At 42.2% G+C, this 230,686-nt stretch carries 222 protein-coding genes, 2 other RNA genes, 1 pseudogene and 1 riboswitch (2 of these 226 cut by a window edge); of the genes and pseudogenes, 61 read left to right on the forward strand and 164 right to left on the reverse strand.

Features of this window, described 5'->3' with window-relative positions; all coding sequences use genetic code 11:
- From MHH54_RS09160 to MHH54_RS09190, 7 genes are all read right to left on the reverse strand, one after another.
- A protein-coding gene (locus MHH54_RS09160; RefSeq protein WP_342500897.1) for a PTS ascorbate transporter subunit IIC crosses the window boundary here: on the reverse strand, positions 1–1,243 show its 5' portion. 20 nt of this gene lie to the left of the window's left edge; 1,243 of the gene's 1,263 nt are visible here — the first part of the coding sequence; the start codon lies at positions 1,241–1,243; the stop codon falls past the left edge of the window.
- Between the two features lie 25 nt (positions 1,244–1,268).
- Positions 1,269–1,535, reverse strand: a complete 267-nt coding sequence (locus MHH54_RS09165; protein ID WP_342500898.1) for a PTS sugar transporter subunit IIB — start codon at positions 1,533–1,535, stop codon at positions 1,269–1,271.
- A gap of 15 nt (positions 1,536–1,550) precedes the next feature.
- Positions 1,551–3,623 (reverse strand): BglG family transcription antiterminator, encoded by a 2,073-nt coding sequence (locus MHH54_RS09170; RefSeq protein WP_342500912.1) that lies wholly within the window; start codon positions 3,621–3,623, stop codon positions 1,551–1,553.
- A gap of 301 nt (positions 3,624–3,924) precedes the next feature.
- Positions 3,925–4,269, reverse strand: a complete 345-nt coding sequence (locus MHH54_RS09175) for a hypothetical protein (RefSeq protein WP_003212179.1) — start codon at positions 4,267–4,269, stop codon at positions 3,925–3,927.
- A gap of 18 nt (positions 4,270–4,287) precedes the next feature.
- A complete protein-coding gene (locus tag MHH54_RS09180) occupies positions 4,288–5,961 on the reverse strand; it encodes a T7SS effector LXG polymorphic toxin (protein ID WP_342500913.1) in 1,674 nt (557 codons plus the stop codon).
- A 454-nt stretch (positions 5,962–6,415) separates the two neighbouring features.
- Positions 6,416–6,889 carry a GNAT family N-acetyltransferase gene (locus MHH54_RS09185; protein ID WP_044141350.1) on the reverse strand — a complete coding sequence of 158 codons (474 nt, stop codon included), beginning with the start codon at positions 6,887–6,889 and terminating at the stop codon, positions 6,416–6,418.
- A gap of 279 nt (positions 6,890–7,168) precedes the next feature.
- Positions 7,169–7,588 carry a MarR family transcriptional regulator gene (locus tag MHH54_RS09190; RefSeq protein WP_243632642.1) on the reverse strand — a complete coding sequence of 140 codons (420 nt, stop codon included), beginning with the start codon at positions 7,586–7,588 and terminating at the stop codon, positions 7,169–7,171.
- Between the two features lie 170 nt (positions 7,589–7,758).
- On the opposite strand from MHH54_RS09190, the gene MHH54_RS09195 reads away from it, so the two are divergent.
- A complete protein-coding gene (locus MHH54_RS09195; RefSeq protein WP_111913546.1) occupies positions 7,759–9,279 on the forward strand; it encodes an MDR family MFS transporter in 1,521 nt (506 codons plus the stop codon).
- Between the two features lie 39 nt (positions 9,280–9,318).
- Here the strand turns inward: MHH54_RS09195 and MHH54_RS09200 are convergent, their stop codons facing one another.
- The 5 genes from MHH54_RS09200 to MHH54_RS09220 all read right to left on the reverse strand — a co-directional run bounded on the left by MHH54_RS09200 (position 9,319) and on the right by MHH54_RS09220 (position 13,917).
- Positions 9,319–10,188 (reverse strand): class II fructose-bisphosphate aldolase, encoded by an 870-nt coding sequence (locus MHH54_RS09200; protein WP_342500899.1) that lies wholly within the window; start codon positions 10,186–10,188, stop codon positions 9,319–9,321.
- Positions 10,189–10,190: 2 nt separating this feature from the next.
- The gene (locus MHH54_RS09205) at positions 10,191–10,649 is read right to left on the reverse strand and encodes a fructose PTS transporter subunit IIA (RefSeq protein ID WP_003211874.1); all 459 of its coding nucleotides are present in this window, start codon (positions 10,647–10,649) and stop codon (positions 10,191–10,193) included.
- A gap of 15 nt (positions 10,650–10,664) precedes the next feature.
- Positions 10,665–12,083, reverse strand: a complete 1,419-nt coding sequence (locus MHH54_RS09210; RefSeq protein WP_003211208.1) for a PTS fructose transporter subunit IIBC — start codon at positions 12,081–12,083, stop codon at positions 10,665–10,667.
- A gap of 12 nt (positions 12,084–12,095) precedes the next feature.
- Positions 12,096–13,010: a 1-phosphofructokinase gene (pfkB, locus tag MHH54_RS09215; RefSeq protein ID WP_342500900.1), complete on the reverse strand. Its 915-nt coding sequence runs from the start codon at positions 13,008–13,010 to the stop codon at positions 12,096–12,098.
- A gap of 130 nt (positions 13,011–13,140) precedes the next feature.
- Entirely contained in the window at positions 13,141–13,917 is a 777-nt protein-coding gene (locus MHH54_RS09220) for a MurR/RpiR family transcriptional regulator (protein WP_268460074.1), read from the reverse strand.
- Positions 13,918–14,076: 159 nt separating this feature from the next.
- On the opposite strand from MHH54_RS09220, the gene MHH54_RS09225 reads away from it, so the two are divergent.
- Positions 14,077–15,483: a phospholipase D family protein gene (locus MHH54_RS09225; RefSeq protein WP_342500901.1), complete on the forward strand. Its 1,407-nt coding sequence runs from the start codon at positions 14,077–14,079 to the stop codon at positions 15,481–15,483.
- 10 nt (positions 15,484–15,493) lie between these two features.
- Here the strand turns inward: MHH54_RS09225 and MHH54_RS09230 are convergent, their stop codons facing one another.
- Genes MHH54_RS09230 through MHH54_RS09240 form a run of 3 tightly spaced genes read right to left on the reverse strand, consistent with a single transcriptional unit; the run spans position 15,494 to position 17,120 of the window.
- Positions 15,494–15,979: a DMT family transporter gene (locus tag MHH54_RS09230; protein WP_106035454.1), complete on the reverse strand. Its 486-nt coding sequence runs from the start codon at positions 15,977–15,979 to the stop codon at positions 15,494–15,496.
- Between the two features lie 21 nt (positions 15,980–16,000).
- Positions 16,001–16,681 carry a Crp/Fnr family transcriptional regulator gene (locus MHH54_RS09235; protein ID WP_342500902.1) on the reverse strand — a complete coding sequence of 227 codons (681 nt, stop codon included), beginning with the start codon at positions 16,679–16,681 and terminating at the stop codon, positions 16,001–16,003.
- Positions 16,682–16,694: 13 nt separating this feature from the next.
- Positions 16,695–17,120 carry a DMT family transporter gene (locus tag MHH54_RS09240; protein WP_012010174.1) on the reverse strand — a complete coding sequence of 142 codons (426 nt, stop codon included), beginning with the start codon at positions 17,118–17,120 and terminating at the stop codon, positions 16,695–16,697.
- Positions 17,121–17,331: 211 nt separating this feature from the next.
- Between MHH54_RS09240 and MHH54_RS09245 the strand changes: the two genes are divergently transcribed.
- Positions 17,332–18,759, forward strand: coding sequence for an aldehyde dehydrogenase family protein (locus MHH54_RS09245; protein WP_342500903.1), 1,428 nt, complete (start codon positions 17,332–17,334; stop codon positions 18,757–18,759).
- A 96-nt stretch (positions 18,760–18,855) separates the two neighbouring features.
- Here MHH54_RS09245 and MHH54_RS09250 read toward each other — a convergent pair whose 3' ends face one another.
- Complete coding sequence (locus MHH54_RS09250; RefSeq protein WP_106032526.1) at positions 18,856–19,263, reverse strand: DUF3221 domain-containing protein; 408 nt, start codon at positions 19,261–19,263, stop codon at positions 18,856–18,858.
- A 273-nt stretch (positions 19,264–19,536) separates the two neighbouring features.
- On the opposite strand from MHH54_RS09250, the gene MHH54_RS09255 reads away from it, so the two are divergent.
- Both MHH54_RS09255 and cysI read left to right on the forward strand, forming a co-directional pair.
- Positions 19,537–21,357, forward strand: a complete 1,821-nt coding sequence (locus MHH54_RS09255) for an assimilatory sulfite reductase (NADPH) flavoprotein subunit (RefSeq protein WP_106035452.1) — start codon at positions 19,537–19,539, stop codon at positions 21,355–21,357.
- 37 nt (positions 21,358–21,394) lie between these two features.
- Positions 21,395–23,113: an assimilatory sulfite reductase (NADPH) hemoprotein subunit gene (gene cysI, locus MHH54_RS09260; RefSeq protein ID WP_003211384.1), complete on the forward strand. Its 1,719-nt coding sequence runs from the start codon at positions 21,395–21,397 to the stop codon at positions 23,111–23,113.
- A gap of 109 nt (positions 23,114–23,222) precedes the next feature.
- On the opposite strand, the gene MHH54_RS09265 is transcribed toward cysI, so the two are convergent.
- From MHH54_RS09265 to MHH54_RS09310, 10 genes are all read right to left on the reverse strand, one after another.
- Positions 23,223–25,160, reverse strand: coding sequence for an AMP-binding protein (locus MHH54_RS09265; RefSeq protein ID WP_003211454.1), 1,938 nt, complete (start codon positions 25,158–25,160; stop codon positions 23,223–23,225).
- A gap of 13 nt (positions 25,161–25,173) precedes the next feature.
- Entirely contained in the window at positions 25,174–26,697 is a 1,524-nt protein-coding gene (locus MHH54_RS09270) for an acyl-CoA carboxylase subunit beta (RefSeq protein WP_003211285.1), read from the reverse strand.
- Between the two features lie 18 nt (positions 26,698–26,715).
- Positions 26,716–27,498 (reverse strand): enoyl-CoA hydratase, encoded by a 783-nt coding sequence (locus MHH54_RS09275; RefSeq protein WP_003211087.1) that lies wholly within the window; start codon positions 27,496–27,498, stop codon positions 26,716–26,718.
- 14 nt (positions 27,499–27,512) lie between these two features.
- Positions 27,513–28,421, reverse strand: a complete 909-nt coding sequence (locus tag MHH54_RS09280; protein ID WP_003210822.1) for a hydroxymethylglutaryl-CoA lyase — start codon at positions 28,419–28,421, stop codon at positions 27,513–27,515.
- An 11-nt stretch (positions 28,422–28,432) separates the two neighbouring features.
- Positions 28,433–28,648, reverse strand: coding sequence for an acetyl-CoA carboxylase biotin carboxyl carrier protein subunit (locus MHH54_RS09285; RefSeq protein WP_342500207.1), 216 nt, complete (start codon positions 28,646–28,648; stop codon positions 28,433–28,435).
- Positions 28,645–29,994 carry an acetyl-CoA carboxylase biotin carboxylase subunit gene (locus MHH54_RS09290; RefSeq protein ID WP_342500208.1) on the reverse strand — a complete coding sequence of 450 codons (1,350 nt, stop codon included), beginning with the start codon at positions 29,992–29,994 and terminating at the stop codon, positions 28,645–28,647. Before MHH54_RS09290 ends, MHH54_RS09285 begins: the two co-directional genes overlap by 4 nt.
- 8 nt (positions 29,995–30,002) lie before the next feature.
- Entirely contained in the window at positions 30,003–31,640 is a 1,638-nt protein-coding gene (locus MHH54_RS09295; RefSeq protein WP_342500209.1) for an AMP-binding protein, read from the reverse strand.
- Between the two features lie 42 nt (positions 31,641–31,682).
- Positions 31,683–32,825 carry an acyl-CoA dehydrogenase family protein gene (locus tag MHH54_RS09300; RefSeq protein WP_342500210.1) on the reverse strand — a complete coding sequence of 381 codons (1,143 nt, stop codon included), beginning with the start codon at positions 32,823–32,825 and terminating at the stop codon, positions 31,683–31,685.
- A gap of 142 nt (positions 32,826–32,967) precedes the next feature.
- Positions 32,968–34,506 carry a family 10 glycosylhydrolase gene (locus tag MHH54_RS09305; protein ID WP_342500211.1) on the reverse strand — a complete coding sequence of 513 codons (1,539 nt, stop codon included), beginning with the start codon at positions 34,504–34,506 and terminating at the stop codon, positions 32,968–32,970.
- Between the two features lie 24 nt (positions 34,507–34,530).
- On the reverse strand, positions 34,531–35,337 hold the full coding sequence (locus MHH54_RS09310; RefSeq protein ID WP_342500212.1) for a tyrosine-protein phosphatase: 807 nt from the start codon (positions 35,335–35,337) through the stop codon (positions 34,531–34,533).
- 122 nt (positions 35,338–35,459) lie between these two features.
- On the opposite strand from MHH54_RS09310, the gene MHH54_RS09315 reads away from it, so the two are divergent.
- A complete protein-coding gene (locus tag MHH54_RS09315) occupies positions 35,460–36,221 on the forward strand; it encodes a DeoR/GlpR family DNA-binding transcription regulator (RefSeq protein WP_340989583.1) in 762 nt (253 codons plus the stop codon).
- 20 nt (positions 36,222–36,241) lie between these two features.
- Here the strand turns inward: MHH54_RS09315 and MHH54_RS09320 are convergent, their stop codons facing one another.
- On the reverse strand, positions 36,242–36,820 hold the full coding sequence (locus MHH54_RS09320) for a branched-chain amino acid aminotransferase (protein WP_340989585.1): 579 nt from the start codon (positions 36,818–36,820) through the stop codon (positions 36,242–36,244).
- Positions 36,821–36,945: 125 nt separating this feature from the next.
- Here MHH54_RS09320 and MHH54_RS09325 point away from each other — a divergent pair, with 125 nt between their 5' ends.
- From MHH54_RS09325 to MHH54_RS09350, 6 genes are all read left to right on the forward strand, one after another.
- The gene (locus MHH54_RS09325; RefSeq protein WP_326849151.1) at positions 36,946–38,079 is read left to right on the forward strand and encodes a sugar diacid recognition domain-containing protein; all 1,134 of its coding nucleotides are present in this window, start codon (positions 36,946–36,948) and stop codon (positions 38,077–38,079) included.
- 77 nt (positions 38,080–38,156) lie between these two features.
- Positions 38,157–39,566 (forward strand): glycolate oxidase subunit GlcD, encoded by a 1,410-nt coding sequence (glcD, locus tag MHH54_RS09330; RefSeq protein ID WP_268493868.1) that lies wholly within the window; start codon positions 38,157–38,159, stop codon positions 39,564–39,566.
- Positions 39,563–40,906 (forward strand): (Fe-S)-binding protein, encoded by a 1,344-nt coding sequence (locus MHH54_RS09335; protein ID WP_268493871.1) that lies wholly within the window; start codon positions 39,563–39,565, stop codon positions 40,904–40,906. Before glcD ends, MHH54_RS09335 begins: the two co-directional genes overlap by 4 nt.
- Before the next feature lie 73 nt (positions 40,907–40,979).
- Positions 40,980–42,467: a spore germination protein gene (locus MHH54_RS09340; RefSeq protein WP_106065403.1), complete on the forward strand. Its 1,488-nt coding sequence runs from the start codon at positions 40,980–40,982 to the stop codon at positions 42,465–42,467.
- A gap of 12 nt (positions 42,468–42,479) precedes the next feature.
- On the forward strand, positions 42,480–43,580 hold the full coding sequence (locus MHH54_RS09345) for a GerAB/ArcD/ProY family transporter (RefSeq protein ID WP_003212426.1): 1,101 nt from the start codon (positions 42,480–42,482) through the stop codon (positions 43,578–43,580).
- Positions 43,577–44,677, forward strand: a complete 1,101-nt coding sequence (locus tag MHH54_RS09350; protein ID WP_003212267.1) for a Ger(x)C family spore germination protein — start codon at positions 43,577–43,579, stop codon at positions 44,675–44,677. Before MHH54_RS09345 ends, MHH54_RS09350 begins: the two co-directional genes overlap by 4 nt.
- 12 nt (positions 44,678–44,689) lie before the next feature.
- Here the strand turns inward: MHH54_RS09350 and MHH54_RS09355 are convergent, their stop codons facing one another.
- Complete coding sequence (locus MHH54_RS09355) at positions 44,690–45,670, reverse strand: hypothetical protein (protein WP_342500213.1); 981 nt, start codon at positions 45,668–45,670, stop codon at positions 44,690–44,692.
- Positions 45,671–45,690: 20 nt separating this feature from the next.
- A complete protein-coding gene (locus MHH54_RS09360) occupies positions 45,691–45,921 on the reverse strand; it encodes an excisionase family DNA-binding protein (protein ID WP_050944821.1) in 231 nt (76 codons plus the stop codon).
- 290 nt (positions 45,922–46,211) lie between these two features.
- On the opposite strand from MHH54_RS09360, the gene MHH54_RS09365 reads away from it, so the two are divergent.
- Positions 46,212–46,814, forward strand: coding sequence for a DedA family protein (locus MHH54_RS09365; protein WP_050944820.1), 603 nt, complete (start codon positions 46,212–46,214; stop codon positions 46,812–46,814).
- A gap of 40 nt (positions 46,815–46,854) precedes the next feature.
- On the opposite strand, the gene MHH54_RS09370 is transcribed toward MHH54_RS09365, so the two are convergent.
- Positions 46,855–47,676: a uroporphyrinogen-III synthase gene (locus tag MHH54_RS09370; RefSeq protein ID WP_050944819.1), complete on the reverse strand. Its 822-nt coding sequence runs from the start codon at positions 47,674–47,676 to the stop codon at positions 46,855–46,857.
- 143 nt (positions 47,677–47,819) lie between these two features.
- Here MHH54_RS09370 and MHH54_RS09375 point away from each other — a divergent pair, with 143 nt between their 5' ends.
- Positions 47,820–48,440 carry a GPR1/FUN34/YaaH family transporter gene (locus MHH54_RS09375; RefSeq protein WP_050944818.1) on the forward strand — a complete coding sequence of 207 codons (621 nt, stop codon included), beginning with the start codon at positions 47,820–47,822 and terminating at the stop codon, positions 48,438–48,440.
- A gap of 38 nt (positions 48,441–48,478) precedes the next feature.
- On the opposite strand, the gene MHH54_RS09380 is transcribed toward MHH54_RS09375, so the two are convergent.
- A complete protein-coding gene (locus tag MHH54_RS09380) occupies positions 48,479–49,498 on the reverse strand; it encodes an LLM class flavin-dependent oxidoreductase (RefSeq protein ID WP_106028836.1) in 1,020 nt (339 codons plus the stop codon).
- Positions 49,499–49,681: 183 nt separating this feature from the next.
- On the opposite strand from MHH54_RS09380, the gene MHH54_RS09385 reads away from it, so the two are divergent.
- Positions 49,682–59,050: a hypothetical protein gene (locus tag MHH54_RS09385; protein ID WP_342500214.1), complete on the forward strand. Its 9,369-nt coding sequence runs from the start codon at positions 49,682–49,684 to the stop codon at positions 59,048–59,050.
- 20 nt (positions 59,051–59,070) lie between these two features.
- Here the strand turns inward: MHH54_RS09385 and MHH54_RS09390 are convergent, their stop codons facing one another.
- The 7 genes from MHH54_RS09390 to gltB form a co-directional block, all read right to left on the reverse strand.
- Entirely contained in the window at positions 59,071–59,631 is a 561-nt protein-coding gene (locus MHH54_RS09390; protein WP_003215580.1) for a CatB-related O-acetyltransferase, read from the reverse strand.
- A 64-nt stretch (positions 59,632–59,695) separates the two neighbouring features.
- Positions 59,696–61,063 (reverse strand): MATE family efflux transporter, encoded by a 1,368-nt coding sequence (locus MHH54_RS09395; RefSeq protein WP_003215779.1) that lies wholly within the window; start codon positions 61,061–61,063, stop codon positions 59,696–59,698.
- A gap of 19 nt (positions 61,064–61,082) precedes the next feature.
- The gene (gene dacB, locus MHH54_RS09400) at positions 61,083–62,567 is read right to left on the reverse strand and encodes a D-alanyl-D-alanine carboxypeptidase/D-alanyl-D-alanine-endopeptidase (RefSeq protein ID WP_106028834.1); all 1,485 of its coding nucleotides are present in this window, start codon (positions 62,565–62,567) and stop codon (positions 61,083–61,085) included.
- Positions 62,568–62,694: 127 nt separating this feature from the next.
- Positions 62,695–63,675: a pectinesterase family protein gene (locus tag MHH54_RS09405; RefSeq protein ID WP_106028833.1), complete on the reverse strand. Its 981-nt coding sequence runs from the start codon at positions 63,673–63,675 to the stop codon at positions 62,695–62,697.
- Between the two features lie 87 nt (positions 63,676–63,762).
- Positions 63,763–64,458 carry a DUF421 domain-containing protein gene (locus tag MHH54_RS09410; protein WP_106032615.1) on the reverse strand — a complete coding sequence of 232 codons (696 nt, stop codon included), beginning with the start codon at positions 64,456–64,458 and terminating at the stop codon, positions 63,763–63,765.
- 288 nt (positions 64,459–64,746) lie between these two features.
- Positions 64,747–66,231, reverse strand: coding sequence for a glutamate synthase small subunit (gene gltD, locus MHH54_RS09415; RefSeq protein WP_106032542.1), 1,485 nt, complete (start codon positions 66,229–66,231; stop codon positions 64,747–64,749).
- A gap of 16 nt (positions 66,232–66,247) precedes the next feature.
- The gene (gene gltB / locus MHH54_RS09420) at positions 66,248–70,819 is read right to left on the reverse strand and encodes a glutamate synthase large subunit (protein ID WP_342500215.1); all 4,572 of its coding nucleotides are present in this window, start codon (positions 70,817–70,819) and stop codon (positions 66,248–66,250) included.
- Positions 70,820–70,972: 153 nt separating this feature from the next.
- On the opposite strand from gltB, the gene MHH54_RS09425 reads away from it, so the two are divergent.
- The 3 genes from MHH54_RS09425 (at position 70,973) to MHH54_RS09435 (ending at position 75,529) form a co-directional block, all read left to right on the forward strand.
- Positions 70,973–71,875 carry a LysR family transcriptional regulator gene (locus MHH54_RS09425; RefSeq protein WP_003215832.1) on the forward strand — a complete coding sequence of 301 codons (903 nt, stop codon included), beginning with the start codon at positions 70,973–70,975 and terminating at the stop codon, positions 71,873–71,875.
- 94 nt (positions 71,876–71,969) lie between these two features.
- Complete coding sequence (locus MHH54_RS09430) at positions 71,970–73,703, forward strand: ABC transporter ATP-binding protein (protein ID WP_342500216.1); 1,734 nt, start codon at positions 71,970–71,972, stop codon at positions 73,701–73,703.
- Positions 73,700–75,529, forward strand: coding sequence for an ABC transporter ATP-binding protein (locus tag MHH54_RS09435; RefSeq protein WP_342500217.1), 1,830 nt, complete (start codon positions 73,700–73,702; stop codon positions 75,527–75,529). Before MHH54_RS09430 ends, MHH54_RS09435 begins: the two co-directional genes overlap by 4 nt.
- Positions 75,530–75,576: 47 nt before the next feature.
- On the opposite strand, the gene MHH54_RS09440 is transcribed toward MHH54_RS09435, so the two are convergent.
- Positions 75,577–76,398, reverse strand: coding sequence for a MerR family transcriptional regulator (locus tag MHH54_RS09440; protein WP_342500218.1), 822 nt, complete (start codon positions 76,396–76,398; stop codon positions 75,577–75,579).
- A gap of 86 nt (positions 76,399–76,484) precedes the next feature.
- Between MHH54_RS09440 and MHH54_RS09445 the strand changes: the two genes are divergently transcribed.
- Positions 76,485–77,054, forward strand: a complete 570-nt coding sequence (locus MHH54_RS09445) for a GNAT family N-acetyltransferase (RefSeq protein ID WP_342500219.1) — start codon at positions 76,485–76,487, stop codon at positions 77,052–77,054.
- A 58-nt stretch (positions 77,055–77,112) separates the two neighbouring features.
- Here the strand turns inward: MHH54_RS09445 and MHH54_RS09450 are convergent, their stop codons facing one another.
- The 3 genes from MHH54_RS09450 to proC are packed head-to-tail and all read right to left on the reverse strand — an operon-like array spanning position 77,113 to position 80,382.
- Positions 77,113–78,381, reverse strand: a complete 1,269-nt coding sequence (locus MHH54_RS09450) for a glutamate-5-semialdehyde dehydrogenase (RefSeq protein WP_342500220.1) — start codon at positions 78,379–78,381, stop codon at positions 77,113–77,115.
- Between the two features lie 18 nt (positions 78,382–78,399).
- Positions 78,400–79,518, reverse strand: coding sequence for a glutamate 5-kinase (gene proB / locus MHH54_RS09455; protein ID WP_342500221.1), 1,119 nt, complete (start codon positions 79,516–79,518; stop codon positions 78,400–78,402).
- Between the two features lie 27 nt (positions 79,519–79,545).
- The gene (proC, locus tag MHH54_RS09460) at positions 79,546–80,382 is read right to left on the reverse strand and encodes a pyrroline-5-carboxylate reductase (RefSeq protein ID WP_342500914.1); all 837 of its coding nucleotides are present in this window, start codon (positions 80,380–80,382) and stop codon (positions 79,546–79,548) included.
- 432 nt (positions 80,383–80,814) lie between these two features.
- Between proC and MHH54_RS09465 the strand changes: the two genes are divergently transcribed.
- A complete protein-coding gene (locus MHH54_RS09465) occupies positions 80,815–82,011 on the forward strand; it encodes a cytochrome P450 (protein WP_342500222.1) in 1,197 nt (398 codons plus the stop codon).
- Positions 82,012–82,141: 130 nt separating this feature from the next.
- Positions 82,142–84,178, forward strand: coding sequence for a molybdopterin oxidoreductase family protein (locus MHH54_RS09470; protein ID WP_003216043.1), 2,037 nt, complete (start codon positions 82,142–82,144; stop codon positions 84,176–84,178).
- Between the two features lie 49 nt (positions 84,179–84,227).
- On the opposite strand, the gene MHH54_RS09475 is transcribed toward MHH54_RS09470, so the two are convergent.
- From MHH54_RS09475 to xylA, 3 genes are all read right to left on the reverse strand, one after another.
- Positions 84,228–84,914, reverse strand: a complete 687-nt coding sequence (locus MHH54_RS09475) for a glycoside hydrolase family 11 protein (protein WP_034620516.1) — start codon at positions 84,912–84,914, stop codon at positions 84,228–84,230.
- Positions 84,915–85,004: 90 nt separating this feature from the next.
- The gene (xylB, locus tag MHH54_RS09480; RefSeq protein ID WP_342500223.1) at positions 85,005–86,504 is read right to left on the reverse strand and encodes a xylulokinase; all 1,500 of its coding nucleotides are present in this window, start codon (positions 86,502–86,504) and stop codon (positions 85,005–85,007) included.
- Between the two features lie 35 nt (positions 86,505–86,539).
- Positions 86,540–87,877 (reverse strand): xylose isomerase, encoded by a 1,338-nt coding sequence (gene xylA, locus MHH54_RS09485; protein ID WP_342500224.1) that lies wholly within the window; start codon positions 87,875–87,877, stop codon positions 86,540–86,542.
- A 214-nt stretch (positions 87,878–88,091) separates the two neighbouring features.
- Between xylA and MHH54_RS09490 the strand changes: the two genes are divergently transcribed.
- The gene (locus tag MHH54_RS09490; RefSeq protein ID WP_342500225.1) at positions 88,092–89,252 is read left to right on the forward strand and encodes an ROK family transcriptional regulator; all 1,161 of its coding nucleotides are present in this window, start codon (positions 88,092–88,094) and stop codon (positions 89,250–89,252) included.
- A gap of 49 nt (positions 89,253–89,301) precedes the next feature.
- Here the strand turns inward: MHH54_RS09490 and MHH54_RS09495 are convergent, their stop codons facing one another.
- The 3 genes from MHH54_RS09495 to csaA form a co-directional block, all read right to left on the reverse strand.
- Positions 89,302–90,906, reverse strand: a complete 1,605-nt coding sequence (locus tag MHH54_RS09495) for a glycoside hydrolase family 43 protein (protein ID WP_342500226.1) — start codon at positions 90,904–90,906, stop codon at positions 89,302–89,304.
- Between the two features lie 23 nt (positions 90,907–90,929).
- The gene (locus MHH54_RS09500) at positions 90,930–92,321 is read right to left on the reverse strand and encodes an MFS transporter (RefSeq protein ID WP_058014922.1); all 1,392 of its coding nucleotides are present in this window, start codon (positions 92,319–92,321) and stop codon (positions 90,930–90,932) included.
- Positions 92,322–93,051: 730 nt separating this feature from the next.
- On the reverse strand, positions 93,052–93,384 hold the full coding sequence (gene csaA / locus MHH54_RS09505) for a chaperone CsaA (RefSeq protein WP_003215734.1): 333 nt from the start codon (positions 93,382–93,384) through the stop codon (positions 93,052–93,054).
- A 231-nt stretch (positions 93,385–93,615) separates the two neighbouring features.
- Here csaA and MHH54_RS09510 point away from each other — a divergent pair, with 231 nt between their 5' ends.
- Positions 93,616–94,095: a site-2 protease family protein gene (locus MHH54_RS09510; RefSeq protein ID WP_003216048.1), complete on the forward strand. Its 480-nt coding sequence runs from the start codon at positions 93,616–93,618 to the stop codon at positions 94,093–94,095.
- Here the strand turns inward: MHH54_RS09510 and MHH54_RS09515 are convergent.
- From MHH54_RS09515 to MHH54_RS09545, 7 genes are all read right to left on the reverse strand, one after another.
- The gene (locus tag MHH54_RS09515; RefSeq protein WP_342500227.1) at positions 94,085–95,716 is read right to left on the reverse strand and encodes a YndJ family protein; all 1,632 of its coding nucleotides are present in this window, start codon (positions 95,714–95,716) and stop codon (positions 94,085–94,087) included. The genes MHH54_RS09510 and MHH54_RS09515 overlap by 11 nt on opposite strands.
- On the reverse strand, positions 95,709–96,314 hold the full coding sequence (locus MHH54_RS09520) for a DUF4166 domain-containing protein (RefSeq protein WP_342500228.1): 606 nt from the start codon (positions 96,312–96,314) through the stop codon (positions 95,709–95,711). Before MHH54_RS09520 ends, MHH54_RS09515 begins: the two co-directional genes overlap by 8 nt.
- A complete protein-coding gene (locus MHH54_RS09525) occupies positions 96,277–97,158 on the reverse strand; it encodes a hypothetical protein (RefSeq protein WP_342500229.1) in 882 nt (293 codons plus the stop codon). The genes MHH54_RS09520 and MHH54_RS09525 overlap by 38 nt, the downstream gene beginning before the upstream one ends.
- A 148-nt stretch (positions 97,159–97,306) precedes the next feature.
- Positions 97,307–97,879: a TetR/AcrR family transcriptional regulator gene (locus tag MHH54_RS09530; protein ID WP_003216130.1), complete on the reverse strand. Its 573-nt coding sequence runs from the start codon at positions 97,877–97,879 to the stop codon at positions 97,307–97,309.
- Between the two features lie 3 nt (positions 97,880–97,882).
- Positions 97,883–98,602, reverse strand: coding sequence for an MBL fold metallo-hydrolase (locus MHH54_RS09535; RefSeq protein ID WP_342500230.1), 720 nt, complete (start codon positions 98,600–98,602; stop codon positions 97,883–97,885).
- A 37-nt stretch (positions 98,603–98,639) separates the two neighbouring features.
- Positions 98,640–99,113 carry a GyrI-like domain-containing protein gene (locus MHH54_RS09540; protein ID WP_137055101.1) on the reverse strand — a complete coding sequence of 158 codons (474 nt, stop codon included), beginning with the start codon at positions 99,111–99,113 and terminating at the stop codon, positions 98,640–98,642.
- Positions 99,114–99,167: 54 nt separating this feature from the next.
- On the reverse strand, positions 99,168–100,100 hold the full coding sequence (locus tag MHH54_RS09545; protein WP_050943934.1) for a YafY family protein: 933 nt from the start codon (positions 100,098–100,100) through the stop codon (positions 99,168–99,170).
- 118 nt (positions 100,101–100,218) lie between these two features.
- Here MHH54_RS09545 and MHH54_RS09550 point away from each other — a divergent pair, with 118 nt between their 5' ends.
- Entirely contained in the window at positions 100,219–100,743 is a 525-nt protein-coding gene (locus MHH54_RS09550; protein ID WP_003215574.1) for a hypothetical protein, read from the forward strand.
- A gap of 34 nt (positions 100,744–100,777) precedes the next feature.
- Here MHH54_RS09550 and czrA read toward each other — a convergent pair whose 3' ends face one another.
- Complete coding sequence (gene czrA / locus MHH54_RS09555; RefSeq protein ID WP_007500691.1) at positions 100,778–101,107, reverse strand: Zn(II)-responsive metalloregulatory transcriptional repressor CzrA; 330 nt, start codon at positions 101,105–101,107, stop codon at positions 100,778–100,780.
- 186 nt (positions 101,108–101,293) lie between these two features.
- Here czrA and MHH54_RS09560 point away from each other — a divergent pair, with 186 nt between their 5' ends.
- Both MHH54_RS09560 and MHH54_RS09565 read left to right on the forward strand, forming a co-directional pair.
- Positions 101,294–102,619, forward strand: a complete 1,326-nt coding sequence (locus tag MHH54_RS09560) for an APC family permease (protein ID WP_342500231.1) — start codon at positions 101,294–101,296, stop codon at positions 102,617–102,619.
- A 97-nt stretch (positions 102,620–102,716) separates the two neighbouring features.
- Positions 102,717–103,379, forward strand: a complete 663-nt coding sequence (locus tag MHH54_RS09565; RefSeq protein ID WP_003215897.1) for a lysozyme family protein — start codon at positions 102,717–102,719, stop codon at positions 103,377–103,379.
- 234 nt (positions 103,380–103,613) lie between these two features.
- Here MHH54_RS09565 and prpB read toward each other — a convergent pair whose 3' ends face one another.
- The 4 genes from prpB to MHH54_RS09585 all read right to left on the reverse strand — a co-directional run bounded on the left by prpB (position 103,614) and on the right by MHH54_RS09585 (position 107,835).
- Positions 103,614–104,531: a methylisocitrate lyase gene (prpB, locus tag MHH54_RS09570; RefSeq protein WP_342500232.1), complete on the reverse strand. Its 918-nt coding sequence runs from the start codon at positions 104,529–104,531 to the stop codon at positions 103,614–103,616.
- Between the two features lie 14 nt (positions 104,532–104,545).
- Positions 104,546–105,982 carry a bifunctional 2-methylcitrate dehydratase/aconitate hydratase gene (locus MHH54_RS09575; protein WP_050943930.1) on the reverse strand — a complete coding sequence of 479 codons (1,437 nt, stop codon included), beginning with the start codon at positions 105,980–105,982 and terminating at the stop codon, positions 104,546–104,548.
- A gap of 2 nt (positions 105,983–105,984) precedes the next feature.
- Positions 105,985–107,127 (reverse strand): citrate synthase, encoded by a 1,143-nt coding sequence (gene mmgD, locus MHH54_RS09580; RefSeq protein ID WP_342500233.1) that lies wholly within the window; start codon positions 107,125–107,127, stop codon positions 105,985–105,987.
- A gap of 168 nt (positions 107,128–107,295) precedes the next feature.
- Complete coding sequence (locus tag MHH54_RS09585; RefSeq protein WP_003215636.1) at positions 107,296–107,835, reverse strand: DUF420 domain-containing protein; 540 nt, start codon at positions 107,833–107,835, stop codon at positions 107,296–107,298.
- A 198-nt stretch (positions 107,836–108,033) separates the two neighbouring features.
- On the opposite strand from MHH54_RS09585, the gene MHH54_RS09590 reads away from it, so the two are divergent.
- Entirely contained in the window at positions 108,034–108,546 is a 513-nt protein-coding gene (locus tag MHH54_RS09590; protein WP_050782689.1) for a hypothetical protein, read from the forward strand.
- A 152-nt stretch (positions 108,547–108,698) separates the two neighbouring features.
- On the opposite strand, the gene MHH54_RS09595 is transcribed toward MHH54_RS09590, so the two are convergent.
- From MHH54_RS09595 to MHH54_RS09630, 8 genes are all read right to left on the reverse strand, one after another.
- Positions 108,699–109,490 carry a 3D domain-containing protein gene (locus tag MHH54_RS09595; RefSeq protein ID WP_003216022.1) on the reverse strand — a complete coding sequence of 264 codons (792 nt, stop codon included), beginning with the start codon at positions 109,488–109,490 and terminating at the stop codon, positions 108,699–108,701.
- A 256-nt stretch (positions 109,491–109,746) separates the two neighbouring features.
- Positions 109,747–111,528, reverse strand: coding sequence for a DNA helicase RecQ (gene recQ, locus MHH54_RS09600; protein ID WP_106028810.1), 1,782 nt, complete (start codon positions 111,526–111,528; stop codon positions 109,747–109,749).
- A gap of 133 nt (positions 111,529–111,661) precedes the next feature.
- A non-coding RNA gene (gene ssrS / locus MHH54_RS09605) (6S RNA) lies at positions 111,662–111,847 on the reverse strand.
- A gap of 132 nt (positions 111,848–111,979) precedes the next feature.
- Positions 111,980–112,480 (reverse strand): TraR/DksA C4-type zinc finger protein, encoded by a 501-nt coding sequence (locus MHH54_RS09610; protein WP_342500234.1) that lies wholly within the window; start codon positions 112,478–112,480, stop codon positions 111,980–111,982.
- A gap of 91 nt (positions 112,481–112,571) precedes the next feature.
- Positions 112,572–113,219 (reverse strand): SDR family oxidoreductase, encoded by a 648-nt coding sequence (locus MHH54_RS09615; RefSeq protein ID WP_003216148.1) that lies wholly within the window; start codon positions 113,217–113,219, stop codon positions 112,572–112,574.
- A gap of 178 nt (positions 113,220–113,397) precedes the next feature.
- On the reverse strand, positions 113,398–113,736 hold the full coding sequence (locus MHH54_RS09620; RefSeq protein WP_003215537.1) for a PH domain-containing protein: 339 nt from the start codon (positions 113,734–113,736) through the stop codon (positions 113,398–113,400).
- A 441-nt stretch (positions 113,737–114,177) separates the two neighbouring features.
- A complete protein-coding gene (locus MHH54_RS09625; RefSeq protein ID WP_223250615.1) occupies positions 114,178–114,315 on the reverse strand; it encodes a DUF4025 domain-containing protein in 138 nt (45 codons plus the stop codon).
- Positions 114,316–114,364: 49 nt separating this feature from the next.
- Positions 114,365–114,577, reverse strand: a complete 213-nt coding sequence (locus MHH54_RS09630; protein ID WP_003215772.1) for a DUF6501 family protein — start codon at positions 114,575–114,577, stop codon at positions 114,365–114,367.
- A gap of 213 nt (positions 114,578–114,790) precedes the next feature.
- Between MHH54_RS09630 and MHH54_RS09635 the strand changes: the two genes are divergently transcribed.
- The 4 genes from MHH54_RS09635 to MHH54_RS09650 all read left to right on the forward strand — a co-directional run bounded on the left by MHH54_RS09635 (position 114,791) and on the right by MHH54_RS09650 (position 120,163).
- A complete protein-coding gene (locus MHH54_RS09635) occupies positions 114,791–116,275 on the forward strand; it encodes an aldehyde dehydrogenase family protein (protein ID WP_003215950.1) in 1,485 nt (494 codons plus the stop codon).
- Between the two features lie 102 nt (positions 116,276–116,377).
- Positions 116,378–118,252: a prenyltransferase/squalene oxidase repeat-containing protein gene (locus MHH54_RS09640; protein WP_342500235.1), complete on the forward strand. Its 1,875-nt coding sequence runs from the start codon at positions 116,378–116,380 to the stop codon at positions 118,250–118,252.
- Complete coding sequence (locus tag MHH54_RS09645) at positions 118,245–119,066, forward strand: superoxide dismutase (protein ID WP_322000499.1); 822 nt, start codon at positions 118,245–118,247, stop codon at positions 119,064–119,066. Before MHH54_RS09640 ends, MHH54_RS09645 begins: the two co-directional genes overlap by 8 nt.
- A 146-nt stretch (positions 119,067–119,212) precedes the next feature.
- On the forward strand, positions 119,213–120,163 hold the full coding sequence (locus MHH54_RS09650; protein WP_342500236.1) for a bile acid:sodium symporter family protein: 951 nt from the start codon (positions 119,213–119,215) through the stop codon (positions 120,161–120,163).
- A 34-nt stretch (positions 120,164–120,197) separates the two neighbouring features.
- Here the strand turns inward: MHH54_RS09650 and odhB are convergent, their stop codons facing one another.
- The 7 genes from odhB to cdaS all read right to left on the reverse strand — a co-directional run bounded on the left by odhB (position 120,198) and on the right by cdaS (position 130,426).
- Positions 120,198–121,454 carry a 2-oxoglutarate dehydrogenase complex dihydrolipoyllysine-residue succinyltransferase gene (gene odhB, locus MHH54_RS09655; protein ID WP_003215695.1) on the reverse strand — a complete coding sequence of 419 codons (1,257 nt, stop codon included), beginning with the start codon at positions 121,452–121,454 and terminating at the stop codon, positions 120,198–120,200.
- A gap of 14 nt (positions 121,455–121,468) precedes the next feature.
- Positions 121,469–124,303, reverse strand: a complete 2,835-nt coding sequence (gene sucA / locus MHH54_RS09660) for a 2-oxoglutarate dehydrogenase E1 component (RefSeq protein WP_003215743.1) — start codon at positions 124,301–124,303, stop codon at positions 121,469–121,471.
- Between the two features lie 224 nt (positions 124,304–124,527).
- A complete protein-coding gene (locus MHH54_RS09665) occupies positions 124,528–126,444 on the reverse strand; it encodes a VWA domain-containing protein (protein ID WP_106028804.1) in 1,917 nt (638 codons plus the stop codon).
- 11 nt (positions 126,445–126,455) lie between these two features.
- Positions 126,456–127,334 (reverse strand): MoxR family ATPase, encoded by an 879-nt coding sequence (locus MHH54_RS09670; RefSeq protein ID WP_050943921.1) that lies wholly within the window; start codon positions 127,332–127,334, stop codon positions 126,456–126,458.
- Positions 127,335–127,423: 89 nt separating this feature from the next.
- Positions 127,424–128,002 carry a superoxide dismutase family protein gene (locus MHH54_RS09675; RefSeq protein WP_106028803.1) on the reverse strand — a complete coding sequence of 193 codons (579 nt, stop codon included), beginning with the start codon at positions 128,000–128,002 and terminating at the stop codon, positions 127,424–127,426.
- Positions 128,003–128,077: 75 nt separating this feature from the next.
- Positions 128,078–129,394: a peptidoglycan endopeptidase gene (locus MHH54_RS09680; RefSeq protein ID WP_050943919.1), complete on the reverse strand. Its 1,317-nt coding sequence runs from the start codon at positions 129,392–129,394 to the stop codon at positions 128,078–128,080.
- 405 nt (positions 129,395–129,799) lie between these two features.
- Complete coding sequence (gene cdaS / locus MHH54_RS09685; protein WP_034620466.1) at positions 129,800–130,426, reverse strand: sporulation-specific diadenylate cyclase CdaS; 627 nt, start codon at positions 130,424–130,426, stop codon at positions 129,800–129,802.
- 78 nt (positions 130,427–130,504) lie between these two features.
- On the opposite strand from cdaS, the gene MHH54_RS09690 reads away from it, so the two are divergent.
- Positions 130,505–130,630, forward strand: coding sequence for a hypothetical protein (locus MHH54_RS09690; protein ID WP_003215647.1), 126 nt, complete (start codon positions 130,505–130,507; stop codon positions 130,628–130,630).
- A 58-nt stretch (positions 130,631–130,688) separates the two neighbouring features.
- Positions 130,689–132,050, forward strand: coding sequence for an MATE family efflux transporter (locus MHH54_RS09695; protein ID WP_050943918.1), 1,362 nt, complete (start codon positions 130,689–130,691; stop codon positions 132,048–132,050).
- A gap of 245 nt (positions 132,051–132,295) precedes the next feature.
- Here MHH54_RS09695 and bshB2 read toward each other — a convergent pair whose 3' ends face one another.
- From bshB2 to rarD, 4 genes are all read right to left on the reverse strand, one after another.
- On the reverse strand, positions 132,296–132,961 hold the full coding sequence (bshB2, locus tag MHH54_RS09700) for a bacillithiol biosynthesis deacetylase BshB2 (RefSeq protein ID WP_050943917.1): 666 nt from the start codon (positions 132,959–132,961) through the stop codon (positions 132,296–132,298).
- Positions 132,962–132,979: 18 nt separating this feature from the next.
- Positions 132,980–133,330, reverse strand: coding sequence for a YojF family protein (locus MHH54_RS09705; protein WP_050943916.1), 351 nt, complete (start codon positions 133,328–133,330; stop codon positions 132,980–132,982).
- Positions 133,327–133,608, reverse strand: a complete 282-nt coding sequence (locus MHH54_RS09710; RefSeq protein WP_003215525.1) for a hypothetical protein — start codon at positions 133,606–133,608, stop codon at positions 133,327–133,329. Before MHH54_RS09710 ends, MHH54_RS09705 begins: the two co-directional genes overlap by 4 nt.
- Before the next feature lie 78 nt (positions 133,609–133,686).
- The gene (rarD, locus tag MHH54_RS09715; RefSeq protein WP_049754910.1) at positions 133,687–134,601 is read right to left on the reverse strand and encodes an EamA family transporter RarD; all 915 of its coding nucleotides are present in this window, start codon (positions 134,599–134,601) and stop codon (positions 133,687–133,689) included.
- A gap of 86 nt (positions 134,602–134,687) precedes the next feature.
- Between rarD and MHH54_RS09720 the strand changes: the two genes are divergently transcribed.
- Positions 134,688–135,161: a hypothetical protein gene (locus MHH54_RS09720; protein ID WP_003216069.1), complete on the forward strand. Its 474-nt coding sequence runs from the start codon at positions 134,688–134,690 to the stop codon at positions 135,159–135,161.
- A 40-nt stretch (positions 135,162–135,201) separates the two neighbouring features.
- On the opposite strand, the gene MHH54_RS09725 is transcribed toward MHH54_RS09720, so the two are convergent.
- Together MHH54_RS09725 and MHH54_RS09730 are read right to left on the reverse strand one after the other, a co-directional pair.
- Positions 135,202–135,420, reverse strand: coding sequence for a hypothetical protein (locus MHH54_RS09725; RefSeq protein WP_003215921.1), 219 nt, complete (start codon positions 135,418–135,420; stop codon positions 135,202–135,204).
- A 75-nt stretch (positions 135,421–135,495) separates the two neighbouring features.
- A complete protein-coding gene (locus MHH54_RS09730; protein ID WP_003215692.1) occupies positions 135,496–135,828 on the reverse strand; it encodes a winged helix-turn-helix transcriptional regulator in 333 nt (110 codons plus the stop codon).
- A gap of 140 nt (positions 135,829–135,968) precedes the next feature.
- Between MHH54_RS09730 and MHH54_RS09735 the strand changes: the two genes are divergently transcribed.
- From MHH54_RS09735 to MHH54_RS09745, 3 genes are all read left to right on the forward strand, one after another.
- A complete protein-coding gene (locus MHH54_RS09735) occupies positions 135,969–136,586 on the forward strand; it encodes a nitroreductase family protein (protein WP_003215532.1) in 618 nt (205 codons plus the stop codon).
- Between the two features lie 236 nt (positions 136,587–136,822).
- The gene (locus tag MHH54_RS09740; RefSeq protein WP_003215965.1) at positions 136,823–137,026 is read left to right on the forward strand and encodes a DUF3311 domain-containing protein; all 204 of its coding nucleotides are present in this window, start codon (positions 136,823–136,825) and stop codon (positions 137,024–137,026) included.
- A complete protein-coding gene (locus MHH54_RS09745) occupies positions 137,026–138,519 on the forward strand; it encodes a sodium:solute symporter (protein ID WP_003215570.1) in 1,494 nt (497 codons plus the stop codon). The genes MHH54_RS09740 and MHH54_RS09745 overlap by 1 nt, the downstream gene beginning before the upstream one ends.
- Positions 138,520–138,560: 41 nt before the next feature.
- Here MHH54_RS09745 and MHH54_RS09750 read toward each other — a convergent pair whose 3' ends face one another.
- Positions 138,561–139,946: a S41 family peptidase gene (locus MHH54_RS09750; RefSeq protein ID WP_034620462.1), complete on the reverse strand. Its 1,386-nt coding sequence runs from the start codon at positions 139,944–139,946 to the stop codon at positions 138,561–138,563.
- 151 nt (positions 139,947–140,097) lie between these two features.
- On the opposite strand from MHH54_RS09750, the gene MHH54_RS09755 reads away from it, so the two are divergent.
- Both MHH54_RS09755 and MHH54_RS09760 read left to right on the forward strand, forming a co-directional pair.
- Positions 140,098–140,796, forward strand: a complete 699-nt coding sequence (locus MHH54_RS09755; RefSeq protein ID WP_106028797.1) for a class I SAM-dependent methyltransferase — start codon at positions 140,098–140,100, stop codon at positions 140,794–140,796.
- Positions 140,797–140,888: 92 nt separating this feature from the next.
- The gene (locus MHH54_RS09760; RefSeq protein WP_003216113.1) at positions 140,889–141,140 is read left to right on the forward strand and encodes a hypothetical protein; all 252 of its coding nucleotides are present in this window, start codon (positions 140,889–140,891) and stop codon (positions 141,138–141,140) included.
- 50 nt (positions 141,141–141,190) lie between these two features.
- Here MHH54_RS09760 and MHH54_RS09765 read toward each other — a convergent pair whose 3' ends face one another.
- The 12 genes from MHH54_RS09765 to cgeC all read right to left on the reverse strand — a co-directional run bounded on the left by MHH54_RS09765 (position 141,191) and on the right by cgeC (position 150,437).
- Positions 141,191–142,021 carry a M15 family metallopeptidase gene (locus MHH54_RS09765; RefSeq protein ID WP_003216072.1) on the reverse strand — a complete coding sequence of 277 codons (831 nt, stop codon included), beginning with the start codon at positions 142,019–142,021 and terminating at the stop codon, positions 141,191–141,193.
- 68 nt (positions 142,022–142,089) lie between these two features.
- Entirely contained in the window at positions 142,090–142,785 is a 696-nt protein-coding gene (gene deoD, locus MHH54_RS09770; protein WP_003215664.1) for a purine-nucleoside phosphorylase, read from the reverse strand.
- 112 nt (positions 142,786–142,897) lie between these two features.
- The gene (locus MHH54_RS09775; RefSeq protein ID WP_003215750.1) at positions 142,898–143,215 is read right to left on the reverse strand and encodes a hypothetical protein; all 318 of its coding nucleotides are present in this window, start codon (positions 143,213–143,215) and stop codon (positions 142,898–142,900) included.
- A gap of 54 nt (positions 143,216–143,269) precedes the next feature.
- The gene (locus MHH54_RS09780) at positions 143,270–143,878 is read right to left on the reverse strand and encodes a phosphatase PAP2 family protein (protein ID WP_003216036.1); all 609 of its coding nucleotides are present in this window, start codon (positions 143,876–143,878) and stop codon (positions 143,270–143,272) included.
- Between the two features lie 48 nt (positions 143,879–143,926).
- Complete coding sequence (locus MHH54_RS09785) at positions 143,927–144,097, reverse strand: YozD family protein (protein WP_003216084.1); 171 nt, start codon at positions 144,095–144,097, stop codon at positions 143,927–143,929.
- A gap of 250 nt (positions 144,098–144,347) precedes the next feature.
- Positions 144,348–145,028 carry a hypothetical protein gene (locus MHH54_RS09790; RefSeq protein ID WP_012010279.1) on the reverse strand — a complete coding sequence of 227 codons (681 nt, stop codon included), beginning with the start codon at positions 145,026–145,028 and terminating at the stop codon, positions 144,348–144,350.
- Between the two features lie 144 nt (positions 145,029–145,172).
- Positions 145,173–145,397 (reverse strand): YozE family protein, encoded by a 225-nt coding sequence (locus MHH54_RS09795; protein WP_003215834.1) that lies wholly within the window; start codon positions 145,395–145,397, stop codon positions 145,173–145,175.
- Between the two features lie 79 nt (positions 145,398–145,476).
- A complete protein-coding gene (locus MHH54_RS09800; RefSeq protein ID WP_003215937.1) occupies positions 145,477–145,758 on the reverse strand; it encodes a YokU family protein in 282 nt (93 codons plus the stop codon).
- Between the two features lie 2 nt (positions 145,759–145,760).
- On the reverse strand, positions 145,761–147,161 hold the full coding sequence (gene ablA, locus MHH54_RS09805) for a lysine 2,3-aminomutase (protein ID WP_003215473.1): 1,401 nt from the start codon (positions 147,159–147,161) through the stop codon (positions 145,761–145,763).
- Between the two features lie 117 nt (positions 147,162–147,278).
- On the reverse strand, positions 147,279–148,655 hold the full coding sequence (locus MHH54_RS09810; RefSeq protein WP_003216007.1) for a sigma-54-dependent Fis family transcriptional regulator: 1,377 nt from the start codon (positions 148,653–148,655) through the stop codon (positions 147,279–147,281).
- A 148-nt stretch (positions 148,656–148,803) separates the two neighbouring features.
- Positions 148,804–150,093 carry a glycosyltransferase family 2 protein gene (locus MHH54_RS09815; protein ID WP_003215916.1) on the reverse strand — a complete coding sequence of 430 codons (1,290 nt, stop codon included), beginning with the start codon at positions 150,091–150,093 and terminating at the stop codon, positions 148,804–148,806.
- Between the two features lie 23 nt (positions 150,094–150,116).
- Positions 150,117–150,437 carry a spore maturation protein CgeC gene (gene cgeC, locus MHH54_RS09820; RefSeq protein ID WP_095117815.1) on the reverse strand — a complete coding sequence of 107 codons (321 nt, stop codon included), beginning with the start codon at positions 150,435–150,437 and terminating at the stop codon, positions 150,117–150,119.
- 207 nt (positions 150,438–150,644) lie between these two features.
- Here cgeC and MHH54_RS09825 point away from each other — a divergent pair, with 207 nt between their 5' ends.
- Together MHH54_RS09825 and MHH54_RS09830 are read left to right on the forward strand one after the other, a co-directional pair.
- On the forward strand, positions 150,645–151,019 hold the full coding sequence (locus tag MHH54_RS09825; RefSeq protein WP_095117816.1) for a hypothetical protein: 375 nt from the start codon (positions 150,645–150,647) through the stop codon (positions 151,017–151,019).
- A 15-nt stretch (positions 151,020–151,034) separates the two neighbouring features.
- Positions 151,035–151,997, forward strand: a complete 963-nt coding sequence (locus MHH54_RS09830) for a DUF3880 domain-containing protein (RefSeq protein ID WP_226803605.1) — start codon at positions 151,035–151,037, stop codon at positions 151,995–151,997.
- 34 nt (positions 151,998–152,031) lie between these two features.
- Here MHH54_RS09830 and MHH54_RS09835 read toward each other — a convergent pair whose 3' ends face one another.
- The gene (locus tag MHH54_RS09835; protein ID WP_095117820.1) at positions 152,032–152,748 is read right to left on the reverse strand and encodes an acylneuraminate cytidylyltransferase; all 717 of its coding nucleotides are present in this window, start codon (positions 152,746–152,748) and stop codon (positions 152,032–152,034) included.
- 243 nt (positions 152,749–152,991) lie between these two features.
- Here MHH54_RS09835 and MHH54_RS09840 point away from each other — a divergent pair, with 243 nt between their 5' ends.
- Positions 152,992–154,020, forward strand: a complete 1,029-nt coding sequence (locus MHH54_RS09840; RefSeq protein WP_095117821.1) for an SDR family NAD(P)-dependent oxidoreductase — start codon at positions 152,992–152,994, stop codon at positions 154,018–154,020.
- Between the two features lie 51 nt (positions 154,021–154,071).
- Here MHH54_RS09840 and msrB read toward each other — a convergent pair whose 3' ends face one another.
- Positions 154,072–154,503: a peptide-methionine (R)-S-oxide reductase MsrB gene (gene msrB / locus MHH54_RS09845; protein WP_095117823.1), complete on the reverse strand. Its 432-nt coding sequence runs from the start codon at positions 154,501–154,503 to the stop codon at positions 154,072–154,074.
- Positions 154,500–155,036, reverse strand: a complete 537-nt coding sequence (gene msrA, locus MHH54_RS09850) for a peptide-methionine (S)-S-oxide reductase MsrA (RefSeq protein ID WP_050943900.1) — start codon at positions 155,034–155,036, stop codon at positions 154,500–154,502. The genes msrB and msrA overlap by 4 nt, the downstream gene beginning before the upstream one ends.
- A gap of 137 nt (positions 155,037–155,173) precedes the next feature.
- Between msrA and MHH54_RS09855 the strand changes: the two genes are divergently transcribed.
- The 3 genes from MHH54_RS09855 to MHH54_RS09865 all read left to right on the forward strand — a co-directional run bounded on the left by MHH54_RS09855 (position 155,174) and on the right by MHH54_RS09865 (position 156,706).
- Complete coding sequence (locus MHH54_RS09855; RefSeq protein WP_095117824.1) at positions 155,174–155,611, forward strand: MarR family transcriptional regulator; 438 nt, start codon at positions 155,174–155,176, stop codon at positions 155,609–155,611.
- 48 nt (positions 155,612–155,659) lie between these two features.
- Entirely contained in the window at positions 155,660–155,920 is a 261-nt protein-coding gene (locus tag MHH54_RS09860) for a DNA alkylation repair protein (RefSeq protein ID WP_095117826.1), read from the forward strand.
- A 69-nt stretch (positions 155,921–155,989) separates the two neighbouring features.
- Positions 155,990–156,706, forward strand: a complete 717-nt coding sequence (locus MHH54_RS09865; RefSeq protein ID WP_342497948.1) for a DUF4397 domain-containing protein — start codon at positions 155,990–155,992, stop codon at positions 156,704–156,706.
- 31 nt (positions 156,707–156,737) lie between these two features.
- Here the strand turns inward: MHH54_RS09865 and ypmT are convergent, their stop codons facing one another.
- From ypmT to ilvA, 7 genes are all read right to left on the reverse strand, one after another.
- Positions 156,738–156,935 (reverse strand): protein YpmT, encoded by a 198-nt coding sequence (ypmT, locus tag MHH54_RS09870; RefSeq protein ID WP_012010295.1) that lies wholly within the window; start codon positions 156,933–156,935, stop codon positions 156,738–156,740.
- 22 nt (positions 156,936–156,957) lie between these two features.
- Positions 156,958–157,524 (reverse strand): YpmS family protein, encoded by a 567-nt coding sequence (locus MHH54_RS09875; RefSeq protein WP_050943897.1) that lies wholly within the window; start codon positions 157,522–157,524, stop codon positions 156,958–156,960.
- Positions 157,525–157,533: 9 nt separating this feature from the next.
- Positions 157,534–158,295: an SGNH/GDSL hydrolase family protein gene (locus tag MHH54_RS09880; protein WP_034620452.1), complete on the reverse strand. Its 762-nt coding sequence runs from the start codon at positions 158,293–158,295 to the stop codon at positions 157,534–157,536.
- Between the two features lie 69 nt (positions 158,296–158,364).
- A complete protein-coding gene (locus tag MHH54_RS09885; RefSeq protein WP_106065462.1) occupies positions 158,365–158,955 on the reverse strand; it encodes an SCO family protein in 591 nt (196 codons plus the stop codon).
- A 24-nt stretch (positions 158,956–158,979) separates the two neighbouring features.
- Entirely contained in the window at positions 158,980–159,822 is an 843-nt protein-coding gene (locus tag MHH54_RS09890; protein WP_003215944.1) for a DegV family protein, read from the reverse strand.
- Between the two features lie 187 nt (positions 159,823–160,009).
- A complete protein-coding gene (locus MHH54_RS09895; protein ID WP_003215729.1) occupies positions 160,010–160,261 on the reverse strand; it encodes a YpmP family protein in 252 nt (83 codons plus the stop codon).
- A gap of 36 nt (positions 160,262–160,297) precedes the next feature.
- The gene (gene ilvA, locus MHH54_RS09900) at positions 160,298–161,566 is read right to left on the reverse strand and encodes a threonine ammonia-lyase IlvA (protein ID WP_003215464.1); all 1,269 of its coding nucleotides are present in this window, start codon (positions 161,564–161,566) and stop codon (positions 160,298–160,300) included.
- Positions 161,567–161,747: 181 nt separating this feature from the next.
- Between ilvA and MHH54_RS09905 the strand changes: the two genes are divergently transcribed.
- Positions 161,748–162,716, forward strand: coding sequence for a sigma 54-interacting transcriptional regulator (locus MHH54_RS09905; RefSeq protein WP_342500237.1), 969 nt, complete (start codon positions 161,748–161,750; stop codon positions 162,714–162,716).
- A gap of 14 nt (positions 162,717–162,730) precedes the next feature.
- Complete coding sequence (locus tag MHH54_RS09910; protein WP_003215766.1) at positions 162,731–163,369, forward strand: hemolysin III family protein; 639 nt, start codon at positions 162,731–162,733, stop codon at positions 163,367–163,369.
- A 35-nt stretch (positions 163,370–163,404) separates the two neighbouring features.
- Here MHH54_RS09910 and MHH54_RS09915 read toward each other — a convergent pair whose 3' ends face one another.
- The 5 genes from MHH54_RS09915 to MHH54_RS09935 all read right to left on the reverse strand — a co-directional run bounded on the left by MHH54_RS09915 (position 163,405) and on the right by MHH54_RS09935 (position 166,583).
- Entirely contained in the window at positions 163,405–164,028 is a 624-nt protein-coding gene (locus MHH54_RS09915) for a hypothetical protein (protein ID WP_003216123.1), read from the reverse strand.
- 19 nt (positions 164,029–164,047) lie between these two features.
- Entirely contained in the window at positions 164,048–164,533 is a 486-nt protein-coding gene (locus tag MHH54_RS09920) for a dihydrofolate reductase (RefSeq protein ID WP_003215564.1), read from the reverse strand.
- Positions 164,530–165,324, reverse strand: coding sequence for a thymidylate synthase (locus MHH54_RS09925; RefSeq protein ID WP_050943892.1), 795 nt, complete (start codon positions 165,322–165,324; stop codon positions 164,530–164,532). Before MHH54_RS09925 ends, MHH54_RS09920 begins: the two co-directional genes overlap by 4 nt.
- Positions 165,325–165,431: 107 nt before the next feature.
- Positions 165,432–165,959, reverse strand: a complete 528-nt coding sequence (locus MHH54_RS09930; RefSeq protein WP_044141171.1) for a phosphatidylglycerophosphatase A — start codon at positions 165,957–165,959, stop codon at positions 165,432–165,434.
- Between the two features lie 18 nt (positions 165,960–165,977).
- On the reverse strand, positions 165,978–166,583 hold the full coding sequence (locus tag MHH54_RS09935; RefSeq protein ID WP_003215665.1) for a YpjP family protein: 606 nt from the start codon (positions 166,581–166,583) through the stop codon (positions 165,978–165,980).
- A 547-nt stretch (positions 166,584–167,130) separates the two neighbouring features.
- Here MHH54_RS09935 and MHH54_RS09940 point away from each other — a divergent pair.
- Positions 167,131–168,483: an IS1182 family transposase gene (locus MHH54_RS09940; protein WP_003215639.1), complete on the forward strand. Its 1,353-nt coding sequence runs from the start codon at positions 167,131–167,133 to the stop codon at positions 168,481–168,483.
- Between the two features lie 100 nt (positions 168,484–168,583).
- Here MHH54_RS09940 and MHH54_RS09945 read toward each other — a convergent pair whose 3' ends face one another.
- The 7 genes from MHH54_RS09945 to MHH54_RS09975 all read right to left on the reverse strand — a co-directional run bounded on the left by MHH54_RS09945 (position 168,584) and on the right by MHH54_RS09975 (position 175,969).
- Positions 168,584–169,372 (reverse strand): class I SAM-dependent methyltransferase, encoded by a 789-nt coding sequence (locus MHH54_RS09945; RefSeq protein WP_003215799.1) that lies wholly within the window; start codon positions 169,370–169,372, stop codon positions 168,584–168,586.
- A 66-nt stretch (positions 169,373–169,438) separates the two neighbouring features.
- Positions 169,439–169,873 (reverse strand): BrxA/BrxB family bacilliredoxin, encoded by a 435-nt coding sequence (locus MHH54_RS09950; protein WP_003215999.1) that lies wholly within the window; start codon positions 169,871–169,873, stop codon positions 169,439–169,441.
- A gap of 81 nt (positions 169,874–169,954) precedes the next feature.
- Entirely contained in the window at positions 169,955–171,631 is a 1,677-nt protein-coding gene (gene ilvD / locus MHH54_RS09955; RefSeq protein WP_050943890.1) for a dihydroxy-acid dehydratase, read from the reverse strand.
- 306 nt (positions 171,632–171,937) lie between these two features.
- On the reverse strand, positions 171,938–173,074 hold the full coding sequence (locus MHH54_RS09960; RefSeq protein WP_003215956.1) for a conserved virulence factor C family protein: 1,137 nt from the start codon (positions 173,072–173,074) through the stop codon (positions 171,938–171,940).
- 30 nt (positions 173,075–173,104) lie between these two features.
- A complete protein-coding gene (locus MHH54_RS09965; RefSeq protein ID WP_003215594.1) occupies positions 173,105–173,716 on the reverse strand; it encodes an HD domain-containing protein in 612 nt (203 codons plus the stop codon).
- Positions 173,717–173,729: 13 nt separating this feature from the next.
- Positions 173,730–174,212 carry a glutathione peroxidase gene (locus MHH54_RS09970; protein ID WP_003216059.1) on the reverse strand — a complete coding sequence of 161 codons (483 nt, stop codon included), beginning with the start codon at positions 174,210–174,212 and terminating at the stop codon, positions 173,730–173,732.
- 74 nt (positions 174,213–174,286) lie between these two features.
- The gene (locus MHH54_RS09975; RefSeq protein ID WP_003215909.1) at positions 174,287–175,969 is read right to left on the reverse strand and encodes a formate--tetrahydrofolate ligase; all 1,683 of its coding nucleotides are present in this window, start codon (positions 175,967–175,969) and stop codon (positions 174,287–174,289) included.
- A 138-nt stretch (positions 175,970–176,107) separates the two neighbouring features.
- On the opposite strand from MHH54_RS09975, the gene metA reads away from it, so the two are divergent.
- Positions 176,108–177,016 carry a homoserine O-succinyltransferase gene (gene metA, locus MHH54_RS09980; protein WP_003215782.1) on the forward strand — a complete coding sequence of 303 codons (909 nt, stop codon included), beginning with the start codon at positions 176,108–176,110 and terminating at the stop codon, positions 177,014–177,016.
- Positions 177,017–177,244: 228 nt separating this feature from the next.
- The gene (locus tag MHH54_RS09985; RefSeq protein ID WP_003215454.1) at positions 177,245–178,396 is read left to right on the forward strand and encodes a diglucosyl diacylglycerol synthase; all 1,152 of its coding nucleotides are present in this window, start codon (positions 177,245–177,247) and stop codon (positions 178,394–178,396) included.
- A 33-nt stretch (positions 178,397–178,429) separates the two neighbouring features.
- On the opposite strand, the gene MHH54_RS09990 is transcribed toward MHH54_RS09985, so the two are convergent.
- Complete coding sequence (locus tag MHH54_RS09990; RefSeq protein ID WP_106028785.1) at positions 178,430–179,131, reverse strand: AIM24 family protein; 702 nt, start codon at positions 179,129–179,131, stop codon at positions 178,430–178,432.
- A 258-nt stretch (positions 179,132–179,389) separates the two neighbouring features.
- Between MHH54_RS09990 and cspD the strand changes: the two genes are divergently transcribed.
- The gene (cspD, locus tag MHH54_RS09995; protein ID WP_003215784.1) at positions 179,390–179,590 is read left to right on the forward strand and encodes a cold-shock protein CspD; all 201 of its coding nucleotides are present in this window, start codon (positions 179,390–179,392) and stop codon (positions 179,588–179,590) included.
- 45 nt (positions 179,591–179,635) lie between these two features.
- Here the strand turns inward: cspD and MHH54_RS10000 are convergent, their stop codons facing one another.
- The 3 genes from MHH54_RS10000 to MHH54_RS10010 all read right to left on the reverse strand — a co-directional run bounded on the left by MHH54_RS10000 (position 179,636) and on the right by MHH54_RS10010 (position 180,843).
- Positions 179,636–179,818 (reverse strand): hypothetical protein, encoded by a 183-nt coding sequence (locus tag MHH54_RS10000; RefSeq protein ID WP_003215507.1) that lies wholly within the window; start codon positions 179,816–179,818, stop codon positions 179,636–179,638.
- Positions 179,819–179,987: 169 nt separating this feature from the next.
- Entirely contained in the window at positions 179,988–180,170 is a 183-nt protein-coding gene (locus MHH54_RS10005) for a zinc-finger domain-containing protein (protein WP_003215998.1), read from the reverse strand.
- Position 180,171: 1 nt separating this feature from the next.
- Entirely contained in the window at positions 180,172–180,843 is a 672-nt protein-coding gene (locus MHH54_RS10010) for a ribonuclease H family protein (protein ID WP_003215694.1), read from the reverse strand.
- Between the two features lie 93 nt (positions 180,844–180,936).
- Between MHH54_RS10010 and MHH54_RS10015 the strand changes: the two genes are divergently transcribed.
- From MHH54_RS10015 to MHH54_RS10025, 3 genes are read left to right on the forward strand one after another with little or no spacing between them, the layout of a single operon-like run.
- Positions 180,937–181,626, forward strand: coding sequence for a queuosine precursor transporter (locus MHH54_RS10015; protein ID WP_003215661.1), 690 nt, complete (start codon positions 180,937–180,939; stop codon positions 181,624–181,626).
- Position 181,627: 1 nt separating this feature from the next.
- A complete protein-coding gene (locus MHH54_RS10020) occupies positions 181,628–182,023 on the forward strand; it encodes a reverse transcriptase-like protein (protein WP_003215503.1) in 396 nt (131 codons plus the stop codon).
- A gap of 44 nt (positions 182,024–182,067) precedes the next feature.
- Positions 182,068–182,193 (forward strand): small, acid-soluble spore protein L, encoded by a 126-nt coding sequence (locus tag MHH54_RS10025; protein ID WP_342500238.1) that lies wholly within the window; start codon positions 182,068–182,070, stop codon positions 182,191–182,193.
- A gap of 16 nt (positions 182,194–182,209) precedes the next feature.
- On the opposite strand, the gene MHH54_RS10030 is transcribed toward MHH54_RS10025, so the two are convergent.
- From MHH54_RS10030 to MHH54_RS10060, 7 genes and pseudogenes are all read right to left on the reverse strand, one after another.
- On the reverse strand, positions 182,210–183,097 hold the full coding sequence (locus tag MHH54_RS10030) for a 5'-3' exonuclease (RefSeq protein ID WP_003216107.1): 888 nt from the start codon (positions 183,095–183,097) through the stop codon (positions 182,210–182,212).
- Between the two features lie 274 nt (positions 183,098–183,371).
- A complete protein-coding gene (locus tag MHH54_RS10035; protein WP_003215634.1) occupies positions 183,372–183,635 on the reverse strand; it encodes a YpbS family protein in 264 nt (87 codons plus the stop codon).
- Between the two features lie 41 nt (positions 183,636–183,676).
- Complete coding sequence (locus MHH54_RS10040; protein ID WP_342500239.1) at positions 183,677–187,276, reverse strand: dynamin family protein; 3,600 nt, start codon at positions 187,274–187,276, stop codon at positions 183,677–183,679.
- Between the two features lie 133 nt (positions 187,277–187,409).
- A complete protein-coding gene (gene fbpC, locus MHH54_RS10045; RefSeq protein WP_306172627.1) occupies positions 187,410–187,517 on the reverse strand; it encodes a Fur-regulated basic protein FbpC in 108 nt (35 codons plus the stop codon).
- Positions 187,518–187,581: 64 nt separating this feature from the next.
- A complete protein-coding gene (locus tag MHH54_RS10050; protein WP_342500240.1) occupies positions 187,582–188,091 on the reverse strand; it encodes an isoprenylcysteine carboxylmethyltransferase family protein in 510 nt (169 codons plus the stop codon).
- On the reverse strand, positions 188,088–189,188 hold the full coding sequence (locus MHH54_RS10055) for a 3-oxoacyl-[acyl-carrier-protein] synthase III C-terminal domain-containing protein (protein ID WP_106028781.1): 1,101 nt from the start codon (positions 189,186–189,188) through the stop codon (positions 188,088–188,090). The genes MHH54_RS10050 and MHH54_RS10055 overlap by 4 nt, the downstream gene beginning before the upstream one ends.
- A 314-nt stretch (positions 189,189–189,502) precedes the next feature.
- Positions 189,503–189,760, reverse strand: a pseudogene (locus tag MHH54_RS10060) (IS5/IS1182 family transposase); the annotation flags it as partial.
- Positions 189,761–190,148: 388 nt separating this feature from the next.
- Here MHH54_RS10060 and MHH54_RS10065 point away from each other — a divergent pair.
- Positions 190,149–191,003 (forward strand): polysaccharide deacetylase family protein, encoded by an 855-nt coding sequence (locus tag MHH54_RS10065; RefSeq protein WP_106028780.1) that lies wholly within the window; start codon positions 190,149–190,151, stop codon positions 191,001–191,003.
- Between the two features lie 50 nt (positions 191,004–191,053).
- On the opposite strand, the gene pbuX is transcribed toward MHH54_RS10065, so the two are convergent.
- The 12 genes from pbuX to MHH54_RS10125 all read right to left on the reverse strand — a co-directional run bounded on the left by pbuX (position 191,054) and on the right by MHH54_RS10125 (position 204,010).
- Positions 191,054–192,373, reverse strand: a complete 1,320-nt coding sequence (pbuX, locus tag MHH54_RS10070; RefSeq protein WP_003215893.1) for a xanthine permease PbuX — start codon at positions 192,371–192,373, stop codon at positions 191,054–191,056.
- Positions 192,370–192,954, reverse strand: coding sequence for a xanthine phosphoribosyltransferase (xpt, locus tag MHH54_RS10075; RefSeq protein ID WP_003215672.1), 585 nt, complete (start codon positions 192,952–192,954; stop codon positions 192,370–192,372). The genes pbuX and xpt overlap by 4 nt, the downstream gene beginning before the upstream one ends.
- Before the next feature lie 118 nt (positions 192,955–193,072).
- Positions 193,073–193,172, reverse strand: a riboswitch (purine riboswitch).
- Positions 193,173–193,308: 136 nt separating this feature from the next.
- Positions 193,309–194,814, reverse strand: coding sequence for a carboxypeptidase M32 (locus tag MHH54_RS10080; protein ID WP_003216050.1), 1,506 nt, complete (start codon positions 194,812–194,814; stop codon positions 193,309–193,311).
- A gap of 128 nt (positions 194,815–194,942) precedes the next feature.
- Positions 194,943–196,880, reverse strand: coding sequence for an ATP-dependent DNA helicase (locus tag MHH54_RS10085; protein ID WP_050943879.1), 1,938 nt, complete (start codon positions 196,878–196,880; stop codon positions 194,943–194,945).
- 75 nt (positions 196,881–196,955) lie between these two features.
- Positions 196,956–197,153: a hypothetical protein gene (locus MHH54_RS10090; protein WP_050943878.1), complete on the reverse strand. Its 198-nt coding sequence runs from the start codon at positions 197,151–197,153 to the stop codon at positions 196,956–196,958.
- A 105-nt stretch (positions 197,154–197,258) separates the two neighbouring features.
- The gene (locus MHH54_RS10095; protein ID WP_106035418.1) at positions 197,259–198,413 is read right to left on the reverse strand and encodes a class I SAM-dependent RNA methyltransferase; all 1,155 of its coding nucleotides are present in this window, start codon (positions 198,411–198,413) and stop codon (positions 197,259–197,261) included.
- A gap of 110 nt (positions 198,414–198,523) precedes the next feature.
- Positions 198,524–198,907: RNase P RNA component class B (gene rnpB, locus MHH54_RS10100), an RNA gene on the reverse strand.
- Between the two features lie 61 nt (positions 198,908–198,968).
- Positions 198,969–199,274, reverse strand: coding sequence for a cell division regulator GpsB (gpsB, locus tag MHH54_RS10105; RefSeq protein ID WP_003215578.1), 306 nt, complete (start codon positions 199,272–199,274; stop codon positions 198,969–198,971).
- A 75-nt stretch (positions 199,275–199,349) separates the two neighbouring features.
- Complete coding sequence (locus MHH54_RS10110; RefSeq protein ID WP_308218259.1) at positions 199,350–199,892, reverse strand: DUF1273 domain-containing protein; 543 nt, start codon at positions 199,890–199,892, stop codon at positions 199,350–199,352.
- Between the two features lie 49 nt (positions 199,893–199,941).
- Positions 199,942–200,178, reverse strand: coding sequence for a spore coat protein CotD (gene cotD / locus MHH54_RS10115; protein ID WP_080984739.1), 237 nt, complete (start codon positions 200,176–200,178; stop codon positions 199,942–199,944).
- Positions 200,179–200,493: 315 nt separating this feature from the next.
- Positions 200,494–201,741 (reverse strand): ribonuclease H-like domain-containing protein, encoded by a 1,248-nt coding sequence (locus tag MHH54_RS10120; RefSeq protein ID WP_106028775.1) that lies wholly within the window; start codon positions 201,739–201,741, stop codon positions 200,494–200,496.
- Positions 201,742–201,763: 22 nt separating this feature from the next.
- Positions 201,764–204,010, reverse strand: a complete 2,247-nt coding sequence (locus tag MHH54_RS10125; protein ID WP_342500241.1) for a DEAD/DEAH box helicase — start codon at positions 204,008–204,010, stop codon at positions 201,764–201,766.
- A gap of 160 nt (positions 204,011–204,170) precedes the next feature.
- On the opposite strand from MHH54_RS10125, the gene MHH54_RS10130 reads away from it, so the two are divergent.
- The gene (locus MHH54_RS10130; RefSeq protein WP_223251172.1) at positions 204,171–205,289 is read left to right on the forward strand and encodes an NADH-dependent flavin oxidoreductase; all 1,119 of its coding nucleotides are present in this window, start codon (positions 204,171–204,173) and stop codon (positions 205,287–205,289) included.
- Positions 205,290–205,342: 53 nt separating this feature from the next.
- On the opposite strand, the gene MHH54_RS10135 is transcribed toward MHH54_RS10130, so the two are convergent.
- Complete coding sequence (locus MHH54_RS10135) at positions 205,343–205,849, reverse strand: PTS glucose transporter subunit IIA (protein WP_003216086.1); 507 nt, start codon at positions 205,847–205,849, stop codon at positions 205,343–205,345.
- Positions 205,850–206,016: 167 nt separating this feature from the next.
- On the opposite strand from MHH54_RS10135, the gene MHH54_RS10140 reads away from it, so the two are divergent.
- Positions 206,017–206,436, forward strand: a complete 420-nt coding sequence (locus tag MHH54_RS10140; protein WP_003215994.1) for an Hsp20/alpha crystallin family protein — start codon at positions 206,017–206,019, stop codon at positions 206,434–206,436.
- A 20-nt stretch (positions 206,437–206,456) separates the two neighbouring features.
- On the opposite strand, the gene MHH54_RS10145 is transcribed toward MHH54_RS10140, so the two are convergent.
- The 3 genes from MHH54_RS10145 to MHH54_RS10155 form a co-directional block, all read right to left on the reverse strand.
- Entirely contained in the window at positions 206,457–206,909 is a 453-nt protein-coding gene (locus MHH54_RS10145) for a YppG family protein (RefSeq protein WP_003215482.1), read from the reverse strand.
- A 106-nt stretch (positions 206,910–207,015) separates the two neighbouring features.
- On the reverse strand, positions 207,016–207,396 hold the full coding sequence (locus MHH54_RS10150; protein ID WP_223251160.1) for a YppE family protein: 381 nt from the start codon (positions 207,394–207,396) through the stop codon (positions 207,016–207,018).
- Positions 207,397–207,444: 48 nt separating this feature from the next.
- Positions 207,445–207,678 (reverse strand): DUF5446 family protein, encoded by a 234-nt coding sequence (locus tag MHH54_RS10155; RefSeq protein WP_223251159.1) that lies wholly within the window; start codon positions 207,676–207,678, stop codon positions 207,445–207,447.
- Positions 207,679–207,874: 196 nt separating this feature from the next.
- Here MHH54_RS10155 and sspM point away from each other — a divergent pair, with 196 nt between their 5' ends.
- Positions 207,875–207,979, forward strand: a complete 105-nt coding sequence (gene sspM, locus MHH54_RS10160; RefSeq protein WP_342500242.1) for an acid-soluble spore protein SspM — start codon at positions 207,875–207,877, stop codon at positions 207,977–207,979.
- Between the two features lie 23 nt (positions 207,980–208,002).
- Here sspM and MHH54_RS10165 read toward each other — a convergent pair whose 3' ends face one another.
- Positions 208,003–208,959, reverse strand: coding sequence for a DUF2515 domain-containing protein (locus MHH54_RS10165; protein ID WP_251190383.1), 957 nt, complete (start codon positions 208,957–208,959; stop codon positions 208,003–208,005).
- Positions 208,960–209,005: 46 nt separating this feature from the next.
- Here MHH54_RS10165 and recU point away from each other — a divergent pair, with 46 nt between their 5' ends.
- Both recU and MHH54_RS10175 read left to right on the forward strand, forming a co-directional pair.
- A complete protein-coding gene (recU, locus tag MHH54_RS10170) occupies positions 209,006–209,617 on the forward strand; it encodes a Holliday junction resolvase RecU (protein WP_003215988.1) in 612 nt (203 codons plus the stop codon).
- Positions 209,618–209,660: 43 nt separating this feature from the next.
- A complete protein-coding gene (locus MHH54_RS10175) occupies positions 209,661–212,375 on the forward strand; it encodes a PBP1A family penicillin-binding protein (RefSeq protein ID WP_342500243.1) in 2,715 nt (904 codons plus the stop codon).
- Between the two features lie 235 nt (positions 212,376–212,610).
- On the opposite strand, the gene MHH54_RS10180 is transcribed toward MHH54_RS10175, so the two are convergent.
- The 17 genes from MHH54_RS10180 to MHH54_RS10260 form a co-directional block, all read right to left on the reverse strand.
- Complete coding sequence (locus MHH54_RS10180) at positions 212,611–213,120, reverse strand: YpoC family protein (protein ID WP_003215857.1); 510 nt, start codon at positions 213,118–213,120, stop codon at positions 212,611–212,613.
- Positions 213,117–213,779: an endonuclease III gene (gene nth, locus MHH54_RS10185; RefSeq protein ID WP_003215968.1), complete on the reverse strand. Its 663-nt coding sequence runs from the start codon at positions 213,777–213,779 to the stop codon at positions 213,117–213,119. The genes MHH54_RS10180 and nth overlap by 4 nt, the downstream gene beginning before the upstream one ends.
- 17 nt (positions 213,780–213,796) lie before the next feature.
- Positions 213,797–214,501: a DnaD domain-containing protein gene (locus tag MHH54_RS10190; RefSeq protein WP_003215839.1), complete on the reverse strand. Its 705-nt coding sequence runs from the start codon at positions 214,499–214,501 to the stop codon at positions 213,797–213,799.
- 98 nt (positions 214,502–214,599) lie between these two features.
- Positions 214,600–215,892, reverse strand: coding sequence for an asparagine--tRNA ligase (gene asnS / locus MHH54_RS10195; RefSeq protein ID WP_095117942.1), 1,293 nt, complete (start codon positions 215,890–215,892; stop codon positions 214,600–214,602).
- A 115-nt stretch (positions 215,893–216,007) separates the two neighbouring features.
- Positions 216,008–216,493 carry a cell wall elongation/penicillin-binding protein regulator TseB gene (gene tseB, locus MHH54_RS10200; protein WP_003215704.1) on the reverse strand — a complete coding sequence of 162 codons (486 nt, stop codon included), beginning with the start codon at positions 216,491–216,493 and terminating at the stop codon, positions 216,008–216,010.
- Between the two features lie 12 nt (positions 216,494–216,505).
- Positions 216,506–216,676: a YpmA family protein gene (locus tag MHH54_RS10205; RefSeq protein ID WP_003215469.1), complete on the reverse strand. Its 171-nt coding sequence runs from the start codon at positions 216,674–216,676 to the stop codon at positions 216,506–216,508.
- Positions 216,677–216,808: 132 nt separating this feature from the next.
- Positions 216,809–219,601 carry an ATP-dependent DNA helicase DinG gene (gene dinG / locus MHH54_RS10210; protein ID WP_342500244.1) on the reverse strand — a complete coding sequence of 931 codons (2,793 nt, stop codon included), beginning with the start codon at positions 219,599–219,601 and terminating at the stop codon, positions 216,809–216,811.
- 113 nt (positions 219,602–219,714) lie between these two features.
- Positions 219,715–220,098: an aspartate 1-decarboxylase gene (panD, locus tag MHH54_RS10215; RefSeq protein WP_034620444.1), complete on the reverse strand. Its 384-nt coding sequence runs from the start codon at positions 220,096–220,098 to the stop codon at positions 219,715–219,717.
- Entirely contained in the window at positions 220,091–220,957 is an 867-nt protein-coding gene (panC, locus tag MHH54_RS10220; protein ID WP_106028768.1) for a pantoate--beta-alanine ligase, read from the reverse strand. Before panC ends, panD begins: the two co-directional genes overlap by 8 nt.
- On the reverse strand, positions 220,954–221,793 hold the full coding sequence (gene panB, locus MHH54_RS10225; RefSeq protein WP_050943859.1) for a 3-methyl-2-oxobutanoate hydroxymethyltransferase: 840 nt from the start codon (positions 221,791–221,793) through the stop codon (positions 220,954–220,956). Before panB ends, panC begins: the two co-directional genes overlap by 4 nt.
- Before the next feature lie 197 nt (positions 221,794–221,990).
- Positions 221,991–222,974, reverse strand: a complete 984-nt coding sequence (locus tag MHH54_RS10230) for a bifunctional biotin--[acetyl-CoA-carboxylase] synthetase/biotin operon repressor (RefSeq protein WP_003215865.1) — start codon at positions 222,972–222,974, stop codon at positions 221,991–221,993.
- Entirely contained in the window at positions 222,947–224,149 is a 1,203-nt protein-coding gene (locus tag MHH54_RS10235) for a CCA tRNA nucleotidyltransferase (protein WP_342500245.1), read from the reverse strand. The genes MHH54_RS10230 and MHH54_RS10235 overlap by 28 nt, the downstream gene beginning before the upstream one ends.
- Positions 224,142–225,287 (reverse strand): N-acetyl-alpha-D-glucosaminyl L-malate synthase BshA, encoded by a 1,146-nt coding sequence (gene bshA, locus MHH54_RS10240; RefSeq protein WP_106035415.1) that lies wholly within the window; start codon positions 225,285–225,287, stop codon positions 224,142–224,144. The genes MHH54_RS10235 and bshA overlap by 8 nt, the downstream gene beginning before the upstream one ends.
- Positions 225,288–225,289: 2 nt before the next feature.
- Positions 225,290–225,994, reverse strand: coding sequence for a bacillithiol biosynthesis deacetylase BshB1 (gene bshB1, locus MHH54_RS10245; protein ID WP_050943856.1), 705 nt, complete (start codon positions 225,992–225,994; stop codon positions 225,290–225,292).
- On the reverse strand, positions 225,981–226,400 hold the full coding sequence (gene mgsA, locus MHH54_RS10250; protein ID WP_050943855.1) for a methylglyoxal synthase: 420 nt from the start codon (positions 226,398–226,400) through the stop codon (positions 225,981–225,983). The genes bshB1 and mgsA overlap by 14 nt, the downstream gene beginning before the upstream one ends.
- A gap of 17 nt (positions 226,401–226,417) precedes the next feature.
- Positions 226,418–227,221, reverse strand: a complete 804-nt coding sequence (gene dapB, locus MHH54_RS10255) for a 4-hydroxy-tetrahydrodipicolinate reductase (protein WP_058014826.1) — start codon at positions 227,219–227,221, stop codon at positions 226,418–226,420.
- Positions 227,222–227,226: 5 nt separating this feature from the next.
- Positions 227,227–227,562, reverse strand: coding sequence for a nucleotide pyrophosphohydrolase (locus MHH54_RS10260; RefSeq protein WP_024422788.1), 336 nt, complete (start codon positions 227,560–227,562; stop codon positions 227,227–227,229).
- A 137-nt stretch (positions 227,563–227,699) separates the two neighbouring features.
- Between MHH54_RS10260 and MHH54_RS10265 the strand changes: the two genes are divergently transcribed.
- Positions 227,700–228,572: a YitT family protein gene (locus tag MHH54_RS10265; RefSeq protein WP_003215598.1), complete on the forward strand. Its 873-nt coding sequence runs from the start codon at positions 227,700–227,702 to the stop codon at positions 228,570–228,572.
- 30 nt (positions 228,573–228,602) lie between these two features.
- Here MHH54_RS10265 and ypjB read toward each other — a convergent pair whose 3' ends face one another.
- The 3 genes from ypjB to MHH54_RS10280 form a co-directional block, all read right to left on the reverse strand.
- Positions 228,603–229,406: a sporulation protein YpjB gene (gene ypjB, locus MHH54_RS10270; protein WP_003215475.1), complete on the reverse strand. Its 804-nt coding sequence runs from the start codon at positions 229,404–229,406 to the stop codon at positions 228,603–228,605.
- Positions 229,407–229,471: 65 nt separating this feature from the next.
- The gene (locus MHH54_RS10275) at positions 229,472–230,065 is read right to left on the reverse strand and encodes a DUF1405 domain-containing protein (RefSeq protein ID WP_003215758.1); all 594 of its coding nucleotides are present in this window, start codon (positions 230,063–230,065) and stop codon (positions 229,472–229,474) included.
- Positions 230,066–230,165: 100 nt separating this feature from the next.
- A protein-coding gene (locus MHH54_RS10280) for a menaquinol-cytochrome c reductase cytochrome b/c subunit (protein WP_003215888.1) crosses the window boundary here: on the reverse strand, positions 230,166–230,686 show its 3' portion. The gene runs 247 nt beyond the window's last position; only the last 521 of its 768 coding nucleotides appear in the window; the start codon falls outside the window, past its right edge; the stop codon is at positions 230,166–230,168.

Genomic DNA, 230,686 nt, shown 5'->3' on the forward strand with positions numbered 1-230,686 from the left:
TGATCAATCCAATCAAGATTCCGATGATACCAAAGTCTGTATCTCCAAAAGTTGTCCCTTCAAAACCAAGGGTTCCTAACACAGGTAATAAACAAGCAGGTAAAAAAGAAAGAAGCAACCCATTCGCAAATGCCCCAGCGACAGCCCCTCTCACGCCTCCTGTTGCATTGCCATACACTCCTGCTGTAGCGCCGCAGAAAAAGTGAGGGACAAGACCAGGAACAATGACAGTTAAACCAAACAAAGGTAAAAGAAAAATGGATACGATGCCTCCTGCAAAGCTGCATAAAAAACCGATAATGACTGCATTTGGAGCAAATGGAAAAACGGTTGGCGCGTCGAGTGCCGGCTTTGCCCCCTTCACAAATCGATCAGCAATTCCTTTAAAAGCAGGCACAATTTCACCGATTGCCATCCGCACCCCGGCTAAAATAATGTACACACCAGCAGCAAAGGTTATAGCCTGAATAAGAATGAAGACAGCGAAGTTCGTGCCCCCGCTCATTTGTTCTATAAAGGGAATCCCAGCAAATGGTGCAATCGCAAAGAACAGCAAAGCCATCGTGATTGAAATGGCCACAGATGTATCTCGTAGAAAGCCGAGTGATTTAGGCACTTGAATGGTTTCTGTTGATCTCTCCGGACGACCGATCCATTTTCCGATCATTCCCGCTGTAAAATAACCGAAGGTACTGAAGTGTCCAAGCGCGAGATCATCGCTTCCAGTGACTTTCCTTGTGAATGGCTGAAGAATAGCGGGTGCAATGACCATAGCTGTCCCTAATATAATCGAACCGGTGGTGACAAGAAGCGCTCCTTGCATTCCTGCTGTCGAAAGAACGACTGCGAGCATTGCAGCCATATACAAGGTATGGTGTCCTGTTAAAAAGACGTATTTAAAGGGGGTGAATTTTGCCAATAATAAATTGACCAGCATGCCAAAAATCATAATGAGAGCCGTCTGTGTCCCGAATTCCTTTTGAGCAATGGCTGCCATGGCATCTGTATTTGGGACAACCCCTTGAATGTGAAATGCTGCTTCAAACATTTTTCGAAAAACTCCAAGTGAATCAGACACGACTGTGGCGCCCGCTCCTAATATTAAAAAACCCATCGTTGTTTTTAAGGTGCCTGATACAGTATCGGCAGCTGACTTTTTCTGCAAAAGTAAACCAGCTAGTGCAAACAAACCGATGAGAATGGCTGGTGTGCCCAATATATCGTTCATGATCAGTTCTATCATGATGTGAATCCCCCTTTTTCGTGGCTTAAATGTGTTTACGAAGGACGTCTTTAATGGCTTCCTGGTCTAACAAGTTATTTAACCCAGCGATCTCTCTTGTGCCGTCATCCAGCTGATCGATAATATCTGTTGCTCCGATATATAGATCAGCCAGTTCATTTTTACTTGTGCTGAGATCGGTATGGTCCACTTCAGCTACAAGCCCTAGCTCTTCTAATGCTTTTTTGACATTCATTTCTACGATAAAGCTGCTTCCTAATCCGTTTCCGCACACAACAAGAATTTTTTTCATTCTCTTTTTCCTCCTTTATCGTTGTGAAAATTGATCAATTAGTTTTTGCACCGATGCTAATTCATTTGCTTCAACCAGTTGTTTCCTCCGTTTTTCATCACTTAACAGCATGGTCAGCTGTTTGAGTGCTTTCAGGTGGGTCATACTGTCAATGGCTGCTAGCACGATGATGAGACGAACCTGTTTTTTTTCATTCTTAGAGAAAATAACGGGCCGTTCGAATGACATGAGTGACATGCTTAATTTGTTCACGCCGTCCTCTGGTCTGGCATGTGGAATGGCTACTTGTGGTGCAATCACAATATAAGGTCCATTTTGATCAACGGACTGAATCATGGACTCCACATAACCTTTCTGAATGGCATTTTGATCGAGTAAAGGCTGTGCTGCTTTTGTGATGGCCTCTTGCCACGTTTCTGCTGTTTGTTGGAGATAAATGGTTTTTTCTGTTAATAAATCGTTTAACACTGGTTTCCACCCTTTCTGATGGGGTACATATGCGGGATGAAGTAGCTCTTTCAGATCACGAAGCAGTGCTTTTTCATTTTGTACGATGGTGTGCTGTTGAATGATCTTGAATAAAACGTTCACATTTTTCTCATCAAACATGGTTTCTGCACCTTCTGCATATTGAAGTAAGGTTTTTTTCTCATAGGCAGTAAGGATGGGATGAACGAGATGAACGGGCTTTCCTTTAAACGAAATAGGTGTTGTTGACACAACAAAGTCGACATCAATGGATGACATTTCTTCATATGATCGCTTTGATAATAGATCACGAACTTCGATATAACCGATTAATTCGATAAGCTGTGTTTTTAACATATGACTTGTGCCAATTCCTTCGCCGCAAACAATGTATACAGAACGCCGCACAATTGGCGAAATTCCTTCTCTTCTCATCCAACCACCAAAATGCATCGCCACGTAAGCAATTTCATGATCACTTATCTTTGAGCAGGTCGCCTTTTCTAAATGGCATACGACCTTTTGAGTGATGTCAAACACCTCTGGCTGTGTTTTTTTAATAGATTCTGTTAATTCATTGCTGATATCAATGTGATAGATGAGTCTGTAATAGGCTGGGATGAGATGCATGGTTAAGTTTTGCTCCAAGGCTTCGTACTCTTGAAAGGAGATACAAGCATACCGCTGAAAATCAAAAATCATTTGTCTGGCAATGGTGCGAATGAGATGCTCTTCTGGCTTTTGACTTGATGGAAGCTTTTGTTTCTTGGCGCTGAGCCATAGAGTGCTAAGAAAATAGATTTCATCATCATGAACTTGAAGGCCGGTTTCTCTTTGAATTCGTGCCATGAAACGAATAGCCGCCAAGCATTCATCTGTTTCCTGCAATGTACGCTTTTCTTCGTTTGAAAGGTGTACAGCACGTCCTAGCTTCATCCGCTTAAAGTAGAAAAAGAGATCCAAAGACAGCTGATCCAGCATTTCATCTGCAAACTCGAGCTTAAGCTCTTGTTCTGACTGCTCGAGGAGATGCTTTAACCTGTTATATGAAATGGGCCCCTTTAACCAAAAAGATGGAAACGCTTTTTCATTTTTTATCATGGTGCGAATGGAATGAATATAAGGTTTCAGCGCCAATCGAATCGCTCTTTCTTCTCCTGAAATCAAATAGCCGCAGGCTGCCTGATAGTGAAGCGTGAGCAGCTGCTTTGAAAGTGCTTCTTTTAGCTGTTTCATATCTTCAAGCAATGTATTTCTGCTCACTTTGGTGAGCTTCATCAAATCATCTATTTTTAGATATTTCTCATTGCATGCAATGGATAAGAGCAGGATCGCCCTTCTTTCCTTTACACATGGTTCATAATCGTGACCGACAAGAATGGTGTCAGCTTTTTGAATAATGACTTCTTTTTCATGTGGATTTAAGTAGTAGCCAAGTTGATCTTTTCGCTGAACGCCACTAAGCTCATGAGTTTTCAGCCAGCTATTCATTCGTTTGATTTCAGAGTAGACGGTTCGAGTAGAGACATTCAGTCGATTCTGTAAATCTTCAATTGATAGATAAGAGGTTGTGTGAAGCAGCATCGATAATAAAGTCGTGCCCCTTTTGGTTAAGTGCAGTTCGAATTCCTCCCTTCTTCCCTTTGGTTATAAGTCTAATCAACTCACATGCATCAAAGAAGCCCAAATGTCTTCAGCAAATGCTGTGCAGCTTTTTGGGTGTTCTTTTGTTATAAGAAAAAGCACACTCGCTTGAGTGTGCTTTGAGATTTGTATACAAAGAGCTAAATTTAGCCTTTGTCTTCTTTTATGTAATAGAAATGAGGTTAGGATCTCCTAAAAAATCATCAATTATATCAGACAAGTTAAAAACCTTCATCATAAAAAAACCATTTAGAGATGTTGGTTATTCTATTTATTGTTAACTCAGTTGCCACAATAGAAACTCGACTTTTTCTATTAATTCGCCTTTTTGATTCGTTTCAAATGATGTGACTGGATTTTCCCAATTAAAGTCTTCTACTACATCCAAACCATAAACCCCTTCCGGATCAGCTTCCGGATACCATCCAACATCTAGCAGTATATTTTTCTTACTATTCTTGATTTGCAATAAATCTTCTGTGAAATTTAGCCATTTATCATGTTCATCTTTATTGAGTAATGCCGGATCTAACTCTGTTAAAGAATTGTAACTAATTTCCCATCCTGAAGGTATTCTAAGTGGCTGAAGTTTATATTTAGGAAGTTCTTTCTCAATTTTCATTTTAAATACTTACGCTCCTTATGATCTTGGTTTAGCTATTTTTAAATACTCTTGTAATCGATTACCTGCTATTGGATGACCATGAAAAACTCCACTTGAAGTTAGTTCCGCTCTAACCCAAGACGTTTCGACTCCTAAATCAAAACCAACTGGACGACTAGTATTATAAATAAAATATACTGCACCTTTCTCGTTTTCTACAATTAACCCTTTTTTTAATGCTTCTTTCTCAATAACTTTATTTTTTATATTAGGCAAATACTGTGCCTGCTTTCGTCCTGTTTCGCTAAATAGCTTAGCTTGTTCAGCTGTTTTTGCTTTTAAATGTTTAAAACCATGTTCTGTAAAGGTAGCATTGTTGATTTGAGTTCTAAAGTCTTTTCTACTGTAGTAGTGATTATGAGCTATTTTGTCGTGTCTTTTTGAGATGTTTGGAGTTAGTCTCATCTTCCCATTGAACCCTTTCGCCCCAAACGGCAAAAGCATTCCCAGCGCCGCATTCATACTCGCTTCCTGCTGTTCTTTTGAGATCTTGTTTCCAAACATATCGCGGCCTGTGATTGCTTCGCTGAAGCCGTTGGTGGCGGTGAGGCCATATAATCCTTTTTGAGATGTTTTCAGGGCGTCAAAGGATTTTTGTGATGTCTTGTAGATGTCGACTGCTCTGACTGCGGCTGATGTGGCTTGAGTCGTTTTATAGACCGCCTTTCCGCCTTTGAAAATGCGTCCTGCCCAGCCGACGATTGGGATGTAGCCTGCTGCTGCCATGCCGCCTGCCGCGACTCGCTGGCCTGCGGTGAGTTCCTCGCCCGTGATTGGATCAACGCCTGTTGCGGCACGTTTTGCATCGTTCACACCTGTCAGTTCATTGACGATATTTCCACCGTAATCGAGCGCTTTTTCATACCAAGGGCGGTTGGCGAGGGCTTCTTGTTCCTTTGCGATCTCGCGGGCTTCTTCTTGTTCTTTTTTGATTTTCAGATATTCAGAAGTTTGCTTTTCAATATCGCTTTTTGCCTTGTAGATTTCGCTATTTTGATACGCTTTCTTGTCAAAATTCATAGGCGAAATCGCTTTTCCGTCATTTGTCGCATTCATCATTTCAGCGTACAATGCCATTGTAGCTTGCTGCTCCGTCTCTGACAAAGCATATTCATCTTTTAAATTTTGATCAAGCTCTCTTAGTTCTTTGACCGTCTTTTTTCGTTCATCTTCCGCTTCTTCTATTTTTTCGTCAAAGTTTTGGCTATCAAATACCTCTAGGGAAATGAGGTCATCAATGTCTTGAAAAATCGTTTTGAGTGCCTTTTTTTGATCCTTTACAATGCTTTTGGCGTTTTTGATGCCCATATGTACTGCGTTGTCTAAAAAGTGTTCTTCTACAAAGGTATCGCCGCCAAAGTTCGTATCATCAAGTGTCCCAGAAACACCTTCATGAAAGGCTTTTTGCTTATCAATGAAATTGATAAACATGTCAACATTACCCGCTAGTTCTTTATAAAAGCTTTTAATGTTATCGGCACCTTTCCCAGTAAAATCATCACCAAGGTTGGCAACACCTTGTAATGCCTTTTTTAAATCTACCATTTGTTCACGGAGTTCCTGATAGTGTTTTGCCCTTGTGTCCATTGCACTTGTTAGTACTTTTGCATCAAGTATCTTGCCCAGCAGAATTCTCTCCTTCCTATTCATTGACAAGGTCAATTTTACCAACACAAAGTTTGTCATTAAATAGGAATAAAGATACAAAAACAGCTTCTATTTGATCAGAGAAAGGTGCGTTTCTTTTTTTAAAAAAACGGACACCAATCAAGGCATTTAAAATGCTCAATGATCAGCGTCCGCAGGTTCTTCTTTCTGGAAAAAATATTCGGTTCGTTTTTCTTGTCTATTATACGATGATCCACATAAAAAAGAAGTTCTTATTCAGGATGTATTTATTTACGCAGTAATGGCTGAGTCGTGCAACGGAAAGCGCCACCTAAGCTTCTTGTTATTTTAAAATCAACATATTCCAACTAAAAATTATCAAGACCTAAATTGAAAAAAGTTAAATAAATTACAAGATATAACATATTTTATATGACTAATATGTTATACCCTTTCTTCTTAAACTAACGCACCTGTTAGCATAACAAGAAAATGATTATTTTATTTTTTTTAGCATCTTAAAATTAGCCAACGTAACCCCTTTTTTTTCCACAGTTTGTGAACAAACAATTTTGTAACCTAGATGTTCAAAAAATGGCTTAGCTGTAATACTTGCTTCGGTATCAATTTCTAGAAGATTTAGTTTCTTTGCCTCAGATTCGAGCATATCAACTAAAGCTGTGGCTATACCTTGTCCTTGATAATCTTTATGAACGAATAGTCTATCTAAGTACCCGGTATGCGTTAAATCGCTAAAACCAACAACTTGATCATTCACTTTAGCAACAAATGTTATATTTTGACCCAATGATTCCTTCCAAGAATTAATTTTAGATTCTTTTTCATCTCTTGGTGCCCAAGCATCCAATTGTACTTGGGAATAATCTTTTGAATTTACGGAATGAACTGTTTCATAAAACAATGAAATAATCTCTTTTGTATCAGTTTCCTTAAACTTTATAATCTCCACTTTCTGTTATACCTCCCCTTATTAGGATAAGCATCCTATATTGTCATAACACATCTATCCTAAAAGATATTAACGCTCGGTCTAAAGACCTCACTACGCCTCCTGCTGTGGGCTACGTCCTCCCCAAATACAAACTTTTGTTCCAATGTGTTGTATACATATTATACAATCTTTCAACATCTAATGAACGAATATCATATGCATAAGAAAAGAGGATATATGCTCATATATTGAACATAGTATCCTCTTATTAGTTTAGTAACGCATCAGTGTGTTTTCTTACGATTTAGACTTAAGCAATTGCAGCTCTTGCTCCATTATTTCAGCTGCTTCTGAAATGAATTGGATGATTAAATCTAATTCTTCTCGTTTGTATTCGTTTGTGAGCTGCTTTGTTGATGCCGATAAGGATTGGAAGAGTTCTTTTACTTGTGATTTCCCTGCCGTTAATGGAACGATGATGACTCTTCGCTTGTCTTTTGAGTCCTTTTCTCTTTTGGCGTAGCCCGCTTTTTCAAGGCGATCAATCAGAGCTGTGACCGCACCTGAGCTAAGACCTGTTTTTTCACTTAATTCTCCTGCTGTGAGAGGACCGAGTTCGTTTAATAAATCGGCTGATTTGAGATCTGTTGGAAAAAGGCCGAGCGATTGAGCGGCTGCTTGGTGGAATAATACGGTTCGTGTGGCGAGGCGCCTCATTGTATGGATGATCAGGTCTGCTCTGTCTTCTGCGTCGTTCTTTATTGACAACTTGTTCTCCTCCCTTTAAAATCAATTTATCTTGATCATCAAGATAAATGTTCTCTTCCTTTATATTTAAGTTGATCATAGCAAAAATAAGGAGAGAACGTAAGCAGGAGGTAAATGAAATGAATCATGTGGATAAAGGCAAGGCATCCACTCGCTTAGTTGTCATCGGTTTGCTGTTAGGAATTTTTATGGCGGCGATGGACAATACCATTGTTGCAACAGCAATGGGAAGCATCGTAGCAGATTTGGGCAGTTTTGATAAATTTGCTTGGGTGACGGCTTCTTATATGGTGGCAGTAATGGCTGGAATGCCGATTTACGGAAAGCTTTCTGATATGTATGGTCGAAAGCGTTTTTTTCTGTTTGGACTTATTTTCTTTTTAATTGGATCTGCGCTGTGCGGTATCGCACAAACGATGGATCAGCTCATTATTTACCGAGCCATTCAAGGGCTTGGAGGCGGTGCCCTTCTTCCAATCGCGTTTACGATCATCTTTGATATCTTCCCGCCTGAAAAACGCGGAAAAATGTCCGGTATGTTTGGTGCAGTGTTTGGTTTATCGAGTGTACTAGGACCACTATTAGGAGCTATTATCACAGATTCAATCGGCTGGCATTGGGTTTTCTATATTAACGTGCCAATTGGTATTGTTAGTGTGGTCTTGATTGCCAGATACTACCGGGAATCGCTAGAACATCGCAAGCAGAAAATTGACTGGTCAGGTGCTATCACACTTGTCGTGGCGGTTGTGAGCTTGATGTTCGCTCTTGAGCTTGGTGGTAAATCTTATGCGTGGGATTCAGTGCAAATCCTCACACTTTTTGCCGTGTTTCTTGTGTTTGGTACCATCTTCTTTATTGTTGAGCGTAAAGCGGAGGAACCGATTATTTCATTTTGGATGTTTAAAAATCGTTTATTTGCGACATCTCAAATTTTGGCGTTTTTATATGGCGCAACATTTATTATTCTTGCCGTCTTCATTCCTATTTTCGTTCAAGCGGTGTACGGTGAATCTGCCACTAGTGCAGGATTCATTTTAACACCGATGATGATTGGGTCTGTCATTGGCAGTATGATTGGCGGAACGATGCAGACGAAAGTGCCTTTTAGACGTCTTATGGCGATCTCTGTTATTTCATTTTTCGCGGGAATGCTGCTCCTTGCCAATATGTCACCAGATACAGCTAGACTGTGGCTCACAATCTTTATGATGATATCAGGATTTGGTGTCGGCTTCAGCTTCTCCCTTCTGCCGTCAGCTTCAATGAATGATCTTGCCCCTCGTTACCGAGGCAGTGCAAACTCGACCAATTCATTTATGAGATCGCTTGGGATGACACTTGGTGTCACGATTTTTGGGACGATTCAAACCAATGTCCTATCGAATCGCTTAGCAGATGCCTTTAGCGGAATGAAAGGCGCCCCTTCTCAAATTGGCGATCCACAAGCCATTTTTCAAGAAGGTGCTCGCTCACAAATTCCGCCTGATATTTTAAATAAAGTCATCGATGCGATGTCACAAAGTATTACGTACGTATTTTTGATTGCATTGTTTCCTATTGCCCTTGCAGCGATTACGGTCCTGTTTATGGGAAATGCACGGGTACACACATCAAATGAAATGAAAGAAAACGAATAATGTGAAAAAGCAGAGCTTAAGCGGCTCTGCTTTTTTGTTTCACTGATATAGAGGAAGGGCTTTGCCCTCACTGCCAACGATCCGTATTTTCGATGTGACCATATCTTTTGCTGCTTGTTTTGCTTTTTGTAAATACATACGTGGATCTAAGCTTTCTGGTTCGTTTGAAAAATGATCGCGGATGGCTTCAGAGTACGCATTTTTTAATTCAGTTGAGACATTGACCTTTGCCATACCAAGTGCCACACATCGTCTGACGTCTTCATCCGGTACAGCGGAACCGCCGTGCAGCACAAGGGGAACATCGACCAGTGATGCAATTTGTTCAATGCGGTCAAAATCAATATCCGGAACCCCTTTATAAATGCCATGTGCGGTACCAATTGCAGGTGCTAAAGTTGGTACCCCAGTTTCTTCTACAAATTGACGGCATTCTGATGGAATGGCTTTTTCAGCATCCTTTTCATCGACGACGATATCATCTTCGACGCCGCCTACCTTGCCTAATTCTGCTTCAACGTTCACCCCTACTTTTAATGCGAGGTCCACAACTTCTTTTGTACGGCGAACATTTTCTTCATATGAATGCATCGATGCATCGATCATGACGGATGTATATCCCGCCCTGATACAGGTGAGAATCACATCAAAATCCGTACAGTGATCGAGGTGCAGACCGATTGGGATTTGATATTGATCAGCCGCCGCTTTGACTGTATCTGCAATCGCTTTTGCTCCAAGAGATTGAACGGTTCCAACCGTTGTTTGCAAAATGACAGGTGACTTTAATTCTGCGGCCGTTTCGAGCACCCAATAAATACTGTCAAAGGAATGTACATTGAATGCAACGATTCCGTATTTTTCTTTTTTCGCAGTCTCAAGCATCGGTGTTGTGGATAGTAAAGGCATGATCAAACATCCTCTCTCGTTAAAATATCTGTTTCTAATACAGTTAGCATCTCTTCATTTGTTCTTGTTTCCAGTAGCTTTTGTCGTTTCGCTTCATCCATTAATCCTCGTGAAAGGGCAGAAAGAGCCTTTAGATGAGTGGTCCCTGCTTCACTTTTGGGGATCAGTAAGGATAAGAAGAAAAAGCAAGGCTTCCCATCAAAAGCGTCCCATTCAATGCCTGTTTCCGTGCGGACGATCACGAGTGCTGGTTTTGTGATGGCGTCTGTTTGTGTATGCGGAATCGCAAAACCATCTTGAAATCCAGTTGTACTCAGTGCTTCTCTTTCAGCTAAGCCTTTTTTAACATCCTCTGGTGATGTACAAATACCTGCTTTGTAGGCAATGTCAGCAATGGCTGCGAAAACGCCAGCCTGTGACGACGCGGTTTCATGAAGATTCATATAAATATGTTCCATCATTTCTCTTCCTCCCTATTAAACTGCGGGTTTGTCTATTTTTTTACGATAAAGTCCGTATAGAATGGCACCTACAAGTGATCCGATCAGTATGGATAGTACCCACTGGAATGCGCCTGTGACGACTGGAAGGACAAGGAACCCGCCATGCGGAGCTGGAACCTGTACGCCAAAGAGATACGTCAATATAGCAGAGATGGCGGAGCCAAACATGATAATTGGCAGGACAACGATCGGGTTCTTTGCCGCAAATGGGATGGCCCCTTCTGTTATATGTGTCGCTCCTAGAATATAGTTAATGGCCCCTGCATTTCGTTCCTGCGGTGTGAAATGTTTTCGGAAAATCGTTGTGGCAATCGCAATGATAAGCGGTGGTGTGATACATGCTGCTGACACACCTGCCATGAAGTAAAGGTTACCTTCTGCAAGTAAAGCCGTTCCTGTGACATAGGCTGCTTTGTTAAAAGGTCCTCCCATGTCAAATCCACACATCGCTCCAACAATTAAACCTAAGAGCAGTGGATTCGTGGATTGAACAGCTGAGAGAAAATCCATTAATGAATTATTTAGCCCCGTGATTGGAACTAATAGAGGTGTCATCACAGCCCCAATTAAGAAAATACCAATGACAGGATAGATGAAGATTGATTTTAATCCGTCAAGTGATGCAGGTAATTTTTGAAGCAGGAATTGAAGGAGTACGATGATATACCCTGCTGCGAAACCTGCGATAATACCACCTAAGAATCCAGCGCCTCCATCGTTTGCAAGCAGGCCGCCGATAAATCCGACAACCATCCCTGGGCGTCTGGCGATTGAATCAGCGATAAATGCTGCTAAAATAGGCACCATTAAGCTAAAGCCGAGTCCACCAATGCTTTTCAAATAGGCTGCAAACGGATGATACGTTTCATGCTGAGGATCAGCTGAGTAAATACCGAATAGAAAAGATAAAGCAATTAAGACCCCGCCTCCAACAACAAATGGAAGCATGTGTGATACACCGTTCATTAAATGTTTGTAGATGGTGTGTATCCACTTATTCGCCGACTTTTGTTGAGCTGGTGAAGAAGAAGCAGATGTTTTTTCTGTTCCAGTAGCTCTTCCTTTCACTTGATGAACGGGAGCTTCTCCATTGATAATGCCTTGGATCAGTTCATTTGGCGTGCGGATACCCTTCGCTACAGGCACTTCAATCAGTGGTTTGCCGTGAAAACGATCTGTATTCACATCTTTGTCAGCTGCGACAATGACCCCATCGGCCTCCAGAATGTCTTGATCGGTTAAAGCGTTTTCAATTCCTACTTGACCGTGCGTTTCAACTTTGATGTCGACCCCTAGTTGCTCAGCAGCTATTTTTAATGCCTCAGCTGCCATAAATGTGTGTGCAATGCCTGTTGGACAGCCAGTTGCAGCGACAATTTTTTTACGGCTCATGTCTATTCCCCCTTATATCTTGTCAATGTGGACTTGATCAATTAATGAATGAATGTCATGTAAATCACTTAAGCCTTTAGAAAATGCAGTAGATGCGCCTGTTGCAATGCCGTAACGTAAGCACTCTTCAGGTGAATGACCCTCAAGCTGTTTACTAAGAAAGGCTGCGAGCATCGCATCTCCAGAGCAAGCTGTATTTACTACAGTGCCTGTCGGTGCGTTTCCTTTTAAGACGGCGTCTTTTGTAATGAACAAAGCCCCTTCTCCCCCGCGGGAAATAAGCACTTGCTCTGCACCCATCTCAATGAGCTTTTCTCCTGATTGAATGAGTTCTTTTTCTGACATAGGATGTGTTTTGCCGAAAAAAGCAGCGATTTCTTCTTCATTCGGTTTTAATAAATACGGCTTGTATTGAAGCGTCTCAAGAACTGCTGCGGAGCTTGTGTCTAAAATAAACTTGACGTTGTGCTGATGACAAATAGCTGCTACTTCTGAAAAAATGCTGGCTGGTACGCCTTTTGGCAGGCTGCCTGACATGATCAGGATGTCCCCCTGCGGAATGGCCGCTATTTTTTCACGAAAGGCGAGAAGTGCTTTTTCTTCAATCGCAGGTCCTTGGTTCACGAGCTTATATTCTTCTGTCGTATTAATAAAAACATTAATGCGTGTAATTCCTTCAACTGAGATAAAATCGGTTTGAATGGAAAGGTCCTTTAAGGATTGTTCAATATAAGAGCCTGAAAACCCAGCAATAAATCCTAATGCAGTGCTGGTGAATCCATATTTCTTTAGCATAATGGAGACATTGACTCCCTTGCCGTTCGGCTGATAATCTTCATCTTCCGTGCGGTTGACTGCATTTGCCTTCATTTCTTTTAATGCAATATATAGGTCAATAGCAGGATTTAAGGTGCAGGTATAAATCAATTGGTTTCACCTTCTTTCTTTTCTCTAAAGAAAGTATCTCATACGCAGGAGTGAAAATGTTTTCAGATTGTGTAAAGGTTTTCATGATAAAAAGCCTTCTAGATCAAAGTCTCGAAGGCTTCTTTATCGGTTATTTCATTCGAATCACGTAGGCATCTAGTAAAATGCGGGCAATGACATGAAGAGACAGGCGCGATCTGACCTCATAATCTGGGAAGAAAGATTGTTCGCCTTTATATCCGACTAGAGTCATATCTGATATTTTACTTAATGTAGAATCTATTCTTGTGGTGACGGTAATGGTCGTGACTTGCTTCATGCTAAGGTTTTGACACGCTTCAACGAGCTCCGCTGTTTCGCCATTTAATGAAACAAAGATCGCAAGTTCGTTTTTACCGATGTCTCTCGATTTCAGCCGAATGATATTCGGATCGTCATGTACTTCGCATGTTTTTCCGATGAGCTGTAATTTGATGGTCATTTCTTTGGCAATCATCTCTGAGAAGCCTCTGCCGAAAATATAAATTTTGTCCGCATTATGTATTTTTTGAACGGCATCTTCAATTTGCCCAATACTTTGCAGCTGGATCGTCTTTAAAACCTCTTCTTCATTTTTCCGAATCGCTAGTTTAATGTCTTCATCAATGTTTTTGAGCTGATCGCTTGCATCGGTCATTTTCTTTTCTTGTTTCAATCGATATTTAAAGGATGTATAGCCGTTGTAGCCAATTTTTTTCATCAGTCTGACAATTGTGGCTGTCGACACATTCGCTCTTTCACTCAATGTGACGATGGATAAGGTGGAGATATCCTCTAAATGCTGGTGAATATAATGGAGTAAATAACGTTCTGTTTCACTTAGCGTTTGATACACTTCGCTTGGAATGTTAAATAGTGGTTCATTCAATTCGATTCCCCCTTACTCATTTCATACTATAATTAAATGCCCAATAAAAACAAGATGATTCTTTTGTCATATATTTTGTTAGAAAGCCAAAATGAGTGAAATTTCATTTTTGACATACACTAAGGAAAAGTTGTGTCTGTGTGAAAGGAGCTGATCATGATGCTTCATCTTTTGTTTTATCTCATCCTTCTTTATGTCGTCTATGTATTTTTGACCGCATTTGTTTTGTTTTATTTACCGATACGAAAAACATGCAAAGAACATTGCATTTATAAAGCCTCTTCTATCTCAGGAGACGATCAGGGGACAAATCAAGTGATGCTTCTTGACGACGGGTTTGAATCTGGTCAGGTGAGGATCCAAATGATTCGTGAGGCAAAGAAGGTGATCCGCCTCAGTTACTATTCCATTCAAAAGGGAAAAACAGCCGAATGGATACTAGGTGCTTTAATTGAAGCAGCTGATCGAGGTGTGAAAGTGCAGCTGTTGTTAGATGGCATCTGTCACAGTTTGCGCGGGCCGCTAAAGCATTTGCGCTATGCGGTAGCAAATCATCCGAACATGTCGATTCGTTTTTATGAGCCCTTTCGTTTGTTCAAGCCATGGACATGGCATAATCGGCTACACGATAAGCTGCTACTAGCAGATGGCCGAGTGGCTGTGATGGGCGGAAGAAATATCGGTGATAAATACTTTGCAGATCAGCCGCCGAAAGACTTTGCTTTTGACCGTGATGTGCTGCTCTATAACCCCAAAAAGGGAAAAGTATTAGATGAAATGGAGCAATATTTCGTTTATCTATGGAATCATGATTTCACAAAAAGAACAAAAGCTGTGTTCTCTAAGCCAAAAGCGAAAAAAGGATTAAAGCTAAGAAAACAGCTGCTCAGATCCTATCAAGAAGCCATGCGCACGAAAGAACCTTTTGTGATGTCCTCATTTGATTGGGCAGCAGATACCACTTCTGTGAAACAGGTTGCCTTTTTCACAAATCCTGTGGAACGCTTTAATAAGCGACCACTTGTGCTGAAAAAACTGAACGATCTTGCGCACCGGGCAAAGCGTTCTGTGCTCATCCAAACGCCTTATGTCATCCCAACGCGCCCAATGAAAGCCGGACTCACTCCCTTACCTAGTGATATCCAGACGACCGTGGTGACGAATTCACTTACGGCGACGCCAAATCCGTTGGCCTTTGCCGGGTATTTAAGCACAAAAAAGGAGCTGATGAAAACAGGCGTTCATTTGTATGAATATGAAGGCCCGTATTCCATTCATGCGAAATCAATGGTGATTGATGATTACTTGAGTATAATTGGGACATATAACTTAGATGCGAGGTCTAGTTTTTTAAACACGGAGTCGATTTTAGTCATTGACAGTGCCCCATTTGCGTTATCACTTACACAGGCAATTGAACGAAAAATCGCCTACAGTTATCTCGTTGCTAAAGACCGAACAGTCCTTCATGCGAGCGCTTATGGACAGAAAAAAAAGCCTTTGATGAAAAGGCTCCTTTTAAATGGATTATCCGCAATAACGGTTTTATGGAGGAGATTGATTTAAAGTAGGGCAGCTACTCCTGTGGCAGCCCTTTTTCTTGCGATTGCTGCTCTTCAGCTGACTCCAATTTGGTCAATTTAAACACCAAGATTCCAGCAACAATCACAATAACACCTAAAAGTTTTGTCAAAGAGAATTCTACTTTTTCTAACCCAAGCCAGCCAAGCGAATCAAACAAAAGCGCGCAGCCGAGCTGTGACGTGAGGACAATCGAGATGCCATAAGTCGGTCCAAGACGTTTGATACTTTGAACAAGACAAATGACCACACCTACCCCAATGGCCCCGCTGATCCAGTACCATGCTTCCATATGTCTTAATCGAAACATGCCAGTCCCCTCTAGTAAGAGCCCCATCAGGAGTGAAGCAATAAAGCCCATTCCAAGAACGAGGGTTGTCGTTGACCAAGAGCCTGTGTGCTCGTTGACCTTACTGTTAAAAATGGTTTGTAAGCTGACGAGTGCGCCAGCCGTGATGGCTAATACTATTCCTATGATCATATATAAATCCCTTCATTTCCTCTATTCATAAATGTTGTGCTCGGCTATTTCTAGGAGCCCTTTGCGGTCACAAATCGTAATCTTTCCTCTCTGCCTTTCTATCAGCCCTTTTTCACAGAATTGCTGAATGACTCGGTTAATATGACGGTAGCTCGTACCGATTAAGCTTGCCGCATCAGTGAGACGAAGGGCGCTCGCGTTGTCGTCATCTGTGACAACAGACAATAAGTAGCTTGCAAGCCTGACCTCCACAGGATATAACAGGTGGAAACTCAAATCGTTTGATTTTGTATAAAATTTGTTTGTGATCCCTTTTAGCAGAAAGGTTAGCATGCGCGGGTCATCCTTCGCATGGCGCATGAGCGCTTGATGAGAAATCCTTAACATATGTACTTCTGTGACCGCTTCGACTGTATTGACCATGTCCGTCTGCTGAACGTATTCGATATCTCCAATCGCTTCAAGGGGATGTTTAAAGCTAAGAATAAAGGTTTTCCCTTCCTTTGTGGTAGTGAAAATCTTTAATTTTCCTTTCACTAACAAGTACAGGTACTCCCTCTTATCCCCTTTTGAACAAACGAGCTCCCCTTGCTCATAGCGCCACAAACTTACGTGTGATATGAGCTTTTGATGAAAGACACTTTCTAATTGATGTGCCTTCATATATGAGGCAAAAAGAGATTCATCTTGAAGCTCCTCCATCTGACGCCCTCCTTTATAGTTTTAAAATGATCACGCCTGTGACCATCAATAAAATTCCTGCATAATGTGGCCATTTCATTTTCTTTTTCTGAACACCAAACCATCCTTTTGCATCGATTGCAAAGGTAAAAGCAAGCTGTGCAATGAGTAAAGCTGCGATAGTGAGTGTCACACCGATTATTTGAATCGCAGTGACTTCATTAAAAATAATAATCGCTGCAAATGCGCCGCCTATTAAATAAAGTGGCTGCACCTTTCGATATTCTCTGAAGTGTCCGTCTCGTACGATGAGTAAAATGACGAGCGAGATGATAAAGCCGGTCAGCTGCGTGATGGTGGCTGCCTGCCATGTGCCGATATCCTGGCTAATTCTTGCATTGGCTACGCCTTGTAGTGTAATACAAGCGCCTCCTAATAAAGCGAAAATAACACCTTTCATTCGTTCAAAAGCTCCTTCTTTTTTCAGTCTAGTTCCATTAAATGATACATGCCTGCCGGTTGAAAAGGACATATGTCCCATTTTGCGTATTATATCAGAAACTTTTTCTTTTGCAGTTTGTTCGTTTTAGATTTTTCACAGTGGGTACAGTTTTATATTAGCTGAAAACAGAATATTGAATGAATCACATACAAAAAGGAGACATGTCAGAATGAGAAATCAAGAGAAACATTTTATTAACGGAGAATGGGTTGCATCAACAGGAAACGAAACGACGGAGGTCATCAACCCTGCGACAGAGGAAGTCATTGGCACCATTAGCTTAGGAACAAAAGAAGATTTAGATAAGGCAGTGAAAGCAGCTCGTGCCGCCTTCCCTTCTTTCTCCAAAACATCTCGAAATGACCGAGTGAAAATGCTGGAAAACATTGTGCGCGGCTACGAAAAACGCAAAGATGAACTTGTAGAAGTGATGACACAAGAGCTCGGTGCACCGCTAAAAGTATCCGAAGAAGTTCATTACAAAATGGGCTATGAACATTTTTCTAAAGCAGCGGAAGCACTTAAATCTTATACATTTACAGAGGACCGCGGCGGACATACCATTATAAAAGAAGCGATTGGCGTCAGCGGATTGATTACACCGTGGAACTTCCCAACGAATCAGACATCTCTTAAAATCGCAGGTGCCATTGCGGCAGGCTCACCAGTTGTCTTAAAGCCAGCGGAAATTACACCATTTGCTGCGATGATTCTTGCAGAAATTATTGATGAAGCTGGTGTACCGAAAGGAGTCTTCAACTTAGTAAACGGAACGGGTGACGTGATTGGTGACGGCATTAGCTCACATCCTGATATTGACTTTGTTTCATTTACTGGATCAGGTGCTGTTGGCTCTAAAATTATGGAAAACGCGGCGGACAACGTGAAGAAAGTGGCTCTTGAGCTTGGCGGGAAATCCCCTCTTATCGTCTTAGATGATGCAGATGTGGATGTAGCAGCAGAAACCGCTGTTCATCATATTGCGATGAATACAGGTCAAGTGTGTTCTGCAGCTACGCGTGTGCTTATTCCAGAATCAATGAAAGACAAGTTTGAAAAAGCGCTGCTGAACGCCCTGCCGAAGTTTACAGTGGGTGATCCGAGAGAAGATCATGCTACAGGCCCGCTTGTATCTAAAAAGCAATGGGATACCGTGCAATCTTATATTGAAAAAGGAATCGAAGAAGGTGCTACCCTTCTTGCAGGGGGAACTGGAAAGCCGGACGGAATCGATAAAGGATATTTCGCCAAGCATACCATTTTCACCAATGTGAAAAATGACATGACCATTGCACAAGAAGAAATTTTTGGACCGGTCATGAGTGTCATCACGTATCAGGACCTGGATCATGCCCTTGAGATCGCCAATGATACAGTGTATGGCCTTGCTGGGTATGTTGTTGGAAAAGATGAAAAAACATTAAAATATGTCGCTGAACATATTCGTGCTGGCCAAATCACCATTAACAATGCCGAAACAGATTACTTTGCCCCATTTGGCGGCTTCAAGCAATCAGGTATCGGAAGAGAATGGGGAGACTTCGGCATCGAGGAATATTTAGAAGTGAAAGCTGTGATGGGACTTCCAACGGCATAATTTTTTGAGGAGGGAGAAAAACTCTAGGGTTTTTCTCCCCTTTTTATTTAATCAATAAGAACCCATTTCGAATTTTAAGAACTGCTTACTACTCTCTTATTTTTTCTTATCCATAATGATTTTGTATTTTTCGACGGTTGCTTTTGGAGGAAACGATTCTTGTAACTCATCAAACCAAATCTCAATCGTTTGTCCCTGTGACAGCTCTTTAGAATCTACTTTCGTTAAATCGATAATGATGAGATCATCTTTATACTTATCAATAAGTAGATGAGTATTCAACGAATCATCGCTTTTTAGAGGCGTTTTATTGTTTATAAGAAGTAAACTCGTCTCCTCTTTACATAGCAGTATGCCTTTTTTTGAAAAAGGTGCTGTTGTTTTATTCTGATTGTATGAATCCTTTATATTTCCCTTCGGAGAATTGCACGCTACTAATAAAATGAGAAAAATCAAGATGACAAGCCGAAAACATTTTATTTTTTTAAACTTTAGCTGTATCAAATTTCATTCACCCCTTTTCAATTCTTTGCGATCGCTTCTTCATGCTAGCATTCTTAGAACAAAACGACCCATTTTTCTTAAGATGCTTTATACAGTTAAACCGATTTACCCTCAAGTTCATTTACCTTGTAAAGGTATTAGAAATGTTAATCATGACAATCAATATTATATATTTTACTTAATGGCAAACTTTCGGTAAAGTTCAAATTGAACCTATATATATAATTCCTATCGAATTAATCTATGTTTATATTCCTTGTGAGGTGGATATCGTTGCAACTTCATGTATTGAACAGTCCGTTTAGTCAGCAGCAGGCAGACTTGCTTAATCAGCTGCTTCCGACTTTAACAGATCAACAAAAAATTTGGCTTACCGGTTATTTATCAGCACAGGCAGCTCTAACCGGATCAGAAACAGCTACTCTAGCCCCTTCTCCTTCTGCCGCAGTACCTGCGCAGCCTGTCAGTAAAGATGTTACCGTCATTTATGGCTCACAAACAGGTAATTCTGAAGGATTAGCGAAAAAGACAGCGCAGCATCTTGAGGAGAAAGGTTTTCAAGTGACGCTCTCTTCTATGTCAGATTTTAAACCAAATAATCTGAAAAAAATACACAATTTACTGATGATCGTCAGCACACATGGCGAGGGAGATCCGCCTGATAATGCCCTTTCTTTCCATGAATATGTCCACGGCAGACGTGCGCCAAAGCTTGATCATTTAAGCTTTTCTGTTTTATCGCTAGGCGACAGCTCCTACGAATTCTTCTGTCAGACTGGAAAAGAATTTGATGAGCGCTTCAAAGAGCTTGGCGGAACGCGCCTGACAGATCGAGTGGATTGTGACCTTGATTATGATGAGCCGTTTTCGGAATGGCTTCAAGGGGTGACATCGTCACTTAGCGAAGGTGAAGCCGCAGCCTTCCCGCAAGAATCAGCAGGAGAGAGCAACCAAACAGCAGCTACTGAATACTCAAGAACGAATCCTTTTTATGCGGAAGTTCTTGAAAATATCAATCTAAATGGTCGCGGCTCTAACAAAGAGACCCGCCATTTGGAGCTTTCACTAGAAGGATCAGGACTTGTGTATGAACCGGGTGACAGCCTTGGAATTTATCCAACAAATGATCCTGCGCTTGTTGATGAACTGATCACAACATGTGGATGGAATGCAGACGAAGCCGTAACTGTTCATAAAAACGGTGACACTCTTCCTTTAAAAGAAGCACTTACCTCACATTTTGAGATTACAGTATTAACAAAACCCCTTCTTCAAAAGTTGGCGGACTTGACGAAAAATGAAGCTCTCCATGCCCTTTTAGAAGAAGGAAATGAAGAAAAGTTAAAAGCGTATTTAGCAGGAAGAGATTTAGTCGATGCTGCGCGCGACTTCGGTCCTTTTGAAGGAACAGCCGCAGACTTTACTGCGATTTTAAGAAAAATTCCTGCCCGCCTTTATTCGATTGCAAGCAGCCTGAAAGCGAATGAAGAAGAGGTTCATTTGACGATCGGTGCTGTGAGATATGATGCGCACGGGAGAGAACGTCAAGGTGTCTGCTCCATTCTATGTGCAGAGCGCTTAGAGCCAGGTGATACGCTGCCTGTTTATATTCAGCACAATCAAAACTTTAAGCTTCCTGAAAACCCTGATGCACCGATCATTATGGTGGGGCCAGGTACAGGTATCGCCCCTTTCCGTTCGTTTATGCAGGAACGAGAAGAAATCGGTGCAAGCGGAAAATCGTGGTTATTCTTCGGCGATCAGCACTTTGTGACGGACTTCTTATATCAAACCGAATGGCAAAAGTGGTTAAAAGATGGCGTCTTAACGAAAATGGATGTGGCCTTTTCTAGAGATTCAGAGGAAAAAGTATATGTTCAGCATCAAATGAAGAAGCAAAGTAAAGAATTATTCGAATGGCTGGAGCAAGGTGCCTATGTATATGTTTGCGGAGATGAAAAGCATATGGCGCATGATGTTCATCATACGCTTCTATCGATTATCCAAGAAGAAGGAGCGATGAGCAAAGAGAAAGCAGAAAGCTATCTAGCTAACTTGCAGCAGCAAAAACGCTATCAGCGCGACGTATATTAATGGACTTGATGCTTGAAAGAAAGGAGCTTTTACTTACATGGTGAAGACAGCATTAACAGCGCCGGATGGACCTCCGAGCGACGTAGAAGAAATCAAAGAAAAAAGTGATTATTTACGGGGTACGTTAAAAGAAGTAATGCTTGATCCGATTTCAGCGGGAATTCCTGATGATGACAATCGCCTGATGAAGCATCACGGCAGCTATTTACAGGATGATCGAGACCTCAGAAATGAACGGCAGAAACAAAAACTTGAGCCAGCCTATCAATTTATGCTGCGCGTACGCCTGCCTGGAGGAATCGCCACATCTAAGCAGTGGCTAGTGATGGATGAGCTTGCTCACACATACGGAAACGGTACGTTAAAGCTGACTACTCGTGAAACTTTTCAGCTTCACGGTATTTTAAAATGGAACATGAAAAAAACCATACAAGACATTCATTCTACTATGCTTGATACAATTGCTGCTTGCGGCGACGTGAACCGGAATGTCATGTGTACATCAAACCCCTATCAATCAGAAGTGCACCATGATGTCTACGAGCTGGCGAAAAAATTAAGTGATGACCTGCTCCCGCAAACAAGGGCGTATCACGAAATTTGGCTTGATGAGGAAAAGGTTGCGGCAACGCCAGATACGGAAGTTGAACCGATGTATGGCCCGCTTTATTTACCAAGGAAATTCAAAATTGGTGTGGCGGTCCCTCCTGCTAATGATATTGATGTCTTTTCGCAGGATTTAGGCTTCATTGCGATCATCGAAAATGAGCAATTGATCGGCTTTAATGTCGCAATTGGCGGCGGAATGGGCATGACTCATGGTGATACAGCCACCTATCCTCAGCTTGCAAAAGTGATTGGCTTTTGTACACCGGAACAAGTTGTAGAGATTGCGAAACAAGTGATTACCATTCAGCGTGACTATGGAAACCGTTCGGTGCGAAAAAATGCCCGTTTTAAATATACAGTGGACCGCCTTGGTCTTGAGAATGTAAAAGAAGAGCTGGAACGCCGCCTCGGGTTTGCCCTTTTAGACGCAAGAGGTTATCACTTTGATCATAATGGGGACCGCTATGGCTGGGTAAAAGGCATCAATGGCAGATGGCATTATACGATGTTTGTAGAAGGCGGACGCATCATAGATTATGATGATTATCCGCTGATGACAGGTATTCGTGAAATCGCAAAGATTCATTCAGGTGACTTCCGCTTAACAGCGAATCAAAATTTGATCATTGGAAATGTCACTTCTCATAAAAAGAAACAAATCGAGCAGCTCATTCAGGAGTTCGGCTTATCAGATGGTCAGCAGCACTCTGCACTCCGCCGCAGTTCAATGGCCTGTGTTTCTCTTCCAACATGCGGCTTAGCGATGGCAGAAGCAGAACGCTACCTCCCACGCTTGATTGACAAAATTGAAGAGATTGTCGAAGAAAACGGCTTAAGTGATAAAGAAATCACGATTCGTATGACTGGTTGTCCAAATGGATGTGCCCGTCATGCGCTAGGTGAAATTGGCTTTATCGGCAAATCACCTGGCAAATACAACATGTATCTTGGCGCTGCGTTTGATGGCAGCAGATTAAGTAAGCTGTACCGTGAAAATGTTGGTGAGGAAGAGATTTTAAACGAGCTTGGCTCTCTTCTCCCCCGCTATGCAAAAGAACGAGAAGACCAAGAACATTTCGGTGATTTTGTCGTTCGGGCAGGGATTGTCAAAGAAACAACAGATGGCACGAATTTTCATGTGCAATAGAAAAAGACAGGACACTCTCCTGTCTTTTTTCAGTGTGATAGAAAATCTTTGCAGCCCTAGGAAGAACGAGTACCGGCACGCAGACCTGAACACCGATGCAAGGGCTTGTTTACATGCTGTTCTGTTTCCGTTTCAAGTACTCGCAAATGCTTTTGTACACATGAGGATTGTCTAAAGAAGAAAGATCTGGTGAAGGCTGCTGTTCATAAGCTCCTTTTAATAAACGCCGGACGATTTTTCCGTTTCTTGTTTTCGGTAAAGCTGAAATAAGATGAATTTCCTTTGGCGTGAGCGCTTTTCCTGCATATGAACCAACATGAGTTTTGAGCTCTTGAATCAGTTTTGTTTCGTCACAAGACTGCGGGCTGGTCACGATGAAGCACACGAGTGCCTCCCCCTTCACCTCATCCTTTACCCCAATCACTGCTGCCTCGTGTACAGCTGGGTGTCCGACAAGAATGGATTCAATTTCTGCTGGACCGACTCGTTTTCCTGCTGTATTAATGACATCATCTGATCTGCCAGTGATATGAAACGTGCCATCCTCTGATTGCACCACCCAATCCCCATGTGTCCATACCCCATCAAATCGTTTGAAATACGTATCTTCATAACGCTTAGGATCTTTCCAAAACCCACATGTCATGCCAACCCATGGCTTTTTCACAACGAGCTCTCCTACTTCATTTATGACGCTCTGACCTGCTTCATTATATACATCAGCTGCCATTCCTAAAATCGCCGCATTAAAAAGGACTGGCTTAATTGGGCGAAGCAGCGTACTTCCTACAATTCCGCCTGAGACTTCTGTTCCTCCCGAATAGTTTAGAATTGGAATATGCTTATGACCGATTTTGTCAAAAAGCCATTGCCATGGTGCTTCATTCCACGGCTCACCTGTAGAAATGATGGCTTTGACATGCGGCAACTTTATACCTGCAAGATTTTGCTGCATCGCAGATCGAACAAACGTAGGAGAAAGCCCAAAGTGGGTGACCTTTTGCTCGTGAATGAATGACCAGAGGTGCTGTTCATCTGGATAATCGGGTGCGCCGTCATATAAAACAATCGCAGCTCCATTGATCAAGCCCCCAAAGACGAGAAATGGCCCCATCATCCAGCCCATGTCTGTGAGCCAAAACAAGCGGTCTCCTTTTGCAACGTCCATACAAAGACCGGCATCAAAAGCTGCTTTTACAGGGAATCCTGCGTGTGTATGGACTGCTCCTTTTGGCGTACCAGTCGTTCCAGAAGTGTATAAGATCATGAGAGGCTCTTCATTTGAGAGATAGGTCGTTTCACTTATCGGGTCTTCTTTTAACAAATCGTTTAACCTAATATCTCCTTCATATTCAGTGTCAGAGGAAGTGTGTACAATGACGGTTTTGACGGTCGTGGTTTTGCCTATGGCTTCTGCTGCACATTCCCGCATATTGATCTTCTTCCCGCGGCGCGTCATGCCTGAGCCTGTGACGACAATGGCTGCACTTGACGCACGAATACGTACGGCAAGAGGCTCGCTTCCATACCCGGAGAAGACGGGGCTAAAGATAACGCCAATTTTCGCAAAGGCTAGCATGACAGCGACCGTTTCAGGAAGCATCGGCATATAAATGACTGCCACATCTCCTTTTTGAAGCCCATTCTTCAAAAAGCCAGCAGCGAGGCGATTCACCTTTTCCTGAAGATCGAGATACGTCCATTTCCTCTCTTCGCCCATCTCGTTTTTCCAAATCACGGCTGGCTGATGCTGCGCATCTTCGTTCTCTGCCCATTTGTCCACGGCCGTTTCGGTTATGTTGAGTTGACCGCCTTTATACCAGTTCGGCCACATGAGTGAATCTTGACCTAATGCGGCTTCGTACGGCATCTTCCACTTGATACCGACCGCCTTTTCGGCTTCTCTCCAAAACCAATCGGTACGCTCGACACTAGCTTTGTAGAATGCATCATAAGTAGAAAAACCAAGTGAGTACATCCATTTGTAAAGACGTGTCTGTTTGATCATTTGCTCTTCCGGTATCCATGCTGGTTTCAGGTTCATCATGAGGGTGCCCCCTTTAGACCGGATAAACCGGATGTTTTCGTCTTGTAAATGTCATCTCTTTTGAGGAATAGGCTTGGAAGCGATGACAAAGCTCATCTCGCAAGTGGTCGAACGGGATGACGCCGTCGACAATCATTTCAGAAGCAAGCTCATATATATTCATATCTTCTTGATATTCCTTGCGTTTCTCATGGATAAATGCAGCTCTCTCTTCAGCAGGCAATTCAGCAATCTTATTTGCATAGACAGCATTTACAGCCGCTTCTGGTCCCATGACAGCAATTTGTGCCGATGGAAGAGCGAGACAGCAGTCTGGTTCAAACGCTGGTCCTGCCATTGCATATAGACCTGCACCGTATGCTTTACGCACAATGACTGATATTTTCGGAACGGTTGCCTCTGACATAGCGGAGATCATTTTCGCCCCGTGTCTGATAATACCAGCTTGTTCCACTTTTGTTCCGATCATAAATCCCGGTATATCCGCAAGGAAAAGGAGCGGGATATGAAAGGCGTCACATAGCTGAATAAACTTAGCGGCTTTATCAGCTGAGTCATGGAACAGCACCCCGCCTTTTACCCTCGGCTGGTTAGCAATAAGACCGACAGGCTGCCCGTTCATTCGGCCAAAGCCTGTGATCAGCTCTGCGGCAAACAGTTTTTTAATTTCAAAAAATGATCCTTCATCAATGAGTAAATCAATGAGCTGATACATATCAAAAGGGGTATTTTGCCCTTTAGGAATAAGGCCTTGGATGGTCATCTCAGATGCTTTAGGTGCTTTTGCGGCTGCCGGTTTTGGTTTCTCTGTATAGTTGGCAGGCATGTAGGTTAAATAGTCGCGAGCGATTTGAATTGCTTCTTCCTCGGTTTTGGCTAAAATATCACCACATCCGGATATGCTACAGTGCATGTTTGCCCCGCCCATTTCTTCAAGTGTTACTTTTTCTCCAATCACCATTTCGGCCATTCTCGGAGAGCCTAAATACATCGAGGCATTCCCTTCGACCATCACAACGATGTCACAAAAAGCAGGAATGTAAGCACCTCCTGCCGCAGAAGGACCAAATAGTAAACAAACTTGCGGGATACGTCCAGACAGCTTCACCTGGTTATAAAAAATGCGTCCCGCTCCCCTTCTGCCTGGAAACATTGCAATTTGATCGGTGATTCTTGCACCCGCAGAGTCGACTAAATACAGCATCGGGCAGTTGAGCTTTTCCGCTGTTTCTTGGATTCTAATGATTTTTTCTACCGTTTTGACGCCCCATGATCCAGCTTTGACAGTAGAATCATTTGCCATAACGCATACGGTTTGCCCATTCATCTGCCCTGTCCCTGTGACAACACCATCTGCTGGTAAATGCTCATCTTTACACTCGGCAAACATCGCATCCTCAATGAACGAATCCTGATCTAATAGCAACTGGAGCCGGTCACGGACGAACAATTTTCCTTTTTCTTTGTTTTTTTGATGGTATCGTTCGGCTCCTCCTTTGACAATTCGCTGTTTTTTCACTTCATATTCTTCGATCATGCCCAGTCCCCTTTCTTGCTAGTTGCCTCTGTATTGAGGCGTTCGTTTTTCTTGGAAAGCTTGAAGGCCCTCCATTCGATCTTCTGTATCAATGAGCCGTACATAGGCTTCGTATTCCTTCATCAAACCTGTACGCAGATCGTGATCAAGACTCATTTGAATCGCTCGTTTCGCTTCTTTTAGAGCAATTGGGCCGTTTTTGGCGATTTGTTTTGCGAGAGAAATGGCGTCATTCATAAGGGAATCTCCTAAAGAGAGGTGCTCAATTAGTCCAATTTGAATGGCTTCTTCAGCTTGTAATGAAGCACCTGTGAAAATCAGTTCTTTTGCTTTACCGAGTCCGACGACACGCGGAAGCCGCTGCGTCCCTCCTGCCCCTGGTATGATAGCTAGTCCTGTTTCTGGCAGACCGAGTCTTGCTCCGGCTCGTGCGATGCGAATATCACAAGCTAGCGCGAGCTCAAGTCCTCCGCCAAGTGCGATTCCGTTCATGACGGCAATGACAGGTACAGGAAGGGATTCAATTTCTGTAAAGGTTTGCTGAATTGACAGAACTGCCGCTTTTGCTTCTTCTTCTGTCATCAATCGTCGCTCTTTTAAATCAGCACCTGCGCAAAAAACGTTAGAACCAGCTCCTGTCATGAGCAGGCAGCGGATGCTTTCATCATGTTTGATTTCTTGAATGAGTTGATTGATCTCCTCAAGCATCGCAGCAGATAGGGAATTTGCTTGTTCTGGTCTGTTTAAGGTCATGATCCCAATCTGTTCATCTTGTATCGTAAAATTGACCAATGATGTCATGTCACATTCATCCTTTATGAAGTAGTATGAGAGTGAAAAGCACGTAAACAATGACTAGGCAGGGTTCGATTTACTTTTGTTTCGATCCATTCTGCCGCTTTTATCAATGCTGGAAAATCGATATTGGTTTCGATTCCTAGTTTTTGAAGCATATGCACGACATCTTCTGTCGCGACATTTCCGCTAGAGCCAGGCGCATATGGACAGCCGCCTAGCCCGCCGCTAGAGGCGTCAAATGTGGTGATTCCCGCTTTTAATGCCGTATAAATATTGGCAAGACCCATCCCTTTCGTATCATGAAAATGAAGAGCGATTTTATCAGCAGGAAAACGTTCAAGTAAAATGTCTAAGCGCCTTTCTACTTGAAGCGGATGGGCTTCTCCAATGGTGTCGCCGAGTGATATTTCATCAATGCCATAAGAAAGCAGCATATCCGTTAACCGCAATACTTGATCCATTGGCACTTGATGTTCATAAGGGCAGCCAAACACGGTGGAAATATATGCGCGTGTGTGTTTTCCAGCTGCTTTTAAATCAGCTGTCATTTGTTTGATGACAGGAAGTGTTTCGTGGATGGATTGATTCATATTCTTTTTGTTATGCGTTTCACTCGAAGAGATAAACATAGCGCCTGTGTCAAGATTTGCTTCAAAAAAGTGAGCTAAACCTTTTTCGTTAGGAATGAGTGCTGCATAGGTGATGTCTCCTTTTTTGTGTAAGGATTGGGCTAATTCTTTGGCATCTTTTAAGGCTGGGACCCATTTAGGATGAACAAATGAGGTGACTTCAATATAAGGGAGCCGGGCTGCTGTGAGCAGTTCAATCCATCTTTGCTTCTCACTTGTGTCCAGCCAAGTGGATTCATTTTGCAATCCGTCCCGCGGGCCGACCTCCCTAATAAGTACACGTTTTGGTAATGCCATCTCGCTCCCTCCTATTCTGTCAGCTCTAAAAGAACCTCCCCTTCATCGACAAAGTCTCCCTCTGCTTTATACACTTTGCTGATGACACCTGCCTCTTCTGCCACTATTGGAATCTCCATTTTCATTGATTCCAAGATAGCGACCTCCTGCCCTTTTTGCACTTCATCGCCTTGTTTCACAAGAAGCTTCCATAAGTTTCCCGCCATTTGTATCGTGACCGTTTTCATGAACGGTTCCCCTCCCTTTTTTTCATGAGAAAATCGGTTGTGATGCTGCCACGTAAGAAAGCAGATGATCCAGCCATTTCCCTCAAAAGCGGTAAGTTGGTTTTAATCCCTTTTATTTCATATGCTTGTAACGCAGCGTTTAATCGTTCTATTGCAAGTTTTCGTGTGTCACCGTAAACGACCATCTTCGCAATCATTGGATCGTAATATGGGGTAATGTCGCTCCCGCTTGTCACACTTGATTCATGGCGTATATAGGGAGCTTCTGGTATAGATAGCCGAGTGATTGTTCCTGGTGACGGATAAAAGGTGACGGGATCCTCCGCATAGATTCTGACCTCGATGGCATGCCCGATTTGATGAATGTCCTCCTGATTGAAGGAGAGCGGCTCTGATGCAGCGATTTTCAGTTGCTCCTCGACAAGATCAATACCTGTAATTTCTTCTGTGACAGGGTGCTCTACTTGTAATCTCGTGTTCATCTCTAAAAAGTAAAATTGTTGGTTTTGATCGACTAAACATTCAATTGTCCCTGCATTTTCATAGCCAATGGCTTTGGCTGCTTTCACCGCCACCCGTCCCATCTCTTGTCTTACGGATTCATCGAGACAGGCAGCTGGTGCTTCTTCGATGATTTTCTGGTGTCTTCTCTGGAGTGAACAGTCGCGCTCAAATAAGTGAACCCCGTGGCCGAATGAATCAAAAAGGACCTGGATTTCAATGTGCCGCGCGTCTTCAATGACCTTTTCCATATAAAGCGTCCCGTCGTTAAAAAAACTTTGCGCTCTTTTTTGATTTCCCTCAAAAGCTTTACGCAGCTCCTCATCATTTCGGACAAGCTGCATGCCGATACCTCCGCCTCCGCTGGATGCCTTGAGCATGATCGGATAACCGAGTGACTGCGCTTTACTGATTCCTTCTTCTGCGTCATGGAGAGGTGCTGAAACGCCAGGTACAATGGGGATTCCCGTATGATCCATCGTTTTTCTCGCTTCAATTTTATTCCCCATGCGCTGAATGACCTGTGCAGATGGACCAATAAAAGCGATTCCTTCGCTGCGGCACCGTTCAGCAAAGGCGGCATTTTCTGATAAAAGTCCATACCCAGGGTGGATGGCGTCTGTATTTGTCTGCTTGGCTACCTCGATAATCACTTCCATGTTTAAATAGCTTTCAGATACTTTTGCACCTCCAATCAGATAGGCGCTGTCTGCTTCTTGTACATGAAGCGCATGCTGATCTGCCTCTGAATAAACAGCCACGGTGTTGATCCCGAGCCTTTTACAAGTCCGAATAATTCGACGAGCAATTTCGCCTCGATTGGCGATCAATACTTTTTTGAACATCGCTGCCCTCACTCCTTTATTAGATCAAGCGCCTGTTTTTTCAGACGAAATTTTTGAATCTTCCCTGAGGCGGTCATCGGATACTCGTCTGTGATGAAAAAATATTTCGGAATTTTGTAGCGTGCCATTTGTGACTGACAGTAGCTGGTTAATGTCTCAATCGTCACCGCGTGACCTTGTTTGAGCCGAATGAATGCGGCGGCTTCTTCTCCGTAAGTCTCGTCAGGAATACCGACGACCTGTGCATCAAGAATGGCTGGATGCGTGTAAAGAACGTCTTCAATCTCTTTTGGATAAACATTTTCCCCGCCTCTAATGATCATATCTTTCAGCCGTCCTGTGATTATCACATAGCCATCCTCATCCATCTCCGCTAAATCTCCTGTATGAAGCCACCCGTCCTCATCAATGACTTCATTTGTGGCTTCTTCATTTTTATAGTAGCCTTTCATCACGTGATAGCCTCTCGTGCACAGCTCGCCTTGTTCTCCTCTTGGTACTTCATATGGGGTACCTGGGGCGGTGATTTTCACTTCGATGTGAGGAAGCGCCCGGCCGACTGTTTGAACCCGCCTTTCAAATGAATCATCCGTTCTTGTTTGGGTAATGACAGGTGAGCTTTCAGTCTGGCCGTAGGCAATCGTGAGCTCCTTCAGACCCATTTGTTCAATGACGGCTTTCATCACATGGGATGGGCATAGAGATCCTGCCATAATGCCGGTGCGTAATGTAGACAGATTGTACTTGTGGAAATTCGGATGATCAAGCTCTGCAATGAACATTGTCGGGACGCCGTGAAGAACCGTGCACTCCTCTTTTTCCACTGTTTGAAGGACTCGCTCTGGGTGGAAAGATTCAATTGGAATGATCGTGCCACCTTTTGCGAGACAAGCAAGTACGCCAAGAACAGACCCAAAGCAATGAAAAAACGGCACGGGGATACACATGCGGTCTTCACGGGTGAGCTTCATGCAATCTGCGATTTGACTGGCATTGCAGACGATGTTTGTATGGCTGAGCATGACGCCTTTTGGGTAGCCGGTAGTCCCTGACGTATATTGCATATTAATGACGTCATCAGGCGTCAGCTCCTCCATTCGTTTCTCCCATTCATCATCCTCCGTTCTTTTGGCAGCAGCTTGAATACTGTCCCAGCTGCGCATGCCCTTTGGCGTGCGCTCGCCAATATAGACGACACTTTTTAAATATGGAAATGCTGTTGAAGTGATCTCGCCCTGATGAGCTGTTTGGAGCTCTGGGATGAGGTCTTCAAGCATTCTGACATATGATGTCTCTTTAAACCCGTCTACGATAAACAGCATGCTGCTATCAGAGTGCTTTAGTAAGTAAGCGAGTTCTTGTGATTGAAAGTTCGTATTCACGGTGACAAGAACGGCTCCAATAGAAGCGCAGGCGAATTGCAGCATGAGCCATTCAGGTACATTGGGTGCCATAATGGCGATATGATCTCCTTTTTGAACGCCTAATGCCATAAGACCTTTCCCTGTTTCCTTGACCTCTTTAAAAAAAACTTCGTATGAATAACGTAATGAACGTTCTGGATACACAATGGCTTCATGTGCTGGGTGCTGCTCCTTTTTCTCTTTTAATAGGGAGCCAATCGTTTGTGGATGAATCGACATCATGAATTTCCTCCCCCACCAATAGTAAGCGTTTTCATAACAGGATTAAGCTAACAATTGTCTTGCGATGACTAAACGCTGAATTTCAGAGGTGCCTTCTCCAATTTCCATGAGCTTGGCATCTCTCACAAGCCGTTCTACCCCGCACTCTTTCATATAGCCTGTTCCTCCGTGAATTTGGACAGCATCAAGACTTGCTTTTGTCGCCATTTCTGAAGCGAAAAGTTTGGCATAGGCAGCTTCTTTTGTAAATGGCTTGCCATGATCTTTCAGCCAGGCGGCTTTCCACACCATTTGTCTAGCGAGTTCTATTTGCATCGCCATATCTGCCAGCTTAAACTGAATGGCTTGGAAGGAAGAAAGGGTCTGCCCAAATTGCTTTCTTTCCTTTGCATAGGAGAGAGAAGCATCTAGTGCAGCTTGTGCGATCCCAACAGATAAGGCAGCAATCGAAATTCGCCCCCCGTCTAAAGTGTATAAAAATTGCTTGAAGCCTTTGTTTGGATCTCCTAATATATGATGAGCTGGTACACTTACGTTGTCTAAAATGATTTCAGCCGTATCTGAACCGCGCACCCCCATTTTGTCGTATGGATTTGTAATGGTCAGCCCTTTTTGCCCTTTTTCTACAATGAAGGCGGAAATGATCGGGCGGCCGTGCTCATCGTGATCCGATACGGCGGTAACGATAATGGTTCTGGCAAAATTGGCGTTTGTGATCCAGCATTTCTCCCCGCTAATCACATATTCTTGTCCGTCTTTGACCGCTTTTGTTTTTGTCCCTTTAGCATCTGATCCTGCATTTGGCTCCGTTAATCCGAAGGAACCGAGTGCTGTTCCAGAGGCCAGCGGGACGAGGTGATCCATTTTTTGTTCCTCTGTACCGAAGTAATACAGCGGGCTTGCGCCTAAGGAAACGGCCGCGGCATAGCTAAGACCTGTACTGGCACACTGTTTTCCGATTTCTTCTACAGCGAGCGCATATGAGATTGTATCTCCACCTGAGCCTCCGTATTTCTCTGGAAAAGGAATACCCATCAAGCCGAGCTCCCCCATTTTTTGAAAAGTTTGGGCTGGGAATACAGCCTGTTCATCAATGGTTTGAGCGAGTGGTGCAATTTCTTCCTTGGCGAATTCTTTGACCATCTGCCAAATCATTTGCTGTTCTTTCGTTAATTCAAAATCCATCGTGTTTCCCCCTTTGGCTCTTTTCTATCATATTTATTAATCAAGTGGCTGCTTCATGCCAAGCTTGGCTGAATTCAGAAAATTAAAACAAAAATAATAGAAAAAAGCATGAACGAAGAAAATCCTCATTCATGCTTTTTCGTTATCTCACTCTTTTTGTAGAAGGTTTGCTTTCGTGATGAAGACGATTGAGAGCCGTTACTTTGTAAGTAACACTCTTATTCTGGTGAACTGAAAGATCTTTGACGGATGTCAGCGTACCAGTTTCTTTTCTAACAGTTTGAAGCAACTCATATGTTCCTTTCGTCGTCAATCGATAGACTGCATAATAGGATGCGGTAGATTGCGGATCATTTTTGATCTGTAAAGCTGCACCATCTGCTGTTTTTTTAATAGATTGAATGATTGGTTTTTTTGGCGCTTTCTGATGAAGCCAAGGCATTTCTGGAATGAGAGCCGGTTTACGGTACGCATCTTCTATCAATCGATTTTTGACATTCAAAGGGTTACGGTTGATATCCTTTAGGCTAAAGTGCATGCTTCCCTGTACGAGAGGTGACTGTCTGTTTAGCTGGATCTGCCGAAAGTATTCTTCTGGATCTGACCAAGCAGGATCACTGTTTTGATTAATTTTATACGTCGCCTGACCAATGTACAGGTGAACAGGCTCTCCCTTCACTTCATTTGACCACCATTTCGTGAGCACGTCATAGGCGGCTGCCTGAAAACCGATGCTCCAGTAAATTTGCGGGGTAACATAATCGATATCATGCTGCTGAATCCACTTTCTTGTATCAGCATACAAATCATCGTAATTGGTCATCCCTGCTGTGGTATTTGAACCAGTCGGGTCATCCTTTATGTTGCGCCATACTCCAAATGGGCTAATACCAAATTTCACATACGGCTTTACTTTCTTCACGGTGTCGTTGATTTGCTTGACCAATTGGTTCACATTATCTCTTCGCCAATCTTCTATATGCGTAAATGCCTTTTTTCCATATGTTTCATACGTTTCTTGATCTAGGAACGGCACACCGGCTATTTTATTCGGGTAAAAATAATCATCCATATGCACTGCATCAATATCGTAGTTTTTCACGACTTCTTCTATACCGCCGACAATGAACTCCTGAGCTTTTGGAATGCCTGGATTGAAATAAAGCTGATTTCCGTACGCAATGGTCCAATCAGGATGTTTTTTTGCCGGGTGATCGGCTGATAAACGGCTGAGATCGGTATGATTCATTGTGATGCGATACGGGTTAAACCAAGCGTGAAATTCGAGCCCGCGTTTATGAGCTTCTTCGATCATGAATTCAAGCGGGTCATACCCGGGATCTTTCCCTTGCGTGCCGGTTAAATATTCGGACCACGGCCCGTATGCCGAAGGGTAAAAGGCATCTGCTGTCGGTTTAATTTGCATGATCACGGCATTCATATTCATCGCTTTGATCTCATCTAACAAATGAATAAACTCTTCTTTTTGCTCTTTGACAGGCAGCCCTTTCTTTGAAGGCCAATCTAAATTATAAACCGATGCGATCCATACTGCGCGCATCTCTCTTGTGCTTTCAAGCTTCCCTTTTGGGATTGGACGAGCTAGACTGCTAGAAGGAATCAATAAGAATACAAACATTAAAATTAGTGTTAGACACGTCATACAGATCTTTTTCACCATTTTTTGCATCACCTCATCATCAGTTTATTCCGCTTTTTGAGATCGAATGCCAGCAGATGGTGTCAGCAGGATATTTTTCATTTCCTTGAGCTGGGCTTCAGGTATGTCGCAAGCCTCGATTAAATACCGCTCTGCACTCCCGTATGTCTTCATCATTTCGTTTAGAACATCTTCCAGATAATCTTGCTGCACACCTAGAAGCGGCTGAATTTGCTCTTTTGATACCCGATATAAACTCATCATCCGGACAAATCGCTGCTGCCTTCTGACAAGCATTTTCACCCCTTCGTTAGAGCGCATGTATTCACTTAAAACGGCAGACATCGGTACACCTGCTACTAATTGAATGAGGGCAGATAAAAAGCCTGTCCGGTCCTTACCGCTTGTGCAGTGAAGCATCAGCGGGTAATTGCTTTTATCTGAAAGCAGTGTGAACAGTTGCTGAATTTCTTCTTTACGCTCTGTGAGCATGCTTTGATATAAATCCTTCATAATCGGTGTGAAAGTGAAAGATTTCCCTTCTGCTACCAGCATACGAAACATGGTCCATTTACTTGGCATCTTACTGTCAGGATGCATGGGAATATGGACGATTTTGTTATGTTCCTTGATCTTTGGCGGATGTGATTTGCATTCTGAGGCTGTACGAAGATCACAAACGGTTTGAATCCCAAGGGTCGAAAACGTCTCGATATCTTGTTTCGTCAGACGGGACAAATCTGCGGATCGATAAATCATCCCCTCCCTGATGACCATTTCATCTGTTGTGTGAAGTCCCCCTACTTCTCTAAAATTCGCAAGCTTTGAAAATGGGTTGTTTGATTGATTCATAGAAGTGAAAGTCCTTTCCGTTACGTTCTTTTCTCTATCATACGCTTTTATCGAGATGGGGAAAAGAGAAGCCATTTGGTATAATGGAAAAAGGACATACGGTTGGATTGGAGAAATGTAGCATGATCAAAACAAAACGGATTCAGCAAATCAAAGAGTATGTGTTTGACCGGGAATCTGCCTCACTGGATGAGCTTGTGGCGCATTTTGGCGTTTCAAAAAACACGATACGCCGAGATGTACAAGCATTGGTCGAGTCCGGCGTGCTCAAAAAAGTATATGGCGGAGTGGCTGTGAATCATTCAACATTAGTAGTATATCAGGAGCGAAAGACCCATCAGCTGAGTAAAAAGCAATTGATTGGTCAAACAGCAGCTGCTTTTGTGGAAAATGGGGATATGATTTTTGTTGATTCTGGTACGACAACACTTGAGATGCTTCCCTATTTGACTGAGAAACAGGTGACTGTTGTGACCAATAATGTAGATTTCATCACACAGGCGATGCCTTATGAGAATCTCACTATCTTTTCCACCGGCGGGATGCTTGAGAGAAAAACGAATTCATTCGTTGGCTATCAAAGTGTAGAGCGTTTGAAAGCTTACAATGTCAATAAAGCCTTTATCGCATCAACTGGTTTATCCATTGATCACGGCGTCACGAATTCGTCCCCGCTTGAAACGGATATTAAAAAGACGGTTGTTGAAAAAAGTGCCAAAACGTTTTTATTAGTGGATGATAGTAAATTTAATCATTACGCTTTGACCACATTTTGTCATTTGCAAGATCTTGATGTCGTCGTGACGAATAAACAGCCAAATGAAGATTATCTTCAATATGGAAAAGAGCATGATGTACGGTTTGTCACGCCTTCATCAAAATAGATGGATCACAAAACAACGGCTCAGGAATTTGAGCCGTTGTTTGATTCATTCATTTCAAGCTGCATGATCAGGCGGAATAAAAAGCGGTATACGGCTGAGATGACTTCAATGAAGGGCATATCTTCATGGATGTCCTCAAGCTCAAGAAGCTGTAAATTCACATCAAACAAGCCGTCTTGCCCATTAAATTGAAGCTGCGCACCATTTAATGAAGCCAGCATGTCCTTTAGAATGCCTGTGTCTTTTTTAGGACGTTTGAAACCGAATAACAAGGTATACGTTTGAAATACTTCGTCCCATTCAATGGCTAATCCATCGACTCTCACCACATCAAACCACTTTGATTCGATATAAATGAATTCTTTTTGATGTTGTTTTACATATGTAAGCGGTGTGTTTAGAAATGAGGCGCCCTCTGATTGAATCATGTCCTCGGATTCTTTGTCTACACGCTCTATATATACATCGCTAAAGCGTGCCTCTTCCTTTATTCTTGCACCCTCTAAAGGCCAATTGTGGCGCGCCGCTTCGTCATATTCAAAGTCTGTCAGCGCTTGTCCTTCTTTCAATAAATCTTGTAAGCGATTTTGTAGCGACATGGCTATGTCTCCTTTCTTCTCCTTCATGTGCGTGTATTATTTTAGCATAACTCATGAAAAGAAAGATATGGCTCAGCATATGATGGTATGATAGTGTCAAAAGAAACATCTCGGAGGGATACGTTTTGCTCACAATGACACTGGCAGAAAAAATCGTAGACGAGGTCAAAAAGGTGCTGACTGAGGAAATCATCATTACACAAACAAACGGCACCATCATAGCGGCAACAGATCCAGCGCGCATTGGTCAATTTCATGAAGGGGCATATTTGACATCCTTTGAAGGACAAAAACGAATTCTCACAAAGGATAATGAGCAACGAATGAAAGGGGTCAAAGCTGGCATCAATCTGCCTATTTATTTTAAGCAAGAGGTCATTGGTGTGATTGGGATGACAGGAAATCCCGTCCATGTCTCTCCATTTGGCGAAATATTACGAAAAATGACCGAATTGCTTATTCAAGAACATGAATTTTTTCTAGAAACGGAAACCGATGAACGGCAGCTTGAAGCGTTTGTGTTCGACTGGCTTCATCTGCCAGAGACAGCCATCGATCTCACTGAAAAAGCAGCGCGGCTTCAGCTTGATATCAATAAGCAGCGTGCGGTCGTCCTCATTGATTGTCACGATGAATCGTTTATGAAGCAGGATCAATACAAAAAAGTGAAGGAAATGCTGCATCTCACCAATCAGGAAATGATCGTCCGCTGGGGACATGCCCGCTTTTTGCTCATGCTGCAAACCTCGGCAAATGACCGTGATACTTTGCGGCAGCGTCTTTTTCACATCCATGCTGCGCTCACCGCACGTCCTAAGTCAAAGGTTTTGATAGGTGCGGGAAAACCTGCAGCTGGACAGATAATGAAGCAATCATTTCATCAAGCCTTTCGTGCTTTAAAAATGGCGAATACAGATACACCGATTGTGTTTGATGAGGATTTAACACTTGAACTTTTTATAGAAGAAGTGAGTCAGGAAACAAAAGAAGTGTTCCTTGATCGAACGATTGTCCCGCTTCTCCCCTACCCTGAGCTAGTGAAAACATTGCGTGTACTCATGACGTCAGATTGCTCATTGAAATATACTGCGGAAGCGATGCACGTACATATCAATACACTGCATTACAGGCTAAAACGTATCCAAGATTTAACGACACTTGATCCGAAACGCATGCAGGATGCGATGCTCTTTTATTTAGCCTTGATGCTATTAGATCATCATCCAAATAAACGAGGCGAGAAGCCCGATATTTTGTAGAATCGTCCATAGGCATGAGGCGATTCTTTTTTTATACTGAAAGAAACGGTATGTCTAATCAGTAGGAGTGAATGCGTATGTTAAATTCTGAATTTTTAAATCAATTAAAAAAGATTGTCGGTGCGTCTCATGTACAGCGCAGTAAAGCCGATCGGCTTGCCTACTCTTATGATGCAACGCCTAATTTTCAGCATATGCCAGATGTTATCGTAAGCCCGCGCACGGCTGAGGAAATCCAGCAAATTGTTCGGCTCTGCGCCTCATATAAGGTGCCGATTGTGCCAAGAGGATCCGGTACAAACCTTTGTGCAGGCACCTGTCCTACACAAGGCGGACTTGTGATGTTGTTTACAAGAATGAACCAATTCATCGAAATTGACGAAGAAAACCTGACTGCAACGGTCCAGCCTGGTTTGATCACACAGGAACTCATTCACCAAGTAGAGGCAAGAGGCCTTTTCTATCCACCAGACCCAAGCTCGATGAAAATTTCGACGTTAGGCGGCAATATTAATGAAAATTCAGGTGGGCTTCGGGGGTTAAAATATGGCGTGACGAGAGATTATGTACTTGGGCTTGAAGTGGTTCTGCCAAACGGCGACATCGTCAAAACGGGCGGCAAGCTCGCCAAGGACGTGGCCGGGTATGATATGACCCGTTTATTTGTTGGATCAGAAGGAACGCTCGGAATAGTTACTGAAGCGACGCTAAAGCTTTTGCCGCTTCCAGAAACCAAACAAACGATGCTTTGCTTATATGAAAGCCTTGAGGAAGCAGCTGCATCAGTTTCGGCGATTATTGCAGAGCGTATCATCCCCGCCACATTAGAATTTATGGATCAGCCGACACTAGAAGTCGTTGAAGACTTTGCCAAAATTGGCCTCCCGACTGACGTTCAAGCGGTGCTATTAATCGAACAGGATGGCAACCCTGAGGCTGTTTCCCGTGATATGCAAAACATCGCAAAGGTCTGTCAGCAGCACGGTGCAAAAGAAGTGAATATCGCACACTCTGAAGAAGAAGCAAGTGCCCTTTTAACAGCGAGGCGAGCCGCTTTATCTGCCCTCGCCCGTTTAAGCCCTACGACGATTTTAGAAGATGCCACAGTTCCCCGATCTGAAATTGCGAACATGGTGCGGGCGATCGAAGACATTGCGAGAGAGTACGACGTGAAAATCTGTACATTTGGCCATGCAGGTGACGGAAATCTGCACCCTACTTGTGCAACTGATGCAAGAAATGAAGAAGAAATGAAGCGAGTTGAAGAAGCCTTTCAGGCTATTTTTGAAAAAGCAGTCTCCCTTGGCGGCACCATTACGGGTGAGCATGGTGTGGGTCTAATGAAAGCCCCCTATTTGGAGCTAAAGGTCAAAAAAGAAGGAATCGCTGCAATGAAAGCGATCAAACAAGCGCTAGATCCAGCAAATATCATGAATCCTGATAAGGTGTTTGGAAAAGCAGCAAGGAAGCGAGTGGTGGTCTCATGAATTCCTCTAAACAAACAGAGATTCAGCAAACATTTCAACAGCAAATGGATGAAAAGGAGCTGCTCAATTGCATGCGCTGCGGCTTTTGCCTTCCTTCCTGCCCTACTTATATTGAATCGGGTCAACAAGAAACGCACTCGCCCCGTGGCCGAATTGCTTTAATGAAGGCGGTAAGAGACGGCGTGATTGAGCCTGATGAAGATGTCGAACATTCATTGAACCTTTGTCTTGGCTGCCGTGCATGTGAACCGGTCTGCCCCTCAGGCGTCAAATATGGACGTTTACTTGAGGATGCAAGAGACATCATTCAGCAGCACAAAAAACAATCCCTTCCTGTCAAATTTGTGAGACGTGTTGTGTTTAAAGGACTCTTTCCTTCCCAAAGCCGGATGCGTCAAGCGGCTGGACTACTGCGATTTTATCAAACCTCTGGTCTGCAAACGGCCGCCCGCAAGTCTGGCATGCTAAAGGTACTTCCGCCGCATTTACAGCTGATGGAAGAGGCCCTTCCAAAGGTGCCGCGACAACAAAAAAGCCGTGCGTTAGAATACAAAGCCATTGGCACAGCAAGAAAACGTGTCGCCTTTTTTACTGGCTGTTTAATGGACACCGTTTTTTCCAGCACAAACGAAGCGACCATCCAGCTTTTGCAACTGGCCGGCTGTGACGTTGTCGTCCCTCCTGTTCAGACGTGCTGCGGTGCACTTCATGGTCATAGTGGAGAAAAAGAGCAAGCGAAAGAGCTAGCAAGGCGGAATATTGAAGCATTTGAGGAGATTGAGGCAGATGCCATTGTCATGAATGCGGGCGGATGTGGTGCCTTTTTAAGTGATTATGATCATTTACTAAAGAATGATCCGTCTTTTCAAAAGCGAGGTGAAGCCTTCTCACAGAAAATCAAGGATATATCAGACATTCTCGTGGAGCTGGAATTTCACGGCCGTACGCCGCTTGCTTTACCAGAGCAAGTCATCACCTATCAAGATTCCTGTCATTTGCGGAACGGAATGGGTGTACAGCAAGCGCCAAGGGTGCTCATGAAGGCAATTCAAGGGGTATCATTTAAAGAAATGAAGGATGCCGACCGCTGCTGCGGATCCGCCGGAATTTATAATATTTTGCAGCCACAAATGTCGATGCAAATTTTAGATCATAAAATGACAGAAGCTAGTCAAACAGCTGCGGCTGCTATTGTCACGTCCAATCCAGGCTGCCAGCTGCAAATGGCAGCAGGTATCAAACGTTCAGGACAATCGAACAACATGCGTGCTGTTCATCTCGTAGATTTTTTATTAGAAGCGGTTCAATATGGAAAAGAAGCGTCCAGCACATCAAGCTGAACGCTTTTTTTCATGCATATCTTCCGGCAATTGGTTGGATAATAGAGGAAAATTGCGGAAGGAGATGGTTCAAGTGCTGAAGAAAAACAACCAACATCAAAAGGACCCAAATTCAGTATTTGAGGCATTGTCACGTTCCTCTGATTTTACAAACGAGTTGTCACGAAGTGAAGGGTTTCTTTATCGAATTTCTTTTTTTCGTTCTTTAATTAATGGGCATCTACTCCATGAACAAATTTTGCCCTGCATGAAAGAATTACATCTCACCCCTACTCTTGAGGAGCTGAAAGAACGAATTCCCATTGAACAGTCCGTCATCACGACCGATCTTCAGGAAGTGGAAAAAGCGCTTCATCGAGGGAATATGGCCATTCGTCTTGAAACGGACTGGGGTAAAGCGCTTCTGATCCCGATTGAAGAAAAGAAAGGCAGACAAGTAGGTCCGCCTGAGATAGAATTTGGCATTATTAGTGCACAGGAAGCATTTGTGGAGGTTTTGGATACCAATTTAAATTTGGTTAGACGGCGGCTGCCGACACCGAACCTGAAAGTGTCAGAAAAGACGGTTGGCACGCTTTCTCAAACAAAAGTAGCGGTGCTATATATTGAAGAGATTGCTAATCCGGCAAACATTGAAACCGTTCTCCAGCGTATTGAAGACATTGATTTTGATCAAATTTTAGATGCAAATTACCTTGCACAAATGCTTTATGATGTGTCCAATACGATCTTTCCGTTGTTTTTAAATACAGAAAGACCCGACCGCGTCTCTTCAGGTTTATCAGAAGGGAAAATTGCCATATTAGTGGATGGCTCGCCTCATGTCTTGCTTGCCCCGACGATTTTACTTGAGTATTTTTCCACTATGGAAGACTACAATATGTCGTGGATTGCGGCTTCTTGCTTTAGGCTGTTACGCATATTTGCTGTGATATTTTCCATTTTTGCGACACCTTTATATGTAGCCGTTTTAACGTTTCATTATGAGCTAATTCCAAAAGACTTATTAGAAACCATTGTGTCCTCCCGCTATCTTGTTCCATTTCCTCCAATCATTGAGGCGCTATTTTTAGAGATTTCGATTGAATTACTAAGAGAAGCGGGTTCGAGGCTTCCAGCTAAAGTCGGTCAGACGCTCGGGATTGTTGGAGGGATTGTCATTGGACAGGCTGCTGTGGCAGCAGGATTAACAAGTAATATTTTACTCATTATTGTTGCCCTTTCTGCTCTTGCCTCATTTGTCACCCCTATTTACAAAATGGGCAGTGCCATTCGGCTGCTGAGATTTCCCTTTCTACTTGCGGCACAGGTGTGGGGTGCATTAGGTATTGCAGTGATGGGATCATTCCTTCTCACCCATTTAATGAAATTAACGTCTATTGGACGTCCGTATCTAGAGCCTATTTTTCCGCTGCGCCTGACAGATCTAAAGGGCAGTTTAATTCGTCCTCAGCTTCGTTTTTTGAATAAAAGACCGGAAAATTTACGCCCGCAAAATGAAACCATCCATCGGCAAAAGCCTAAGCAAGGCCGTAAGGGGAAAAATGATTTTTATGAATAAGGAAGTGAAAGCATGAGTTCTTCTTCTGTAAAAGAGAAATTTCAAGTTTCCCCTTTTTTTGTGTTTTTTCTCGTTAATGCTAATCAAGTTGGTGTTGGCATTTTAAACTTTCAAACAAACCTTGTTCGTTCTATGAATAATGATGGATGGATCGCCATTCTGATTTCTGGCTTCAGTGTCAATGTCATGATCTTTCTTATGTACATGATGTTTAAAAAGGCCCCTTCGGATGAATTTGGTGATATCACGCAATATGTATTTGGCAAGTGGGTTGGGCAATTATTCAACATTCTCTATATCTTATATTTTGCTTCTTTGTCGTTGACCGTTCTCGTCCATTATATGGATGTGATCCATGTATGGCTGTTTAAAGAAATTCCTGGTCTATTGTTTGCGTCTGTACTTCTGCTGCTCGTGTATTACATTCATACCGGCGGGTTTAGAACGATTGCTGGATGGGCATTTTTTAGTATTGTACTGACGTATTGGATGACGTTTATTTGTTTTTATGCCATGAAATATAGTCACATTCGTTTCATGTTCCCGATGTTTGATCATACATTTTCGCAGCTGTTGATGGGAGTCAAAGATGCTTCATTATCCATGTTTGGTTTTGGCACACTGCTTGTCTATTATCCCTTTATTAAACATGCGCAGACGTCTCAAAAATTTGCTCACATGGGGGCATTATTTACGACATGCTTAAATTTACTCGTCTTTCTCGTCTCCATTGCGTATTACTCAAGTGCTCAGCTTAAATTAACAAAATGGCCGACGTTAACGTTAACAAGCATTGTGAAGCTCCCGTTTATCCAGCGCTTTGAATTTATCGAAGTGTCTCTTTGGCTGCTTTTAATCATTCCGAATATCGCGATTCCACTGTGGGCCGCGAGCCGAATGGCAAAACAAGTGCTTCATACAAGCCAGCGCGTCACGTTCATCGCGCTCAGCATCCTCATTCTGGTCATGTTTTCATTTTTTACGGGGGCGACTTCTTTTGAAACCTTTAACCAATGGGTGGAATATAGCGGATACTTTCTTGTATATGGCTTGATTGTCTGTATGGTTATTGGACTGATGTTGAAAAAAAGGTGGGTGAAAAAACGAGCATGAAACATTATATACTCACGGGTCTCATGTTGTTTAGTCTCTTCTTAACTAGCTGTGCACAGCCTCGCCTTTTAGATGAATTAAATATCTCTCAGGCGGCAGGATTTGATTTAATCGAAGATGGAGAAATGAAGGGCTTCTTTGTCTTCCCTGTCTTTAAAAGTGAGGAGCAAGGAAGTTATCAAATATTAAGCGCAAGGTCAAATACCATTAGTAATATTCAGTTTCTCGTATCAGAAAAATCACCTTTTCCAGTCGTCATGGGTCAGGTGCTCGTTATTTTAGTGAGTGAAAAATTAGCAAAGGAAGTCGGCATGATCGATTTAATGAATTACATTTATCGTGATCCTATCATTGGTTCACGCCAAGTGTTTGCGATTGTAGGCGGAGAAGTTGAAGACTTATTATATACAAAAATGAATCAAACGAACTTAAATATAGGTGTGTATCTCTCTGATCTGTTGTCCCAAAATATGCGAAATGGCAATCAACCTGTCACTAATCAGCATATTTTCATGAATCAGATGCTGGCAAAAGGAGTCGATGCTTACCTGCCTTACATCAAGAAAACGAGCAACGCCATTAAAGTCACAGGAGTTGCTCTGTTTGATCAGGAAAAAATGGTCGGTCATATCCCTGGAGAAGACACGTTCACATTTAAAGCGATGATTGAAAATCATAAAAATGGTATCTACGAGTTTCAATTGGCTGATCAAGCAAAGACCCATGTCGTCATTGAAAATATCAAATCACATGTGTCCTACCAGATCAAACCAACGAATAACCTAACAAAAAAGCCTCATATCACGATTGATATCAAGCTAAAAGGTGAATTAAAAGAGTTCATGAAATCCAAAAAAATTGATAAACCGAATATATTGGACCAAGTCGAAAAAGAAGTAGAAAAACATGTCGTTCAGCAAGGACAAGACCTTGTTCAGTCCTTTAAAAAGCAACATATTGATCCGCTTGGGCTAGGCTTAAGGTATCGATCAAAAGACAAAGCCATGACACCAGAAAAATGGCAGGAAATCTATCCTGATGCGGATGTACTAGTTAAATGCCATATGAAAATTGTACAAACTGGTGTCAGTCAATAAAGGAGCTGGAAATTATTCGAAAATATCTTCTTTATTGTTCAATATGGTAGACACGTTCGTTTTGACTCTTGGAACGCCATCTTTTTGAAGATAGTCATTTAAAGTGTTCTCTACTTCACTTTTATCTGTGTGAAGGATCTTAGGTGAACATTGTTCCACAAGGACCGGTCTATTCCCTTTAGCACAGTGTGTCATTGTTTCAAGGGCAATTAAACTGAAAGGTCTTCCTTTGTCTAGCCATGTTTTCATTCTATCCCAGGTTGGACAGCTTAAGGCTGCCAGCCTTCCCCAATGAACGTGAAAATGAGTGCAAGTGACCTCCATCCAATTTAATACTTTGTTAGAGTGGAAACGGTACAGACAGATAAAAGCAGCTGTCGGTAATTCTTTTTCACTGATCGATTTCAATTTCTCTATCACATGTTGTAAACCTTCATCTTCGGGCAAACTGCTGGCCGCTGCCCAAGAAAGTGGATAAAGAAATTCTTCGTCAGCCTGATTCACCAGTTCCCTTACCCACCCAGCGGCAGATGTACCTAAAACATCAGCCACGATTTCTAACATGCGTGATTTCACTTCGATATGCTGAGTCTCATCGAACCGGCTTTGAACAGAGTCTAAGGTCCTTTGCTGATCATGCTGTTTCAGCGCATCAATGACATCATCCTCAAGAAACCACCTAGTAATTGAGAAGTTTATTAAAGACGCCAAATCTTGCCGCACGTCTTGTAATGTGGGGGCTTTATCTTCTTTGGTGACGATGACACCATCCAAAGCCTGTCCATCCTCTCCATAAAAGTCATCATGCAGTAAAAATTGTTTAGGAGAATGGAGAACGGCTAAGTTATACCATTCAATCGGTCGTAAAGAATTGTTGAGTAGTCTCTTGTGACACGGCTGACATAATTGATAAGGTTGTTTCGGTTCATCAGTATCTTCTACCACATTCATTGCGTTTTTTTGACAGGCTTCACATAAGACGACTTTTTCCACTCCATTCACTTCCTTTGAATCTAATCTTCATCCTTTACATCTGGATCTTCAGGAATCGGTTCATTTAAAATCTCTTGGACGAGCTCTTTGTATTGTTCAAGCTGCTTCATATGCGTTTGAAACTGTCCTTGATAAATGAGATATGATTCTCCGTCAAATACAAAACGGATCTTTTTTTGCTGAATTAATTTCTCAATATACGCCTCTGATACTTCTAAGTATTCAGCTGTTTCTTCGATTGTTAAATACATGTTAATGCACCACCCGTTCGTTTCATCTAACAAATTATATCATGATCTGTTGAAAAAAACGGAAGCCGCCTGTTCATATTTTCTTTCCTGATATCATGATAACAAGTGTTCAGCAAGTAGATCGTCTAGGTGCGAGCAAATATGGTATGATAAAGTTTGCTAGATGGGCGTTTTTCGGTTTGACCTTCAGAGAGGTAAGCGGAAAGCAGACTCATGAGAGAAACAAAACAAGCATAGGCTTTTATATGGATGCTTGAAGAAAATTCGTATTTAAAGGCAGAGTGAAATGAATGGGAACCTTGTTTAATGAAATTTTAACTTGGCTGACAAGCCTTGGTTATGTAGGTGTAGCACTAGGTCTGATGATTGAAATCATTCCGAGCGAAATTGTTCTTGCTTATGGCGGATATATGGTGTCAACAGGAACAATCGGTTTTGTTGGAGCTGTTATCGCCGGCGTCATCGGAGGTACGCTCGCACAGTGTTTTATATACTGGATCGGTCTTTATGGCGGAAGACCTTTTTTAACAAAGTACGGAAAATACTTATTCATCCATGAACATCATATCGCCACTGCAGAGCGCTGGTTTGATCGATATGGAACCGGTGTGGTGTTTACAGCGCGCTTTATTCCTATTGTCCGCCATGCCATCTCCATTCCAGCCGGTATTGCCAAAATGCCTTTTTTGAAATTTGTCCTCTTGACAGGATTAGCAGCCATCCCTTGGTCGATCTTATTTATCTATCTCGGTATGCAGCTTGGGACAAAGTGGGACCACATTCAAAGTGTTGCTCACGCTTATACCACTCCTATTATGGCCATTGCGATTGTCCTGATCGTTCTCTATTTCGTCTTAAAAAAAATTCGTACGAACCGAAAACGGACAATCTAATGAAAAGCGCCTTCCACTGATCTAGTGAAAGGCGTTTTTTCTATGAGTGTAAGGATTGTTTTTTCATATATTGAGATAATTCCATAATCATTGCACCCATTCTCTCAAGTGACGGGGCGAGAATCCGGTCAATTCCCTCTTCTTTTAAAGCTTCAGCTGTGACTTTTCCAACAGCTACTGCCAGTACGGGCTGCTCGAATAGCGCTTGGAGTTCTTCTTTTCTTCCCCATTTTGCCGCTAGTGTGAAAAAGGCGTGCACCTGAACAGCGGTTGTAAAACAGACGGCTTGGACTTTTCCATCTTTCATTTCTTGAAGCAATGTTTCTGCGGCTTCTGGTTCAGGTGGTGTGTGCTGATAAGGTAAAAGCGGCAATACATCTGCCCCTTTGTCATGTAAAAACTTCATGAGAGCCGGAGCGTTTTCTCCGTGCAGCTGCACCATGACACGTTTGCCTTGAAACTCTTTGCCTTCAAGCTTTGAGATTAGGTCACGCACCGTTCCATCTTCATCAGATACGTCTGGCTGAATTCCGCGTTTTTTGAGTGCAGCATAGGTTTTGTATCCTCTTGAAGCAATCTGTGCATTTGATAGAATGTGCATAAATTCTTCCCCTAAATGAAGCTCTTCTGCACTCTCAATTAATGTATCAGTCCCGATACCCGTTGTTAAAATCACCCAATCGGCGCCTTTTTTCACAAAGGTTTCAATGCCTGGCTTTAACTCCTCTTTGGCTAAAAATACGGTTCCTTGAAGAGAACGAATAACGGCTTGTCCCCCTTGCTTTTCGACAAGTGTACGCATTTCTTCTGTTTTTCTCGTTCCACAAATGGCAATCGTTTTTCCAGCTAAGCCTTTACTCAATTTTATCCCTCTTTTTCTATCACATTTGATATGTATTAAATATAGATTTATTTGGAAGACGTTGCAAGTGTCTACTAAAAAAGAGCTTGACGTTTCGGTCTAATTCGAGTATCTTTTGTAAGTGCAAATTGTAGGAGGTCATTATGGAAAAACAGAATGTTCAAGCTTATCGATTATCAATTGCAGACCCAACACCACTTGGTTTGTTTGGTTTAGCAATGGTGACGCTCGTTGCGTCCTCACAAAAACTAGGAATTACAGATGGCACTTCCCTTATTTTACCTTGGGCTATCTTCCTTGGAGGCATCGCGCAGCTGATCGCGTCCATACAAGATTCAAAGCATCAAAATATTTTTGGAGCCACTGCCTTTGGCGCATTCGGTCTTTTTTGGATGGGCGTTGGTACGACTTGGCTCATTCAAGCGGGCGTTTTTGGGAAAACGCTTGCGGAAGCAGCAGATCCAAAACAACTAGGTTTTGCGTTTATCGGATATTTAATTTTCAGCTTGTTTATGACGATTGGTGCAATGGAAACACATAAAGTATTATTTTTGATTTTCGTCTTTATTGATTTCTTATTCCTTGGTCTTTCCCTAAGCTCATTTGGTGTGATGTACGATGTGACTCATACCATTGCCGGTATTGCAGAATTGATCATTTCCCTGCTTTCTTTTTATGGTTCAGCAGCAGTTGTGCTCAATACTCATTTTGGCCGTACTGTACTGCCAATTGGACAACCATTTCGTATTTTTACAAAAGCATAAGTAAAAAAAGAACTGCTTTGTGCAGTTCTTTTTTATGTTTATTTTTCTTGTGCCTCTTGGAAGATCTCGCTGATGATTTCATATGAACGCATTCTTTCTTGATGGTCAAACATATCCGAATTAATCATCACTTCGTCTGCTTGAGTAGCTTCAACAAAGGCTTCCAATTCTTTTTTCACCTTTTCTTTATCCCCGATCATTGTCGAACTTAATTGTTCATCCACCATCGCTTTTTCATATGGACTCCAAAGGCCGTCCATACTGTCGACAGGCGCTTTGAGTTTTCCTGGAGTATTTCGAATGAGACTCAAAAACCGCTGATAATGAGAGGTTGCCAAATATTCAGCCCGCTCTGTTTGATCTGCAGCAAAAGCTGTCACCCCCACCATGGCATAAGGCTCTTTCAACACATCAGAAGGTCTAAATGACTGTCTATACAACTCTAAAGCAGGAATTGTATTTTTAGGTGAAAAATGTGCCGCAAAGGCAAATGGCAATCCAAGCTCTCCTGCAAGTCTTGCGCTAAAACCGCTTGAACCAAGCAGCCAAATCGGAATGTTTAGACCCTCTCCCGGAACGGCTCTTACATGTTTTTTGACCTGTCCGGTTGGTTTAAAATATTGCCGAAGTTCTTCTAGCTGCTCAGGGAAATCTTCTCCATTATGAAGATTACGTCTAAGCGCCCTTGCCGTTAACTGATCTGTCCCTGGTGCTCTGCCAAGACCTAAATCAATTCTCCCCGGATATAATGTCTCAAGTGTGCCGAATTGTTCAGCAATGACAAGTGAAGAGTGGTTTGGCAGCATAATTCCACCAGATCCTACTCGAATTTTTTCGGTTCCGCCAGCAATATACCCAATTAAAACGGACGTTGCTGAACTTGCAACACCTTCCATATTATGGTGTTCTGCCAGCCAGTATCTATGGTAACCCCACTTCTCCGCCTTTTTTGCTAAATCCATACTATGTTCAAAAGATTCCTTAATGGAGCCTCCTTCTGTCACAGAGGATAAATTTAAAACGGAATAAGCTGTACGCTGTAAAACTGATTGACTCATAAATGATGTCCCCATTTCTGTCAAAAATCATACTAGTTTCATACTTTCAACACCATAACATAAAATCATCAAACATTTAAATGATTTGATTCGATGATTTTCGAAATGATGATTTTCTAGGTTTTACTTCCAATTTAAAAATTTGCACATAGAATGAAATATCAATTTTAGGAGATGGGCAATTTGTACAATCAATTCGATCACAAATGTCCCTTTTGCGGTAAATATCATGAACAGCCTCATTACAAAAGATCACGTCATGACCGTTCTCAAAGAAGAGACTGTCCATTTATCAAACAAGAACTTTTGAAACAAAATAGACCTCAAGGAAATCCTCTCTGTCACAGTGCAAAAGGAGAAAAACAATCTAAACCAATTCAAAGGGTTGGACGAAGAGGTCCCGCTGGGCCTATAGGACCCACCGGACCTGCTGGCGCTACTGGGGCAACCGGTGCCACTGGTCTAACCGGAGATACTGGTCCTACTGGACCTACAGGTGTAACTGGAGATACCGGTCCTACTGGAGCCACTGGTGTAACTGGAGATACTGGCCCTACTGGACCAACAGGTGTAACCGGAGATACCGGTCCTACTGGAGTTACTGGTGCGACTGGTGATACCGGTTCTACTGGACCAACAGGTGTAACCGGAGATACCGGTCCTACTGGAGCCACTGGTGCGACCGGAGTTACTGGTCCTACTGGACCTACAGGTGTAACTGGAGCTACCGGTCCTACGGGAGCTACTGGTGCAGGGTTAACAGGTATTGAAGCGTTTGATCCGGTAATCAGCCCTACTTACCAAGTAGGGCAAGTAGTGACCTTTAATGGCAGTACGTATGTAGTAAATACTGCACCACCGACAGGTACACCAGATACTTCCCCAGACTACACATTACTGGCTGCAGCAGGATCAACTGGAGCTACCGGCCCAACGGGAGTTACTGGTGCGACTGGAGTTACTGGTCCTACTGGAGTTACTGGTGCGACTGGTGATACCGGCCCTACTGGAGTTACTGGTGTAACCGGAGTTACCGGTCCTACTGGAGCCACTGGTGCAACCGGAGTTACCGGTCCTACTGGAGCCACTGGTGCAACCGGAGTTACCGGTCCTACTGGAGTTACTGGTGCCACTGGTGATACTGGTCCTACTGGAGCCACTGGTGTAACCGGAGTTACCGGTCCTACTGGAGTTACTGGTGCCACTGGTGATACTGGTCCTACTGGACCAACAGGTGTAACCGGAGATACCGGTCCAACTGGAGCCACTGGTGCAACCGGAGATACCGGTCCTACTGGAGTTACTGGTGCTACTGGTCCTACTGGAGCCACTGGTGCCACTGGTGCCACTGGAGATACCGGTCCTACTGGACCAACAGGTGTAACCGGAGCTACCGGTCCTACTGGAGTTACTGGTGCTACTGGTCCTACTGGAGCCACTGGTGCCACTGGAGATACCGGTCCTACTGGACCAACAGGTGTAACCGGAGCTACCGGTCCTACTGGAGTTACTGGTGCTACTGGTGATACTGGTCCAACGGGAGTTACTGGTGCGACCGGAGCTACCGGTCCTACTGGAGCTACCGGCCCTACTGGAGCCACTGGTGCGACCGGAGATACTGGTCCTACTGGAGCTACTGGTCCAACCGGAGTTACTGGTGCTACTGGAGTTACTGGTGCTACTGGACCAACAGGTGTAACCGGAGATACCGGTCCAACGGGAGCTACTGGTGCGACCGGTGATACTGGTCCAACTGGACCTACAGGTGTAACTGGAGCTACCGGTCCTACGGGAGCTACTGGTGCAGGGTTAACAGGTATTGAAGCGTTTGATCCGGTAATCAGCCCTACTTACCAAGTAGGGCAAGTAGTGACCTTTAATGGCAGTACGTATGTAGTAAATACTGCACCACCGACAGGTACACCAGATACTTCCCTAGACTACACATTACTGGCTGCAGCAGGATCAACTGGAGCTACCGGCCCAACGGGAGTTACTGGTGCAACCGGAGATACCGGCCCAACGGGAGTTACTGGTGCAACCGGAGATACCGGTCCAACGGGAGCCACTGGTGCGACCGGAGCTACCGGCCCAACGGGAGTTACTGGTGCAACCGGAGATACCGGTCCTACTGGAGTTACTGGTGCCACTGGAGCTACCGGTCCTACTGGACCAACAGGTGTAACCGGAGCTACCGGTCCTACTGGAGTTACTGGTGATACTGGTGATACTGGTCCAACGGGAGTTACTGGTGCGACTGGTGATACCGGTCCTACTGGAGCAACTGGTGCAACCGGAGATACCGGCCCAACGGGAGTTACTGGTGCGACTGGAGATACCGGTCCTACTGGAGTTACTGGTGCGACTGGAGATACCGGTCCTACTGGAGCCACTGGAGCCACTGGTGCTACCGGGGCTACCGGTCCTACTGGAGTTACTGGTGCCACTGGTGATACCGGTCCTACTGGACCAACAGGTGTAACCGGAGATACCGGGCCTACTGGAGTTACTGGTGCCACTGGTGATACTGGTCCAACGGGAGTTACTGGTGCGACCGGAGATACCGGTCCTACTGGAGATACCGGCCCTACTGGAGCCACTGGTGCGACCGGAGATACCGGCCCTACTGGAGTTACTGGTGCTACTGGAGTTACTGGTCCAACGGGAGTTACTGGTGCTACTGGAGTTACTGGTCCAACGGGAGTTACTGGTGCTACTGGTGCCACTGGAGATACCGGTCCTACTGGAGCTACTGGTGCCACTGGAGATACCGGTCCTACTGGAGTTACTGGTGCCACTGGAGATACCGGTCCTACTGGAGTTACTGGTGCCACTGGAGATACCGGTCCTACTGGACCAACAGGTGTAACCGGAGATACCGGTCCTACTGGACCAACAGGTGTAACCGGAGATACCGGGCCTACTGGAGTTACTGGTGCCACTGGTGATACTGGTCCAACGGGAGTTACTGGTGCGACCGGAGATACCGGGCCTACTGGAGCTACTGGTGCTACTGGAGTTACTGGTCCAACTGGAGTTACTGGTGCTACTGGAGTTACTGGTGCTACTGGAGATACCGGTCCTACTGGAGATACTGGAGCAACTGGTGCAACCGGAGATACCGGCCCAACTGGAGTTACTGGTGCAACCGGAGATACCGGCCCAACTGGAGTTACTGGTGCTACTGGAGTTACTGGTCCAACGGGAGTTACTGGTGCTACTGGTGATACCGGGCCTACTGGAGCTACTGGAGCAACTGGTGCAACCGGAGATACCGGCCCAACTGGAGTTACTGGTGCGACTGGAGATACCGGAGATACTGGTCCAACTGGAGCCACTGGAGATACCGGTCCTACTGGACCAACAGGTGTAACCGGAGTTACCGGTCCTACTGGAGTTACTGGTGCGACTGGTGATACCGGCCCTACTGGAGTTACTGGTGTAACCGGAGTTACCGGTCCTACTGGAGCCACTGGTGCAACCGGAGTTACCGGTCCTACTGGAGTTACTGGTGCCACTGGTGATATTGGTCCTACTGGACCAACAGGTGTAACCGGAGCTACCGGTCCTACTGGAGCCACTGGTGCGACTGGAGATACCGGTCCTACTGGAGCCACTGGTGCAACCGGAGATACCGGTCCTACTGGAGTTACTGGTGCCACTGGAGCTACCGGTCCTACTGGACCAACAGGTGTAACCGGAGATACCGGGCCTACTGGAGTTACTGGTGCCACTGGTGATACTGGTCCAACGGGAGTTACTGGTGCGACCGGAGATACCGGGCCTACTGGAGCTACTGGTGCTACTGGAGTTACTGGTCCAACTGGAGTTACTGGTGCTACTGGAGTTACTGGTGCTACTGGAGATACCGGTCCTACTGGAGATACTGGAGCAACTGGTGCAACCGGAGATACCGGCCCAACTGGAGTTACTGGTGCAACCGGAGATACCGGCCCAACTGGAGTTACTGGTGCTACTGGAGTTACTGGTCCAACGGGAGTTACTGGTGCTACTGGTGATACCGGGCCTACTGGAGCTACTGGAGCAACTGGTGCAACCGGAGATACCGGCCCAACTGGAGTTACTGGTGCGACTGGAGATACCGGAGATACTGGTCCAACTGGAGCCACTGGAGATACCGGTCCTACTGGACCAACAGGTGTAACCGGAGTTACCGGTCCTACTGGAGTTACTGGTGCGACTGGTGATACCGGCCCTACTGGAGTTACTGGTGTAACCGGAGTTACCGGTCCTACTGGAGCCACTGGTGCAACCGGAGTTACCGGTCCTACTGGAGTTACTGGTGCCACTGGTGATATTGGTCCTACTGGACCAACAGGTGTAACCGGAGCTACCGGTCCTACTGGAGCCACTGGTGCGACTGGAGATACCGGTCCTACTGGAGCCACTGGTGCAACCGGAGATACCGGTCCTACTGGAGTTACTGGTGCCACTGGAGCTACCGGTCCTACTGGACCAACAGGTGTAACCGGAGCTACCGGTCCTACTGGAGTTACTGGTGATACTGGTGATACTGGTCCAACGGGAGTTACTGGTGCGACCGGAGATACTGGTCCAACCGGAGTTACTGGTGCTACTGGACCAACAGGTGTAACCGGAGATACCGGTCCAACGGGAGCCACTGGTGCGACCGGAGATACTGGTCCAACTGGTGCAACCGGAGCTACCGGCCCAACGGGAGTTACTGGTGCTACTGGAGATACCGGAGATACTGGTCCAACTGGAGCCACTGGAGATACCGGTCCTACTGGACCAACAGGTGTAACCGGAGTTACCGGTCCTACTGGAGTTACTGGTGCGACTGGTGATACCGGCCCTACTGGAGTTACTGGTGCGACTGGTGATACCGGCCCTACTGGAGTTACTGGTGTAACCGGAGTTACCGGTCCTACTGGAGCCACTGGTGCAACCGGAGATACCGGTCCTACTGGAGTTACTGGTGCCACTGGAGCTACCGGTCCTACTGGACCAACAGGTGTAACCGGAGATACCGGTCCAACTGGAGCCACTGGTGCGACCGGAGATACTGGTCCAACTGGACCTACAGGTGTAACTGGAGATACCGGTCCTACTGGAGTTACTGGTGCAACCGGAGATACCGGCCCAACTGGAGTTACTGGTGCTACTGGAGTTACTGGTGCGACTGGAGATACCGGTCCTACTGGAGTTACTGGTGCGACTGGAGATACCGGTCCTACTGGAGTTACTGGTGCGACTGGAGATACCGGTCCTACTGGAGCCACTGGTGCTACCGGGGCTACCGGTCCTACTGGAGTTACTGGTGCCACTGGTGATACCGGTCCTACTGGACCAACAGGTGTAACCGGAGATACCGGTCCTACTGGAGTTACTGGTGCCACTGGTGATACTGGTCCAACGGGAGTTACTGGTGCGACCGGAGATACCGGTCCTACTGGAGATACCGGCCCTACTGGAGCCACTGGTGCGACCGGAGATACCGGCCCTACTGGAGTTACTGGTGCTACTGGAGTTACTGGTCCAACGGGAGTTACTGGTGCTACTGGAGTTACTGGTCCAACGGGAGTTACTGGTGCTACTGGTGCCACTGGAGATACCGGTCCTACTGGAGCTACTGGTGCCACTGGAGATACCGGTCCTACTGGAGTTACTGGTGCCACTGGAGATACCGGTCCTACTGGAGTTACTGGTGCCACTGGAGATACCGGTCCTACTGGACCAACAGGTGTAACCGGAGATACCGGGCCTACTGGACCAACAGGTGTAACCGGAGATACCGGGCCTACTGGAGTTACTGGTGCCACTGGTGATACTGGTCCAACGGGAGTTACTGGTGCGACCGGAGATACCGGGCCTACTGGAGCTACTGGTGCTACTGGAGTTACTGGTCCAACTGGAGTTACTGGTGCTACTGGAGTTACTGGTGCTACTGGAGATACCGGTCCTACTGGAGATACTGGAGCAACTGGTGCAACCGGAGATACCGGCCCAACGGGAGTTACTGGTGCAACCGGAGATACCGGCCCAACTGGAGTTACTGGTGCTACTGGTGCCACTGGAGATACCGGTCCTACTGGACCAACAGGTGTAACCGGAGATACCGGTCCTACTGGAGCAACTGGTGCAACCGGAGATACCGGTCCTACTGGAGTTACTGGTGCAACCGGAGATACTGGTCCTACTGGAGATACTGGTCCAACCGGAGTTACTGGTGCTACTGGACCAACAGGTGTAACCGGAGATACCGGTCCTACTGGAGCCACTGGTGCGACCGGAGATACTGGTCCTACTGGAGCTACCGGCCCTACTGGAGCCACTGGTGCGACCGGAGATACTGGTCCTACTGGAGCTACCGGCCCTACTGGAGCCACTGGTGATACCGGCCCTACTGGAGTTACTGGTGCAACCGGAGATACCGGTCCTACTGGAGCCACTGGTGCAACCGGAGATACTGGTCCTACTGGAGATACCGGCCCTACTGGAGCAACTGGTGCAACCGGAGCAACCGGAGATACCGGGCCTACTGGAGTTACTGGTGCTACTGGTCCAACGGGAGTTACTGGTGCTACTGGTGCCACTGGAGATACCGGTCCTACTGGACCAACAGGTGTAACCGGAGATACCGGTCCAACGGGAGTTACTGGTGCTACTGGTGCTACTGGTGATACTGGTCCAACGGGAGTTACTGGTGCTACTGGAGATACCGGTCCTACTGGAGCTACTGGAGCAACTGGTGCAACCGGAGATACCGGCCCAACGGGAGTTACTGGTGCGACTGGAGATACCGGAGATACTGGTCCAACTGGAGCCACTGGAGATACCGGTCCTACTGGACCAACAGGTGTAACCGGAGTTACCGGTCCTACTGGAGTTACTGGTGCGACTGGTGATACCGGCCCTACTGGAGTTACTGGTGTAACCGGAGTTACCGGTCCTACTGGAGCCACTGGTGCAACCGGAGTTACCGGTCCTACTGGAGTTACTGGTGCCACTGGTGATATTGGTCCTACTGGACCAACAGGTGTAACCGGAGCTACCGGTCCTACTGGAGCCACTGGTGCGACTGGAGATACCGGTCCTACTGGAGCCACTGGTGCAACCGGAGATACCGGTCCTACTGGAGTTACTGGTGATACTGGTGATACTGGTCCAACGGGAGTTACTGGTGCGACCGGAGCTACCGGTCCAACGGGAGTTACTGGTGCGACTGGAGATACCGGTCCAACGGGAGCCACTGGTGCAACCGGAGATACCGGTCCTACTGGAGTTACTGGTGCCACTGGAGCTACCGGTCCTACTGGACCAACAGGTGTAACCGGAGCTACCGGTCCTACTGGAGTTACTGGTGATACTGGTGATACTGGTCCAACGGGAGTTACTGGTGCGACCGGAGATACTGGTCCAACCGGGGTTACTGGTGCTACTGGACCAACAGGTGTAACCGGAGATACCGGCCCTACTGGAGCCACTGGTGCGACCGGAGATACTGGTCCTACTGGACCTACAGGTGTAACTGGAGATACCGGTCCAACGGGAGTTACTGGTGCGACTGGTGATACCGGCCCTACTGGAGTTACTGGTGTAACCGGAGTTACCGGTCCTACTGGAGCCACTGGGGCAACCGGAGTTACCGGTCCTACTGGAGCCACTGGTGTAACCGGAGCTACCGGTCCTACTGGAGTTACTGGTGCCACTGGAGCTACCGGTCCTACTGGACCAACAGGTGTAACCGGAGATACCGGTCCTACTGGAGTTACTGGTGCTACTGGTGATACTGGTCCAACGGGAGTTACTGGTGCGACCGGAGCTACCGGTCCAACGGGAGCTACCGGCCCTACTGGAGCCACTGGTGCGACCGGAGATACTGGTCCAACCGGAGTTACTGGTGCTACTGGACCAACAGGTGTAACCGGAGATACCGGTCCAACGGGAGCCACTGGTGCGACCGGAGATACTGGTCCAACGGGAGCTACTGGTGCAGGGTTAACAGGTATTGAAGCGTTTGATCCGGTAATCAGCCCTACTTACCAAGTAGGGCAAGTAGTGACCTTTAATGGCAGTACGTATGTAGTAAATACTGCACCACCGACAGGTACACCAGATACTTCCCTAGACTACACATTACTGGCTGCAGCAGGATCAACTGGAGATACCGGTCCAACGGGAGTTACTGGTGTAACCGGAGATACCGGGCCTACTGGAGTTACTGGTGCTACTGGTGATACTGGTGCTACTGGTGATACTGGTGCTACTGGTGATACCGGTCCTACTGGAGCCACTGGTGCAACCGGAGATACTGGTCCTACTGGAGATACCGGCCCTACTGGAGCAACTGGTGCAACCGGAGCTACCGGAGCTACCGGTCCTACTGGAGTTACTGGTGCGACTGGAGATACCGGTCCTACTGGACCAACAGGTGTAACCGGAGATACCGGTCCTACTGGAGTTACTGGTGCCACTGGTGATACTGGTCCAATGGGAGTTACTGGTGCGACCGGAGCTACCGGTCCTACTGGAGATACCGGTCCAACGGGAGCCACTGGTGCGACCGGAGATACTGGTCCAACTGGACCTACAGGTGTAACTGGAGCTACCGGTCCAACGGGAGCTACTGGTGCAGGGTTAACAGGTATTGAAGCGTTTGATCCGGTAATCAGCCCTACTTACCAAGTAGGGCAAGTAGTGACCTTTAATGGCAGTACGTATGTAGTAAATACTGCACCACCGACAGGTACACCAGATACTTCCCCAGACTACACATTACTGGCTGCAGCAGGATCAACTGGCTCAACTGGAGATACTGGGCCTACTGGACCAACAGGTGTAACCGGAGATACTGGCCCTACTGGTGCCACTGGGGCAACCGGAGATACTGGTCCTACTGGAGCTACAGGTATCACCGGTGCAACCGGATCTACTGGGGTGACAGGCAGCACTGGACCTACTGGAGCCACAGGTATCACCGGGGCAACTGGTCCTACTGGAGCTACAGGTATCACCGGTGCAACCGGATCTACTGGGGTGACAGGCAGCACTGGACCTACTGGAGCCACTGGTATCACTGGTTCAACTGGACCTACTGGAGCTACAGGTATCACCGGTGCAACTGGCCCTACTGGGGCTACTGGAACAGGTGGTTTTACGGATACAGCTCTTTATGCTGCTAATAGTTCTGGTCCTACCATTGTTACTGTAGCCGGGGGAACCAATATTCCTTTACCAAACTTTCAAAACATTACTGGTTTTACAGCAAACGGCACAAATACTGTTTTTACCGTTCTACAAACTGGTAAATATTATATTACGTATCAAGTCAATACCACTACAGCACTTTTGATTAACACACGTTTGCTTTTAAATGGAGCAACTACTATTTCTGGTTCTGTCCAATCACCTGTTATCTCTACTTCATTTATTAACAATACTGTCATTGTTAATTTAACAGCTGGTAATACCATTTCACTGCAGTTTTTTGGGGCGGTTGTCACAGCTATATTAGTTGGCGGTGGTGGTGCTGCAGGAGCAACCTTGACCATTATACGGCTCAGCTAAACAAAAAAAGAAAGGCTTTTTCAGCCTTTCTTTTTTATGTCTTCTACGACATTTATACATTGTTCAATATCATCAGATTGTAAGAGGTGAAAAATAGATTGGATGACGGTAAACTCTAAATTCCACCATTCTAATAACTGAAGTTTTTCGATTATTTCAGATGAAAACCGGTATTTCATGAGCTGCTGCGGATTTCCTGCGGCAATCGCATATGGGGGCACATCTTTTGTGATGACACTATTTGCACCAATCACTGCTCCGTTCCCTATACATACTCCTGACATGATTGTTGCTCCATAACCAATCCAGACATCGTGTCCTATGTGGACATCTCCTTTTGACTTTGGATGTCCTTTAATGTGAGAAGCTTCCTTGAAAATTTGATTAAACGGATACGTTGTGGCCCAATCTGTACGGTGTTCACCGCCAAGGAAAATTTTGACTTCGTTTGCGATGGAACAAAACTTTCCAATGTTTAATGTTGTTCCTTCTCCCCACGTCAGCACTTGGAAATCTGGTCCGGCATAAGAAAAATCACCGATATTGTACGCGCTCAGTTCACTTCTTTGATTCAAATACATAGAAGATCAGACCTCCTGAAAAGTGATAGATCTTCGTATGTATATGCTGCTTCACACTTTTACATTATGACTGCACTAGCGCTACTATCTGTTTTTTCTTCCATACGAGCTGATAGTAGCCATATTGAAGGAGTAAGTTCACAAAGAAAGCCGCAGGATAGCCAATCCAGATGCCCTTGATGCCAAGGGTTGTGTAGTGCGATAGCACATAAGCGACTGGTACTTCTACAAGCCAAATGGAACAAATACTAAAGATCGTTGGCCATAGCACTGTTCCGCTTGCTCTCATCGTGGCTGCAACTATTTGGGCTGTTCCAAAAATAAGATAGCTCCATAATGTAATGACAACTAAGCTATAGGCAATGTCAATCGTCTTAGAATCTGTTAAAAAGATAGATAAAATCTGCGGTGCGAAGAGATAAACAATGATAATAATGAATCCGCCTATGGCAAAATTGAGCCCTAGCCCGATTTTTATCACATCTTTCAATCGGTTGATATTCCCTGCGCCGATGAATTGTGCTGCAAAGATCGAGACCGCAATGCCAAGACTCACCGCCGGCATCTGCACATAGCTCACAACTTGATTAACAACACCATAGGCAGCAGTCGCCTGTGATCCATAATCATTGACAAAGGAAATAACAGCAATTTCTGATAAAGAAATAAGGATCATATTAATGCTCGATGGAATGCTGAGCTTTAATAATGTTTTTAGTAGATCCCCTTTCATCAATAAATGCTTTCTAACCGATGCATCAATGCGAAGCGGGTGTTTTGTTTTATATAAGTAGATATGTAGAATAATAAACGTCACAATGGTTGAAATCACAGAAGCATACGCAGCACCGTATAAACCAAATGCCGGCAGTCCCAGCCAGCCAAATAATAAAATCGGCAGCATCAAAATATTCGTTGCCGTACTAATCATTAAGAAATAAAAAGGCGTTTTTGAATCCCCTGTCCCTCGCAGGAAAGTCGTGTAAACAAAATAAAGAAATAAGATCGGCATTGAGATGAATAGAATTCTGGCATAAGCCGCACTTTCCTCCACGATATTCGCAGGTGTTCCCATGAGATTTAAGATATCTGTTGCAAAAAAACCTCCAATGATTGCTAAAGAAAGTCCGATCAAAAAAGTGAATGAAAGCGTTGTGCCAATAATTTCTTTTAATCTTTGTTCATTTTTTGCTCCATACGCTTGTCCAATAAGGATTGAACTTCCCGATCCAATTCCGATGGAAAAAGAAACGAGTAAAAAGAAAAGCGGAAAGAATGCAGAAATGGCAGCTACTGCATCCTCTCCAATCCATCTGCCGACAAGGACGATGGATACAAGCTGTCCGATTGATTGCAAAATATTGCTAAGCAAAAGCGGGACGAGAAAAATGGACATGGTTTTTACTAAAGATTGATTGTTATCTAACGTCATGATGGTTCTCCTTCTCTATCTAAAGATTCTCAGCTAAAATGCTAACAATGTGGTCTTCTATCTCTTTCCCTTTCTCGTCATCAACAAGATGATTTAATAAAATGGAAAAAGCGACCGTCTTTCCACTCTTTGTGTCAATATATCCAGAAAGTGTACTGACCGTAGTTAATGAACCTGTTTTTGCACGTACTTTTTCTAGTGTAGCTGGTTCTTTCAACCTGTTTCTTAACGTCCCTCCCACCATTCGTTCACTTGCCCCTGCTAACGGAAGCGCATGTTCATAGGTCTTAAACCATTTTTCCTTTTGAATGTTTGTTAAAAATAACGTGAACTGGTTGGCAGAAACAAGGTTAATAGGTGAGATGCCTGACCCATCTCGCAGCACTGCAAGAGATGGATCGATGCCGAATGCAGGAAGCCGTTCATTCATCACATCCAGTCCATCTTCAAAGCTCCCTTTGCTTTTCACTTGTTTTCCAAGTTCCTTCAGCAACATTTCTGCATGGGTATTGTTGCTGAGTTTCATCATGGGAACAAGGAGCTCTGATAAAGGCATCGATGAATGGGTGGCAATTTTCTTGGCTTTTTTAGGAACTTGTTTTATTTTAAGCGGTCCTTTTACGTGAATCCCTTCCGCCTTTAACGCTCGTTTCATTAAATCTAACGCATAAGAGGATGGCTCCCATAATGCTACCCATTGTCTAGATAGACTCGCTTTCACCGGAATGGTGCCAGTCAAAGTGATTTTGTTGGTGCCGTGAGAGCGCTTAAAAGAAATCTTCTTTTTCCCTTCTTCTGGCACGGTTTTTACTTGATTGATGACTTGAGGGACAGAAGTCTTCGGAATCATGTCATAGGTTGCTTTTTGCCCAGCTTTTTTGCCTGGCTTTACTTCGAGAATCACGGTTCCTGCATCAAAATCTTGATTCGGTGAAGCCGTGAGAGCAGAGATTTGTGCACCGTAATATTGATCCTCATCACTCCAAGGTAAATCAATCGAATATCTTGTGTCATCATACCATGTATCGTCTGCCGCAAGCTGTCCGCGAATTGTATGTATTCCGGCCTTTTTCACTTGTTTGGCAAGTGCTGCAAAATCCTCTTCTAATAAAGTCGGATCCCCGGTACCGTGTAGATACAGGTTGCCATGTAACGTTTTCTTTTGAATAGAACCATCTATCCAGATGTCTGTCGGGAATGTGTGTGTTTCTCCTAGTATATCAAGGGCGATGGCTGATGTGAGCAGTTTCATATTAGAAGCAGGAGTAAGACGAATATCGGCTTGATGTTCATAAAGAAGAGAGGAGTCAGAAGTATCGCGGACGCTGATGCCAGAGATCGCGCCCTCTAAATCAGGTGCTGTTCGTATAAATTCATCTAAAGCTGTCACCCACGGCAGTGAGTCGTCACGAGCTGTAAGTTGATCATCTTTTGCTGAAAAAGGGAGAAATAAAATCGACAGGATACATATGTGTAAAAACAAGATCTGTGAAAAACGCTTCACGCAATCCCTCCTTTTTAGTCGCAGCCAATTTTAGAAGAATATGTTCATTATACACAAAAGAACGTTTGTTCTCAAAGGTTTTTTAAACAGAAAAGTCAGCTTTCTTTGACGAAAACTGACAAGCTCTTTACCTTTTTTCTGGATTCCAGCCATCGGTTCCGCTAAGAACAGCTTGCACTGTGATTTGACTTGCTTCGTTTTTCGTTAAAATGCTGGACCATTTTACGCGGTTTGCTGCGTTGCTTCCTGCTCCTGTCGATCCATATTCTTTATATCTTGCTGTTCTTTCGTTATCACGGTTATCCCAGTTATGCCAACCCTCTGCCTTAATATGATCATCCATATTTGTATAGAGGAATGTCACAGCAGAATGAGGCCGCCACGGACGTCCTAAATATACCGATTGAGCAGCAGCCGTCCCCTTTTTGAGCGTAGAATCGATGAATACATATCCATACTTTTGCGCTTCTGTTGTGGATGCTGCAGTAATATACCCATTTCCAAGACTTTTTATTTCAGCTCTTTTAAACACGGCTGTGGCTGATCCAAAAATAAAATCGACCGTGCCTTCGATATAGCAGTTTTCATAATATTGCCGGCCTGTACCTGTTGCATAAAGTGTATCTTGATACCCTAAAACTCGTATTTGTTTAAACGCAGCCCGGTCGCCGGACACGTACAGTGCAACCGCCTGACCAGCATGTCTGCCAGCCGTATTTTGAAAGGTGATATTTTCTGCATAAAAGTCGTTCGCACGAATCATTGTGCTTGAGCTATTTGTTGTGCTGCCAGTACTTGCATTTGTATCATGATACGTCAGAATCGTCTTGTATTGGTCTTCCCCGATAAAGGACACGTAAGGTTTATTTTGCGGAAGCAGGATTTTTTCTTTATACACACCATTTTTAATATAGATCGTTACGCGCTGTTGATTGTTCACTGGAATCGCATCAATGGCAGATTGAACGGTTCGAAACGAGCCATTTTCCTTTTGATCGACCACAAGAACGCGATTTGTTTGATTCTGATGTCCGGCTGCTTGAAGTGAAGCTGAGTTCAATAATAATAAAGACAAGACGACTACAAGCCATACCTTTCCATACTTCATCGTGCATCTCCTCCTTTTTGTGAACGTTTTCAATCAAACATTCTTTTTGATTCATGACACGCACAAAAAAACACCCACTTATAGATGTTATGGATGTTTTTTGGACTTTTCATATTTCATTGCATAAATCCCTTCATTTTCAATCCATTCACAAAATAGAACGTCTCGATAGGAAGAAATGTGCTGCTTTTTTAATTGCTCACTCAGCCATGTTTCATCGAAGCCAGCTTCTTGTAAATCTTTTTTTAAAATTTCACCATCAATAATAAACGTTCTAGGCAATTTGACTTCTTTTCCCTTCACGTTCACATCTTCTGCGGTGGCTGTTGCGTATTTCATTTTCGGAAGAACGCTCACCGAGCCGTCTGTTTCCAAAATGGCATATTCAATTTCATTCAAGGCAAAATGACCCTTCGCGCGAATCAGTGTCTGCAGCTGATTGAGATCAAGCATATTTTTCTTTAAACGTTTGTAGTGAATCTTCCCTTGATCAATGACAAGTGTCGGTCTTCCTTCTAAAAAGGCTCGAATACCTTTAAAGCGCTGTGAAAACCATTCAACTGTATAGAGAAGAACGCCCCATACCGCAACAGCAAACAAAATGTGCTGAATCTTGACTTCTGGGTCAAAAATGGCGTTTCCGACCATTTCGCCTAAAATCAGTGCAGAAATAAAATCAAACGGCGTGATTTGTGCAAATTGTGTTTTCCCTAATAATTTTATTATAGAAAATAAGGCAAAAAATCCGATAAACAGTTCAATCAAAATACTAAGAAACGGCACAAAAATTCCTTCCTTTCTTGCTGCATTTACATACAGCATATACATGAAAGGAAGGATCTAAACCGTTTACAAAGTAAAACGTCGTCTACCTCAAGCAATGAGTCATATACTTTGACGCATCCATGATCTGGTGCTTGAATGTCACCTTATGAAAGATGGATTTTCAAATCAGCTCACTGCCTAGAGCGGAAAAAAGTGATAGTAAATCAAAATATCTGATTCATAAAAAGCCATGACCACTCTTCGGTCATGGCTTTTCTTTATATGTGTAAACACCCTTTGTTTGACCTATTTTGGCAGAACCGAACTCCCCATTAAATAACGGTCTACCTCGTGCGCCACTTGTCTGCCTTCATTAATTGCCCAGACAATCAAGCTTTGCCCGCGTCTTGCATCTCCCGCTGCAAATACGCCTTCTACATTTGTTGTATACTCCCCATACGTTGCGTCAATGCGATTGTTTTTGCTGTCCACGCCAAAGTGTTTCACGAGTGGCTGTTCAGTTCCCTCAAAACCAATTGCAATAAAGACTAGCTGAGCCGGCCATACCTTTTCTGTCCCTGGAATCTCATGAAATTCAAACTTCCCTTGTTCGTTTTTCACCTTTTCCATTTGAATCGTATGAAGCTCTTTTAATTTTCCATTTTTGTCTGCCACAATTTTTGTGGTTTGAATGGAATATTGACGCGGATCTTCCCCGAATTTTGCTTGTGCTTCTTCATAAGCATAATCGAGTGAGAAGACGTAAGGCTGTTCAGGCCACATGTTATCCCCTACACGTGTATCCGGAAGCTTCGGATGCTTCCCGAACTGAACAACACTTTTTGCTTTTTGGCGAAGTGCAGTTGCAACGCAATCTGCACCTGTATCTCCCCCGCCAATGACAATCACGTCTTTTCCTTTTGCATCAATGAAGTTTTTGTCTTTAAATCCTGAATCCAGCATGCTTTTTGTTGCGAGGGTCAAATAATCCATCGCTAGGTGAATCCCTTTAGCTTCCCGGCCTTCAATCAACAGGTCACGCTGCTTTTGTGCACCTGTACAAAGGATGACCGCATCAAACTGTTCTTTCAGTTCATCGGCAGTGACATCGACGCCAATTTCTGTGTTCGTTACAAAATCAATGCCTTCTTGTCTCAACAGTTTGACTCTTCGTTCCACTACTTCTTTGTCCAGCTTCATGTTTGGAATGCCGTATGTCAGCAGTCCGCCAAGGCGATCAGACCGTTCGAACACTGTGACGGCGTGGCCTGCTTGGTTTAATTGATCAGCACTTGCAAGTCCTGCTGGTCCTGAGCCGACAATGGCAATCTTCTTGCCTGTACGGCTTGAAGGAATTCTCGGTGTGATCCATCCATTTTCAAAGCCTTTATCAATGATAGTGCGTTCGATATTTTTAATCGAAACAGCTGGATCATTGATGGCGACTGTACATGACCCTTCGCAAGGCGCTGGACACACTCTCCCAGTAAATTCAGGGAAATTATTTGTTTTTTGCAGTCTTTCGAGCGCTTCTTTCCATCTGCCTCGATACACAAGGTCGTTCCATTCTGGAATTAAATTGTAGATCGGGCAGCCTGACACGCCGCCTTTGATCTCCATCCCAATTTGACAAAACGGTGTGCCGCAATCCATACATCTAGCGCCCTGCTTCTTCAATACGTCATCTGTATAAGGAGCTGAATATTCTTTCCAGTCATTTTGACGAGTGAGAGGGTCACGTTCATTTGGCTTTTCTCTTTTATAATCCATAAAACCTGTTGCTTTGCCCATTGTCCTCTCCCCTTTCTTAATGAGCGAGGGCTGCTTTTTGCCCGTTTGCCGTTTCTTGATTTTTCGGTTTCGTGTTTGCTTCAAAGGCATACATGACCGCTTCCTCATGACTAAGGCCCGCTTGTTTTTGTTCTTCAATGCTTTGAAGCATCATTTTGTAATTTTTCGGAATGACCTTGATGAATTGATCCTTTTCTTGCGCCCAGTTTTCTAAAAGTCCCGAAGCTTTTGCGCTGTTTGTATAGTGAAGGTGCTCTTGAATCAGCTGTTTCACTTCTTGCTCTTCATCGTGATCTGTGAGTTTTTCAAACATGATCATTTCCATGTTGCACATTCTTTTGAACTGTTTCGCATCGGATGTATGGACATAAGCTACGCCGCCAGACATTCCTGCGCCGAAGTTCTTTCCGACGTCTCCTAAAATGACGACACGTCCGCCAGTCATGTATTCACAGCCGTGATCACCGATTCCTTCAACAACCACCTGCACGCCTGAATTACGAACGGCAAAGCGCTCACCTGCACGCCCGTTAATATAGGCTTTTCCACTTGTCGCTCCGTAGAATGCGACGTTTCCAACAATGACATTTTCATGTCCATTTTGTACAAAGTGATCAGATGTTTTGACCGCAATTTTGCCTCCTGAGAGTCCTTTGCCGATATAGTCATTTGAATCACCTGTTAAATAGAGAGACATGCCCTTTGGCACAAATGCGCCGAAGCTTTGTCCTGCGGAACCAGTGAACCTTAGTGTGATCGTATCCTCTGGCAAGCCTTCTTCCCCGTAGCGTTTAGACACTTCACTTCCAGTAATGGTTCCGGCCACACGATTGATATTGCGAATATTCAATGATAGATCAACCGGTGTTTGATGATTCAGCGCTTCCTGTACATAAGGGAGGATTTCATTCATATCCAGTGATTCATCAATTTTATGATTTTGCGGTGTTCTGAATGTACGAGCTCCTTCTGGCTGATAAAGCAGTGTTTCAAGGTCTAGCTGGCCTGCTTTCCAGTGAGCTTTTGCTCGTTCGCTAACTCCTAGAACATCCGTGCGTCCAATTAATTCATCCATTGATGTAAAGCCAAGTTCCGCTAAGATTTCTCTTACTTCCTCTGCAATAAACATCATGAAATTCACAATATGGTCAGGGTTCCCCATGAATTTTTTACGAAGCTCTGGATTCTGTGTAGCGACGCCGACTGGGCAAGTATCTAAATGACATGCTCTCATCATCACGCAGCCCAATACGACAAGTGGAGCTGTCGCAAAGCCATATTCTTCTGCTCCTAATATCGCAGCCATGACAACGTCGCGACCAGTCATTAACTTTCCGTCCGTTTCAAGAACGACTCTCTCGCGAAGGCCGTTTAACACAAGGGTTTGATGCGCCTCTGCCAAACCGAGCTCCCAAGGAAGTCCTGTGTGTTTAATACTCGTTTTCGGCGAAGCTCCTGTGCCGCCATCGTATCCACTGATGACAATGACATCCGCCGTCCCTTTTGCAACACCTGCTGCAATCGTACCAACACCTGCTTTAGACACGAGCTTGACACTGATGCGGGCATCACGGTTCGCGTTTTTCAAATCATGGATCAGCTGCGCTAAATCCTCGATGGAATAAATATCATGATGCGGCGGTGGTGAAATCAATCCGACGCCTGGTGTAGATCCGCGTACATCGGCGACCCAAGGGTATACTTTATTTCCTGGCAGCTGTCCGCCTTCTCCAGGCTTTGCCCCTTGTGCCATTTTAATTTGCAGTTCATCTGCATTGACTAAATAATGACTCTTTACGCCAAAGCGGCCAGAAGCAATTTGTTTAATCGCACTTCTGCGATCATCGCCGCGTTTATCAACTGTAAAGCGTGCAGGATCTTCTCCGCCTTCTCCGCTGTTACTTTTACCGCCAATTCGGTTCATGGCAATCGCAAGTGCTTCGTGCGCTTCTTTACTTAAAGACCCAAATGACATGGCGCCTGTCTTGAATCGGCGCACGATGGATTCAGCAGATTCAACGTCTTCCAAACGAACTGGTTTTTGTTTTGGCTGGAAAGCAAATAAATTTCGAAGGAAGCCGATTCTTTCTTCGTCCGCTGCCTTTGTATATTGCTTAAATAGATCGTAATCTTCATTGCGACATGCCCACTGAAGCGTATGGATCGTTTTTGGATTAAAGGCATGGTGCTCACCATTTTTTCTCCACTGGAAGTCACTTCCTGATTCGAGTGTTTGGTCAGTCGCTGCCTGATACCCTGCTTCATGACGAAGTTTTGCTTCATGTGCAATGGTCTCAAGGTCAATCCCGCCAAGCTGAGAAGCTGTTCCCGTGAAATACGCCTGAATGACGTCTTCACTAATACCAACGGCTTCAAAGATTTGGGCTCCTCTATAGCTTTGCACAGTGGAGATTCCCACTTTAGACATGACTTTGACGACACCTTCGGTTACGCTTTTACCAAACTTTGTGACTGCTTCATCAAAGCTGAAAGAGATCGCTTCTTCTGCAATCAGCTGTTTGTACGTTTCATACACAAGATAAGGATGAATGGCATCTGCTCCGTAGCCAATCAGTGCGGCAAAATGATGAACCTCTCTGACTTCTCCAGATTCAACGATCAGACTCACCTTTGTCCGTAAGCCTTGACGCACAAGATGCTGATGCAGTGCACTTAGCGCTAGAAGTGGTGGAATCGGCACTTTTTCTTCCGTCATTTCACGATCGGAAAGAATTAATAAAGATACACCTTCGCGGATCGCTTTTTCCGCCTCTTCAAACATCGCATCCAGCCCGCGCTTTAAATCATCGGTAAAAAGAGTATGAATCGTTTTACTTTTAAAGGCATTATGAACAATTGTTCTCAAACCGTTAAACTGCCCGCTTGTTAAGACGGGTGTATACAGTTTAATTCGTCGGCATGAATATTCATTCGGATGTAAAATATCTCCTTCAGCACCTAACCACGTCATCGTAGATGTCACAAGCTGCTCACGAATGGCGTCAATCGGCGGGTTCGTCACTTGTGCAAACAGCTGCTTGAAGTAAGAAAACAGAGACTGTGCACGATCTGATAACACAGCAAGCGGAGTGTCGCTTCCCATTGAACCGATTGGGTCCTTGCCTTCTTCTAGTAAAGGAATTAAATACTTTTGAATGTCCTCGTACGTATAATGGAAGGCACGCTGGCGCGTCAATAAATCATCCATTATACTAGAATTTTCTGAATTTTCTTCCGAGCGATTGACGTGCACCATTTCTTCATCAAGCCATTTTTGATAAGGAAGTTCATTCGCAATCGTCGATTTCACTTCTTCGTCAGAAATAATTCGCCCTTCTTCTAAATCAATTAAAAGCATTTTACCTGGCTCAAGACGATCTTTATACTTCACATCCTCTTCATTTGTGTCGATCACCCCGACCTCAGAAGAGAAAATGATATGATCATCATTTGTGACATAGTATCTTGCCGGTCTTAATCCGTTTCGGTCTAAGATGGCTCCGATTTGTTTACCATCAGTAAAGGAAATAGCTGTTGGCCCATCCCACGGCTCCATAAGAGAACTATGGTATTCATAAAATGCCCGTTTTTCTTTCGACATGTGCGTGTTTTCAGTCCATGGCTCTGGAATCAGCATCATCGCTGTATGAGCAGGTGTTCGGCCTGCAAGCACAAAGAATTCAAAGGCATTGTCTAGAATGGATGAATCACTTCCGTCTGCATTCAGCACTGGCAAAATCTTGTCTAAATCGTCTCCGAAAGCTTCAGATACGAATTGTTGTTCTCTTGCTCTCATCCAATTGATGTTTCCTCTTAATGTGTTGATTTCACCGTTGTGAATCAAATAGCGGTTTGGATGGGCTCTTTCCCATGTAGGAAATGTATTTGTACTAAATCGTGAATGAACAAGTGAAAATGCAGAAACAAATGTTTCATCCTGAAGATCAAGATAAAAAGCATCGACTTGATCTGATGTTAAAAGCCCCTTGTATACAATGGTTTGACTCGACAGGCTGACAAAGTAAAATTGCTTTTCCTCTGCTGTCCCCCAGTTCTCAGCCTGCTTACGAATGACATATAATTTTCTTTCAAATGACAAACGATCTATGATCTTGTCATTTGCCCCGATAAAGACTTGCCTCACAACCGGACAGCTCTTCGCTGCGACAGTACCAATTTTCCCGGCATCAATAGGAACTGTTCTCCAGCCAATTAATGTTTGACCTTCTTGTTTAATGAACCCGTTGATTTTTTGCTCGATGGCTTGGCGCGTTTTCTCGTCATCCTCTTTTGAAAAGAAGACCATTCCTACCCCGTAACGGCCCTTTTCAGGAAGTGCAAAGTCTTTGCAGCTTTTTCTAAAGAAAGCGTCTGGTAGTTGTACCATTAAGCCGGCACCATCACCTGTATACGGATCACTGCCTTGCCCGCCGCGGTGATCAAGCTGGCACAGCATTTGTAATCCCTTTTTGACGATGCTGTGTGTCGCTTCCCCTTTTAAATGAGCGTACAGTCCGATCCCACATGCATCATGTTCAAATTCAGGACGGTAGAGACCTTGTGGTTGTGGTAGTTGATTATAAGTCATCGTTTCTCTCCCCCGTTTAAAAGATCCGTTTTTTCATAGTAATAAAATCTCACAAACTCTGTAACTTATTTTAAGTTTTCAAATTAATATAAACAATATATAATTTAGATGAAAACAATCTCTTTTTGAGATAGATGGGTGTGAAGTGTAAAAATGGAGCTTCGTCAGTTACGTTATTTTGTAGAAGTCGCAGACCGTGAACACGTGTCAGAAGCGGCTGAAAACTTACATGTTGCCCAATCTGCGATCAGCCGGCAGATTGCGAATTTAGAAGAAGAACTTGGAGTGGCCTTATTCGAACGAGAAGGACGAAATATCAAATTAACGAAGATCGGCAGACAATTTTTAGATCATGTCAGAACGGCACTAAAAGCCATTGATTATGCGAAAGAGCAAATTGATGAATATTTAGATCCGCACAAAGGAACCGTCAATATCGGCTTTCCTACTAGCCTAGCAAGCCAAGTGCTACCTTCTGTTATTTCCGCCTTTAAGCAGGAATACCCAGAGGTCGATTTTTTACTTCGTCAAGGATCCTATAAATTTCTCATTGAAGCTGTAAAAAATCGAGATATTGATCTCGCCTTTTTAGGACCTGTACCGACAAACGATCCTCAAATAGAAGGACATATTTTGTTTTCAGAAAGCATTTATGCCTTGCTGCCTGTCAGCCACCCCTTTAGCGGACAAAGGAGTATTCATTTAAGTGATTTAAGAAAAGATCATTTCGTGTTATTTCCAGAAGGTTATGTGCTGAGACAAATTGCGGTTGATGCTTGTAAGCAGGCAGGCTATGAGCCAACCATTTCATCAGAAGGAGAAGATTTAGACGCTATTAAAGGTCTCGTATCAGCTGGTATGGGCGTTACCTTATTACCCGAAAGTGCCTTTTATGAAACCACACCGCGATTTACAGCGAAGATTCCGATCGATTTTCCGCAAGTGAGAAGAACTGTTGGAATTATTGCTTCTAAATCACGAGAAATGTCACCTTCTGCTCATGATTTTTATGTGTTCGTGAAGGATTTCTTTTCTAAAATTGAACAATATAAATAATTCATTAAAACAAGACATTTCATTTGTGGAAATAATCCCTCTTTGTATATGATGGGTTACAGAACAACACACTATATGGAAGAAAGGTATTCGTATGAAATCAATTTTATCGTTTTTAAAGCCGTATCGGCTATCCGTTGTGTCCATTGTGATCCTCACCTTTTTAAGCAGTATGCTCCAGCTATATTTACCGACGCTTACGGCAGATATCGTCGATGTCGGGATCGTCCAAGGAGATATTGCTTACATATGGAAGGTTGGCGGCTGGATGGTGGCTTGTTCTTTACTTGCCATCTTACTCACGATCTGGAAGTCTTACTTGTCATCAAAGACTGCACTTGGCTTCGGGCGTGATATGAGAAGACAGCTGTTTGTGCATGTCGAACAATTTTCACTAGAAGAATTTCAAAGGATCGGGACGTCTTCCTTTATTACAAGATCAACAAATGATGTGAAACAAGTCCAAGATGTGACGATCATGATCTTACAAATGATGACGAGAGCACCACTCATGCTTGTGGGCGGAATTATTTTGGCTGTATCCCGAGATGCTGTCCTGTCTCTCATCTTTTTAGCAGCGCTTCCCCTTCTTGGCGGATTTATCTACTTGGTGTCGAGAAAAGCCATTCCTTTATTCGGTCAGCTTCAGAAAAAAACAGATCGGCTGAATTTAATTATGCGAGAATCTCTTTCAGGCATCCGGGTCATTCGTGCTTTTAACCGTGTAGATGATGAAAAGGAGCGTTTTCAAGAAGCCAACACATCCTACAAGGATACTGGTCTGAGAGTCAACCGTTTAATGGCTTACTTGTTTCCATTTATGCTCATCATCATGAACTTCACAAATATCGGCATTGTCTGGCTAGGTGCAAACCGAATTGATGCCGGAGAGATGGAAGTAGGGAATCTTATTGCCTTTATCCAATATGCGATGATGATTTTAATGGCACTGATTATGCTGTCGATGAGTTTTATTATGGTCCCAAGAGCACAAGCATCAGCTAAACGAATGAATGAAGTGTTAAACATGGAACCGAAAATTCAAGACAATGAAGGAACGGTTACTGACCTGCGCGCGCCCGCACAATCCATTCGCTTTGAGGATGTGTCATTTTATTACTCAAATGCTGAAAAGCCGGCAGTTCAAAACATTTCGTTCGAAGCCAAAACTGGCGAAACGACAGCTATTATTGGAAGTACAGGTTCAGGGAAAACCACTCTTCTCCAGCTAATGACGCGCTTCTACGAAGCAACTGAAGGCCGGATTACACTAGATGGTGTAGACATTAGAGAGCTGCCTCAGGAGAAACTAAGAGGCCAGATGGGCTACGTTTCTCAAAAAGCGGTTTTATTTAGTGGAACCATTGCCGATAATGTACGCTTCGGCAGGCAGAATGCAAGCGATGAAGACGTCTGGCAGGCGCTGCGCACGGCGCAGGCAGAAGAATTTGTTTTGCAAAAAGATGGCGGAATCAATGCGGAAATTGACCAGGGCGGATCGAATCTATCTGGCGGTCAAAAGCAGCGTCTTTCTATTGCAAGAGCGCTAGTGAGAAAGCCGTCATTCTATCTGTTTGACGATAGTTTCTCAGCACTTGATTACAAAACAGATGCGAAGCTTCGGGCATCATTAGAAGCGGAAAAAGCGCATGCAGCCCTCATCATTGTGGCGCAAAGAATCAGCACAGTGAAGCATAGTGATAAAATCATCGTACTAGATGATGGGAAAATCGCAGGTATCGGAACACATGAACAATTACTGAAGGACAACCTTGTCTATCAAGAGATTGTTGCATCACAGGAAGGTCAGGAGGTGGAGCGAGGATGAGTAAAAAAATGTCTTCCGGCATGGGCCATAAAGGCGGCCACCCTAGAGGACCTGTCGCAAAACCAAAGGAATTTAAGAAAACACTGCTTCGTTTGATTGGCTATTTAAAACCAAGAAAGATTCAATTGATCATTGTCTTCATTGCAGCAGTCGGTTCAACCGTCTTTAACGTCATTAGTCCAAAGCTGCTAGGGGATGCCACCTCTTCCCTGTTTGACAGCTTTACACAAGGAACAGCTGTACAATTCGATGTCATTTCACGAATCTTATTGCTGCTTGTCGTGCTATACGTCGTTGCTGCTCTCTTTTCATTCGTACAGCAATATGTCATGGCGGGTGTCTCCCAACAGACCATTGCTGAATTACGGCAAGAAGCAAATGACAAGCTCACACGTCTCCCCCTTCGGTATTTTGATAAAACAACCCACGGGGACACGCTGAGCCGTGTAATGAATGATATCGATAATATTAATACTTCGCTTCAGCAGGCACTCACCCAAGTGATTACATCTGTCATTACGGTCATTGGGATTGTCGTCATGATGCTATTGATCAGTCCGCTGCTGACCTTGCTTGTTTGTTTGACGCTGCCGCTCAGCCTGTTTGCGATTCGCGGCATTACGTCATTTTCTCAAAAGCATTTTAAAGCGCAGCAAAAAGAGCTGGGGATGATCAATGGCCATATTAATGAAATGTTCACAGGGCATCAGACAGTTCGTGCGTATGGCTACGAAAAGAAAGCGATCGATACATTTGATCAATTAAACGAACAGCTGTATGAATCATCGAGGAAAGCGCAGTTCATATCCGGTTTAATGATGCCATTGATGACGTTTATCGGGAACCTTGGCTATGTGGCAGTCAGTGTAGCCGGCGGTATTCTTGTGATTAACGGGAATATTCGTGTCGGAGATGTGCAGGCGTTTATCCAATACACGCAGCAAATGTCTCAACCGCTCGTGCAAGCATCAAGCGTCGCCAACTTGGTTCAATCAGCGATTGCTTCTGCTGAAAGGGTGTTTGAAATCCTGGATGAGAAAGAAGAAAGTCCCGAGGAAGATGCAGCAATTGATCTTGAATCACTTTCAGGCGATGTGAGCTTTGAACAAGTTCAATTCGGATATGAAAAAGGCCATCCAATTATTAAAGATTTGACTTTAGATGTCAAAGAAGGTCAAACGGTTGCGATTGTCGGGCCAACAGGCGCTGGAAAAACAACCATCATCAATCTTTTAATGCGTTTCTATGAATTAGATCAAGGCTCGATCCGCATCGGCGGCGTCAAAACAACTGATCTCAGCCGTCAGCAAGTACGCGACTTATTTGCAATGGTTCTTCAGGATACGTGGCTTTTTGAAGGGACGATTCATGATAATATTGCCTATGGCAGGCAGAACGTCTCAAAAGAGGATGTCATCAAAGCCGCCAAACATGCTTATGCTGACGACTTCATCCGCACGCTTCCAGACGGATATGACACACTCTTAACAGAAGATGCCGGCAATCTATCCCAAGGTCAACGCCAGCTGTTAACCATCGCACGTGCGATTTTATCTGATCCAAAAATCTTAATATTAGATGAAGCGACGAGCAGTGTGGATACACGGACAGAGATGCACATTCAAAAAGCGATGAATGAATTGATGAAAGGCAGAACGAGCTTCGTCATTGCACACAGACTGTCGACGATTAAGGATGCCGACCTTATTCTAGTCATGAAAGATGGCACCATCATTGAAAAAGGAACGCACAGAGAACTCTTAAAACAAAATGGTTTCTATGCAGACTTATATATGAGCCAATTTACGGAGAATCAAGTCGGTTAAATATAAAAAAGGATAGACACGCATCCATGCGGTCTATCCTTTTTTGGTTAATCTAAACGCTTTTTCACTTTTACACTGAGTTTCGTTATATACTCTGCTTCATTTTTAGACAAGAGTGAATGAAGCAAATACTCCTCAAAGACATCTCCATCCAGCATCATGTCCTCTTTCTCGATTACATCTAACAAGCGCGAATAAGCAGATTCAATCTCTTCATATGATCCTTGATCATACATCACCGCATAAAGGCCCGCAGGTTTTTTAACTGCTTCCGGCGCTTCCATTCGGCAAAACAGCTGATTTGACTGATGATAGTGACGCTGAAGGAACTGCTCTTTTTTTAAGACAGCACCATTTGCGGCAGCCCCTTTTATGCCAATTTCCTTTAGAAAATGTCCAACAATTCGAGATATTTCTTCTACGGATGTATTCATGTCAATCGGGTTCGATGCACTTAATACAACTGGTTCTTCTGGGAGCTCTTGAAACAGCACCTCCCCTATTTTTACAGATGATAGTTCATGCGTCGTCTCCATGACCCGCATAAGAAAAGACTGGATATCTTGAAGTTTTTCAATCTCTTGTTTGACCTTGTCTATTTGTTCTGCTGCTAGGCTTTGGAGCCTTTCGCGGGACGGCTCAGTGAAATATTGTTTTAACTCTTTTATCGGAAATTGCACAGCTCGAAGGGATTGAATCGCTATAAAATGATCAAATTGCTCAAGTGTATAGTAACGGTACCCATTTTCATGAACACCAGCTGGCTTAAATAAATCAATTTTATCGTAATAAAACAAGGTATCTTTCTTTACATCAAATAACTTGGCAAATTCTCCAGTGAAAAATGTTTTTTGCACATCATTCATCATCATTAAGGCTCCTCTCTTGACTATGGAGTTACTCCACCCTTTATGATAACATGCAGAACCCTACTACGCTTGGAAAGGATAAAAACATGAACAACATCACTCAACATGAAGTGACATTAGAACTGGCAAAAAAAGAGGACTTCCCTTCAATGAAAAAAGAGCTGCAGAAAGCTTTTACAGCTGGCGTGATCGATGCATTTGGCGATGCGCATGATGGATCGATTCCTCCAGATGAAGTGATTGATGAATCTTTTCAATCGAATGAACACATTGTTTATCATATTATGCTAAATGACGAAAAGGCAGGCGGCGTTGTCATTAAAATCAACCAAGAGACCCAGCACAACTCAGTTGACCTATTATACATCTCTTCATCCTCACACGGAAAAGGCATTGGTCAGGCAGCATGGAAAGCCATCGAGGCGCAATATCCAGAAACGATTGTTTGGGAAGTTGTGACTCCGTATTTTGAAAAACGCAACATTCATTTCTATGTCAATAAGTGCGGCTTTCAAATTGTGGAGTTTTATCATATGAAACATCCAGATCCGAACGCACCTCATGAAACTGATCAAGAAAATCAGCATACTGCACCTGAGGAATTTGAATTTTTTAAGTTTGAGAAAATGATGAAGAAAACCTGCTCTAGCCGATAAATATCTGCATCAAAAAAACACTACCCCATGAAAAAAGGTAGTGTTTTTTGAATCTCATCTAGCTTCTAATCTGACCGTCACCCGACAGAAGCAGCTTCGTTGTCGTGAGTGCTGGAAGTCCCATCGGACCTCTTGCATGCAGTTTTTGAGTAGAAATGCCAATTTCAGCCCCATATCCAAGTGCACCGCCGTCTGTAAAGCGTGTAGATGCGTTATGATAAACCGCCGCCGCATCGACTTCGTTTAAAAACGTGAGTGCCTGCTCTTCATCCTCTGTCACGATGGCTTCTGAATGTTTTGTACCGTACTTTTCAATATGGTCGATCGCACCCTCGATGGAATCGACTACCTTTACAGCAAGATCAAGACTTAAATACTCATCTGTCCAGTCCACTTCCTCAGCAGGAATGGCGTTTGATAAATGAGACAGTGCTTCCTCGTCGCCATGTACGGTGACATGGTGCTCTAGCAGAGCTTCATTCAACGATGCCGCATTTTCTTTCAGCCAATCGCGATGGATGATTAGCGTCTCAAGAGCATTACATACAGCTGGACGATTCGTTTTTGCATTGATGACGATCTCAATAGCTTTTTTCACATTGGCTGTTTGATCAATAAAGACATGACAGTTTCCTGTTCCTGTTTCAAGAACGGGAATGGTAGATTGTTCAACCACTGTTTTGATTAAAGAAGCTCCGCCTCGCGGAATTAAGACATCAATCCATTCTTTTAGATGAAACATCGCTTGAACCGATGAACGGTCTGTTTGTTCTATCAATTGCACCGCATCACGCGGGATCTTTGTTTGATCCAATGCTTCATGAATAACACTCACAATGGCTTTGTTGGAAGAAATAGCGGAGGAACCGCCTTTTAAAATCACTGCGTTACCTGCTTTAAGGGCAAGCCCTGCTGCATCGACAGTGACATTCGGTCTCGCTTCATAGATCATACCGATCACGCCGAGCGGTACTCTTCGGCTTTTCACATGCAAGCCGTTCTCAAGAGTCCATTCATCCAATATTTCTCCAACAGGATCTGTTAATCTCGTCACAAGCCGCAAGCTTTCGGCAAACTCATGAATTCTTTCTTCATTTAACATTAAACGATCCAAGAGTGCCTCTGAAAATCCCTTTTCCTTCCCGGCATCTATATCCTTTTCATTCTCTTGCAAGATGAACGTGCTATTTTGTTCTAACGCTTCTGCTAGTTTCAGCAGTGCCTCGTTTTTATCCTCTGTATGAAGTAAACCTAGTTTTTTTGAAACGTGCTTTGCTTTTTTCGCTTTTTCTTTGACCGATGTGACAACTTCAGCTGTCAGTGTCATGGAATTCCTCCCTTTTGGTTAGCAAACTGGTATCGATAAATCTAAATGACAAACAAAAGCTTCAAGATCGACGACATGAACCACTTCATCCTGCAAGAAGTCACGCTTTTGGATGAGTTCATCTGACGAATAATTCACAATGCCCAGTCCGATTTCTCTTTCATCTTGATCTAAAATACGGACGACATCCCTTTTTTTAAACGAACCCTTCACATTGACAATACCATCGGAATCGAGGCTTCTCTCACGGTGCATGAGGTGTTCCTGTGTTTTCTCACGAATGACGATCTCGCCTTTTGGTCCAGAATGAAAGGCAATCCACTGCTTCTTGTAATTCAGCGGTGCTAAATTTTCATCAGCAGTAAAATAAGTGCCGTCCTCTGTTCCATTAATGGCTTTGTCTAAAATGTGAGGCGTATCCGCTTTTCCTAAAAAGCCATTGATACCAGCGGCCATTGAAATTTTAAACGCATCGAGCTTTGATTTCATTCCGCCTGTGCCCACACTGCTGCCTGCATCTCCAGCCGCTGCTTCTATGTCTTCTGTGATGTCTGTGACTTCAAGAATTCGCTTCGCATTTGGGTTTGTATGCGGGTTATCTTCATACAAGCCATCAATATCAGATAAAATGGCAAGGAAATCCGCATCAATGAGTCCAGCTACTTTTGCAGACAATGTATCGTTATCTCCGAACTTCAAGCGGTTAATCGTCACTGTATCATTTTCATTGATAATCGGAATAATGCCTCGATCTAATAACACATTCATCGTGTTGCGCACATTTTGATAGCGCGTTTCATCTGAAAAATCACTTCTTGTGATTAAAAGCTGTGAGGCAATATAACCGTGTGATAAAAATAAAGTAGAATATGATTCCATTAAAAGGCCTTGCCCGATTGAGGCAGATGCCTGTTTTTCCGGCAGTGTTTTGGGTCTATCGATAAATCCTAGTTTTCGGTAGCCAGCTGCAACCGCACCAGATGAAACCAAAATGACTTCGTGTCCTTCATCTTTGAGTTTCACAATTTGATTGACGAGGTTTTCTAGTTTTTTTAAACTAATCTCTCCTTGAAAGCTAGTAAGAGAGCTGCTTCCGATTTTTACAACAATTCGTTTTCTCTCTTTATCTGCGTACACCTTATCACTCCTGTACCTAAGCTCTATTTATATAGATACTTTTTGTTTTTGCTGTTTGCTGATCTCTTTTGATCGATTGGTAGCATGTTTGACGGCCTGCTTGATTGCTTCTCCTCCGCCAAAATCATCTAATGCATTCAGTCCTGCAGCTGTTGTTCCATTTGGTGACGTAATTTTCTCTCTCAGAGTAGAAGGGTTTTCCTCTGTTTCTTGCAGCATTTTCGCAGCACCGAGAAGTGTCTGCGCGCCAATTTGGCGAGACAATTCCTTAGATAAACCTGCTTCTTCTCCTGCTTCTTCGATTCTTTCCATTAAGAAATAAAAATAGGCTGGTCCGCTTCCGGCAATTCCAGTGAAAATATCCATTTGCTCTTCCTGAATGGTATACACTTCGCCCATTTCAGATAAAAGAGCCTGACTCATGCTGATATGGTCGTCTTTCACATAACGTCCAGCACATAAAGCGGTCGCTGAAGCCCCGATCGTACTTGACGTATTCGGCATGACCCTCATCACGGGCTGCCCTTCATGCAGCGTATCTTCAATATACGATTGCTTCACGCCTGCAAGGACAGACATGATCAGCTGGTCTCTCCGAATATGAGGTTTTAACGATTCAAGTGCTGTTTCAGCATCCTTTGGCTTCATGGCCAGGATCAACATATCCATTTCTTCAAAAGGAAAAGAATCCATTGTGGCTGTTTGTATTCCGTAACGTGTCGTTAGTTCATTCAATCGAATTTGATTTTGTCTGTTTGTTGCGTAAATTTGGCCTAGCGGCATTTGTCCTGATCGCACAATCCCTGCAATCATTCCTTCCGCCATAGAACCTGCTCCAATGAAAGCAACTTTCTTTTGATGAATAATATTGATCCTCTCCCTTGTTCGCTTTTTGTTCGTGTTTTTCGCACGTTAGTTATCGTAACATGATGAGAAATCGTGTCAAGAAAGAGCCAGCGCTTTTCAAAAGTCCCGAATACGCGTTCAACCGCTTGCTGTATGTATACTGACTGCGCTTTTGCAAAACAACAATTTAGATCTAAAGAACTATTCATATTTGCATCATAGTACCCTTTCGTTCGACTGAATTCCCCATTTTATTTTTGGTTTCGGTGACTTCAATTCTATTTTATAGAAAGCGCTATCATTTCTAATGGATTTCTATTTTCCTATATGACGAATGTGCTTGAATCTTCCGATTAGACTATTGACATATTTTAGAAAACATGTCCGTTGAAATGATATTTTACGGGTGATACCGTGAAAGGGAAACTAAGTGAAAAAGGAGCGTTCATAATGAAAGTGAAAGAAAACTATATCAATGTCATTCCAATGAAAGAAATCCGTTCGACCGATGACCTTCTTTTCCCGTTCCCTATTTACAATGAGCTACGTGCACAGAGTGATATTAGATATGATGAAACAAGAAAGTGCTGGGATCTCTTTCGATATGCGGATATCCAGTCTGTTCTGAAGCAGCCAAAAGTGTTCTCATCACAGCGAGGAAGAAGCACGACAAAAACGAGTATTTTAACGATGGACCCACCAAAGCATACAAAAATGAGAGCACTCGTCAATAAAGCATTCACGCCAAAAGCGATTAAACAATTAGAAGATAACATTAAAGACCTGACACATGACCTGCTGCAACAAGTCAAGGATCAGCGTACGTTTGATATCGCGGAAGATCTAGCAGCTCCCCTGCCTGTCATGATTATTGCTGAGCTTCTCGGCGCAGAGGTAAAGGATAGAGCGTTCATTAAAAAACATTCTGATGCCCTAGTAGCAGGTGCAAAGGATGAATCAGAAGAAGCCATTCAAGCAGTAGTCGATATGCAAAAACGCGCAGAGGAAGAGCTGTCCACTTATTTTGCTCACTTGATCCAAAAACGAAAAGAATCCCCTGCTGATGACCTGATCTCACTTCTTATTCAAGCAGAAATCGATGGTGAGCGTTTAACCGAGAATGAACTACTTGGTTTTTGTATTCTATTACTTGTTGCTGGTAATGAGACAACGACCAATTTGATTACAAATGCAGTAAGACTGCTAACAGAGCAGCCGCATATCGCCGAAGCAGTACGGGAAGACCCCTCTCTTATTCCTCAATTGACAGAGGAAACGCTACGCTATTACCCGCCTGTTCAAGCCATTGGGCGAATCGCGGCCGAGGATGTTGAGATTGCAGGCTCAAAAATTAAAAAAGGAGACTATCTCATTAGCTGGGTCGCTTCTGCAAATCGCGATGAACAGAAATTTGACGATCCAGAAACGTTCCGTCTTGACCGGAAATCAAACCCGCATATGAGCTTTGGCTTTGGCATTCATTTTTGTCTCGGTGCACCGCTTGCCCGCCTTGAGAGCAACATTGCACTTGAGATTTTACTCCAGACGTTTCAAGACATCACCTGTGCGGCAGATCAGCTAAAACCCATTCAAAGCACATTTGTTTTTGGGGTAAAAGAATTTCCTGTACAGGTCACCCGTTTTTAAAAGTCCCTTTTGAGGGGCTTTTTTTCATTTTCTTCAATTCATTATCTCTTTCTTACCTTCCACCTCCGAACATGCTAAAATAAAGTCCATATAAAGTGATAACGGATTTCAGAAAAGGAGCCAAAAATTCATGACCGATTATACAGCAATGAAAGACGGAATATTCAAATCAGTTTGTTCGTTAGATTGCCCGGATCAGTGCGGTCTTTTGATACATAAAGAAAATGGAAAGATCGTAAAAGTGCAGGGAGATCCAGACCACCCCGTCACCCAAGGCAACATATGTAACAAAGTGCGGAATGTCACAGCCCGTTTATATGATGAAAAGCGACTGACCACTCCTTTGAAGCGTGTTGGCCGCAAAGGCGATGGACAATTTGCTCCGATTACGTGGGAAGAAGCCATTGAAACCATTCGGCAAAAATGGACAAAACTGATTGAAGAAAAAGGTCCAGAAAGTATTCTGCCTTACAGCTTTTATGGGAATATGGGCAATCTGAATGCAGAAGGCATGGACCGCCGCTTTTTCTATCGTCTTGGTTCAAGTCAATTAGACCGGACCATCTGTCAGTCAGCAGGAACGACTGGCTATAAATATACAATGGGTGCAAGCATTGGGACAGATCCAGAAGAGACCATTCATACGAAACTATTCATCTTTTGGGGGATCAATGCCGTGTCGACCAATATGCACCAAATCACCCTCGCACAAAAAGCGCGAAAGCAAGGAGCAAAGATTGTCGTGATTGATGTACACAAGAACCAAACCGGACGGATGGCAGATTGGTTCATTCCGCTTCGACCTGGTACTGACAGTGCCCTTGCCCTTGGCATCATGCATGTTCTTTTTAAAGAAGGACTAACAGATGAAGCCTTTTTAGAATCTTATACAACCGGTCATAAGGAGCTGCGTGAGCATGTGAAGCAGTATGATCCAGACACTGTTGAGGGCATCACGGGGGTTTCTAAAGAGGACATCCTTACACTTGCAAGAATGTACGCTGAAACATCGCCATCTCTCATTCGCATTGGCAATGGTTTGCAGCACCATGATAATGGCGGAATGAGTATTCGAACCATTTCCTGCCTCCCTGCCCTGACTGGTCAGTGGCTCTACAAGGGCGGCGGTGCGATGAAATCAAACTCTTCTTTTCTCAGCTATAATGAAACAGCTCTTCAGCGGCCAGATTTATTAAAGGAACGCACGCCAAGATCATTTAATATGAATCAGCTAGGCAGTGTGCTGACGAATGCAGCGCCTTCCATTGATTCACTCTTTGTCTACTCGTGCAACCCAGCTGTTGTGACGCCTGAAGCGAATAAAGTAAGAGAAGGTTTGCTGAGAGATGACTTATTTACAGTCGTTCACGACCTATTTCTAACAGAGACAGCTAAGTATGCAGACATTGTCCTGCCGGCAACATCCGCCTTTGAAAATGAGGATTTCTATACATCATACTGGCACCATTATATTCAAATTCAAGAGCCAGTGATTGAACGCTATGGAGAAAGCAAATCCAATACAGAAGTGTTTCGCTTGTTAGCCCATGCGATGGGCTTTGAAGATGAAGCCTTCCGCGAGACAGATGCGGAACTCATGGAACAAGCCCTTCATCATCCAGAAAATCCGCATTATGAGGACATTTCATACGAGGCATTAAAAGAAAAGAAATGGATCAAAGCAAAACGAGGACCTTTCCAAGACTTAAAGCTCTCTACCCCGAGCGGCAAAATTGAGCTTTATTCTGAACAAATGAAAAAAGACGGATATCCGGCGCTTCCTACCTACGTGCCCCTTTATCAGGAAAGCGAATATCCACTTACCTTTATACCGGGACCGAATCATAATTTTCTTAACTCAACCTTCTCACTTCATGAAAAGCATCAAAAGCTTGAGAAATTTCCTAAGCTTCACATGAATGAACAAGATGCAAAGGCAAGAAAAATTGAAGATGGTGACATGGTACGTGTGCTCAATGACCGCGGAGAATGCGAGCTTGTCGTGTCAGTCGGTCACAATGTATTACCTGGTGTTGTGGTCAGTCAAGGATTATGGGCAGATCAAAAAGGCAAAAAACAGCTAGTCAACGGACTAACACCTGATCGGCTAGCAGATATGGGCGGCGGTGCGACGTTCTTTTCTGGCAGAGTGGAAGTTGAAAAATGATCATAGACAGAAGAAAAGCCAGCAAAAACTGCTGGCTTTTTAATGCTTTCTATTGACCAATAAACAACTGGTTGGTCGTTACATTCGCACTTCCGTTGCTTTGATAGCCTTCTACAGTAAATGCCGTTTCATACATTTTGCCCATTGGCATCCCTAAGCTTTCCCATTTTTTGAAATGTGCACTGACAGATACCGTTCCACTCGTACGTTTCGATTGACGTACACTCCAATATTGCTTGAAGGTCGCAATTCCAATAATGGAAGGCTGATTGACACGGGTCGTTTCATAAATGTCATACGTGCCCCCATCTGCATAAAATGATCCTTTATACGCTCCTGTTGGGCGATAGGTGCCCCATGAATCAACAATGTAATATTCTGCTAATGGAGATTGTGTCCAGCCATAGACACATAAGTAGGAATTCCCACCTGGGTTAAAGTTTGCGTTGTAATTGATAGAGATGTTGCCAAGCTGATGATGAGTTTTAGTGGAATCAAACTTCTTTCCTTTTCTAAATAAAGCATTATTAATATTGTTCCAGCCTGCACTAAATGCCCCGCCGTTATTAAGTGTCATCGAGGTGTTTCCATGATCCTTCCATAATTCGTAATCATACCCGCTATGTGTACCTACTTCATTATTATAAATCGTTTTCGCATAAGCTGGTACAGCAGTCAGTGTCAACACAAACCCGATACACATCACAAACAACAGCCTCAATCTTTTCAAATTCATTTTCCATCCCTCTCCTTTTTTCATTAAAATTGTTCTGCCTTCTCTAAGATGAAGCGAGCTCATCACCTCCTTTCATGTCACCATTCTCTGCTAGACGGAACGGTATTGTTCTAACCCGGCATGGATGTCTCTTGTTTGTGTATAGATCTTTTGATACAGATGAAATAGATCAGCATATATACTTGCATGTTGCTGCTCTGGCTCATAGACAGCAGCTTGATGAATAAACTGATCTGCACATGTCTCAAGCGATGGATACCAGCCGCAACCAACGGCGGCCAGCATAGCTGCACCTAAAGCAGGCCCTTGTTCATTGTCTAACTGGATGACCTCAGCCTGAAATATGTCTGCTTGCATTTGAAGCCATGTCCGGCTTCTTGCACCGCCCCCAATGGACACAATAGAATCTATGTGTTTTCCTGCTTGCCGGAATAAGGCAATAGATTCATTTAACGAGAAGGTAATACCTTCTAGCACAGCCCTGACGACATGCGCCCTTTCATGTCGGCTGTCTAAACCAATCAAGCTTCCACGAATGGTAGAATCCGCATGAGGTGTTCTCTCCCCTACTAAATATGGCGTGAAGAGCAATCCATTCGCTCCTGGCGTGACATCAACTGCACCCTCTAAAAGTGATTGGAACGATTCCTCTGGAGCCAGTAAATGTTTTACCCAATTAAGGCTATATCCTGCTGAAAGGGTGACACCCATTGTGTAGAAAGCGTCTTTTTTTGCATGATGGAACAAATGCAAGTTTCCTTGAAGCTCTCTTTCATGATCCTCTTCGTAAGAGAGAATGACGCCAGATGTACCAATGCTGCATAACGTGCGGCCAGAGGATAAAATACCAGCACCAATTGCTCCGCAAGCATTGTCTGCCCCGCCAGCAAAGACTTTTGCCCCCTCTTCGATCCCCGTCTCACGTGCAATGTGCGGAAATAGTGTACCAACCTCTTCCTCTGATGAGATAAGCGGCGGACAAATATGAGGAGGAATATCAAATGCCTGACAAATTTCTTCACTCCACGCTTGCTCTCCAATATTTAACAGTAATGTGCCAGCCGCATCAGAATAATCGATATGAACAGTACCTGTTAAACGAAATCTGACATAATCTTTTGGGAGTAAAAACATGTCGATTTGTTGATCAATTTCTGGTTCATGTTCCTTTACCCATAATAATTTTGGCAGTGTGAATCCTTCAAGCGCTTGATTTTTCGTGATCTTTTGCAGCTTTTTCCCCAGCTTTTTTGTGATGCGTGTACATTGCGCAGTCGTTCGTGTATCATTCCATAAAATCGCAGGGCGGAGCACCTTGCGGGATTCATTTAAAAGAACAAGACCATGCATCTGTCCAGAAAAGCTGATGCCCTCTACTTTCTTTGAAAGGACAGGCTGTCTTGCCATCAGTTCTTTCATCGCAGCCACTGTTTGCTCAACCCATTCCTCTGGGTTCTGTTCACAATATCCAGGTTTATCTTGAATGAGGCGGTAAGGCTTAGTGGCCTCGCCGCACACCTTTCCATTCTCATCGACTAATATGGCTTTGACTCCGCTCGTTCCAAGATCAATTCCCATCACATACTTCATGTCTTCACTCCTTCAAAACAGGTCCGCTTCTTCAATCAATCTTCTAACAAGTATTGATTTAACCGGGCTTTCAACTGTTCCTCTCTTCCCGATTCGTTTCTGATTAAAGGGTGTTTGAGCGCATACTCTTCTAATGTATGAAAGTTTGCCTTTCCTTCTGAAATGTCACGGCCAATCCCTTCAGAAAAACTGCGATACCGGTGCTTGATCACATCTTCAAACACACGATCTTCTATGAGTCTATGAGCGACCCGCAGTCCTTTTGCGAATGCATCCATACCCGCAATATGGGCATACAAAATATCTTCAAGCTCAAAAGAAGCTCTTCTCACTTTTGCATCAAAATTGAGACCGCCAGTTCCTAGTCCGCCATTTTGCAAAATTTCATACATGGCAAGAGTTGTGGCATATAAATCGGTTGGAAATTCATCCGTGTCCCAGCCGAGCAGCGTATTCCCTTGGTTTGCATCCACAGAACCGAGCAATCCATGTATTCTTGAGACGCGTAATTCATGCTCAAACGTATGACCAGCAAGCGTCGCATGATTGGCCTCGATGTTCAATTTAAAATGTGAATCTAGTCCGTATTGCTTTAAAAAGGCAATAGATGTCGCTGCATCTGCATCGTATTGATGAGTGGTTGGCTCCTTTGGCTTAGGCTCAATTAAAAATTGGCCAGTGTACCCAATTTCCTTTGCATAATCAACAGCCATATGCAAAAATGACGCCATGTGATCAAGCTCTCTTTTCATATCTGTATTCAGCAGAGTATCGTACCCTTCTCGTCCTCCCCAGAAAACGTAATTTTCTGCGCCAAGTTCTTTAGCTGTTTCGATGCCTTTTTTCACCTGTGCGGCTGCATAGGCAAAGACATCTGCATGACAAGATGTTGCTGCGCCGTGTACAAATCTAGGATGCTTGAACATATTGGCTGTATTCCACAGCAGCTTGACTCCGCTATCTCGCATGTATTCTTTCATTCTTTCTAAAATGATGTCTAATTGCTGATTCGTCTCTTGAAGCGTATCTCCCTCCGGTGCAATGTCACGGTCATGGAAGGAAAAATACGGAACATCCAATAGATCAAACAGTTGAAAGGCTACTTCCAATCTAGCTTTTGCTAAATCCATTCCGCTATAGGAGTCCCAGGCTCTCTGCATCGTACCAGTTCCAAACATGTCTGTTCCATCAGCAGTCAATGTATGCCAATAAGCGACTGAGAAGCGCAGGTGATCTTTCATTGTTTTTCCGCCAATCATTTCACTTGGATTATAGTGTTTAAAAGCGAGTGGATTTTTTGATTGTTTTCCTTCAAATTGTATTTTTCCGATTCCTTCTAAACTGTGTAACGTTTTCATATTTGAGTTGGCCATCTTTTATTCCTCCTATGAATATACTTTGTAAGTTGATTCAACAAACTAATGTTCAATTGATGATCGATTCACTTTGAATTTTCCATATTTTTTAGTTTTTTAGAAATATTTTCGTTATAATAAAGTTAAAATCATCCTTCTTACAGATTACATGCGTAGAAAAGCAGCTTTTTTCTTCACTTAATCTAAAGACGAAACAAATGGAGTGGATAACATGGATATCGCTGATCAGAACTTTGTGAAAAAAATAAATCAAAAGCTATTATTAAAAGAAATTCTCCAGCATGCGCCAATTTCTAGAGCTAAATTATCTGAACGCACTGGGTTAAATAAATCGACTGTTTCCTCTCAAGTGAGTACATTAATGAAAGAGCAACTCGTCTATGAGATCGGTCAAGGTGAGTCTAGCGGCGGGAGAAGACCGGTTTTACTGATGTTTAATAAACGTGCTGGCTGCTCCATCGGGATTGATGTCGGCGTTGATTATGTCAATGGCATTTTAACCGACCTTGAAGGGTCCATCCTTCAAGAAGAGCAGATCAGGCTCCCATCAAGCGCTCCTGATGTGACCATACGCATATTAACTGAATTAATCCAGCAGTTGATGGCACAAATCCCCTCTTCCCCATATGGGCTCATAGGTATTGGCCTATGTATACCCGGGCTAGTGGATGCCGATCAACAAATCGTGTTTACGCCGCATTCTAAATGGAAAAATGTTGACCTAAAAACAACGCTCCAAGACGCATTCCAAGTACCCGTTTTCATTGAAAATGAAGCAAATGCTGGTGCATATGGTGAAAAAATCTTTGGTGCCGCTAAACATTATGATCATTTGATCTATGCCAGCATCGGCACTGGCATTGGAATCGGGATCATTATCAATCATCATTTATACAGAGGTGCATACGGCTTTTCTGGTGAAATGGGACATATGACCATCGACTTTAATGGACCAACTTGCAGCTGCGGAAACCGTGGATGTTGGGAGCTGTATGCATCTGAGAAAGCCTTGTTTCAGTCCCTTCAAACAAATGATCAGCCCATCTCTCACCAAGATGTGGAACAGCTGGCAATGTTAAATGACATGAAAACGCTCAATGCCTTGCGCAACTTTGGTTTTTATCTTGGAGTCGGCCTCACAAACGTCCTGCATACCTTTAACCCGCAAGCGATTATTTTACGAAACAAAGTGATTGAAGCGCAGCCAACGGTTCTACGTGTGATTCAAGAGGAGGTCTCCTCCAGGATGGATACTCAATTCAGTTCACATGTCGAGCTGCTTCCATCGTCATTAGGACACAACGCACCAGTATTAGGGATGACATCTCTCGTCATTGAAGCTTTCCTGCAAGATGCCACCCTCTCACCATGACAGATTCATAGATAAAAAAGACAGCTCTTACCGTGTTGTCTTTTTTTATTTATTCTGTTTCCTCATAACGGAAATAGTTGAAATCAGCAGGCAGACGCTCGCCGCTTGTATCCTGGCACTGCATGCCGACAAATGCCCCTGTAAAAAATCCTCCTCCTCGAATGAAGTCATCAGATAGGTGGCTAGATTCAAATATCACATCAATTTCCTTCCAGTCTTTTTGATCAAATGAATAAGAATAGGTATATGTTTCTTTCTGAACGGTCACTTTTAAATACACATAGGTGACCTCCTCTGGAATGACGATTTTTTGTGCCAATGGCTGAGAAAAGGAAAGGTTTTGACAGGCAGATAATTCAAGAATGCGGCCAAGTTCCTCGTCATATGTCACCTGAAGCGCTGTCCAATTTTCCGTATTGTAATAATTCACAAGACCAGCGGCTTGCTGAAAATTCTCTGGAAAGAACAACACAGCTGTCTCTGCTTCAAAATAAAAGCTTTGCCAGCGCCTTGCAACGAAAGCTTGAGTAAACTTAGATGTTAGAGATTCCTGACCGTATAACCTTAAATGCTGAGGTTTTTCCGTTAATGAACCGATCTGTTCAGTAAAAGGAATTCTTAATGTTTGGAAGTGTCTATTTAACGTTGATTCTTTAAACTCATCGACTGTATGGTAGGTAGGAGCAAAAACCTTTTCGTTGATCGCTGGCGCTTCAACCTCCAGCGTTCCTTCTTTTCCGCCCACAACATACGGCCAGCCATCCTTCCATTCAAGCTTTTGAATCGCTGTTTCTCTTCCTAAAGGACACCACCCTCTTTGCTGAAAAATAGATTCCTTGCTTGATTGAATGGGGCGACCAGTGAGATGAGCGAGGTACCATTCATTTGTGTGCGTTTGAACAATGGAAGCATGCCCGCATTTTTGAAGCGGATGTTCAGGTGAGTGAAAAGCACTTAAAATTGGGTTATCAGGATGAACCTCATAAGGCCCTTCAATTTGCGGGGAACGGGCAATTGTTGCCGCATGCTCGTACCTGGTGCCTCCTTCTGCTGTTAATAAATAATAGTAATCACCGATGTGATAAAGATGCGGTGCTTCTGTCAATTTAATCGGTGTGCCTTTAAAAATGACCTTCCGCTGACCAATGAGTTTCTTTTCCGTCACGCTATATTCCTGCAAGGCAATACCCGCAAAGGAATGGTGCTTTTCCCTATGATCCCACAGCATATTTAAGACGTATTTCTTCCCGCTTTGGTCATGAAATAAAGAGGGATCAAAGCCAGAGCTATTAAGCTTAACCGGCTCACTCCAATCACCATCAACCTCACTTGCCGTAACCAAATAATTATGACCATCTTTAAATGGACCATCCACTACTTTGATATCTGAATAAATGAGCCAAAACTGACCATCTGCATAGCTTAGGCACGGTGCCCATACTCCGCCAGAATCAGGATTCCCTTTCATGTCCAGCTGCGACGTTTTTTGCAAAGGACGCGCGGCAAGTCGCCAATGCACAAGATCCTTCGAATGATAAATTTGTACCCCTGGAAACCATTCAAATGTAGAGACCGCCATGTAATAATCTTCTCCTACACGGCAAATACTTGGGTCCGGGTTAAATCCTTTGAGTACTGGATTGGTGATTTTCATTCAACTTCCTCCTCTTTCACGACCTACATTTTAAAATCGTCCATATGATCGATATATACTTGATCCCTATTCTCAAGCTCCCTCACGACTTTTTGGTGCTCTTCTTCATCTAGGTTATAAAAATTAATATCAATCATCGCTAAAATCAGTAAGCATACAGGAATCACTGTTACCGTGATTAAAATGCCAAGCAATGCTTCTGGCGTCTGTATTTGGTTTGCAACATAGCCAAATCGATCGAGTACAAGCCCCGGAACAATCCCGCCTAATGCCATCCCAAATTTAAAGAAAAATCCAATGACTGCGTAGATCAGTCCGCCCATCCTTTTTCCAGTTTTATATTCGCCATATTCAACAGTCTCAGGAATGAGCGCCCACATGTAAGCACCCGCTGTAATACTCCCCGCAGCAGCAACAAGCCTGAAAATCAGTATTAAAGTGATTTGACTCGGCGGTATCACAAGTAAGGCAAGAAGACCTACTATATTCAGCGATAAAGAATAATTCAGCAGCTTTTTCTTTCCTAACAGCTTGTGCAGCTTCGGAATAAACGGCAGCACCATTAAAGCTGGCAGACTGCCAATGAGTCCGTACCATTTCACTAAATCTTCTCTGCCAAGGTTATACGTCACATAATAGATCCCAACAGAGTTGCTGATCGAGTTCACACCAAAAATAATAATAAAGAAAATGCTTAATACAACAAGCGGGCGATTCACTCGTAACTGGACAAAGATATCACTGAATTTAATCTTTTCCTCTGGCTTTTGAAGCGTGACACGTTCATTCGTGCTTTTAAAACAGAAAATCAGTAATGCGCCGCCAAGAACGCCGAGAAAAGCCATCGTCATCTGCCAGCCAAGTGCTGTATTTCCTGTCGTATCACTTAAAAAGGTCGCAAGAAAAGGAACAAAAAAAGCAACAACTAGACCACCTAGATTGGCAAACACCATACGAACGGACGTAATACTGACAACCTCTTGATTATTTCTTGTCATTGCGGAAGTTAAAGCACCATAAGGAACGTTGATGAATGTGTATGTAAGCGATAAACCAACATACGTGATGTAGGCATAAATGAGTTTACCCATTTCGGAAAAATCAGGTGTTGTAAAGCAAAGAATGGCAAGTACGACAAAAGGAAACGCACCGAATAACAAATAAGGTCTGAATCTACCAAAACGGCTGTTCGTCCGGTCTACCAATGCACCAATAAATGGATCTGCAAGCGCATCGATGGCGCGAACAACCAAAAACATCGTCCCTGCTGCTGCCGCTGATAAACCGTACACATCTGTATAGAAAAATAATAGATACGTAGAAACAGTTGCGTAAATCAAATTACATGCGAAATCCCCTGAAGCATATCCCACTTTTTCAGACATACGAATCTTCTTTAAATTCTCACTAACCATGAGCTTTCTCCCTTCTTCACTTAGCCTCTTCTAACGAACAGATGACGGAGGGCAGCAGCAATCAATACAGGGAATATAAAGCGCTTTCAATTTGTTATAAAAATGTAGCTGAACATCTCTTCCTTTCAGCTTAGCCCAAATGCGCAGCAAAACAGTCGAATGACAGAATCATCTCCTTCAATATAGAGATCAATACTTGAAATTCATCTTAGTTTATTGACCAAACAAACTAAGATGAATTCATTTTATAAAATCTGATCTGACTTTTCAATATATTTTGAAAAAATAATCCAAATAATCGATTTCTTGTCATTCATCTTGTGAAATGACAAGAAAATCTGAAAGAATTCATTTAAAGGTTGCATTCAAGCTCATCCCATGCTATATTAATCAAGCGATGAGCTGAATTGTGTAAGTCGGGTAACATGTCTCTTTGAGACACACACGAATGTGGCGTGTGGTTATTCCGCCTCAATACGCAAAAGACATCTTCTTAGGAAGATGTCTTTTTTCTTACCCTATTTCAGATTGTTGACAAAGGGCTAAAATGATCTTGATTTTAGCCCTTTGTCTACTTTTTCAGCGTGATAGAAAACCTTTGCAATCTAGGAAGGACGAGTACTGGCGCGGAGCGAATTTGACATTCGTGAGCACCAGCACGCAGGACTGACACCGAATGCGAGGGTTTGTCTACACGCTGAGACGTCTTCTTAGGAAGATGTCTTTTTTCTTACCCTATTTTTGTTCCATTCTCAACCGGTTCATCTGTCGCTAACAACACCACGTCTTCTTTTGACGGCATGCCTCCTAAGACAAGCACTTCTGATTTGAACCCTGCAATTCTTCTTGGCGGGAAATTAACGACCGCTACGATTTGTTTGCCGGTAAGATTTTCCGCTGTATAACGCTTTGTCAGCTGAGCACTAGATTGCTTCACACCAATTTCTTCACCAAAATCAATCTTGAGCTTCAACGCAGGCACTCTTGCCTCTGCAAAAAATTCTGCTTCTATGATCGTCCCAACGCGAATATCTAACGCCAAAAACTGTTCAATATCTGCCATCTGACTCTCTCCTCTTCATAAAAGGTAACGTAATCTATTGATTATTCATTGTAGCACATTCATTTTGTCATAGAGGAGGTTCAAAAAGCCTATACAGCGTTAAAATCACCTTTATAGTTTACATAATAAATTTATTGTCGTGTATTAAATGTTTGCATCCTGAAAATGAATTCAGTAAAATGGCAAATAATCCTACTGCTTCCTCCCGAATATATTGGGGAGGGTTCACACTTGTTTACATTATCGGATATGTGGACGTTTTGCTGGTCGTTTTTTGTCATTCTTCCTATCGTTGCCATCCTGCATCAGCTTGGCCATATTGTGGTCGCGTGGATGTTTGGAGCAAAGGTTTCCTTTGCGCTTGGCAGAGGGAAAAAAGTGTTGAAAGTAGGCGTCGTTGAAATTAGACGAATCTATTTTCTAGATGCATTTTGCCACTATGAAGAAATGAGGAAAAACAACCGATTGTCGCACATTCTTGTCTACTTAGGCGGTTCATTATGCAACCTGCTCAGTGTTCTCATACTGAACACAATGATCGCCAATGATTTCCTGCCAGAGCACCAATTTTTCTATCAATTTGCTTACTTCTCAGTCTACTATGTATTTTTTGCACTACTGCCAGTCCAGTATGCAGATCATCATCCGAGTGATGGGCAAGCGATTGTGAACATCATTCGGCACGGTGAACCATGCGACATCATTGACTAACATGATGACTTTCACTGTCAATATGATAATGAATCGTTAAAAAAGGAATACCGAACAGCTTCATTTGATGTACCGCTGTGAGACTTTGATCTGTCTCCGGCTTCATATGAAAGCTTTCTTCCATTGGCAGTTTCATGGTGATAAAAGGCGTATGCAAATACAACCCTTCGTCACCGGTACTGCCTTTTGGACATGCGCTTTTTAATAGAAAATCTTCTTTCTCATTAAAAGGCTTTAAAATAGCTGTCAGCTGAGAATACGGAAGTGGCAGCGCAATATTCATATAACCCGCAGCTGCATCGTAATGAAGAGCATAAAGAGCAAAAAAGACTTGCTCTCCTTTTACATTGTGACGTATCCAAGCCCGAACATTTTCCCTTTCTTCCTTCGGATGTTGAAATCTAGTCAGACGTCCCTTCATCTCATATGGATGACGAGATAACCCCAAATATAGCTGACCTATTTTCTTAAACACTGGCTGAAGTAAAAAAACAAACGGCCTTACCCACCAATGAAAGTTGACGGCTGCTTTTAATGTAAAAGCCATAGGGTCTTCATAAAATCTGCGAATCACAGGTGAGACCCTATCAGCTGAAAATGTCGTTCCATTTAATTCATCAAGCGAATCGACTAAACCCAGCTTCTCATGGTTATGCACGCTTTCCTCTTGAAAAGAGATCAGTTGAAACCGGCCATACACTTTCGAAATCGGGAAGTTCTTCTGCTTTAATTGATCCTTCGGCCCTTCAATCAGCCAGCCAATCAAACCCGGCAAAATCACAAAAAAAGCATTGATACTGCCATGAAACCAAATCATCTGATCCATGCTGATGTAGGTCACACGCATCAGCATACCAGCGGAATAAAGAAGTGATAACACGATCGTCCCCATTAAAACTAAGCTAGAAAACACAACAAGACCTTTTGCCAAAGTTGACCGAAATCTTGTTTTCATACAAAGGATGCCATATATGAAGAGGGTCATCACATAAAGAATGACGCTGAACGTATCAAATAGACGGGAAAAGCTAATCCCAACAGCAATCATCACAGGCGACAGCAAAATCACCCAGCCTGCCGCTTTGTATAAAGCTGTCTCTTTTGTTCGCTGCCTTCCTAAAAATCCATAAAAAAGCGGGATAAAAAAAGCCGAGTAATGAAAATGAATAGCGGTCAAAAGAACAATGATCGGCGAAAATGTCATCACCTGTATATCTGCTGTGTACAGCCAAAACCACAGACCGCCTAAAGCGAGATACATCCATGCGCCATCAATCATCAGCTCATGAAGTGGAAAGATTCCTCTTTTCAGCAAACGAGAAAAGCCAAATAACGCCAATAAGATTGTATATAAAAGCCATCCCGATGCAAACCAAGCGGAATGATAGATAAAAGCAGTGGTTGCACAAAGAGCCGCTAGTGGAAAGGCTTTCATTAAAAAGCCGATCAGCCTCTCTGGCTTGTGTTTCTTCCCTTCTTTCTCAAAAAAGTGTAAGGCAGAGGGAACAAAAAATAGAATTGCCATGAGAACAAAAAATTCTGCTACCCGGCCTGTCATGAAACGGGTGGCGATAAAACAAGACATGAAGATCAGACTGGATATCAAATGCCACTTATTCATCATGAGACACCCTTTCTGTAAAACGGCCTTTATATGTAAAAAGAGTACCAAACAGGCGATTTTTCACGTGGACATCAATGGTATATTCACCTGCATGTTCATCGTAGCCTTCCGTTACATCTGACACACCATAAAGCCATGAAGGCAGCGGCCATTCCCTGCCGAATATCAAAAACTTCTGCCGGCCGGATTGGATGTGTAAGAAACCATGCTTTGTTACTGTAAAATGAAGCTCTGACACAAGAAGTCTAGGTTTTCCAAAGTAGTCTAGTACTGTATGACTCTTCTGATCAATGATCATATCTGCATCAAAGTGCCGCTCCTTCTTTGGGAAATAAAACGTTCGATACCAGTGCATCCCTTCCTCCCCCTTAATTGTCACAAAGGGCTCGTTGACTATTTGGAAAGGAATGTTTCTCCCTCTCTCGGGGAAAAAACAACGAAACAGTGGACCCATTCTGAAGATCAACCGAATGAGTCTTGACCCACCGCCTATTTCCTCCATCGTACCATCAGCAGAAAACGCGCGGTTGTATCTCTCTTTTAGCTTTGGATGCAGCTTATCGTAATCCTTTACTTGATGACGATGAACGACCATGTCTACCTCCCCTTTTTCGTTTGATGGAAAATACATCTACACAATCTTTTAGATTGATCATACCTGCAATCGACAAAATGAAAAATGCACTCATCACAAGCGGCTCATGAAGCGTCGTTTGCGGGGATAGGACCCCTATACAAAGCATGATGAGAAGAAACATACTTTGAAAAATGAATAGATATTTCTTTGATAGCTTGGGAATTAGCCATGATACGCCTAAAAGCGCATAAAACAATCGGAAACTCGTGCTATGATCAAAAGCCGAATGTGAAAAAGGAATGACCGCTTGGCATAGCCAGACGATGGCAAACAGCAAACAAATCCCGTAATGAGCAAGTGTTCTCTCTAGTAATAACCGAGGATGTGTTCCCTTTTCAAGCCACGTCTTTAATGCACCAAAACTAAAGGCTGTCATAAACCCGATCATTGGGCGAAAAAGAATCCGGTCTGCCCATGTCCATCCTTTTCCTTCTTTCGTTTTGTAATCAAATTGAGTTTGAAACACAATGTGGTCGCTTGTTTTCATATACTTCCAGTAGCCACTGCCTTCTTTGATAAAAGACAATGGGTGTGACGATTTGAAATGAAGTGAGGATGCCCTCTCATTCCGTTCATCCATCATTCTTGTTCGATAAGCTCCTGTCCCTGTGACACTTAAACCAAACCCAAGATGCTGTTCATACAAAAAGGATTGGGGCTGTTCATTTTGAGGTTCATTTAATGAAATGGTTGAAAAGCGCAAATCCCATTGTTCATGAAGCTTTGGATTTTGCGTATATTCCCATACTTTCTCTATCGGTGCATGAATGGTTGTTTCCACATAAACAGGCTTTCTTTTCATCTGCCTCTACTCCTCTATGTGAATTATTTCACATAACAAGCATACCATGTTTCACAAAACTGTCAAATGTTTATTCTTTTTTTGTCAAAAAATTGGTTCAAGATGGTCGCCTCTTTAACATATCGGTTCACTACCAAAAAAAGACCTGTCAATGAGACAGATCTTCTTTTTGCAACACACCTGAGATATAAAGCTTGACCGCATAGCTCACACTGTCTTCAAGCTGTTCTTTTCGTTGAAATCCATTTTTATTTGAAATATCACCGAAGCCGTGCAATAAGCTTCTTAGTCCTCTGACCACATGTGTCATCTCTTCTTCTTTGACACCAAAACGGGCCATGATGGATTGGACAAATTCAACAAGGCGCTCTGCCTCACTTCTTACTTTTTTCTCCTCCATATGTGAAAAGGCCGCTTCATAAAGGCCTGGATGTTCGCGGACAAATTGAACATACTGTTTGGCAAAGGCTAACACAGCTTCTTCTTTATCCAATCCCTCTGTTACGTGTATACCTTCTTCACGTAGCATGGACAGCCCTTTTTCTGCGAGTGCCGCCTGAATTTCAAGAAGACCAGATACATGATTATAAAGAGAAGGTGGTCTGATGTTCAGCTTTTTAGACAATGTAGCAATGGTCAATGCAGAAAAGCCCTCTTCATCAACAAATGCGGCTGCTGTATCGATGATTTTTTCTTGCGTGATACCCATTCTTGGAGACACGGTTTACTGCTCCCCTTTCTTTAACTGATGCTGCCTTTTTGTTATGGCAGCTTGAAGCTTGGCATGAGGTTCCATGAAAAGATCACCATGTCCTACTGCAAGACAAGATAAGGGAAGTGCCAGCAATTTTTCGGCACTTTTGAGTGCTGTTTCTGCATCCCAAGTGGCAAAAGCCGGGAACGGGAAGGTCAAGCGAAACTCACCCGTTACGAATAAACCGCCTTTTGTCACAAGTGCATCTCCTGCAATGACAATCCCTGACCTTTCATCGTATAAAGAAATGCTTCCAGGTGTATGTCCTGGTGTTGAGATGACTTTAAGTGACCCAATCTCGTCCCCTTCTTCGACAAGCACATCTGGTTTTGTGTGAATGTCTTTTGAAAAACTGCCTTTAATTTTTTGCTGAGGTTCACCAGGAAGCAAGGAAAAATCACCTTCAAAAAGGAGGGCATCGCGTTTTGATAAATAAACGACTGCCTCTGGAAAAGCCTTTTTCACTTCATCTAGTGCACCGATATGATCCATATGACTATGAGTGAGAATAATCTTGTCGATTGGCTTGTCTTTTTTGTGCGCAAATTCAATGATCGAGCTTGCTGCCATTTTTAAAGCAGCATCAATTAATATCAGTCCATTTTCTTCCTCAAATACATAGCAATTTACCGGAAATAGACGCGGCATCAATGTGAGCTGGTGCAGGCGATCAAAAGTTGTCAATCTCATCATATGTCCTCCTAAAACTAATGTTGTTAGTTTTATATTAACTAATGATATTAGTTTTAGCAAGCATTTCTTCATCAACCGCAATATAAATATCAATTTGCGCTTCTTTTGGATCTATAGATCTTTCATCATACCATTCAAAGTCGCCTGTATATGTGCGGTAATGGCGCTCATCCCACGCCCAAATCTGCTGCCATGTCTCCAACACAACCTCTTCAATAGGTCCCTTTCTCGTTCGGAATTTTGCGTAAGTCGATGAAGGAATCTCTATGACATGTTCTACCTGCTGATCCACGAATTGCCCAGCAGTAAATAAATAAGAGCCATGCTCATCTTTTTCATAATCTGAATATAATCCTATGACGGGCGCTTGCCCTCCGTGAAGCTGCTGCGCAAAAAATTGTTGCCAGAGTGGAGCAATCTTCCGCTCTTTTGTTTGCTCCATTTCGTTTGTTGTTCGAACAGACAACCCTTTCATCCATTGTTTCTCTAATGTCACGATATCGTACATATATTCTCATCTCCTTTTTTTCTATCATATAAAAAGAAACCTGACAACATTGTGTCAAGTTTCTATTCGTTTGAGAAATTGTTTCAACTGAATGTCAAACGCTTCTTTGACATGCTTCGGGGAAAGAATGTCAACATCTGGACCTAAATGGAATAGGAAACTATTTAACCAATCATCAAGAGGTACGGTAATGGTGGCAAGGTAAGTGCCGTCTGAACAAACATTCAATTCGTTCTCATCTACCCATTCCTTCACTTTCCCCACTGATGCTTCCGTTAACCTGAGCGTGACAGAGCTGACCGACGGTTGTTCTTGCCAAGAATCATTCCAAGGCTTTTCTTCGTTTTTGATTCTTTTCGGTTGAAAATAACCTGAAATGGTGACAAGACCCGTCATTCTAGTTAGCTTGAACAGACGAAAAGCTTTTTTTACACAACAGAACGCATACAAATACCAATGCCTCCCTTTTAAAACGAGCGTATAAGGCTCCACTTTGCGTGGAAGTGTTTCACCTTTCGCATTGCGGTAAGTAAACTGAATGTATTGGTGCGCTGACGCAGCTGTATGAATGAGCTGGAGCTTCTTTTCTGCCTGGCTGTCTTTTCCCCAGGAGCTTAAATCAATGAAGACATGATGCTGCTTTTCGTTTTCACACGTATGCGTGGGAATAAGCGATTTGATTTTTTTCAGTACATGTTCGCTTTCTTTAAAGGAATAGGCACTCGTCATGCTTTCGAGGGCTGTTAAAATGACCTCGATGTCATCATCGGTAAATAATTTTTTCTCTAAACGATAATCCTCAACAAGTGAAATGCCTCCACCTGCTCCTTGGGTTGTGACAACAGGGATTCCCGCTTGATTGATGGTATCAATGTCACGATAAATGGTCCTCGTGCTCACTTCGTGAAGTTCAGCAAGATCTTTCGCCTGTACTTGCTTCTTGCTAATGAGCAGCATCACAGTAGATAAAATGCGGTCGATTTTCATGACTTTTCCTCTTTTTCATAAATGTAGGTTTTGTTTTGATAAAAAAAGAAAGAATGGTAAAGATAAGTAACAGCCAGCATTCGTTTACATCCCTGCACGTGCAGGAGGAGGTTGCATCATGACACATAACGTGTGGCAATTGTTCATGATTGGGAGCATTATGTTGATCTGCATCATGATTCGAATGAATCGAATGAGACGCTATCAGCTTGTACGCCCCATCAGGCTTTTGATGAGAATGTATATCTTTGGTCTTTCAGCCCTTATTCTCCTATCAGAAGGATGGCAAAATCATAATATCCTCATCTATGCCGCTATTGGTATGCTTTTTGGAAGCAGCCTAGCTGTTCATGCCTATCAGACGATTCGTATGAAAGAAGAAAATGGCCGGCTGTATATGAAAACGAGTAAATGGATTGAAAGCTTCATTTTGTGTTTGTTTTTATCCAGGCTTAGTTTTAAGCTGGTTGAGCTCACAAACCATTCGATGACCAAAATCAGTGTCGTTGAACTGTATCAGCACATCGTGAGCGATGATGCGATGACCATGCTCAGCTTTTTTCTTTTAGCTGCTTACTATGTTGTTTTTTCTTTTCACATGATGAAAGCAAATAAACGATCGACACATGTGCATCATGCATAAAAACCTTCCTATATGAAAGTAGGAAGGTTTTTTATCAATCGTGCTGTGCATGGTGAATCATCTGTTCAAGCACTTCCATCACATGCTGATCTTCAGGGCTGTAAAAAATCGAGGTCCCTGCTCGTCTAGATTTCACGAGACGAAGGTTTTTTAAAAAGCGCAGCTGATGAGAAACGGTTGATTGCATGAGATTCAGTGTTTCTGCTATATCATTTACCGAGTGTTCACCTTGAGACAGCAGGTGCAGAATTCGAATACGTGTCGGATCAGATAAAGCTTTAAAGGTTTGGGAGACAAGAAATAGACTTTCTTCATCCAGCTCCATCCGTTCCTGTTCTTGATTTGTATTCAGTTCTTCCTTCATTTTGCTTCACCTTTCTTGTCCGTCAAATCACGACTTATTCTATGTATCATCATATACCAAAACGTCCGGCATGCAAAGAGAGCACACTTTAGAAAAAAGATTTACTCAAATAGCATTGACACTTGGTAGCATTCTTTTTAAAATGAGCATTATTTATTCATTTTTTTAGAGGAGCTGATAGGCAAATTGACTGAAGAGCCAAGACTAAAACGCAGCCTGACTGTCTTCCCACTTGTTGTGATCGGGCTTGCTTATATGGATCCACTTGTCGTATTTGATTCATACGGCATTGTGGCTCAGCTGACGAAAGGACACGTCGCTACAGCTTATATATTTACGTTACTTGCATTACTATTGACAGCGCTTAGCTATGGGAATATGGTGAAGGCTTTTCCAAAAGCAGGATCTGCTTATACATACGCGCAAAAAAGTATTCATCCTCATGTTGGCTTTCTTGTAGGCTGGACACTTTTACTGGATTATTTATTTTTGCCTATGGTGAATTTTGCGATTGGAAGTGCTTATTTAACCGCAGCCTTTCCTGATGTACCTCATTACATTTGGATCACCATACTTGCTATCGCCATAACGACTGTCAATGTAATCGGTATACGGCTTACAGCCAACATCACGGCACTATTTGTGACCTTTCAGGTCATTGTCGCCGTCACTTTTGTTGGGTTTATTATGTATGGGCTCACGCAAAATGCAGGCAGCGGGGAATTATTGTCCGCCCGGCCTTTTTATTCGGCGAGCTTAGATCCAGCGCTTATTTTTTCAGGCGCAACCATTTTATGTTTTTCGTTTCTAGGATTTGATGCGATTTCGACCCTGTCTGAGGAAACCATTAAGCCAAAAAAGACGATCCCACTTGCCATCTTCTTAACCGTCGCCATTGGAGGCGTACTGTTTACCTTGACGTCTTATTTTTTGCAGCAAGTATTTCCAAATTTTCAGCAGTTCAAGCATCCCGATGCGGCCTCACTTGAAATTGCGGATTTTGTGGGCGGCGCCTTTCTCCACTCGTTCTTTTTAGCTGGCACAATGGTCGCTGTTATCTCTTCTTCCTTATCGTCACATGCAAGTGCAGCAAGGCTATTATATGCAATGGGTAGAGATGAGTCGTTACCGAAGCGTTTTTTCGGATATATACATCCGAGATTAAAAACGCCTGTTTTTAATATTTTATTAATTGGTGCTTTCTCCTTAACCGCAGTCGTTGGCGAACTTGAAGTCATTTATTCCTTTATCAGCTTCGGCGCGTTGATTGGATTCACATTAGTGAACTTATCTGTTTTTGCGTACTATTTCATTAGACAAAAACAAAGAGGTGTACTCAATACATTGAGATACGCAGTGATTCCTCTGTGCGGGACGGCCTTTTGTATACGGCTGTTAACGAACATCAGTACAAATGCATTAATCATTGGTTTGCTTTGGCTAATTATCGGTTTTGTTTATTTCTGCTACAGACTGAAAACAAGACCCGAATTTACATTTGGGTACGATTGATTATAAGGTTTTCACTTGGTATCTTGTGCAGGATATGGCATAATAAAAAGGCTGTACTTCCCTTTTAAAAGCGGGGCAAAACAGGGGTGAACTGACCTTGAAAAAGAAAAAAACAGGATGTTTTGCCATTTCAGGCTGCTTCACGATTTTTCTGTTTGTTTTCGTATTAGCAGCCATTGTCATGTCCTTTAATCAAAAGGAGTTAAAAAAGCTGCCGATTGATACGGAATCAATTGTTTTGTCGAGATTGGATGATTTCAAACCGCTTGTAGAAACAGAGTTAAGAGATCAAGATTTAGATCAATATACCGCGTTAATCCTCGGTATGATGTATCAAGAATCAAAAGGCAGAGGCGGAGATCCAATGCAGTCCTCTGAATCTCTTGGTTTGAAACGAAATGAAATCAATGACCCTCAGAAAAGCATTAGACAAGGAGTCCATCATTTTTCTACTATGTACAAGCATGGGAAGAAAAAAGGCGTTGATTTGGAAACCATTATCCAAAGCTATAATATGGGAATTGGCTATATTGATTTTGTTGCAAAAAACGGGGGAAAACATTCCGAGAAATTGGCAAAACAATACTCTAAAAAGCAAGTGAAACGAAACCCAGAAGTCTATACGTGCGGAGGCAACAAAGATAACTTCCGCTACCCATATTGCTTCGGTGACTTCACTTATGCTGAAAAAGTAAAAGAAAAAACGAAAACAGTTGAAGAAAAGATGAAATTGGCTTCGTCATCCTCACCATCATCGTAAAAAAAGCACTTCCTAAATGGAAGTGCTTAGATTGTTGACAAAGTGCTAAAATGATGCTTATTTTAGCACTTTGTCTTCTTTTCAGCGTGACATGAAAACCTTTGAAGTCTAGGAAGGACGAGTACCGGAGTGGAGCGAATTTGACATTCGTGAGCACCGGAGCGCAGACCTGACAACGAATGCGAGGGTTTGTCTACATGCTGAAGCACTTCCTAAATGGAAGTGCTTTTCATTTTATCGCTGTTCTTTTCCGATTTCCGGCAGGATCGTTTTCGCTAAATGCTGATCCATTTCCTCATATTCATCATAATGAATCGTTTCATACAGCTCTTGTCTCGTTTGCATGTCCTTTAGCATTCCTTGCTGCGTCCCCTTCTCCATGATTTCTGTAAATAAACGCTCATACGCTTTTGCAGCGACTCTGAGTGATGACACAGGGTAAATGACCATTTGAAAGCCAAATACAGAAAATTCGTCTGCATGATAATAAGGCGTCTTGCCAAACTCCGTCATATTTGCAAGGAGCGGTCCTTTAATATTGTTTGACGCATGCGTGAAGTCCTCTGCTGTGATGAGTGCCTCAGGAAAAATAGCGTCAGCTCCTGCTTCTACGTAAAGATTGGCCCTGCGGATGACATCCTCCATCCCATTTACGGACCTTGCATCGGTTCTCGCAATCACCAAAAGCGTTGGTGCCACTTGTTTGATGGCTTTGATTTTCGCGATCATCTCTTCTACTGGAACGAGCGATTTTCCGTTTAAATGTCCGCATTTTTTAGGCATTTGCTGATCTTCAATTTGAACAGCTGCCACCTTACTTTCTACCATTTCCTTTGCCGCCCTTGCAGCATTCAATACACCGCCATAGCCAGTGTCCATATCGACCAAAAGCGGCAGCTGAGAAGCTCGAATAATTTCCTTCGCTTTTTCAGCCATTTCCGTTGAATGGATCATGCCGAGATCAGGCAATCCTTTGCTGGCACAAAAGGCGGCTCCGGATAAATAGAGCCCTTGGAAGCCCATTTTTTTTGCATAGAGCGCAGACATTCCATCGTGAACGCCTGGAATTTGAAATAAAGCTGATTTGTGCATTTGTTCTTGAAAGGCTGCGGCTAAATCTACTTGACTTGATTCATCATTCACGATCCACACACTAATTCCCTCCCTTATATGACGAATAAGTCCATAAATGCTGGTACGGTTGTTGTTTTTAATTGATTTGGATTTTGACAGAGTGACACAATTTGATCCACTTGTTTTTGTGGAAATCTCGTCTTCAAATGATAGAGCCATTTCTTTTCAAGCAGAGGAATGCCTTCCTGCCTTCTTCTGCGATGACCAAGTGGATATTCAATTTCGATTCGGTCTGTCATCGTCCCGTCTTTAAAGAAGATCTGCACACTGTTTGCAATGGATCTCTTTTTCGGATCTAAATAATCCGCTGTATATTGTTTATCTTCTTTGACGACCATTTGATCCCGGAGACGATCAATGACCGGATTTTGCGCCGTTTCTTCTTCATAATGGTCAGCTGTGAGCTCACCATAGATCAATCCAATCGCAGTAATATATTGCAAGCAATGATCGCGGTCTGCTGGATTATACAGCGGTCCCTTCTTATCGATAATCCGAATCGCTGATTCATGTGTTGTAATCTCTACCCGGTCAATGTCATCTAATCGACCTTTTACAGCGTCATGCAGGATCATAGCAGCCTCTGCAGCCGTTTGGGCGTGAAACTCAGCAGGATAAGCAATTTTGAAAAGCACATTTTCGATGACGTACGATCCTAGCGGCTGAGCGAGTGTGAGAGATTTCCCTTTCATCAGAACATCTTCAAAGCCCCACTTCTCTGCACTAAGCGGCGTTTGATAGCCCATTTCCCCTTTGAGTGTCATCATTGCGAGTCTCACCCCGCGGCTTGTTGCATCACCCGCTGCCCATGATTTCCTTGATCCTGTGTTTGGGGCATGACGGTATGTTCTAAGCGGTGAATTATCAACAAACGCTTGTGATAAAACATGCTGCACGTCTTCCTTTGTTCCGCCAAGCAATGCACATACAACAGCACTTGTTGCTACTTTGACAAATAGCACATGATCCAAGCCATTGCGATTCAGACAATTTTCTAAAGCCAGCACACCTTGAATTTCATGTGCTTTGACGATCGCATGTAGTACGTCATTCATCGAAAGCGGCTCTTCCCCGTTTGCAAGCCGTGTTCTGCTGATGTAATCACTCACAGCTAATATCCCGCCTAAGTTATCTGACGGATGTCCCCACTCCTCTGCAAGCCACGTGTCATTATAATCTAACCAGCGAATCATACAGCCTATATCAAAAGCCGCTTGAACAGGATCTAGCACAAAGGAAGTACCTGGAACTCTTGCTCCATTAGGTACAACGGTTCCAGGGACGATCGGTCCAAGATGCTTCGTACATTCAGGAAAATTGAGCGCCAGCATTCCGCAGCCAAGTGTGTCTATAAGCACATAGCGTGCCGTTTCAATGGCTTCTTTACTCGTAATTTCCCCGTCTACTGCATAGGCTGCGATTTCTTCTAATAGCTGATCCGTTTGATTGGCGACTGCTGTTTTATTCATGTTCATTCCCCCATTTTTCCATCATCATCTGAAACTTTTAATCCTCTTGGCCCTAAATAACGGACTCTCGGTCTGAAAATGCGATTATGCAAATGCTGTTCAATGACATGAGCAGCTAATCCACTTGCCCTTGCAGCAAAGAAAATCGGTGTATAAAGTGAAATTGGAATCCCGAGCACGTAATAAATAGGTGCGGCGTAATAATCAAGGTTCGGATAGAGGTTTTTCTTCTCTTTCATGTATGCCTCTCCTGCTACACACATGTCATAAAGCGTTGTATCTCCCTTTGATTCCGTAAGCGTTTTCAATGATCGTTTTAAAAGAGCGGCTCTTGGGTCCATTTTTCTCATGTATACCCTATGGCCAAAGCCCATCATTTTTTCCTTTGCTGCTAATTTTCGCTCAATCAGCGCAAGGAAGCCTTCCGTTGTTTTCCCTTCGAGAAGCATATGCATGACAGCTTCATTTGCTCCTCCGTGCAAGTCACCTTTTAATGAAGAAATTGCTCCAGTAAAAGCACCATACATGTCAGAATGTGTGGATGCGATAACTCTAGCGGCAAACGTTGAATTAGGCAGCTCATGTTCACTATATAATGTGAGTGTTTGGTCAAAAGCGGTGATTTCGTCTTGGGTTGGCGTGCGTCCGGTTAGCATGGTTAAAAAGGTTTCAGTGTAGGATTCGGTCTGATCTGGAGAAATAGCGGCGTCTTTTGTGAGAATATGATAGCTTCCAGCGACAATGGCCGGCAGCTGGCCGAGTAATCGCACAGCACGCTTTTGCTGGCATGCTTCTGATCGATCTTGTAACGCATCATCGTACCCACTAAGAGCAGATATGCACGTTCTCATGGCATCCATCGGATGTGTGGTTTTTGGCAGTTTTGTTAAAATGGTTTGAATGGTTGGATGTAAGTTGGTTTGTGAGGAAATGTCTTGCTGAAACTGGTGATATTCCATCGCATCTGGTAATCTTCCATAAATAAGCAGATAGGCTGTTTCTAAATAGGTCTTTTTTTGTGCCAACTCGATGAGGTCATACCCGCGAATTACAATCTCTTCTTGCTGCACATCTAAGTATGAGATAGACGTTTCGCTTGCCACAATGTCTTCAAGCCCCGGTTTATACTGCAGTTGTTCAGTCATCATATAACCCCCGTTTCGTTCAATTGTTGTTCTCCAAACGAGCAAACGGCCAGAAATGATGTGAGTCTATAGATGGGAAGATACCGTGCAAGTCGGATACCCAATTCCCATTTTATCCAAAGCACTGCATCTTGTAAATAAAAGAACGTATGTCCAGTTGGACATACGTTAGCTGTAGTATGGAGAAATCATCATATACACAATGACGCCAGTGAGACTGACATAAAGCCACAGCGGCATGGTCCAGCGAGCAATTTTACGGTGACGCTCGACTTGCATCTGTGCGCCTCTAAACAGCGTAATCAGGGCAAGCGGTACAATGACTGCTGATAAGACGATATGTGTGATTAAAATAAAGAAATAAATTGGACGGATAATCCCTTCTCCTCCGAAATGGGTATCAGCTGCCATTGAGTGATAGGTCACATACGAAATTAAAAAGACAAGTGTCGTTGAAAATGCAGCAAAGATAAATCGTCTGTGCGCTTTAATGTTCTTTTGTTTAATCATGATGAGTGCTGAAAGTAAAAAGATAAACGTAAAGCTGTTCATCACGGCATTAAGTAACGGCAAAAATGTAATATCCAGATGGCTAAATTTATCTGATTTTGGCATTAAAAATAATAAAGCGATTAATCCGTTGATGGCAATTGTTAAAATGATCACAATACCAGTAAAATTTTTCGGTTTTTGATTCTGTTCGTTCATGTTTGAAAACCTCTCTTTATTAGTTCCGACTAAGAGTATGTTATTTAAATTTCTCTATAAAGTCAATGAATTCGCTGTCTTCGTCGAATTTTAGACAAACTTGCAGGTTGCAGGCGTTCTAACGGCTTGAAAGATCCATCCACTTCCTTTAAAATTGGAATTTATGTGATTTTGATCATTTCTGATAGGAAAGGAGTAATGGACTTGTCAATCTTACAGGAAACAGCCAACGATGTGAAGACGTTAGAGCAAGAATTACAGCAATTGCAGTTCCAAATGTATCGAATGCAAGAAAATATGAAAGATATTTCGAAAAAAGCAAAAATCATTGGCATCGATCAAGCGAAAGAAGATGAGTGGCTGATCGTCTCTGCCATTGAAAGTGCAGATACATGTAAAATTATGCTCAGCGATTGTGAAAAAGCTTTTCGCGGACAATCTGATTTTTCCTTAATTGCGGAATATCCTGAAGAAGGAAAGATTCATATTGCCGATATTAAAGGCCCGCCAGATAATGGATACGGCTCCATCTGCATGAAGCATTTAAAAGAAATCGCAAGAGAGCAGAACATACCCGTGATTACTGGCGACCTCGTCAAAAGAGACTGGGATCACGTAGATCGCTTAATTCATTTTTATGAAAAGCATCAATTTGATGTCCAGATCAATTGGAAAGAACAAAGCGGAGAAATTTATTGGGTGGACAGCTAACGACAAAAACCAGCGTGTATCATAAGATATGCGCTACTTTTTGTCGAAAATGCAAATTTTTCTGAAAAATATGTGTATTTTTGACCAAAAAAAGGGTACAATAAAAGCATCAGGCCGCCACCTGATGCTTTCTTCCAAAAAACAATTATTTACTAGTTAAGTACTTTTACTTTGACTGATTTTACGCCCCAATTTTTCGCTTGGGATTTGCTTGGTACATGTACATCAATTTTGTTACCTTTAATTGCGCCGCCAGTATCTGCTGCGATGGCTTCACCGTAGCCTTCAACATAAACCTTACTTCCTAATGGAATGACATTAGGATCTACTGCAATGACTTTTGCATTTGGGTTTTTGTTTAAGTTTACCCCTGTTGCAGTAATACCTGAGATGCCACCATCATTTGCTGTATAAGCCGTAGCTGTAACAGTCATTTCTTTTTGTACACTCTGACTAGCAGAAGATGATTCTGCTTTAGCTGTTTCCTTTTTAGGAGCAGCTTTTTTCGTTGTTTGCTCTTTTTGGACAGGTTCCTGTTTTTGAACAGGTTCTGAGCTTACCGGAGCCGAGCTTTGGCCAGCAACACTTAGTGTTGAACCAACCATAATTATATCTGAGTTTAAGTTATTCCAAGACTTAATATCGCTAATTGACACATTGAATTTTTGAGCGATTTTCCAGAGGCTGTCCCCCTTCTGGACTTTATACTGCTCCTGAGTTTTCTCTTTTGAAGAGATTGTCAATTTATCACCTACATAGATCATATCAGTAGATAAATTGTTCCAACCCTTTAGGTCCTTTAGAGACACATCATTTTTTTGTGAGATTCCCCAAAGTGTATCACCTTTCTGTACAGTGATTTCCTTTGCAGAAGCTTGCTGCGCTCCAAATGCTGTTGTTGAGATTGCTGCAACAGCAACCAAGGACATAATAGTCTTCTTCATAAAGTAAATCCTCCCTTGTTAGCTTTTTATGGCGGCTAACGAGTGCTATCGTAACATATGTAAATGTCAATTCAATAACAAAACGATATGTTTTAGATTACAGTTCCTTTACATGAAACATCTCTCTCCATTGGTAAATCAGACCACAAAACGGCTTGATTCCCCGCCATATCAAGGTTTTACAAGGATCGAAAATGACCTGATGAAAACGCGTCCAAGTGCAGCGAAAAAAATTTATTTTTCTTCTTCAAACTCTTTATTTTTTCTCTTTTTCTATAAATAAACGAATTTCTTCTAAAAAAACATCTCCGTATTTCTCTCTTTTTTGAGCGCCAATCCCCTTAATTTGGAGTAATTCATCATCTGTTTGAGGCTCTACCGCTGACATTTCCTTCAATGTTTGATCAGAAAAGACAACAAACGGCGGAACACCTTGCTCTCTAGCTAGCTTCATTCTTAGCGATCTCAATCGCTCAAATAATGCATCGTTTTCTTGAATGGCTTCTGCTTTGATCGCCTGCTTTTTATACACAGCCTCTTGTCCAACTAACACTTTCTTCCCTTTATGGGTCACCTTCAGTGTTGGGTAAGCTCCTTCAGACATGTGCAAATACTCTTCTGTAATTAAAAATTCAATGAAGTCACTGATTTGCTGAGCCGAATGTTGTTTCATTAAAGCATATGTAGGGAGACGATCGAAACCTAGCTCTAGCACTTTTTTGTTTCTAGAGCCTGCCAATACTTGGGCGATCATCATTTTACCGAAGCGCTCATTCATTCTCACTGTACAAGATAACACCATCTGTGCTTCTCTTGTGACCTCTTCACGCTCTCTTTCATCAAGGCAGTTGCTGCATTTACCACAAGGCGAACTAGCTGTTTGATCAAAATAATCCATCACAAATTGCTGCAGACATTGCTCAGTATGACAGTAATCCACCATTTGCCTTAATTTAAGCAGCTCATGCTGGTAGCGCGTCTCATCTTCTATTGACTGCTCAATGAGAAAGCGCTGCACTCTTACACCTTGAGGTGAAAACAGTAAGATGCATTCACTTTCAAGCCCATCTCTGCCGGCACGCCCAGCTTCTTGATAGTAGCTTTCAATATCCCTTGGAATTTGATGATGGATCACAAAACGGACATTCGACTTATTGATTCCCATGCCAAATGCTGATGTGGCGACCATCACCTGGATATCATCATTTAAAAAGAGGTTTTGCTGCTCTTCTCTCGTATGATCATCCAATCCACCATGATAAACGCCAGCTTTGATCTTTTGTTTTTTTAGTCGATGATAAATGTTATCCGCTTCTTTACGAGTGGCTGTATAAATAATGCCAGACTCAAGACTGTTTTTCTTCATATATTGTGTGATAAAACGTTCACTGTTTTCTCCTTTGATCACTTGAAAGGACAAATTTTCTCTAGCAAACCCAGTAAAGACGGTTTCTTCTCCGTTTATGCCAAGCTGTTCACATATATCTTGGTGTACCTTTTTCGTCGCTGTAGCTGTTAATGCGACAATCACCGGTCTTTTTGACAGCTTGTTCAAGCATTCTTGAATGAAGCGATAACTTGGCCTAAAATCATGTCCCCACTCGGATATACAGTGCGCTTCATCAATCGCGATTAAAGGAATCGTTAACCGATCTAACAGCTGAAAAAAACGTTCATTTTGTAAGCGTTCAGGTGTGATATAAAGCAGTTCATATTCCCCATTTTCGCATTTTTTCAGCCTTTCATTCATTTCAGCTGCGGACAGAGTGCTGTTTAAAAAGGAAGAACGTATGCCCATCTCATTTAACGCATCAACCTGATCCTTCATTAAAGAAATAAGCGGAGATACTACGATCGTTGTACCTTCCATCATTAGCGCAGGGATCTGATAGCAAACTGACTTCCCTCCGCCTGTCGGCATAATGCAGACGGTATCCTTTTGTTTATTTACAATCGCTTCAATGGCTTGTTTCTGTCCTTTTCTAAAGGCATCAAAGCCATAATATTGTTTCAGGAGTGCTTCTGCTTGTTCTAACATTCAATTCCCTCTCCGTCATTTGTTTTGTCCATTTTAACATAGATTCTTGCCTCTACAGGCGATCAGTCGAATTTCGTCTTTTTACAAAATAAAAAGCCATTTTCCGAAATGGAAAATGGCTTGAATCATCCTAGGAAAAGCTGCGGATGCCGTAATCTAAGTAAGAAAGTTTTAAACCACCACTCCTCAAAGTGGGTGTTTGCAGAAACGTTCCTGTCTTCCTCTCTAAGGAGGCATGACATTCCGGCTTCAATATAAAACTCCCTATTACAGCTTAAAGGTTAAAACTTAATTAACATTACGCGCATCGCAGCCTTTAAACTATATTACACGAAAGTTTATTAAATTTCAAGAGATCTTTTTTCTATGAAATACTCATGTATACAAGATATTTGTCATTGCATACATAAGAAAAAATTATTCTGAAAAAATGTAACTTCGATTTATTATCCTATTTTTCTTCGTCTATGTCAACATCCTGCTCTTCCTCTAATCGTTCATACGTATCTGAATGCATCTGATCCATTGTTTGTCTATTTGTTAAATCACGCATTTGATCTGAGAAATTACGGTCAAACTCGTTTGGGTCTTGAGTGGTTTCTTCATTTTTCTTCGCATCGATTGAATAACGTGTATAGGGAACTGCTTTTAAACGTTCATATGGAATGTCTTTCCCTGTTTTCTCACAGACCCCATATGTTCCGTCTTCCATTCGTTTCAGGGCTGCATCAATTTCAGCTTCAAGCTGGCCATCAACTTGGTCCAGCGTTTGTTCGGTCATGCGGTCTAAATAGATGCTCCCATGATCAGCGATATGGTTCCCAACACCATTTGAAATCTCGCTCGATTCACTTAGCATAGATTCTTCTTTCTTTTTTGACTCTTTTACATCTTCCTTTAATTGATTCAATCTTTCGTATAAATCAGCTTTTTGTTCTTTCGTTAAGCCCACGGTCAATCACTCCTTTCTTATTACCTTCCCGCTGCAAGGGAATTGAAAACATCAAAAAAGCCGCCGCCTTATTGGCAGCAGCTTGCTTCTCTTACAGGGTGCGAAGTGCTTCTTCTACTGGTTTATCCCCTTTAATTAAGTCAAAGGATTTATTTTTCACATTGGATTCTGTTAAGCTTTCCACTAGTACAGTGGCTACGTCCTCTCTTGAAATCTCAATGTTTTGATTATCTGAAATATGCTCCGCAGCTTCAATCTTTCCTGTCTTTTCCTCATGCAGCAAGGCACCTGGACGGACAATGGTATAGGAAAGTCCAGACTGTTTTAGATGTTCATCTGCTTTTCTTTTCGCCTCATAATAAATTTCCATACTTCCTTGCCCTTTTCCCTGGTTTGGATCATCGGCATTAAAGGAACTCAGCATCACAAAATGCTGAATGTTTTCTTTTTTCGCTGTGTCGACAAGACGTTTTGCACCTTCTTGATCCACTGCAATGGTCTTATCTGCACCTGTTTTCGAGCCTGAACCAGCTGCAAAGATGACAGCATCTGCTTGTTTCACAGCATCTGTCACATCCTTTTCAAGATCACCGATGACAGGCGCTGCACCAAGTTCTTTTAGCGCATCCGCTTGTTTTTCATCTCGAATAAGAGCAAGCGGCTCATGTCCTTTTTCTTTTAAATAACGAATGACGAGTCTACCTGTATGTCCATTTGCTCCTGCAACTAATACTTTCATTGTTCATTCTCCTTTCTGTATCTGTTTCATCTTTATCCTTTTTTGCTATCATTCAAACACCTAAACAAAAAAAGCCCCTCCCAGAAAATATGGGCAAGGGCTCAGGCAATGTGCGATCTATTAAAATAAGTACGAAGAATGAGAAAAGTGCATGTGATCTATGTAATCGCAAGGTTGATCAGCAAATATGTTTTGTCAAAATGGCTTGCACATCACTCAAATCCGTCTCTTTTGAAAAATCGAGTTCAAATACTTTTGAGCTTGTGACAAGCAGCATACCTGTGTCCTGATCAAACACGCCAGCTTCTTGAATGGCAAAACTTTCAATTGATCGATATGGCAAGGAGACCCTAACTTTCTTCTTAGAAAATACGCGGTTATCGCCAAAGATCAGTCGTTTATTGGTGAAACAAATTTGGTCGTGACGCAGTCTGTAAACAGCTTCAATTCTTTCCCCTTCAATTAGTAAGGATTCGAATTTCTTATCATTTTGTTTACTGACAGAAAAAATACCCACGTAAACCCCCTCTTCCTCCATCAAATTCCTTTATGAAAAAACGGCCACACGCTCTGTGGGTACGTTTTGTTCTCACTTATAGAATACGCTATAAATGATCGTTATTCCATTACGAATAGATTAAATTTCATTTAACTTTTTCTTTTTGATTCGATGCTCTTTCCTCTACTTATTTAGACAGTTAAAGCAGGAAAAAAGTTTCAGTTCTTTTTGAGAAAAATGGTTGAATTGTGACCAATAAAAAAACAGTGATTTTTTCAAATCACTGTCAGCGTGTAGACAAACCCTCGCATTCTTTGTCAGTCCGGTGCTCACGAATGTCAAATTCGCTCCGCGCCGGTACTCGTCCTTCCTAGGGCTGCAAAGGTTTTCATGTCACACTGAAAAAGAAGACAAAGTGCTAAAATAAAGATCATTTTAGCACTTTGTCAACAATTTGGACTATTCGTCTTTTGGTGTTTCAATGGTTCCCTCGGCATATACATCGGAAATCTGCTCAAGCGTAATTGCCATATCAGCATCTTCGTTATCATGCCAAGCATTTTGTTGATTCTGCTCATCTGTTTGCTTCTTTTTCATCATCATCACCCTTTACTGTTTTTCTTAGTATGAGTGATGATGATCAAAATCATTCAGCAGAAAAGTCTTCGAAATACTCTTTATAATACCCGCCTACTTTACCTGTATTATCAACGACAAACAGGAATTCTTCTGTTTCATTTTTCACTTCATATGTGCTTCCAACCGTTAGTGCACGGTCGACCATATATTTTTTCGCATTCGTATGTATACATTTTACTTGTTTTAACGTTTGAGCCGTTTGCCAGTTTTGATGGATCATGATTTAAAAACTCCTTTTTTCATCTATACATTTATTTTAGCCAATTTTTCATGAAATGCAATGAGTGTTATGGATTGCTTTCAAACATGTGGTGTAATATGATGAATGTATACGTTTACATCCATGTGCGTATACTAGATCATTTGCTTCAAATCCGCTTTTTCACCTAGAACTCGCAGAACAACCCATATCTTTAAGGAGGTTTGTTTATTTATGAGCTCTACAACACTTCAAATTAGTTCAAAACTCGAATCTTTTCTCCAAGGGACGAAAAAACTCTACATTAATGGTCAGTTTGTCACAAGTCACGATAACAAAACCTTTTCAACTCCTAACCCAGCCACAGGTGAAACCCTTATTGATGTATATGAAGCAGGTGCAAAAGACATTGATGAGGCAGTAAAAGCAGCCAAAAAAGCCTTTCATGGTCCTTGGCGCTCCATGTCTGCCGCAGAACGCGCCCGGCTCATGTTCAAGCTTGCCGATTTAATGGAAGAAAACCAAGAAGAGCTCGCTCAGCTCGAAACTTTAGATAACGGAAAGCCAATTAATGAAACAACCAATGCAGATATCCCTCTCGCAATCGAGCATATGCGCTATTATGCGGGCTGGACAACCAAAATAAGCGGACAAACCATTCCTGTCAGCCAAGGATATTTTAATTATACCCGTCATGAGCCTGTTGGCGTTGTAGGACAAATCATTCCTTGGAATTTCCCGCTGCTTATGGCCATGTGGAAAATGGGTGCTGCACTTGCGACTGGCTGCACCATCGTGTTAAAACCAGCAGAACAAACACCACTCTCTGCTCTTTATTTAGCTGAATTAGTGGATAAAGCCGGCTTCCCAGAAGGTGTGATTAACATCGTTCCTGGATTCGGTGAAACAGCCGGGAATGCGTTAACCGATCACCCTGATGTGAATAAGCTTGCCTTCACGGGGTCAACAAGTGTTGGGAAACTCATCATGGAGAAAGCAGCCAAATCCATTAAGAGGGTCACATTAGAACTTGGCGGAAAATCACCAAATATTATTTTGCCAGATGCCGATTTAAAGAAAGCCATTCCAGGTGCTTTAAATGGGGTCATGTTTAACCAAGGTCAGGTATGCTGTGCAGGTTCTAGGGTCTTTGTTCACCGGAGCCAATATGATGAGGTTGTCGATCAAATGGCTGAATATGCGACATCCCTCAAACAAGGAGCCGGTCTTCATCAAGATACGCAAATCGGACCTCTCGTAAGTAAAGAACAGCACGAGCGCGTGTTAGGCTATATTGAAAAAGGTAAATCAGAAGGTGCAACAGCCGTTGTCGGTGGCGATTGCCCTTATGAGGCTGGTTATTTTGTCTCCCCTACTGTTTTTAAAGATGTAGAAGATGACATGACCATCGCAAAAGAAGAAATCTTTGGACCTGTCCTATCTGCGATTCCTTACGATTCCATTGATGAAGTGGTCGAAAGAGCCAACCAGTCTGACTATGGTTTAGCCGCAGGACTTTGGACAGAAAACTTAAAGCATGCCCATGACATTGCTGCACGTCTTGAAGCAGGCACGATTTGGGTCAACTGCTATAACGTCTTTGATGCTGCCTCCCCGTTTGGAGGATACAAGCAATCAGGTCTTGGCAGAGAAATGGGATCATACGCTCTTAACAACTATACAGAAGTCAAAAGTGTGTGGATTAATCTCCAAGACTAATGACGCCTATAAAGCCGGTGACCATGTCATCGGCTTTTTTGTGATTGCATGTGACAGGCAGGCTCCTGAATATAGTAATAAAGGAAAGGAGCATGGCCGAATATGCAAGATTTTAAAACAAAAGTAAACGAATATATTGATGAATTGCACATGCAACTGCAGCGCAGACAACGAGAAGATGGCGCTTTTGTCTTCTGCTTTGAAGGGCCAATGATGACAAATGCTTTTTTGATTATGCTGTTAAAGGCGGTCGGTGATTCGGATCAGGCACTCGTTCATCAATTGGCAGAAGCTATACGTGAAAAGCAAAATGAGGATGGTTCTTTTTCTTTGTATCATGATCAGGCGGGACATGTAACCGCGACTGTGCAAGGCTACTGCGGGATGCTCGTGTCAGGCAGGTATCAACAAGATGAGCCGCATATGGAAAAAGCAGCACATTTTATTCGATCAAATGGCGGTTTGAAGGACGTTCATTTTATGACAAAGTGGATGCTTGCCGTCAATGGCATGCACCCTTGGCCATACTTCTATGCACCACTTTCATTTTTACTCATCCCTACATATTTCCCGCTTCACTTCTATCATCTTAGTGCATATGCAAGAATTCATTTTGTCCCAATGATGATTGCACTCAACAAACGATATACCTCTCATGAACAGTTTCCAAGCTTAGCACATCTTGATGCAAACATGTCTAAAAATCCTTTTGACTGGTTTATGGCAAGAGAAGAACGTTCCACTCACCACTTTCTAGCGTACATGCGGTCGTATACAGCACTCGACAGCCGGCTCGACTTTTTCGGGTATGAGGCAGCGAAGCGCTATATGTTTGACCGCCTTGAAAAAGATGGCACGCTGTACAGCTATTTAAGTGCCAGTATTTTTATGGTCTATGCACTCATGAGTCTTGGATACTCTCCGGGACATCATCTCATTTTAAAAGCAGTTAAAGGGATGAAACAGCTAGTCACTGACTGTGGGGGCAGGAAATATGCTGAAAATTCTACATCCAATGTTTGGGATACAGCGCTTGTCAGTTATGCTTCTCAGCAGGCAGGCAGAACACAAGATGATCCAGTGATCAAAAAGTCTTTTACGTACTTACTGAACCGGCAGCAAATGAAGAAAGCAGATTGGGCGATCCATAACCGGCATGCGGCTCCGGGAGGCTTTGGTTTTTCAGATTTAAACACAAATAACCCAGATTGCGATGATACGCAAATTGTGTTAAAAGCCGTTCCTCAAACATACGCTCCCGTTCAGTGGAAACGAGGATTTGATTGGCTTCTTTCCATGCAAAACCGGGATGGCGGCTTTTCAGCTTTTGAAAAAAATCAAAATCACTTCTTGCTTCGTCATCTCCCGCTCGAATCTGCTGAGGATGCGGCCATTGATCCTTCTACGCCTGATATTACAGGTCGTGTGCTCCATCTTATTGCTCTTGAAGAGAATAGCATGTCACCACTCATGCAAAGGCAAAAAGATCATTGTGTGAAATGGCTGCTTGATCATCAAGAGAAAAACGGATCATGGTTCGGAAGATGGGGCGTTTGCTATATTTATGGTACTTGGGCTGCGTTAACAGGACTAAAGACTGCTGGCATCTCCTCATCGCATTCTGCTGTTCAAAAAGCATGTCGATTTTTAAAAACAATTCAATTAGAAGATGGCAGCTTCGGAGAATCGTGTAAAAGTGCAGAGGTTAAAAGGTACGTCCCGCTTCCATTTGGGACAGTGGTTCAAACGGCTTGGGCTGCTGAGGCACTTTTACAATATGTGCAGCCAGATGACAAAGTGATTTTAAAAGCCATCTCATTTTTGATTCAACATCAGCACTCGAGTGAAGCCTTGCACTATCCAGTAGGTATTGGTCTTCCAAAGCAATTTTACATCACCTATCATAGCTATCCATTTGTCTTTCCAATGATGGCTTGTTCCACATTTTTAGAAGAAATGAGGCGTAAAAATGAATAAGGAAGAATATCGCATGCAGCTTAAAGATTGGCTTAGCTCCATTCAAGGTGCAGTTCAAGATGACAACACCCGTCAGAAAGCAGAACATTTATCGTTCATCATGAATGATGAACATTCCAGTGAAGAAGAGTGGTACGAATTGGCTGAAAGTATTGCAGAGGATATAATTCCACAAGATGCAATGCGAGATGTGGCAGTTGGCGGCCATCAATTACCCCCTCTCCCTTACCGGTATGATGCACTAGAACCGTTTATTTCAAAAGAGGTGATGTATTTGCATCACCAGAAGCATCATCAATCATATGTTGATGGTCTGAACCAAGCTGAGCTTGCCTTAAAAAGAGCAAGAAGAACCAATGATTTTAAAATGATCAAGCATTGGGAACGGGAGCTAGCCTTCAATGGTGCGGGACACTATTTACATTGCATTTTTTGGTTTTCTATGAGTCCTTCAGGCAAACGAAAGCCCACTGGTCAAATGCTTCGTCTTATTGAACAATCGTTTGAAAGCTATGATGCATTCAAATCCCAATTTTCAGCTGCAGCCAAACAAGTTGAAGGTGTTGGATGGGCCATTCTCGTATGGGCACCAAGATCTCAGCGATTAGAGATTTTACAAGCAGAACGCCATCAATTTTTATCACAATGGGATGTGATCCCTCTTCTAGCTCTTGACGTATGGGAGCACGCCTACTATCTGCAATATCTGAATGAAAAAGCGACATATGTAGATCGCTGGTGGAATATCGTTGACTGGCGTGAGCCAGAAGCACGCCTTAAGCAAGCTCAGCAAGTGAAATGGACCCCTTTTTAAAAACGCTACTCCATGTAGGCATTTGCTTATATGGAGTATTTATAGTTTACATAATATTATTATCAGCACTAAAAGAATGGGTTGTTTTTTCAGAAAATTCATTTAAAATAGAAAAGATATGTATAGAAAGAGAGTTGAAGCAATGAATGAAGATTTTATTAACCATTAGTCACTTTGCAGGAAGAACCTTTGCAATTTGGGTCATTTTATTTGCGTGTCTTGGATTTGCCTTTCCTGCCGAATTTTCTAAGATTGGACCTTATATTCCTTTTTTACTCGGTATTATTATGTTTGGGATGGGGCTTACCCTGTCTGCTGAAGATTTTAAAGAGCTGTTTCGAAAACCTCTCTATGTGCTGATTGGGGTTCTGGCGCAGTACACACTCATGCCGCTTATCGCCTTTCTATTAGCTTACGGATTACAGCTTCCTTCTGAAATTGCAGTAGGCGTTATTCTTGTGGGCTGCTGCCCAGGCGGTACAGCATCCAATGTGATGACCTTTTTGGCGAAAGGAAATACGGCATTATCTGTAGCCGTCACCACCATATCGACCCTTCTTGCTCCATTTTTAACACCTGTCTTTATTTTACTCTTTGCAAGATCATGGCTACCTGTATCGCCAGAAGCGCTATTTTTGTCAATTGTACAAGTTGTGTTGATCCCAATTATCTTAGGCGTTATCGTTAAATTGTTTTTCAAAAAACAAGTAACCTATGCGGTTCAAGCACTACCGCTTGTGTCTGTCGCCGGAATTGTAGTGATCATTGCAGCGGTTGTCAGTGCAAATAAAGAGCAGATTCTTCAATCTGGGCTGCTAATATTGGCCGTTGTGATCTTACATAATGGACTTGGTCTTTTATTTGGTTACCTTATTGCAAAGTGGTGCAAAATGGATATCCCTTCTCGAAGAGCCATCTCGATTGAAGTAGGCATGCAAAACTCTGGACTTGGTGCAGCTCTAGCGACAGCACACTTCTCGCCACTTGCAGCCGTACCAAGTGCCATTTTTAGTGTGTGGCATAATTTATCTGGTTCCTGGCTTGCGACGTATTGGTCAAAGAGAGGAAATGCTGAAAATAAAAAGAAAAAAAGCTAGCACCTTAATGGGTGCTAGCTTTTCAAATTGAAGATTATCCTTCAAGCAATAGCTGCTCTGGATCTTCAAGTAAGTTTTTAATCGTGACAAGGAATCCAACTGCTTCTTTACCATCGACAATCCGGTGGTCGTAAGAAAGAGCTAAATACATCATCGGTCGGTTCTCAAAACGTTCTTCATCAATTGCCACAGGTCGAAGCTGAATTTTGTGCATCCCTAAAATTCCAACTTGAGGGCTGTTTAAAATTGGTGTCGAAAGCAGTGAACCAAATGTTCCGCCGTTTGTGATCGTGAATGATCCACCTTGCAGCTCATTTAGAGACAATTTATTATCTCGTGCTTTTTTCGCAAGATGACCAATTTCCTTTTCAATCCCTGCAAACGACAATCTGTCTGCATCACGGACAACCGGTACGACAAGTCCTTCGTTAGCAGCAACAGCGATGCCGATGTCATAAAATTTCTTCAAGACGAGCTCATCACCTTGAATTTCTGCGTTAAGCAGCGGATATTTCTTCAGTGCTGCTACAACTGCTTTTGTGAAGAAAGACATGAAGCCAAGCTTTACATCATTTTGTTCAAGGAAGGCATCTTTACGGCGTTTTCTTAAGTCCATCACAGCCGTCATATCTACTTCATTAAATGTCGTCAGCATTGCAGCCGTTTGCTGAACCTCAACTAAACGTTTTGCAATCGTTTGTCTGCGGCGCGACATTCTCTCACGTTCAATTGGCTTTCCTGGTTGTTCATTTTGCACCGCAGCATTTGCTTTTGGCGCGGCTTTTGGTGCACTTGCAGGTGCTTCATTTTTTTGATAAGAAGCGACATCCTGCTTTCGTACCCTGCCCAGCGGATCTACGGTTGGAATTTCAGATAAGTCTAGTCCCTTCTCTCTCGCTAGTTTTCTAGCTGCAGGAGAAGCGATGGTTCTGCCATTACCAGATTTCGGCTCTTCTTTCACTGCTTCTTCTTTTTGAGCAGCTGCCGGTTCTTCTTTCGAAGCTGGTGCAGACTCTTGCTCAGGTGCTGGAGCTGCGGACTCGCTTCCGCCAGCTTCACCCGCTGCAATTGTTCCGATGACTTCTCCAACTTGTACAGTGTCACCAGAATCCTTCAGCACTTCTTTCAGTACACCAGATTCTTCTGCTGTCAGTTCGACATTGACTTTATCTGTTTCAAGTTCTAACAGGTATTCTCCCTGCTCCACATAATCGCCCGGCTGCTTTAGCCATTGAGCTATCGTTCCTTCCGAGATCGATTCCGCTAATTCAGGTACTTTAATTTCCGCCATTTTTCATTTCCCCCTTAGTTTTTGCGAGTCAAGCTATCAGATACAATTCGTTCTTGTTCTTTTTTATGCACAGTTGGATCACCCTCAGCCGTACTTGAACGTCTTCTTCGGCCGATGTAACGTACTTTTACTTTTTCAGACGCAATTTCACGTAAATATGGCTCAATGTATCCCCAAGCCCCCATATTTTGTGGTTCTTCTTGCGCCCATACGATTTCTTCTAAGTTTGTTAGTTTTGATAAAATCGCTTTAATATCTTTGGCTGGGAATGGATATAGTTGTTCGACTCTCGCAATGTGAAGCCAATCTTTCGGCTCTTCCATTTGAGTAAAACGATCACTAATATCGATTGATACCTTCCCGCTAGATAGCACGAGTCGCGATACTTTTTCGTGATCATGCACAAGGCCTGGTTGTTCAAGAACTGGTTGGAACTGTCCATCCGTTAATTCCTGGACTTCAGACAATGTGTTCGGGTTACGAAGCAGACTCTTCGGTGTCATGATGACAAGCGGACGAATCTCTTCACGAAGCAGCATTTTCGCCTGTCTTCTAAGAATGTGGAAGTATTGCGCTGCACTTGTGAGGTTCGCCACTGTCCAGTTATTCTCAGCAGCTGATTGCAGGAATCGCTCTGTTCTTCCACTTGAATGCTCAGGACCTTGTCCTTCATATCCATGAGGCAAGAGCATCACTAGACCTGATTTTTGTCCCCATTTTGCGCGTCCAGCTGAAATAAATTGATCGAAATACACTTGAGCCGCATTTGCGAAGTCTCCAAATTGAGCCTCCCAAATGACTAACGTTTCAGGAGAATAGACATTATAACCATATTCAAACCCGATGACTGAGCCCTCTGACAGTGGACTATTATGAACAGTAAATGATGCGTTTGCATCACTCAGCTCATGAAGAGCAATAAATTCATCTCCAGTTTGACTGTCGTGAAGAACAAGGTTTCTTTGAGCAAAAGTACCTCGCTCTGAATCCTGTCCGGTCATTCGAATTGGCGTACCGTCTTTTAATATAGATGCAAATGCAAGTGCTTCCCCAAGTGACCATTCTACTTTACGGTCATCTGTAAACACTTTTGCACGTTTTTCAAGGATCCGTTTAAGCTTACCAAATACTTGGAAATCGTCCGGCCAGCTGATCAATTCTTCATTCAGCTTTCGTAATACATCAAACTCTACGGATGTATCCACTGCTGGGAAGCCATTTGATACTGGTTCTGGCAGTTCAATTTCTTGAATCGTATGCTCTTTCTTTGAAGGCACCTTTTGATAGGCCTCTTCTATTCTCGTCGCTACAGCCTGCTCGATTTCTTCACGCTGCTCTTTCGTTAGAAGACCTTCTGTGACAAGTTTATCTGCAAAGATATTCTTGACCGTTTTGTGCTTTCTGACTGCATCGTACAGCATCGGCTGAGTCGTAGAAGGCTCATCCATTTCGTTATGACCGTATCTGCGGTAACCGATCAAGTCAATTAAGAAATCCTTCTTAAAGCGTTTGCGGTATTCTACAGCTAATTGAACAGCCGCTAAACATGCTTCTGGATCATCTGCATTGACGTGAACAATTGGAATCTCAAACCCTTTTGCAAGGTCACTTGCATATTTCGTTGAACGAGATTCATTGCTTTCCGTCGTAAATCCGATCATATTGTTTGCAATGATATGGATTGTTCCGCCCACTTGATAGCCTACAAGTTGACTTAAATTTAATGTTTCTGCCACAATTCCTTCCCCAGGAAATGCCGCATCACCATGAATTAAGATGGCTAATGCCTTTTCAACGTCTTGTACTGGATAGCCCTTTTGAGTACGTAATTCCTGAGCAGCACGTGTGCTTCCTTCAATGATTGGATCAATGAATTCCAAGTGACTTGGGTTATTAGCAAGCGTGACTCTCGCACTCTTTGTATCTTCGTCTTTAATTTGACGATCTGCTCCAAGATGGTACTTTACATCACCTGTCCACCCGTAGCTGATGCCAATAGAGCCTTCTGATGGAACAAGCTCTTTATTTGGCGCATGCTGGAATTCTGAGAAAATAATCTCATATGGTTTTCCTAACACATGTGCTAATACATTTAAACGGCCTCTGTGTGCCATTCCAATGTTAATATTTGAAGTCCCTTGTGTAACAGACTCTGAAATAATTTCATCAAGTACTGGGACAAGTGCGTCTAATCCTTCTATTGAGAAGCGCTTTTGCCCAACAAATGTTTTATGAAGAAACTGTTCGAACTGCTCAACTTCTGTTAATCTCTTGAATACAGAAACTAGTTTATCGGCTGGTTTTTTCTTAAATAGTTCACCAGACTCGATTGATTTTGAGAGCCAGTTCCGTTCTTCGAAATCGTGTACGTGATCAAACTCAAATGAAATGGTACGCTTATACGTATTTCTCAAATGGTTAATGGCTTCTATGCCGTTTGAAATGTGTTTTGGTGCGTCAGGACTAATAATAGATATTGGAATATTCTTGACGTCTTCTTCTGTTAAACCGTATTCCTTTAAAGGAAACAGCTCTTGTAATTCCTTTTCTTTGCGAAGAGGATTGACGGAAGCATTTAAATGGCCATACGTTCTGATGTCTTCTGCCAGTTTAACGACTGATGCTATCTTTTGGATTTGTTCAGAAGTAACTACGCTATTTTCTTTTTTCCCAATTTCCTCCTTCATTTCACTCGGTGGTGCACCAAGTTCATCAAATATGCCTCTTAGATCTTCATCAACACTAGTAGGATCCTGGACATACTGATCGTAGAGCTCGAGCACATAGCCGAGGTTCGGACCATGAAATTCTTCCCAACTCAACGGTTGTTTCACATCATTTTGAAACATTTTGAACACTACCCCCAACTTTGATCATCAAGTGATTGAACACTATCTCGATATAACTTCCAGAACACAATGACCAAATTTATGTAATAAAACGCTTCCAATAATATTCTACCACTGTTTCGGATTACTTTCTACATTCTTTGTTCAATTAAAGATAAAAAATTCACAGAAAAACAAAAAATTTAAATCATTCCGAAAAATATTTTGAAGAAAGGGGCAAAACCTTATGCCCCAATGCTTTTATGCAGTAATTTCTTCAGTAACGGATATAAAACATCTGGCAATGTATCGACATCTGGTACAAAAATGCTGAACTTGCCATACATATCTTGAATGGTTTTCATCTGTGCTTCTTCGATCGGTGAATTGGATAAAAACACATTGATTACTTCAATGCCTTTTTTCCTCGCCTCAAGAACTGCTTCATGTGTATCGACAATCCCATTTTGTTCGTAGCTGAATGCAGCTGGCTCTCCATCAGAAAAAACAATGAGAAACTTTTGCTCTTCTCTTCGTTTTAATATCATTTTTGTCATTTGGCGAATCGCATAGCCATCCCGGTTATCCTCTTCTGGCTCAAGAGACATAATGGAAGGACCTGCATCAAATAAAGAATCTTTGAACGACACGACTGTGTTGAAATAGTTCGGCTGACTTGTTTCTGATGCATCGTTTGTATCTTCCCAAAACCCCACAATTTGATGTGGGACTTGAACGGACTTTAAGGCTTCATGGAATAGAACAATGCCTTTTTTCGTCTCGTCCATCTTGTCAAACATGCTAGCAGAACAATCCACTAATAAAGTGAAAACAGCATCAATCTCCGAAGAAGGTGCCTGTTTTTTATAGAAAAGACGCGGATTCGACTCTGTAAAATAACGAATGAGCTTTTTACTCAGACGTCCTGCATGAAGATCCGTTTTTGGCCATGTTTTTTTATGTTCGAGCGTTTTTTGAATCATCTGTTTTAACCGTTTCTGATACGGCTCAATCTCCTTGGCGTGCTGCTTGTATACATCGATTTGTTCTGGCGCGGGAGGATCTGGTGAAATCATGACTGGAAACGCATATTTGTTCTCTTTTCCATTCTCATGAGCATCCGCTCCGCTTTCCTCGCCTTCAGCCTCTTCCAGCGCCTCAAGCTTTGAATAATCTTTTCGGTGAGTCTGCTTGGCAGAGCCTTGGACAGTGCCAAGTGCTTGATCTCCGTCATCGCCTTCTCTTGCTGCATCCTTCCCGAGATCACTTTTCCCGCCGTGCTCTAAATCAAATTGAAGGAAGCTTTTTGACGGCGCTTCTGTTTCTCGATGCCACACTTCCATATACTCTTGGTGGATGTCTTCATCGCCCTCTTTTTCCCGGTCGACTTTGATGTCCTCGCTTAATTTAGGTTTTCTTTTTAAGTCATGAAACAGCGGTTCTTTTGCCGCTTTTTCATAGTCCAATTCCGGGAAGAAAAAGTACGTATTCAGCATATCTTTATCAAGAAGCTCATCAAAGCCTTCCATTAATTCTTTGACGATGACTGCGATATCTCCGGTTGAACGCGCTTCATATACACGCTCAAGACTTGATTCAATAAATGGAATCATTGGGTTGATCCGCTCGTGAAGAGGCGGAATTTCTTCTAGCGGTGAATCCGCTGTCAGCTTCACATACATTGCACAATAGAGTGCATCCGTTAAAATGCTCCGCTCTTGGTTAATCGTTAATTGCGTCTTAAAATGACGCCGGTATAGCTCTCTTCTTCGTTTAAATACCTTTTTTGTTCCTGGGCGGTCACGTTTAATCCGCTCTTCAATCCGGATATCTTCAAAGAGCATAAACAATTGTTTACACAGGTCAGGAATGGACAATGTATGAGCATACCGAATGATATCCTGAAAGACAGTCAGATCACTATAAACGGTTCCTACTGCACGGAGGAATACATCACTTTTCAGTCCGGCTGTCATGTCTTCCTGTTTACGGTCATCCCAAAAATGGCTGATGAAAATTTTCTTTTCAAAAGGATCATAGTAGGACTGCACTCCGTATTCAAGCTCGACATCATCACTTTTTGCTAACGTTTTGGCTAAATCCGTTAATTCCATAAATAAAAATGAATCGATTCTGCTGTCATTAAATTTGATGAATTTCAAAACTCAGAACCTCACTCGAATAATGTTTGGGCAATATTTCTTACCGCTGCTTTTTCCCGGTCATCTTCTAGCTTTTCAACAATCCCTCGTTCAACTGCACGAAGCGGCGGGATGTATTGCGCAAGATCACATGTGTCTAGAAGGGCGCGAATGGATGCTGCTTCTTCACTCACCTGCCCGTTGTGTGCCTGTGTAATGAGGTCTGATGAGAGCTGCACGAATTGATCGATTAAACGTTCATCCTTTAATACAGATTGAGATTGCAGTACATCCTTTAAGATGCCGCCGCCGATATATGGAACGTCAATGACAACAAAACGGTTTTTTAACGCTTCATTTAGAGGCACTGTGCCGACATAACCTTCGTTGATTGCCGCTATCACGCCAAAGCCTTCATCTGCTCGAACGACCTCTCCTGTAAATGGATTTGTCATCATTTTTCTGTAGTCGAGTACACCGTTTAAAATAGGCAGAGTTTCTGGCTTTGCCATGTTGATTTCATCAATATATAAAAGATGGCCTTTTTTCATTGCTTTCGTTACAGGTCCTTCAATAAATTCAATAGAAGCAACTTGACCATCATTGTGAATGGTTTTATAGCCAATCAAGCTTTCTGCATCAAGATCAACCGAGCAGTTCACACTGTGCATCGGCTGCTGAAAGAAAGCAGATAAAGTTTCTGCTAATTTTGTTTTACCTGAACCAGTCGGGCCTTTTAAAAGAACGTTTTTGCCGAGTGCTAGTGCAATCATCGCATCTTGTATGATAGACGTGTCCTGTGATTCATAGCCGCCTGTTCCAATAAGCGGACGGAATTCTTCTTCTAGTCCTTTTGCTTTTGCTTCAATCATTGCTTGAATTTCTTCTGGGAGTAATTGTTCGTTAAACATGTATGATTAATTCCTCTCTTCGATCATTTTCCTCACCAAGTATACTAAAAAAACCTTTATGCACTCAATACATAAAGGCTAGACATCTGTTATTTTACCATTTCTTTTGTGATCGCTCCGCATGCGATGCGTTTCCCTGAGTTTCCAGAAGGGTTGCTTAAGTAATCATCTGCTTCTGCATGAATGATAAAGCTACGCCCATTTTGATCGATTAATTGGTTCGATCCTCCCTTTAACGTCACATCTGGTACATTCACGACAACATCAATTTGTCCATCTGCCCCAACTTCTAAATTAGGCAAATCTCCAGCATGATGACCCTTTGGGTTATCAAAGCCATGCTCCCGGTGTGTTGGATTAAAGTGAGCCCCTGCCGTTTCAAAATCTGGCGCTTCACATCTTCCTGTTTCGTGAATATGGAAGCCATGAGGACCTGGCGGCAGATTTTTCGCTTTCACATGTAAATCCAGCCCGTTTTCTGAGGAGTCTCTTACTTCGATGCTCCCTATTTTTTGCCCGTTTTCATTGATGAGTGACGTGGTAACTGGTGCTTGCTTAGGTGCTGCAACTTCAATGGTTTCTTCTGTCGTTTCTTTTTTCGGCGGTGCATGACAAGCTGTTGCAACAAAGACCAGACACATCATGATCAACCACACTGACTTTTTCATATGATTGCCCCCTTTTAATATCAGTATGGACAACCTGATCAATGGGCAAACAAAAAAAGCCGAAAATCGGCTTTTTTAGAAGAAACGTTTTGCACCTAAATAGGCTTTTTTCCAATATGGATTGCTTAAGTTTGAGATCCCCACTCCGTTGTCACTTGCGTGAAGGAAATCTCCTCCGCCAAGGTATAGTCCCATATGAGATGGACCCGCTTTGTACGTTGTGAAATAAACAAAATCGCCAACTTGAGGTGTGCTCACAGGTGTCATCATACTCCAGTAGCCTGCTGTGCTTAATCTGGATACAGACGAAACCTTGTTAATGAGGTAATAAACAAAGCCGCTGCAGTCAAATCCAGATGGTGTATTGCCGCCCCATCTGTAAGGAATGCCTGTCAGCTTTTTACCTTCTTGAATCATCGTCGTGATTTTTGCATTCATTGGCACATCGGGTTTGTTATTGTTGACCGGCTTTGTCGAGCCGTTAGACGTAGAACCATTCGACCCAGTTGAGCCTGAAGCTGCACCATTAATTTTGAGAACTTGTCCAATTCTAAGCACATCGCTTTTTAAGCTGTTGGCTGTACGAATGGACTGGACTTGCACTTTAAATTGATTCGCAATTTTCCATAAAGAATCGCCTGATTTTACAGTATAAGATGTTGCTTTCCCGCTTGAAGACTGGTTACTGTTTGAATTGCTTGGTTTAGTAGGTTTCGGCTGACTTGGTTTTGATGCAGCCGTCCCTTTTACTTTCAATACTTGATTCGGATAAATCATATCAGATTTTAATCCGTTCAATGTTTTGATTTCACCAATCGACATATTGAGCGAATTCGCAATTTTCCAAAGAGAATCCCCTAATTTGACCTTGTATGTACTTGATGATGATGAACTATTTGAGTTCGTTGTCTTATTGTTTGAGCTGGAATTTGAAGAGGAGTTTGATGACTGGCTCCCGCTTGTCTTCGTGCTTCCAGATACCTTTAGCTTTTGTCCAGGACGAATTAAGTCACTGTTTAAGCTGTTTAGACTTTTTAAGCTTGCCACTGACATTTTATGATTTTTCGCAATGAGCCATAAAGAATCTCCAAGCTTTACTGTGTAGCTTGATGTCGTTGAAGCATTTGATTTCGTTGCTTTTGAACCAGTTGACGAACTGGATTTTTTGCTTTTTGCGCCAGGAATTTTCAAGCTTTGTCCTGCAAAAATCATCGTCGTTTTTAGTTGATTAAGAGATTGAAGCTCCGAAATACTTGTATTGTACTGTTCGGCAATCTTCCAAAGTGAGTCACCGCTTTTCACCTTGATCGTCTGTGCTTCTGCCGGTGCAGCAAACACAGCTGAGCCAGCGATCGCTGAAACTGTGAGGCCGGTTACTACTTTTTTCTTCATAGATAAATCTCCGCCTTTCATGATTTCATTCAACAAGACTTATGTACTAGTTTTAAGTTTAGCATTTAACGACTCTGCTTCTCTTGCACTATTTTATCTTTATTTCTATTATATTACTCGACATGTAGACGTTGGGCAATAACAAATAGGCTAAAGCAGTCAACTCAAAATGCTAAAACAAAGCCATATCGTTTGTATCGGCCGTTTGCTGTATTTATAAACATTTTTTAAGGAATTTTTAAGTTGACGTTTAGAAATTTGTCGAAACAAGCACGCTGCTAGTTTCATAGTTCTATTCTACATGACAAATTTTTCTGTATCAAATGACTTTTTACTTAATTGCCTGTTTTTTCTCCTCAAATGAAAAAAGCATCCTTCCGAATGAAGAATGCAGCGATTGGTTTTTTATTTTCTGATTTCAGGTTCTTTTACAGTGAGCGGATAAAGGACTCCTTCTTTCGCAAATGACATTTTACCCGTTTCCTCTGAAACGACGAGAACAAGTGCATCGGTCATACCAGAGAGTCCGATCGCAGCCCTGTGTCTTGTCCCGAGAGAAGGACTGACTTTTTTTGAAGTAAGCGGGAGCACATTTGCCGCAGATACGAGCGTATTTTCTTTGACTAAAAGCGCACCATCATGAAGTGGATTTCCTGGGTAGAAAATGCTTTCAATTAATGAAGCACTAATTTTCGCATGAAGATTTGTCCCTCTTTGAATAAAATCCTCGACCTCATCCCGCCTTTGTATCACAATCAGTGCCCCGTGCTTTTGTTTTGATAAGCTCTCAATGGCTAACGAAAATTGAGCAAATCCAGGTGTGAATTCTTCCATATACGATTGTAAATAAAACGAGGAAGCCTCTGCATGCATTTCATTAAACTCATCATGTAATGACTCGAGATCACAAAGTAGACATTGCTCAATCTCATCAAGGGAATCGATAATGTCACTTGCATCCTTCATAATTTTCATCAAGTGTGTTCTCATGCCCACTTTAAATTGCACTTCTTCATTCGTACGATTGATCATTTGACCTTTTCCCTCCTCCTTTTCGTTGTCATAAAATAACAAATTATGCGCATTCTATTGTTATGGAGGTGACTTAATATGACCATTCAGAAAGTGATTCAATATGCTTGCAGCATTTTAGGTGTTGTCAGTCTTTCCTTTATTTATGCCCAAATGTTTAAAAAAACGAAGCCATCTAAGAAAAATAATCCGACAGAGAATTGATTTTTTTACATAGCATGATATAATCCTCTCGTTATTTCTGTTCAGAGAGGAACTTATGATGAGAGAAACAAATAGCATTCGAGCTAAGGTGACACTATTTTTAACCATTTTGATTCCGATTTTAATCACTCAAGCGGGTCTTTCGCTTATTACGTTTTTAGACACCGTGATGTCTGGAAAAGTTAGTGCAGAAGACCTTGCGGGTGTTGCGATCGGTTCTAGTATTTGGACACCCGTTTATACAGGACTTGCTGGTATATTAATGGCCGTTACGCCAATTGTCGCTCAGCTGATGGGCGCAGGGCATAAAAAAGATGTTCCTAAGGCTGTCTTTCAGGCGATTTATTTATCCTTTCTTTTAAGTATCTGTGTGATTGCAATTGGAACAATTAGCATCCCTTACGTATTAGGGGGACTTGGACTTGAGCAATCCGTAGAGGATATTGCGCGGCATTTCTTAAGTTTTCTTGCTTTTGGTATCATCCCGCTGTTTGGTTATTCGGTGCTCAGGTCATTTATTGATGCATTAGGGAAAACACGTGTAACGATGTTTATCACGTTAACAGCACTTCCGATTAACTTTGTGTTAAACTATGTATTTATTTTTGGGAATTTTGGCTTTCCAAAGCTTGGCGGTGCGGGAGCTGGTCTTGCTTCTGCGTTGACGTATTGGGCGATTTTCATCATGAGTATTTGTATTGTCATGAAAGCAGAACCATTTGCCTCATTTCGTTTGTTTCAGAAACTGCCTCAAATCAATATCTCCCGTATGGGGCAAATACTGAAAATCGGTCTTCCTATTGGGTTTGCGATCTTTTTTGAAACGAGTATCTTTGCAGCAGTTACGTTATTAATGGGTCACTTTGATACTGTGACGATTGCAAGTCACCAGGCTGCGATGAACTTTGCTTCCATCTTATATATTTTACCGCTCAGTATCTCGATGGCTTTAACGATTGTCGTTGGGTTTGAAGCTGGTGCCAAGCGTTATAAAGACGCGCAAAGCTATAGCTATATCGGAATTGGAACGGCGGTATTATTCTCCTTGTGTACGGCAGCACTCATTTTATTATTTAGACCAGAGATTGCTGGTTTATACACAGCTGAATCGGCTGTTTTACAGTTGACACAGCAATTTTTGATTTATGCGATCTTTTTCCAGCTGTCAGATGCCATTGCTGCACCCATTCAAGGGGCGCTGCGCGGCTATAAAGATGTCAACTATACGCTCATTGCCGCATTTGTTTCATACTGGGTGATCGGCCTTCCTTCCGGTTATCTGATTGGCACCTATACCTCGTATGGGGCATTTGGGTATTGGATTGGTCTCATTGCCGGACTTGCCGCTGGTGCCATTGTCCTCTTTATCCGTCTCAGATTGATTGAAAAACGATTGCTTCAACAAGCGCCCAATCACTAAATACGACACAAAAAAACAGCTGATCGATGTCAGCTGCCCAGCGTGTAGACAAACCTTCGCATTCGTTGTCAGCTCTGCGCGCCGGTACTCACGAATGTCAAATTCGCTCCGTTCCGGTGCTCGCCCTTCCTAGACTTCAAAGGTTTTCTATCAAGCTGAAAAGAAGACAAAGGGCTAAAATCAAGATCATTTTAGCCCTTTGTAAACAATTTGAGCAACTGATCAATGTCAGCTGCTTTTTTTATTTAGTCATTCCATTGGTACGTCCAGAAAATTTCTTCATCGAACCATTTTTGGACGACAGGTTCTTTGTTTTTCAGCTTCTGTTCAAGCTCTCTCAGCATGCCTTCTGTTTGCGTTCTATGCGCTCTCAGTGCATTTAATTTGATATCTGCTACATCTGTAATGTCGATCGTAATATCTGCATTTCCAAGCACTTCTTCTCTATTTTTCGTAATGGCCATGCAGTATGTGACAGGACGATCTTCTTTTTTCTTACGGTAAAGAGCGCGAATCACCGCTTCCCCTGTCGCATCATGATCAGGATGTACACCGTGTCCAGGATAAAACGTCACAATCAGTGTAGGTTTGACTTCATCAATGATGGTTTCCATCACATCAGCTAAATACTCGTCATCCTCAAATTCCAATGTTTTATCACGAAGTCCAAGCATACGTAAGTCTGTGATATCCATTTCTTTGCAGGCGCTGATTAATTCCTGTTTTCTTAATTCAGGAAGTGTTTCACGGTTGGCATATGTTGGGCTGCCCATATTTCTGCCCATTTCCCCAAGTGTCCCGCATGCATACGTGACTGGGATGCCGCGTTTTCTGCTTTGTGCAATAAGACCTGCAACCCCAAACGATTCATCATCTGGGTGAGGCAGCATCACTAGTACATGTTCATTCATGACTCGTCACCCTTTCTTCTACACCTGAAATGGTGTTTCACTAATTTGTAATGAGATCGCTAGTTTCCCGTCTGGCAAGTGCCCAGCTAACAGCAGGCGGCCATGGTCATCAAACACATAATCCGTTAATCCTTCTGCGTAAATCCAGCCATCTTCTGTTTTCATTCCAACACGGTACGGACCTTGTCCTTTTATTTTCGCCTGTGAATAGACGACTTTCGCATTGCGGATATAGGCAACGACCGTCATATTTTGTTCATTTACATGAGCTGAATAAGAACCAGTGGTCGTTTCAAGATGAACGAAGACTGGACGATTTAAAAACGATTCAAGATGTGCTGTGACATCTTCCGTTTGAATTGGTTTCATGAGTGGTTCCTTCCTTCATTTTGAATTAATTCGCGCAGCTTTTTTGTATGTAAGCTGATCAGCTGCAGCTGATGATCATGCCGAAGCCCACTTTCTAATATTCTCTCTACAGCGAGTACATATTTTTGATGAAATGATTTTCTCGCCCTCGGATGAGTGCGCGCATCGCTTAAATCATCACATATTGCCTCGTGTAAAGAAGACATATCATCGACATCAAGCTGACGATTTTTCCATAAAGATTGATAAGCAGCTGTAAGCTCATTGGCTGATGACATGTAATCACCTCTACAGTTTTGGTAACAACTTATTATGACATGATCCGCCTTCAAAAAAAAGCAAACTGCTCGTAGGACTTAATGAGAATTCGCAGTTTTTTTCATGCGTAATTGAGAGGTCGTAAACAATAAAATCGCCACCCAGATACAAAGAAACGTCACAATTTTAGCTGAAGATAAATGCTCGTGATACACAAATAACCCTAAAAACAGCGTAATCGTTGGTGCAATGTATTGCAAAATACCCACTTGATAAAGAGGAATTCGTTTTGCCCCTTCAGAGAATAAAAGAAGCGGCACCGCAGTAAAGACCCCTGCAAAGAATAAGAGACCAAGCGATCCGAAGCTGTTAGGATTCATTGTCACCACAGGTTCTTTTAAGAAGAACAATAAGTACACAAGAGCTGCCGGGGCTAGAAGCAGCGTTTCAATTGTCAAACCAATGGCACTCGTGAAGCTCATTCTTTTTTTAATCAATCCATAAAAACCGAAGCTAAAGGCAAGTAATATTGCCACGACAGGAAATGAACCGTACTGAATCGTAGAAAGAATCACCCCAGCTGCGGCAATTAAAATCGCAATGGTTTGTAATTTATTGAGCCGCTCTTTCAAGAAAATGATGCCTAGTAAAACAGAGACAAGCGGATTAATATAATACCCTAAACTAGCTTCTAGCATAAGATGATGGTTGACTGCCCAAATGTACACATACCAGTTAACCGATATTAAAATAGCAGATAATAGTAATGAAAAAAGTGCCTTGCCATCGAGCATGAGACCCTTCACTGTCTGCATCGCCGGCCGGACTTGTTTTAAATACAGAAGAATACCGCACATAAAAACAAATGACCATAAAATTCTGTGCGCTAAAATTTCGCCTGACGAAATATGTTCCATCAGTTTCCAATATAACGGGAATAATCCCCATAATGTAAAAGATGCTGCCGTATAGAGAACACCTTTTGATTGCTGTTGTTCGTTCAATCTAACCATTCCTTTCTAAACCTATCGTATATTATAGCACGCACTCAAGTGAATGGGCATATACTAATTCAGGGCATTTAGAAAGGATGATTTGCATGTTTGACTGGAACCGATTATTCCCTTTTCAAAAGCAATTTTCAAAAGAAGCCTTAAAGAATTCAGACCCTAAAGACGTCGAGCAGTACGTCAATCAAGTGATGGAAAGTGTATTCGGCTCCAATTATCCTGCTCAGTTCCCTTTTCAGGACCCACTCTCTCAACATCAAAAAACGAGAGAAACAGACGTCAAAAAAGAAAAAGAACCCGAAGTGGAAGTGTTCGAAACCACTGATCACGTGTTCGTTAAGATTGAGCTTGCTCGGCCGAGCACAGAAAAAGTAAAAATTAAACATACAGCCAACCTGCTGTTTATTGATCATTTTCCTGAGGAAGGCACGCAGAAGAAAGTCGTCCTCCCTGCTGCTGTCAAAAGAAAAGGAACGAAGGCTTCGTATCAGGACGGTATTTTGGAGATTATGTTTTTAAAGCATGATGATCCGGGGATTTCTGAAATCGATATTCCATTATAAAAAGCCTGCTTTGATATAGAAGCAGGCTTACTCTTTTTTCTTAATAGTATGGTGGATATCCTCCGCCATAAGGTGGTGGAACAGGCGGTGGTGGTGGCGGGTAATATGGACGGGGATAATTAAAAATCGCACTTCCTAAAAACCCGCCAAGCAGTCCGCCGACTAAAGGAGCGCCAAAACCAAAAAACAAAGGGACTCTGGATTCATATGGCGGAATGCCAGGGGCGCCGCCTCGGAAATACGGAGTATGAGGGTACATGCATTTCTCCTCCTTTGTCATGTGCCTAAGATCAGCATATTCATCAGGAGTCAAAACGTTTGGGCAAACCTGAAACTAGGCTTGTTCCTTTTTTTCATGAGATTCTGTATATTCCCCTGCCCACCTAGATACCTCATGAAACACATCATTTAGCGCATTTCCTTTTTCAGTTAAACAGTAAATGACTTTCACAGGCGTCTCAGGCAATACAGTTCGCTCTATAATCCCTTCTTGCTCAAGTTCCTTTAAACGCTCTGCGAGCATTTTTTGACTGATGGATGGGATAATGTCCGTCATGTCTTTAAAACGCTTTGGACCATCAAGCAATACATGAATAATGAGACCATTCCACCTTTTGCCTAGCAGTAAAAAAGCTTGCTGAATGTGTGGACATAATTGAAATTCCATAAATTTCAGCCTTTCTTTTCATGATTGTTTGACAAACTAACGGTATACAATTTAAAATATATCTCTAGTTACAATAAGTAAGTTTCTCACTTTTTAGTTATTGTACCATATTATTTGCAAAAACGGGAGGAAATATCCATATGGCGACTGATCAAAAAACGATTGACATTTTAAAACAAAGAGCTTCAGTAAAAGAGTACGATACAACTCATGAAATGACAAAAGAAGAGTTAACAGAGCTTCTTGATATCACAACAAAAGCACCATCCGCGTGGAACCTTCAGCATTGGCATTTCACTGTCTTCCATAGTGCTGAATCTAAAGCGAAGTTACTTCCAATCGCTTACAACCAAAAGCAAATCTCACAAGCATCAGCTGTTATTGCTGTACTAGGTGATCTTGAAGCCAATCAAAATGGTGAAAAAATCTACAGTGAGCTGGCAGAACAAGGATTCATTACTGAAGACATCAAAGAAACATTGATGACTCAAATCAATGGCGCATACCAAAGCGAGCAGTATGCACGTGAAGCTGCGTATTCAAATGCTTCATTAGCTGCTATGCAATTAATGATTGCTGCAAAAGCAATGGGCTATGATACATGCGCAATGGGTGGTTTCAGTAAAGACGCCTACATCAAAGAATTCAATGTAAGCGGCCGATATGAGCCAGTCATGCTGATTTCAGTTGGTAAAGCAGCGAAAGAAGCTCATAAAAGCAATCGTTTCGACATCGAAGAAGTATCTGATTTCCTTTAAAATTGGCAAGACCTCAGCTTTCATGCTGAGGCTTTTTTTATTTGGTTTAAATATTATTGCTGCATATTTTCTTTTCATTTACCCCCTTTTCATCTACACTTTTTCTTTTTCTCAAGAATGAAAGCGTTATATTAGTATGATATTCAGCGAAATGATTGTTTTTTCTGAAAATGGTCTTGTGATCTAATCTGACAACTGCTATTATTATGAAATTACAAAAAATTCAGGAGGAAATCATGAATAAAAAATTGATACTGGCACTACTTATAGCGATTCCATTCATCGGACAGCTCGCACTGCTGCCCTTTGCGAATCGTATCCATCCATTTGTGATAGGCCTGCCTTTTTTCCACTTCTGGCTCTTACTATGGATTGTTCTCACACCAGTCTGTACATTCATCATTTACCGCATGCAACATTCAAATGGAGGAACTGACTAATGCAAGGAAATTTAACAGCTTTATTGATTACAGCAAGTATCATTTTCATCGTCGTGGTCATTGGATTTGCCGCTGGCCGTGATAAATCATCCAGACAGTCAGTAGAGGAATGGTCTGTCGGCGGAAGAAAATTTGGCGGGCTGCTCGTCTGGTTCCTCGTTGGCGCAGATTTATACACAGCTTATACCTTTTTAGGACTCACTAGTACAGCCTATACAGCTGGAAGTGTCGCTTTTTTCGCTATTCCCTATTCAGTTCTAGCGTATTTTATTGCTTATTTCTTCTTACCAAAGCTATGGACGGTTGCGAAGAATCACAACCTCACAACGCTCGCTGATTATGCACGTGAGCGCTTTGACAGCAAGCTGTTATCCAGTCTAATTGCAATTATTGGAGTGCTTATGCTCATTCCTTATATTTGTCTTCAACTGAGCGGGATTCAAGATACGTTAACTGTCGCTGGAACTAGTTATATTAATGTGAATGCAGTTGTTATTATTTCATTTATTTTAGTCGCACTTTATACATTTTTCAGCGGGATTAAAGGTCCTACATATACAGCCATTATTAAGGATATTCTCGTTTGGGTCATCATGCTGTTTATGGTGGTTTCACTGCCAATCATTCATTTTAACGGCTGGACTCCGATGATGAATACGTTAGCTAAGGAAGCGCCACAGCTTCTGACAATTCCTGACGGCGGTCCTAAAGGCATTTTATGGTTCATTACCGCTTCAGGTGTTTCTGCCCTTGCTTTGTTTATGTGGGCACATGCGGCAACAGGGGTATTTACAGCAAAAAGTGCAGATGCTATCCGTAAAAACAGCATGTTTTTGCCTCTTTATAACATCGTATTGATTTTGGTCATCTTCCTTGGATTTATTGCCTTTTTGGTCTTACCAGAAGATACGAATCCAAGATTTGCACTTCTTCATTTAATTCAAACGTCATATGGCGGCGTGATGCAGGGTCTTGCTTATTCAACGATTGCACTGGCTTCCCTCATTCCATGCTCGATCATGGCCATTGGTGCATCGAATTTATTTGCCAATAATTTATATCGTGACTTAATTCATCCGAATGTATTACCTAAAAGGTTGACCATCATCACTCGTTCAATGGTGTTTATCGTGATCGGACTGGCTCTATTATTCGGAATGCTCTTCCCAACAGCACTTGTGACACTTCAGCTCATTGGTGTTTCAGGAATGGTTCAAATTTTCCCTGCCATTGCGATCAGCTTGTTCTGGAAAAAACAATCGAGAGAAGCAACGATTGCGGGGTTAGTTGTTGGCATCATCGTCACCTTTACAGCCAATATCTCACAAGTCACGTTCGGTCTTTATGAAGGGTTTCTTGGTTTACTAGCAAACGTTGTGGTCATCCTGATTTTGAATCCATTCTTCCAAAAGAAGGTCACATCCAATTCTGTCATGGATGATCTATTTGAAAAAGATCAAGACAAAACAGAAGCGATTGGAAACAACGCGTAAACATAGAAAGAGCAGTCCCCCCTAAGAGGACTGCTCTTTCTTTATTTCATTTCTTTTTTCAAGACTTCAATGGCTTTTTTCATTTGAGTATCATTGTTCTTTAGCTTATTTTGGATCTTTGTCATCAGTACTGTCGTTGTATCTCCCGTCAGAATTCCGTCTGCTTTCAGATCGTTGTCTGTTTGGAAGCTTTTGACGATCGTCTGGAAGGCTTGATCGTACTCACCATTTGCTTTTGCTTTGTAGTCAAGCGCTTGGAACATTTTTTGAGCCGCTTTGACTTCATCTCCATTGTCATTCAGCTGATACGTTTTTTTCGGGCTTAAGTATGGCAACTTTGCATAACTTGGGAGCGATGCTTTGACCTGTGGTTCAATTCCTTTTTTATGAATCCACGAACCATCCGGCGTTAGCCACTTGGCAATGGTTAACTTGACACTAGAACCATCATTATAGCTTTGCGCATTTTGAACAGTTCCTTTACCAAATGTCTTTTCACCAATAATTTTGATACCTGAAGATTGGTGCAGAGCCGCCGCCATGATTTCTGCAGCGCTGGCTGAGCCGCCATTTACAAGGACAACTGCCGGCTGATGAACTTTGCGTTCTTTTTCAGCCTTGTACTCTTCTTTCTTCCCTTTTTCTTCAACTTGCATGATGACTTTCCCTTTATCGATAAAGTCATTACTCATTTCAATCGCTTCTGTCATAATGCCGCCTGGATTATCTCTCAGGTCAATGACAAACCCTTTTGCCCCTTTTTTCTCGAGGTCATCAATGGCTTTATCTAACTCTTTTGACGTTGTTTCAGCAAAGGACGTAATTTGGATTTCTCCTATTTTGTCTTTTGTGAGTTTTGCATACACTGTTTCAACTGGAATGGTGTCTCTTGTGATGGTCACATCAACATTTCCCACTCCTTGGCGGTTAAGGTGAAGCTTGACATCCGTTCCTTTTTCCCCTCTGATTAGAGAGACTGCTTGATTGACCGACATGCCTTTTGTGCTTTTTCCATCCACCTTTAAAATACGATCATGAGGTTTCAACCCGGCTTTTTCAGCAGGAGAGCCTTTAATCGGTGCGACAATTAAAATTTGTCCATCCTTCTCTTCTACTTGTGCACCAATTCCTTCAAATGATGAAGAAATGGTGTTGTTAAATCCTTCGGCTTCCTCCTGATCCATATATGTAGAGTATGGATCATCAAGTGATGCGATCATTCCTTGAATCGCACCATCTACTAGTTTTTGATCATCCGTTTTTTCGTAATACTCATCTTTTACTTTCGTATACGCAGCCATGAGTTTACTAAACTTCTCATCTCCTGAGACATTGACAGTCCCTTGTTTTGTGATCACAAATGTAATCGCTGAGGACAGTGCCGCTGTCACCAAAATAGCGATGACGATCTTAAATTGTTTTTTCAAAAAAACACCACCTTTATCTCCTTTCATTATTATCAAGGACGATGCTTCATCCGTCAACCAAAGGATCGAAGTTCTCTTTGAAAAGATAAGCCATTTGACCTTGCATTGCATAATCTTTAAAGAGGAACTTGATAAGGAAAGAAGGGATTTTATGAGTGATTATGTAGAAATGCTTGCCTATTTTGGCGTATCTAGTGCCCATCCTGGCGGAATTGAGTTAACAAAAACGATGCTTGAGCATATAAAATTGATGCCTGATGCGCGCATACTGGATGCGGGATGCGGGACTGGACAAACGGCGGCATATTTAGGCAATATCGGTTATCAGGTGGAGGCGATTGATACACACCCTTTGATGATTGAAAAGGCTAATCTGCGATTTGAGCGAGAAGAACTGCCGATCCGCGCACTGCAAGCATCGATCGAACAGCTGCCATTTCCAGATGAAGCGTTCACTCTTCTGATCAGTGAATCTGTTTTGAGCTTTACCAACCTTCCAGCGGCACTTGCTGAGATTAAACGCGTGCTTGCCCCTGGAAGTCAACTTGTTGCGAATGAAGCAGTATTAAAAGCACCCCTTACACCGAAGGAGCTTGCCGCCGTTCGAGATTTTTACGGGTTTCACGCACTCTTTTCACTTGAAGAATGGAAGGAGCAGCTAAAAGCAGCAGGATTTCATGACGTTCGAATTCTCTCATTTGATGATCACATGGTACAAGAGGAGCCGACAGAAATGGAATTATCTGAATATATCCCGTCTTCTCTTTACGAAACGATGCAAACACACTACGATCTGATTCAAGCGCACCGAAAGCAGCTAAGCCACATTCTATTTGAATGTACCGTATAAAATGAGCGAATCTCCTATATGTTTTGTCCAAACTCTATGAGGTCTCTCGCATAGGATAAGAGGGAAAAGAGTTTGTCATAAGGAGGAAAAATATGGAGCGCTATCAAAAGCTTTGTCAGCAGCATATGGGGAAAGTCGCTAGAATCACAGATCGTAATGGCAGAGTACATGTCGGACGCATTGAGCGGGTGACAAACCGCAAAGTGTATATTCGTCCAGTCGGCGGTTCTCGCGGCGGCTTTGGCTTTGGTTATTACGGAGGGTATTACGGCTGGGGTGCCGCTTATGGCATCGGGCTTGGTTTCATTACAGGTTTCGCATTAGCAGGATTGTTCTTTTTTTAAAAGAAGAATAAAGAAGGCCCCCCGAATAGCTGGGAGGCCTTTTTATTTGATTAAATTTTCTTCACTTTATTCATGTACTCTTCAAATGTTAAATCGTGATCATGCATCGCTTTTGCTGCTTCTTTTCCAACATAGCGCAGATGCCACGGCTCATATTCATATTTTGTCATGTCTTCTTTTCCTTTTGGATAACGAATGATAAAACCATATTTATAGGCGTTTTTAGCCACCCATTTGCCATCAGGTGTTTCACCAAACTTTTCAGAGATGTCAAAGCCGGCACTTTTTGAGGAAATGTCCATTGCAAGGCCTGTTTGGTGTTCACTTTCGCCTGGTAAAGCTACTGCTTCTTGCGCTTTTTCTTTGCCTTTTAACTTGACTTCACTATCAAAAATGACCTTTTGACGGTCATAGGAGCGATAGCCAGATACGGCAGCCAGCTCGAAGTTTTTCTTTTTCGCATCTTTGAATAATGTCTCAAGTGCTTCTGCTGCTTCTTTACGAATATATCGTTTTTCAATATCCTCTGAAAAAGAGAATTCTACTTTTGGAACAACGAGATCAGAAGGTTTATAGGTTCCTGGTAATGCGTATTCTTTGTTGACAAGTGCTAGCACGTTTGCAGGATTTTGAATGGTTTTCAGCCCGCTTACCACTTTGATGTCATTGAAATATTCACTCTTTAACGTCAGCTCTTGATCCGATGAATCTGCTGTATTGTTTGAGTTTTGCTGGGTAGATGAATTTTCTGCGCTTTTTTGTTCGTTTGTTTTGTTCGATTCAGATGTACCGCTTTTTTGATCCAGCAACTGGCAGCCCGATAATGCGGCTGTCAAACCAAGAATCGATGCGATTGAGAGTATTTTATAGCTTTTCTTCATGACATACCTTCCTTTTGCTCTTCTAAAAAAATAAAGATGCGCTACATCGTAGCACACCCTTTATACTATTATAAAACGGAGTCTAGCGCAATTAAGATCATTTCGTCAAATGTCGTTTGACGCTCTTCAGCCGTTGTTTCTTCTCCTGTGAGAATATGATCACTCACTGTCAGAATGGATAACGCTTTACGATCAAATTTTGCTGCAAGCGAATATAGAGCGGTTGTCTCCATTTCAATTGCTAGAATTCCGTATTGAGCCATGAGCTCAAGTGGTTTTTCATTGTAAAATTGGTCTGCTGTAAATACATTACCGACACGTACAGCGACATTTTTTGCTTCTGCTGTGTCGTATGCTTTCTTAAGCAGTCCAAAATCAGCGCAAGGTGCGTAATCAATCGGTCCAAATGTCACACGATTCATTTGTGAATCTGTTGAAGATGTCTGAGCTAAAATGACATCACGTACGTTGACATCCCTTTTGATAGCCCCGCAAGATCCGACGCGGATTAAGTTTTGAACATCATAGCTTTGAATGAGTTCATTCACATAAATCGAAATAGAAGGTACGCCCATTCCGGTCCCTTGTACAGAAACGCGCTTTCCTTTGTAGGTCCCAGTATAACCATACATTCCGCGCACTTCGTTATAGCATTCGACATCTTCTAAATATGTATCTGCAATATATTTCGCACGAAGCGGATCGCCTGGCAGCAATACCGTTTCTGCAATTTGTCCTTTTTCTGCTCCAATATGTACACTCATTTTTTTAGCCTCCACTTACGTTTACTATGTGTTTTGTCCTATTTAGTATAAACGATTGAGCCCAAAAAAGAAAATACCAGCTAAAGCTCGAGCTGGCATCGAAAATCTCTATTTAACTCATCGTCAACAGTCGCTCACTGCGTTTCCATCCTGCCGGAAAAAGCTGATAATAGCACTTTCCTTTTTTCTTATCATCAATCACAACAATATCACCTGTTGTGATAAACCGTGCATTGTAATCACTAGGGACTGTATCATGTACATTAAATGTCGAGAATGCTTTTTCCAGAACATCCAGGTGTGTTCTGCCGCCAATCTTTGTCCGGTACACAGGCTGATGCCCACTTGCAGCGCCATATTCAGGTGTCTGATAAATGGTTAAGTGAAATGCTGAAGGTTTCTTTTGAAAAAATCTCAACGTCAATTGCATTCAAATCCCTCCCCTTTTATATAAAATTGGCTGGGGTCTGTCAATTTCCTTCTTCTATTTTTGTCGAATGGCAGACAATTTTCCGTCAATCTTTTTACAAATGAGAAATAAAGCAAGTCCTATCGCAAAACCGCCTGCGACATCTGTCAAAAAATGAACGCCGATATACATTCGGCTGATCCCAATCAAAACAACACAGACCCCTGTGATCAAGTAGACGATTTTTTGCCTTTCTTTCAGCCATGGAATCATTTCAACTAATAGATAAGCTATAAAAGGATAGATTGTGGCTGCATTCATCGAATGTCCGCTCGGAAAGCTGTAATACGTTTCATTGACAAGATGATCAAAGGCTGGGCGCTCTCTAGCAAACAGCCCCTTTAGTTCATGATTGATGGTCTTTTCTGTGAGATATAATAGAAAAAGCATCATGATAGAGTAATAGCGCTTATACATGAATAAAGCGACACTAAAAATGAGCATGATGGGCACGAGCAGCGCACTAATGCCAAAGTCCGTCAAAGTCAGCATGACATCATTTAAAAAAGGGAGTCTGATGCTCTCAAACCATAAGATGATCTGGTTGTCCAATGCTTGACCCGCTCCAGATACCATGAGCGCAGCAATGGCACCAAATAAAATTAAAAGAAATAGGATATACACGCGAAAGATTCTCCTCCCTCTCTTCAGAATCACTTCAAAGTATAGTGCCTACCACGCCTCTTCTTCAACTATCATTGTTTTTTTCAGCATATATTCAAACGTAATGTCAGCCAGCTCAAACGTTTCCAGCTCCGCAGGTATGTACCCTCTTTTGACCAGCTCCATGTAGAAGAATTCCGCAATTTCCTCTGTATCGATCACCAAATCTGCTTCTTTCATGACATTCCGCCTCCTTTTTTATGATGTATGAACGACGCCTGTTTTTTATTACAGTTTGTCATAATGGCTCATTCCATACATATAAATGCAGTAAACAAAAAGAAAAGGGGTGTGAGGCAATGAAATGGTTCAGCATATTAGATGGAGAAATGTTTGATCAGGTGATAGGCCGTATCTTGAGGGGATGGTTTTATGTGATTGTTTTTTTCTGTGTGCCTTATTTTTTATTCGTGTTAGGACAAGTCTTTCTTTAACCAAAATGCTCGTGTAAACTTTCCAATATAAAATCCATCATATCTTTGTATTCTGGATCTTCGAAAAATTCGTAGAGAATTTTATAGTCATTATAAATATCAAGAAGCTCATCCACTATAGATACAGCGAGAAATTCTAGTGATGCTTCGCTTTCTTGTTTCTCTTCTAATTGTAATAGAGCTGTTTGCACCATATCTTCTTCCATTTCTTTTGAGGTTTCACCGACGTAATGCACAAAAAGAAGCTGATGAACGAACTGGTCCATCTCATATTTCCTCAGGACAAGCGTTAAGTCTTCCTCTTCTGTTTCCAGCCACTCTCCGTCCTTTAGCCTTGTGAGTTCGTAAATGACATCTTCCCAGCCATCATCAAGGTATCGCCATATTTCAGTTCGATGGCCAATAATTTTAAATAGCTCTTTTCCGTAATCTTTTACATATACAACATCGCCAATGAGGAACTCATATTCAATGTCCAGCTTTTCTGTATCCACAATCACCCCGTCGTACTCATCGTAAAGCTGAAGTGATGTTTCAAAATAAAGCACCTCATTATGATTGACCTCATACAAATAGTGCTGGTCAATTTGATGGACTTTTGTAATCGTTCCAACTGTGCCGTACATGACAACGACGACAATATCCCCTACTTGATATTTTGGTGCTTTCGCCTTCATTCTGTCTCCCCCTTGCCCGACTTTTGGTCTTAACGTATCGTATGCCGGCGCAAGGAATTCTGCATGGGCAACCACACCATGCAAAACGCCATTTTATTTCTCATCAAAAAACCGCTTCTCCCATCTGGAAAAAGCGGTTGTGTGTTATTTTTTTTTGACTTCTACTTCATATTGCTCAAACGCTTCGTCAAATGTTGTCATTGAGCTTAAATAATCGCCATTTAATTCTAAATAGGCACAAAGCTCATGATAATCAGTGGACGCTTTCGGGAAGCTGTGATCCTCATAAGCAGCATTTGCAAAATGGCTGATTTCATCTTTCGGTTTTGGATGTCTGTACTTCATTAAATAATGGTAAAACGACTTCACCTGTTTTTCCCTCCGCGACACTCTATTTTGTTGTTATATTATACAGCAATTTGATGACTTGTATAGGCGGAGGTACAACTTATGATGAAAAGTCAAAGTAATTTCGCTTTAATAACCGCTCCATGCTCATTAATTCTTCGTATGAAATTTTTTCTGGAAGTTTTGTCTGATCCACTAAAATTAATTGATCTTCTATCCCTTTAACCGTCTCATCCTTTTGATATGTCATACCGCAGTGTGTGCAGGAAATGGACGGTGTTTCGATGATTTCAATGGATTGTGTGCCAGTGATCAGTTCCCAATAGACTGTTGTCTGCTCTCTGTTTGCTTTGTTTTCCTCACACCAATCACATGTCAGCAAGGTTATTTCTCCTCCTTTACAGTTTGATCTTTTTTGAGCTGCGCTTGATATTTTTTCTCTTTTAATTCATCTCGTTTTTCACGTTTGTTTTTGAGTGTGTCATGCTCAGGATTTGTCTCATATGCTTCTCTTCGTTTCATCCGGCTTAAATTCTCTGGCGTAAACGATTTCGCCTCATCCTCAAATAGTGCGGTAATACCAATTGCCGGGTCTTGTTTCTCTTCATAAATTTCATTAAAATACGCATCTGCCTGGCCTGCGACGTAATGCTCTGGTTCAGGGTAAGAGGTGATGACACCTTCAAAGTTACGAAGGACGACTTTGTCAGGGCTTTGCGATAATAAATAATTTGGCTGCAAGGCGATCTTTCCTCCGCCTCCTGGTGCATCCACAACAAAGCTTGGCACGGCATAGCCGCTCGTATGCCCTCTTAAGCCTTCTATGATTTCAAGACCTTTTGATACTGGTGTTCTAAAGTGGCCAATGCCCTCAGATAAATCACACTGATAAATATAATAAGGTCTGACCCGTATCATCACGAGATCGTGCATCAGCTTCTTCATAATCGGCACACTGTCGTTAATTCCTGCAAGGATGACGGCCTGATTACCTACAGGCACGCCGGCATTTACAAGACGTTCGCACGCTTCTTTTGCTTCTTTCGTAATTTCAATGCTTGTATTGAAATGGGTATTCAGCCAAACTGGATGATATTTTTTCAAAATCTCGCACAGCTCATCTGTAATGCGCTGCGGAAAGACGACCGGTGCGCGGGTTCCTATGCGAATGATTTCAACATGCGGAATGTCTCGTAAGTTTTTCAAAATGTATTCAAGCACTTGATCATTGATTAAGAGCCCATCTCCGCCGGAAATTAACACATCCCGCACCTCAGGTGTTTCTCTAATATATCCAATGGCAGCATCTAACTGCTTTTTTGGCACGCCCATACCGATCTGACCGGAAAAACGTCTTCTCGTACAATAGCGGCAATACATGGAGCACTGATTTGTTACAAGAAAGAGCACACGATCTGGGTACCGATGTGTTAACCCCGGGACAGGTGAGTCTTCATCTTCATGCAGCGGGTCTTCCAGGTCATATTTTGTTTTATGAAGCTCCTCAGCAATTGGCACAGATTGCATACGTACTGGACATCTTGGATCGTCTGGATTCATCAATGAGGCATAGTAGGGTGTAATGTTAAGTGGAATGGTTTTGGTGGAAATCTTCACCCCTTCTCTTTCCTCTTCTGTTAAGTTTACGACTTTCTCTAAATCTTCAAGCGTTTTCACGGTATGCGTCAGCTGCCAAATCCAGTCGTTCCACTTTTCCTCAGGTACATCTTTCCAAAGTTCAATGTCCTTCCAATGACGCGCCGGTTCATATAGTTTTTGATTCATATCCATTCCCCCTATCAGCATTCACCTTATACTATGCAAGTTATGTGCCAACATGGGAAAATGCCCCTATTCTTTATAGAAGGAGCTTTGCCCGTGATATTCACTGGATGGTGATGCCTATATTTCGGCATCTGCATATTTCTTCAGTTTATATTGCAGTGTTTGTCGAGGGATTTTTAAAGCAGCAGCGGTTTTTTTAATATTGCCATGATGCTTGTTTAAAGCTTCTTGAATGAGTGTTTGTTCAAATGAAGAAACCTGACTTTTTAAGGAGGCATTAAGTGTTCCTTCCTCAAGCTTCTGCGTACGTAAATGAGCAGGAAGGTATGAAGGTGTGATGTCTTCCGCTTCCTTTGGCATCATCAATACGGCATGCTCAATGGTATGTTTTAATTCTCGAACGTTCCCCGGCCAGTGGTGAGCCATAAACAATTGCTTTGTTTCTTCAGAAAGGCGTTTGACGTTTTTTGAAAACTGCTGATGATAGGTTTGAATGAAATGGCGGGAAAGCAGCGGGATGTCTTGCTTTCTCTCACGAAGCGGTGGGATATGAAAAGATGACACATGCAGTCTATAAAATAAGTCTTCTCTTAAAATTTGCTTTTTCACCGCTTCAAATGGGTCCATATTGAGTGCAGTAATGAGTCTTACATCTACTTGAATCGCTTTTGCATCTCCAATGCGGCGCACCACGCCATCCTCTAACACACGTAATAATTTCGTCTGCAGCGTGAGCGGCATCGCTTGCAGTTCATCAAGAAAAAGCGTGCCTCCATCAGCTAATTCAAAGAGCCCCTTGCGATCAATTGCGCCTGTATAGCTCCCTTTGACAGATCCGAACAATAGGCTTTCAAGTAGCGATTCTGGGAGTGCCGCACAGTTTTGCGGAATGAACACTTGGTTTTTCCGATCAGATTCATGAACGATGGCTTGAACGAGCACTTCTTTCCCTGTCCCTGTTTCCCCGTAGACAACAACTGATGACGGATAAGCAGCAGCTTTTTTTGCCTTTTCAAGCATTTCATTTAAGAGCGGATCATTTGTTAAAAATGAAGAAAAATCATGCATTTGTTCTGCCCCAGCCGCATCGTGTATTCGTTTTTTTTGATCTAAACGATTCGAAAGGGCTGACAGCTTCGATACATCTTTTGCGACTTCGACCGCACCTATTAACTGGCTGTCTTCAATAATAGGCAATGTCGTGTTGACGGTTTCAATTCTTTCTCCGTTTTTATTCAAATAGGTTTGCAGCGAATGATAAATGGGCTTCCCTGTTCTCAAAACATGCATGAGCGTACTTGTTTTTTCTGTTAAAGAGGGATACACATCAAGAATGTACTTGCCAATCACCTCTTCTTTTTGCAAACAGTCAAACTTGGCGGCATTATGATTGTAAAAAATCGTCATTCCTTGATCATCTACAACATGGATGGCTTCATCAATGGCTTCTAAAATTAATTCAAACCAATCCGCTCTTTCGACAACCTTCCCCATTCTTTTCCCCTCACTTCCAGTGCCGAAAAACCGGCATCTATTGCCGGATTTTCAGCGGCTTGATCATCTCCAAAAGGTTCCCTGTCCTTTTCATGTTTCGCTTTTTCCTTTCTACTTCCTGCTTTCATTGCTAAAAAAAGCACCCCTCTTATGAGGAGTGCTTTCGCCCGGATGTTTGATAAAGAGACATATCGAATTCCTGCAGCGATTCCCTATACAGCGGCACGATCGGCTTTCCTTCTTGAAATAAAGTAAATTGAGAAGGATATAATTTGATGGGCTGATGATAAAACGCAAATAACTTAACCACCTCAGGGGCAATAAGGCAGAAGGTATCATGCACAAGTAAATAGACATCTCGTTGCCATTTAAAAAGCCGGCGATTTGGCGGGCTGAATTCAGGGGATACTTGAATGATTTTGCCATCGTCAAACGTCTGTAACAGTTCGTTTGAAACGGCGCACATTTCCTTTGGATGAAACTGAAAATATTGCATATCGCGCTTTGAAGCAAATCGTCTTTTTTTCTGATCTTCAATATAATAAAACGTTCTTCCGTTATCTGCGGTGACGACTGTATAGTTCGGCACAACCAGCGTATCTTTTACCTCATATTTCATTGCACATAACAAAGGAACACGAATTGCACGCCTCTTTTTTTCATTCACCCATCGCTTATCAATTTGGTTAAGATCCCCATGAACAAGTTGGAAATATCTTCCTTCTCTTTCGATCACCGTCCCATCAATTACATCATATGGCATACTTGAAAACATGTGATGAAAGGATTGGGGTGTTTTAAAGGTGATATCAAGTACTTCTTTTAATGGATGAAACGCAGCAAAATGATTCAACCGCATCCAAAAAACAGAATCTGCATGATGCCAATGCTTCGGCTCATCATCCCAATATTGCCCAAATTTCTTATAAATCAATGGAAGCAAGCGGCTTCTGTGCATGACCGAACAGTGATCTACTTGAAAGGACGCATGGTCTAACACGTGTTCCGCCTCACGTACAAAGGTCATTGTTTCTACCAGATGCTTATCAACATGGATCACACGCTGCGAGGAATAAACGATATCTACCTCTGGCTTTGATTGAAAAACCTCCACCATCTTCTGCAAACGATCATTACAATACATTGTATCATCCGTTAAATAACAAATAAGCTCCCCTGATATACGTGTTAATGCCTCATTAATAAGCGTCGCATAACGTACAGTCTCAAGCCTTTTTGCAGGATGAACAGTGTGCGGATACAACTGAATACGGTCATCGTTTAAAAAGGAATGAATCTTTTTCATTGTTTCTGGCTCTGAGCCATCATCCATAATCAAAAGCTCCCAGTTTTGATACGTTTGTTCCACCATACTCTTTAGCACACGATCAATATAATCAGGTTTATTGTAACTTGTTAAAATCACCGATACTTTCATAGGCATTATCCTTTTTAATGAGATTAAAAAGCTCCCCAACTAACAATGTTTGCGTAAGGAACGCTCACTCTTAACTGATTTGTTGCATTTTTAAAAACCGCCACTGTATGAAACAATTGAACGACAATCACGTTTTGGAGCACCTCACCATTGACTAAATGAACACGCGGCAATGGAATACCAAGTTCCAACCAAGAACGCAGCAACTCTTTGATTTCTGACGAACCTTCTTCTTGTTTTTCCTCTAAAAGACGAAGAAGAAGTAAAATGAAGATAACTTCAAGTACACCTTCAACTTCTAGTAATTCTTCGTTCCAATCATTTAATAATTGTTCAAATTCCATTCATAATCCCTCTCTCTTCACATTTAATCTTTACTAGAGTATGAGAACCACTTCATTTAGCCTCAGCATTTGAACACATTTTAAAAAATGTGTGAAGTGATTAAATGAAAAAAGAACAAGGAATCAGCGTTCTGCTTATACCAAAAAAAAGTGAGCGGCATATACATAGTGGTGTGTTTCAATTGTTGAAGAAAGGATGGGGATAAAATGAGCGACAATCGTACCGAGTTAAAAAAAGAACTATTGAAACTATTCTTCAAGCCGCTTAGTCAAGCGTTAACAGTCAATCTCGAAGAGGGAGGTACAGAAGTGGAAGATAAATTAAACGATTTTTTAAGCGGAGCTGCTACATCCCTTAAATCATCTAAAGGAGCAAGATGGATTTTCGCAAGACTTGCACCAGGAACGGTCATTAGTATTGTGATGGATTCTGGAGATTTAATTGGCCCAGTTCAGTTTGTAGCATTCAATGCTTCAACTGGTATCGTTTTTGTCACACAGGAAAGTTCTGTTACACCTACTGGCTCTGCAACAACTCTTTTAGATGTAGATAAAGTTGAAAGTGTTACATTTACAACTTAAAGTGAGAAATCTATCATGAAGCTACTTTATATCAGCTCTGGCTACGGCGGGATCTATCAAATGTTTGATCACTGGGTAGAAGAAAGCTTCATTGATTCACCCTTTTCATGTTTCAAGATAGAAAGAGAATCTATACAGTCACACATGCACAAAATCCGGACATTTTCTCCGGATTTTGTTTTGATGATGATTGGTGATCATGTTCCGAGCGAAGTGCTTCATCAATTCAAACAAGAAAAGATCCCGATCGTTTTGTGGATGACAGAAGATCCCTTTTATACAGATGTGTCAGCTGCTTGCACGCGTGATGCGCGCCTCATATTAACAATTGATGAAGGAGCTTTGCCTTTTTACAAGCAATTGGGCATAGTTGACGCCTACTACTTTCCCATTCCGGCAAATACACGTATTTTTCAAAAAAACGAATCGTCTGAAAAGATGTGCATCTACGACATTGCACTCATTGGCTACCCTTATCCCAACCGCATGAAAGCCATTGATACACTCTTACAACAGAAAAAATGGCGAATTCTCGTTGCAGGTAAGGAATGGCATCGTCATTTAAATAAGTCACGAAGACATGATCGCGATCTCACATTAGTGACCAATTGGCTGAGCCCTCAGCAATTGGCGGACATCTATCAGCAATCAGCGATTGTTCTTAACCCGCACAGACCGGCTCAATTTGCTTATAACAAAAACAAAGCCATGGTTCAAAATGTAAGCCTGAACAACAGAGCGTTTGATATCGCTGCAGCTGGAAGCTTTCAATTGACGGATCTACAACCGCCTCAAGCTTTTTCAAGCTTCGCTTTTTATAAAGATGAGGACGATTTGCTGGAACAGGTTGAATATTATGGATCAAATGCCGAGAAAAGAAAAGCAATCGCACGAAACAATTACGAACAAGTCGTTTCATGGAATACATTTGAGTCATTTCCACACAGACTTTATGAGATCGTAAAAAGCGCCCTATGACCGGGCGCTTTTCTCGTTGAAATTCTTCTTATACCTAACCCTCCGCATCTCTGCGAGCCAATAAGACTTTCTCCGCTTTCTCAAGATCTTCTTCTTGTTTGACCACAAGTGATTTTTGGGAATCCATGATATACGCTCCAACAGATCCTTCTAAAAAGGAATGAATGCATTCTTTTGCATATGGAACATGAAAAGCATACACTGCTCCATTTAAACGGCCATACGTATATGGCTGCTCATGCTTTGGCATGAAAAAGTAATGATTGTCCTTATATAAAGTGGCTTCATTATTCTCATGCAGTGTCCATGTCTCATTTGGGTTTTCTAGCGCCTCTGTAAAAGATGCCACGCAGTCATAGCTCCCTTCTACTAGAAGCTGCAAGCACTTCTCAATATCTTCCGGCTGTCTTAAAGGAGACGATGGATGCAAATATAGAACAATATCAAAGGTTTTCCCCTCACGCTCTAAGTAAGCAAGCGCATGCTTCACCGCTATGAGTGACGGTGTTTGTTCTGTTACATGACTGTCTGGAAGTTCTATCACACGGGCTCCGTAGTGAGAAGAAATGATTTGTGTATTGACATCCTCTGTAGAGACGATGATTTCGTCTAACTCAATCATTTGCAGTAACGGCTGAATGGTCCAATAGATGAGCGGCCGCTCCGCCAATACGCGAATGTGTTCATCATGCTGATCGCGCCTGCTTCTAAAAGCTGGTATCAAGGCTAAAATACGATTTCCCCTATACATGTATTCCCTTCTCCCCTCGCGCAAAGCTCTCTACATATTCTTCCGAGCTGATCGCAGTACTGAAGTGTTCAGGTCTCTCATTTTTCTACTTATTCTCTTATCTCTCCATATTCTATTAAAACGTCATGCAGATGGTTATAATGTGTTCACCTAATTTATATAGAAAGTGGTTCTTTTCCTCAAACGGATACCACTCTTTCACATATGATGCAAAGTAGAGAAATGAGAGTTGGGGGATTAGATATGTCCAAAAAGATAGAAACGAGTTTGAAGGCTTTTTTTCGTGACAAAACGATATTAGTTACAGGCGGTACAGGTTCAATCGGACGTCAAATTGTGAAAAAATTAACATCATGCTCTCCAAAAAAGATTATCGTCTTCAGCAAAGATGACAGCAAACAATACATGATGAAAAATGAGTATGCGGATCACCCAGAAGTCGCCTTCGCTTTAGGCGATGTACGAGATGCAAGCCGCGTGAGACAGCTCGTCAAAGGCGTTGATATCATCTTTCATGCAGCCGCCTTAAAACAAGTACCTACTTGTGAAGACAATCCGTTTGAAGCCGTGCAAACAAATATTATCGGCGGGCAGCACATCATTGAGGCTGCAATCGAACATGAAGTCAGTCATGTTGTCAACATCTCCACAGACAAAGCAGTTTCTCCGACAAATGCCATGGGTGCAACAAAATTAATTTCAGAAAAACTATTTTTCCAAGCAAACGAAAGTATTCTGAACCAAAAAACATTGTTTTGCTCTGTGCGTTTTGGCAATGTGCTTGGATCAAGAGGTTCCGTCATTCCCATCATGCTCCAGCAGCTGTTAAATGAAAAACCTTTGACCGTAACTGATCCTCATATGACACGTTTTTTTATGTCCATCGAAGAGGCTGTCTCCCTCACACTTCAAGCAGCCATCATGATGAAAGGAGGCGAAACGTTCATTCTCAAGATGGAGTCATTACAGCTTGCTGATCTCTTAAAAGCGTTTCATGAATATGCTGCTCAAATCAATGTCTCATCTCCGGAAATTCACGTTGTCGGGAAAAGACCTGGAGAAAAGCTTCACGAAGAGCTTACATTTCCGCACGAAGCAGATGCACTATTTGAGCATGAACAATTTTATGCCATTTTACCAAGACCAAAACTGCATGCTTCCTTTCAAAAAGTCGACTTAACCAATTACACATCCAATGAAGCGCCTCTCATTACAAAAGAAAAGCTATTCCGCATCATTGAACAATTACATCACACGCATCATAAAAAATAAAAAATCGTCACACGGAAGCAGATGCCTTCCATGTGACGATTTTTCAATAGATCAATCAAATAGATGTTTCAAATCCCCATAGCCTTCTTTTTCAAGATCATCTTTTGGGATAAACTTCAAAGCGGCTGAATTAATACAATACCGAAGACCATTTGGTCCTGGTCCATCAGGAAAGACATGACCTAGATGAGAATCAGCTGTCTTGCTGCGCACCTCTGTCCGCAACATCCCATGGCTCTTATCCACCTTCTCGGCTACTTCCTCATCTTCAAGCGGCTTTGTGAAACTCGGCCAGCCGCAATGGGCATCAAACTTATCTAAAGAAGAAAAAAGCGGCTTGCCTGAAATGATATCTACATAAATGCCTTCTTCTTTATGATCCCAGAATTCATTTTGAAATGGCGGCTCAGTGCCATTATTTTGTGTGACTTCATACTGCATTCGGTTTAATTCTTTTAGTCGTTTTTCTTTATCGTTTGTCATGATTTATCACTCCAATGGGACTCAATAAAACCCGCTCTGCCAGAACCGACATGATATCGTTCGTAGTGCATTTTGTTCTTTTTATAATAGTGCTGATGATACTCCTCTGCGGGATAAAAAGGAGCAGCATCTAAAATTTCTGTCACAATTGGCTTTTGAAAGATGCCGCTTTCGTTCAGCTTCTCTTTCGATGCCTCTGCAAGCTTTCTCTGCTCGTCATGATGAACATAAATACCTGTGCGGTAGGACTCTCCTCTATCACCAAATTGTCCGCCATCATCTGTTGGGTCTATTTGCTGCCAATACAGTTCTAATAGCTTTTCATATGGGAAAACGTCTGGATCAAACGTGATTTGAACCGCTTCTCTATGTCCCGTTGTATTTGTACATACTTCTTCATAGGTCGGATTCACTGTATGTCCGCCAGTATACCCTGATTCAACTTTGATAATGCCCGGCTGTTCATCAAAAGGTTTAACCATACACCAGAAGCAGCCTCCTGCAAATGTGGCTAATTCTTGTTTTTCAGACATATTAGTGCCCCCTTCATTTAAAAAATGGTATCATCATATTATAACATGATGAAAAATAATGAAAACGATACGACTTGTATACCTAAAATATAAAAAAGCATTTTGTCGTATTTTAAAATATAATGGGGGTTTAATGATTGGAACAAAGAAAAAAAATGATGTATGAAATGGATACTTTACTGAGAACCGTATTTAAGCAGATCCGTTATGAGATTAACAGCCTGCTCGAAAACGAATTATCTCGGAATGAATTTCTCATTTTAAATCTGCTTCGTGAGCAAGGTGCAAAAAAAGTAACGGAATTTGCGTCCATTCTAGGTGTGTCAGCAAGCCATATCACTGCTGTGACCGACACACTCGTAGAAAAGGGCTGGATCACCCGTATCCGTTCTAAAGAGGATCGCCGCATCATCAAAATCCACTTAACCGATAAGGGTAAGGAAATTACTGAGCATTTTGAGAAAAAGAAAACAGAATACTTTATGGAGCGATTTGAGTCATTCGACGACGAGGAACTAAAAACAATGATCAGATTATTTAAAAAGCTGGATAAAAGTCAAAAGGATGAAGCATAGAATTTAGCGCTCTGGACATGCTACGGATAAAAAGAGGTGGAATGAATCATGACAAGCCCTTATCTTTGTCCAAACTGTAAAACAAACAGAACGCGCTTTAATCTGATTGAGCAGCTTTCAGAACCTGTGAAGCTTGACCCTGCGACCGGAGCAGTTGTCGAAAGATACGAAGGAGATCAGCTTTCCCCTTTTCACATGAGCTATCAAGGTCCTCAAATAAAGGTCCAGTGCGGTGTTTGTGGTCTCATTGAGGATGAAAAAACGTTCATTAAACTAGCTGAATATCATCAATATTCTTCTCCTTCTTAACATGCGGGCCTGACGGAAAACGTCAGGCTTTTTTCTATGCTTCTTTTGCCTATACAGATCGCCTTTTTCATGCATACGCTACAAAAAACACCATCGCATAAGAAAGTAGGGATTGATGACATGCAGCAGCTCTTATATCATGACTATCCATACCGTCCACTCGCTGCGGGCTTCGAGCACCCTCAAAGCAGCCCTTCACCCAAAGCCTTTATTCGGCTCTTTCACGCTGCCCCAGATCTTAGTGAGCTCGCTGTATATGTGAACCGGAATGAGATCTTGAAAAAAATGCCTTACAGCCATTTAACAGCTTATATGGAGTGGGATGAGGGAATGTATGAGATAGAAGTGTTCAAGCTAGCAACAAAAGAAAGAGTCCTTCATTCTCGTATGATGATTAAACGTGACGAGATTTACACCCTATGTATCACAGGTGCGCATGCAGGTTTTGCGCTGCTGACAGAACGGCAAGACCCTCTGATTCAACACGAAGACCTGTCAGCCCTTACATTTGTCCACCTTTCTCCAGACCTTCCTTCCATTGATATATATGAACGTGATCAAGGGGTGTTAGCTAAGGAGCTTCACTATGTAAACAGCACTCACATTCATCATTTCTCCCCGAATAAATATCATTTTGAATTGAAAGCCGCCGGCACTCAAAGTATACTGCTTGATATCCCAAAAGTTCATCTGCAAGCAAATCGCGCATACCTCATTCTGCTTCATGGATTTGCTAATGGAGAGCCAGAGCTTATGGCGAAGGTGGTCTTGTCTCAGCAAATATAAAAAAGAGCCTTTTCCATAAAGGGAAGGCTCTTTACGAGACATCTTCAGCTTTTTCTTGCTTTTGAAAATCAAAAGCAAGAATCATGATACCTAGAAATAATGCACAATAGGCAATATTTAAGTAAAACTGATCGATATTTTCTGCTCTTAAATCAGTGGCAGCTGTGATGCCAAAATACGCAGCAAATAAAAACGACAGTAAACTAAAATATTGATAGACTCGCTTCATGATTTCACTCCTGACTCACTTTCTATTGCTTTGGATGATAATATGAGAACTCAATTTCATCGTTCTCTAGATCAATTTTGTTTGCTTTCACATACATATCATTCGTCAACGGCATTTCTGAAAGGCGCACTTCAACCGTTTTTTGATCCGGTTTCACATGAACGAATTCTGGCAGTTCATAGAACTGGCCCATGTAGCTTAGAACAAAACTAATCGGAATGCTCAATTGTCCAATTGAAAGGCCATCCACTTTCAAAAGCACATCACCATTATCTTCGACAGTTGGCGTAAATGAGACGTTTGCATCAATCGTCGAAGAGAAAGCTTTAATGGCGCCTGTTACTTTTACATCTTGATCGATCGCCACATGAAAGTCTGGCATATCGCTTGACCCTTGATTTTTCAAGTAATCATTGATAAAGCTGGTGAGTGATTCCTTTGAGCTAGATATATTAAAAGAATACTCGCTTTTCAATTCTTTAGTTGAAGCGGATTGACCGCCTGGCATTAACATCAAAATACCGCAGGCAAGTACAATCAATAGATTGATTGCAAGTAAAATAAAAAATAAGCTTTTCCACTTTTTCATACGTTCACCCTATTCCTTCGGCAGTCCTTCTTTTTTCACTTTGGAGAATAAACGATTTGCCATAAGAGAGTACCCCTTTTGGTTTGGGTGGAAATCATCATCTGCCAGTAATTTTTCATCAGAATCTTCCTCAAATAAATCTGCTACATTGATCATATCAGCGTTGCCATCTTTTTTTAGTTCTTTTTTGGCGACGGCATTCCAGTCTTTGACGACTTCATCAATGTCTTTCAGCTCAGTGAGACTAAATTTAAAGGGATTATACATGCTTACATACATGATCTTCGCATGGTCATTATGTTCTCTCAGTTGAGCAAGAATGGTTTTAAAGCGCTCCTCAAAAGGCCCCTGCTCTTTTTGAAAAGGAGCAAACGTCAAATTGAGTACATTTTGACGAACGACATGCATTAAGTCATTGCCGCCGATCGTAAAGAAAATATAGTCAGCATCTTTCAGACCGTCTTGCACCTTTTTTTCTTTTAATCTTTTTAATAAATCTACCGTTCTACTGCCTTTAATGGCATAGTTTTTTAATGTGACAGATTGCACGCCGTCCACCGCTTCTAACTTGTCACGAGTCATGCCTGCATATCCTTTTTTTTGTTGATCTCCGATTCCCTCTGTTAAGGAATCTCCAACCGCTGCGATGGTAATATGTTCTTTTACGTCTTGTGTGTCTTCTAGTTTATCCTTTATGCCAGCCTCTTGCGCGGAACATGCAGAAAGAACAAAAGCTAGAGACATCACAATCAAAATCAAACGAGCCTTCAAACGATGATGTCCCTCCTTTTTCTGATTAAAAAAGTGTATCATGTTTTTGCTCATTTGAACATCTTTATGCTAGCTTCGGATCAGCGTTTTGATGTCCTTGATGATGTCATCATATGGTGTGTTTTGTACACCATCATAATTTTTCATCACTTTCCCTTCTTGATCAACTAGGAAAAACAATGACTGATGGATCACTTGATCTTCATCTTCAGGTTTCTTCACAATGGTTTTAAAGCTTTTCATTGCGAATTTTTCAATTGCTGACTGCGAGTAACCAGTGAGGAAATCCCAATTTTTAAAGGATAAAGGATATGCTTTTGCAAATTCTTTTAGCTTTTTCGGTGAATCTACCTCCGGGTCCACGCTAAAGGAAATGATATGCGCATCCAATTTTTCTTCTTTTAACCGTTTTTGCAGCTCTGTCATATGTGCAGTCATCGGCGGACAGATCGTTTCACAGCTTGTGAAAATAAAATCTGCCACCCATACTTTCCCCTTCAAATCATCCAATGACACCTTTTGCCCATCCTGATTTTCATATTCAAACGGCTGTATTTGATAATTTAACGCATCTTTGATTTGTCCATTTGAACATGAGACTAAAAGAAGCACGCTTATGGTAATAAGCGCACCAAGTAAGGCTCCCCTTTTTTTAAGCATGGTACGTCCATCCCCTTTTCGAAGTCAATCGGTATAAAAAGTAAAGCCTATTGCACCTTTTCCAGTGTGACACGAAATAATCGGTGTTGTGTAGGCGATGTCAACAGGTGCTTCAGGTGTATGGTCAAGCAGCGCTGATTTGAGCTTTTCAGCGAGTTCTAATGCATCTGCATGCGCTATCCCAATGGCTTGAACTGTTTTTCCTTTCACCGCCTGTACATACTGTTTGGTTAAATAGCGGACAAGAGCAGAATAGCTTCTCACATTCGCTTCTGGCGTGTATACCCCGTCTGTTAAGCTGGCAATTGGTTTGATGTGAAGAAGTGAGCCGATCAGCGCCTTCCCTCTTCCAATTCTTCCACCTTTCACGAGATTTTCTAATGTATCGATTGTGACAAATAGCTTTGTTCCAAGACGGATTTTATCCATTTCTTTGATGATGTCTTCACGGCTTGCACCATTTTGTGCAAGTTCGGCTGCTTTGGTGACTTGAAACCCTAATCCATATGAAATAAAGTTTGAATCAATCACCGTGATGTTTCCGTCTACCATTTTCGAAGCGCTTTCAGCAGTTTGAACCGTACCACTCATCCCACCCGTTAAATGGATACTAATGACTTCGCTTCCATCTGCCGTCAGCCTTTCATATAATTCGACGAATTGACCGATCGCAGGTTGAGACGTTTTCGGCAATTCCTCAGCGGCCTCCATTTTTTCAATAAATTCATCTGGCTGTATATTCACTCGGTCAATATAATCAACCCCAGAAATGGAGATATTGAGCGGAATCACGTGAATGGAAAGATCATTGATTTTTTCTTGCGGAAGGTCCACTGTTGAATCTGTTACAATTTTAATTTGTTTCACTATCGTCTCATCCTTGCTGTCTTAGTCTTTACTTATGATATTACCTTATTTCGTGCAAACTTGAAAACAACTGTCATGACGTTTTTGAAATTGTCACATTTTCTTCTTTTCATGAAAAAAATCCTTGCCAAGCTGAGCAGCAGCCATTTTAAAACAGCCGCTCACTCCCTTTGACAAAGATTCCTTTTTACGCATTGTGTTTCAGTGTAGGCTCCTGATAGATCTGCTCATATGTGCTCCACTTGACGTTACGTTTCACATCCTCTCTGAAAGAGTACACAGCTCTCTTTCCTTTAGATACATAGACTTTTTTCAAGAAAGCTTCAAGTCTAAAGGTGAGCATGAAACGATACGGCTCATCTCCCTTTAGTACAGGAACTTCTGTTACCTTGATCTGAGCTCCATCCATCCGTCTAAAACATATTGTTTTGAGCAGCACAAACGATCAATCCTCTTTTCCAATGTTCTGTTACGCCTAAATAAATAGGTGGAATAAATCTTGATCTTTATTCACTTCAACATAATGGAATCCTTTTTTATTCATCCGTTCAATGAGCGCCGCATAGTCATCTCTTTCTTTCAATTCGATGCCAACAAGCGCGGGTCCTTTGCTTCGGTTATTCTTTTTCGTATATTCAAAGCGGGAGATATCATCATTTGGCCCTAATACTTCATCTAAAAATTCCCGAAGCGCACCTGCTCTTTGCGGAAAATTGACAATGAAATAATGTTGCAGCCCTTCATAGATCATCGACCGTTCTTTGATTTCCTGCATTCTGCCAATATCATTATTTCCTCCACTGACAATACAGACAACATTTTTCCCTTTAATCTCCTCGCGATGGGCATCCAGCGCTGCGATCGGAAGTGCGCCTGCCGGCTCTGCTACAATCGCACATTGATTATAAAGCTCTAAAATGGTTGTACATACTTTTCCTTCAGGTACAAGACTAATTTTATCGACAACAGACTGTAACGATGTAAACGTCTTTTCGCCAATCCGCTGAACCGCTGCTCCGTCTACAAACTTATCAATGGAATCAAGTGTCACAACCTTGCCCTTTTCATGAGAGGCATGGAGTGAAGCTGCGCCAAGTGGTTCGACGGCAATGATTTCGGTTTCTGGGGCGATATTTTTGATATATGTACCAACTCCAGATAACAGACCTCCACCTCCAACACTTGCAAATAAAAAGTGAGGCTCCACTTCGATATCATTTAATATTTCTACAGCAGTCGTTCCTTGTCCTGCCATCACATCTAGATCATCAAACGGATGGATAAACTCACGCTTTTCTTCATCTCCGCATTTAACTGCTTCATGATATGAATCATCAAACGTATCTCCGGTTAAGATAATTTCAACATATTCTTTTCCGAAAAGCTCTACTTGAGATACTTTTTGCCTTGGTGTCGTAGCAGGCATAAAGATTTTCCCGTGGATACCTAGATATTTACAAGAATAGGCAACACCTTGTGCGTGATTTCCTGCACTTGCGCAGACAATGCCGTTTTTTAGTTTATCTTTTGGAAGCTGGCTCATTTTATTAAAAGCGCCTCTTAATTTAAAGGAACGAACTACTTGCAGATCCTCTCTTTTTAAGTAGACATTACATTCATATCGTTCAGAAAGTCGCTCATTTTTTTGAAGAGGTGTATGAATGACTACATCCTTCAAATTTTGATGGGCCTTTAAAATGTCTTTCACTTGAATTAGCGTGTTTTCTTTGAGCAACGGTTTCATGTACAAGATCCTTTCTCTTTAACCTTATTTAATTTGTCATTATAACATGAATATTCAAAAAATAAACCAATAGATCATAGATCAAGCATAAATTTCATAAACTTTTTCGTTTCTCTGTACATTTGGTTTTATTGGGTGTTACAATTGAACCAATTAGAACCATAAAGAAAGGAATCACCCGATGACCACACATTCGTTTACGTCTATATATGGAGAGCATCAAGAAATGAAGCGTGCCATTCACCTGGCAAAGCAATTCACAAAGCACGAGCAGCCTGTCTTGATCACAGGAGACATTGGCACAGGCAAAACACGATTTGCCCATGAAATTGCTCATGCATCGGCTCCAAACGCTTCACTGACACATGTATATTGCCCCATCTTAGATGAAGATACCTTGCAGAAAGCCTTCACGGAAAAGACCCGTCAAATCCTTTATTTAGACGAAATCGCCGCATTAAGTATTCCTATGCAGCATCAGGTAGTTCGTTTTCTAGAAACATCTCCTGCAACAAAAATCATTGCCGCTTCGTCTTTATCAATAGAGGCATTGAGGGTTTCATCTACCTTTTTACCTGAGCTGTTTTATCGCTTAAATGTTTTCCATTTGCCCTTACCGTCATTAGCAGATCGAAAAACTGACATTCCTGTGTTAACAACTGCTTTCTTTCAGGAGCTGAGCATGGCGCCTGATATTGATCCAAGTGTTTGGGAAACCTTGCAGGAGTATCCGTTTGAAGGAAACGTACAGGAACTCAAAAATATCGTTCATTATGCTGCAGTCATTCTCGAGGGGCAAACGGTATTTTTACACCACTTACCGCCTTTTGTGTTAACACCTCTTTCGCCGGAGGTAAAAGGAAAAAAGGAAGAACACCAGCTCACACTAATGGAAAAACAAGAGTTTGTTTTCCTGCTAGAAGCCATTAAATCTCTCAATGAGAAAGGTGAAGCAGCCAGCAGACGCATTTTGTCTGAATTAAGCAAACAAGGCGACATCCCGCTGACCCCTCAGCAGGTGAGGAGCCGATTAGATGACCTTGAGAAAAAAGCATACGTGACGAAAGGAAAAGGCAGGGCCGGCACGAAGATTACACTTGAAGGTCTTTCATTCCTGAAATCACTTGATGGTTATATACCGGTTCAATAAAAGGAGGACATCCATTGTTTACTGTAAAAGAAGAAATTGCAAACGCCATTACACATGGCATTGGCGTTATTTTATCCATACCAGCCATTGTTTTTCTCGTGTTATTCGCTGTTCAATACGGCACTATCACAGAGATCGTGAGCTTTTCAATATTTGGGGCATCCATGCTGCTGCTCTATTTAAGCTCGACCTTGCTTCATAGCATTCGGCACAAAAAAACAAAAGATGTATTTGAAATCCTCGACCACTCGGCTATTTATGTATTGATTGCTGGTACCTATACGCCCTTTTTACTCGGACCATTAAAAGGCGCACTCGGCTATACGCTTCTTGCGATTGTATGGGCTCTTGCTGCTGGCGGAATTGTCTTTAAAATCTTTTTCGTCAAACGGTTTATCATTGTGTCCACCCTCGTTTATTTATTAATGGGCTGGATGATTATCATTGCCATCAAACCACTTTACATTGGATTAACGGGCGCAGGATTTGGCCTCTTGCTGTTAGGCGGTCTATTGTATTCAGTCGGAACCATCTTTTATATTTGGCGGAAAATCCCCTATCATCATGCCATTTGGCACAGCTTTGTTCTCGGCGGCAGTGCATCAATGTTCTTCTGCATTCTCTTCTACTGTGTGAACATTCCTGCTGCATGAAAAAAACCAGCATCCGAAAGTGGATGCTGGTTTTTCTATGCGCGCTTTTGGGCGTAATCGCTCATCATGACAGGTGCTTTAATATGAATATCAACATTAACAGGGCGCAGCCTTTTCACGACTTTCCCAGTTAATAGACGCTCCGTTCCACTTGTTTCAACCGGTACAAGCGGACAATCACAATCTTCAGCAAGTGCCTCTGCCATGTGACGATATGATTCCGAAAGCAATACACTCTGCCCCGATAAGATTCTTTCCTTTGCTTCTTCTAATAAGGCATCATCAGATTGATTCTGATGAATAACCGCCATCTTCTTCAGCCATTGTTTTAAAATGGGATATCGAAAAAGATTCGGCTTTGCCATGAAAGCAAATGGTTTTTCAAGGTGACCAATCAATAATGTCGTTGTGACTGGATTCAGTGCCTGTGTGATATAAATAACGGGTCCATCTGGCAGCTTCTTTTGCTGGTGAATGGTCATAACTGATCCTGACTGGTCAATACATCCTCGGGCAAACCTTTTTGCATGCTCATGAATGAGATGCATTCGTTTCGTATAGGAAATGCGTGGATCAGTTAATTCATGGGCATGCAAATGCCTCATACTTTTAAAAAAGGATACAACAACATAAAGCGTTAAAAACCAATAACGAAACAACCGTACTCCTCCTACTCATTTATCCTTTTTTGTCATATACGACAAATTCATAATTGTAGGGGTTCTTTTCGTCACGATGGCCTTTTTTGCGTGATACAACCGTCCATTCGTTTTCATTGTAATCAGGAAAGTAGCGGTCTCCTTCAAACGCATGGTGAATATGCGTGATATATAGACGATCCGCATATGGCATCATTTCTTCATACAGCTTAGACCCGCCGATGATAAATAACTCGGTCTCGCTTTCCCCAATTGCCAAAATATCGGCAATGGAATGGACAACCTCGCATCCTTCTGCTTCAAAAGAAGAACTTGTTGTGAGCACGATATTTCGGCGGTTAGGCAGCGCTCGTCCAATGGATTCAAACGTTTTTCTGCCCATGACAATCGTATGGCCGCCTGTGACCTTCTTAAAATACGCTAAATCAGCTGGTAAATGCCAAGGCATTTGATTATCTTGACCAATGACTCTGTCTTTTCCTGTCGCCACAATCATCGAAATCATACACTGACTTCTCCTTTAATATGCGGATGCGGATCATAGTTCTCAAGTACAAAATCATCGAACGTGAAATCGAAAATGCTCTTCACATCTCTTGTGATGCGAAGCTGCGGAAGCGTGCGTTCCTCGCGCTCTAGCTGCATTTTCACCTGCGGAAGATGATTCTGATAAATATGTGCATCTCCTAGCGTATGAACAAACTCTCCTGGCTCAAGATTTGTGACTTTGGCAATCATCATCGTGAGAAGAGCATATGAAGCAATATTAAATGGCACGCCTAAAAAGATATCTGCCGATCTTTGATAAAGCTGGCAAGAAAGCTTCCCGTTTGATACGTAAAATTGAAACAGACAATGACATGGTGGCAGTGCCATTTGATCAATTTCAGCCGGGTTCCAAGCGCTGACGATCAGTCTTCTTGAATTCGGATTATGCTCGATATCGTGGATCAGCTTTGTGATCTGATCCACAGTCTCACCGTCCCCACTAGCCCAAGATCGCCACTGCGCCCCGTATACACGGCCCAGTTCGCCATTTTCATCTGCCCATTCGTTCCAAATACGGACACCATTTTCCTGAAGATATTTGACATTTGTATCACCTTTTAAAAACCACAGTAACTCATGAATAATTGATTTCAGGTGCAATTTCTTTGTTGTTAACAACGGAAATCCTTCCTGCAAATCAAATCTCATCTGGTAACCGAACGTGCTGATTGTGCCTGTTCCCGTTCTGTCACCTTTTTCATCCCCGTGCTGTAATACATGACGGCATAACTCTTTGTATTGTTTCATTTTTTTCATCCTTTATTTATGTTCTTGTTGTAGTTTACCTTATTTCCGCCTTTGTTTAAACACCAAAAAAACATGCCTGCATAATCATGAGCAGACATGTTTTTCTTTTATACTTGATTCACTCGATCCTGCTCTTCGTCCTTAATATCTTGGTGTGAGTGAGCAATACGGCTAGCTGCTGCTGCGGCAAGCGCGGCGACAAGATCATCAAGGAAGGTATGCACTTCACCTGGACGACCTTCATCTAATTCCCTGATAATACCAAATTTCTCTTTATCTAAATAACCGAAGTTGGTCAAGCCGATTGATCCATATACATTGACAATGGAAAGCGGAATAATCTCATCAATTCCATATAGCGGCTCATCTGTTTCTACTAAGTGCTGTAAAGGTTCTGGCAACAGCTTTTTTTCAGCCAGCTGATCAAGGGCAAGTCCTGTTAAAACAGCATGGACAATTTCCCTTTTATTCAACACTTTTTCAACATTTTCAATACAGACACTAAGTGGAAGGTTTGGATGATATTTTTCTTGAAGCTTTAGCACAATGTGTGCAATATCTTCAATTTTCACTCCGCGTTCGTTTAACATTCGTTTTGTAATCTGCACCATTTCGTTCATTGTATACTTTTTCAATTGGCATGACATCTCCTTCTAGTGGCTCATCCAGCTCGGCGGGGTGTTTTTGTCCCAGTAAATATTACCGAGTTCATGATGCGTCTGGAATCCATCTTCTGCTGTATGGTAGTGAAAGTTAAACCAATATCCGCTGTGTGGCGGCTGATCTCTTCTCACATGAAAACGGAGCAAATCTTCTCCAGTCTTCCGGTTGTAGATGTGAAAGATTTTTTCGCCATTTCCGCTTGAAGGCTGATCAGTTAACACAACATCTTGAAATTTTTCGTCATCTTTGAAATTTGTTAAAACATCGGTTAACACTTGTTCAATTTTCGGTTGAATCTCTTCTCTGTACTCGTCTTCAATGACAGGTGTGATTTTACGGCCGAATTTGAGAAATGACTGATTTTCTGCACTTGATAGAACCTCTTCCTTATATTGCTCAAAGGGGTCTACCTGCTCTTTGCTTGCCTCTTGCGATCGTTCCCAGCCTGATGTATCATAAACCGCTGTATAAGGCGTTTTATCAGGTGAAGAAAGTTCAGATGGCTTGTCTGTCATCAAAGCCGACGGAGGAGAGACCAAACCAAAAGTTGCAATGGTAAAGAGCGCAACAAGCGTTTTTCTCATCCACATCTTCATGATATCTAATTCCTTCCATAAGTTATCATACTGCTATTCTAGCATATAATGAATTTTCAGTCATTCAATTTGGTCACTGATTTGAGACTTTCTTTTTCATAATAAAACGTTTACAATGACAGTAATGGCAACTAAAATTTGGGAGGAATGGGTATGCTTGAAGGCTTTTTCGTCACAGCTTCCTTGCTGACACTGTTTTATTTTGTCTATATGGAGATTACGGATTAAAAGCCCTTAGAGAGGGCTTTTCAGATTGTTGACAAAGGGCTAAAATGATCTTGATTTTAGCCCTTTGTCTTCTTTTCAGCGTGATAGAAAACCTTTGAAGTCTAGGAAGGACGAGTACTGGCGCGGAGCGAATTTGACATTCGTGAGCACCAGCACGCAGGACTGACACCGAATGCGAGGGTTTGTCTACACGCTGAAAAGCCCTTAGAGAGGGCTTCAGGCTGTCGAGAAAATCTCGACAGCTTTATTTTTTCCCTTAAAGTTTCCATTCCCCCGTTTTATAATAGAGAAAAGCATACTAAAGGAAGGTGTTTTTCTCATGTTCCACACTAGAAATTCTTCTCAGCACGAAGCCGAATTTGTATTGCTAGATCAACTGGTCGAAGAGGATCACCTGCTTCGTAAAATTGATCAGTACATTGACTTTTCATTTATCGTAGATAAAGTAAAACCGTATTATAGCGAGAATAAAGGTCGTCCTTCTCTTGATCCACTTATTTTATTCAAAATGATGTTTATCGGATACCTGTACGGTATCCGTTCTGAAAGACAACTTGAAAAAGAAATTTACTATAACATGGCGTATAGATGGTTTTTAGGTTTGAACATCAATGACCCCGTTCCCCACCACTCGACCATTAGCTGGAATCGTCGTACTCGATTCAAAGATACAACGATTTTTCAAGACATTTTCGACGAGATTGTGCTTCAAGCCATCAATCACGATATGGTTGGAGGGCGCGTCCTTTTTACTGATTCAACCCATCTTAAAGCGAATGCCAATAAACATAAATATACAAGAAAAACGATCGAACAAGATACTCAGAACTATATGAAAGAATTAGATGTAGCCGTCCAAGAAGATCGAGAGGTACACGGAAAAAAGCCCTTAAAGAAAAAAGAGGAGGTGAAAACAGAAAAAGACATTCGTCAAAGTAAAACTGATCCTGAAAGTGGCTATCTTTATCGCGAAAACAAGCCAGAAGGCTTTTTCTACCTAGACCACCGTACAACGGATATGAAGCACAACATCATCACAGATGCCCATGTCACACCCGGCAATGTCCATGATTCCGTTCCATATCTTGATCGATTGGATCACCAAATCGCCCGATTTGGTTTTCAAGTAGAAGCTGTTGCCCTTGATTCTGGTTATTTGACAACCCCAATCTGTAAAGGTTTATCCGATCGCCGTATTTTTGGTGTCATCGCACATAGACGCTTTCATCCAACAAGAGGATTATTTGAGAAGTGGAAATTTCAGTATGACTCTGAACATGATCACTACATATGCCCAAATGGTGAGAAGCTATTATATACAACAACTGATCGAAAAGGTTATCGGTTCTACAAATCAGACCCTAAAAAATGCGTATCGTGTCCTTTCCTAGAGAGCTGTACAAGGTCGAAAAATCATCAAAAAGTGATCTCAAGACATGTATGGGAAGAACATAAAGAAAAGATCAGACAAAATCGTCTGTCTGCTTCTGGAAAAGAGCTATATAAAAAAAGAAAAGAAAAAATAGAGCGAAGCTTTGCAGATTCAAAACAACTGCATGGGCTTCGCTACTGCCGGTTGAGGGGAAAACAAAATGTGAGTGAGCAAGTGCTTCTCACAGCTGCCTGTCAGAACATGAAGAAGATTGCCACACACCTAGCGAAGCTAGGCTAGGTGTGTGGGAGGCCTTTTTCTTTAAATCTCATCCATCATCATTACGATGAAAATAAAAAAGATTGTAGAAAAACATGAGTTTCTCTACAATCTGAAGCCCTTAGAGAGGGCTTTTTTCTTTCTCGATATACCCATAATGAAATTGGGCTGTTTTTCGTTTGATGACGTGAAATTGGTAAGAGTCCGCTTTAAATCGTGTGCTTTTCCAATGATCTTTTAACACCACTCTTTTTCTTGCCACCCTTAATGCTTCTTGCACGGCTGCTTCGTGATCAAAGTCGTGCTCTGCCGCATGACGTAGCGGCGCTATACTTGTAGATTCTTGGATCGTTTCCTCAAACATCGGATCAAAATAGACGATATCAAATGAACAGTCAGGATACTTCTTTAGCTGCTCGATACTGTCTCCACTGATAACAGAAATCCGTTTCATCGCTTCATCAGCTTCCTCTATCCCCGTCTCCCATGTATTCAGTCCTTCTTTCACTAGTAACGCCGTAATGGGATTCTTTTCAATACCGACGACCCTTCCATTCCTGCCTGTCGCACAGCTTGCAGTAATCGCATCAGACCCTAAGCCAAGTGTGCAATCTAAAAAGGAATCTCCCGGCTTTAGCTGTGCTGCTTCAATTAAAGGATCCTTTTCTTCGCGCAAGAGCCGCTTCACCCTGAACATCGCTGAGCTTGGATGAAAGAAGAACTTTTCACCATTTGGCTGATACCATTCAAATCTTTCTTTTCCGACAACAAGGACATCTCCTCGTTTCATCGCAAGCTGCTTGACAGATTGTTTGCGTCTTTCTACATACTCACCATGTAAATCCTCTGCAAGAGCCTTCGCTGTTTCAATCGTTTGTTCATTTGCTCTAAAGCTTGTTGTAATGAGCATATCGTTCCTCCATCATGATCAAGAAAAAATGCCCTGATCTAGTTACAGGGCATTTCAACACGTGTATTAGCAATGTTTTTCAAATGCAGTTAAGACATTTTTCATGATATCTTCCATTTCATGACCTTCAATTTCGTCACGCGGGATAAAATGAACGAGTTCATTTCCTTTTAAAAGGGCCATAGAAGGAGATGATGGCTCTTCACCAGTGAAGTATTCTCTCATTTTTGCCGTTGCTTCCCGGTCCTGCCCAGCAAATACTGTGACGATTTTGTCTGGCGCTTTTTCTGCCTTCATCACAGCTTGAGTCGCTGCTGGGCGTGCTAAGCCGGCAGCACAGCCGCATACAGAATTAACAACAACAAATGTTGTTCCTTCAGCCTCTTGCATCGTTTGTTCTACTTCTTCTTCCGTCGTCAGTTCTTGGAATCCTGCACTTGTCAGCTCTTGGCGCATTGGCACAACGAGCTGGCGCATATATTCTTCATATGCCATTGACATAAAAAAGCCCCCTCTAAAATCCTTATGTTGTGAATAAAGGATACTATAGAGAGAGCCAATTTTCAAATGTTCTATTTCAGATTAAATTTTCATGATTCCGCCTGTGTTGGCTGATGTCACAAGTTTTGAATATCTGGCAAGATAGCCCGTTTTCACTTTTGGCTCAAAGCCTTTCCAGTTCGCTTTTCGTTTTTCCCATTCTTCCTCTGGAACCTCTACGCTTAAAATGCGCTGCTCAATATCAACCACGACATGGTCACCATTTTCAACAAAGGCAAGCGGGCCGCCTTCAGCTGCTTCAGGAGAGACGTGTCCGATAGACAAACCGCGAGAAGCGCCGGAAAAACGTCCGTCCGTAATTAAAGCAACCTTTGGTCCAAGACCCATCCCGACAATTTGTGAAGTAGGAGCAAGCATTTCTGGCATACCAGGTCCGCCTTTAGGTCCTTCATAGCGAATGATGACAACATGTCCTGCTTCTACTTTTCTATTAATGATGCCTTCAAGAGCTTCTTCTTGGGATTCAAATACGATCGCAGGTCCTTCGTGACGTGTGATCCCATCTTGTACTCCGCCCGTTTTAATGATGGCTCCATCTGGCGCAAGGTTTCCAAATAAAACCGCTAAGCCGCCCTTTTCAGTAAATGGCTTGTCGATTGGATAAATGACGTTATAGTCTTTAACCTCGTGACCTGCAATGTTCTCACCCATCGTTTTCGCTGTGACGGTCATTGTATCTAAATGAAGGGCGCCTTCTTTTTTGGACAATTCATTTAGCGCAGCTGTGACACCGCCTGCTTCATGTAAATCCTCAATATAAACATCCGAAGCTGGAGCAAGTTTTGATAAATGAGGCACACGCTCTGCTACTTCATTGATGCGTTCAAGTGAATATTCAACACCTGCTTCATTTGCGATCGCCAGTGTGTGAAGAACTGTATTCGTTGAACCACCAAGTGCCATATCTAATGCAAATGCGTTATCAATTGCTTTCTCAGTCACAATATCACGTGGTTTAATATCCTTTTTAATGAGCTCCATTAGTTGTTTTGCTGACTTTTTCGCAAATTCTCTTCGCTCTGGTGATGTCGCCAAAATCGTTCCATTTCCAGGAAGAGCAATTCCAAGTGCCTCTGCTAAACAGTTCATTGAGTTTGCTGTAAACATACCTGAACAAGATCCGCAGGTCGGACAGCCAAACTGTTCTAATTCATTTAATTCCTCTTCGTTAATTTTACCTGACTGGTAAGCACCGACGCCTTCAAATACAGAAGAAAGGGAAATCTTTCTGCCATCACTTGTTCTACCCGCTTCCATCGGTCCACCGCTGACAAAGACCGTCGGAATATTGACACGCATTGCTGCCATCATCATCCCCGGTGTAATTTTATCGCAGTTAGGAATACAAACCATTCCATCAAACCAGTGAGCAGATACAACGGTTTCGACAGAGTCAGCAATGATTTCACGGCTTGGTAGTGAATATCTCATCCCGATATGGCCCATCGCAATTCCATCATCGACCCCAATCGTATTAAATTCAAATGGGACGCCGCCAGCTTCACGAATGGCTTCTTTCACAATCTTTCCGAATTCCTGAAGATGGACATGTCCTGGGACAATATCAATATAGGAATTACAAACAGCAATAAATGGCTTGCCGAAGTCCTCATCCTTTACTCCCGCTGCTCTTAGTAAGCTTCGGTGAGGTGCTCTGTCAATTCCTTGTTTAATCATATTACTACGAAGTTCTGCCATCTGTTTAAAAAGCCTCCTATACTACAAGTCTTGTTGACTGTATGATTTTGAGTTGATTTTATTTTACAAATTTTCTGTTTATTTAGCCACCGATGAATGACCGATGACCAGCATGGCTGCTGAAGCTAGTGTTCAGCATGGTTCGTGTCATAAAATCTGACCTCCAATATTCTATATTGGTACTACTATATAGAGTTTTTTCGTATATTTCAACAATATTCAAAATAATTTTTCTAAAAAAATTTTTCTGTCTATGATTTTAGAAAAACAAGCTACCTATCATTGGCAGCTTGCTCATAAGTCTCATCATTCTGATGCATTTTTTCTACTTTCTGTCATTTGCTTCCATACTGAGCCTTTCGCTTCTTCTCCGTGCTCAATGCGCTCAATCGCCATTTTCACTTGAAGGCTGACTTCAAATTCAGGGTCTTGCTCAGCTTCTTTTAATGCGTCAAGTGCTGTTTCGTCACCTTCTTCATAAAGAAACATCGCTGCACGCCAGCGAACAAGTTTACTTGGATCCTTTAATGATTCGATCATTGCTTCTATAGCGCTCGGGTCACCAAGGTCTGAAATGCAGTCTCCAGCGGTTCTGCGGACCGTCACTGTTTTATCTTTAAGCCCTTTATATAAAATAGGCAGAATAGCAGGATCTTCAATCATTCCAGCATTCACAACGGCTTGTCTGCGAATCGATGTTTTAGGGTCCTCCATTGCTTTCATTAAAACAGGTATATCCTTTTGCTCTGGCTGCATTTGCTCTAAATGGGCAAAACGCTTTTTCCAATCTTCCTCGCGCAGCATTTCTTCTGTCACATCATATGCCTTTCGGTTCACCTGTCGATCTACAGCTTCTTGTCCTTCTTTGACTGCCTCTGTTAAGCGGGCTAAACGTTCGTCATCATAGGCTGCTTGGAGCTCTTCTGTCACTTCCTGGCCAATATCTGCAAAGTCACCAAAACGAACGCCATGTTCTTTCCACACACGTTCAAATACGACATTGTCTGAACTGCTTCTGAGCTTTAAAATGGCTGCTTGGAAGCGTTCAGGCATGCCAAACCGCTCTTCTCTTTCACCGTCCGTTAATTTGACTTGCATCGGAATCCCATTAAACATTTGGATGAACACTTTGACTTCGCCAAATGTGTCACCGCCAGACTGCGACCCTTCCTGAAGGCCTTCTGTTTCTTGACCAAAGGCTTCTCTGACCTGCTGCAAAATGCCCTGCCAGTCAAACTTTGCATTACGCTCAACCGCTAAGAAATCTGCGACATGATAAACACCTTTTACACCTTCAATGTTCAAAATACGCTTAATCATCTCTGGCGCTTCGTCTTTTTGATCCTTTTTGTAGTTGTTGCTTTTCCCGCCGGCAAGTGCTTCTGTCAAAATGACCTTCATCGTATTTGGACTTGGCGTCGGTTCTATCGCTGTTATTTTCATCTATACATCCTCCTTACACACATAAAGACCCTACTCATCTGTAAGGCCGCATTCTTCTTTCCATGTCTTGATAAATAGGCTCATCAAATCATGCCGCTCCTCAGCAAGCTGCTTTCCAGAACGAGTGTTCATTAAGTCTTTTAATTTGAGCAGTTTTTCTTCCATATGTTTTAGCACGGAGCCCTGCTGCGTGTCCTTTGTATAGTGGGGTTCCCCTTTTGCGCCTGCATAAGTAAACACCCTCGCAATACCGGTTGCTCCTATCGCATCGAGCCGATCTGCGTCTTGAACAATGGCCCCTTCTAACGTTATTGGTCTATTCTGCTTATGTCGATGACGAAAAGACATCGTTGTAATGATGTCCATGATATAATGAATATCTCGCGTATTAACTTCCCAAGAAAGGAGCTGAAGCTCAAGCTGCTTTGGTGAAAGCTTCCATTCACTCGACAGCTTTTCATCTATGACATCATGAACAATCGCTGCCATTTCGATCACAAACAGAGAGCCGCCTTCCTGATTAGCAATCTGGCAGGCAAGCTGCCGCACACGATCAATATGAGCCGCATCGTGTCCAGTCGGTTCATATTTCAGCCGATCTGAAACAAAGGAGGCAGCTGCCTCCAATTGTTTTTTCTGCATGACGGTGAGCACCTTATTTGTCCAAAAGAGCGATGATGGAGCTTTCTAATTCTTTTGGTGATGTTTTCGGAGAGAACCGCTCAGTGACTTCTCCGTTTTGATCCACGATAAATTTTGTGAAATTCCATTTCACTGTTTTCGTGCCAAGTACACCTTTTGCATGACTTGTTAAATGTTTGAAGAGCGGGTGCGCGTTGTCACCATTGACATCTACTTTCGCAAACATAGGGAAGGTCACCCCATAATTCAAAGAACAGAATTCTTGAATGGCTTCTTCTCCTTCTGGTTCTTGGTTCATAAATTGGTTACATGGAAATCCTAAAATTTCAAGGCCCTTTTCATGATATTGATCATATAGCTCCTGCAGTTGTTTAAATTGAGGAGTCAGTCCACATTTGCTTGCTGTGTTGACAATAATGAGTACTTTTCCTTTGTAATCTGCCATTGATTTTTCTTGACCGTTAATGGTCTTGACCTGAATATCATAAATTGACATCTCATAGCCTCCTAGGATTCACTTTTTCCTATCGTAACATGCTTCTTTTATAAAATCGCTTTTTATGCTTCCGGTTAAAAGAGTCCTGTCACACTGCCGTCTTCTAATAAATCCATCTCGAGCGCCGCTGGTTTTTTAGGTAATCCAGGCATTGTCAAAATGCTTCCAGTTAAAGCAACAATAAATCCTGCTCCTACAGATGGTTTTAACTCACGAATCGTAATGGTAAAGCCCTTAGGCCTCCCAATTAAAGCTGGATCATCTGAAAGTGAATATTGCGTTTTTGCCATACAAACCGGTAAATGCCCCCAGCCGTTTTCCTCGATGGCTGCCAGCTGTTTTCTTGCTTTTGAAGTGAGTGTGACCCCGTCTGCTCCGTAAACCACTTTGGCAACTTTAGATAATTTTTCTTCGATGGAATCATGCTCTTCATACAAATAGGAAAAGCTGTTCTTCTTCTTTTCAATAAGTGTTGCGAGTTCTTCGGCAAGTGCTGTCCCGCCTTCTCCTCCTTCTTCCCATACATTCACAGCTTGGACTGGGTGGCCATGTGCGTGGCACCAATCTTCTATCGCTTGAATCTCTTCTTTTGTATCAGTGATAAATCTGTTAACTGCGACAATGTACGGAAGACCGAAGGCTTGGACGGTTTCAATATGCTTTTCTAAATTATGTATACCTTTTAATACAGCTTGTGCATTCTCTTCTTTGAGTTCTGTTTTCTTCATTCCGCCATGCATCTTTAATGCTCTGACAGTCGCCACAATGACAACTGCACCAGGCTTGAAATCACCAGCTCTTGTTTTAATGTGCAGGAACTTTTCTGCTCCAAGATCTGCTCCAAATCCAGCTTCTGTTACGACATAATCGGCTAATTTCGCCGCCATTTTAGTTGCAATTAAACTATTACATCCATGCGCAATATTGGCAAAAGGACCGCCATGAACGAGGGCCGGAGTTCCTTCAATCGTTTGTACAAGATTCGGTTTGAGTGCGTCTTTTAAAAGTAACGTCAGAACACCTTCATATCCAAGTGCACCAACAGTGACTGGCTCCCCGTCTTGATTATAGGCAACAACAATAGAAGAAAGACGTTTTTTCAAGTCGGTTAAGTCATCTGCTAAACAAAGGATGGCCATCATTTCGGAGGCAACCGTGATGTCAAACCCGTCTTCTCTAGGATACCCATTTACCTGTCCACCAAGTCCGACAACGACCTGTCTTAAAGCACGATCGTTTAAATCAAGCACTCGCTTCCATACAATGCGGCGCGCATCGATGCCGAGTTCATTTCCGTGATGGATATGGTTATCAATGAACGCAGATAAGGCATTATGTGCAGAAGTAATGGCATGAAAATCTCCTGTAAAATGAAGATTGATTTCTTCCATTGGTAGCACCTGTGAATATCCTCCACCTGCTGCACCGCCTTTTATACCCATTGTAGGACCTAATGAAGGCTCTCGCATTGCTATGATTGCTTTTTTCCCTATTTTTTCGAAGGCTTGACCGAGCCCGACTGTGACGGTGGACTTCCCTTCACCTGCTGGCGTTGGATTGATCGATGTGACAAGGATCACATGTCCTTCTTTTTGTTCTTTTAAACGGTCAAAAATAGTCAAAGATATTTTCGCTTTTGTGAAACCATAGCATTCTAATTCTTCGTCATGTATTTGCAGCTTTGCTGCGATGTCTTGAATAGGTCTCAGCTTTGCCTTTTGGGCGATGTCAATATCTGATAAATGCTTTGTGATCATAAATAAACGGCCTCCTTTTTTTCGAGAAACAGCTTTGTTTTTGCTCTGTTTTTCATTGTAACATAATTGAAACATTGAAATATCGCCAGAAAGTTCCTATAATGAAATGAAATTAGCTTTGGTTCAGGGGGTGGCGAGTTGCCTATTAACATACCAGTTCATCTGCCGGCAAAACAAATACTAGAGAGCGAAAACATTTTCGTCATGGATGAGACAAGGGCATTCAAGCAAGATATCCGTCCTTTGAATATCGTGATCTTAAATTTAATGCCAAAAAAAATACAAACTGAAACGCAGCTGCTAAGAATGCTCGGAAATTCTCCTTTGCAAGTGTACTTTACGTTTTTGATTCCAAGTACGCATACACCGAAGAATACGTCGAGAGAGCATCTAGATGAATTTTATACGACCTTTGAATCGATTCGCCATAAGAAATTTGATGGAATGATCATCACCGGCGCACCAATTGAGCATTTAGCTTTTGAAGAAGTATCCTATTGGAAAGAGCTGCAGGACATTTTGGACTGGAGTAAAACGAATGTGACGTCTACTCTTCACATTTGCTGGGGTGCACAGGCAGGCCTATATCACCATTATGGTATTGAGAAAATCAAGCTTGCAGAGAAAAAATTTGGTGTATTTGAGCATCTTGTGAAAGAGAAAAAAGAAAGATTAGTCAGAGGTTTCGATGAAGTATACTATGTCCCACATTCGAGGCATACAGATATTAATACAGAACAATTAAAAAACACGCCGAATTTGAAAGTATTGAGTGTCTCTGAAGAAGCGGGTGTTTGTTTAATTGTTTCAGATGATGATAAACAAGTATTTTTAACTGGACATCCTGAATATGATACGGACACATTGAAGCAGGAATATGAAAGAGATTTGTTGAAGGATGATACAGTCCAAAAACCTGTCCACTATTTTATAGAAGATGGTGACACATTAGTCCCAGTGAATCGATGGAAAGCCCATGCCACTTTACTGTTTATGAACTGGCTCAATTATTATGTTTATCAAGAAACACCATACGTTTGGGAATAAAATAGACTGTAGTCTGATGATAAATGGCCAAAATGTGTTAAAATACAAATGGCTCTGTCTTCCATTATCAATTTAGTCTTGTTGTTTTTTAAAATTAGTTTAATTCTTTCGTAACGAATGATATGCTCTGACTGTTTATATGTTATCTTTATGTATATGTAGACCTATGAGATTAATAGTTTTCGTACGAAGTTTTGTTGTTGTTGATTACATTTGAGGTGAATATTCTTGAATACCAATAAAAAAATATTAATCTTGACCGCAAATTATGGAAATGGACATATGCAGGTGGCTAAAACACTGTATGATGAGTGCAAATCTCAAGGCTTTGAGCATGTTGTAGTTTCTAATTTGTATCAAGAATCAAACCCCATTGTGTCGGAAGTGACTCAATATTTATACTTGAAGAGCTTTTCCATTGGGAAACAATTTTATCGCTTGTTTTATTACGGTGTAGATAAAATTTACAATAAACGCAAATTTAACATTTATTTAAAAATGGGAAATAAGCGTCTTGATGAACTTATCCAATTACACAATCCGGATATGATTATTATTACATTCCCGATGATTGTTGTTCCTGAATACCGGAACAAAACAGGAAAAGTCATCCCGACATTTAATGTCATGACAGATTTCTGTCTTCATAAGATTTGGGTACATGAAAACATCGACCGGTACTATGTTGCAACCGATTATGTGAAACAAAAATTAGTGGAAATCGGCACACATCCAAGCGATGTCAAAGTGACAGGCATTCCTATTAGACCACAATTTGAAGCAGACGTGCCAAAATCGAAGATTTATAAAAAATATGGATTATCATCAAACAAAAAAGTTCTTCTGATTATGGCCGGTGCTCATGGTGTACTGAAAAATGTCAAGGAATTATGTGAAGCATTGCTTCTAGACAGTGAAGTACAAATTGTTGTTGTATGCGGAAAGAACGCAGCGCTGAAACAATCACTAAGCGATCTTGAACAAGCACATCCAGATCAATTGAAGGCGCTTGGATATGTGGAACAAATTGATGAATTGTTCAGAGTAACAGATTGTATGATCACAAAACCAGGTGGCATTACTTTAACAGAAGCAACTGCAATCGGCGTCCCAGTCATTCTTTACAAGCCTGTCCCTGGACAAGAAAAGGAAAATGCTCATTTCTTTGAAGATTATGGGGCAGCCATCGTCATCAACAGACATGAAGACATTTTAGAATCTGTGACCAACTTGCTTCAAGATGAAGAAAAGTTAGAAACCATGAAACAAAACATGAAAAATCTTCACTTAAAGCATTCTTCTCAAACCATTTTGGAAGATATCGTTGAGCAATCAGATATCATCACGAATAACAAAACGTATGCTCGCGCATTATCATAAAAAGGTGTCCGTCAATGACGGACACCTTTTTCTTTATCCTTGATTTCCATTTGTTGTGTACACTTCTTCAAACGGCTGCACGACAACAAAGCCGCTTCCGCTAAATTTCATTTGAATAGACTCTCCGCTTCCTCTGCCAATAAAGGTTTTGAATGAAACATCTGTCACAAATTCAGTTTTTAAATCCCCTGACCATGCAACTGTCGCATTTGGATCTGTATAGACAGAGTCACCCGGCTGAACAATCAATGTGAGCGGCTCATAATGACTCGTAATCGCAGCAAGGCCTGGTCCTTCTAATTTGACATTAAATAATCCGCCTGCAAGCATCCCCGACACTTTTTTCATCAATTTGATATCCCAGCGGACTGAAGGTTCAAATGCGAGCAAATCATTCCCATTCACAAAAATGGATTCCCCTTGAGCTAAACGAAGAATTGAGATTTTTTTGCCTTGATCTGCTACATATAATTTCCCATCACCTGTTGCCTTCATGAGTGAAGTGCCTTCTCCTGACAGCATTTTTTTAAACATCTTTGAGACGCCATGTTCAAACACGCCCTCACGTTCAAACTTGATTTTGCCTCGGTACGAAACCATGGAACCTGTTTTTGCCCAAATGGTATCAGTCAAATTAATTTCTAAAAGTCTTGATGTTTCAAGTTCGAAGACCCCTTCTCCCTTATCTTCCTGCTGCGTATTCTGAACAAATTCTTCGAGTGTATAACGATTCATGATAGCACCTCTTTCTGTATTTTTTTATATACGGACAAACTGTGCATAAAGTTTCAGAAAATGGGGACTGTTTAGCTATTATTGTTATTTGTCAAAAAAAATCAAACATTCTGCTCAAAATTTGGCTCTCCCGCTTGACGCTTTACTTTTGATGGTGTATAGTGGAACCATCATTTAACAACTGCAAAGTCGTTAGGTGATGAAAATTTTTTTTAGTATGCCAAAAGGTATGCTACAGTACTAGGAGGAAAAAGCAATATGCAAAACGGTAAAGTAAAATGGTTCAATAATGAAAAAGGTTTCGGCTTCATTGAAGTTGAAGGCGGAGACGATGTATTCGTTCACTTCACAGCTATCGAAGGTGACGGTTACAAGTCTTTAGAAGAAGGACAAGAAGTTTCTTTTGAAATCGTTGAAGGTAATCGTGGACCTCAAGCTGCAAACGTAACAAAAATCTAATCAACTAAATCAATGATGCAAAATAAAGAGAGGCTTATGCCTCTCTTATTTGATTTTCAGCTGAATTTCAATTGCTAAAATATTTTGCTTCAGTCGTTGTTCAATTTCAGAGATATCTTTTTCGAGAAAAGGTCTTCCCTTCTTTGCTACATCTACAAGTTGCTCTAGATCGCTGTACACCTCTTGAAATGTTCGATGTAATACCGTTTCGAACTCCTTATTATTCATACCGGCCTTCCCCTTTTCCTCTAATATCCGTCACTTAGTCAAAAAGTAACTCAACCAAAACTTTCTATAGTTATATCGGCTCATTTTTCGGAATATGTTCTTTTTTTACACATTCTATCCGTTTTTTTTCAAGAGCGAATGTTTGAGCAGGGAAAACCGGTCCGTTCGTTTATTTTTTGAGCAGCGTTTGGCCATATTCTTTTATTTTCTCTCCAACAGTGCATTGCTGTATGCAAAAGGAATGGGCATATTTTTTGCCAAATTCTTTTCGAAAATGCTTCTTAATCAAACAATCTGAACAATACGTGTCTTGAAGATCGGTCAATTCTTGTACTGCTGTTTTTTTATCCACATTATTCAGCTCCGTCTGCTTCTAATTTCAATGTACTTTCGATTGGGACGTCTGCAAGAATCTGTCTTGCAAGCTGATCCGCTTCTGCATTTTGTTTCCGGTCGATGGCTTCATAGGTTGGCGTCAGCTTCAGCTCTTTTAAAGCCGCTTCAATTCGGTCAAGCCATTTGTTATGTACATCATCATAACAAGGCCATTCCCCTTTTAACTGATTCATGACAACAAGTGAATCTCCTCTAATCGTGACAGAATTTCTGCTTGCCCCCAGGTCTTTTAAAGCTTTTACTGCCTCAAATAAAGCCGCATACTCTGCTTCATTATTGGTACTCCCTTGGAAAGGCTGATTTTTTCTCAATCGATAAGCGTCTTTTCCTAGCTTATAGTAGACGACAACACCAAGACCAGAGTCACCGGTTTCTTTGTGAAAACTTGCATCAAAATAGACTTGAAGCTGATCAGGTTCAAGCTTTAATTCTTCATTTAGCTTTTCAAGCTCTTTTATAGACCACATAGCCCCTTTTTCATCTTCAAATGACAGAAGTGACTGTGGTTCTTTTTTGTCAATATGTTTTGCTAACCTCAAGGCCTCTTTTAGCTCCAACCAATCTTCTTGGTAAAAAGCAATGGACCCAATTGATTTCACTTTCATTGTGTAGTGTGCTCTTAGTTTCATTGATCACATCGCCTTCCCGTGCTTTTAAGGTAAACATACGTTATGCTATAATCAAAAAGTTACATTTACAATGAGAAAGGAAGTTCATGTCACTTGTTTAATGAAGGTATTTGGATCTTATTTGCGATCATTAATTTTATCATTGTTCTTCTATTTTATAAAGGATTTGGCAAGATGGGCCTTTTTGTCTGGATTGGCTTTGCGACGGTTGCCGCAAATTTACAAGTTGTCAAAACCGTTGAATTATTCGGCCTAACGGCAACACTTGGAAATATTTTATATGGCAGTGTGTTCTTTGCAACGGACGTATTGAATGAAAAATATGGACAAAATGAAGCGAGAAAAGCTGTCTGGATTGGTTTTGCTACCCTTTTAACACTAACTGTTGTCATGCAGGAAGCTTTGCTTTTCCATCCCGCTCCATCTGATATCTCACAATCATCGCTGGAAACCATATTTGGCTTTATGCCAAGGGTTGCACTTGGCAGTCTCGCTGCTTATATCATCAGTCAAATGCTAGATGTTTATGTATATTCGTTTATTCGCCGCATATTTCCTTCCGATGGCGCGCTCTGGGTGCGCAATGCCGGAAGTACGATGATTAGCCAGCTTCTTGATACATTGATTTTCACGACCATTGCCTTTCTTGGCACGTATCCATTTCATGTATGGATAGAAATCTTCATCACGACATATGTCATTAAATTTATCGTCGCTGCGATTGCAACACCTTACGCGTATGCAGCGAAAAAAATGGTTCCGCTTGATGAAAGGGTGAAATGATGTGCCAGCAGAAATATACATTGACGGTGCGAGTGCAGGGAATCCAGGTCCCTCTGGCATCGGCATTTTCATCAAATATAATGGAAAGGCTGAGTCCTTCTCCATTCCTCTTGAACCCATGAGCAATCACGAAGCAGAATTTTCTGCTCTGATCGAGGGGATGAAAATATGCGCAGAAAAAGGATTGCGTACCGTTTCATTTCGAACAGATTCACAAGTAGTTGACCGCGCAGCCAATGCAGGATTTGCTAAAAATCCAGCCTTTCAGCACTTTATCAAAGAGATGATCGAGCTTCAAAGCCAGTTTGATTTATTTTTTATTAAATGGATTCCGAGTAAGGAAAACCAAATAGCAGATCAGCTCGCCAGAAAAGCGATTCACCTATCTAAAGGATGAATCGCTTTTTTTCGGTTATGCTAATGTGTGTGAGGTGATACTGATTGGATAAAGAAAATAAAGGTCGTGTCACAAATCGGACAACCCCACAAGGTGATGCGCAAACAAAAGATAAACAGCCACTATCTCAGCTGGAAAATAGAGCAAAGAAAAGCAATACAAAAAGATGAACCTTAGAGATCGGCTTTAGCTGATCTCTATTGTACTTAATCGATTCATCATCGGTTCGATTCCTTTGATTTGATGGTGCCTCAGCATAGCAGCAGCACGTTCTTGATTGATGTTCATTTTCGTCTCATCCATTGGACAGCTGAGCGGGACATCACATTTAATCTCTGCCAATAGACGAGAAAGCTTCAAATCTTCTAATCCTGCTTGCATTTTCTTTTGCTGCGTAGCCGTTAGTTCATGGACATTTTCTAACAAACCGTCAATCGTTTCATATGTTTGAATAAATTTTAAAGCAGTTTTTTCTCCGATTCCTTTGACACCTGGATAATTATCACTTGCATCACCCATGAGTGCTTTCATATCAATGAGTGCCTTTGGCGAGATTCCCATTTCCTCTTCAAATAAGGCTTTTGTATAAAGCTTATAATTGCCAATTCCTTTTTGCATCAGGGCAACAGTCACTTGTTCATTCAAAATTTGCAGCAAATCTTTGTCACCAGTTAGGACAGTCACGCGTGCTTCTTTTTGGTAAAGCGTAGCAAGTGTACCAATACAATCGTCTGCTTCAAAGCCCTTTAAACCAATGTTCACAATTCCTAGTTCTTCTGTAGCTTCTTTTGCTAAATCGAATTGCGGAATGAGCTCGACAGGCGCCTCTCCTCGATTTGCTTTATAATCTTGAAATAATTCGTTTCGATAGGTTTGGCTTCCCATATCCCAGCAGCACACAATATGAGTTGGCTCAAATGTCTGTACAGCTGTTAATAAGTGCTTCAAATAGCCATTCACTCCATTTGTTGGTACACCGTGGTCATTTATCATAAAATTGCGATGGACAGCCGTCGCATAAAACGATCTGAACAAAAGCGCCATTCCATCTACAAGCAGTACGTGTTTATTCATTCTCTTAAACTCCCTTTTCAAAACAATACTCCCATTCTATCACAGAACACAAAACTAGACATGAAAAAGGCGCCTTCTTCTTTTACAAAAGAAGAGGCAGCCCGTTTACTTTTGACCGTATTGCATTTTTTTCGTTTCTGCTTCTGCATAGGACGGCATGTCTTTTTGTTTAGGGTCACGCTCATCCTGCTGCTTTGTCTGTTGCTTTTTTTTCATGATCATTCCCCTTTCTCGGTACATTCATTAAGATGACCAAAAAAGAGAAAGTTACTCTTTACTTCTGTTTCTGCTCGACATACTCTCTGACCATATCATTCGTCACGTGCTTACGCAGCGGAACTATACCGCCTCGTGCAAGCTCATTCATCTTCGACGTAATGGCGTTGATCTCGTCTGTTGTAAATGGCTCGTTTTGCTCACATTTGACAACAGCCATCTCTATTGCTTGTTCTCTTTTCTGTTCAAGCTCAAGAAAGGACTGAATATGAGCATGCTGCTTTTGTGAGTGTGCTGAAATCTCTTCGTGTACGCTCGTCATTTTGTATCAACTGCTTTCTTTTTTATTTAGTCTACCATGAATCAAATGGTTTTCAACTCGTTCTTCCATTCGGTTGTTTGTTCATAAACTTGTTCAATGACGGCCTGCTCTTTGGCATCTGTCGTTAGGCTCGTGATAAATGTTTGTTTTTGTTCACTTAGCTGCTCGAGCGCTTCTGTTTCATATCTTTCCGTAAACGTCTTCACCATCATGTCGTACCTGCTCAGTAATTCTTCTTTTTCTTTATCAGCCCATTTCGTGGTTAACTGATGAAGAATGTCTCGAATCGCTTCAATAAACGCAGCCTTTCCATTCTGTTCAAAGAAAACTTTCGGTGATTTTTGTTTCTTTAAGAGCGGTTCGAATGGCGTTAGTTCAGCTTCGATTTCAATTTGTTTCAGCTCAGCATTTTTCTCTTCAGGCGGCGACAGTGAGAGAGAAAAGTAAGGGTCTTCTGCACATGCCGCCTGCAATCCTTTCTCCCACTCCTCTTGGAAGTATTGATGAATAAACGATTCCATTCGGATATCAAGCGCCTTTAACTCCTGTACAAATTCAAATTCATAATCCTTTAGTGCCTTCTCAAGTGCTTTTTTCAATTGCTGTCCGAAATTCCCTTGAGATATTCCAGGATAAAAGGCTGTCTTAAAGAGATCATTCGCAAATAATGAGAGGCGCTGCACAATATGATAGAGCTGTTCATGTAAGTCCTTTTTCACGCTTTCTGTCACTAGCTTAGATTGTTTTATCTGACTCATTTGATCAAGAATCGCTTCATAGGATGCGTCTATCTTTTTCTTTTCCGCTTGCTTCTCATCTTCTGACTGATGCAGCGTCGCATGCAGTTTGTCGACCGTTCTACATAACGTACGTGCTTCAAAATATAACAGCTCGATCGCATCTTTCGTTAATTCTTCCTCTATAAAATAGTCGAGCTGCTTTCTAAGCTTTGCGTATTGATTATAAGCTGTCTCTCCCTTTCCTTCGATCTCTTCCTTACTGGATACATGATGAAGGTTTGGGTTTCTTATGCCTTCTTTTGTGAGCTCATTTTTTACATAGTCAAAGACGGTGTCAAGCTCTGCTTGATCCTTTGCGAGATCAGCTGCATTGATAATAAAGAACATTTTATCCATGCTAAATGAATCTTTTACAAGCCCAAGCTTACGTAAAAATGACCGATCTGCCTTCGAAAAAGAGTGCTGGTAGTAAGTTAAATAAAGAAGCGCATCTGCGTCCTTCATATATTGAAAGGCGATCTCTGTATGACGCTTATTCATACTGCTAGCGCCTGGCGTATCAACAATAGTCAGCCCTTTATCTGTTAGAGGTGTACTCAAATAAACCGTCACTTCCTTCACCACACAAGAAACAGCTTCTTCCGCCACATATGGCCTCAGTTCTTGAAGGGTGACATGAAGCGGCGTTTGCTTAGTAATGTGATCAACGAAACGGGTATGTGCTTGTAAAAAATGTTCAACAATGACGCGGTGATCTTGTTCAAGCTGTCTTTTTTTAAGCGTTCGTTTGAGCTTGGATGTAAACGTCTCCCCTTTTTCTTCTGAGATCGGAAATCCTAGGATCTGATTGAGCTCCTCTAATATATCCTGTTCTGTTTTGAATACCACTTTGACACTTTCGTGAGGGTGATCTTCCGTCGGCCGCGTCAGCTTGTTAATGGTTGCCGTTGTTGGCGTGGGAGAGGATGGCAGCACCTTTCTCCCGACGAGAGCATTTGCAAAGGAAGATTTCCCCGAACTAAAAGCCCCAAATAAAGCGAGTGTGAATTCTTTCGCTTGCAGCCGTTTTGTTCGTTTTTCAAAGGACTTTCTTTGAGATTGGAGCGCATCTAATGGCAATAAAATCTGAGAAAGCTGCTCAAACTGGTCAATCGACTGTGCCGTCGTGACATGCTGTGACTGACGCATTTGAGGTTGATCAATCTGCTTGTTCGTTTTTTCTTGGTCGCTCTCAGCAGGATGAATGGTCGCTTGCTCCTGCTTTAGCAGATCATGCTGCATTTGTCTCTTTTTCGCATAAAACCAATCTTCTTCGATCTGTTCATCCGTTCCATTTTGCCAAATATCCCAAACATGCTGAATATTCCGCTTCATTTGTTCATTTTTTTCGATGCATTGCTCGAGTGTTTGGAGCTCTTTTGCAGACTGAACCCATTTTTCTTGCTGCTCTGCTTGATCTTCCATAAGCTTGGCTTTCAGCGACTCCACCATTTGTTCAATCAGTGGCATCGCTTGCTGCTTAGCCTGTCTTCTCAAGGCTTCGCCAGCATCTTTTGCATATTGCAGTACGTATTCATTGGAGAACGTTGCTCCATGATGAATCACACTTTCAAGAAGTGATTCTTGTACAGGTGTTTCAAACGCCATCACTTGATTTAATAACTCTTCACCAAGCTGATGCTTCTTGACTTCTTTTTTTAGTAGCTCAGCAATATGCCAGTCCACTTCTGCCTTCATTCTCGCTTTGACATCTGTTAAGAAGTCAGTTGCCCGTTTTTCTTTTTCCTGCTCAGTTTTATTTTTAGCAAAAAGCAGTCCCACTTTAAAGCCAGGTGCTTTTGATTCAATATAGTCGCTTGCGAGTTCTCTCATTTTAAATGGAGTTAGGTTGGCATTTTTCAAAATGCTCTCGACTTCAGTAGATACTTCTTCTTCTAACTGTTTGGCTCCATTTTCAATGAAGTGATTTTTCGCTTCCAAATCCTTTACTTCTTTTCTTTTTTCTTGGAGCTGTGACTCAAGCTCTTCACCTTGCAGCTCTTCTTTAAACGAGTCAATGTGTTCTTTTAAGACATGCTCAATTTTCTGCTCCGTATAAGCCCGAAGTGAGGCTTTCGGCAACGTCTGTAATTCTTGCAGTTTTTTGATTAAACGAATCATTTCATTTCTTGGATGCGTCTCATCGGTTACAGATGTAAAGTATAGATGATCTTCTTCAATGCCTTCTTTAAGGAGCATGTCAACCACTTGATTTTTGTAGTCTTCAAATGCTGTCTCATGCTCATCATGCCGGTCCACTTGATTCACGATGAAATAGAGATTTGGCACTTTTTCTTTGATGGAGCGAATGAAACGAATGTTTTCTTCAGAATGAACATGGTTGTAGTGAACGACATAAAAAAGAGCATCTGCTTGATGAAGAATAGACGCAGCAGATAAAAAGTGGGCATGATCCGTGGAATCAATTCCTGGCGTATCAATCAGTGCCACTTTTTCTTCAAGGCCTATATAGTCACCGCTAATTTCCACCATCTCAATCTGTTCTCCATCCTTACAGAAACGCTGTACTGCTTCTTTATCATAGGAGCCGCTCATTTTTGCAAAACGGCCATCAGAGGTGTGAAGCTGCACTTCACTTTCCCCTTTCCTCACGACGACCAAGTTTGCACTTGTTGGGATTGGACTCGTTGGCAAAATGTGATCATGAAGCAGATGATTCACAAGTGATGACTTTCCAGCAGAATAGTGGCCGGTAAATGCGATATATACTTCTTCTTCTGCTTCCTTTTTGATAATCGATGCAAGTTTGGCAGCGCGCTCATGATCATCCCTTTTGAGAAAGCTTTGATATAAAGCTCCTGTAGTTTGAACGAGCGAATCTCGAATAGACAAGTCTTTCATGACGATAAACCCCTTTGTTTTTAGAAAAGTCAGTTATGTATGTGATACCATTTTACACAAAATAAAGAGATTTTTCTTCTGATCTGAGGAAATAAAAAAAATCTGCTGCCCGATCAGTCGCAGTTGACTGGAATCAGGAAGCAGATTTTTTGGAGACACCTTTTAATACGAAGCCAATTAATAGGCTGTACACACACACCGTACCGAGTAAGAAAATCATTGTCATGTGATCACCGTCCATCCTTCATGATTGAGAATGCTTATCATTAATGAAAGTGTAGCACAATTGATAATGATTTTCAATATTAATTTAGCAAATACTGATTTAATGCTTTCTCCTCTGTTTGAATTCGTACAGCCATCATCCATGCATTTAAACATGTAAACAAAATGGCAGTGACATACGCATCAAACAATAGCGGGATCAGTAAAAGCTCAATCGCCACGACTACATAGTTAGGATGTTTCAACCAGCGATACGGTCCTTTTTTTACAATCATCGCGTTTGGTACGACTAAAATTTTCGTATTCCAGTACGTCCCAAGGGAGCATAATGCCCAGTATCGAATGACCTGTGTAGCCATGAGAAAAAGGAGCAGCACAAGAAAATAACGGGACGGCCCCTTATGTAAAAGCCCTATCTCAACTATAATTGAGAGAAAAAAAGCCGTATGCATAGCGACCATATAGGGATAATGACTAGCACCAAATTCAATGGCACCTAGTGCATTTACTTTCTTTTCATTTCTTTTGGCCACAAGCATTTCAATGAGCCGCTGACAAACGAAGAAACCGATGACAAGCCAAATGATCATGACAAGACCTCCTCCCACTTCATAAGAAGCAGCTCTGAGGAAAAGCCCGGACCAAGCGCCCCGCAAAGTCCCATCTCCCCCACTTCAGCTGATTGATGTTCCAGGAAATGCTTGATAACATACAAAACTGTGGCAGAGGACATATTTCCGTGTTGTTTGAGTACTTCTTTTGAAGAAAACAGCTGATCCTCTCGTAAAGATAGACTTTCAACATAGGCATCAATCACTTTTTTTCCTCCAGGATGGGCTAGAAATACGGATAAGTCATTAGTTGAATATCCTTGCTCCTCTAAAAATTGCTCCACCTGCTCTTTTAACCAGCCGGAAATCAAACTCGGAATGTCACGGGAGAAAATAACCCGAAAGCCGTCACTTGTAAATTCCCAGCCCATCACATCCTCAGAATCCTTCATCGTGACAGATTGCGTGCTTAGTACTTTAGGGACCGTTTTTAAATGGGCATATTCAAGCGCAGCTTTTTCCCCAGCTAAAAGAACCGCTGCCGTCCCGTCTCCAAACAAGGAGGTGCCGATTAAATTGCTTTTTGATTGATCTTGCGGCTGAAAGGTTAAACTGCACAGCTCACAGGCAACGACAAGTACCTTTGCTTCTGGAAATGCCCTTATGTATTCATAAGCCCGCGACAGCCCTGCCGCACCGCCCCCACACCCTAGGCCCCAGATCGGTACTCGTTTCGTATAAGGAGAAAAAGGAAGGACGTTCATGAGCTTTGCGTCAAGACTTGGGGTCGATAAGCCGGTACTTGAAATAAAAAACAATGCATCGATCTCTTCAACCGGGACTGGTTTTTTTAGAACCTCCTTCTCTTGAAGACAATGTATGATCGCTTCCTTTGCATGAGCCAGTGCCTTTTCCAAATAGATATTGTTTTTCTCTTCAAAAGAGTGGTGCGTCTGATACCATTCAATGGGCTGCACAAACTGTCTGCTCTGAATTTCTCCATTTTGAAAAGCTCTCAGCAGCCGGTCAATATCTTTAAACGATCGTTTAAATTGAGACCTAGCAAAATCAGCAGCTGTTTTCTGATCCACGTGATGCTTCGGGTGACTCGTTCCAACTGAAAGAATGTACGCCATCGGCTTCACCTCTTTTTTCGGTTAATATCCCCTATCGAAAAAAGGATATACATGCCGAACCGTCACAATTCAGTCAAAACATTTTCCTCCGTCTAACTTTTTGTCTTGACGACAATTGATAAATATTGGATAATATAGGTGAAAACATGATGTAGTTTTCCTCCTTCACAGGTTCGTTCCAAGCCAAGCGAACCTGCTTTTTTTATGCAAAAAAACACCTCTAAAAGAGAAGTGCAGACCGTAGACAAACCCCACTTTTACTTTAAGTAAAAGTGGGGTTTTCACATAATTATAAAGGGTTACGCTGGACATTCAGCATCTACCGTGTCTACATTTAGTTTTCCGATTTTCTTTGTCACCTGTTTTACGAGTGAATCTAACATACGAGTATCATGAACATTGCCACCTGTGACCAGTAATCCAAAAATAAATCCTGTTGAATCACAAGCTGTATGAAAGGAATAAGCAAATGACTTTTCACGTTCACCTTTTACATAGTAGCCAATCTCTGATTCAGTTGTACTGACTTTGATTTCTTTTGTTTCTTCTTTATTTTGTAGGGGTAAGAGCTTACTCTATGTATTTCGCGATTGATCGCCTCTATCTCCAATATCCACATGAGCATCCTTTTTTTCAATGAAATCGTCATTATACAACACTTTCATACGGAATCTCCCTTTCGCTTCGCATTAATGGTTAAATCTGATGCTATCTTAGCGTATAAATATCAACGTTTCGATCATTATTCAGAATGATTTCATTTAAACATGAATGGATCACCTTTTTTTCTGATCAATACAAAGCAATAACCATGAAATGCTAATTTATTTGATTATTATATATAAAAAGGTGTTTTTTTTCCTGTATACTTAATCAATATGAACACCATGAAAAACAGTGAAAAAAGATAGAATCTACTACATGATTCGGCACAAAATTTAATTGACTGGAGTGATTGTAATGAAAAAGGTGTCCAAAAAACAGACACCCTACAACACGATACTTCTCTCGAAGATAATTGGTTTAGTGCTTCTTACACTGTTTCTCTTTTTTATCTGGGATATGTCTAAACCCCATTTGCAGGCGACAAATGGGCAATCAAAAATTGTTGCCAGCAGTGACTTCCGAGACACAAGCATCAGTCTGAAAGCAAAAGATCATTCTACAAGAACATTGGATACACATTTTAAGACCAATCCAAACCAACAGACAACGAATAAAACGGTCTTTTTAACATTTGATGATGGTCCTACTGCTACATCAAATCAGCTGTTAAATGTATTAAAAGCACATCACGTGAAGGCGACATTTTTCATGCTTGGACCGCAAATCCAAGCACACCAAGCAGCTGTGAAAAGACTTTATCAAGAAGGACATCAATTAGGGCTTCATGGCATGACGCATGATATAAACCGCTTTTATCAGAACAGTGAGTCTCCCGCAAATGAAATGAGAGAAGCTCAGCGCATTCTTGCTTCTGTTACAGGCGTTTACACCCGTCTTGTGAGAACACCCTATGGCAGTGTTCCAAATTTAACATATCATCAAAAAGTACGTTTAAACCAAAATGGCTTTATTTACTGGGATTGGACGATTGATAGCCTTGACTGGAGATATAAAAACTCACAATATGTTCCAGAGGTATTGAATCAACTGCAAATGTTTGAGAAAAATAAACCATGGGAACCAAAAGTTATTTTAATGCATGATCAACCCTCTACCACAAACTATTTAGATAGCCTGATTACACAGCTAAAAGCAAGGGGCTATACATTTGCAGTCATTAACGAAACAATGCAGCCGGTACAACATTAATAGTGCTAATCACAACAAGCCCGTATCCAAAAGATGCGGGCTTTCAGTGTTTACACAACAGATTTCTTAGGCTCTTCCATCAGGTCCTGCCCGGTTTCTTTTTTAAAAGGAATCATGTGATAAATAATATGAAGCAAAATAGCGGTAAAGCTACCGGCCACGATGCCATTACTTGTTAATAATTTGATTGATTCTGGCAGATGCTCAAACATTTGCGGCACGACGGTGACACCTAAGCCAATCCCCACTGAGCAAGCAACAATCAGTAGGTTTTCCTGTTTGGCAAAATCCACACGCGAGAGCATTTTAATACCGTAGGCAATGACCATCCCAAACATGGCAACCATTGCGCCGCCAAGAACTGACTTTGGAATAATCGTCGTAAATGCAGCAATTTTAGGAAAAAGTCCAAATAACATGAGCAATGCGCCTGTCACAACGATGACTTGATTTTTCTTGACCCCTGTCAACTGGATCAACCCAACGTTTTGCGAGTAGGCTGTGTAAGGAAAAGCATTAAAGATACCACCTAATAACACAGCAATCCCTTCTGCGCGATAGCCTTTCGCTAAGTCCTTCTCTTTTAATGAGCGGTTTGTTAAATCACCTAATGCGAAATAAACACCTGTTGATTCGACTAGTGACACAATGGCAACTAACGTCATCGTCATAATGGGTGCAAATTCAAAGGTAGGCATGCCAAAATAAAATGGTTCAATCATGCGGAAAACTTGAGCGTTCGCCACCTCAGCTGTTTCCACTTTCCCCATAAATGCAGCAACGGCTGTCCCAAGGAGAATACCGATTAAAATGGCGATCGCCTTCATAAAGCCTTTTGTGAATCGATAGAGAAGCACAATGATAAACAGCACAAGGAAAGCGAGGCCTAGATTTTCAAAAGAACCATAATCAGCACTTCCTTCTCCCCCTGCCATATTGTTCATCGCTACTGGAATAAGGGTAATGCCAATAATGGTGACGACAGACCCTGTCACGACAGGCGGGAAAAATTTCACAAGCTTCCCAAAGAAAAAGGAAAGCAGAATGATGATACACCCCGAAGCGATAATACTTCCATAGATAGACGAAATCCCGTATTTAGAGCCAATCGCAATCATAGGAGAAACCGCAGTAAATGTACAGCCTAATACAACAGGCAAACCGATACCAAAGAAACGGTTTTTCCAAACTTGAAGGAGCGTGGCAGCCCCGCACATGAAAATATCTGCTGAGATTAAGTAAGTCAGCTGTGCAGGTGTGAGGCCGAGTGCATCTCCCACAATGAGCGGCACAAGAACGGCCCCTGCATACATCGCCAGCACATGCTGAATCCCTAGCGAGAGCGTTTTGGCTTTTTTAGCTGCACTCATGATTGTACCTCTCGTACAAACGTGACTTTCCCTTCCTCAAGTGATTCAATCCGTGCAAGGGATTCGACGCGGTAGCCCATTTGAACAAGTGCATCTCTTCCCGGCTGGAATGACTTTTCAATGACAATGCCAAATCCGGCTACTTTTGCCTTCGCCTGCTTTGCGATTGCGGCAAGTCCTTTAGCGGCTTCACCGTTCGCCAAAAAGTCATCAATGATTAATACACAATCCTTTTCACCGAGATGCGTATTTGAGACAGCGATCGTGCTTTCTACTTTTTTTGTAAAAGAGTACACACTCGCTGTTAATAGGTTTTCTGTTAGTGTTAGTGATTGACGTTTTCGAGCAAAAACAACGGGTACTTGAAGAGCTAGTCCAGCCATCACAGCAGGTGCAATGCCCGAAGATTCGATTGTGATAATTTTTGTAATGCCATCATGCTTGAATAATCTAGCAAACTCTTGCCCGATCTCATGCATTAACACAGGATCAATTTGATGATTTAAAAAAGCATCTACCTTTAACACTTGATTTGACAGAACGATTCCTTCGTTCTCAATTTTTTGACGTAACAATTCCATCATTCTTCCTCCCAGCATATTGGCAAACATTTTCATTTTTTTGCATAAAAAAAGCATTGCTGTCCATGAGGAGCAAGCAATGCGAAAACGATCCACGGATCTTCAGCTCAAACAAGAGCTGTTTCATTTGCTCACTCATAGTCGGACGGTATCGGTGTCCGGTAGAAACTTGCGTGCCATCATCACGCGATTATATGAGTGTTATAGTGTTCAAATTATAACAAGATTTCAGACGCTTGGAAAGCACTTTTCTAGAAAAATACCGAACTTAAATAATAGATCAGATCAAAACGTTCGTTTTTAGAATATTCAAGCATCAAAAAAGCACCCTTCTAAGCAAAGGGTGCCTTTTATTTAAGATAAATACAGTTTCGTATATTTATCCGTTAAATAATCGATTAAATATTGTACATTTAATTCCTCACCAGTCGCATCTTGAATGATTTCAGAAGGCTTTTTGCGTTTTCCATGCTGGTGAACATGTGTTGTGAGCCATTCTTTTATCGGTGCAAAAGACCCATTTTGAATCAGCTCATCAAAATTCGGTAAATCTTTGATCATTTGGTGCTTTAGTTGCGCCGCATACATATAACCAAGGGCATATGAAGGGAAATATCCAAAGCTTCCATCAGACCAGTGAACATCCTGCAAGATGCCGAGTGCATCATTAGGAGGCGTAATGCCAAGATATGCTTTATATTTTTCATTCCACAGTGCAGGCAGGTCTTCGACTGCCACTTCTTCATTAAATATCGCTTTTTCAATTTCATAGCGGATGATAATGTGAAGCGGATATGTAAGCTCATCTGCTTCAATTCGAATATAAGTTGGCTTCGATTCATTCACTGCATGCACAAAGTCTTCTAAAGAGACATCTTTAAACTGCTCAGGAGACGCTTCTTGAAGCTTTTGATAATACGTTTTCCAGAAGTCTTCATGTCTGCCAATAAAGTTCTCAAAGAAAAGAGACTGTGATTCATGGATCCCCATTGATGTGCCATCACATAATAACGTTCCGCTCAGCGCCTCATCAATGTTTTGTTCATAGATGGCATGACCACACTCATGAATCGTGCCAAAGATCGCCATCCGAAAATCATGCTCATCATAACGGGTCGTCACACGAACGTCCCCTCTGCTCAATGTCACAGCAAACGGATGAACTGTTGTATCCAGACGTCCTGCGTCAAAGTCATATCCTAATTCTTTTAAGAAGAAAAGACTCAGTTCCTTTTGTTTGTCGATCGGAAAGCTTTTCGATAAAAATGAAGTATCCGGTTTATGAGGAGAGGCTTCGATTTTTTTCACGAGAGGAACAATGGCATCACGAAGTGCACCAAACTTTTGATCTAGCTGTTCAACCGTCATATCTGGTTCATAATTATTGAGCAGCACATCATATGGCGTTTGTTTCACGCCCCAATATTGAATAAAACGCTTGTTAAAATCAATGAGCTGTTTTAAGTATGGTGCAAAGAGTGAAAAGTCTGATTTCTCCCTTGCTTCTACCCAAACATGCTCTGCTTTTGATTGTAAAATCGAGTATTCTTTAAATTCTTCTTTCGGAATTTTGCTGTTTTCATCATACTCTTTTTGTGATAATTCGAGCGCCTTTTGTGTATCTTTTGACAGCTCATCTCGGTGTTTATTTAATGCGTGGAGAAGATCTCTCATTTCATCAGAAGTCTTCATATTAAAAATATCACTTGATAATTGACCGATCGTTTCAGCTCTGAAATCGGCGCTTTTTTTAGGCGCCTGTGTTCTAGAGTCCCAATAAAGTAAATGGAGCGCCTCCGTATAGTGGGCGATTTTTCCTAGTAATTGATAAAACGCTTTCTCTTTTGCTTCAAGACTCATACGTTTGTTCCCCCAATCGATAAAATATGTATGTACGTTTCAAGGCTACTTCAAGGAATGTTCTTTTGTCAATCAAAAAGGAGGATACGCAGATGGTATCCTCCTCTCTTTTCTCGTTCATATGTTATTTAAGATGTGATGATTGGCTTTACAGGCAGAACGGATTCAATTTTACTTTGAAGCTCTGTATCTTCCTTACGGTCAAAGTAAATATGAATGGTTCCTGCATCTTGGCTTGTCCGAATCAGTCTCCCAATTCCTTGTCGTAAGCGCAGCAGCATATACGGAAGATCGACTTCAGCACGAGCGTCCTTTGCTTCATTCCGTTTCGCCTCAAATACCGGATCACGAGGCGGGTAAGGAAGTCCCCAGATGATCACATTTGTTAATGATTGACCTGGAATATCTAATCCTTCCCAAAGGTGAACAGAGCATAACACAGACGTCTCATCTGCTTGGAACTTTTGAACAATTGTACTGATTTCCTCGTCTCCCTCAAAGTACACGTCGAAAGGCAGTGATTCATTCGATGCCTCAAGCTGCTTTCTAAAGAAATGAAGTTCATCAAATGAAGGGAACAAAATGAGAGACCGTCCTCCATTATCTTTCAGCTGAGTGATCACTTGCTGTCCTTTTACTTCTTGCTCTTGAAGCTGCTGAATCCCGTGGAAATAAATCTTCATTTGTTCATCGTAATCATACGGCGAAGCGACACTCATTGATAAGTAATCTTTAATCCCAAGACTTTCAGCTAAATAATCAAAGGATTGATTTTCAGACAATGTAGCAGAAGAGAAAATGTATGGTCTTTTTTGTGAGAATACCTTTTCACCAAGCACCTCTGCGACAGTCTTTGGCATCACAACAAATGTCGTATCTAATTCCTGCTTTTCAAGCCAGCTAATCGCATTTTTTTGATAAAGCGACAGAGAATACGCCATTTGTTCAATGTACTCTTCCACAACAGACAATTCGTATTGATCGATTGTATACATCTCTGATTCAAATACGAGTGCTTCTCCGATTTTTTCAAGTAAATCACACAATTCACTTGCTGAACGCTTCACCTCATCCACACGTCCAATTTCAAGTCGATGTGAGCCCTTGATTTCTTTGGCATGTGTTTTTAAGAGATAAAAGAACTCATCGTTTGTAGCAAGTGCATCTTCAACGAGCTCGGCAAACTCTTCGCGTATATCGTTTTGTAGCAGGCGCTCTAAAAAGGTTTCGAGCATTGATTGCTTCACGCGGTATGTCAGTGCTTTTTGTGCAGCAAATTCAAGAAGATGGCCTTCATCAAATACAACGGAGCTATGTTCTGGAAGCAGCGGAAGCTGACCCTCACGTTTGCGTGATTCCTTCGTCCACACATGCTCCATATAAAAATCATGAGAACAGATGATGAGGTCTGTTGCTTTCCGGTAATGATCTCTTGATAAATTCAGACCACAGCGATGACGCATATCGCACGTCAAGCAGTCCTGAAACGAGTCATAGCCAATGCGTGACCATTCATCATTGGATAGCTCTGGGTACTCTTTTCGATCACCATACGGATAAAAGTTTTGCATGCCATGTGATTCATGAACAAATGAAGGAAGCGATTCATAAATATCGAGCCACTTCTCATCATCTTCACGCTGCATGGTTTTCTCTAATTTCTTTAAGCATAAATATTGATCATGCGATTTACTTAATCTCGCATCTATTTGAATATCAAGGTGATTGGCAATTTTATAGATATCACCCTCTTGTTTCACTAGCTGTTCAATTAACGTTTCGTCTGCACATGCAATAATCGCAGGTTTCCCTGTATACCTTGCATATGTGACCGCAAATAATAGATAAACGATGGTTTTGCCTGTGCCTACCCCAGCTTCGGCAAACATCACACTTTTTTCTTTAAAGGCTCTTTCTAGTTGAAAAGCCATAAATATTTGTTCATCTCGAAGATCAAAGCCCTTTTCTGGCAAAATGTCATAGAACACATCACCAATCCAGTTGCCCAGTTCTTCGTAAAAATTATGTTCTTTTGATAATGAAAAAGGCAAACGAGATGCTGTCACCTGCTTCAACCCCCAACTTTTGAATCATTCAGACATTCTATAGTAACATTTATGCTGGGGAATGACAATCTTTTTTTATGACCGCAAACGATGTTGATAAGTTTCCTTCATTAAAAATGCGTGCTCAGAACGCTCTATGTAAGCCTGAGCAAGCGCTAAATCTTCGATGGCTGCAGTCAGCTGAGCAGATTGTCCACCTTCTTGCCCTTCAATTTGTTGAGCAGTCGAAGCGAGTGCTTTTTGGATTAACTGAAATTGATCATATTGTATCATGGAGACACCTCTTTTTTTAAAATCAAGTTCAGTTTATTCCGTCCCGTGAAGGTTTATACCTTTCTGGGATAAAAAAAGCCACACCTTCTGTAGGTGTGACATTTTTTATGATTCAGTTGTCTGTTTTCTAGGCGGGCGTTTTCCCCAATATTGGTAATAGTCTGTTTTAATAAAACCATTAAACAGTTTTCTCTTTTTCGTTGCTTTTCTACCAAAGCACTCTTCGAACTTTTCATGTGACGTTAAGATGTAAATGGACCATGTGTCTAGGCTTTTAAATGCTTCGCCCATTCCTTGATACATTTTTTCAACCGCTGGTTTATCACTGAGTCGTTCTCCGTAAGGCGGATTTCCGACAATCACACCGTAATCTTCTTTTGTTTGAAAGTCTTTCACTTGCATTTGTTTAAACTCAATCAATTCACTTAGTCCCGCTTCTTCTGCATTCATTTTTGCAATGTCTATCATCCGGTGGTCGATATCACTTGCAATAATGTGGAGCGGCTGATCATAGTTTGCTTTTTCTTCCACTTCGTGACGCGCTTTGTTCCATACATCTTCACCAATCCATTCCCATGACTCGGAGGCAAATTCCCGGTTAAATCCTGGGGCAATGTTTTGCCCAATCATGGCCGCTTCAATGGCGATTGTTCCTGATCCGCAGAAAGGATCAACAAACGGACGGTCAGGTGTCCAGTTCGTTAATAGCACGAGTGCAGCCGCAAGGGTTTCTTTAATAGGTGCTCCGCCTTGATCCATGCGGTACCCCCGTTTATGAAGACCTACACCAGATGTATCAAGCGTGAGCACAGCTTTATCTTTTAAAAGGGCAACCTCAATTTTATACTCAGGCCCTGTTTCTTCAAGCCATTCAGACTGTATGTTGTAAGAGGATATGAGCTTTTGCGCAATTGCCTTTTTGACGATACGCTGGCAATCCGGCACACTGGCAAGCTGTGATTTCACAGATTTACCGATGACTGGGAACGTGCTGTTTTTCGGTAAAAAAGAGGCCCAGTCAATCGCCTTTGTGCGTTCAAACAGCTCATCGAAGGTTTTTGCCGAAAATTCAGCAACTTGTACCTTTATGCGGTCTGCTGTACGCAGCCAAAGGTTCGCACGGCAAATCGCAAGAGCGTCTCCTTCGAAAATCACTTTTCCGTTGTCTACTGTGCAGTCATAGCCAAGGTCTCTTACTTCTTTTGCAACAATCGCTTCAATTCCCATTGGAGCCGTTGCGATAAGTGTATAGGTTTTCATTGATTTATCACCTGTTTTCTCGTCCTTTTATGTATTCCAAGATAAAAGCTCTCCATATGTTGAAATAGGAGAGCTTTGTTTTCATCATGTTTATCATAACGGATATAACGTTCTGTAAGCCATGTTTTGTTCCATTGTACTGCAAACGGCAAATGCCTCGTACTCAGGTGGTAATCATCTATCTACAGAATTCTCTGTCCTTCTCTCCGTTTGGTTCCTTTGAGAAAGTTCCCCTACCAAGTTTGGGTTTCTCGCTCGAGGGGTTTACCGCGTTCCACTCTCACCATTTCTAGTGAGACTTCGTCACTGTGGCACTTTCAAGGATACTTTGCCATATCCTAAAAGGACGTAGGCATTTTTCCTGCCGTCAGCCTTTCCCAGGCTGCCCTGGCTTATTTTTTCGCCAGGCACGAACACTACGGGCATCTCAGCACCGTGCGAGCATGGACTTTCCTCTGCAATGTCTAAAAGCATTGCAGCGATTACCCGAACGTTAATCAACAAGCGTTATTATAAACGACAATGACATCAGGCACAAGCTTTTTTCAGTAAGGCTCAATCATAAAGTTTGCTGCCGAAAACGTGTTTCTCAAGGTTAGATAGTCTTTTTAAAATATCAGAGTTTGTTGTATTAGACTGTGCAGGCTGTCTTTTCCCTTGCTCAACGGCTTCCTCAAGCTGTTTAGACAAATGGAGGTTTTCTTGTTGAAGCTTTTCGATTTCTTGGTTGAAGGACTCATAGTCTTTAATGACCATATCTAAAAATTTATCGACTTCTTCTTGTTTGTATCCTCTGACACCTGTTTTAAATTCTTTTTCTAAAATTTCTTTTGCAGAAAGCTTTACTTTATCAGCAAGCATCTTTTTCACCTCATATCGTGAATTCATAGTATATTTTTTCAGAAATACGTGACGTTGTCAAATTTTCTCTTGCTTTTAGTCAAAAAACGGATCTTCCGCCTCAACTTGCGCTCTCAAATCATCCATTGTGATGTACATAATGTGGTAATCGGTATAGTTTTCCGCTTCTTTGATCATGTACTTTGGCGAGCCATCATGCTCCGGATCATAAAGGGCGAGGAGTCCATCTGTTTTTTCAATAAAAAAACGGTTCTTTTGTTTAAATTGTGCCGGACTTTCATACGGTCTATGCGTGACACTTTCTACAAAATCAGCCTGTGCAAGAATTCCTTCATACAACTCTTTGTTTTGTTCATTCCAGCGCTCTTCCTGTTCATAAAATGGCGTAATGACGGCAAGTTTTAACGCTGGATACTCCTCTTGAAGCTCAAATACCACTTCAGCTGTCCAGATTTCTGCCCCAAGCTGGCCTGATATGAGAACCCATTCCAGGCCTTCTTCAATCAGGGCTGTCAGCCTTTTTTGAAGCTCCGCTTTTATGTATTGAAGTGCAGGCTCGTCTTGTTTGAATATCCCAAGTTCAAATGGCTTGTACCCTGTGACAGCAATAATTTTCATTTTTTCACCTGCTTTTAAAAAAAGGGACTTATAAAAGTCCCAGTTCACTTTATCTGTTACAGCAAGGTCCACCGCAGTTAAAGTGTTGATGTGTTGCTGGGTCCACCTGAGAAAACGTATGCGGGAAGTAGTGAACATGTTTGAAATTTTGATGGTGTACATTTGTCACATGTTGCGGATGGATATGCGGCACAATTGTTGTTGAATCACTGTGTGTACAGCAATGATTCGTCGGATGAACAATTGGCTGTGTAACATTCGGTTGGCAATGATGATGATGGTACATGTAGCATTCCCCTCTCCTTAATTTTCTTACATTAACAATGTATGAATTAAGAGGTGTACATGTACTAATGCATTAACCTATTTTAAAAGTTTGCAAGGAAAACATCCTTATAGTTTGAAAACACAAATGCGACCAAAATGACAACAAGAAAAAACAAGTAGAAAAGACCTTTATACATGCTCTACGCTCCTCATTCAATATCTAACGTTATTTTACAGGATTCATGACTTTTCTACAATAAAAGTGCTAAACAATTTTTATTTTCGGCCGAGAGCCGAACGTTGTCATGTTTTGCGCTTTCCCGGGCAATAATGTTTATTGCCCAGCTTTTCTCAAAAGTCGTTTTTTTCGCTTTTCAAGTTCTTCTATGTCTCGCTGACTTAACGATGAGAATGATAATAAAGATTCAGTGATGGATAGAGCAGAGCTTGCATCTTTTTCTCGATGTTCTTTATACTTCGCAAGCTCTATACCCGCTTTTAATGCTAAATGGAGATCGCTTGATTCAAATAATACCCCCCATATTTGAACCGCTTCATCCCACACGTTTTGTCGTTTATATTGCAAGGAAAGATCATAAGACGCCTGATTCGCATGCTCAAAATCAGCATCCGTTAATTCTTGCAAATGCTTCGTTGCTTCCTGTACATCACGATGAGCAAGATGCCACCTAGCGAGCGCATACTTCTCATTGTATTCCTTTACCGCATCCTCAGATAGTATTTTTTTGGATAGATGGATGTAGAGGCTGATTAACGATAAGACATCTAGTTCATTATGAGTCAAGATTCCTTCAATCAGCTTTGGGTTTTGTTCCTTTAAAAAAAGAAAATAAATCATCGGTGCCAAAAACCCCGGTGTGTCGTTTTCACGCTGCACGTGCAGCTCTTCTTTTTCCACAACGGATAGCGCCATTCGTTCATATTTATGCTTCCACAATCGTCTTGATCCGTGCAATAGATCAAAATGGCCGAATTCAGGAAGTGCAGGGATTTGATCTCGTAAAAGTGTATGTCTCGTTTTCACTTGCGGCCAATCGAACGATTTACCATTATATGTAACTAACGATTCTACATTTACTTCATCCAGAAAGCTTTTGTAAAGAGCCACTTCATTTCCTGGATTGGTGAGCAGGTGTTGTTTCACCACCACTTTGCCTGAAAAGACACGTGCGTGTCCAAGCAAGAAAATCATATTTCCTGTACCGCCAGATAATCCTGTTGTTTCAGTATCAAAGAAAAACAGCTCGTGCGGCTCGTACCCTTTAGCCGATAGCGAATGCTGGATGCCGCTTTCGTTCCATGCCTCGATGATCTTCGGCAGTTCCGCAAACGAATAGCGTCCATGCTGATCATCTAATGAATAGGTGACTTCCCGAATCAGACAAAAGGAATCCTCAAAATGATAAGGAGACACACCTAATGCTTCCCATTCTTTTAAAAATGGGATATTTTCTGAAGTTACAGGCTGAGGTTGTCCTTCCGATGTTTTCTGCCGGTTTTCATGTGTCTGATTGTGTGATAGATGCTTTTTCATTCTGTTTAATTTCCCTTTTAAAGACATGAGCAGGTGTCCCCTCCTTTCCTTAAAATACGGACATCAATTCAACGATGCTGCTTTTTCCGTTGACCTCTTTCATTTCCATGCCAATGCAGGATGGACAGCCATTTTCACAGCGGCACCGCTCAATGAGCTGAATGGCTGCGCCTGCTATTTCATCGAAGCGAGCTTGTACTTCCTTACTTAAGCCAATGCCGCCAGGATAATGGTCATATAAAAAGACCGTCGGTTTTCCGGTATGTGCCGCTTTAATTTGTGAAACCACATGAATATCAGAACGGTCACACATCACAAAAGCAGGTACAATGTGCTGAAGAACATTTGCGATGCCTAGCAGCAGCTGTTCAAGTGTTTTCTCTTCAAATCTCCGCTCTGCCTCGTGTAATTCAAACCAAGCAGCACTCGTATGAATTTCTTCTTCCGGTAAGTGAATCGGTCCAGACCCGATATTTTCACCGGTACTTAGTCGGATTTTTTTAAAAATCGTCGGCATTGCGTTGACGGTCACATCACCGTAGTGAACAGATACAGCTTCCTTCTCTGTCGTCTGATCGATTTCAAGCACCTTCAGTTGGACGGCTAAATTCGCATCTGTATAGTATTCTACATCTACTTGTTTCACATAAGCCTTCAGATGCTCGTAATCTAGCTTTTCCACTTGATACTGAACCCCTTCGTGTAAATAAATGGCTTCATCATGAAGCAGCGTCATCGCACTGAAACGGTCCATCTCTCCAATAATCCGAACATTTGCCACATCTGATTGATCCACAATCACGACATTTTCCTGGCTTGCAGATCGAAGGCTGATGCCATGCGCCGGGAACGATTGATCTGACCAATAATACCGATTCCCGCTAAAATGGAGAACGCCTTCCTCATGTAAGTATTGCAAAATCTCTTCTACGTCCATACCGCCAAACTGTTCATCCTCCCGAAACGGAAGCTCGTAGGATGCACATTTTAAATGATCCACTAAGATAATGAGGTTTTCAGGGTTAATTCTGGCAGCTTCAGGTGGTCTATTAAAGAAATATTCAGGGTGTCTGACAATATATTGATCAAGAGGTGCGGAGCTTGCCACCATAATAATAAGTGCTTCCTCATGACGCCTTCCAGCACGGCCAGCCTGCTGCCATGTACTCGCTACACTGCCAGGATACCCGGTCATGATACAGACCTTTAGCTGACCTATATCCACACCTAATTCTAGTGCGTTCGTACTGACGACACCTAGAATGTCTCCTTCTCTCAATCCTTTTTCAATCACACGCCGCTCTTTTGGTAAATAGCCTCCGCGATATCCACGAATTGATTTTGGGCCGATCTCTTTTTTCACTAGCTCTTGAATATGACTTAAAATCACTTCAACTCTTACTCTGCTTCTAGCAAAAACAATCGTTTGGATTTTTTCCTTTAAAAAAGTTTTAGCCAGTTGATTAACGACAGTGGCGGCACTTTGTCTAATATTTAGTGGTTTATTCACAACTGGCGGATTGTAAAACACAAAATTCTTTTTACCGCTAGGTGCCCCGTTTCGCTCAATCAAATGCATCTTACTTCCCGTTAGCTGCTGCGCAAGCTCTTTTGGATTCGCAATCGTTGCGGACGTACAAATGAAAATCGGATCACTTCCATAAAATGCACAAATTCGTTTTAACCTGCGAATGACATTGGCCACATGACTGCCAAATACGCCACGATATGTATGAAGCTCATCAATGACAATATACTTCAAATTCTCAAACAAGCTGACCCATTTCGTATGATGAGGCAAAATGGCTGAATGCAGCATATCCGGGTTTGTGATGACAATATGTCCTGCTTGTCTGACTCGCTGCCGAATGGCGGGTGAGGTATCCCCGTCATATGTTTCACTATGAATCGGAACATCCATCTCGTGGATGATCTCGTTAAGTTCACTCTTTTGATCTTGTGCGAGCGCTTTTGTTGGGAATAAATAAAGGGAGCGGCTTGTCTGATCTTCTACGATCGACTGAAGGACAGGCAGATTGTAGCAAAGTGTTTTACCTGAAGCTGTTGGTGTGACAGTTACCACATGCTCCGCGTCCATCACACGTTCAAAGGCTTCCTTTTGATGAATGTAGAGTTCGCTCACGCCTCGTTTCTCAAGCGCCTTTTTCAGCTTTTCGTGCACTCTTTCAGGTACCGGAGAGGTCTGTGCAGGCTTCGCTTCGATTTCATGCCAATGTTCTACCTGTTTGTCTTTTTTTAATTCTTTTATGAGTTCGTTCATTGTTTTCTTTTTCATATCGCATCACCTCTCTTACATAGTGTACCGAATATTTGTTTGCATGACTAGGCGGCAATTTTTTGATGCGCAGCTTATGAGCAAATACTTTGAAGTGTTGTAACAGTATCTATTACACTTCTATAGTGAAATGATTTTATCAAGGAAGAAGATGATGAGAGTGAAAAATGAATTTAAGCCTTTATTTGAACCATTTACGTTTCCAGGAGGTGCGTCTATTAATGGCCGGTTAGTCGTTGCGCCAATGACACACTTCGGTTCTCACGAGGATGGCACTATTTCTAAAGAGGAAATTGATTTCATTACAGCTAGATCTAGTGATATGGGCATGGTGATCACAGCATGTGCGAACGTGACTCCAGATGGTAAGGCATTTGAAGGACAGCCTTCTATCGCAAGAGATGAAGATATACCCGGCCTGAAAAAACTAGCTTCTGCGATTCAGGCAAAGGGAACAAAAGCCATCATTCAAATTCATCACGGTGGCTCTCAGGCTCTCCCTCACTTAGTTCCAAATGGTGATGTGGTTGCGCCAAGTGATGTGTTTAAAGATGGAAAGCAGATTGCACGCGCTTTAAAAGAAGAGGAAATTGTTCATATCATTGACTCTTTTAAAGAAGCGGCAAGACGAGCGGTCGAAGCAGGATTTGACGGCGTGGAAATCCACGGTGCAAACGGTTATCTATTACAGCAATTTTACTCTCCGCATAGCAACCAGCGGACAGATCAGTGGGGAGGAAATGAAGAAAAGCGTCTAGCTTTCCCTATCGCTGTTGTGGATGCAGTTAAAGAAGCAATTGAAAAGCATGCGAAAAAACCGTTTATCTTTGGATATCGATTATCCCCTGAAGAACCAGAAACGCCTGGTTTAACGATGACAGAGACGTTTACCTTAGTCGATGTTCTTAAAACTAAAAACCTTGATTATTTGCATATCTCTTTAATGGAGATTGACTCTAAAGCAAGACGCGGTGCAGATACGGATAAGACGCGTATGGAGCTGCTAAAAGATCGCTGCGGCGATAACCTTCCGCTCATCGGTGTAGGCAGCGTCATTACAGCCGAAGATGCACTAAGTGCCTATAACCAAGGAATTCCGCTTATCGCTGTCGCACGTGAGCTAATCGTCGACCCAGATTGGGCAAAGAAGATTAAAGAAGGCAGAGAAAGCGAGATTGAAACTGTTATTAAACGCAGCCAAAAAGATCAATATTTGATTCCAGAAGGATTGTGGTCTGTTATGGAAGCAAGTCAAGGCTGGGTTCCGATGGAAGATTAATGTCATCAAAAAAAACTACCCTCATGCGATTGGGTAGTTTTTTTGTGTCCTGATTATTTCAATTTAACGGTAAAAAGCTTAGATGTCTGTTTTTCAACAGACCCCTTTGGTTCTTTATCGAGATGCTCGATCAAGTCACCATTCATAATGACAATCGGTGTCACTGTACTTGCCGCTTTCTCTTCAATCAGTTCTAAATCACACGTAATGAGAGGGTCACCGATCTTCACTTTATCTCCCTCTTTGATGTGCGCTTCAAATCCTTCGCCATTTAATCCCACTGTTTCAAGTCCGATATGAATCAGAAGCTCAAGCCCTGAGAGTGTTCGAATGCCAATTGCATGTTTTGTATGGAAGAGCTGAATGATTTCACCCTCTACTGGTGACACAATCGTGCCACTATTTGGTTTGACTGCTACGCCGTCTCCCATCATCTTTTGAGAGAAAACAGGGTCTGGTACATCCGTCATATCCATTAACTCTCCATCAGCTGGAGAATAAATGATTTCTTCCTTTACATCATCTTGGTTTTTCCCGAAACCGAATAATTTTTTCAGCAATGTCAATTGCTCCCTTCAAGCTTTGCTTCTAGATCTATTCCGTGTATGAAACGCTACACTCATACACCTTGCTTTATTCAACACTATTTAATCATAATTTTTTCCTCTCATCAATTGATAACCGCCTGAGTCCTTTCTGCATAGGCTGTAGATGAGAGGTGATTCAAATGGAACATGAAGGCGAAAAGAAACATGAATTGCTGGCAAATGAAGATATTCTCTATGAAGCGATTGAACAATTTTTCGCATCCTCCCCGTTTCATGAGATATTAAATAGTGCGGAGGCGCTCATGACCACATCGCATTCACTTGCATCGATTACGACCGATGTGACAGAGGATGAGCAGTTTGTGTATATCGCAATCCAATTTCCAGACCATTTTGTCGAAGGCGATATCGCGCTAGAAGTAAAAGCCCAATATTTACACTTATCCGTACAGGAAACAATTAAAACGGATACAACTTCCTCGTATTCGAGCTTTACAAAAACCATTTTAATGCCGGCAAAAATAGATGAAACGAACATGAAAAGCGTGTGGAAAGATCAAACGCTTCGTGTGACGGCACCAAAGCAAAGAGCCCAATAGATCCTTCTATTGGGTTTTAACTATGCTTTAAAAATGCTCGTAAACCCTTTCGCTAATGAGCCTACTTGATTCATCGTACTCATCATTTGCCCAGCTGTATCAAACATTTTGTTAAAGTCGAATTGTCCATTCGTTTTTTTGAATTGCGATAGCACACTTTTAAATTGAGATGATTGCTGTTTTTGCGGTCTTGGCAAAGGATAAGGGTTCATAGGCTGCTGCATGGGCATCATGCCTGGTGACTGCATCTGGGGTTGATTGATCGCTTCGGGCGGCTGAAAAGGCGGCACATTTTCTTGATATCCATAAGGCGGCTGATAGACAGCAGGTGATGCCTGGCTCATTCCACCTTGATGTGGCGGCATGAAATATTCTGGAGGCTGCGGAGGCTGCTGCTGCATTTCTGGATACGGAAATGGCCCTTGATTGAATGGATTGAATTCATACGGCTGCTGGTTTGAATAAGGGATCATATATCTCGCTCCTCTCGCTCTCAGCGCATAGTCTTGTCACTCATATATTATGACGAAAAGCAGAAGATGTGCCTAAAGCAGCCATAAGAAAAACGCAGCGATGTCTTCAGCTGCGCTTGTTGATTTCTTCTATTAAAAGGTTCAGTGTGTAAATCACTGACTCAACTAAATTTTTCACACGGGGTGCATGCTGTTTGCCAAAATAAGATTGCAGGACAACCTCTTTCCCATTTTCTTTGACGGCTTCAAGCTGTTCTTCGTGTAAATATCTAGGCTTCGCCAGATGAATAAACGAGATCGCAGCAGTGAGCCACTCTTCCATTCTCTGATCAAATGACTCAACGGCCGGCTGAATTTCTGTGTGAAAATCATATACGGGGTATCCCTCTTCAGCCTTTCCCTTTTGGTACTGCTCATACGCCTCTTCGATCCATATTCTCAGCTCTTGTGTATGTTCAAGTAATGTTTGATTATCCAAAGTGTTCACCTCTATGAACCATCCTATCAAACGTTTACTTATTGCTCAAATAGAAAGCTACCCTGCGTGGTATGCCGGTCTTGCCGCCAGTTGATACTCAGCTGCGTGAATCTTCACTTCACAGTCCTTTACTTCTGATTCAAGCCGGTCTATCATTTGTTCTTGCTCCTCTATGGCTGCACGTGTTGTTTCGTTCACAGCAAGAGACAGCTCTTCTTCCACCGCATCAATTTTTCGCTCGATTTCCTCTAATAACTGCAAAATGGATTCTTTTGATACAAATTCGCTCATCATCAGATTCCTCCTTTATCGTCTCTCGTTACATTCTCTTTTCTTTCACACCCTCCTTCACACATGACAAAACTAGAAGCAAATCGCCAATCTAAGTGTAGATGAGCGCTATTTCTTCCTTTTCGACATATGCTTGTCCTTCTTTGTATGATTGCGTCCGATTGTGTAAATTCTAAGGACAAAGGAGGTAGATTTCATGAAAAAGCAGCCAGCACCAAAAGAGCAAAAGCCAAAAGGGAAAGAAAACAGTATAGATCAGCTTGATAAAAAACTCGGCGGTCCTAATCGACCATCCACGTAAAAAAAGCAGGTACCCCCTGCTTTTTATTTATGCAAAAAATAGTGCTCTAATGAGAAAAGAAAACGAAGCTGTCTTTTTTTATGAAAATACCAGTCGGTCAGCTCAATTTGTTTTGGCAACGTCTCTGCATCAAACAAAGATGAGCTCAATTTCTTTTGAAACCAATCTTCTCTTTGATCGTCTAATGAATGTGTCATCACTGGATAAACAGTTCGAAGAAAAGGTGTTGACCTTCTAGCGATCCCTAAAAACGGCTCAAAATCAAACCGTGATCCGGTATGCGGAACAGTATGCAAAAAATGATAAAAACCCGAAAATAAATCGGCCCGAAATAATAGTTTCGCTAGTTTTTTCCCTAATGAAATACGCTCCTTTACGTGGGAAAACTTCCGTATGGTTAACCCGTACAAATGCCCGTCCACCGTTGGAAAAACAACGGTTTGAAAATGTCCCCACTCACTAAACAGATATTGAATCGAGTGAAAAACATTCTTTTTCAGTAGAGGATTTTGTATAATAGGAGATTGTATAGTATATTGTTCATTTATGATGAGTGCATAAAGCAGGCGCTCTGTGTCACGCTTTAGCCAAAAACGTTCCCACTCAGTGCTCATAAAACGAGATACAGAAAAATACGGAAGCAGATGGAACAAGGGTTTGCCGCACCGCTTAGACCATTCATACAAAAGAAGCTGAGGGTAAGCATCCGAAAAGATCAGCCAATTCGCTCTTTCATATGCTGTGAAAAAAAGGTGCCCCTCTTGATCTGTTAAACCTGGATGGAAGAGCTCGCCCTTTAGATCCGTCATAGACCATCCAGCATTTCTCGAGACAAAGGAAGCAAGCAGCGACCATTTCATCTCTGGATGACGATCATAAAAGCGCTTGTAAGCATTTGTCCTCGTCAGGTTGTCTTTATTTTTCACTTTCGTTTCACGCAATATATGCTGAGTGATGATGTACTCTTCTTGTGACAACATAGGTATCTCTCCAATACAAAATGCATTAAAAGGAGGCTGAAACTTGATGATTCGGTATCCAAACGGAAAATCGTATCAGCCCATTCAACCAATTGGGACAAAAAAAAGAATCAGCGGCGAATCCTCTTATAGTAACCGCGGGATGACGCTTGAGGCTGACTTAAATGAAACCAACCAGTACTATTTGGTCAATGGGATCGCAGTCATTCATAAAAAGCCTACCCCCGTTCAGATTGTGAATGTGGATTATCCAAAAAGAAGCGCTGCTGTGATCAAAGAAGCCTATTTTAAGCAATCATCCACAACAGACTATAATGGAGTGTACAAAGGGCGCTATATCGATTTTGAAGCAAAGGAGACCAAAAGCACCACCTCGTTTCCGCTCAAAAATTTCCACGACCATCAAATTGAGCATATGAAACAGGTTGAAAAGCTAGGCGGCATTTGTTTCGTTATTATATCCGCATTTGGCTCCGTTTATTATTTGCCCGCTCCAGATCTCTTTTTCTTCTGGGAGCGGCAGAAGCTAAACGGCCGGAAATCCATTAGTAAAGATGAATTAATGGAAGCCGGCCACTTAATGACACTTGGATATTCGCCAAGAATTGATTATATTAAAGTAGTGGAGACACTTCATTTTTCGGATGAAAGTAAGTAGCAATGACGTTCGAAAAAGGTTTAACACGAAAGGTTGAGATGTGATGTCTGATCAATTTACAAGTCGTGAACAGCGACGTAAAGCAAGTCAAGAAAACAATAAGAAGCAAAAGAACAAAAAAGGCAAAAAGAAAGCAGGTCTATTTAAAAAAATATTTTTATCTTTACTCGTGATCGGTCTTCTTTGTGTAGTGGCCGGAATCACAACTTTTGCCGTTTTTGCATCGAGCGCTCCTTCAATTGATGATAGTAAGCTCAAAACACCATATTCTTCAAAGCTTTATGACATAGACAAGAAAGTGTTTGCAGAAGTCGGTGCGGAAAAAAGAACGTATGTCTCGATTAAAGATATACCCGATGTGGTAAAAGAAGCATTTATCGCAACGGAAGATGCACGTTTTTATAAACACCACGGGATTGACCCAATCCGTATTGGCGGTGCCCTTGTCGCAAACGTCGAGGACGGTTTTGGAGCTGAAGGTGGAAGTACAATTACACAGCAAGTTGTGAAAAACACTCTACTTAACAATCAAAAAACGTTAAAACGTAAAGTACAGGAAGTATGGCTCTCGATTCAGCTTGAGCAAAAGTACTCTAAAGATGAAATTTTAGAAATGTATTTAAACCGCATTTTCTTCTCACCTTATGCTTACGGTGTTGGGAAAGCGGCTGAACAATTTTTCGGCGTGACAGATTTAAATAAACTAACGGTTGCACAGGCTGCCACACTTGCAGGTATGCCGCAGAGTCCTTCTGCTTATAACCCAGTGAAAAATCCTGAGGCAGCGGAAAAACGCCGCAATATCGTGCTAGGGCTCATGAAAAAACAAGGCTACATTTCAGAGAAAGACTATGAAGTTGCAAAAGCAACCCCTGTCAGCAAAACTGTCATCCCTGCTGATAAATATAAGAACCAAAACTCAAGTAAGTATTCTGCTTACATTGAAGAAGTCATGGAAGAAGTACAGAAAAAAGCCAAAGTGGATGTATCAACAGATGGACTAAAAATCTATACTTCACTCGATCGAAAAGCACAGGATCACCTAGATGATATTATCAATGGAGATTCAGTTGGATTTACGAAAGGTATGCAGGCAGGTGTTACTCTGCTTGATACGAAAAATGGTGAAATTCGCGCTATTGGCGGTGGACGTGATGTACCAGCCGGCGGCTTTAACTATGCGACTGATGCAAAACGTCAGCCAGGTTCAACGATCAAACCAATTTTAGATTACGGTCCAGTCATTGAAAACAAAAAATGGTCAACGTACCAGCAAATTGATGATGCACCGTATACGTACTCAAACGGTACACCAATTAATAACTTTGACAGAAGACATTTAGGGAAAATGTCGATGAGAAGTGCTTTGGCACAATCACGAAACATCCCTGCCCTAAAAGCTTTCCAAGAAGCTGGGACAGACAATGCCGTTCAATTCGCCAATAATTTAGGTATGGACTTACCGTCTGACATTCCAGAATCTTACTCAATCGGTGGATTTGACGATGGCGTGTCCTCTCTAAAAATGGCTGGGGCCTTTAGTGCATTCGGTAATAATGGATATTATAACGAACCGCATGCTGTCAAGTCTGTTGAATTTAATGACGGTACAAAGCTTGACCTTACACCAGATTCCAAAGCGGCTATGAGTGATTACACAGCCTTTATGGTCACAGATATGCTGAAAACTGCTGTCCAATCTGGAACTGGGACACTTGCACAAGTACCGAACGTTCAAGTGGCTGGTAAAACAGGTACAACGAACTTTACACAAGATGATATCAATAAATACAATATTCCTTCTGGCGGTGCGAAAGATTCGTGGTTTGTTGGTTATACGCCGCAATATACAGCAGCCGTTTGGACTGGGATCGGTAACTCAAAAGATGCGGACGGCAAAATGTGGCTCACAGATTATGAGCAGCGTGTTGCCAAACTCGTCTTCCAGCGATTAATTTCTCAAATTGATGATGGAAGCGGCTCATTTGAAAAACCAGACAGTGTCGTAGAAGCTACGGTTGAAAAAGGATCGGATCCAGCGAAATTGGCCGGACCAAATACACCTAGTGAGAAGAAGACAACAGAATACTTTGTAAAAGGTACGGTTCCGACAAAAGTGTCTGACACATATGAGAAAAAAGAAGCTGATAAACCTTCTGATCTAAAAGCAGTGTATGATGAAGAGAAAAAATCCATCACACTGACTTGGGGCTATGATAACGACGCAGATGCTACATTTAATGTAAAAAAAGCGGTAGATAACGGCGGCTATAAAGAGATTCAAAACAGTTCTGCTAAAGAAGCGGTCATCTCTGATGTAAAGCCTGGCTCTACTTATAAATTCCAAGTGACAGCCACTGTAGAGGATGTCACAAGTAAAGCAGCTTCTACCTTCCTCACCATCAAAGATGATGAAGATAAGGAAGAAAAAGCAGATGATGAGAACAAAGAAGAAGAAGAACCGCAGCAGCCTGACGACGAGCAGACAGACCAGACTGACGATAACAAAAATCAACCCCCAGGCACTGATGAGCAAAAGCCAGATGATAAAAAAGATCCAGACAAAGATAAGGATCAGGATCAAGGCGGAAATACGGAAAACGGAAATAATGGTTCTTCCGATGATGGTTCAGACAGTACAAATGGGAACGGCAATTCACAAACTGACAATAAAGATAAAAAGAAAGATGATGCGAAAACGAACTCTCAAAACTCAAGTTCGCAATCAACTTCTCCTAATCGAAAAGAAAATGAATAATGAAAAAGCACTTGCCTATATGGCAAGTGCTTATATTGTTGACAAAGTGCTAAAATGATGTTTATTTTAGCACTTTGTCTTCTTTTCAGCGTGATAGAAAACCTTTGAAGTCTAGGAAGGGCGAGCACTGGCGCGGAGCGAATTGAACATTCGTGAGCACTAGCGCGCAGACCTGACAACGAATGCGAGGGTTTGTCTACACGCTGAGCACTTGCCTATATGGCAAGTGCTTTTTTTAACGGTTTTGTCTGATTTTTTTAAGTGCTTCATATTTTCCATACTGCTTTTTTAGTTCTGTGTATAGCTCGTCTAGTTGAATGAAGCAGTGATATTGAGTCGGTTTTACCAATATGAACTCTAAACGTTCTGTCCAATTAATAGGAGCAACAGGAAATGTCTCTTGCTTAATATGTTCCCAATCAAGCGTTTGCAGTCTCTCCCCTTTGATCCAGTAAAACATCGCAATCATACTGACAATCCCTTGAAGCATATCATCTTCTTCACACCGGGACTTTCTTGTTTGAAAACGAGGAAGCATTTTTTCTTTTAATTCATTCCACAGTTCGAACATCACAGGAACAAATTCTTCTGTTTTCTGCCATGGAAGTTCATCTCTTAAAGGTTCTGAAGATAGATCATATGCGAGTGGATGCTCTCTAAGGATGTCTACTCGATCGCCTTTCATCTCTACCTTTTTCCCTTTTAGTTTTTCGACATATGAGGAAAAAACAACTGCCCCGCTCATGCCAGCTTCACCAATCCTTTTTTCAGCCTCTTCTGCCCTTCTCTACACATATCAAGAAGCGGACAAGATTCGCACTGCGGACGTTGCGCCTTGCAGTGATATCTGCCAAAAAAGATCAGGCGGTGATGCGTCACAGACCAATCTTCTTCTGGCACTTTTTTCATTAAGGTTTGTTCTACTTCGAGAACAGAATCCTTCCAGCGGCAGATTCCAAGTCGCTTGCTGACACGTTCTACATGTGTATCCACTGCAATTGCCGGCACCCCAAAAGCGACCGAAACGACGACATTTGCTGTTTTCCGGCCCACCCCAGGAAGCTTCACAAGCTCGTCCCGATCCTTTGGCACTTCGCCGTCATATTCTTCAATCAGCATTTTGCTCAACTTTTGAATGTTTTTGGCTTTATTTCGATAAAGGCCAATCGAACGAATGTCTTGCTGCAATTCTTCAAGCGGTACACTTAAATAGTCTTCTGGTGTTTTATATTTTTGAAATAACGTTTTGGTCACTTTGTTGACAAGCACGTCTGTACACTGCGCAGAGAGTGCTACAGCGATCACAAGTTCAAATGGATTCGAATGAACAAGCTCACACTCGGCCTCTGGAAACATATCTCCTATAATATCTAAACATTCATTGATTTGTTTTTTTGATAACATGACTTCTCCTTTATTGGTTATTGTTCCAGCCAATTATAAAAAGGAACTTGTCGCTTATATGTTGACGTCTCTTCTTTTGATGGTGGCGCTTTTTGCTGAGAACGGAAATGCTGGCTATGCTCTTTTGCTTCTTCCGCTGTTTTTAGCCCTTTCTTTTTCCACTCAAACAGAATTCGGTCGATATAACGGAAATTTAATTTTCCTGATAAAACCGCTTCTCTTAATGCTAGGCGAATCATTTCAGCATCATGATGGTCTTGATCCATCCAGATCGAGAGTGTTTCTCCTTCAAGAGGAGAGAGCGGTCTGCCAAATTCATCTTCAAATAAAGCATATAAAGACTTTTCAGCCTGTACGTGAAGTTTTTGACCTTCCTTCGCTTGTTTTGCCTCTAAAAAGTCATAGAGCACGCCCCATAAAGGCTCAACTGAGTAACGGTCATGCTGAATACCAGACCCGTCTTCAAACGGCTGAATCGAAATAAATCCTTTTTGAATTAAATGCTGAACCATATACGCACACTCTTCAGCTGAAATGGTCATGCCATTGGATAGCTCTTCAAATGTTTGAAAGAACACACCTTGTTCTTCATTCATTTTAATCTTAAGCATCACCATCATTTGTGATTCATTCAGTCCTAACTGCTCATAATGAGCAATCAGCAAATTAGGCAAACTGGTCGAACCCATTTGCTGCATATTAATAAATTGCTGCCTATTCATCGGATACACCTCTTCACTTTAAGTATATCACGTTTTATTTCACGTGCCCCTTCAAAAAACGTTTGAAAAAGCCTCCATATGTTGGAGGCTTTCACGTCTTAAGGATATAAACGGTTTAATAATCTTGGGAAAGGAATGGTTTCACGCACATGCGGCGCTCCACTAATCCAAGCAACAGTACGTTCAAGTCCAAGACCAAAACCTGAATGCGGTACAGAACCATATTGTCTTAATTCTGTGTACCATTTGTATGTTTCTTGATCTAGCCCATGTTCTTTCAATCTTGCTTCAAGCAGCTCTAGATCATGGACACGCTCAGAACCGCCAATGATCTCTCCGTAGCCTTCTGGTGCAATCAAGTCTGCACAAAGAACAACATCATCACGATCTGGTGCAGGCTGCATGTAAAATGGTTTTAATGATGTTGGATAATGAGTGATAAACACTGGTTTATCGTAGCTTTCAGCGATCGCTGTTTCGTGAGGTGCGCCGAAGTCATCTCCCCATTCAATATCGTCAAAGCCTTTTTCTTGCAAGAATTTAATTGCTTCATCGTAAGTGATGCGTGGGAATGGTGTTTTGATATTTTCTAATTTTGCTGTATCACGGCCAAGTGTATGCAGTTCCACTTTACAGTTTTCAAGTACACTTTGAACCACATGAGTCACATAATTTTCTTGGTACTCAAGGTTTTCATTAAATTCGACAAAAGCCATCTCAGGCTCGATCATCCAAAACTCAATTAAATGACGTTTAGTTTTAGATTTTTCAGCTCTAAATGTTGGACCGAATGAGAATACTTTTCCGAGTGCCATTGCCGCAGCTTCCATGTAAAGCTGTCCACTTTGAGAAAGGTACGCATCTTCATCAAAATATTTCGTCGCAAACAGCTCCGTTGTGCCCTCAGGTGCACTTCCAGTTAAAATTGGCGGATCTACTTTCACGAAGCCTTCTTGATGGAAGAACTCATATGTAGCACGAATGATTTCGTTACGAATTTTCATAATGGCATGCTGCTTTTTAGAACGAAGCCATAAATGACGGTGATCCATTAAGAATTCTGTTCCATGCTCTTTTGGTGTAATTGGGTAGTCAGTTGCTTCGTGAATCACTTCAATGGATTTCACTTGCAATTCAAAACCAAGAGGTGAACGCTCGTCTTTTGTTACTTGTCCTGTCACATAGACAGATGTTTCTTGAGTGACCGATTTCGCAAGCTTAAAGACTTCCTCTTCCACTTCTGCTTTTACTACGACTCCTTGAATAAAGCCTGTCCCGTCACGCAGCTGCAAGAATGCAATTTTACCGCTTGAACGTTTATTGGCAATCCATGCGCCGATGGTTACATCTTCATCGACATGTTTGAACACTTGATTAATCGTTGTTTTCAACATAATTCCCTCCAAAGCCAGAAAGAAGCTCACCTTTTCGATAGGTGTGATTCTTTTTTCATACATTTTATTATAACCGTTCTAAATCAGCATGGTCAACGCAAGACAGGAGAAACTATGGTGTTACATTTTTTTCCACATGTCCTGTTGAGAAGTCGACATAGCTAAAGCTGTATTGATTGTTTTCATTTAAGTACGTCACTTCCCAAAGGAGTACGTCACCTTCTCTTGCTAATTGAACGTCCTTTAGCTTAGAGACTGTGTTCTCCTTTTGAACAGCTTGTACTGCTTGATTTGAGGTCATACCGTCTTTTGCTTTTTTTGCAATCACTTTTTCTTTTTTGCTGGCAGGTACCCAAACATAGGTTGTTTCGTTTTGTTTGTTTTTCCCTTCAACAATAAATTGTTTTTCTTTTCCGACAAAGGTTTCTACTTGCTCCACTTGTACGATGTTTGCTTGTTTTTTTGCTCGTTCAATCGCCGCCTCATGACCTTGTTCCTTTTGCCCCATGGCAATCTGATAAATCCACGTAAAGCTGATGATGCCAATGAGCAAAACGAGAGCCACAACGGATGAAATGATCCAAACTATTTTTTTCATGTCAAGCTTCCCCTATGTGCGATATATTGTAAATATCGCTTGATTTTGATCTTCTTGATCTAATGCCAATCCAAACATGAGATCTTCTCTTTTAAGCGTTCTGTTCAATAAGTCAACAATTTTATACAGGTCCTCTGAATGCTTAATGTGAACAGTTGAAAGTACCTCTATTTTACTTTCCACTTCTAATTCCTCCTCGGTACGTAAATATTGTTAGTCATACTTTTCGGCGCAGGAACCGATACTATTTTTACAACGGAACACAAAAAGCCGTTACGATAAATTAACTCCAAACCCACACCAGCTAAAGGCCGCTTATGACAGCGGCTTTTCGTTGTTGAGTTTCTCTATATACGCCTCAAGTGATTCTTTTGACATCTCGTGGACCGGCGCATGAGGGAGTGATTCTAAAAATAGTTTTCCATATGACGCGGTTTTCACACGGCGGTCTAAAATGAGCAATGTCCCTATGTCTTTTTCAGAGCGCAGCAAGCGTCCTGCACCTTGTTTAAAGGTTAACACAGCTTCTGGGAGAGCAACGGCTTTAAACGGGTTCTTTCCCTGTTTTTTAGCGGCATCACATTTTGCTTCAATGAGCGGTGAATCAGGCGGCCGAAACGGGAGGCGTGCCATAATGACTGTTGTCAGCTCTGATCCAGGAAAATCGACACCTTCCCAAAAACTACCCGTACCAAGTAAAATCGCATGTTTTGCTAATTTGAACATCTTCGTTAATTTAACAGGGCTACCGCCCGTCAGACCTTGAGCAAAAAGGGCGGCTTGCATCCCTTCTGTTTTCAGTTCATCATACACTGCTTTTAACATCTCATGTGAATTAAATAACACCAATATTTTCGCTTGATGCTGCTTTTCCATCATCTTAATGTACCGTACTGATTGCTTTACATAGTCGCGCTCATCACGGTTCGTAATCGGCGGCATATCAGCTGGTACGATAACCTTGAGCTGTTTTTCAAGTTCAAACGGTGACTCAATCTGTACAAGATGCGGATAAAAATCCTGCAGACCAAATCGTTCTAAGCAATAATCAAAGCGACCATTGATTGTGAGTGTCCCTGATGTGAGGACAACACTTTTTTTGTTCATAAAAAATCGATCCGCTAAAAGCTCTCCAGTATCTAGCGGCTGTGCATGCATAAAGACAGCATTTTTGGCACCTTTTGCATCAATCTCAATCCAAACCGTTTCATCGTTTTTCGGTTCAAAAATGAATCGGTACAGCGTACTGCAAAATGTGTGCATAAACGACATCACTTGATCGTATTCCTCTGCTTCAAACGCAAAGTGCTCTGTCAACTGATCACTTTTTTGAAGAAGCTCGCTTTTTTGCTGCTCATACAGCTTTTCACAAGCAATTAACAAAGAACAAAGCTTACTTGCCGTCTCTTTAATCCGTTTCCACTGCGCATGCTTCGAATGATGACGGACTCTATGAATGAGACGATTGATGTCTGCTTTTGGTTTTGTCCTTTTGACAAAAGAATGAACGGTACTAAAGAAGGCGTCACTTTCCATTTGAAGCTGATTGAGATACTCATCCATTTCGATAAAGGTGTCCGTCTGTAAGCCGGCACCGTGAAATCTCTTTTTGAGCTTCTTTAACAGACCGCCCTGCATGGAGCCAAGCTGCGTTAATTTCGCATGAAGCTGAATATACGACGCACTATCCCCTAGCGTTTCATTGGCTGTTTTCTCAAATTGGTGAGCCTCGTCAATCACATATACGTCAGCATGCTGAAAGATAGATGATGCTTCCGTTTGTGATAAGAGCAGGCGATGATTCGTTAAAATTAAATCAGCTGTTTTGGCCCTTCTTTTCGCACGCTCATAAAAGCAGTATTCTTTAAAGCGGCGCTTTTTCGATGTAAACGGCATGTGCACACACGAAATCCGGTCTTTTATATTGGCAGCTCCCGACGGTAAATTTAGTTCAGATAAATCACCCGTTTCTGTCACAAGGAGCCACATTAATATTTGCGCCTTCGTTAAGACCACATCATAATTATCATCTTCCTCATGCAGCACATGCTCAAACTTATCTAAGCAAATATAATGCGCCCGACCTTTGAATACACAGGCTGCTGGCTCAAATGGAAGCAATTGATTTAAAATCGGCACATCACGCTGAAGCATTTGCTGCTGCAAAAGAATGGAATATGTACTAATAATGACAGGTTTTCCTGATTTCTTTGCTTCTAATGCAGCTGGTATGAGGTATGCAAGCGTTTTTCCAATACCTGGTGCCGCTTCAATTAAAGCATAAGCTCTTTCATGAAACACATCTCTCACTTTATTCATCATCTTGAGCTGGCCTTCTCTTACTTCATAGCCTTCCACTGTGTGGGGAAGCTTCTTTTTGATCTCCTCAAATAGCTGTTCATCGTCTTCCCCTACTGAATCTGTCGTATCCTTTTCAGAATTGGTGACATCTTTAACAGCAAAAGAGCCGACTTCTACCAAAGAATCTTCGCGGCTAGCATCACTCGTTTCAAGCTGCTGGATTAAAAGTCCTATATCACTTAAGAGATAAGAGGATAATCTGCGCAGCTGCTTTAGCACATTTGGCGGTGTATGTGTTAATTGATGGAGTAAGGTTAAAAATAACATGGCAGTAACTTCCGCATCACTATCCGCCCTGTGCGGGTGGTCATGTGGAAGCATGAGCTCTTCGCTTAATTCAGTGAGCTTATAGCCTTCAAGCTCTGGATAAAGAATTCTAGAAATTTCAACTGTATCAATCGCTAGCACATCCAGCTCATTTTTCCCGCATGCTTTTAGTTCATCATTTAAAAAATTCAAGTCAAAATGAACATTGTGCGCAACAAAATAAGCGCCTTGAATGAGATCATACACCTCTTGGGCAATGTCCTCAAAAAACACTGCATCGTCTACCATATGCTGCTGAATGCCTGTCAGCTGTTCAATAAATCCAGGGATCGCTTTTCCCGGGTTCACATATTTTGAATACCGTTCGACAATTTGTCCATTTTCAATGACCACCGCAGCAATTTGAATGATTTTATCACCCTTTTTAGGTGAATTTCCGGTGGTTTCAATATCAACGACAACAAACCTTTGATCGGCCATAAAATGGACACCTCAATTCCTCGTTCCACTCGAAGTGAAACACGCTCTGGGCAAAAATAGCTGAAACAGAACAGCTCCTTTTCTTAAACTGTTCTGTTTCATTGCAGCATGCGTTATAAAATCGTTCTCGCAGGCTCTTGCCCAATCATTTGTTCAATTTGATTTTCTTTATTTAACACGACCACTTTTGGTGTATGTGTCTTTGCTTCTTCTTCTGAAAGCATCCCATAAGCGATAATGATCACTTCATCACCCGGCTGAACCAATCTTGCTGCTGCGCCATTTAGACAAATGACACCGCTCTTTCTTTCACCGGGAATAATATAAGTTTCAAGTCTCGCGCCATTATGATTATTGACAATCTGTACTTTCTCATTTGCCATCATACCTGCCGCATCAAGTAAATCTTCGTCAATGGTGATGCTTCCTACATAATGTAAGTTTGCTTCTGTTACTGTCGCTTTATGAAGTTTAGAAGTCATAAAGGTTCTATACATGCTTTTCACCGCTTTCAGGAACATGGAATATCACATTATCAATCAGTCTTGCCCGTGAGAATTTCACCGCAATCGCAATGATGACCTGACCTGCTAACTGCTGAAGCGGCTCAAGCTCTGGATAGGAGTAAATCTCAATATAATCAATTTCCCCGCTCGTTTGAAGAATTTCTTCTTCTACCAACTGATAAATGCGACTGACGTCACGTTCACCTTTTTCAACCGCTGACTGTCCTTTTTTCAATGCGCGGTACAAAGCAGGAGCTTCTTGTCTTTCTTTATCAGACAAGTACACATTTCTTGAACTTTTCGCTAAACCGTCTTCTTCCCTAACTGTCGGCACTGAGACAAGATGAAGATCAAAGAAGAAATCCTTGATCATCGCATCGATCACAGCGACTTGCTGTGCATCCTTTAAACCAAAGTATACATTTGTTGGTGCTACAAGATGAAATAGCTTTGTCAGCACAGTCACAACGCCGTCGAAATGTCCTGGGCGTTTTTTCCCGCATAAGACATCAGTCCGCTTTTGAACCGTCATCGTGATTGATGGTTCATTTGGATACATTTCTTTCACATCAGGTGTAAATAAAATATCTACCCCTGCTTCTTCTGCAAGGCGCTGATCTCTTTCCATATCCCTTGGATAGGATTCAAAGTCTTCGTTCGGTCCAAACTGCAAAGGATTGACAAAGATGCTCATTACCACAATGTCATTTTGATCCCTTGCTTCTTTCGCAAGCGTCAGATGTCCTTCATGAAGAAAGCCCATCGTTGGGACAAAGCCGATGGAATGCTGTTTTTCTTGATGCAGTTTGATCAATTCCTTCAACTCGTGAATATGGGTGACAATGTTCATTTTTTGATACCCCCATATAAACCATCAAGGACTTCTTCTTTGATATGAAATGTATGCTTGTCTTCTGGAAATGTGTGTCCTTTTACTTCTTTCGTATATTGAATAAGCGCTTCTTCTAATACAGTATCAATTTGCGCGTATTGTTTCACAAACTTAGGTGTTCTAGACACCCCGTATCCTACCACATCATGGTAAACGAGAACTTGTCCGTCTGCCTCAGCCCCTGCACCAATCCCGATCACAGGAATTTTCAGCATGTCGGTAATTCGTTTTGTCAGTTCGCCAGGTACGCATTCAAGCACAAGTGCAATCGCACCAGCTTCCTCACATTTTAAGCTGTCTTCAATCAATTTCTGCGCACTTTCGTGGTCTTTTCCTTGCACTTTATACCCGCCAAGTACTCCAACTGACTGAGGTGTGAGGCCTAAATGACTGACGACAGGAATCCCGCCTCTTGTGAGAGCTTGAATGGATTCAAATACGCCATCTCCACCTTCTAGCTTTAAGGCATCCGCACCGCTTTCTTGCATGATGCGTGCTGCGTTTTTCAATGTTTCTGCTAATGAATAATGGTAAGACATAAATGGCATATCCGTCACAATAAATGTGTCTTTTGCGCCTCTTTTCACTGCTTTTGTATGATGAATCATGTCATCGATCGTGACTTGTACTGTCGAATCGAGTCCAAGTACAACCATCCCAAGTGAATCACCGACTAAGATCATGTCGACTTCCGCTTTTTCTGCTTGCTTTGCAGATGGATAGTCGTATGCTGTCAGCATTACAATTGGTTCATTTTGTTCTTTCATTTTGAAAAAATCTAGCTTTGTCTTCATTTGTTCCTCCTCATTCTGGAGAGGAGATGGCTTGCCTCACATCACATGTTTTGATCTCTCATGCGCGGCGAATCATCCCTCTGTCCAAGTCCCTTAGGATCAAGGCAGAAATTTATCAAATTTTTGTTTCTAACAGGTACAGCTCTTTTCAGATACTGCCCACACGAAGTATATCAAAAATGTGCCGGGTGTTCCACTTAAGTTGACTTGATCTCGATGTCTGCGGAGTAGATTTTTTGGATCCCTTCCTCCGTTTCAAGCAATAAAACACCTTCTTCATTGATTCCGAGCGCTTTTCCAGTGTATTGCCCATTGACGGTGCGGGCCACAATATGCTGCCCGATCGTCATCGCAAACGATTCCCATAATTGTTTAATGGGCGCAAATCCTTGCTTCATATAATCAGCATACCTTTTTTCAAAGGTGGACATGATCTGTTGGATGAGCGCAGCACGGTCCACTTTTTCATTCAATTCCATTCGCAGGCTCGTGGCGACATCCTTTAGTTCATCCGGAAAGTCATCAGCCGTTTGGTTCACATTAATTCCCGGGCCAATAATCACCGCATGAACCTGGTCCGCCTCTGCTTTTAATTCAGTCAGAATGCCAACGACTTTTTTCCCGTTTAACAAAATATCATTTGGCCATTTAATAGATGGACTGAGTCCTGTTTGCTCTGCAATGGCTTCTGCGATGGCTACAGATGCTAAAAGCGTCATCTGCGGCGCTTTGTGCAGCGGAATTTCAGGTCTTAGAATGAGACTCATCCAGATGCCTGTCCCATTTGGTGAATGCCACATTCTTTGAAGGCGGCCTTTCCCGTTTGTCTGATGATCACTGACAACGAGCGTGCCGTGGGGCGCACCTTCATTTACAAGATCATGGGCAATCAGCTGGGTGGAGGCGACTTCTTTCTGAAAATAAATGTGCCTGCCAAAGCTCTCTGTGTCGAGACCAAACAGAATTTCGTCCTCACTAATTTTGTCCGGTTTACGTAGCAGGCGATATCCCTTTCTTCTGACGGCTTCTACCTCATACCCCTCTTTTCTGAGGTCCTCTATATGCTTCCAGACAGCCGTTCGAGAACAGCCAAGCTCATCACATATTTGCTGACTTGAGACAAAATCCTGGCTAGATGCTGTAAATAGTTCGATTAATCGTTTTCTAATTGCTGATCGCATGCTGTAAGCCACTCCTCTATGGCTTCTTTTCGGTTTTCTAAATGATTGTGCAGAACGGCCTTTTTCACCAAATCAAGCTCTTCTGCGATCCATTTTCCTGATGTCTTTTGCCGAAAGGCCATTAAATCTTTTCCTGAAACAGCGAGGTCTTGAAGCGTTTTAATCGGCAGTGCATCATAAGAACGCTTCGCTGCCTCCAGCTCGTCAAAGAAAATGCGGCGCTCGTGTTTTAGCTGTGAGATCTTCAAGCTAGATAAGAGCACGTGTTCACCAGCCTCAAACATCTTCTCCGCATCCCAGTCACAATCGACGTATTGACTAATAGCCACAGCGTCTTTCAAAAGCTTTGTTGACAGCTTCCATTCTTTTAAGAAGAGCACAGCCTCCGCTTCATCTAAGCCAAGCAAATGGATAACAGCCCCCCATACCTCTTCCAGTCCATCCAGTAAGTAATACGGAAATGACTGAAAGGATGCTTGCAGACGATCCTTTTTGAGACCCGGCAATTCTTCATACAATTTGGTAGAAATGAGCACCTTGATCGCCCGCTCACAATAACGACCTTTTAAAAGCTTTTCCATTTCAATCTTTTTGCGTTCAACGGATATGTTGGCAAGGAGGCGCTTATCTTTTTCCATCGCTTCAGCCGTCTCAGGAGCGAGCTCAAAGCCAAGCTGGCTTAAAAAACGGACCGCTCTCATCATACGAAGCGCATCTTCCTGAAAGCGGCACGCAGGATCTCCTACGGTTTGAATTCGTTTCCGCTCAATATCCTTTTTTCCCTCTACATGGTCAATAATCTCCCCATTTATATCCATGGCCATCGCATTGATTGTTAAATCTCTTCTTAAAAGATCTTCCTTCAAGGATGTGATAAACGCCACTTCTTTCGGTCTGCGAAAATCTTCATATTCTGATTCAGTTCGAAACGTCGTCACCTCATAGCTGACCCCATCATGTAACACAATGACAGTGCCATGCTCCTTGCCAACATCAACTGTTTTTTCAAATAAAGACTCGACCGTATCAGGCGTTGCATCGGTTGCTATATCAATATCACCGATTTCCCTGCCTAACAGGACATCTCTCACTGCTCCGCCGACAAAGTAAGCCTGATGCCCATGTTCGTGCAGTGTATGTAAAATAGGGATCGCATGTGTGAATGGTTCATTCATCTTCATCATCACCTTCGATCAATTCTAGGTAAAGCTCTTCATATTCACTCACTATTTTTTCAGAAGAGAAATGGGCTTGAACGCTAGACTGGGCCGCCGCTGACACTTGCTCATGAAGCGCTTTGTTTTTGAGTATTGAGACTGCGTGTTTAGCTGCCGCTTCTATATCGCCGAGCGGGACAAGGAAACCTGTCTCTCCATGTCCAATGACCTCTGGTATTCCGCCAACATCTGTTGCAATACAAGGGACACCGCAGGCCATTGCTTCAAGAAGTACAAGCCCAAAGCTCTCCTTCTCAGAAAGCAGCAGCTTCAAATCACTAATTGAATAAAGCTCCTCTACCTTCTCTTGCTTTCCTAAAAACAACACACGATCAGTTAGTTCCAGCTTTTTCACAAGATCGCATACAACCGACTTTTCAGGACCATCACCAATCAGCAGCAGCTTTGCATGCACCTGGTCAGAAATCTTTTTAAAGACATGAATCACGTCATGCACGCGCTTTACCTTTCGGAAGTTCGATACATGGATGATGACCTTTTCGTCCTGCATGAGACCATAATGTTTCTTCAGCACTTCATGATCTTCACGCAAATACACACGCTCATCGACGAAATTATGGATCGTATCGATTTTTTTATCCGGTTTAATCAGATCATACGTCTGTGCAGCTAATGAATGCGACACAGCTGTTACCCGGTCTGATGATTCGATGGCAAACCGAATCACTTCCTTTAAAGATGGATCATAGCCTAAAACCGTAATATCCGTCCCGTGAAGCGTGGTAACGACTTTCACTGTGTGTCCCGTCATTTGCTTCGCTAAGAACGCACAGACGGCGTGAGGGACCGCATAATGCGCGTGAATAATATCGAGCTTCTCTCGTTTTGCAACTTCCGCCAATTTACTAGCTAGTGCAAGGTCATAAGGTGGATATTGAAAAACAGCATATTGATTGACATCCACCTCATGAAAATAAATATTCGGATACACTTTATTGAGCCTAAACGGAATACTTGAGGTAATGAAATGAACATCGTGCCCTTTTTCAGCTAAACGTTTTCCAAGTTCCGTCGCAATAATGCCCGATCCGCCGACACTTGGATAACAAGTGATTCCGACCTTTAGTTTTTTCATAATTACCCCCCAAGTAAGTCGTCATCGATCAAAAGTGGTTTCTTTGTGATAAACCCTTCTGCATAAGCTTTATTGACTTCTCTTCCATACATAGACTCTCTCATTTTCACAAAATCAATATACCCGTTCACAAGAGGTGTCTCCACTGAATGCGCCGATTTTACAAATTGGCTTTGATATGCATGCAAGCTATCAATCTTTTGGTGCATTTCCTCAGAAATATCAATCACAAAATCTGGACGATGATGGCCGTTAATCATGTAATAATACATCTGACTTATTTTATGCGCTGGCTGCTTGTATGAATCTTCAAATTTATGTATACCTGCCGAAAAAGCAGCCTCTTCTACAAGTGAACCCGCATGACCATGATCTGGATGCCGATCTTGGTGATGCGGAGCAAAAATTAGCTTCGGTTTGTATGTACGAATTACGCCCGCAATGTCCTTCATTGCTTCGTCATTTAAATAAAGACCTCTGTCTGGCAGCGTGAGCTGGATTCGCGTTGACACGCCTAAAATGGCGGCAGCCGCTTTCGCTTCCTCTTTACGGCTCTCTACCGTTCCATTCGAGGATAATTCAGCCTGGGTCAAGTCGCAAATTCCGACACGCGCCCCTTTTTTTACGTATTTTGCAATCGTTCCGCCCATACCGATCTCTACATCATCGCTATGGGCTCCGAATGCAAGGATATCAAGTCGTTTCATTTGTTCCTCCGTTTTTTGCTACATCTCGAAAATCAAACGTACCTTTATTTAAATTCCTGACTAAAATCTCTGCGGTCCCCATATTGGTGGCAAGTGGAATGGTATACACATCGCATAGCCGAATAAGTGCAGATACATCCGGTTCATGCGGCTGCGCGGTAAGCGGGTCTCTAAAAAAGAGCACAAGATCCATTGCATTATCAGCAATTAAAGCACCAATCTGCTGATCTCCTCCAAGTGGTCCTGACTGAAAACGATGAATGGGAAGCCCCGTCGCTTCTTTCACTCTCAAACCTGTTGTCCCTGTTGCGTAAAGTGTATGATTTGCCAATATATCACGGTACGCAATGGCAAATTGGATCATGTCACTTTTTTTCTTATCGTGAGCGATTAAAGCAATGTTCATCAGGAATCCACTCCTTATTAGTCGATGATATTTTCTAAACCATAGACAAGCTGATCAATGTGCATAACCTGTTCAACTGAAAGCTTTACACCTGACATAAATGAGGCACGGTTATAAGAATCATGGCGAATGGTGAGCGTCTGTCCGTCCATTCCAAACAGTACTTCTTGATGTGCGATCATACCCGGAAGTCTTACGCTGTGCAGACGGATACCGTCATAATCTGCGCCTCGTGCACCTTCGATTAATTCTTTCTCTTCTGGATGTCCTTGCTTTTTGCTTTCTCTGACTTCTGCAATCATTTCAGCTGTTTTAAGCCCAGTACCGCTCGGAGCATCAAGTTTTTTATCATGATGAAGCTCAATGATTTCAACGTCAGGAAAGTAATTCGCTGCCATTTTGGCAAACTTCATCATTAAGACCGCACCGACAGCAAAGTTTGGCGCAATAATACAGCCTATGCCCTTTTCTTCTGTTAATTGCTGGAGCTCTTTCAGGTCAGCTTCAGAAAAACCAGTGGTTCCGACGACTGGACGCACGCCATGTTCAAGCGCCTTTTTTGTATGTACTTTCCCGATTTCTGGTGTCGTCAAATCAATTAATACATCAGGTGCTGTCTCTGAAAGACACACATCAATATCTGTATAAATCGGCGCCTCAGATGTCGTATGAATCACATCAGATAATTTTTTTCCTTCGTGCGCGTGATCAAGGGCTGCCACAAGCTCAAAATGGCTCGTTTCTTCTGCCAGTTTCACAGCTTCTATCCCCATTCTTCCTCTTGCTCCAGCGATTACTACTTTGATGGTTTGGTTCGTCATCGTCTCTACTTCCCTTCTTTTTTCGTCCAGCGGTCTTTGTCTCTTGTATTGAATTTATGCATCACACGATCATGTGCTTCCTCTAGTGATATATCTAGTGAATTAGCGAGACATGTTAACACAAACAAAACATCGCCAATTTCTTCTTCCATGCTTTTTTCTGTTTCCGTTGTTTTTTTCGGCTTTTCTCCATAGTAATGGTTAACCTCTCTTGCCAGCTCGCCTAATTCTTCTGTCAGACGGGCCATCATGGCAAGCGGGCTGAAATAGCCTTCTTTAAATTGTCCTATGTAATCATCTACTTCTTGCTGCACGTGACGCAGCGTTTTTTCTTTCGTCATCAAGCTCATCCTCCTATCCATCTCTTACATGTTAGCGAAATCATAAATATTTGACAAATGTTTAAAACTCAGTTTGCTTGTTTCTCTCCCATACCATATAATATTATCGCTGTCTAAGCAAAAAAAGGAGTGGTCTCTTGCTAAAAGAAATTCGTCTTAAAAATATCGTCTTTATTTTAATAGGATCTGCGATTTTTTCTTTCGGTCTTGTTCATTTTAATATGCAGAACAATTTGGCGGAAGGCGGATTTACAGGTATTACACTGCTTTTATATTTTCTATTCCACATTGATCCATCCATTTCAAACCTTGTCTTAAACATTCCGATCTTTTTTATCGGCTGGAAAATGCTCGGCAGAACGATGTTTACTTATACAATTGTAGGTACTGTCAGTCTTTCTGTCTTTCTTGCCATCTTCCAGCGCTTTCAAATACATATGCCTCTCCAGCACGATTTGGCCCTAGCCGCACTCTTTGCAGGTGTGTTTATCGGAACAGGCCTCGGGATCATCTTTAAGTTCGGCGGTACTACCGGCGGTGTGGACATCATCGCAAGACTCATCAACAAGCATTATCAAGTAGCTATGGGACGAACAATGTTCATCTTCGACGCTTGCGTCATTACGATTTCTCTTACTTATTTAAATTACAAAGAAGCCATGTATACACTCGTCGCAGTATTTGTTGCTGCGAAGGTCATTGACTTCATGCAAGAAGGCGCTTACGCAGCCAAAGGTGCCATGATCATATCTGAAAAAGATGACATCATTCAAAAGAAAATCACAGAGGAAATGGAGCGGGGTGTGACCATTTTAAAAGGGGTCGGTTCCTATACAAAACAGGAGCGCAACGTTCTTTATTGCGTCGTCCCAAAAAACGAGCTTGTCCATCTCAAAAGCGTCGTGACCTCAGTCGATCCTCATGCGTTTGTATCCGTCAGTGACGTGCATGATGTGCTTGGTGAAGGCTTCACATTAGATGAACACAAAAAGCCGCTCAATCCGCATTAAAAAAAGAAGCCCAAAAATGGTGCTTCTTTTTTATGATTTCGGATAATCAGCTTGTCGCTTTTGCTTCTTCTCTTTTTCAGCACGGTATTTCCGAAATCCAACATACGTTAACGTTAATAAAATGATGCTTCCCGTTGTTAAAATGACCCATAAAAGCGATGGGTCAGCCTCATCTTGATCAACGTGGGCAAATACACTCGATAAATCCTCTTCAAGCTTCGTGAGGCGCTCAAGCTTTGTCCCACTTGATGCTTTTAAAAATTCACCTTGCTCAATCACTTCCATATGCTGCTTAATCGTTTGCAGCTTTTCAGGCGAAACATCAATGGTTAAACTCGGATAGATCATATCGTATAAAGAAACCAGCTCATTCCAAGTTTCATAAAACGTCGTTGATTCCGGATCCTTCACTTCTTTTTTCAACGTAGGAAAAGACCCCATAATGGGCTTCTCCAGCGAACCCCAAAGTGGCTCAGAGTCTGACTGGATCGCATCGAGCAGCATTCTAAACTGAGAGGCATAACGAAGCTTTTCGCGCTCATTCAATTCTTCCTGCGGCAGCCCTTTTATGATATCTTGATAGCCAACTGTAATTTGCCGAATCTGCGTATTTGTCAGCGTTCCGCGCCAATCCTCAGCTTTAAATGTCTTTTCAACATACAATGCGACCTGTAACGCCTCATCATATTTAGCTTGTCTCGTTAATTGAAAGATTGAATCTGATAGTTCCGTTAATTCTTGCAGCACACTAGCGGCTGTTTCCTCGCCTTTGGCAACAGATGGCTGTAATACGAGAAAAAATAATAGAATCATCGCGATTGGCTTTCGTTTCATGCAAGTCCCTCCTAGCCCTTCTCCATACAGCGTATGAAGAAAAGGACAAGGTTAGACCAATATTGTTAAGGGAGTTCGAGCTTGACCGATTTTTTCGATAGGACGAAATAATACGAAACAAGAAGAACGGCAATGCTTAACCAAAACGTGACGTAGCCGATCTCGTTTGTATAGGCAGACAGCATAGAATAACGCGGCATCATACCAAATACATAATCAATCACATCATTATGTAAAATCCATATGCCAGCTACCACCAAATGACGCATTTTAAAACGATAATAAGGTGCAAACAATACGGCTTGAACCGCCATCGCAAAGTGGGACCCAATCAGCATGTACCCTTCCCACGGAAAATCATCCACAGATAAAAGGACAAAGATATTCATTCCTACAGCCCATAACCCGTACTTCATTAAGGTCACGAGGGCAAGTGCTTCAAAATAAGGAGCGTTTCGTTTCATCAAAAAAGCAAGTAGAACAAATAAAAAGAAAAAGCTTGCCGTTGGACTGTCTGGAACAAAAGCTAAAAAGATAGCCGGCGTCTCTACAAGCTGTGGAATATACCAATAGTAGCCGTACACAGTGCCAAGGAAATTGATTATCAAGACTAGCACAAGCATATAGCGCGTGGCTAGCAGATATTGAATCCATCTCATACGTCTCTTCACTCACGATCTATTAAAATCAGAAAAAAGCTGACAGCGCCAGCTTTTTCTCTTTTGAGTATATCCTTGTACTTGCATTTAAACAACTGAATTATTTAGATTTGACCTCAGATAAATATTTAGACAGCTTTTCAAGTTCTTCATCGCTGCCTTTAAAGATACCCTTAGGCATGTTGCCTTTACCTTCAACAGCGATTTTAGCAATCTCCTCAGGTGCAAGACCATTGTCAACAAGTGACGGTCCGGCTGCTCCGCCCTGCATGTTATCCCCGTGACAGGAGATACATGTCTGCTCCTGATAAATTTTATACTCTTCCGCTGAGGTATCAATCTCTGCTTCTTTCTTAATTTCACCTTGCTTTGCCGCTGCTTCCCAATCATGAGTAGCAACAGACTCCCACGTTAAATATGTTGCTGCGCCGACTGCAAGGATCATCATCCCCACTGCAACCGGTCTTCTATACGGTCTGCGTTCAGGACCAGAATCAAGAAATGGTGCCAGCAACAGTGCACCAAACGCAATCCCAGGCATAATCATCGCACCAACTACCGTATAGCCACCTGCAGCAAATTCATATTTTAATAACTGGTACAAGAATAAGAAATACCAGT

The sequence above is a fragment of the Bacillus sp. FSL K6-4563 genome, from assembly GCF_038630405.1.
Lineage (GTDB): Bacteria > Bacillota > Bacilli > Bacillales > Bacillaceae > Bacillus > Bacillus pumilus.

What these genes read in the sequence shown, in the direction of transcription:
- MHH54_RS09775 (WP_003215750.1), bottom strand. Translation starts at nt 143,215, where the DNA reads ATGCAATTGACGTTGAGATTTTTTCAAAAGAAACCTTCAGCATTTCAC.
- MHH54_RS09535 (WP_342500230.1), bottom strand. Translation starts at nt 98,602, where the DNA reads ATGAGATTGACAACTTTTGATCGCCTGCACCAGCTCACATTGATGCCG.
- ablA (WP_003215473.1), bottom strand. Translation starts at nt 147,161, where the DNA reads ATGAATCAAAAACTATATGAACCGGCGCGTCATTGGAAGGACATTGAA.
- MHH54_RS10055 (WP_106028781.1), bottom strand. Translation starts at nt 189,188, where the DNA reads ATGGCGTACATTCTTTCAGTTGGAACGAGTCACCCGAAGCATCACGTG.
- recU (WP_003215988.1), top strand. Translation starts at nt 209,006, where the DNA reads ATGATTCGGTATCCAAACGGAAAATCGTATCAGCCCATTCAACCAATT.
- MHH54_RS09425 (WP_003215832.1), top strand. Translation starts at nt 70,973, where the DNA reads ATGGAGCTTCGTCAGTTACGTTATTTTGTAGAAGTCGCAGACCGTGAA.
- bshB1 (WP_050943856.1), bottom strand. Translation starts at nt 225,994, where the DNA reads ATGAAACGACTTGATATCCTTGCATTCGGAGCCCATAGCGATGATGTA.
- MHH54_RS09710 (WP_003215525.1), bottom strand. Translation starts at nt 133,608, where the DNA reads ATGTCATCAGCCAATGAGCTTACAGCTGCTTATCAATCTTTATGGAAA.
- ilvA (WP_003215464.1), bottom strand. Translation starts at nt 161,566, where the DNA reads ATGAAACCGTTGCTCAAAGAAAACACGCTAATTCAAGTGAAAGACATT.
- MHH54_RS09365 (WP_050944820.1), top strand. Translation starts at nt 46,212, where the DNA reads ATGGGAACCTTGTTTAATGAAATTTTAACTTGGCTGACAAGCCTTGGT.
- MHH54_RS09335 (WP_268493871.1), top strand. Translation starts at nt 39,563, where the DNA reads ATGAATTCCTCTAAACAAACAGAGATTCAGCAAACATTTCAACAGCAA.
- MHH54_RS10145 (WP_003215482.1), bottom strand. Translation starts at nt 206,909, where the DNA reads ATGATCCCTTATTCAAACCAGCAGCCGTATGAATTCAATCCATTCAAT.
- MHH54_RS09305 (WP_342500211.1), bottom strand. Translation starts at nt 34,506, where the DNA reads ATGGTGAAAAAGATCTGTATGACGTGTCTAACACTAATTTTAATGTTT.
- MHH54_RS09500 (WP_058014922.1), bottom strand. Translation starts at nt 92,321, where the DNA reads ATGGTTAGTGAGAATTTAAAGAAGATTCGTATGTCTGAAAAAGTGGGA.
- cspD (WP_003215784.1), top strand. Translation starts at nt 179,390, where the DNA reads ATGCAAAACGGTAAAGTAAAATGGTTCAATAATGAAAAAGGTTTCGGC.
- MHH54_RS10190 (WP_003215839.1), bottom strand. Translation starts at nt 214,501, where the DNA reads ATGAATAGGCAGCAATTTATTAATATGCAGCAAATGGGTTCGACCAGT.
- MHH54_RS09835 (WP_095117820.1), bottom strand. Translation starts at nt 152,748, where the DNA reads ATGTATAGGGGAAATCGTATTTTAGCCTTGATACCAGCTTTTAGAAGC.
- rarD (WP_049754910.1), bottom strand. Translation starts at nt 134,601, where the DNA reads ATGGTTAGATTGAACGAACAACAGCAATCAAAAGGTGTTCTCTATACG.
- panD (WP_034620444.1), bottom strand. Translation starts at nt 220,098, where the DNA reads ATGTATAGAACCTTTATGACTTCTAAACTTCATAAAGCGACAGTAACA.
- MHH54_RS09205 (WP_003211874.1), bottom strand. Translation starts at nt 10,649, where the DNA reads ATGATGGAACATATTTATATGAATCTTCATGAAACCGCGTCGTCACAG.
- MHH54_RS09270 (WP_003211285.1), bottom strand. Translation starts at nt 26,697, where the DNA reads ATGATCGAAGAATATGAAGTGAAAAAACAGCGAATTGTCAAAGGAGGA.
- MHH54_RS09585 (WP_003215636.1), bottom strand. Translation starts at nt 107,835, where the DNA reads ATGAACGAACAGAATCAAAAACCGAAAAATTTTACTGGTATTGTGATC.
- MHH54_RS09405 (WP_106028833.1), bottom strand. Translation starts at nt 63,675, where the DNA reads ATGAAGTATGGAAAGGTATGGCTTGTAGTCGTCTTGTCTTTATTATTA.
- MHH54_RS09490 (WP_342500225.1), top strand. Translation starts at nt 88,092, where the DNA reads ATGGATATCGCTGATCAGAACTTTGTGAAAAAAATAAATCAAAAGCTA.
- MHH54_RS09575 (WP_050943930.1), bottom strand. Translation starts at nt 105,982, where the DNA reads ATGAATAAAACAGCAGTCGCCAATCAAACGGATCAGCTATTAGAAGAA.
- MHH54_RS09875 (WP_050943897.1), bottom strand. Translation starts at nt 157,524, where the DNA reads ATGAAAAAGTGGAAAAGCTTATTTTTTATTTTACTTGCAATCAATCTA.
- MHH54_RS09735 (WP_003215532.1), top strand. Translation starts at nt 135,969, where the DNA reads ATGGCGACTGATCAAAAAACGATTGACATTTTAAAACAAAGAGCTTCA.
- MHH54_RS09540 (WP_137055101.1), bottom strand. Translation starts at nt 99,113, where the DNA reads ATGTACGATATCGTGACATTAGAGAAACAATGGATGAAAGGGTTGTCT.
- MHH54_RS09755 (WP_106028797.1), top strand. Translation starts at nt 140,098, where the DNA reads ATGAGTGATTATGTAGAAATGCTTGCCTATTTTGGCGTATCTAGTGCC.
- MHH54_RS09745 (WP_003215570.1), top strand. Translation starts at nt 137,026, where the DNA reads ATGCAAGGAAATTTAACAGCTTTATTGATTACAGCAAGTATCATTTTC.
- MHH54_RS10000 (WP_003215507.1), bottom strand. Translation starts at nt 179,818, where the DNA reads ATGAATAATAAGGAGTTCGAAACGGTATTACATCGAACATTTCAAGAG.
- dinG (WP_342500244.1), bottom strand. Translation starts at nt 219,601, where the DNA reads ATGGCCGATCAAAGGTTTGTTGTCGTTGATATTGAAACCACCGGAAAT.
- MHH54_RS09315 (WP_340989583.1), top strand. Translation starts at nt 35,460, where the DNA reads ATGATCAAAACAAAACGGATTCAGCAAATCAAAGAGTATGTGTTTGAC.
- MHH54_RS10175 (WP_342500243.1), top strand. Translation starts at nt 209,661, where the DNA reads ATGTCTGATCAATTTACAAGTCGTGAACAGCGACGTAAAGCAAGTCAA.
- MHH54_RS09670 (WP_050943921.1), bottom strand. Translation starts at nt 127,334, where the DNA reads ATGTTTAACGAACAATTACTCCCAGAAGAAATTCAAGCAATGATTGAA.
- MHH54_RS10095 (WP_106035418.1), bottom strand. Translation starts at nt 198,413, where the DNA reads ATGAAAACCTATACACTTATCGCAACGGCTCCAATGGGAATTGAAGCG.
- MHH54_RS09760 (WP_003216113.1), top strand. Translation starts at nt 140,889, where the DNA reads ATGGAGCGCTATCAAAAGCTTTGTCAGCAGCATATGGGGAAAGTCGCT.
- MHH54_RS09960 (WP_003215956.1), bottom strand. Translation starts at nt 173,074, where the DNA reads ATGAAAATAACAGCGATAGAACCGACGCCAAGTCCAAATACGATGAAG.
- msrB (WP_095117823.1), bottom strand. Translation starts at nt 154,503, where the DNA reads ATGACAAACGATAAAGAAAAACGACTAAAAGAATTAAACCGAATGCAG.
- MHH54_RS09525 (WP_342500229.1), bottom strand. Translation starts at nt 97,158, where the DNA reads ATGAAAAGAAAGCCTGTTTATGTGGAAACAACCATTCATGCACCGATA.
- MHH54_RS10040 (WP_342500239.1), bottom strand. Translation starts at nt 187,276, where the DNA reads ATGAAAGACTTGTCTATTCGAGATTCGCTCGTTCAAACTACAGGAGCT.
- MHH54_RS09165 (WP_342500898.1), bottom strand. Translation starts at nt 1,535, where the DNA reads ATGAAAAAAATTCTTGTTGTGTGCGGAAACGGATTAGGAAGCAGCTTT.
- MHH54_RS09645 (WP_322000499.1), top strand. Translation starts at nt 118,245, where the DNA reads ATGAATAAGGAAGAATATCGCATGCAGCTTAAAGATTGGCTTAGCTCC.
- MHH54_RS10010 (WP_003215694.1), bottom strand. Translation starts at nt 180,843, where the DNA reads ATGAAACTAAGAGCACACTACACAATGAAAGTGAAATCAATTGGGTCC.
- pbuX (WP_003215893.1), bottom strand. Translation starts at nt 192,373, where the DNA reads ATGAGTGCAGCTAAAAAAGCCAAAACGCTCTCGCTAGGGATTCAGCAT.
- MHH54_RS10080 (WP_003216050.1), bottom strand. Translation starts at nt 194,814, where the DNA reads ATGAGTCTTGAAGCAAAAGAGAAAGCGTTTTATCAATTACTAGGAAAA.
- MHH54_RS09390 (WP_003215580.1), bottom strand. Translation starts at nt 59,631, where the DNA reads ATGTATTTGAATCAAAGAAGTGAACTGAGCGCGTACAATATCGGTGAT.
- MHH54_RS09210 (WP_003211208.1), bottom strand. Translation starts at nt 12,083, where the DNA reads ATGAGCCGTAAAAAAATTGTCGCTGCAACTGGCTGTCCAACAGGCATT.
- MHH54_RS10260 (WP_024422788.1), bottom strand. Translation starts at nt 227,562, where the DNA reads ATGACGAAAGAAAAAACGCTGCGTCACGTGCAGCAAGAAGTAGATGAT.
- MHH54_RS09285 (WP_342500207.1), bottom strand. Translation starts at nt 28,648, where the DNA reads ATGAAAACGGTCACGATACAAATGGCGGGAAACTTATGGAAGCTTCTT.
- MHH54_RS09925 (WP_050943892.1), bottom strand. Translation starts at nt 165,324, where the DNA reads ATGAAACAATACAAAGAGTTATGCCGTCATGTATTACAGCACGGGGAT.
- MHH54_RS09360 (WP_050944821.1), bottom strand. Translation starts at nt 45,921, where the DNA reads ATGTATTTAACAATCGAAGAAACAGCTGAATACTTAGAAGTATCAGAG.
- gpsB (WP_003215578.1), bottom strand. Translation starts at nt 199,274, where the DNA reads ATGCTTGCTGATAAAGTAAAGCTTTCTGCAAAAGAAATTTTAGAAAAA.
- MHH54_RS09945 (WP_003215799.1), bottom strand. Translation starts at nt 169,372, where the DNA reads ATGCTCATTACAACAAGCTTTAGAGCAAATGAACAAACGATTGAAACA.
- MHH54_RS10035 (WP_003215634.1), bottom strand. Translation starts at nt 183,635, where the DNA reads ATGACGAGCGTACACGAAGAGATTTCAGCACACTCACAAAAGCAGCAT.
- MHH54_RS09230 (WP_106035454.1), bottom strand. Translation starts at nt 15,979, where the DNA reads ATGATCATAGGAATAGTATTAGCCATCACGGCTGGCGCACTCGTCAGC.
- MHH54_RS09515 (WP_342500227.1), bottom strand. Translation starts at nt 95,716, where the DNA reads ATGAATAAGTGGCATTTGATATCCAGTCTGATCTTCATGTCTTGTTTT.
- recQ (WP_106028810.1), bottom strand. Translation starts at nt 111,528, where the DNA reads ATGTTAGAACAAGCAGAAGCACTCCTGAAACAATATTATGGCTTTGAT.
- msrA (WP_050943900.1), bottom strand. Translation starts at nt 155,036, where the DNA reads ATGTCTGAAAAACAAGAATTAGCCACATTTGCAGGAGGCTGCTTCTGG.
- MHH54_RS09290 (WP_342500208.1), bottom strand. Translation starts at nt 29,994, where the DNA reads ATGTTCAAAAAAGTATTGATCGCCAATCGAGGCGAAATTGCTCGTCGA.
- gltD (WP_106032542.1), bottom strand. Translation starts at nt 66,231, where the DNA reads ATGGGCAAAGCAACAGGTTTTATGGATTATAAAAGAGAAAAGCCAAAT.
- MHH54_RS09345 (WP_003212426.1), top strand. Translation starts at nt 42,480, where the DNA reads ATGAGTTCTTCTTCTGTAAAAGAGAAATTTCAAGTTTCCCCTTTTTTT.
- MHH54_RS09730 (WP_003215692.1), bottom strand. Translation starts at nt 135,828, where the DNA reads ATGGAATTTCAATTATGTCCACACATTCAGCAAGCTTTTTTACTGCTA.
- MHH54_RS09300 (WP_342500210.1), bottom strand. Translation starts at nt 32,825, where the DNA reads ATGGATTTTGAATTAACGAAAGAACAGCAAATGATTTGGCAGATGGTC.
- MHH54_RS09435 (WP_342500217.1), top strand. Translation starts at nt 73,700, where the DNA reads ATGAGTAAAAAAATGTCTTCCGGCATGGGCCATAAAGGCGGCCACCCT.
- MHH54_RS09905 (WP_342500237.1), top strand. Translation starts at nt 161,748, where the DNA reads ATGACCACACATTCGTTTACGTCTATATATGGAGAGCATCAAGAAATG.
- MHH54_RS10275 (WP_003215758.1), bottom strand. Translation starts at nt 230,065, where the DNA reads ATGAGATGGATTCAATATCTGCTAGCCACGCGCTATATGCTTGTGCTA.
- MHH54_RS10155 (WP_223251159.1), bottom strand. Translation starts at nt 207,678, where the DNA reads ATGAGCGAATTTGTATCAAAAGAATCCATTTTGCAGTTATTAGAGGAA.
- MHH54_RS09190 (WP_243632642.1), bottom strand. Translation starts at nt 7,588, where the DNA reads ATGAGGCGCCTCGCCACACGAACCGTATTATTCCACCAAGCAGCCGCT.
- MHH54_RS10180 (WP_003215857.1), bottom strand. Translation starts at nt 213,120, where the DNA reads ATGAGCGGGGCAGTTGTTTTTTCCTCATATGTCGAAAAACTAAAAGGG.
- MHH54_RS09275 (WP_003211087.1), bottom strand. Translation starts at nt 27,498, where the DNA reads ATGACATCATTGGTCAATTTTACGATACAAGATGAACAGATTGGGATC.
- MHH54_RS09380 (WP_106028836.1), bottom strand. Translation starts at nt 49,498, where the DNA reads ATGAGTCAATCAGTTTTACAGCGTACAGCTTATTCCGTTTTAAATTTA.
- MHH54_RS09625 (WP_223250615.1), bottom strand. Translation starts at nt 114,315, where the DNA reads ATGAAAAAGAAGCAAACAGATGAGCAGAATCAACAAAATGCTTGGCAT.
- MHH54_RS09310 (WP_342500212.1), bottom strand. Translation starts at nt 35,337, where the DNA reads ATGAATCAATCAAACAACCCATTTTCAAAGCTTGCGAATTTTAGAGAA.
- MHH54_RS09830 (WP_226803605.1), top strand. Translation starts at nt 151,035, where the DNA reads ATGAAGCTACTTTATATCAGCTCTGGCTACGGCGGGATCTATCAAATG.
- MHH54_RS09935 (WP_003215665.1), bottom strand. Translation starts at nt 166,583, where the DNA reads ATGAAGATGTGGATGAGAAAAACGCTTGTTGCGCTCTTTACCATTGCA.
- MHH54_RS09965 (WP_003215594.1), bottom strand. Translation starts at nt 173,716, where the DNA reads ATGCAGAAAAAACAATTGGAGGCAGCTGCCTCCTTTGTTTCAGATCGG.
- MHH54_RS09235 (WP_342500902.1), bottom strand. Translation starts at nt 16,681, where the DNA reads ATGGAGGAGCTTCAAGATGAATCTCTTTTTGCCTCATATATGAAGGCA.
- MHH54_RS09545 (WP_050943934.1), bottom strand. Translation starts at nt 100,100, where the DNA reads ATGAAAATCGACCGCATTTTATCTACTGTGATGCTGCTCATTAGCAAG.
- MHH54_RS09550 (WP_003215574.1), top strand. Translation starts at nt 100,219, where the DNA reads ATGACACATAACGTGTGGCAATTGTTCATGATTGGGAGCATTATGTTG.
- MHH54_RS10120 (WP_106028775.1), bottom strand. Translation starts at nt 201,741, where the DNA reads ATGTCTTTAAAAGGGAAATTAAACAGAATGAAAAAGCATCTATCACAC.
- MHH54_RS09865 (WP_342497948.1), top strand. Translation starts at nt 155,990, where the DNA reads ATGCATACGCTACAAAAAACACCATCGCATAAGAAAGTAGGGATTGAT.
- MHH54_RS10030 (WP_003216107.1), bottom strand. Translation starts at nt 183,097, where the DNA reads ATGAATAAACACGTACTGCTTGTAGATGGAATGGCGCTTTTGTTCAGA.
- MHH54_RS09975 (WP_003215909.1), bottom strand. Translation starts at nt 175,969, where the DNA reads ATGATCACAAAGCATTTATCAGATATTGACATCGCCCAAAAGGCAAAG.
- MHH54_RS09350 (WP_003212267.1), top strand. Translation starts at nt 43,577, where the DNA reads ATGAAACATTATATACTCACGGGTCTCATGTTGTTTAGTCTCTTCTTA.
- MHH54_RS09885 (WP_106065462.1), bottom strand. Translation starts at nt 158,955, where the DNA reads ATGCTTAAAAAAAGGGGAGCCTTACTTGGTGCGCTTATTACCATAAGC.
- MHH54_RS09950 (WP_003215999.1), bottom strand. Translation starts at nt 169,873, where the DNA reads ATGTCAATGGCATATGAAGAATATATGCGCCAGCTCGTTGTGCCAATG.
- xylA (WP_342500224.1), bottom strand. Translation starts at nt 87,877, where the DNA reads ATGGCCAACTCAAATATGAAAACGTTACACAGTTTAGAAGGAATCGGA.
- czrA (WP_007500691.1), bottom strand. Translation starts at nt 101,107, where the DNA reads ATGAAGGAAGAACTGAATACAAATCAAGAACAGGAACGGATGGAGCTG.
- MHH54_RS09280 (WP_003210822.1), bottom strand. Translation starts at nt 28,421, where the DNA reads ATGGCATTACCAAAACGTGTACTTATTAGGGAGGTCGGCCCGCGGGAC.
- ilvD (WP_050943890.1), bottom strand. Translation starts at nt 171,631, where the DNA reads ATGGCAGAACTTCGTAGTAATATGATTAAACAAGGAATTGACAGAGCA.
- MHH54_RS09990 (WP_106028785.1), bottom strand. Translation starts at nt 179,131, where the DNA reads ATGAATCGTTATACACTCGAAGAATTTGTTCAGAATACGCAGCAGGAA.
- xpt (WP_003215672.1), bottom strand. Translation starts at nt 192,954, where the DNA reads ATGGAATTGTTACGTCAAAAAATTGAGAACGAAGGAATCGTTCTGTCA.
- panB (WP_050943859.1), bottom strand. Translation starts at nt 221,793, where the DNA reads ATGAAGACAAAGCTAGATTTTTTCAAAATGAAAGAACAAAATGAACCA.
- MHH54_RS09450 (WP_342500220.1), bottom strand. Translation starts at nt 78,381, where the DNA reads ATGACACTGACAGCTGAAGTTGTCACATCGGTCAAAGAAAAAGCGAAA.
- MHH54_RS09920 (WP_003215564.1), bottom strand. Translation starts at nt 164,533, where the DNA reads ATGATTTCGATGATTGTGGCGACAGGAAAAGACAGAGTCATTGGTCAA.
- MHH54_RS09705 (WP_050943916.1), bottom strand. Translation starts at nt 133,330, where the DNA reads ATGAAACCAATTCAAACGGAAGATGTCACAGCACATCTTGAATCGTTT.
- MHH54_RS09225 (WP_342500901.1), top strand. Translation starts at nt 14,077, where the DNA reads ATGCTTCATCTTTTGTTTTATCTCATCCTTCTTTATGTCGTCTATGTA.
- MHH54_RS09175 (WP_003212179.1), bottom strand. Translation starts at nt 4,269, where the DNA reads ATGAAAATTGAGAAAGAACTTCCTAAATATAAACTTCAGCCACTTAGA.
- cdaS (WP_034620466.1), bottom strand. Translation starts at nt 130,426, where the DNA reads ATGATCAATCGTACGAATGAAGAAGTGCAATTTAAAGTGGGCATGAGA.
- MHH54_RS09520 (WP_342500228.1), bottom strand. Translation starts at nt 96,314, where the DNA reads ATGGTCGTTCATCGTCATCAAGTAAAGGATTACGATAAGCTGCATCCA.
- nth (WP_003215968.1), bottom strand. Translation starts at nt 213,779, where the DNA reads ATGTTATCAAAAAAACAAATCAATGAATGTTTAGATATTATAGGAGAT.
- MHH54_RS09440 (WP_342500218.1), bottom strand. Translation starts at nt 76,398, where the DNA reads ATGATGAATGATGTGCAAAAAACATTTTTCACTGGAGAATTTGCCAAG.
- MHH54_RS09650 (WP_342500236.1), top strand. Translation starts at nt 119,213, where the DNA reads ATGAAGATTTTATTAACCATTAGTCACTTTGCAGGAAGAACCTTTGCA.
- MHH54_RS09810 (WP_003216007.1), bottom strand. Translation starts at nt 148,655, where the DNA reads ATGGGGAAGGTTGTCGAAAGAGCGGATTGGTTTGAATTAATTTTAGAA.
- ypmT (WP_012010295.1), bottom strand. Translation starts at nt 156,935, where the DNA reads ATGAAGCGAGTCTATCAATATTTTAGTTTACTGTCGTTTTTATTTGCT.
- MHH54_RS09940 (WP_003215639.1), top strand. Translation starts at nt 167,131, where the DNA reads ATGTTCCACACTAGAAATTCTTCTCAGCACGAAGCCGAATTTGTATTG.
- MHH54_RS10050 (WP_342500240.1), bottom strand. Translation starts at nt 188,091, where the DNA reads ATGATCATTTGGCTTGTCATCGGTTTCTTCGTTTGTCAGCGGCTCATT.
- MHH54_RS09765 (WP_003216072.1), bottom strand. Translation starts at nt 142,021, where the DNA reads ATGAAGAAAAGCTATAAAATACTCTCAATCGCATCGATTCTTGGTTTG.
- MHH54_RS09495 (WP_342500226.1), bottom strand. Translation starts at nt 90,906, where the DNA reads ATGAAAATCACCAATCCAGTACTCAAAGGATTTAACCCGGACCCAAGT.
- MHH54_RS10125 (WP_342500241.1), bottom strand. Translation starts at nt 204,010, where the DNA reads ATGAAAAAGAAAACAATGAACGAACTCATAAAAGAATTAAAAAAAGAC.
- MHH54_RS09675 (WP_106028803.1), bottom strand. Translation starts at nt 128,002, where the DNA reads ATGAAAAAGTCAGTGTGGTTGATCATGATGTGTCTGGTCTTTGTTGCA.
- MHH54_RS09615 (WP_003216148.1), bottom strand. Translation starts at nt 113,219, where the DNA reads ATGAAAGTATTAGTTGCAGGAGCAAATGGACATACAGGTAGACTCGTC.
- MHH54_RS09200 (WP_342500899.1), bottom strand. Translation starts at nt 10,188, where the DNA reads ATGCCTTTACTATCCACAACACCGATGCTTGAGACTGCGAAAAAAGAA.
- mgsA (WP_050943855.1), bottom strand. Translation starts at nt 226,400, where the DNA reads ATGAACATTGCTTTAATCGCTCACGATAAGAAAAAAAGTGACATGATC.
- MHH54_RS10165 (WP_251190383.1), bottom strand. Translation starts at nt 208,959, where the DNA reads ATGTTGTCACAAGAAGAGTACATCATCACTCAGCATATATTGCGTGAA.
- odhB (WP_003215695.1), bottom strand. Translation starts at nt 121,454, where the DNA reads ATGGCGGAAATTAAAGTACCTGAATTAGCGGAATCGATCTCGGAAGGA.
- MHH54_RS10065 (WP_106028780.1), top strand. Translation starts at nt 190,149, where the DNA reads ATGAAAAAGGTGTCCAAAAAACAGACACCCTACAACACGATACTTCTC.
- MHH54_RS09630 (WP_003215772.1), bottom strand. Translation starts at nt 114,577, where the DNA reads ATGATCCATCAAAACTGGCAAACGGCTCAAACGTTAAAACAAGTAAAA.
- ypjB (WP_003215475.1), bottom strand. Translation starts at nt 229,406, where the DNA reads ATGAAACGAAAGCCAATCGCGATGATTCTATTATTTTTTCTCGTATTA.
- csaA (WP_003215734.1), bottom strand. Translation starts at nt 93,384, where the DNA reads ATGGCAGATATTGAACAGTTTTTGGCGTTAGATATTCGCGTTGGGACG.
- bshB2 (WP_050943917.1), bottom strand. Translation starts at nt 132,961, where the DNA reads ATGAATGAACATGTACTAGTGATGCTGCCTCACCCAGATGATGAATCG.
- MHH54_RS09445 (WP_342500219.1), top strand. Translation starts at nt 76,485, where the DNA reads ATGAACAACATCACTCAACATGAAGTGACATTAGAACTGGCAAAAAAA.
- panC (WP_106028768.1), bottom strand. Translation starts at nt 220,957, where the DNA reads ATGAACATTGTCACCCATATTCACGAGTTGAAGGAATTGATCAAACTG.
- sucA (WP_003215743.1), bottom strand. Translation starts at nt 124,303, where the DNA reads ATGTTTCAAAATGATGTGAAACAACCGTTGAGTTGGGAAGAATTTCAT.
- MHH54_RS10230 (WP_003215865.1), bottom strand. Translation starts at nt 222,974, where the DNA reads ATGCGATCAGCAATTAGAAAACGATTAATCGAACTATTTACAGCATCT.
- MHH54_RS09725 (WP_003215921.1), bottom strand. Translation starts at nt 135,420, where the DNA reads ATGTACCCTCATACTCCGTATTTCCGAGGCGGCGCCCCTGGCATTCCG.
- MHH54_RS09395 (WP_003215779.1), bottom strand. Translation starts at nt 61,063, where the DNA reads ATGACGTTAGATAACAATCAATCTTTAGTAAAAACCATGTCCATTTTT.
- cotD (WP_080984739.1), bottom strand. Translation starts at nt 200,178, where the DNA reads ATGTACCATCATCATCATTGCCAACCGAATGTTACACAGCCAATTGTT.
- MHH54_RS09320 (WP_340989585.1), bottom strand. Translation starts at nt 36,820, where the DNA reads ATGTCGCTACAAAATCGCTTACAAGATTTATTGAAAGAAGGACAAGCG.
- sspM (WP_342500242.1), top strand. Translation starts at nt 207,875, where the DNA reads ATGAAAAAGCAGCCAGCACCAAAAGAGCAAAAGCCAAAAGGGAAAGAA.
- MHH54_RS09180 (WP_342500913.1), bottom strand. Translation starts at nt 5,961, where the DNA reads ATGAATAGGAAGGAGAGAATTCTGCTGGGCAAGATACTTGATGCAAAA.
- MHH54_RS09815 (WP_003215916.1), bottom strand. Translation starts at nt 150,093, where the DNA reads ATGAAAGTATCGGTGATTTTAACAAGTTACAATAAACCTGATTATATT.
- MHH54_RS10235 (WP_342500245.1), bottom strand. Translation starts at nt 224,149, where the DNA reads ATGAATGAACCATTCACACATGCGATCCCTATTTTACATACACTGCAC.
- MHH54_RS09690 (WP_003215647.1), top strand. Translation starts at nt 130,505, where the DNA reads ATGACCATTCAGAAAGTGATTCAATATGCTTGCAGCATTTTAGGTGTT.
- MHH54_RS09295 (WP_342500209.1), bottom strand. Translation starts at nt 31,640, where the DNA reads ATGATGTCGATTCATCCACAAACGATTGGCTCCCTATTAAAAGAGAAA.
- MHH54_RS09465 (WP_342500222.1), top strand. Translation starts at nt 80,815, where the DNA reads ATGAAAGTGAAAGAAAACTATATCAATGTCATTCCAATGAAAGAAATC.
- MHH54_RS09695 (WP_050943918.1), top strand. Translation starts at nt 130,689, where the DNA reads ATGAGAGAAACAAATAGCATTCGAGCTAAGGTGACACTATTTTTAACC.
- cysI (WP_003211384.1), top strand. Translation starts at nt 21,395, where the DNA reads ATGGTGAAGACAGCATTAACAGCGCCGGATGGACCTCCGAGCGACGTA.
- MHH54_RS09840 (WP_095117821.1), top strand. Translation starts at nt 152,992, where the DNA reads ATGTCCAAAAAGATAGAAACGAGTTTGAAGGCTTTTTTTCGTGACAAA.
- MHH54_RS09590 (WP_050782689.1), top strand. Translation starts at nt 108,034, where the DNA reads ATGGACTTGTCAATCTTACAGGAAACAGCCAACGATGTGAAGACGTTA.
- MHH54_RS09595 (WP_003216022.1), bottom strand. Translation starts at nt 109,490, where the DNA reads ATGAAGAAGACTATTATGTCCTTGGTTGCTGTTGCAGCAATCTCAACA.
- MHH54_RS09375 (WP_050944818.1), top strand. Translation starts at nt 47,820, where the DNA reads ATGGAAAAACAGAATGTTCAAGCTTATCGATTATCAATTGCAGACCCA.
- MHH54_RS10110 (WP_308218259.1), bottom strand. Translation starts at nt 199,892, where the DNA reads ATGAAAATTATTGCTGTCACAGGGTACAAGCCATTTGAACTTGGGATA.
- MHH54_RS09265 (WP_003211454.1), bottom strand. Translation starts at nt 25,160, where the DNA reads ATGATGAACCTGAAACCAGCATGGATACCGGAAGAGCAAATGATCAAA.
- MHH54_RS09430 (WP_342500216.1), top strand. Translation starts at nt 71,970, where the DNA reads ATGAAATCAATTTTATCGTTTTTAAAGCCGTATCGGCTATCCGTTGTG.
- MHH54_RS09680 (WP_050943919.1), bottom strand. Translation starts at nt 129,394, where the DNA reads ATGAAGAAAAAAGTAGTAACCGGCCTCACAGTTTCAGCGATCGCTGGC.
- MHH54_RS09970 (WP_003216059.1), bottom strand. Translation starts at nt 174,212, where the DNA reads ATGTCAATTTATGATATTCAGGTCAAGACCATTAACGGTCAAGAAAAA.
- bshA (WP_106035415.1), bottom strand. Translation starts at nt 225,287, where the DNA reads ATGAAAAAACTAAAGGTCGGAATCACTTGTTATCCAAGTGTCGGCGGA.
- cgeC (WP_095117815.1), bottom strand. Translation starts at nt 150,437, where the DNA reads ATGGAATTTGAACAATTATTAAATGATTGGAACGAAGAATTACTAGAA.
- MHH54_RS09640 (WP_342500235.1), top strand. Translation starts at nt 116,378, where the DNA reads ATGCAAGATTTTAAAACAAAAGTAAACGAATATATTGATGAATTGCAC.
- dapB (WP_058014826.1), bottom strand. Translation starts at nt 227,221, where the DNA reads ATGACGAACCAAACCATCAAAGTAGTAATCGCTGGAGCAAGAGGAAGA.
- MHH54_RS09825 (WP_095117816.1), top strand. Translation starts at nt 150,645, where the DNA reads ATGAGCGACAATCGTACCGAGTTAAAAAAAGAACTATTGAAACTATTC.
- MHH54_RS09860 (WP_095117826.1), top strand. Translation starts at nt 155,660, where the DNA reads ATGACAAGCCCTTATCTTTGTCCAAACTGTAAAACAAACAGAACGCGC.
- fbpC (WP_306172627.1), bottom strand. Translation starts at nt 187,517, where the DNA reads ATGGACGGTGATCACATGACAATGATTTTCTTACTCGGTACGGTGTGT.
- MHH54_RS09195 (WP_111913546.1), top strand. Translation starts at nt 7,759, where the DNA reads ATGAATCATGTGGATAAAGGCAAGGCATCCACTCGCTTAGTTGTCATC.
- MHH54_RS09240 (WP_012010174.1), bottom strand. Translation starts at nt 17,120, where the DNA reads ATGAAAGGTGTTATTTTCGCTTTATTAGGAGGCGCTTGTATTACACTA.
- gltB (WP_342500215.1), bottom strand. Translation starts at nt 70,819, where the DNA reads ATGACTTATAATCAACTACCACAACCACAAGGTCTCTACCGTCCTGAA.
- MHH54_RS09475 (WP_034620516.1), bottom strand. Translation starts at nt 84,914, where the DNA reads ATGAATTTGAAAAGATTGAGGCTGTTGTTTGTGATGTGTATCGGGTTT.
- MHH54_RS09740 (WP_003215965.1), top strand. Translation starts at nt 136,823, where the DNA reads ATGAATAAAAAATTGATACTGGCACTACTTATAGCGATTCCATTCATC.
- MHH54_RS10090 (WP_050943878.1), bottom strand. Translation starts at nt 197,153, where the DNA reads ATGATACAATATGATCAATTTCAGTTAATCCAAAAAGCACTCGCTTCG.
- MHH54_RS09790 (WP_012010279.1), bottom strand. Translation starts at nt 145,028, where the DNA reads ATGAAGGCGAAAGCACCAAAATATCAAGTAGGGGATATTGTCGTCGTT.
- MHH54_RS09785 (WP_003216084.1), bottom strand. Translation starts at nt 144,097, where the DNA reads ATGAAAGAAGCAGATTTGGTGATCGATACAGAGGAAATTGCGGAATTC.
- mmgD (WP_342500233.1), bottom strand. Translation starts at nt 107,127, where the DNA reads ATGACTGAACAACTGCAGTATAAACCGGGGCTTGAAGACATTGTGGCA.
- glcD (WP_268493868.1), top strand. Translation starts at nt 38,157, where the DNA reads ATGTTAAATTCTGAATTTTTAAATCAATTAAAAAAGATTGTCGGTGCG.
- MHH54_RS09470 (WP_003216043.1), top strand. Translation starts at nt 82,142, where the DNA reads ATGACCGATTATACAGCAATGAAAGACGGAATATTCAAATCAGTTTGT.
- MHH54_RS09245 (WP_342500903.1), top strand. Translation starts at nt 17,332, where the DNA reads ATGAGAAATCAAGAGAAACATTTTATTAACGGAGAATGGGTTGCATCA.
- tseB (WP_003215704.1), bottom strand. Translation starts at nt 216,493, where the DNA reads ATGAAAAAAATAGTTTGGATCATTTCATCCGTTGTGGCTCTCGTTTTG.
- MHH54_RS10140 (WP_003215994.1), top strand. Translation starts at nt 206,017, where the DNA reads ATGGAACATGAAGGCGAAAAGAAACATGAATTGCTGGCAAATGAAGAT.
- xylB (WP_342500223.1), bottom strand. Translation starts at nt 86,504, where the DNA reads ATGAAGTATGTGATGGGAATTGATCTTGGAACGAGCGGAGTCAAAGCC.
- MHH54_RS09720 (WP_003216069.1), top strand. Translation starts at nt 134,688, where the DNA reads ATGTTTGACTGGAACCGATTATTCCCTTTTCAAAAGCAATTTTCAAAA.
- MHH54_RS09635 (WP_003215950.1), top strand. Translation starts at nt 114,791, where the DNA reads ATGAGCTCTACAACACTTCAAATTAGTTCAAAACTCGAATCTTTTCTC.
- deoD (WP_003215664.1), bottom strand. Translation starts at nt 142,785, where the DNA reads ATGAGTGTACATATTGGAGCAGAAAAAGGACAAATTGCAGAAACGGTA.